General features: G+C 56.6%; 203 protein-coding genes, 1 tRNA gene, 1 other RNA gene, 5 pseudogenes and 3 riboswitches (1 of these 213 running past the window's edge). Of the genes and pseudogenes, 109 read left to right on the forward strand and 101 right to left on the reverse strand.

Translation table 11 applies throughout. The features are described from left to right. Positions 1–47: 47 nt before the first annotated feature. On the forward strand, positions 48–1,568 hold the full coding sequence (locus VVR27_RS05815) for an MDR family MFS transporter (RefSeq protein WP_368547522.1): 1,521 nt from the start codon (positions 48–50) through the stop codon (positions 1,566–1,568). A gap of 93 nt (positions 1,569–1,661) precedes the next feature. Here VVR27_RS05815 and metE read toward each other — a convergent pair whose 3' ends face one another. The 3 genes from metE to VVR27_RS05830 all read right to left on the reverse strand — a co-directional run bounded on the left by metE (position 1,662) and on the right by VVR27_RS05830 (position 5,480). Then, positions 1,662–3,992, reverse strand: a complete 2,331-nt coding sequence (metE, locus tag VVR27_RS05820) for a 5-methyltetrahydropteroyltriglutamate--homocysteine S-methyltransferase (protein ID WP_368547523.1) — start codon at positions 3,990–3,992, stop codon at positions 1,662–1,664. A 37-nt stretch (positions 3,993–4,029) separates the two neighbouring features. Next, a complete protein-coding gene (locus tag VVR27_RS05825; protein ID WP_368547524.1) occupies positions 4,030–4,941 on the reverse strand; it encodes a methylenetetrahydrofolate reductase in 912 nt (303 codons plus the stop codon). Positions 4,942–5,045: 104 nt separating this feature from the next. Continuing rightward, a riboswitch (SAM riboswitch) is annotated at positions 5,046–5,136 on the reverse strand. Positions 5,137–5,144: 8 nt separating this feature from the next. Next, entirely contained in the window at positions 5,145–5,480 is a 336-nt protein-coding gene (locus VVR27_RS05830; protein ID WP_368547525.1) for a hypothetical protein, read from the reverse strand. A gap of 88 nt (positions 5,481–5,568) precedes the next feature. Between VVR27_RS05830 and VVR27_RS05835 the strand changes: the two are divergent. The 3 genes and pseudogenes from VVR27_RS05835 to VVR27_RS05845 all read left to right on the forward strand — a co-directional run. Then, positions 5,569–5,796: pseudogene (locus VVR27_RS05835) on the forward strand (trypsin-like peptidase domain-containing protein); the annotation flags it as partial. Between the two features lie 39 nt (positions 5,797–5,835). Then, on the forward strand, positions 5,836–6,123 hold the full coding sequence (locus VVR27_RS05840; protein ID WP_368547526.1) for a trypsin-like serine protease: 288 nt from the start codon (positions 5,836–5,838) through the stop codon (positions 6,121–6,123). A 120-nt stretch (positions 6,124–6,243) separates the two neighbouring features. After that, positions 6,244–7,230 (forward strand): aldo/keto reductase, encoded by a 987-nt coding sequence (locus VVR27_RS05845; protein WP_368547528.1) that lies wholly within the window; start codon positions 6,244–6,246, stop codon positions 7,228–7,230. Positions 7,231–7,323: 93 nt separating this feature from the next. Here VVR27_RS05845 and VVR27_RS05850 read toward each other — a convergent pair whose 3' ends face one another. Both VVR27_RS05850 and VVR27_RS05855 read right to left on the reverse strand, forming a co-directional pair. Beyond that, a complete protein-coding gene (locus VVR27_RS05850; RefSeq protein WP_368547529.1) occupies positions 7,324–8,277 on the reverse strand; it encodes a DUF308 domain-containing protein in 954 nt (317 codons plus the stop codon). 263 nt (positions 8,278–8,540) lie between these two features. Continuing rightward, the gene (locus VVR27_RS05855) at positions 8,541–9,548 is read right to left on the reverse strand and encodes a sugar phosphate isomerase/epimerase family protein (protein WP_368547530.1); all 1,008 of its coding nucleotides are present in this window, start codon (positions 9,546–9,548) and stop codon (positions 8,541–8,543) included. Positions 9,549–9,825: 277 nt separating this feature from the next. Here VVR27_RS05855 and iolC point away from each other — a divergent pair, with 277 nt between their 5' ends. From iolC to VVR27_RS05885, 6 genes are all read left to right on the forward strand, one after another. Then, the gene (gene iolC / locus VVR27_RS05860; RefSeq protein ID WP_368547531.1) at positions 9,826–10,791 is read left to right on the forward strand and encodes a 5-dehydro-2-deoxygluconokinase; all 966 of its coding nucleotides are present in this window, start codon (positions 9,826–9,828) and stop codon (positions 10,789–10,791) included. Positions 10,792–10,818: 27 nt separating this feature from the next. Further along, positions 10,819–11,745 carry a deoxyribose-phosphate aldolase gene (locus tag VVR27_RS05865; protein ID WP_368547532.1) on the forward strand — a complete coding sequence of 309 codons (927 nt, stop codon included), beginning with the start codon at positions 10,819–10,821 and terminating at the stop codon, positions 11,743–11,745. 38 nt (positions 11,746–11,783) lie between these two features. After that, positions 11,784–13,697, forward strand: coding sequence for a 3D-(3,5/4)-trihydroxycyclohexane-1,2-dione acylhydrolase (decyclizing) (iolD, locus tag VVR27_RS05870; RefSeq protein ID WP_368547711.1), 1,914 nt, complete (start codon positions 11,784–11,786; stop codon positions 13,695–13,697). 100 nt (positions 13,698–13,797) lie between these two features. Further along, on the forward strand, positions 13,798–15,303 hold the full coding sequence (locus tag VVR27_RS05875) for a CoA-acylating methylmalonate-semialdehyde dehydrogenase (protein ID WP_368547533.1): 1,506 nt from the start codon (positions 13,798–13,800) through the stop codon (positions 15,301–15,303). 240 nt (positions 15,304–15,543) lie between these two features. Then, complete coding sequence (locus VVR27_RS05880) at positions 15,544–16,458, forward strand: sugar phosphate isomerase/epimerase family protein (protein WP_368547534.1); 915 nt, start codon at positions 15,544–15,546, stop codon at positions 16,456–16,458. A gap of 73 nt (positions 16,459–16,531) precedes the next feature. Further along, positions 16,532–17,506 carry a Gfo/Idh/MocA family protein gene (locus VVR27_RS05885; protein WP_368547535.1) on the forward strand — a complete coding sequence of 325 codons (975 nt, stop codon included), beginning with the start codon at positions 16,532–16,534 and terminating at the stop codon, positions 17,504–17,506. 373 nt (positions 17,507–17,879) lie between these two features. On the opposite strand, the gene VVR27_RS05890 is transcribed toward VVR27_RS05885, so the two are convergent. The 5 genes from VVR27_RS05890 to VVR27_RS05910 all read right to left on the reverse strand — a co-directional run bounded on the left by VVR27_RS05890 (position 17,880) and on the right by VVR27_RS05910 (position 22,931). Beyond that, entirely contained in the window at positions 17,880–19,325 is a 1,446-nt protein-coding gene (locus VVR27_RS05890) for a sugar porter family MFS transporter (RefSeq protein ID WP_368547536.1), read from the reverse strand. Between the two features lie 26 nt (positions 19,326–19,351). Continuing rightward, positions 19,352–20,233 (reverse strand): sugar phosphate isomerase/epimerase family protein, encoded by an 882-nt coding sequence (locus tag VVR27_RS05895; protein ID WP_368547537.1) that lies wholly within the window; start codon positions 20,231–20,233, stop codon positions 19,352–19,354. Positions 20,234–20,547: 314 nt separating this feature from the next. Continuing rightward, positions 20,548–20,838 (reverse strand): hypothetical protein, encoded by a 291-nt coding sequence (locus VVR27_RS05900; protein WP_368547538.1) that lies wholly within the window; start codon positions 20,836–20,838, stop codon positions 20,548–20,550. Continuing rightward, the gene (locus tag VVR27_RS05905; RefSeq protein ID WP_368547539.1) at positions 20,839–21,735 is read right to left on the reverse strand and encodes a Gfo/Idh/MocA family protein; all 897 of its coding nucleotides are present in this window, start codon (positions 21,733–21,735) and stop codon (positions 20,839–20,841) included. A gap of 167 nt (positions 21,736–21,902) precedes the next feature. Next, complete coding sequence (locus VVR27_RS05910; RefSeq protein ID WP_368547540.1) at positions 21,903–22,931, reverse strand: LacI family DNA-binding transcriptional regulator; 1,029 nt, start codon at positions 22,929–22,931, stop codon at positions 21,903–21,905. Positions 22,932–23,100: 169 nt separating this feature from the next. Between VVR27_RS05910 and VVR27_RS05915 the strand changes: the two genes are divergently transcribed. Further along, a complete protein-coding gene (locus tag VVR27_RS05915; protein WP_368547542.1) occupies positions 23,101–24,312 on the forward strand; it encodes a Gfo/Idh/MocA family protein in 1,212 nt (403 codons plus the stop codon). Positions 24,313–24,328: 16 nt separating this feature from the next. Here the strand turns inward: VVR27_RS05915 and VVR27_RS05920 are convergent, their stop codons facing one another. From VVR27_RS05920 to VVR27_RS05930, 3 genes are all read right to left on the reverse strand, one after another. Continuing rightward, positions 24,329–25,093: a sulfite exporter TauE/SafE family protein gene (locus tag VVR27_RS05920; RefSeq protein WP_368547543.1), complete on the reverse strand. Its 765-nt coding sequence runs from the start codon at positions 25,091–25,093 to the stop codon at positions 24,329–24,331. Positions 25,094–25,160: 67 nt separating this feature from the next. Then, positions 25,161–26,048 carry a 5-deoxy-glucuronate isomerase gene (gene iolB / locus VVR27_RS05925; protein ID WP_368547544.1) on the reverse strand — a complete coding sequence of 296 codons (888 nt, stop codon included), beginning with the start codon at positions 26,046–26,048 and terminating at the stop codon, positions 25,161–25,163. Positions 26,049–26,129: 81 nt separating this feature from the next. Further along, positions 26,130–26,867 (reverse strand): GntR family transcriptional regulator, encoded by a 738-nt coding sequence (locus tag VVR27_RS05930; RefSeq protein WP_368547545.1) that lies wholly within the window; start codon positions 26,865–26,867, stop codon positions 26,130–26,132. 189 nt (positions 26,868–27,056) lie between these two features. Here VVR27_RS05930 and VVR27_RS05935 point away from each other — a divergent pair, with 189 nt between their 5' ends. From VVR27_RS05935 to VVR27_RS05955, 5 genes are all read left to right on the forward strand, one after another. Then, positions 27,057–27,461 (forward strand): tautomerase family protein, encoded by a 405-nt coding sequence (locus VVR27_RS05935; protein WP_368547546.1) that lies wholly within the window; start codon positions 27,057–27,059, stop codon positions 27,459–27,461. A gap of 42 nt (positions 27,462–27,503) precedes the next feature. Then, positions 27,504–28,013, forward strand: coding sequence for a hypothetical protein (locus tag VVR27_RS05940; RefSeq protein ID WP_368547547.1), 510 nt, complete (start codon positions 27,504–27,506; stop codon positions 28,011–28,013). A gap of 175 nt (positions 28,014–28,188) precedes the next feature. Further along, positions 28,189–29,688: an efflux RND transporter periplasmic adaptor subunit gene (locus tag VVR27_RS05945; protein ID WP_368547548.1), complete on the forward strand. Its 1,500-nt coding sequence runs from the start codon at positions 28,189–28,191 to the stop codon at positions 29,686–29,688. A gap of 3 nt (positions 29,689–29,691) precedes the next feature. Further along, complete coding sequence (locus VVR27_RS05950; RefSeq protein WP_368547549.1) at positions 29,692–30,579, forward strand: ABC transporter ATP-binding protein; 888 nt, start codon at positions 29,692–29,694, stop codon at positions 30,577–30,579. Further along, positions 30,576–31,868, forward strand: a complete 1,293-nt coding sequence (locus VVR27_RS05955; RefSeq protein WP_368547550.1) for an ABC transporter permease — start codon at positions 30,576–30,578, stop codon at positions 31,866–31,868. Before VVR27_RS05950 ends, VVR27_RS05955 begins: the two co-directional genes overlap by 4 nt. Before the next feature lie 131 nt (positions 31,869–31,999). On the opposite strand, the gene VVR27_RS05960 is transcribed toward VVR27_RS05955, so the two are convergent. The 4 genes from VVR27_RS05960 to VVR27_RS05975 form a co-directional block, all read right to left on the reverse strand. After that, positions 32,000–33,640: a thiamine pyrophosphate-binding protein gene (locus VVR27_RS05960; RefSeq protein ID WP_368547551.1), complete on the reverse strand. Its 1,641-nt coding sequence runs from the start codon at positions 33,638–33,640 to the stop codon at positions 32,000–32,002. Between the two features lie 190 nt (positions 33,641–33,830). Continuing rightward, positions 33,831–35,294 (reverse strand): sodium:solute symporter, encoded by a 1,464-nt coding sequence (locus VVR27_RS05965; RefSeq protein WP_368547552.1) that lies wholly within the window; start codon positions 35,292–35,294, stop codon positions 33,831–33,833. Between the two features lie 166 nt (positions 35,295–35,460). Beyond that, a complete protein-coding gene (locus VVR27_RS05970) occupies positions 35,461–37,008 on the reverse strand; it encodes a PTS ascorbate transporter subunit IIC (protein ID WP_368547553.1) in 1,548 nt (515 codons plus the stop codon). 33 nt (positions 37,009–37,041) lie between these two features. After that, positions 37,042–37,887, reverse strand: a complete 846-nt coding sequence (locus VVR27_RS05975) for a PTS sugar transporter subunit IIA (protein WP_368547554.1) — start codon at positions 37,885–37,887, stop codon at positions 37,042–37,044. Positions 37,888–38,231: 344 nt separating this feature from the next. Between VVR27_RS05975 and speB the strand changes: the two genes are divergently transcribed. From speB to VVR27_RS06000, 5 genes are all read left to right on the forward strand, one after another. Further along, positions 38,232–39,296 (forward strand): agmatinase, encoded by a 1,065-nt coding sequence (gene speB / locus VVR27_RS05980; RefSeq protein WP_368547555.1) that lies wholly within the window; start codon positions 38,232–38,234, stop codon positions 39,294–39,296. Between the two features lie 3 nt (positions 39,297–39,299). Further along, on the forward strand, positions 39,300–40,568 hold the full coding sequence (locus VVR27_RS05985; RefSeq protein WP_368547556.1) for a PLP-dependent aminotransferase family protein: 1,269 nt from the start codon (positions 39,300–39,302) through the stop codon (positions 40,566–40,568). A 149-nt stretch (positions 40,569–40,717) separates the two neighbouring features. Beyond that, positions 40,718–41,500, forward strand: a complete 783-nt coding sequence (locus VVR27_RS05990; RefSeq protein ID WP_368547557.1) for a LamB/YcsF family protein — start codon at positions 40,718–40,720, stop codon at positions 41,498–41,500. 148 nt (positions 41,501–41,648) lie between these two features. Further along, positions 41,649–42,371, forward strand: a complete 723-nt coding sequence (locus VVR27_RS05995; protein WP_368547558.1) for a glycerophosphodiester phosphodiesterase family protein — start codon at positions 41,649–41,651, stop codon at positions 42,369–42,371. 180 nt (positions 42,372–42,551) lie between these two features. Next, entirely contained in the window at positions 42,552–44,045 is a 1,494-nt protein-coding gene (locus VVR27_RS06000) for a DUF1846 domain-containing protein (protein ID WP_368547712.1), read from the forward strand. 59 nt (positions 44,046–44,104) lie between these two features. On the opposite strand, the gene VVR27_RS06005 is transcribed toward VVR27_RS06000, so the two are convergent. Next, positions 44,105–44,488 (reverse strand): cupin domain-containing protein, encoded by a 384-nt coding sequence (locus VVR27_RS06005; protein WP_368547559.1) that lies wholly within the window; start codon positions 44,486–44,488, stop codon positions 44,105–44,107. A 234-nt stretch (positions 44,489–44,722) separates the two neighbouring features. Here VVR27_RS06005 and VVR27_RS06010 point away from each other — a divergent pair, with 234 nt between their 5' ends. Next, the gene (locus tag VVR27_RS06010; protein ID WP_368547560.1) at positions 44,723–45,919 is read left to right on the forward strand and encodes a cytochrome P450; all 1,197 of its coding nucleotides are present in this window, start codon (positions 44,723–44,725) and stop codon (positions 45,917–45,919) included. 73 nt (positions 45,920–45,992) lie between these two features. On the opposite strand, the gene VVR27_RS06015 is transcribed toward VVR27_RS06010, so the two are convergent. Beyond that, entirely contained in the window at positions 45,993–46,613 is a 621-nt protein-coding gene (locus VVR27_RS06015) for a lytic transglycosylase domain-containing protein (protein ID WP_368547561.1), read from the reverse strand. 137 nt (positions 46,614–46,750) lie between these two features. Beyond that, entirely contained in the window at positions 46,751–49,645 is a 2,895-nt protein-coding gene (locus tag VVR27_RS06020) for a multicopper oxidase domain-containing protein (protein ID WP_368547562.1), read from the reverse strand. Positions 49,646–49,724: 79 nt separating this feature from the next. On the opposite strand from VVR27_RS06020, the gene VVR27_RS06025 reads away from it, so the two are divergent. Genes VVR27_RS06025 through VVR27_RS06035 form a run of 3 tightly spaced genes read left to right on the forward strand, consistent with a single transcriptional unit; the run spans position 49,725 to position 52,020 of the window. Then, the gene (locus VVR27_RS06025; RefSeq protein ID WP_346872753.1) at positions 49,725–50,222 is read left to right on the forward strand and encodes a DUF456 domain-containing protein; all 498 of its coding nucleotides are present in this window, start codon (positions 49,725–49,727) and stop codon (positions 50,220–50,222) included. 57 nt (positions 50,223–50,279) lie between these two features. Beyond that, complete coding sequence (locus tag VVR27_RS06030; protein ID WP_368547563.1) at positions 50,280–50,732, forward strand: hypothetical protein; 453 nt, start codon at positions 50,280–50,282, stop codon at positions 50,730–50,732. Positions 50,733–50,736: 4 nt separating this feature from the next. Then, on the forward strand, positions 50,737–52,020 hold the full coding sequence (locus tag VVR27_RS06035; protein ID WP_368547564.1) for a glycosyltransferase 87 family protein: 1,284 nt from the start codon (positions 50,737–50,739) through the stop codon (positions 52,018–52,020). Positions 52,021–52,090: 70 nt separating this feature from the next. On the opposite strand, the gene VVR27_RS06040 is transcribed toward VVR27_RS06035, so the two are convergent. Further along, a complete protein-coding gene (locus VVR27_RS06040; RefSeq protein WP_368547565.1) occupies positions 52,091–53,377 on the reverse strand; it encodes a hypothetical protein in 1,287 nt (428 codons plus the stop codon). Positions 53,378–53,483: 106 nt separating this feature from the next. Here VVR27_RS06040 and VVR27_RS06045 point away from each other — a divergent pair, with 106 nt between their 5' ends. Continuing rightward, positions 53,484–54,635 (forward strand): lysostaphin resistance A-like protein, encoded by a 1,152-nt coding sequence (locus VVR27_RS06045; RefSeq protein ID WP_368547566.1) that lies wholly within the window; start codon positions 53,484–53,486, stop codon positions 54,633–54,635. Between the two features lie 21 nt (positions 54,636–54,656). Further along, positions 54,657–55,958, forward strand: a complete 1,302-nt coding sequence (locus VVR27_RS06050) for a M18 family aminopeptidase (protein WP_368547567.1) — start codon at positions 54,657–54,659, stop codon at positions 55,956–55,958. Between the two features lie 120 nt (positions 55,959–56,078). On the opposite strand, the gene nadE is transcribed toward VVR27_RS06050, so the two are convergent. Then, positions 56,079–56,900, reverse strand: a complete 822-nt coding sequence (gene nadE / locus VVR27_RS06055) for an ammonia-dependent NAD(+) synthetase (RefSeq protein WP_368547568.1) — start codon at positions 56,898–56,900, stop codon at positions 56,079–56,081. 125 nt (positions 56,901–57,025) lie between these two features. On the opposite strand from nadE, the gene VVR27_RS06060 reads away from it, so the two are divergent. After that, a complete protein-coding gene (locus VVR27_RS06060) occupies positions 57,026–57,466 on the forward strand; it encodes a DUF4870 domain-containing protein (RefSeq protein ID WP_368547569.1) in 441 nt (146 codons plus the stop codon). 198 nt (positions 57,467–57,664) lie between these two features. Here the strand turns inward: VVR27_RS06060 and VVR27_RS06065 are convergent, their stop codons facing one another. Together VVR27_RS06065 and VVR27_RS06070 are read right to left on the reverse strand one after the other, a co-directional pair. Next, a complete protein-coding gene (locus VVR27_RS06065) occupies positions 57,665–58,654 on the reverse strand; it encodes a glycosyltransferase family 2 protein (RefSeq protein WP_368547570.1) in 990 nt (329 codons plus the stop codon). Between the two features lie 166 nt (positions 58,655–58,820). Beyond that, on the reverse strand, positions 58,821–62,729 hold the full coding sequence (locus VVR27_RS06070; RefSeq protein WP_368547571.1) for a S8 family serine peptidase: 3,909 nt from the start codon (positions 62,727–62,729) through the stop codon (positions 58,821–58,823). A 303-nt stretch (positions 62,730–63,032) separates the two neighbouring features. Between VVR27_RS06070 and VVR27_RS06075 the strand changes: the two genes are divergently transcribed. From VVR27_RS06075 to VVR27_RS06085, 3 genes are all read left to right on the forward strand, one after another. Continuing rightward, positions 63,033–64,322, forward strand: a complete 1,290-nt coding sequence (locus VVR27_RS06075; protein ID WP_237203217.1) for an adenylosuccinate synthase — start codon at positions 63,033–63,035, stop codon at positions 64,320–64,322. Between the two features lie 147 nt (positions 64,323–64,469). Then, complete coding sequence (locus VVR27_RS06080) at positions 64,470–66,779, forward strand: glycosyltransferase (protein ID WP_368547572.1); 2,310 nt, start codon at positions 64,470–64,472, stop codon at positions 66,777–66,779. An 80-nt stretch (positions 66,780–66,859) separates the two neighbouring features. Continuing rightward, positions 66,860–67,873 (forward strand): magnesium and cobalt transport protein CorA, encoded by a 1,014-nt coding sequence (locus VVR27_RS06085; RefSeq protein ID WP_368547573.1) that lies wholly within the window; start codon positions 66,860–66,862, stop codon positions 67,871–67,873. Between the two features lie 57 nt (positions 67,874–67,930). Here the strand turns inward: VVR27_RS06085 and VVR27_RS06090 are convergent, their stop codons facing one another. Together VVR27_RS06090 and VVR27_RS06095 are read right to left on the reverse strand one after the other, a co-directional pair. Further along, a complete protein-coding gene (locus VVR27_RS06090; protein WP_346872790.1) occupies positions 67,931–68,251 on the reverse strand; it encodes an acyl-CoA dehydrogenase family protein in 321 nt (106 codons plus the stop codon). A gap of 24 nt (positions 68,252–68,275) precedes the next feature. Next, positions 68,276–68,845, reverse strand: a complete 570-nt coding sequence (locus tag VVR27_RS06095) for a TetR/AcrR family transcriptional regulator (protein ID WP_346872766.1) — start codon at positions 68,843–68,845, stop codon at positions 68,276–68,278. Between the two features lie 97 nt (positions 68,846–68,942). Here VVR27_RS06095 and VVR27_RS06100 point away from each other — a divergent pair, with 97 nt between their 5' ends. The 5 genes from VVR27_RS06100 to VVR27_RS06120 all read left to right on the forward strand — a co-directional run bounded on the left by VVR27_RS06100 (position 68,943) and on the right by VVR27_RS06120 (position 75,024). Continuing rightward, a complete protein-coding gene (locus tag VVR27_RS06100) occupies positions 68,943–70,478 on the forward strand; it encodes an MFS transporter (protein ID WP_368547713.1) in 1,536 nt (511 codons plus the stop codon). 141 nt (positions 70,479–70,619) lie between these two features. After that, a complete protein-coding gene (locus VVR27_RS06105) occupies positions 70,620–71,561 on the forward strand; it encodes a sugar ABC transporter permease (RefSeq protein WP_346872768.1) in 942 nt (313 codons plus the stop codon). 3 nt (positions 71,562–71,564) lie between these two features. Continuing rightward, positions 71,565–72,527, forward strand: a complete 963-nt coding sequence (locus VVR27_RS06110) for a carbohydrate ABC transporter permease (RefSeq protein ID WP_368547574.1) — start codon at positions 71,565–71,567, stop codon at positions 72,525–72,527. 70 nt (positions 72,528–72,597) lie between these two features. Then, the gene (locus tag VVR27_RS06115) at positions 72,598–73,899 is read left to right on the forward strand and encodes an ABC transporter substrate-binding protein (RefSeq protein WP_368547575.1); all 1,302 of its coding nucleotides are present in this window, start codon (positions 72,598–72,600) and stop codon (positions 73,897–73,899) included. A gap of 27 nt (positions 73,900–73,926) precedes the next feature. After that, a complete protein-coding gene (locus VVR27_RS06120; protein WP_368547576.1) occupies positions 73,927–75,024 on the forward strand; it encodes an ABC transporter ATP-binding protein in 1,098 nt (365 codons plus the stop codon). A 43-nt stretch (positions 75,025–75,067) separates the two neighbouring features. On the opposite strand, the gene treC is transcribed toward VVR27_RS06120, so the two are convergent. The 3 genes from treC to VVR27_RS06135 all read right to left on the reverse strand — a co-directional run bounded on the left by treC (position 75,068) and on the right by VVR27_RS06135 (position 79,161). After that, complete coding sequence (gene treC / locus VVR27_RS06125; RefSeq protein ID WP_368547578.1) at positions 75,068–76,723, reverse strand: alpha,alpha-phosphotrehalase; 1,656 nt, start codon at positions 76,721–76,723, stop codon at positions 75,068–75,070. A gap of 138 nt (positions 76,724–76,861) precedes the next feature. Next, positions 76,862–77,599 carry a trehalose operon repressor gene (gene treR / locus VVR27_RS06130; RefSeq protein WP_251380323.1) on the reverse strand — a complete coding sequence of 246 codons (738 nt, stop codon included), beginning with the start codon at positions 77,597–77,599 and terminating at the stop codon, positions 76,862–76,864. Positions 77,600–77,961: 362 nt separating this feature from the next. Continuing rightward, entirely contained in the window at positions 77,962–79,161 is a 1,200-nt protein-coding gene (locus VVR27_RS06135) for a cobalamin-independent methionine synthase II family protein (protein WP_345446445.1), read from the reverse strand. A 258-nt stretch (positions 79,162–79,419) separates the two neighbouring features. Here VVR27_RS06135 and VVR27_RS06140 point away from each other — a divergent pair, with 258 nt between their 5' ends. The 3 genes from VVR27_RS06140 to VVR27_RS06150 all read left to right on the forward strand — a co-directional run bounded on the left by VVR27_RS06140 (position 79,420) and on the right by VVR27_RS06150 (position 84,113). Further along, on the forward strand, positions 79,420–80,244 hold the full coding sequence (locus VVR27_RS06140; protein ID WP_368547579.1) for a MerR family transcriptional regulator: 825 nt from the start codon (positions 79,420–79,422) through the stop codon (positions 80,242–80,244). A 184-nt stretch (positions 80,245–80,428) separates the two neighbouring features. Next, a complete protein-coding gene (gene ilvD / locus VVR27_RS06145) occupies positions 80,429–82,273 on the forward strand; it encodes a dihydroxy-acid dehydratase (protein WP_368547580.1) in 1,845 nt (614 codons plus the stop codon). 271 nt (positions 82,274–82,544) lie between these two features. Next, on the forward strand, positions 82,545–84,113 hold the full coding sequence (locus VVR27_RS06150; RefSeq protein WP_251380320.1) for an amino acid permease: 1,569 nt from the start codon (positions 82,545–82,547) through the stop codon (positions 84,111–84,113). A gap of 76 nt (positions 84,114–84,189) precedes the next feature. On the opposite strand, the gene VVR27_RS06155 is transcribed toward VVR27_RS06150, so the two are convergent. After that, the gene (locus VVR27_RS06155) at positions 84,190–84,621 is read right to left on the reverse strand and encodes an Lrp/AsnC family transcriptional regulator (protein WP_251380319.1); all 432 of its coding nucleotides are present in this window, start codon (positions 84,619–84,621) and stop codon (positions 84,190–84,192) included. Positions 84,622–84,774: 153 nt separating this feature from the next. Here VVR27_RS06155 and VVR27_RS06160 point away from each other — a divergent pair, with 153 nt between their 5' ends. Together VVR27_RS06160 and VVR27_RS06165 are read left to right on the forward strand one after the other, a co-directional pair. Beyond that, positions 84,775–85,803 (forward strand): ornithine cyclodeaminase, encoded by a 1,029-nt coding sequence (locus VVR27_RS06160; protein WP_346923900.1) that lies wholly within the window; start codon positions 84,775–84,777, stop codon positions 85,801–85,803. 233 nt (positions 85,804–86,036) lie between these two features. Continuing rightward, positions 86,037–87,233, forward strand: coding sequence for an RNase H family protein (locus tag VVR27_RS06165; RefSeq protein ID WP_251380317.1), 1,197 nt, complete (start codon positions 86,037–86,039; stop codon positions 87,231–87,233). Between the two features lie 71 nt (positions 87,234–87,304). Here the strand turns inward: VVR27_RS06165 and VVR27_RS06170 are convergent, their stop codons facing one another. The 9 genes from VVR27_RS06170 to VVR27_RS06210 form a co-directional block, all read right to left on the reverse strand. Beyond that, complete coding sequence (locus VVR27_RS06170; RefSeq protein ID WP_368547581.1) at positions 87,305–88,180, reverse strand: prenyltransferase; 876 nt, start codon at positions 88,178–88,180, stop codon at positions 87,305–87,307. 2 nt (positions 88,181–88,182) lie between these two features. Further along, the gene (locus VVR27_RS06175; RefSeq protein ID WP_251380315.1) at positions 88,183–88,524 is read right to left on the reverse strand and encodes a lycopene cyclase domain-containing protein; all 342 of its coding nucleotides are present in this window, start codon (positions 88,522–88,524) and stop codon (positions 88,183–88,185) included. After that, positions 88,521–88,886, reverse strand: coding sequence for a lycopene cyclase domain-containing protein (locus VVR27_RS06180; RefSeq protein WP_368547582.1), 366 nt, complete (start codon positions 88,884–88,886; stop codon positions 88,521–88,523). The genes VVR27_RS06175 and VVR27_RS06180 overlap by 4 nt, the downstream gene beginning before the upstream one ends. Then, the gene (gene crtI, locus VVR27_RS06185) at positions 88,883–90,418 is read right to left on the reverse strand and encodes a phytoene desaturase family protein (protein ID WP_368547583.1); all 1,536 of its coding nucleotides are present in this window, start codon (positions 90,416–90,418) and stop codon (positions 88,883–88,885) included. The genes VVR27_RS06180 and crtI overlap by 4 nt, the downstream gene beginning before the upstream one ends. Continuing rightward, the gene (locus tag VVR27_RS06190; protein ID WP_368547584.1) at positions 90,415–90,768 is read right to left on the reverse strand and encodes a squalene/phytoene synthase family protein; all 354 of its coding nucleotides are present in this window, start codon (positions 90,766–90,768) and stop codon (positions 90,415–90,417) included. The genes crtI and VVR27_RS06190 overlap by 4 nt, the downstream gene beginning before the upstream one ends. A 16-nt stretch (positions 90,769–90,784) precedes the next feature. Then, complete coding sequence (locus VVR27_RS06195) at positions 90,785–91,294, reverse strand: squalene/phytoene synthase family protein (RefSeq protein WP_368547585.1); 510 nt, start codon at positions 91,292–91,294, stop codon at positions 90,785–90,787. Next, entirely contained in the window at positions 91,291–92,232 is a 942-nt protein-coding gene (locus VVR27_RS06200; RefSeq protein ID WP_368547586.1) for a polyprenyl synthetase family protein, read from the reverse strand. Before VVR27_RS06200 ends, VVR27_RS06195 begins: the two co-directional genes overlap by 4 nt. A 116-nt stretch (positions 92,233–92,348) precedes the next feature. Beyond that, on the reverse strand, positions 92,349–92,882 hold the full coding sequence (gene idi, locus VVR27_RS06205; protein WP_368547587.1) for an isopentenyl-diphosphate Delta-isomerase: 534 nt from the start codon (positions 92,880–92,882) through the stop codon (positions 92,349–92,351). Positions 92,883–93,047: 165 nt separating this feature from the next. Further along, entirely contained in the window at positions 93,048–93,674 is a 627-nt protein-coding gene (locus VVR27_RS06210) for a DedA family protein (protein WP_345446419.1), read from the reverse strand. A gap of 225 nt (positions 93,675–93,899) precedes the next feature. Between VVR27_RS06210 and VVR27_RS06215 the strand changes: the two genes are divergently transcribed. From VVR27_RS06215 to VVR27_RS06270, 12 genes are all read left to right on the forward strand, one after another. Beyond that, positions 93,900–95,918, forward strand: coding sequence for an McrB family protein (locus tag VVR27_RS06215; RefSeq protein WP_368547588.1), 2,019 nt, complete (start codon positions 93,900–93,902; stop codon positions 95,916–95,918). Continuing rightward, complete coding sequence (locus tag VVR27_RS06220) at positions 95,915–97,111, forward strand: McrC family protein (protein WP_368547589.1); 1,197 nt, start codon at positions 95,915–95,917, stop codon at positions 97,109–97,111. The genes VVR27_RS06215 and VVR27_RS06220 overlap by 4 nt, the downstream gene beginning before the upstream one ends. Positions 97,112–97,348: 237 nt before the next feature. Then, positions 97,349–97,984 carry a hypothetical protein gene (locus VVR27_RS06225; RefSeq protein ID WP_368547590.1) on the forward strand — a complete coding sequence of 212 codons (636 nt, stop codon included), beginning with the start codon at positions 97,349–97,351 and terminating at the stop codon, positions 97,982–97,984. Positions 97,985–98,097: 113 nt separating this feature from the next. Next, positions 98,098–99,570, forward strand: a complete 1,473-nt coding sequence (locus VVR27_RS06230) for an O-acetylhomoserine aminocarboxypropyltransferase/cysteine synthase family protein (protein WP_368547591.1) — start codon at positions 98,098–98,100, stop codon at positions 99,568–99,570. A gap of 3 nt (positions 99,571–99,573) precedes the next feature. Beyond that, the gene (locus VVR27_RS06235) at positions 99,574–100,074 is read left to right on the forward strand and encodes a CoA-binding protein (RefSeq protein WP_368547592.1); all 501 of its coding nucleotides are present in this window, start codon (positions 99,574–99,576) and stop codon (positions 100,072–100,074) included. Between the two features lie 134 nt (positions 100,075–100,208). Beyond that, the gene (locus VVR27_RS06240) at positions 100,209–101,312 is read left to right on the forward strand and encodes a pirin family protein (protein ID WP_368547593.1); all 1,104 of its coding nucleotides are present in this window, start codon (positions 100,209–100,211) and stop codon (positions 101,310–101,312) included. Positions 101,313–101,642: 330 nt separating this feature from the next. Continuing rightward, complete coding sequence (locus VVR27_RS06245; RefSeq protein ID WP_368547594.1) at positions 101,643–102,491, forward strand: NlpC/P60 family protein; 849 nt, start codon at positions 101,643–101,645, stop codon at positions 102,489–102,491. Positions 102,492–102,656: 165 nt separating this feature from the next. Continuing rightward, positions 102,657–104,309, forward strand: coding sequence for an RNA-binding domain-containing protein (locus tag VVR27_RS06250; RefSeq protein ID WP_368547595.1), 1,653 nt, complete (start codon positions 102,657–102,659; stop codon positions 104,307–104,309). A 158-nt stretch (positions 104,310–104,467) separates the two neighbouring features. Next, a complete protein-coding gene (locus VVR27_RS06255; protein ID WP_368547596.1) occupies positions 104,468–105,604 on the forward strand; it encodes a PLP-dependent aspartate aminotransferase family protein in 1,137 nt (378 codons plus the stop codon). Positions 105,605–105,649: 45 nt separating this feature from the next. Then, positions 105,650–106,465 (forward strand): transporter substrate-binding domain-containing protein, encoded by an 816-nt coding sequence (locus VVR27_RS06260; protein WP_251380300.1) that lies wholly within the window; start codon positions 105,650–105,652, stop codon positions 106,463–106,465. A 24-nt stretch (positions 106,466–106,489) separates the two neighbouring features. Continuing rightward, positions 106,490–107,167: an amino acid ABC transporter permease gene (locus tag VVR27_RS06265; protein WP_345446404.1), complete on the forward strand. Its 678-nt coding sequence runs from the start codon at positions 106,490–106,492 to the stop codon at positions 107,165–107,167. Then, complete coding sequence (locus tag VVR27_RS06270) at positions 107,160–107,909, forward strand: amino acid ABC transporter ATP-binding protein (protein WP_345446402.1); 750 nt, start codon at positions 107,160–107,162, stop codon at positions 107,907–107,909. The genes VVR27_RS06265 and VVR27_RS06270 overlap by 8 nt, the downstream gene beginning before the upstream one ends. Positions 107,910–108,012: 103 nt before the next feature. Here VVR27_RS06270 and VVR27_RS06275 read toward each other — a convergent pair whose 3' ends face one another. After that, positions 108,013–108,801: a trimeric intracellular cation channel family protein gene (locus VVR27_RS06275; protein ID WP_368547597.1), complete on the reverse strand. Its 789-nt coding sequence runs from the start codon at positions 108,799–108,801 to the stop codon at positions 108,013–108,015. 225 nt (positions 108,802–109,026) lie between these two features. Continuing rightward, positions 109,027–110,937, reverse strand: coding sequence for a penicillin-binding transpeptidase domain-containing protein (locus tag VVR27_RS06280; RefSeq protein ID WP_368547599.1), 1,911 nt, complete (start codon positions 110,935–110,937; stop codon positions 109,027–109,029). A gap of 322 nt (positions 110,938–111,259) precedes the next feature. Here VVR27_RS06280 and VVR27_RS06285 point away from each other — a divergent pair, with 322 nt between their 5' ends. Then, complete coding sequence (locus VVR27_RS06285) at positions 111,260–114,628, forward strand: DEAD/DEAH box helicase family protein (protein WP_368547600.1); 3,369 nt, start codon at positions 111,260–111,262, stop codon at positions 114,626–114,628. 6 nt (positions 114,629–114,634) lie between these two features. Here the strand turns inward: VVR27_RS06285 and VVR27_RS06290 are convergent, their stop codons facing one another. Both VVR27_RS06290 and VVR27_RS06295 read right to left on the reverse strand, forming a co-directional pair. After that, positions 114,635–114,967: a HepT-like ribonuclease domain-containing protein gene (locus VVR27_RS06290; protein WP_346923881.1), complete on the reverse strand. Its 333-nt coding sequence runs from the start codon at positions 114,965–114,967 to the stop codon at positions 114,635–114,637. Then, on the reverse strand, positions 114,964–115,281 hold the full coding sequence (locus tag VVR27_RS06295) for a nucleotidyltransferase family protein (RefSeq protein ID WP_368547601.1): 318 nt from the start codon (positions 115,279–115,281) through the stop codon (positions 114,964–114,966). Before VVR27_RS06295 ends, VVR27_RS06290 begins: the two co-directional genes overlap by 4 nt. Positions 115,282–115,345: 64 nt before the next feature. Between VVR27_RS06295 and VVR27_RS06300 the strand changes: the two genes are divergently transcribed. Together VVR27_RS06300 and VVR27_RS06305 are read left to right on the forward strand one after the other, a co-directional pair. Beyond that, positions 115,346–116,827: an N-6 DNA methylase gene (locus tag VVR27_RS06300; RefSeq protein WP_368547602.1), complete on the forward strand. Its 1,482-nt coding sequence runs from the start codon at positions 115,346–115,348 to the stop codon at positions 116,825–116,827. Then, complete coding sequence (locus tag VVR27_RS06305) at positions 116,824–117,867, forward strand: restriction endonuclease subunit S (protein WP_368547603.1); 1,044 nt, start codon at positions 116,824–116,826, stop codon at positions 117,865–117,867. The genes VVR27_RS06300 and VVR27_RS06305 overlap by 4 nt, the downstream gene beginning before the upstream one ends. Positions 117,868–118,329: 462 nt before the next feature. Here VVR27_RS06305 and VVR27_RS06310 read toward each other — a convergent pair whose 3' ends face one another. After that, positions 118,330–119,061 (reverse strand): transposase family protein, encoded by a 732-nt coding sequence (locus VVR27_RS06310; protein WP_368547604.1) that lies wholly within the window; start codon positions 119,059–119,061, stop codon positions 118,330–118,332. 26 nt (positions 119,062–119,087) lie between these two features. On the opposite strand from VVR27_RS06310, the gene VVR27_RS06315 reads away from it, so the two are divergent. Next, positions 119,088–120,452: an SIR2 family protein gene (locus VVR27_RS06315; RefSeq protein ID WP_368547605.1), complete on the forward strand. Its 1,365-nt coding sequence runs from the start codon at positions 119,088–119,090 to the stop codon at positions 120,450–120,452. A 158-nt stretch (positions 120,453–120,610) separates the two neighbouring features. Continuing rightward, positions 120,611–120,697 (forward strand): hypothetical protein, encoded by an 87-nt coding sequence (locus tag VVR27_RS06320; protein ID WP_409349938.1) that lies wholly within the window; start codon positions 120,611–120,613, stop codon positions 120,695–120,697. Between the two features lie 350 nt (positions 120,698–121,047). On the opposite strand, the gene VVR27_RS06325 is transcribed toward VVR27_RS06320, so the two are convergent. Beyond that, on the reverse strand, positions 121,048–121,605 hold the full coding sequence (locus VVR27_RS06325) for a helix-turn-helix domain-containing protein (RefSeq protein ID WP_368547606.1): 558 nt from the start codon (positions 121,603–121,605) through the stop codon (positions 121,048–121,050). 160 nt (positions 121,606–121,765) lie between these two features. On the opposite strand from VVR27_RS06325, the gene VVR27_RS06330 reads away from it, so the two are divergent. From VVR27_RS06330 to VVR27_RS06340, 3 genes are read left to right on the forward strand one after another with little or no spacing between them, the layout of a single operon-like run. Then, entirely contained in the window at positions 121,766–123,253 is a 1,488-nt protein-coding gene (locus tag VVR27_RS06330) for an NAD(P)H-binding protein (RefSeq protein WP_368547607.1), read from the forward strand. A 40-nt stretch (positions 123,254–123,293) separates the two neighbouring features. After that, positions 123,294–123,818 carry a TspO/MBR family protein gene (locus VVR27_RS06335; protein ID WP_368547608.1) on the forward strand — a complete coding sequence of 175 codons (525 nt, stop codon included), beginning with the start codon at positions 123,294–123,296 and terminating at the stop codon, positions 123,816–123,818. An 11-nt stretch (positions 123,819–123,829) separates the two neighbouring features. Further along, positions 123,830–124,411, forward strand: a complete 582-nt coding sequence (locus VVR27_RS06340; RefSeq protein WP_368547609.1) for a GNAT family N-acetyltransferase — start codon at positions 123,830–123,832, stop codon at positions 124,409–124,411. Positions 124,412–124,444: 33 nt separating this feature from the next. Here the strand turns inward: VVR27_RS06340 and VVR27_RS06345 are convergent, their stop codons facing one another. Then, positions 124,445–124,897 (reverse strand): gamma-glutamylcyclotransferase family protein, encoded by a 453-nt coding sequence (locus VVR27_RS06345; RefSeq protein ID WP_346872617.1) that lies wholly within the window; start codon positions 124,895–124,897, stop codon positions 124,445–124,447. Positions 124,898–125,282: 385 nt separating this feature from the next. Between VVR27_RS06345 and VVR27_RS06350 the strand changes: the two genes are divergently transcribed. Genes VVR27_RS06350 through VVR27_RS06380 form a run of 7 tightly spaced genes read left to right on the forward strand, consistent with a single transcriptional unit; the run spans position 125,283 to position 134,937 of the window. After that, on the forward strand, positions 125,283–126,023 hold the full coding sequence (locus tag VVR27_RS06350) for an ABC transporter ATP-binding protein (RefSeq protein ID WP_346872618.1): 741 nt from the start codon (positions 125,283–125,285) through the stop codon (positions 126,021–126,023). After that, a complete protein-coding gene (locus VVR27_RS06355) occupies positions 126,010–127,395 on the forward strand; it encodes an FtsX-like permease family protein (RefSeq protein ID WP_368547610.1) in 1,386 nt (461 codons plus the stop codon). Before VVR27_RS06350 ends, VVR27_RS06355 begins: the two co-directional genes overlap by 14 nt. 18 nt (positions 127,396–127,413) lie before the next feature. After that, complete coding sequence (locus VVR27_RS06360) at positions 127,414–129,321, forward strand: prolyl oligopeptidase family serine peptidase (protein WP_368547611.1); 1,908 nt, start codon at positions 127,414–127,416, stop codon at positions 129,319–129,321. Beyond that, positions 129,321–131,696: a protein kinase domain-containing protein gene (locus tag VVR27_RS06365; RefSeq protein WP_368547612.1), complete on the forward strand. Its 2,376-nt coding sequence runs from the start codon at positions 129,321–129,323 to the stop codon at positions 131,694–131,696. The genes VVR27_RS06360 and VVR27_RS06365 overlap by 1 nt, the downstream gene beginning before the upstream one ends. Positions 131,697–131,701: 5 nt before the next feature. Continuing rightward, positions 131,702–132,952: an MFS transporter gene (locus VVR27_RS06370; RefSeq protein WP_368547613.1), complete on the forward strand. Its 1,251-nt coding sequence runs from the start codon at positions 131,702–131,704 to the stop codon at positions 132,950–132,952. 46 nt (positions 132,953–132,998) lie between these two features. After that, the gene (locus VVR27_RS06375) at positions 132,999–133,673 is read left to right on the forward strand and encodes a response regulator (RefSeq protein WP_368547614.1); all 675 of its coding nucleotides are present in this window, start codon (positions 132,999–133,001) and stop codon (positions 133,671–133,673) included. Next, complete coding sequence (locus VVR27_RS06380; RefSeq protein ID WP_368547615.1) at positions 133,630–134,937, forward strand: sensor histidine kinase; 1,308 nt, start codon at positions 133,630–133,632, stop codon at positions 134,935–134,937. Before VVR27_RS06375 ends, VVR27_RS06380 begins: the two co-directional genes overlap by 44 nt. Before the next feature lie 774 nt (positions 134,938–135,711). Here the strand turns inward: VVR27_RS06380 and VVR27_RS06385 are convergent. The 4 genes from VVR27_RS06385 to VVR27_RS06400 all read right to left on the reverse strand — a co-directional run bounded on the left by VVR27_RS06385 (position 135,712) and on the right by VVR27_RS06400 (position 140,945). Beyond that, complete coding sequence (locus VVR27_RS06385) at positions 135,712–137,823, reverse strand: AMP-binding protein (protein WP_368547616.1); 2,112 nt, start codon at positions 137,821–137,823, stop codon at positions 135,712–135,714. A 335-nt stretch (positions 137,824–138,158) separates the two neighbouring features. After that, on the reverse strand, positions 138,159–139,016 hold the full coding sequence (locus tag VVR27_RS06390; protein WP_368547617.1) for an ABC transporter permease: 858 nt from the start codon (positions 139,014–139,016) through the stop codon (positions 138,159–138,161). Positions 139,017–139,018: 2 nt separating this feature from the next. Beyond that, positions 139,019–140,062, reverse strand: a complete 1,044-nt coding sequence (locus VVR27_RS06395) for an aliphatic sulfonate ABC transporter substrate-binding protein (RefSeq protein ID WP_368547618.1) — start codon at positions 140,060–140,062, stop codon at positions 139,019–139,021. Positions 140,063–140,147: 85 nt separating this feature from the next. Next, the gene (locus VVR27_RS06400) at positions 140,148–140,945 is read right to left on the reverse strand and encodes an ABC transporter ATP-binding protein (protein WP_368547619.1); all 798 of its coding nucleotides are present in this window, start codon (positions 140,943–140,945) and stop codon (positions 140,148–140,150) included. Positions 140,946–140,950: 5 nt separating this feature from the next. Then, positions 140,951–141,043: riboswitch (SAM riboswitch) on the reverse strand. Positions 141,044–141,220: 177 nt separating this feature from the next. Beyond that, positions 141,221–141,323, forward strand: a riboswitch (SAM riboswitch). Between the two features lie 92 nt (positions 141,324–141,415). On the opposite strand from VVR27_RS06400, the gene VVR27_RS06405 reads away from it, so the two are divergent. Together VVR27_RS06405 and VVR27_RS06410 are read left to right on the forward strand one after the other, a co-directional pair. Then, positions 141,416–142,828: an LLM class flavin-dependent oxidoreductase gene (locus VVR27_RS06405; protein ID WP_368547620.1), complete on the forward strand. Its 1,413-nt coding sequence runs from the start codon at positions 141,416–141,418 to the stop codon at positions 142,826–142,828. A 175-nt stretch (positions 142,829–143,003) separates the two neighbouring features. Next, a complete protein-coding gene (locus VVR27_RS06410) occupies positions 143,004–144,212 on the forward strand; it encodes a glucose-1-phosphate adenylyltransferase family protein (RefSeq protein WP_368547621.1) in 1,209 nt (402 codons plus the stop codon). Between the two features lie 30 nt (positions 144,213–144,242). On the opposite strand, the gene cls is transcribed toward VVR27_RS06410, so the two are convergent. Beyond that, complete coding sequence (cls, locus tag VVR27_RS06415; protein ID WP_368547622.1) at positions 144,243–145,739, reverse strand: cardiolipin synthase; 1,497 nt, start codon at positions 145,737–145,739, stop codon at positions 144,243–144,245. A 95-nt stretch (positions 145,740–145,834) separates the two neighbouring features. Between cls and VVR27_RS06420 the strand changes: the two genes are divergently transcribed. Continuing rightward, positions 145,835–146,488: a TetR/AcrR family transcriptional regulator gene (locus tag VVR27_RS06420; protein WP_368547623.1), complete on the forward strand. Its 654-nt coding sequence runs from the start codon at positions 145,835–145,837 to the stop codon at positions 146,486–146,488. A gap of 127 nt (positions 146,489–146,615) precedes the next feature. Beyond that, the gene (locus VVR27_RS06425) at positions 146,616–147,578 is read left to right on the forward strand and encodes an NAD(P)-dependent oxidoreductase (protein WP_368547624.1); all 963 of its coding nucleotides are present in this window, start codon (positions 146,616–146,618) and stop codon (positions 147,576–147,578) included. A gap of 208 nt (positions 147,579–147,786) precedes the next feature. Here VVR27_RS06425 and VVR27_RS06430 read toward each other — a convergent pair whose 3' ends face one another. Continuing rightward, entirely contained in the window at positions 147,787–149,538 is a 1,752-nt protein-coding gene (locus VVR27_RS06430; RefSeq protein ID WP_346872633.1) for an ABC transporter ATP-binding protein, read from the reverse strand. 82 nt (positions 149,539–149,620) lie between these two features. On the opposite strand from VVR27_RS06430, the gene VVR27_RS06435 reads away from it, so the two are divergent. Next, on the forward strand, positions 149,621–150,241 hold the full coding sequence (locus VVR27_RS06435) for a PH domain-containing protein (protein WP_368547625.1): 621 nt from the start codon (positions 149,621–149,623) through the stop codon (positions 150,239–150,241). 108 nt (positions 150,242–150,349) lie between these two features. On the opposite strand, the gene VVR27_RS06440 is transcribed toward VVR27_RS06435, so the two are convergent. The 3 genes from VVR27_RS06440 to VVR27_RS06450 all read right to left on the reverse strand — a co-directional run bounded on the left by VVR27_RS06440 (position 150,350) and on the right by VVR27_RS06450 (position 155,013). After that, a complete protein-coding gene (locus VVR27_RS06440; protein ID WP_368547626.1) occupies positions 150,350–151,558 on the reverse strand; it encodes an ABC transporter permease in 1,209 nt (402 codons plus the stop codon). Beyond that, entirely contained in the window at positions 151,558–153,090 is a 1,533-nt protein-coding gene (locus VVR27_RS06445) for an ABC transporter permease subunit (RefSeq protein WP_368547627.1), read from the reverse strand. The genes VVR27_RS06440 and VVR27_RS06445 overlap by 1 nt, the downstream gene beginning before the upstream one ends. A gap of 144 nt (positions 153,091–153,234) precedes the next feature. Continuing rightward, the gene (locus VVR27_RS06450; RefSeq protein WP_368547628.1) at positions 153,235–155,013 is read right to left on the reverse strand and encodes an ABC transporter family substrate-binding protein; all 1,779 of its coding nucleotides are present in this window, start codon (positions 155,011–155,013) and stop codon (positions 153,235–153,237) included. A 378-nt stretch (positions 155,014–155,391) separates the two neighbouring features. On the opposite strand from VVR27_RS06450, the gene VVR27_RS06455 reads away from it, so the two are divergent. Next, positions 155,392–155,865: a GNAT family N-acetyltransferase gene (locus tag VVR27_RS06455; protein WP_368547629.1), complete on the forward strand. Its 474-nt coding sequence runs from the start codon at positions 155,392–155,394 to the stop codon at positions 155,863–155,865. A gap of 94 nt (positions 155,866–155,959) precedes the next feature. Here VVR27_RS06455 and VVR27_RS06460 read toward each other — a convergent pair whose 3' ends face one another. The 5 genes from VVR27_RS06460 to purS all read right to left on the reverse strand — a co-directional run bounded on the left by VVR27_RS06460 (position 155,960) and on the right by purS (position 164,640). Beyond that, the gene (locus tag VVR27_RS06460; RefSeq protein WP_368547630.1) at positions 155,960–158,065 is read right to left on the reverse strand and encodes a glucose PTS transporter subunit IIA; all 2,106 of its coding nucleotides are present in this window, start codon (positions 158,063–158,065) and stop codon (positions 155,960–155,962) included. A gap of 380 nt (positions 158,066–158,445) precedes the next feature. Then, positions 158,446–160,965 (reverse strand): HAD-IC family P-type ATPase, encoded by a 2,520-nt coding sequence (locus VVR27_RS06465; protein WP_368547631.1) that lies wholly within the window; start codon positions 160,963–160,965, stop codon positions 158,446–158,448. Positions 160,966–161,237: 272 nt separating this feature from the next. Beyond that, positions 161,238–163,556, reverse strand: a complete 2,319-nt coding sequence (gene purL / locus VVR27_RS06470; RefSeq protein ID WP_368547632.1) for a phosphoribosylformylglycinamidine synthase subunit PurL — start codon at positions 163,554–163,556, stop codon at positions 161,238–161,240. A 29-nt stretch (positions 163,557–163,585) separates the two neighbouring features. Further along, entirely contained in the window at positions 163,586–164,383 is a 798-nt protein-coding gene (purQ, locus tag VVR27_RS06475) for a phosphoribosylformylglycinamidine synthase subunit PurQ (RefSeq protein WP_368547633.1), read from the reverse strand. A 5-nt stretch (positions 164,384–164,388) separates the two neighbouring features. After that, positions 164,389–164,640 carry a phosphoribosylformylglycinamidine synthase subunit PurS gene (gene purS, locus VVR27_RS06480; protein ID WP_237203285.1) on the reverse strand — a complete coding sequence of 84 codons (252 nt, stop codon included), beginning with the start codon at positions 164,638–164,640 and terminating at the stop codon, positions 164,389–164,391. Positions 164,641–164,763: 123 nt separating this feature from the next. On the opposite strand from purS, the gene VVR27_RS06485 reads away from it, so the two are divergent. After that, positions 164,764–164,931: a hypothetical protein gene (locus VVR27_RS06485; protein ID WP_346872643.1), complete on the forward strand. Its 168-nt coding sequence runs from the start codon at positions 164,764–164,766 to the stop codon at positions 164,929–164,931. Here the strand turns inward: VVR27_RS06485 and VVR27_RS06490 are convergent. The 3 genes from VVR27_RS06490 to VVR27_RS06500 form a co-directional block, all read right to left on the reverse strand. Continuing rightward, positions 164,928–165,140: a MerR family transcriptional regulator gene (locus VVR27_RS06490; RefSeq protein WP_346872644.1), complete on the reverse strand. Its 213-nt coding sequence runs from the start codon at positions 165,138–165,140 to the stop codon at positions 164,928–164,930. The genes VVR27_RS06485 and VVR27_RS06490 overlap by 4 nt on opposite strands. Before the next feature lie 46 nt (positions 165,141–165,186). After that, positions 165,187–166,131: a 3-methyladenine DNA glycosylase gene (locus tag VVR27_RS06495; RefSeq protein ID WP_368547634.1), complete on the reverse strand. Its 945-nt coding sequence runs from the start codon at positions 166,129–166,131 to the stop codon at positions 165,187–165,189. An 85-nt stretch (positions 166,132–166,216) separates the two neighbouring features. Next, complete coding sequence (locus tag VVR27_RS06500; RefSeq protein ID WP_368547635.1) at positions 166,217–167,515, reverse strand: aspartate kinase; 1,299 nt, start codon at positions 167,513–167,515, stop codon at positions 166,217–166,219. 332 nt (positions 167,516–167,847) lie between these two features. Between VVR27_RS06500 and VVR27_RS06505 the strand changes: the two genes are divergently transcribed. Further along, positions 167,848–168,345 carry a DUF2087 domain-containing protein gene (locus tag VVR27_RS06505; protein WP_346872647.1) on the forward strand — a complete coding sequence of 166 codons (498 nt, stop codon included), beginning with the start codon at positions 167,848–167,850 and terminating at the stop codon, positions 168,343–168,345. Positions 168,346–168,731: 386 nt separating this feature from the next. On the opposite strand, the gene recR is transcribed toward VVR27_RS06505, so the two are convergent. The 3 genes from recR to ffs all read right to left on the reverse strand — a co-directional run bounded on the left by recR (position 168,732) and on the right by ffs (position 173,129). Next, positions 168,732–169,886: a recombination mediator RecR gene (gene recR, locus VVR27_RS06510; RefSeq protein WP_368547636.1), complete on the reverse strand. Its 1,155-nt coding sequence runs from the start codon at positions 169,884–169,886 to the stop codon at positions 168,732–168,734. A 25-nt stretch (positions 169,887–169,911) separates the two neighbouring features. Continuing rightward, the gene (locus VVR27_RS06515; RefSeq protein ID WP_368547637.1) at positions 169,912–172,884 is read right to left on the reverse strand and encodes a DNA polymerase III subunit gamma and tau; all 2,973 of its coding nucleotides are present in this window, start codon (positions 172,882–172,884) and stop codon (positions 169,912–169,914) included. A 148-nt stretch (positions 172,885–173,032) separates the two neighbouring features. Beyond that, positions 173,033–173,129, reverse strand: an RNA gene (gene ffs / locus VVR27_RS06520) — signal recognition particle sRNA small type. Positions 173,130–173,301: 172 nt separating this feature from the next. Here ffs and VVR27_RS06525 point away from each other — a divergent pair. Continuing rightward, positions 173,302–173,386: transfer RNA gene (locus VVR27_RS06525), tRNA-Ser, on the forward strand. Positions 173,387–173,481: 95 nt separating this feature from the next. Here the strand turns inward: VVR27_RS06525 and pnuC are convergent. Both pnuC and VVR27_RS06535 read right to left on the reverse strand, forming a co-directional pair. Beyond that, positions 173,482–174,261: a nicotinamide riboside transporter PnuC gene (gene pnuC, locus VVR27_RS06530; RefSeq protein WP_368547638.1), complete on the reverse strand. Its 780-nt coding sequence runs from the start codon at positions 174,259–174,261 to the stop codon at positions 173,482–173,484. A 42-nt stretch (positions 174,262–174,303) separates the two neighbouring features. Beyond that, a complete protein-coding gene (locus tag VVR27_RS06535) occupies positions 174,304–175,419 on the reverse strand; it encodes an AAA family ATPase (protein WP_368547639.1) in 1,116 nt (371 codons plus the stop codon). A gap of 142 nt (positions 175,420–175,561) precedes the next feature. Between VVR27_RS06535 and VVR27_RS06540 the strand changes: the two genes are divergently transcribed. Next, positions 175,562–175,888 (forward strand): type II toxin-antitoxin system VapB family antitoxin, encoded by a 327-nt coding sequence (locus VVR27_RS06540; RefSeq protein WP_368547640.1) that lies wholly within the window; start codon positions 175,562–175,564, stop codon positions 175,886–175,888. 4 nt (positions 175,889–175,892) lie between these two features. Here the strand turns inward: VVR27_RS06540 and VVR27_RS06545 are convergent, their stop codons facing one another. Then, complete coding sequence (locus VVR27_RS06545; protein ID WP_368547641.1) at positions 175,893–176,561, reverse strand: TetR/AcrR family transcriptional regulator; 669 nt, start codon at positions 176,559–176,561, stop codon at positions 175,893–175,895. A gap of 245 nt (positions 176,562–176,806) precedes the next feature. Here VVR27_RS06545 and VVR27_RS06550 point away from each other — a divergent pair, with 245 nt between their 5' ends. From VVR27_RS06550 to VVR27_RS06565, 4 genes are all read left to right on the forward strand, one after another. Then, complete coding sequence (locus VVR27_RS06550) at positions 176,807–177,487, forward strand: queuosine precursor transporter (protein WP_368547642.1); 681 nt, start codon at positions 176,807–176,809, stop codon at positions 177,485–177,487. 172 nt (positions 177,488–177,659) lie between these two features. Continuing rightward, positions 177,660–179,111, forward strand: a complete 1,452-nt coding sequence (locus tag VVR27_RS06555; protein ID WP_368547643.1) for an amino acid permease — start codon at positions 177,660–177,662, stop codon at positions 179,109–179,111. A gap of 109 nt (positions 179,112–179,220) precedes the next feature. After that, positions 179,221–180,654 (forward strand): amino acid permease, encoded by a 1,434-nt coding sequence (locus tag VVR27_RS06560; protein WP_368547644.1) that lies wholly within the window; start codon positions 179,221–179,223, stop codon positions 180,652–180,654. A 117-nt stretch (positions 180,655–180,771) separates the two neighbouring features. Beyond that, complete coding sequence (locus VVR27_RS06565; RefSeq protein ID WP_368547645.1) at positions 180,772–181,233, forward strand: acyl-CoA thioesterase; 462 nt, start codon at positions 180,772–180,774, stop codon at positions 181,231–181,233. 179 nt (positions 181,234–181,412) lie between these two features. On the opposite strand, the gene VVR27_RS06570 is transcribed toward VVR27_RS06565, so the two are convergent. The 3 genes and pseudogenes from VVR27_RS06570 to VVR27_RS06580 form a co-directional block, all read right to left on the reverse strand. Continuing rightward, entirely contained in the window at positions 181,413–181,916 is a 504-nt protein-coding gene (locus VVR27_RS06570; RefSeq protein ID WP_368547646.1) for an SRPBCC domain-containing protein, read from the reverse strand. A 209-nt stretch (positions 181,917–182,125) separates the two neighbouring features. Then, a pseudogene (tgt, locus tag VVR27_RS06575) lies at positions 182,126–183,430 on the reverse strand (tRNA guanosine(34) transglycosylase Tgt); the annotation flags it as partial. Positions 183,431–183,622: 192 nt separating this feature from the next. Continuing rightward, on the reverse strand, positions 183,623–184,063 hold the full coding sequence (locus tag VVR27_RS06580; protein WP_368547647.1) for a MarR family winged helix-turn-helix transcriptional regulator: 441 nt from the start codon (positions 184,061–184,063) through the stop codon (positions 183,623–183,625). A 103-nt stretch (positions 184,064–184,166) separates the two neighbouring features. On the opposite strand from VVR27_RS06580, the gene VVR27_RS06585 reads away from it, so the two are divergent. Next, on the forward strand, positions 184,167–184,595 hold the full coding sequence (locus VVR27_RS06585; protein WP_251380256.1) for an organic hydroperoxide resistance protein: 429 nt from the start codon (positions 184,167–184,169) through the stop codon (positions 184,593–184,595). Between the two features lie 127 nt (positions 184,596–184,722). Here VVR27_RS06585 and VVR27_RS06590 read toward each other — a convergent pair whose 3' ends face one another. Then, positions 184,723–186,246, reverse strand: coding sequence for a SulP family inorganic anion transporter (locus tag VVR27_RS06590; protein WP_368547648.1), 1,524 nt, complete (start codon positions 186,244–186,246; stop codon positions 184,723–184,725). A 138-nt stretch (positions 186,247–186,384) separates the two neighbouring features. Here VVR27_RS06590 and VVR27_RS06595 point away from each other — a divergent pair, with 138 nt between their 5' ends. After that, positions 186,385–188,196 carry an ATP-binding protein gene (locus tag VVR27_RS06595; RefSeq protein ID WP_368547649.1) on the forward strand — a complete coding sequence of 604 codons (1,812 nt, stop codon included), beginning with the start codon at positions 186,385–186,387 and terminating at the stop codon, positions 188,194–188,196. Between the two features lie 13 nt (positions 188,197–188,209). Here the strand turns inward: VVR27_RS06595 and VVR27_RS06600 are convergent, their stop codons facing one another. Continuing rightward, a complete protein-coding gene (locus VVR27_RS06600; protein WP_368547650.1) occupies positions 188,210–189,463 on the reverse strand; it encodes a glycoside hydrolase family 76 protein in 1,254 nt (417 codons plus the stop codon). Between the two features lie 44 nt (positions 189,464–189,507). Between VVR27_RS06600 and VVR27_RS06605 the strand changes: the two genes are divergently transcribed. Then, positions 189,508–189,726, forward strand: coding sequence for a hypothetical protein (locus VVR27_RS06605; RefSeq protein WP_368547652.1), 219 nt, complete (start codon positions 189,508–189,510; stop codon positions 189,724–189,726). Here VVR27_RS06605 and VVR27_RS06610 read toward each other — a convergent pair. From VVR27_RS06610 to VVR27_RS06625, 4 genes are all read right to left on the reverse strand, one after another. After that, positions 189,712–190,863 (reverse strand): pseudouridine synthase, encoded by a 1,152-nt coding sequence (locus VVR27_RS06610; protein ID WP_368547653.1) that lies wholly within the window; start codon positions 190,861–190,863, stop codon positions 189,712–189,714. The two genes, VVR27_RS06605 and VVR27_RS06610, sit on opposite strands and share 15 nt — an antisense overlap. Positions 190,864–190,886: 23 nt before the next feature. Beyond that, the gene (locus VVR27_RS06615; protein WP_368547654.1) at positions 190,887–191,087 is read right to left on the reverse strand and encodes a hypothetical protein; all 201 of its coding nucleotides are present in this window, start codon (positions 191,085–191,087) and stop codon (positions 190,887–190,889) included. A gap of 113 nt (positions 191,088–191,200) precedes the next feature. Beyond that, on the reverse strand, positions 191,201–191,515 hold the full coding sequence (locus VVR27_RS06620; protein WP_345446575.1) for a hypothetical protein: 315 nt from the start codon (positions 191,513–191,515) through the stop codon (positions 191,201–191,203). Positions 191,516–192,061: 546 nt separating this feature from the next. Continuing rightward, positions 192,062–192,451, reverse strand: coding sequence for a heavy metal-responsive transcriptional regulator (locus VVR27_RS06625; RefSeq protein ID WP_251380247.1), 390 nt, complete (start codon positions 192,449–192,451; stop codon positions 192,062–192,064). Between the two features lie 94 nt (positions 192,452–192,545). On the opposite strand from VVR27_RS06625, the gene merA reads away from it, so the two are divergent. After that, on the forward strand, positions 192,546–193,940 hold the full coding sequence (merA, locus tag VVR27_RS06630) for a mercury(II) reductase (protein WP_368547655.1): 1,395 nt from the start codon (positions 192,546–192,548) through the stop codon (positions 193,938–193,940). A 391-nt stretch (positions 193,941–194,331) separates the two neighbouring features. Here the strand turns inward: merA and VVR27_RS06635 are convergent, their stop codons facing one another. Both VVR27_RS06635 and VVR27_RS06640 read right to left on the reverse strand, forming a co-directional pair. After that, positions 194,332–194,874, reverse strand: coding sequence for a Pycsar system effector family protein (locus tag VVR27_RS06635; RefSeq protein WP_368547656.1), 543 nt, complete (start codon positions 194,872–194,874; stop codon positions 194,332–194,334). Beyond that, complete coding sequence (locus VVR27_RS06640) at positions 194,865–195,575, reverse strand: adenylate/guanylate cyclase domain-containing protein (protein WP_368547657.1); 711 nt, start codon at positions 195,573–195,575, stop codon at positions 194,865–194,867. Before VVR27_RS06640 ends, VVR27_RS06635 begins: the two co-directional genes overlap by 10 nt. Positions 195,576–195,919: 344 nt before the next feature. Here VVR27_RS06640 and VVR27_RS06645 point away from each other — a divergent pair, with 344 nt between their 5' ends. Beyond that, positions 195,920–196,894, forward strand: coding sequence for an adenylate/guanylate cyclase domain-containing protein (locus VVR27_RS06645; protein WP_368547658.1), 975 nt, complete (start codon positions 195,920–195,922; stop codon positions 196,892–196,894). Between the two features lie 326 nt (positions 196,895–197,220). Here the strand turns inward: VVR27_RS06645 and VVR27_RS06650 are convergent, their stop codons facing one another. After that, on the reverse strand, positions 197,221–197,640 hold the full coding sequence (locus tag VVR27_RS06650) for a hypothetical protein (protein WP_368547659.1): 420 nt from the start codon (positions 197,638–197,640) through the stop codon (positions 197,221–197,223). Between the two features lie 311 nt (positions 197,641–197,951). Continuing rightward, complete coding sequence (locus VVR27_RS06655; RefSeq protein WP_368547660.1) at positions 197,952–198,377, reverse strand: nuclear transport factor 2 family protein; 426 nt, start codon at positions 198,375–198,377, stop codon at positions 197,952–197,954. 104 nt (positions 198,378–198,481) lie between these two features. On the opposite strand from VVR27_RS06655, the gene VVR27_RS06660 reads away from it, so the two are divergent. Further along, entirely contained in the window at positions 198,482–198,880 is a 399-nt protein-coding gene (locus VVR27_RS06660) for a winged helix-turn-helix transcriptional regulator (RefSeq protein ID WP_368547661.1), read from the forward strand. A 301-nt stretch (positions 198,881–199,181) separates the two neighbouring features. Here the strand turns inward: VVR27_RS06660 and VVR27_RS06665 are convergent, their stop codons facing one another. Both VVR27_RS06665 and VVR27_RS06670 read right to left on the reverse strand, forming a co-directional pair. After that, the gene (locus VVR27_RS06665) at positions 199,182–199,760 is read right to left on the reverse strand and encodes a recombinase family protein (RefSeq protein ID WP_368547662.1); all 579 of its coding nucleotides are present in this window, start codon (positions 199,758–199,760) and stop codon (positions 199,182–199,184) included. Positions 199,761–200,232: 472 nt separating this feature from the next. Beyond that, on the reverse strand, positions 200,233–200,643 hold the full coding sequence (locus VVR27_RS06670) for a VOC family protein (protein WP_368547663.1): 411 nt from the start codon (positions 200,641–200,643) through the stop codon (positions 200,233–200,235). Positions 200,644–200,672: 29 nt separating this feature from the next. On the opposite strand from VVR27_RS06670, the gene VVR27_RS06675 reads away from it, so the two are divergent. Beyond that, a complete protein-coding gene (locus VVR27_RS06675; RefSeq protein WP_047253626.1) occupies positions 200,673–201,275 on the forward strand; it encodes a TetR/AcrR family transcriptional regulator in 603 nt (200 codons plus the stop codon). 106 nt (positions 201,276–201,381) lie between these two features. On the opposite strand, the gene VVR27_RS06680 is transcribed toward VVR27_RS06675, so the two are convergent. The 3 genes from VVR27_RS06680 to VVR27_RS06690 all read right to left on the reverse strand — a co-directional run bounded on the left by VVR27_RS06680 (position 201,382) and on the right by VVR27_RS06690 (position 206,220). After that, positions 201,382–201,981, reverse strand: coding sequence for a class I SAM-dependent methyltransferase (locus VVR27_RS06680; RefSeq protein ID WP_368547664.1), 600 nt, complete (start codon positions 201,979–201,981; stop codon positions 201,382–201,384). An 803-nt stretch (positions 201,982–202,784) separates the two neighbouring features. Continuing rightward, on the reverse strand, positions 202,785–204,497 hold the full coding sequence (locus VVR27_RS06685) for a UvrD-helicase domain-containing protein (protein WP_368547665.1): 1,713 nt from the start codon (positions 204,495–204,497) through the stop codon (positions 202,785–202,787). After that, the gene (locus VVR27_RS06690) at positions 204,487–206,220 is read right to left on the reverse strand and encodes an ATP-dependent endonuclease (protein WP_368547666.1); all 1,734 of its coding nucleotides are present in this window, start codon (positions 206,218–206,220) and stop codon (positions 204,487–204,489) included. The genes VVR27_RS06685 and VVR27_RS06690 overlap by 11 nt, the downstream gene beginning before the upstream one ends. Positions 206,221–206,490: 270 nt before the next feature. On the opposite strand from VVR27_RS06690, the gene VVR27_RS06695 reads away from it, so the two are divergent. Beyond that, positions 206,491–207,069, forward strand: coding sequence for a recombinase family protein (locus VVR27_RS06695; protein ID WP_368547667.1), 579 nt, complete (start codon positions 206,491–206,493; stop codon positions 207,067–207,069). A 132-nt stretch (positions 207,070–207,201) separates the two neighbouring features. Then, positions 207,202–207,720, forward strand: a complete 519-nt coding sequence (locus tag VVR27_RS06700) for a hypothetical protein (protein ID WP_368547668.1) — start codon at positions 207,202–207,204, stop codon at positions 207,718–207,720. Positions 207,721–207,724: 4 nt separating this feature from the next. On the opposite strand, the gene VVR27_RS06705 is transcribed toward VVR27_RS06700, so the two are convergent. After that, positions 207,725–208,582, reverse strand: coding sequence for a GNAT family N-acetyltransferase (locus VVR27_RS06705; protein ID WP_368547669.1), 858 nt, complete (start codon positions 208,580–208,582; stop codon positions 207,725–207,727). 125 nt (positions 208,583–208,707) lie between these two features. Between VVR27_RS06705 and VVR27_RS06710 the strand changes: the two are divergent. From VVR27_RS06710 to VVR27_RS06735, 5 genes and pseudogenes are all read left to right on the forward strand, one after another. Then, a pseudogene (locus tag VVR27_RS06710) lies at positions 208,708–209,031 on the forward strand (transposase); the annotation flags it as partial. 346 nt (positions 209,032–209,377) lie between these two features. Further along, entirely contained in the window at positions 209,378–209,686 is a 309-nt protein-coding gene (locus VVR27_RS06720; protein ID WP_345446628.1) for an ArsR family transcriptional regulator, read from the forward strand. Beyond that, the gene (locus VVR27_RS06725) at positions 209,683–209,904 is read left to right on the forward strand and encodes a hypothetical protein (protein WP_345446631.1); all 222 of its coding nucleotides are present in this window, start codon (positions 209,683–209,685) and stop codon (positions 209,902–209,904) included. Before VVR27_RS06720 ends, VVR27_RS06725 begins: the two co-directional genes overlap by 4 nt. Before the next feature lie 125 nt (positions 209,905–210,029). Further along, positions 210,030–210,182 (forward strand): helix-turn-helix domain-containing protein, encoded by a 153-nt coding sequence (locus VVR27_RS06730; RefSeq protein WP_409349939.1) that lies wholly within the window; start codon positions 210,030–210,032, stop codon positions 210,180–210,182. A 38-nt stretch (positions 210,183–210,220) separates the two neighbouring features. Beyond that, positions 210,221–210,418, forward strand: coding sequence for a hypothetical protein (locus VVR27_RS06735; RefSeq protein WP_368547670.1), 198 nt, complete (start codon positions 210,221–210,223; stop codon positions 210,416–210,418). A gap of 224 nt (positions 210,419–210,642) precedes the next feature. On the opposite strand, the gene VVR27_RS06740 is transcribed toward VVR27_RS06735, so the two are convergent. Beyond that, positions 210,643–211,392: a formylglycine-generating enzyme family protein gene (locus tag VVR27_RS06740; RefSeq protein WP_368547671.1), complete on the reverse strand. Its 750-nt coding sequence runs from the start codon at positions 211,390–211,392 to the stop codon at positions 210,643–210,645. A gap of 261 nt (positions 211,393–211,653) precedes the next feature. Here VVR27_RS06740 and VVR27_RS06745 point away from each other — a divergent pair, with 261 nt between their 5' ends. Continuing rightward, complete coding sequence (locus VVR27_RS06745; RefSeq protein WP_368547672.1) at positions 211,654–212,082, forward strand: LexA family protein; 429 nt, start codon at positions 211,654–211,656, stop codon at positions 212,080–212,082. Beyond that, the gene (locus tag VVR27_RS06750) at positions 212,075–212,395 is read left to right on the forward strand and encodes a hypothetical protein (RefSeq protein WP_368547673.1); all 321 of its coding nucleotides are present in this window, start codon (positions 212,075–212,077) and stop codon (positions 212,393–212,395) included. Before VVR27_RS06745 ends, VVR27_RS06750 begins: the two co-directional genes overlap by 8 nt. 20 nt (positions 212,396–212,415) lie before the next feature. Here the strand turns inward: VVR27_RS06750 and VVR27_RS06755 are convergent, their stop codons facing one another. The 5 genes from VVR27_RS06755 to VVR27_RS06775 form a co-directional block, all read right to left on the reverse strand. Continuing rightward, complete coding sequence (locus tag VVR27_RS06755) at positions 212,416–213,018, reverse strand: recombinase family protein (RefSeq protein ID WP_368547674.1); 603 nt, start codon at positions 213,016–213,018, stop codon at positions 212,416–212,418. 150 nt (positions 213,019–213,168) lie between these two features. After that, the gene (locus tag VVR27_RS06760; protein WP_083411136.1) at positions 213,169–213,375 is read right to left on the reverse strand and encodes a GDCCVxC domain-containing (seleno)protein; all 207 of its coding nucleotides are present in this window, start codon (positions 213,373–213,375) and stop codon (positions 213,169–213,171) included. A gap of 63 nt (positions 213,376–213,438) precedes the next feature. Beyond that, positions 213,439–214,077: a vitamin K epoxide reductase family protein gene (locus VVR27_RS06765; RefSeq protein ID WP_251380229.1), complete on the reverse strand. Its 639-nt coding sequence runs from the start codon at positions 214,075–214,077 to the stop codon at positions 213,439–213,441. Between the two features lie 31 nt (positions 214,078–214,108). Further along, positions 214,109–214,804, reverse strand: coding sequence for a thioredoxin domain-containing protein (locus VVR27_RS06770; protein ID WP_251380228.1), 696 nt, complete (start codon positions 214,802–214,804; stop codon positions 214,109–214,111). A gap of 142 nt (positions 214,805–214,946) precedes the next feature. Further along, positions 214,947–215,279, reverse strand: coding sequence for a helix-turn-helix transcriptional regulator (locus VVR27_RS06775; RefSeq protein ID WP_251380227.1), 333 nt, complete (start codon positions 215,277–215,279; stop codon positions 214,947–214,949). 203 nt (positions 215,280–215,482) lie between these two features. Between VVR27_RS06775 and VVR27_RS06780 the strand changes: the two genes are divergently transcribed. The 7 genes and pseudogenes from VVR27_RS06780 to VVR27_RS06810 form a co-directional block, all read left to right on the forward strand. Continuing rightward, positions 215,483–215,866, forward strand: coding sequence for a helix-turn-helix transcriptional regulator (locus VVR27_RS06780; RefSeq protein ID WP_251380226.1), 384 nt, complete (start codon positions 215,483–215,485; stop codon positions 215,864–215,866). Continuing rightward, the gene (lspA, locus tag VVR27_RS06785; protein WP_368547675.1) at positions 215,863–216,393 is read left to right on the forward strand and encodes a signal peptidase II; all 531 of its coding nucleotides are present in this window, start codon (positions 215,863–215,865) and stop codon (positions 216,391–216,393) included. Before VVR27_RS06780 ends, lspA begins: the two co-directional genes overlap by 4 nt. 107 nt (positions 216,394–216,500) lie before the next feature. Continuing rightward, positions 216,501–217,106 (forward strand): cadmium resistance transporter, encoded by a 606-nt coding sequence (locus VVR27_RS06790; protein ID WP_346924423.1) that lies wholly within the window; start codon positions 216,501–216,503, stop codon positions 217,104–217,106. A gap of 212 nt (positions 217,107–217,318) precedes the next feature. After that, the gene (locus VVR27_RS06795) at positions 217,319–217,945 is read left to right on the forward strand and encodes a TlpA disulfide reductase family protein (RefSeq protein ID WP_368547676.1); all 627 of its coding nucleotides are present in this window, start codon (positions 217,319–217,321) and stop codon (positions 217,943–217,945) included. After that, positions 217,945–218,739 carry a cytochrome c biogenesis CcdA family protein gene (locus VVR27_RS06800; RefSeq protein WP_368547677.1) on the forward strand — a complete coding sequence of 265 codons (795 nt, stop codon included), beginning with the start codon at positions 217,945–217,947 and terminating at the stop codon, positions 218,737–218,739. Before VVR27_RS06795 ends, VVR27_RS06800 begins: the two co-directional genes overlap by 1 nt. 89 nt (positions 218,740–218,828) lie before the next feature. Further along, positions 218,829–218,906, forward strand: a complete 78-nt coding sequence (locus VVR27_RS06805) for a cytochrome c biogenesis protein ResB (protein WP_345447609.1) — start codon at positions 218,829–218,831, stop codon at positions 218,904–218,906. An 89-nt stretch (positions 218,907–218,995) separates the two neighbouring features. Further along, positions 218,996–219,885: pseudogene (locus VVR27_RS06810) on the forward strand (cytochrome c biogenesis protein ResB); the annotation flags it as partial. A gap of 23 nt (positions 219,886–219,908) precedes the next feature. Here VVR27_RS06810 and VVR27_RS06815 read toward each other — a convergent pair. After that, positions 219,909–220,688: pseudogene (locus tag VVR27_RS06815) on the reverse strand (DUF4158 domain-containing protein); the annotation flags it as partial. Between the two features lie 452 nt (positions 220,689–221,140). Between VVR27_RS06815 and VVR27_RS06820 the strand changes: the two are divergent. Continuing rightward, entirely contained in the window at positions 221,141–221,509 is a 369-nt protein-coding gene (locus VVR27_RS06820) for a helix-turn-helix transcriptional regulator (RefSeq protein WP_013350243.1), read from the forward strand. Further along, positions 221,506–223,446 carry a heavy metal translocating P-type ATPase gene (locus VVR27_RS06825; protein WP_368547678.1) on the forward strand — a complete coding sequence of 647 codons (1,941 nt, stop codon included), beginning with the start codon at positions 221,506–221,508 and terminating at the stop codon, positions 223,444–223,446. Before VVR27_RS06820 ends, VVR27_RS06825 begins: the two co-directional genes overlap by 4 nt. A 286-nt stretch (positions 223,447–223,732) precedes the next feature. On the opposite strand, the gene VVR27_RS06830 is transcribed toward VVR27_RS06825, so the two are convergent. The 6 genes from VVR27_RS06830 to VVR27_RS06855 form a co-directional block, all read right to left on the reverse strand. Continuing rightward, positions 223,733–223,957, reverse strand: a complete 225-nt coding sequence (locus VVR27_RS06830) for a trehalase-like domain-containing protein (protein WP_409349936.1) — start codon at positions 223,955–223,957, stop codon at positions 223,733–223,735. 168 nt (positions 223,958–224,125) lie between these two features. After that, complete coding sequence (locus tag VVR27_RS06835) at positions 224,126–224,809, reverse strand: DUF305 domain-containing protein (protein ID WP_368547714.1); 684 nt, start codon at positions 224,807–224,809, stop codon at positions 224,126–224,128. A 48-nt stretch (positions 224,810–224,857) separates the two neighbouring features. Then, complete coding sequence (locus VVR27_RS06840) at positions 224,858–227,092, reverse strand: copper-translocating P-type ATPase (protein ID WP_409349937.1); 2,235 nt, start codon at positions 227,090–227,092, stop codon at positions 224,858–224,860. 51 nt (positions 227,093–227,143) lie between these two features. Then, entirely contained in the window at positions 227,144–227,470 is a 327-nt protein-coding gene (locus VVR27_RS06845) for a cation transporter (RefSeq protein WP_345447618.1), read from the reverse strand. 114 nt (positions 227,471–227,584) lie between these two features. Beyond that, entirely contained in the window at positions 227,585–228,712 is a 1,128-nt protein-coding gene (locus VVR27_RS06850; RefSeq protein ID WP_368547679.1) for a sensor histidine kinase, read from the reverse strand. Further along, positions 228,709–229,431: a response regulator transcription factor gene (locus tag VVR27_RS06855; protein ID WP_345447603.1), complete on the reverse strand. Its 723-nt coding sequence runs from the start codon at positions 229,429–229,431 to the stop codon at positions 228,709–228,711. Before VVR27_RS06855 ends, VVR27_RS06850 begins: the two co-directional genes overlap by 4 nt. A gap of 403 nt (positions 229,432–229,834) precedes the next feature. Between VVR27_RS06855 and VVR27_RS06860 the strand changes: the two genes are divergently transcribed. Continuing rightward, complete coding sequence (locus tag VVR27_RS06860; protein WP_075728841.1) at positions 229,835–230,410, forward strand: CueP family metal-binding protein; 576 nt, start codon at positions 229,835–229,837, stop codon at positions 230,408–230,410. A gap of 71 nt (positions 230,411–230,481) precedes the next feature. Then, positions 230,482–230,686: the start of a multicopper oxidase family protein gene (locus VVR27_RS06865; RefSeq protein WP_368547680.1), read on the forward strand. 1,271 nt of this gene lie beyond the right edge of the window; only the first 205 of its 1,476 coding nucleotides appear in the window; its start codon is at positions 230,482–230,484; its stop codon lies beyond the right edge, outside the window.

A 230,686-nucleotide genomic window follows, 5' to 3' on the forward strand; every position in this document is an offset into this window, starting at 1 on the left:
CAAGACCCACTTATGCGCTCGCTCTAAAGGCTGTAACCTTTAGCCTTATGTCTTCTACGCATCCACCATCACCCACTCCTGAGACAGGCGCTCAAAAAGCGGTTAATTCCGCCCCGCCTACCGCATCGATGCCGGTAGCGCGCAAGCTGGAAAAAGCTGAGTTCCTGCTACTTGCCATTATGGTCATCGCTGGTTTCGTTCTCATTTTGAACGAAACCCTTCTCGGCGTTGCGCTACCTGAAATCATGCGAGACCTCAACATTACCGCTTCCACCGCCCAGTGGACTTCCACCGGTTTCATGCTGACTATGGCAGTAGTGACCCCGGCGTCGGGCTTCATTATTTCCCGCTTCTCTATTCGTACTGTCTTTATGGGTGCCATGCTGCTCTTTTCGCTGGGTACCCTGGTGGCAGCAACCGCGCCCGGTATCGGCATGCTGTTGACCGGTCGCGTGCTGCAGGCATCGGGTACCGGTGTAATGATGCCGCTACTCATGACCACCATGATGCGCATGGTAGCCCCCAGCAAAATTGGTCAGGCCATGGGCATTATCGGCATGGTAATCTCTGCTGCCCCTGCTATGGGCCCCACCGTTTCTGGTCTGGTTCTGGGTGTGGGAACCTGGCGCTGGCTTTTCTGGCTAGTGCTTCCCATCGGTATTGCCGCCCTGCTGGTGGGTATGAAGCTAGCCCCCGCGGATGCTCCCACCGGTAGTAACCAGAAGCTGGATGCGCTCTCCATGCTGCTTTCTACCCTGGGCTTCGGCGGCCTTGTGCTAGGTCTTTCTTCTATGGGCGGTAGCTCAGCCCACGGTGGTGCCCACCTGCCCGTTAACCCCTGGGTTGTTGTGATCGCAGCAGCTATCATTCTGGCAATTTTTGTCTGGCGTCAGCTCAAATTGCAAGATCGCGGCCCCTTCATGGATATGCGAATCTTCCGTTCCCGCCCCTTCACCCTGACTGTACTTATGACTTCCATCGGCATGGGCGTCATGCTGGGCACCTCCATCCTGATCCCGCTTTACACCGCCAACGTGCTGGGCGTTAGCGCCCTGCAGACCGGCCTCATGCTTTTGCCCGGCGGCGTACTCATGGCGGTGCTCAGCCCCTTGGTAGGACGCATGTCTGACCGCTTCGGTGCACGAGCTCTAGTTCTGCCCGGCGCCGTTCTCTTGGCTGGTTCTATCTGGCTGATGAGCACCTTCTCTCAGACCACCCCGCAGTGGTACATCATTGCCACTTATATGCTCATGACCTTCTCCCTGCCTTTCATCAACACCCCCATGATGGGCCTGGGGCTGGGTTCCTTATCCGGTGAGCTGACCGCCTTTGGTTCCTCCGCTATGACCACCTTCCAGCAGGTCTCTGGCGCCGCATCAACAGCGGTCTTTGTGGCGCTCATGGGTGTAGGAGCAGCAGCGCACGGTGGAACCGGAACTGACGCCTACATGGCCGGTGTGCACCTGGCCTTCCTGGTAGCAGCCTTTATGTCGCTGACTTCTATCGTGGTAGCCCTGCTTCTGCCCGCCGGAAAGCAGGCCGCAGGAAGCGCCCCTATAGTCCACTAAGGCCGCATCTGCGCTTCACGGATGCAAGGACGCCGCCACCCACCCTCCCGCCAGGTGGCAGGTAGGGCGGGGGCGGCGTCCTTTTGCTTACCCCTAGACCGCTACGGTGAGGCTGGCTCGTACAGCCTCGGTAGCGGCAACCAGAGACTCGATAGAAGCCTTGGTTTCCTTGTAGGCACGGGTCTTTAGGCCGCAGTCGGGGTTAACCCAGAGCTGACGGGCGGGGATATGCTCCAGGGCAGTAGCCAGCAGCTTCTCGATCTCATCGACCTGGGGCACACGCGGGGAGTGGATATCCCACACGCCGGGGCCAATGCCGCGGTCGAAACTCTCAGGCACATCGGCCAGCAGCTCCAGACGGGAGCGGGCTGCCTCAATCGAGGTGACATCGGCGTTCAGGGCATCGATTGCCCCAAAAATCTCGTTGAACTCCGAGTAGCACAGGTGGGTGTGGATCTGGGTGGAGTCGGCAACCTGCGAGGTCGCCAGTCGGAAGGCACCCACCGACCAGTCAAGGTAGGCTGCCTGGTCTTCGACACGCAGGGGGAGCAGCTCGCGCAGGGCGGGCTCATCCACCTGAATAATGCGGGTTCCTGCTGCCTCAAGGTCGGCAATCTCATCGGCCAGGGCCAACGCAACCTGCGTAGCGGTCGCCGCCAAAGGCTGGTCATCACGCACAAACGACCAGGCCAGAATCGTCACCGGGCCGGTGAGCATACCCTTGACCGGCTTATCGGTCTGCCGCTGCGCGAAGCTAATCCACGGCACCGTAAAAGCCTCACCGCGAGTACCCGCACCGCTACGCTTCACATCGCCCCACAGAATCGAGGGGCGGGTACAGCGCGAGCCGTAGGACTGCACCCAGCCGTGCTCGGTCGGCGCGAACCCGTCGAAGTTCTCCGCAAAATACTGCACCATGTCGTTACGCTCAGCTTCACCGTGTACCAGCACATCCAGCCCCAGGCGCTCCTGGAAGTCAATCACACAGCGAATCTCCTCCCGCAGGTGGGTATCGAGCTCTTCCCTGGTCAGCGCACCCTTGCGGTAGTCCGCACGCAGGGAGCGAATATGACCGGTCTGCGGGAAAGACCCGATGGTGGTGGTCGGCAGCAGGGGCAGATTCAGGTCCTCCTGGGCCTGCTGACGCACCCGAGCGGACGGACGCTCGTAGTTCTCGGGGGTAATGGAGAGGGTGCGCTCGCGGATGCAGGGGTCGTTGACTCCGCTGGACTGGGCGCGCGCTGCCAGCGCTGCCTTGGCCTGCTCAACCTCGGTGGCGATAGCCTCTGGTCCTTCGGCGAGCCCTCGAGCGAGCAGGGCAACTTCGCTGACTTTCTGGTGGGCAAAGGCCAGCCAGCTGGTGAGCTTCTGGTCGAGCCCGGTTTCCAGGTCAAGGTCGTAGGGCACGTGCTGCAGGGAGGTCGAGGTCGAGACGGACGCCGCTCCCACTGCCTGTAGGGTGTGGAGGGAGGCTGCCAGGTCGTTGCGCCAGATATTGCGGCCGTTCACTACACCTGCCACCAGCAGGGGAGCCGAATTGCCGCCGAAGAGGCGGGCGAGGGCGTCCTGATCGTAACCGGTAGATACCAGGTCAAGATGCAGGGCCTCTACGCCCGAGGTAGCCAGGGGTTCCAATAGACCGGTCAGGTTGCCGTAGGGGCTGGTGACCAGCAGGGAGGGGCGGTCAGAGAGCTGGGTGAACTCCCCGTAGGTCTTCTCAATGAGCTGCGCCAGCTCGGCTTCACTCACAGCCTGGTCAGCACCCAGGGCGGGCTCGTTGAACTGAATCCAGCGCACACCGCGGCCGGCCAGGTGGGCGAGCAGTTCTCGGTAGAGGGGCAACAGGTCTGCTAGACGGTCGAGGGGCGCGAAGTCGGCGGGGGAGCCGTCCTCAGCTTTTGCCAGGAGCAGGTAGGTGAGGGGGCCGGTGATGCTGGGGCGGGCGGACGTCCCCGCCGCCTCCGCGGCTGCCAGCAGGTCATCGAGGGCTTCAGTGTTAAGGGTAAAGCCGGTGGTCGGGCCGATTTCTGGCACCAGGTAGTGGTAGTTGGTGTCGAACCACTTGGTCAGCTCCAGCGGGGGCAGGTGCTCGGTGCCGCGAGCCAGGGCGAAGTAGCCGTCCAGGTCGATCAGGCCGCGGTCGTCGCGTACCGACTCGAAACGGGCGGGCAGGGCGGTGAAGAGGCGGGTGGTATCGAGTACCTGGTCGTAGAAGGAGAAGTCCGCGGGAATAGCGTAGTCGTCGGTCAGGCCGCGTTCGGTAAGGGTGCGGTAGGCGTCCTGCTGAATCTTCTGGGCGGTCTGCTTCAGTTCGTTCTGGTTGGACTTACCCGCCCAGTAGGCTTCAACAGCGCGCTTGAGTTCGCGGCGGGCGCCGATACGGGGGTAGCCGGTGATGGTTGCGGTGGGGAAAACAGTGGTCATGGTGGTGTCTTTCTATAAGGTCTTTGGGCCGATATTTTTAGGCGTAGGTCAGTTCGGCCAGGGGGTTTTCAAAGCGGGTGCTGTAGCGGGGCAGGTTGACCTGCTCGAGAACGTCCAGCACCGCTGCGTGTTCATTGAAGGTGTAGAAGTGGATGCCGGGGGCACCGGCGTCGAGGGATTCTTGGAGCAGGCGGACGCCGAACTCCACCCCGATACGGTGCCGTTGGGCATCCCCGCTCGCGGTTTCAAGGTCGTAGGCCAGCTGCTGGGGCACGGGCAGGCCCGCTAGTGAGCAGAGCGTGGTGAGCCTGCGCAGGCTGGTGACCGGCATGATGCCCGGAATCAGGGGTAGGGTTACCCCCGCGGTTCGGGCCCGCTGCACCAGGGATTCGTAGCGGGTCGCCTCAAAGAAAACCTGGGTGATAGCGAAGTCAGCCCCCGCCCGCTCCTTGGAGAGCAGAATTTCAATATCCTGCAGTTCCGAGCTGGACTCCGGGTGCCGAGAGGGGTAAGCAGCTACCCCCACCGCCACGCGTCCTGCTGCTAGGTGGGCAAAATCCTGGGTCTCAACTTGGCGAATGAGGTCAACCAGGGACCGGGCAAAGGGGATATCGGGGGCCTGCGTGCTGCCCGGTGGCAGGTCGCCGCGCAGGGCTAAAAATCCGCGGACGCCGATCGCCAGAATACAGCGAACAGCAGCTTCCAGCTCCTCGGCGGTGTGCCCCACACAGGTGAGGTGAGCCAGGGGAGTGAGCTGGGTTTCGTGGACCAGATGGTCTAGCAGGGCCAGGGTTTTCTGCTTACGAGCCCGGTCGCCGGAGTAGGTCACCGACACATAGTCGGGGTTGGTGGGCGCCAGCTGGTCGATGGTCGTCAGCAGATTCTCGCAACTGGCAGAACTTCGCGGTGGGAAGAGTTCGTAGGAGAGCGCCGGTGTATAGGTACTCATGGTTTCCTTACAGGTCGTTGGGTGGACCCGAAAGAATGCGGTAGCCGCTCCCATTGGTGGCGGGAGGGCGCCACACAGTGCGGTGGGTGGACCGCTGGTGATGCACTCTATCGGTCCTAGCAGGAGCACCTTTCCCGTCAGGGGTGGTTGCTGCGACGTCATCGAGCTAGGTCTCTCGGTCGCTCTGGATAGGTTTGATGGTTCTACACTAAAAGCGCAGGCAGGGCGCTGGCAAGAAACCGCCGCTCTGTGCAGCTTTTTGACTTTGTGTCGGGTGTGTTGAGACACATGACAGTAATATTTCGGGCTTTATTGCGATGGTATGTAAAGGTCGCACCGGTTTCTTTGAGTGAGAGTGGAGCTTTTTTCTTACTTTTCTTGAAAGGTTTTATAATCATGGTTTCGATTAGAAAGTTCTGCACCGTGCTCGCCGCGACATGTGCAATTTCCTTCAGCTCCGTAGCAGTGGCTACGGCTGAAACGCGTACAGATACGAATTCTGGTGCGACTCCGAATATTATTGGTGGTTCAGTAGCCACGAGCCCTTGGGCTGTCCAGCTTCGGTTCAATGTGACCGGCAGCAATGGAATCAGCGGTTGTACCGGTGAATAACTCAACGCACAATGGGTCCTGACAGCAAAACACTGCATCGATGGTGCCTCCAACATGCAGGTCTATCACTCCAATGACCAGCTCAACCCCGGTACAGCCGTCAGGGCCAGTAGAGTCTATGCGGCTCACAGTGGAGATATTGCCTTGGTTCAACTAGACCGACCAGTTTCTCTTCCAAGCTACCCTAGGTTGGATGTTAGCTACAGTCCACGCACTGGTGATACTGGAACTATCGTTGGTTAAGGGCTGGGGGCCTATGACCAACCTACGACTAGCCTACGTATGGCAACAGTGCAGGTAGAGGGTCCTTCAATTGATACCTATGGTGGTCCCGCAGCTCAACTGCGGGGTGTCTCTGGTGCAGCAAACCGAGGGGACTCGGGTGGACCTTTGGTGATTAATGGCCGAATTGTAGCTGTATGCTCCACCGGTGATCTTTCCCCAGGCGGTAATATCAACGCTCAATCTAACTATGCTTTGCTGAGTCAGGCTGCAAGCTGGATTCAACATACCGCAGGAGTAAACGCTCTGGGAGTTGCTGATACTGGGGAGTTTGCCACCATAAACTAGGCCCTACTTCATACCCTCTAATCTGTTGTTCTTAACTTTCTACGAGGTGGTACTCAGGGACTTTTTCCCTGAGTACCACCGGGTTTTGTAAGATTGAAGGCTTATACCTAGGGTAGAGGTATGAGCATTGAATATCGCCAAGTAGGCCGTAGCGGCCTGACCGTATCGACCGTTGGCCTGGGCTGTAACAACTTGGGTAGAAGCAAAACCGCCACCGAAACTCAGACCGGCACCAACGATGTGCTGGCAGCCGCCGTGGAGCAGGGCATCACTCTCTTTGATGTTGCCGATATTTACGGGGCTCGGCCTGGGGTATCTGAAACCATGTTCGGTCAGGCGCTCAAAGACACCGGCATTGACCGGGACAAAATCGTGATTGTTTCTAAATTTGGCATGGATATGGATGGCGCCAACGGTACTGACCACGGGGTGAGAGGTTCCCGACGTTACATCATGCGCGCTATCGAAGCGTCCTTGGGCCGCTTGGGCACTGACTATATTGACCTCTACTTCCACCACACCCCCGACCCCGTCACGCCCGTGGAAGAAACCCTGGGAGCACTTGCCACTCTGATTGAGCAGGGCAAAGTGCGCTATATTGGCAGCTCCAATCACTCCGGTTGGCAGATAGCCCAAGCGGAATATATCGGCAGGCAATTAGGCACTCGCTACATCGCCGCAGAGAACCATTACAACCTGCTGGACCGCCGCGCTGAACTAGAAGTACTGCCCGCTGCCCGCGAGTTTGGCCTGGGCGTCCTACCCTACTTCCCCCTGGCTAACGGTCTGCTGACCGGTAAATATAACCCCGGTAAGGAGGCTGTTGAAGGGCGACTGACCCGCATCAAGCCCGAATTGCTGGACTCGACAGACTGGGATCAGATGCGTGCCTTCTCGGAGTTTGCCGCCGAGCGCGGACTGACCGAGGTGCAGGTTGCTTTCTCTTGGCTGGCCCAGCAACGCCCGGTGTCATCGGTCATTGCTGGTGCTACCACCATTGACCAGGTGCGCACCAACGCTGCCGCCATAGCTACTCGCTTCAGCGAGGACGATTTGGCTCAACTGGACGCCATCTTCCCCGCGCCGCCCAAAATCGCACCCTTCTAAGCTTTGCCCGCTTGCCGGTATAACCCAAAAAGCCTGCCCCCAAATAATGGGGCAGGCTTTTGGCTGAGCTTCTATAAAGAGGCTAAAAGGAGTTTAGATGTCTTTGGTAGTGAAGAGAATCTCGTCGCGCTCAAAATCTGTACTGATTTCGAGAGTGATGTCATTAACATCTGCCACTGCGAAAGCCATATCGAAGGTTACCTTGTCACCGGGGAGGAGCTTTGTTGAAGGAGTACTACCCAAGTTCTGTGCGCTGTCAAAAATCTGGTTAGCCTCAAGTCCTGCTGAGTTGCCGCTAGCCAGGAACATGACAGGATCGTAGGTCTCCTGTGAACCATTTTCAATGGTCACGGCAAACACTACATAGTTCTTGAGTGCATCATTATCATTACCGGCAGCGGTATCGCCGGGGGTGTAATCGGTGCGGGGCTCTGAGACGGTTACTTTAACGCCATCATTGTATTCAGCGGTTTCCCCAAACTTGAGCACGCCGTCAAGTGAAGCCGCACTCTGCTCATTAGAATCAGCCGCTGAGGTCTCTTCGGCGGCTGCTGATGCGCTGGGGGTTGTTGCAGCAGATACGGAGGTCTGGGCGTCCTGTATCATCTGTTCAAACTCGGGGTCATTTGCAATGGTGTTTGCCGCGAAAACAAGAATTGCAATGATTGAGGCAATGGTGCCCACTACTGAAAGTGCGATAGCGATAATTGAGGTGATCTTTTCCTTCAACTTTTGGAAAAGGCCCACAATACCTGTTACGAAACCGGCAAAGAGTAGAAGCCAGCCGAAGAGGGCTGTCACGGGGAAGAGGCCCAGCACAAAACCAAGGGCAGAAAGTGCCAGGGCAACGATGCCAACAATATTCTTGGGCTTTTTACCGCCGGGTTGCTGGGGGTCACCTGCGGATGTGCCGTAGGTAGGAGCGCCGTAGGGCTGCTGGTAAGCCCCGCCGTTCTGCGAGGTGCCACTTTGGGAACCGTAAGAACCGTAGCTTTGGGCGTTGGGGGGATTATTTTCAGGGGTGGGAGTGTTACCATTCTCAGTCATACAGGATATATTACAGCTCACATTCAATAAGTCTGAACATTACCTGGGAATCGCGGCGCGCATCTGTGCGGCGGTTCACCGGTACGCTCCCATATAAGAAAAGGAGCGTTAGAATATCTCAGGTCTATGGATGGGCGACGGTTGGCTTAGGGGCAGCTCTGGGCGTTCCCGCGCAGCGTAGCGCTGTTGAGGCTCTCCGATGGGTAGAACCCCCCCCTTGCTCTTGTGAGCAGGGAGGGGTTGGATTGCATAATTCGACGGTACTAGGTGACCTTGATGCCAGCGATGTCGGCGGCCTCTAATAAAGTACGTGTAGCGTATTTCAGACCTTCGATGGGGCCCATAGAGGTGTCCTCATGTTCGATGTTGACCCACATGTTCTCATCTACCTCGTAAAGAGCCTTCATGAACTCTGCCCAGTAGGCTGCATCGTGTCCAACGCCCACTGCCACGAAGTCCCAGGCGGAATCCTGGGGCCACTCGTTGACCCATTCGTCGCCCCCAAGATTGACGCGGTTCTCTTCGGGGGAGAGGCGGCGGAAGCGCTCGTCCAGAACACCGTAAATCGCGGCGTTCTCGCGGTTGATGCGCACGTCCTTAGCTGCTGAGTGGAAGGTGAGATCGCCCAGCCAGCGCACTGCCGCGACGGGGTCCATCTGCTGCCAGAAGAGGTGGGAGGCATCTAGCTCAACGCCGATGTGTTTAGCGCCGATGCGCCCTACCAGACGCTTAGTGGTGGGTGGGTTGAAGACCAGGTTCTGTGGGTGGAGTTCGAGAGCTACCTTGACGCCGTTCTCCGCGGCGAGTTCTTCAATCTCGCTCCAGAACTTTACCGCGACGTCCCACTGGTAGTCCATGGAATCCAGGGTGCCAGAGTTCCATGCATTGACGTGCCAGGCGGGGTGCTTGGTTCCTGGCTCACTGCCGGGCAGGCCGCTCATGGTGACCACGCGGGTCTGGCCCAGAAGGGGTGCTAAGCGGATGGACTTGCGGAGGTCTTCTGCGTGCTTCTCTCCGATTTCGGGGTTGGGGTGCAGGGGGTTGCCGTTGCAGTTGAGGCCTGCAATTTCCACACCGGATGCTTCGAACTTGGCAAGGTAGTCCTTTGCGAGTTCGGAGTTTTCGAGTATTTCGTCTACGGGTACGTGTGCCGGGGGTAGGAAGCCTCCGGTGTTGAGTTCGTAACCTGAAAGACCGAGGGTAGAGACGATACCCAGGGCTTCTTCTAGGGGACGGTCGTGCAAGATTGCGCTGTAGACACCAAGTTTCATAGGTTTCTCCTTTGAAAAGCGGCGTTCGAACCAAGTAATTGGAACGGTTCAAAATGAACGCCGGGCGCACCCTGAGGTGCGTGATAGTTGGCTGTTGGGTGCCCGGAGGTCTTATCTGAGCCTTCTTATTATTTGACTCACCAATATTCTGTAAAGATAAAGGAATTTTGTCAATATGTCAGTACAAAGATTGACAGGACAAAGTAACATAGTGCACGCTAGTAGTAGACCTCCTCGGCAACAAGCCGAACCACGCAAAGCTAGTAAAGGACACCGAATGTACGAGCTGCTGACCATGGGCCGCATCAGTGTAGATGTTTATCCCGATGATATCGGCGTCGGTCTTGAAGACGTCACCACCTTTCGCAAGTACCTGGGTGGCTCCCCCTCAAACGTGGCTGTAGCTGCTGCAAAATATGGGCACAAGACCTCGGTGATTACCAGTGTGGGTAACGATCCCTTTGGTGTTTTTTTGCGCCGTGAACTGCACCGCTACGGCTCGGATGACGCCAACGTGCTGGTGGATGACAGTCTACAAACCTGCGTTACCTTCTGTGCCATCAAGCCCCCAGAAGACTTCCCCCTCTACTTCTACGGACGTTTCCCCACCGCTCCTGATCTGCAGATTACCAAGGAACAGGTCGATACCGAAGCCGTAAAGAAGGCTCGGATCTTCTGGACCACCCTCACCGGTCTGTGTCAGGACCCCGCTCGTGAAGCTCAGCTTCACGCCCATGCATCACGCCCCCGCGAAGAGCTTGCAGAAGGTCAGCACACCATCCTGGATTTGGACTACCGCCCCATGTTCTGGGAAAACCCGCAGGATGCTACTGCAGCGGCTAAGGAATCACTCAAGTACGCAACTATTGCTATTGGTAACCGTGAAGAGTGTGCCACTGCAGTAGGCGATGGTACCCCCGACGAGCAGGCAGATCGTCTGCTGGAAGCTGGCGTCAAGATTGCCGTGGTAAAAATGGGCGCTAACGGCCTTATGGCAAAGACCGCCACTGAGCGTATTGTTTCTGCTCCCGTACCCGTTGAAACTGCTAACGGTCTGGGTGCAGGTGACTCCTTCGGTGGCGCCTTCACTCACGGCATCATCTCCGGTTGGCCCCTGCAGCAAGTTCTCGACTTCGCTAACGCAGCAGGCGCTATCGTTGCCTCCCAGATTGCCTGCTCAGAAGCTATGCCTAGTGAATCGGAAGTTAAGGCACTGCTCGAAGAACGCGGCCGCGGTTTCTAGCCGCTCCAGGAACAAGAGGAACACGTTATGACCATTAACCTCAACGAAGAACGCGATCCCAGGCGGTATGAGCACCTGAACCGCACCCGGGTAGAAGACCCTCAGGCGGTTTTCCGCGCAGCGTCCAGCCGCAAGCGCCATCCCGGTGCCGTCTACGGCAATCAGAATTTTATTGTTGCAGCTGACCACCCTGCCCGCGGAGCCAATAAGGTGGGAGACAACGCGCTGGCAATGGCTAATCGCCGGGATCTGCTGGATCGCCTACAGGTTGCTTTAGCAAATCCGGCAGTGGATGGCGTGCTTGCTTCCCCCGACATTCTGGATGACTTGCTGCTACTCGGCGCCTTGGAGGGCAAGCTGGTATTTGGTTCGATGAACCGAGGTGGTCTCTCCGGGCTCATTAACGAGATAGATGACCGTTTCACCGGTCATACTGCTCAGGCACTGGAGAAGCTGGGAGCTGATGGCGGCAAGATGCTTACCCGCATCCACTACGGCGACCCCGCAACCGTGGCAACTTTAGAGGCAACTGCAAAGGCAGTTGATTCTTTGGCGGAGCGCGGCATGTACGCCATGGTTGAGCCCTTTATCTCGGAGACCGTGAACGGTGCTATCAAAAACGACCTGAGCCCGGACGCCGTAATCAAATCTGTAGGTATCGCCAGCGCTCTGGGTGCTAGCAGTGCTTATACCTGGATGAAGCTACCGGTTGTAGATGAGATGGAGCGCGTGATGGCGTCCACCACCCTACCTACGGTGCTTTTGGGTGGTGACCCCAGCGGCTCACCAGACGAGGTCTTTGGCACCTGGGAAGCAGCGCTTAAGCTGCCCGGCGTGCAGGGGCTGACCGTGGGTAGAACCCTGCTCTACCCCGAAGACGGCGATGTTGCCGGTGCTGTGGCAACCGCGGCTTCCCTGCTGAACACTTCAGCGTATACCCAACCTACTTTTTAGATCTGAAACCGAGAAAGAAGATCATGGCAACTCAAAAAATGTCAGTGGCTCAGGCGGTCGTAAAGTTTCTGGGCAACCAGTACACCGTCGACGAAGTCGGCGGGGAGACCTACCGTGAGCGCACTATCCCCGGCATGTTTGGCATCTTTGGCCACGGCAATGTTGCTGGTGTGGGCCAGGCTTTGCGCCAGTTCCAGGAGCTCGAACCCGAAGTTATGCCCTACTATCAGGGCCGCAATGAGCAGGCCCAGGTTCACCAGGCTGTGGGCTATGCCCGCCATACCCGCCGCCGTGCGACCTACGCAGTAACCACTTCTATTGGCCCCGGTTCTTCTAATATGGTGACCGGTGCGGCACTGGCAACCACGAATCGCCTACCAGCCCTGCTTTTGCCCTCGGATCAGTTTGCTACCCGTGCGGCTGACCCCGTGTTGCAGCAGCTGGAGCGCCCGGACGCCGGCGACATCACCGTCAACGACATCTTCCGCCCGGTTTCCCGTTACTTTGACCGTGTTTGGCGCCCCGAAATGGTCTTTGCGTCACTGATGAACGGTATGCGCGTGTTGACTGATCCCGTTGAAACCGGTGCGGTCACTATTGCTTTGCCTCAGGATGTCCAGGCTGAACTGATTGACGTTCCCGAAGAATTCTTAGCACCCCGCGAGTGGCGCATTCGCCGCCCCGAGGCTGAGGACGTAGAGATCCGCGCAGCTATTGAAGCTATCCGATCTGCAAAGAAACCTGTCATTATTGCAGGTGGCGGTGTTCACTATGCATTTGCAACCGATGAGCTTAAGAGGTTCGCTGAAGCTACTGGCATTCCCGTTGCCTACACCCAGGCAGGTGTTGGTGTCATGGATTGGGATCACCCACTGTGCCTTGGCGCTGTTGGTTCTACCGGTTCTACTGCCTCGAATACACTGGTTCGCGACGCCGACCTCATCATCGGTATCGGTACCCGCTACGAGGACTTTACCACTGCTTCCCGCACTGCCTTTCAAAACCCGGATGTGCGTTTTGTGAACATCAACGTGGCTTCCTTTGACGCTTATAAGCAGGGCACTTCCCTGACCGTTGTTGCTGATGCTCGTAAGGCACTGGTTAAGCTCAATGACGCCATGAGCGGCTTCAGGGTGAGCGACGAGCAGGCCACCCAGGTTGTTGAAGAGAAGGAGCGCTGGGATGCCATTGCAGATGCTGCTTTTGCCGAGCGCTACCGTCCGTTGATGAGCCAGAACGAGATTATTGGTGCAGTCAACGAGGCTATGGACGACCGCGACGTAGTCATTTGTGCTGCTGGCTCATTGCCTGGCGACCTGCACAAACTCTGGAGGGTCAAGGATCCCTTTGGCTACCACGTTGAATACGCCTACTCCTGCATGGGCTACGAAATCCCCGGCGGCCTGGGTGTTAAGCGAGCATCGCTTGCAACCGACGACGGCCGCGATGTAGTGGTCATGGTGGGCGATGGCTCCTACCTGATGATGCATACCGAGCTGGTTACCGCTGTTGCCGAAGGAATTAAGCTGATTACCGTTCTGATTCAGAACCACGGCTACGCTTCCATCGGTGCTCTATCTGAGTCCCTGGGCTCCCAGCGCTTTGGCACCAAGTACCGCATGCACGACGCTAAAAAGCACAGCTTTGACCACGGCGAGAAGCTGCCCATCGACCTTGCAACCAACGCTGAATCCCTGGGCGTTCGAGTTATCCGTGTAGCTCCGGGTGAGAACGTACGCGAAGACCTCATGGCAGCTGTTGCTGAAGCTAAGGCATCGCCCGAAGGATCAGGCCCCATCGTCATCCACGTCGAGTCCGACCCCATGCTGGATGCACCCTCATCAGAATCATGGTGGGATGTTCCCGTGACCGGCGCTTCAGAGATCGACTCAACCCAGCGAGCCTATGAAACCTACGCTGACTGGAAGACCAAGCAGCGTAACTACTTCTAACCTACCGATCCCGCGCTCCTCGGCGTCCTTATTGCCGGTGGAGTCCGGGTATCGGAAAACCACAAGTTTTACTCCCCAAGAGAATCACAAGGAGAACATCATGACTTACGAAGTCAAGCACCACATCAACGGCGAAGAGGTTGCCAGCGCTGGCACCGAACGCCAGAACATCCTGAACCCCGCTACCGGTGAAACCATCGGCACCCTGCACCTGGGTGGGGACCCCGAGTTGCAGGCAGCAGTAGCAGCTGCAAAGACCGCTTCTGCTAGCTGGAGTGAACTTTCCCTCGCACGCCGCACCGCCATCCTTTTCAAGTTCCGCGAACTGCTGGTTGCTAACACTGACGAACTTGCTGAACTGGTTGTACGCGAGCACGGTAAGGTGCTTTCCGACGCCAAGGGTGAAATCGCCCGCGGCCAGGAAATCGTAGAGTACGCCTGCGGTATCACCAGCCACATCTCCGGTACTTACACTCCCCAGGCAGCAACCGGCATTGATGCCTTCTCCCTGCGCCAGCCCCTGGGCGTGGTTGCAGGTATCACCCCCTTCAACTTCCCTGTAATGATCCAGCTCTGGATGGCTCCCATTGCCATCGCAGCCGGTAACGCTTTCATCTTGAAGCCCTCAGAGCGTGACCCCGGTGCTGCCAACTTCATGGCGAAGCTTTGGGAAGAAGCAGGTCTGCCCGCCGGTGTCTTCAATGTTCTGCACGGTGGCAAGGAAATGGTAGACGGTCTGCTCAACCACAAGGATGTAGACGGCATTTCCTTTGTTGGTTCAACCCCCATCGCTCAGTACGTCCACGCCACTGCGACCGCTAACGGCAAACGCGTTCAGGCATTGGGTGGCGCTAAGAACCACGCATTGATCTTGCCCGATGCCAACATGGACGTGGTTACCGATCACCTGACCGCCGCTGCGTTTGGTGCTGCCGGTCAGCGCTGCATGGCGATCTCAGTAGCAGTTGCTGTTGGCGACGCTGCTGACACCGTAGTAGAGCGTGTAGCTGCTAAGGCTCGCGAGGTAAAGGTAGCTAACGGTATGGAGGCAGGTGCCGACATGGGCCCGCTCATCACCGAAGCTTCCCGCGACCGCGTCAAGCGCATCATCACCGAAGCTGAGACCGATGGTGCAGCTATCGTTGTGGACGGCCGCGACCTGGTGGTTGCTGATCACGAAAACGGGTTCTTTGTTGGCCCCACCCTGATCGATCACGTCAAGCGAGAGATGAGCGCTTACGCCGAGGAAATCTTTGGCCCCGTGCTGGTTGTCGTTCGTGTGGATTCGTTGGAAGAGGGTATCGAGGTGATCAACTCCAACCCCTTTGGCAACGGTACCTGCATCTTTACCGATTCGGGCTATGCAGCCCGTAAGTTCACCCGCGATATCAAGGTCGGTATGGTCGGTGTGAACGTACCCCTTCCTGTGCCGCTGGCTAACCACTCCTTTGGTGGTTGGAACGACTCGCTCTTCGGCGAGCACCATATCTACGGCGAAGATGGCCTGCGGTTCTACACCCGTAACAAGGCTGTTACTCAGCGCTTTCCGGAGCGTAAGGATGCCTCAGGTGCTTCCTTCAATTTTGAGTCTCGTCATAAGGGCTAGAAGCGCCGATCATCCTCTTTGCTGAGGAAAATAGCTAGACTGCCACCTGCGTTTCTTTTTGCGCACGGTGGCAGTCTTGTCTTCACGGATTCTGGTATTTTTCTTCCATACTTTGCTCAACAGACAGTGACCGCAGGCACTAGTGTTTGATAGTATGTCAGTACATATTGTGGTTGGGAGTGAATCAGCCACTCGCCGAATACCGGCAAGATTTTCAACGATGAAAGCGTGGAAAAGAGCATGACCGAGAACAAGCTCATCATTGGCACCGCCCCCGACTCTTGGGGCGTTTGGTTCCCTGAAGACGACGCACAGACCCCCTGGCAGCGCTTCCTGGACGAGGTCGCTGAGGCTGGCTACAAGTGGATTGAACTTGGCCCTTACGGCTACCTACCCGCAGACCCCGAGACTCTCGCTAAAGAACTCAAAGAACGTGACCTTCAGGTATCAGCAGGTACCGTATTTACCGCATTCCACCGCGGCGTAGACCAGTGGGACATCGCCTGGGAACCTGCCCGCAAGGTCGCAGAACTTACTGCCGCTATGGGCGCTCAGCATATCGTCGTTATTCCTGCTTTGTGGCGTGATGATAAGACCGGCGAAGCTCTTGAGTCTCGTGTGCTGACTGATAAGCAGTGGGATGATCTGGCAGCTGGCCATAACCGCCTGGGTGAGACCTTGCAACGCGACTTCGGCCTGTTCCAGCAGTTCCATTCTCACGCTGATTCTCATGTTGAAACTATGGCTGATATTGAAAAGTTCCTAGCGGTTACTGACCCCAAACTTGTCACCCTGTGCCTGGATACCGGCCACGCAGAATACGGTGGCGCTTCATCAGTAGAACTCATCGAAAAGTACCCCGATCGCATTGGCTACTTGCATCTCAAGCAGGTTGATCCTGAGCTTTTGGCTAAGGTTCGCGCTGAAGATATGACCTTCAAGGACGCTACCGCTGCGGGTGTTATGTGCGAGCCTCCCCACGGTCTGCCTGACCTTTCCAAGGTCATTGAAGCTGCAGAGAAGCTAGGTCGCCCCCTCTATGGCATCGTGGAGCAGGATATGTACCCCGTCAATAGTTTCGACACTCCGTTGCCCGTCGCTAAGCGCACTAAGCAGTACCTGCTCGGTTGCGGCTCCCGCACCGTGATTTCCTAACACTCTAACCTTTTACGCGGATGCCGTCACCGCGGCGTCCGCGCTCTACCTACTCTCTAGAGGAGAACAACTCATGGCTAACGAACTTCGGATTGGTGTCGTTGGTGCAGGCCGCATGGGCTATGACCACATTAAGCGCATTCACTCAACCATTAAAAACGCTGCGGTATCTGCCGTCATCGACATTGATGAGGAGAAGGCACAGCAGGCGGTTCAGGGTATCGAGGGTGCCCAGGTCTTTACTAATTTTGAAACTGCACTTGAAGCAGATGCGTTTGATGCAGTGTTAATTGCTACCCCCGGTTTCCTACACCTTCCCGTGCTGTTGCCAGCTATCAAGAAGGGTCTGCCTATCCTGTGTGAGAAGCCGATGACTACCGATTCGGTGTCCTCCTGGGAAATTGTTCAGGCTGAGGTCGAGGCGGGTAAGCGACTGGTGCAAGTAGGTTTTATGCGCCGTTTTGACGCGGGCTACCAGCAGATTCGCTCTCTGGTTGAAAGCCGCGAGCACGGTGAGTTGCTCCAGCTGTCCTGCGAGCACATCAACCCCGACGTGCCTGCCTCCTACACCGGACGGAACCTCATTGACGACACCGTGGTGCACGAGTTTGATGTCATTCGCTTCCTAACCGGTGAGGAAATCAAAAATGTTCAGGTACGCGCAGGCAAAAAGAGCAAGTACGCTTCGGCAGATTTGAACGACCCTGCTCAGGTACTTATCGAAACTGAGGGTGGAATCCTGGTGACCGTTAACACCCACGTGGTTGCACAGTATGGTTATGCTGTGACCACTAAGGGTATCTTCGAAGAGCGGCACGTATCTGTAGGCGAAGATCAGGTTTGCGAAAGCTTTGAGCCCCGTTTCGTTGATGCTTACGACGCCGAGGTTCAGGCTTGGGTGGACGCTTCACTGGCGGGCACCCAGGTGGGCCCCTCAACTTGGGATGGCTATGCAGCTGCTGCTTGCTGTGAAGCTGGTATTGAAGCTGAGGCATCCGGCAAGATTGTGGAGGTTAGCCTCAACCAGAAGCCTGACCTGTACAAATAGGTTAAAAGCTGGGGTAAGAGCCGGCTTCAGCTTTCACCGGCACCCCACACCATAGGACGATCACCGTCTACCTAAAGGTAGACGGTGGTCTTTTTATGCGGAAAGGACTTTTTACGTTTAGTGTGTGGAGCAACCGCTAGCTTGATAGCTAGCAAGGAAATAGCGCTGAGGGTATCAATTATGAGAAGAAGTTAAGAGGGAGAACTGAAAAATAGAGGAAGGTGAGAAACTATTTCTGGGGAAACGATAATACCAAAAAATAACCCGTTTTCTGCGGGGACTCCTGGAGCGGAGTGTCCCGCAGAAAACGGGTAGTAGTGAGCGACAGAAACTATTGCTAGAGTGCCTATAGGCAAGCGGCTGGGGGTGAGCTCTACTTCTTGGGTTCTACGATGTAGATAGCACCGGTGGTAACGCCGACCTCAACCTCTTCAAGGCTCTTGCCGCGGGTCTCGGGCAGGAACTTGATCATAACCAGAACAGCAACTGCGTTGATAGCGGCAAAGCCGAAGAAGGTGTTGTTCAGACCAACTGCTTCAAGTGCGATGGGGAAGACATAAGCAACCATTGCGTTCACGGACCACAGGCAGAAGACGGCAAAGCCCATACCGAAAGCGCGAATCTGCTGAGGGAAAATCTCCGAAAGGAGAACCCAGGTAGCAACGTTCAGGAAGGTTTGCATAGAACCTACGAAGCCAACGATAAGAACCAACAGCACCCAGGGGCGAATTGCGGCGTCCTCAGGCAACCAGAAGGCTGAGGAACCAATGAGTAGGTGGAAGATGGTCACCAGGGAGTAGCCGGTGATGACGGTGGTGCGGCGGTTGATTTTTTCCATCATCCACAGTGCGATGAAAGCACCGATCACTGCGATGACGCCGGGGGCGATGTTAGCGATAAGTGCTGCATTCGCGGCAAAGCCGGCTTCTTCAAGCACGATTGAACCGTAGTACATGATCGAGTTGATGCCGGTGAGCTGCTGGAATACAGCGAGGGCGACGCCCACAAAGAGGATGCGGATAATCCACTTGTCCTTCAGCATGGAAGAGATGGAGGGGGAAACCATGGTTTCCTCTGAAGCCAGGGTGCGCTCGATGTCGCGAACTTCGGCTGCTGCGCGCTCTTCTGAGCGGATGGTAGCAAGAATAGCGAAGGCTTCTTCTTTCCGGCCCTTAGTGATCAACCAGCGGGGTGACTCGGGCATACGGAGCATACCGATGAAGAGGAAGACTGCGGGGATAGCACAGACTGCGAGCATGATACGCCAGATATGGTCATGATCGCCCCAGACGTTACCCAGGATCGCATTGACGACGAAGGCAGCAAGCTGGCCCACTACAATCATCATTTCGTTACGGCCTGAGAGCGAACCGCGGATTTCATAGGGTGCTAGTTCGGCAAGGAAGACAGGTACCACGGTGGAGGCACCGCCCACAGCAAGTCCGAGGAGTACGCGACCGATGATGAGGATGCCCAGCCCCGGTGCGATAGCGCAGGCAATTGAGCCAAAGAAGAAGAGCGCTGCGAGGAAGAGGATGGTGACCCGGCGTCCCATAGCGTCCGCCATCTTACCAATAGCGAGCGCGCCGACGGCCGCACCAATGAGCAGTGACGAAGTAACCACACCGATGTGGCTAGTTTCAAGACCTAGCTCAGCGGTCATGGGCTGAATAGCACCGTTAATGACACCAGTGTCATAACCGAAGAGCAGACCGCCCAGGGTCGCTACAGTTGCGACCTGCCCGAGGCGGCGTGAATGGGGACCTTTGGTCAGCGGCGGCAGATTTGCCTCAGCTGTGCTGGGTGCGTGAGAAGACATATTGGTGCCTCTTTCTGACGGGCGGCTTACTTGCCGCTGCGCGCGCGCTCAGTGAGTTCGCGAATGGTTTGTGATTGATATTTGGAAACTTCTATGGCGTTTTCGTTTTCTGCAAAAACGGAGGATGCCATGACAGTGTTGGGGTCATCGAGGAAACCGATTTCGTCTAGTCCGTGGAAGAACTCATCCCAATTGACGTCGCCGTCACCAATCTTGAGGTGCTGATGCACGCGCACGGAGTTGCCGGGAGGGTTGGTGATGTAGCGAAGACCGTGGGAGGCATGGTGGTTCATGGTATCAGAAACATGGACGATGCGGATACGGTCGCCTGCTTCTCGCATGATCTCTAAGGGTTCTTCCTGCATATGGAAAGTATGGGAAGCAACGTAGACCATGCCCAGGTTCTTGGAATTGACGCCGCGGATAACGCGCCAAGCTTCAAGACCGTTTTCTACAAAGTCATCGGGGTGCGGATCAAATGCAATGTGCAGACCTTCGCGCTCAATAATGGGTAGGAGCTCTTCCATGGTGCGGTAGAAGGCACGCTCTGACTCTTCAGCCATCTCAGGGCGGCCTGAGAACTCGGTACCAATCTGTTGCACTCCCAGGTCAACTGCAATCTGCAGAACCCGCTTACCGTAGCGCACCGCAGCTTCGCGGGCATCGGGGTCAGGGGAGGACCATCGTAGGACGGGCAGAAGGGAAGCAATTTCTACTTCAGCATCTTTTGCTGCCCGGGCAAGCTTCTGGATGAGGTCATCGTCTGCCTTGGGGTGGTTGTAGAAGGGAATGAAGTCCTTGTGGGGAGTCATCTGCAGGTAGTCGAAGCCCATATCTTTAGCGATCTTGGGGAACTCCAGCAGTGAGTGACTGTGGTGGAAGGGGGTGGGGTCCAGTGCAATTTTCATTGAGGCTCCTTGTGTCTGCAGTGACAGTTAATGGAGTGTGGGTCTAGGGATAGCCTGCGTAACATCTGTGTCACAAAACACTATACATATGTCCTAACATATTGACAATACTACTAGCGTGAGTCGTCAAATTATTTTTTATAGCGGTCAGCTAGCTGTTGTTCGAAGGGTTAAAGCCTTTAGGTCTAGGGGTTGGGATAAGAGGAAAATGCATCGTGCCCAGGGCGCGCAAAAGCGCCTGCGGTAACCATCGCAGGCGCCCCTGGCACGGATGACTGTAGGAGACGGGGTGCTCTTCTGGCAACCGTTCTCCTCTAGTTTAGGTGAATCTCTGCCCCGTTCTTATCTGCAGATTCTGCAATCGCCGCAATGACCTGCAGAGTATGAAAGCCATCGGCAAAGGTGGCGCAGGGCTCCAGATGCCCGTTGATGCCGGCAACCTGTTCAAGGAAGGCGCGAGCCTGGAATGCAAAATTCTGGCTGTAGTTATAACCCACGCCGGGGGCGTCCATTGCCAACGAGCTGGCGTAGTAAGGGGTGTGGTTATTGATGACGACGGTGCGAGGGCCAGCTGTATCAGCAGGTGCCGCAGCATCGTTGTACATTTACTCTGCCGGGCGCAGTACGTCCCACGCGGCTTGTGCTTGCGGTCCGTAAACATGATAGGTCTGCCCATTGGGGTTACCGTAGGCAACCCGGGAGATGGTGTAGGTGCCCACTGCCCCATTTTCAAACATGCAAGTGAAGGTCGCGGTGTCTTCGTTGCCTACTTCTTCAGTTTCCTCTGACAGCTTCACCCTCCCGTGGCCCACTACCGCGCCGGCGGGTAGGTGACGGGTGGTGATGGTATTGGAGAGGTAGGCGCCGCGTACCGAGACTACCTTGCCATTGAGCTGTTCTCCGGTGTCAATGGTGTGGGAACCCAGATCTCCCAGGGCGCCGGAGCCGGGGTCGCCGCGGTAGCGCCAGGTCATGGGAGCTTCTGCATCTGAACCATAGTCACACAGGTAGTTAGAAATGAAACCTGCCACCGGCCCAAAGTCCCCATTGTCGATTTTTGTTTTGATGGCGTTGAGTGCCGGGGTTCGGCGAACGGTGTAACCAACAGCGGTAATTAGCTGTTCACCGTATTGGTTTTCGAGTTCAACCATTGCCTCTGCATCCTCGATGGTACCGGCTAGGGGCTTTTCGCAGAGGACATGCTTACCTGCTTCCAGTAGGCCCTTAGCAATGGGGAGATGGAGGGCGTTGCCGACCACGATGGATACGGCGTCGATGTCTGGATCATTGGCAACTTCGGTCCAGTCTGCGTAGACCTTTTCGTAGCCGTAACGAGCCGCAACTTCTTGTGCAAGTGGAAGGTTTGGGTCGGCGATTGCAGCGAGGCGTACCTGAGGGAGATTGGAGTTGTGGATTGCGCTTGCCATGCGGTAGCCAAAGGCATGGCCTTGACCTGCCATTCCGGCGCCGATAACTGCTACTGAGATTTCCTTAGATGACACGGAAACTCCTGGTGATTTTGCCCGCTGGGTAAGCGGGGGAGTCGGATGCCCCATGGGGGCAATTTGTAAGAACAAACCCCATCTTTGCATATTTGAACCGGTTCAAAAAGTGATAATGCAGATAAAATCTAAAAAAAGATAGTGGAGGTCATATTTCTGTGGGTTAGTTAGATGCCGGCTCCCAATGTGGAAGTGCGTGCCATGAGTCGGGGTGCTACCTCGAGGAGTTCTACCCGAGTGGTCCCACGGGCGATGCCTTCCATAGCGGCAAGTGCCGCGAGTTCCCCGATTTTTGCCTTATCTGGGTCTACTGACGTGAGTGAAATTCGCGGAATCCCAGTCAGCTGAATGTTGTCAAAACCTGCTACTGCCAAATCCTCGGGAACTTGTACGCCAGCTTCTTCGGCTGCCCGAATGAGCCCCAACGCTGAAAGGTCATTAACCGCAATGACGGCACTAGGGCGGGGTTCTATCTCTAGGAGGGCTTTTCCTGCCTGGTAGCCTCCTGTTTCGGTATAGTCCCCAGTAAGAATGGTAGGCTTCAAGCCGCGCGATGCCAGCAGGTTCTCGTAGGCCTCCTGCCGTTCCTTTGTAACCTCACTGGAACTGCCCGCTGCAAAAGCGATAGATTGGTGGCCGAGGTTGGTGAGATGGTCAATTAGCAGTTCCATGCCCGCCATGTCGTCGGCTCGTACGCAGGTATGGTGGGAGCTTGTGGCGGCTGCTGCGCTGGCGTAGATAATGGGGATCCCTGCGGGTAACTCTTTTTCCTGATTGGCTGTGCCCACCACTATCAGAGCCTTGGGGCGTAGGCTCTGGAGCATATGTAGCACTTGGGAGTCTAAGGTGCCATAGGGGCGCCCAGGCTGGTCGCTGGATTCCTCGCTGCCGCTCATTATCAGCCCAAACTCACCGTATTGTGCCAGTGTTCGGCGCACAGCATTAGCAACCTCAATGAAGATAGGGTTATGTAAGTCGAGCACCAGAATCCCTACAAAAGGTGAGCTCTGGGATGTTAGTGTTTGTGCCACAAAACTGGGGGAGTAGTTCAGTTTGTCGGCCGCCGTACGAATACGTTTGAGGCGCTCATCGCTGACCTTACTGGGATCTTTAAAGGCTAGAGAGACCAGGGACTTTGATACACCGGCTTCTGTGGCGACGTTCATAATGGTGGCACGTTTGGGGGGAGTGGGCATGAATATATTTTCGCACAGGGCCCTCTTAGGGTCAGTGTTTCTACCTTAATGTTGAGAGTGCTCCAAAATATTGGTGGGGTGGGGTATAGTTCTGGGCAAAGATACGTTCTTTCTGTAGACCTGCGTGCTGTCTGTGTCATTTTTATCAGCACTTCTACAGGAGACCACTATGGAACAGAAGACTATTGGCGTAGGCCTTATTAGCGTTGGATGGATGGGTAAGGTGCACACCCGTGCCTATACTTCCCTGCCCATCGTTTACCCCGAACTTGGCATAAAGCCCCGGCTGATTATTGCCGCAGATACCTCCCCCGACCGCGCAGGCTACGCGCGCGATGTCCTAGGTTTTGAATCTTCCACTATGGATTATCAGGAAGTGCTAGCGCACCCCGATGTGGATGTAGTTTCCATTTGTGCGCCCAACTTTTTGCACGCAGAGATGGGTAAAGCAGCCGCTGCCGCAGGTAAAGCCTTCTGGATTGAGAAGCCAGTGGGTCGTTCTGCTGACGAGACCTTGAGCGTGGTAGAAGCCGCTGACGCAGCGGGCGTGGAAACCGCGGTGGGCTTTAACTACCGTAATACCCCTGCCATCGAGTATGCCCGGCAGCTGGTTGCCGACGGGGCGCTGGGGCGTATTACCAATGTGCGTGGTGCCTTTTTTGCTGACTACTCATCAGAGCCCAAGGGTGCGCTTTCCTGGAGATTCATCAGAGAATTAGCTGGAACAGGGGTTCTTGGGGACCTCATGGGGCACCTGGCAGATCTTGCCCACTATATTGTTGGGCCCATCTCTGAGGTGAGTGCGTTGACCTCCACGGTCTACACTGAGCGCCCCAAATTGTCGGTAGGGCAGGGCACCCATTTTGCCGTTATCGAAAACGGGGAGATGGCACCGGTTGAAAATGAGGACTACGCGGCTCTTCTGGTGCGTTTTGGGCAGGACGCCGCTGGTGCCGGTGCAGTGGGGACCCTTGAGGCTTCCCGCGTGGCGGTTGGCCCTCGCGCCCAGTACTCCATCGAAATCTACGGCACCGAGGGCTCGGTACGCTGGGACTTTGAGCGTATGAACGAGCTTGAGGTCGCGCTAGATCGCAGCGGTCCCACTGTGGGCTATACCCGGGTGATGGCTGGTGCTGGCTTTGGTGACTTTGCCAAGTTCCAGCCGGGTGCCGGAACATCCATGGGCTATGACGACCTGAAGGTCATTGAAGCGAAGAAATTCCTGATTGCCTACACCGGAGGTGAGAGCCTGAACGCCGATGTTCATGATGCTCTGCTGGCTAACCGCGTGGTGCAGGCAGCTGAGGATTCTTCCAACAGTGGCCGCTGGGAGCCTGTGCAAGCGGTGGAAGGCACTACCTCTGCGCGACAAGCCGGCTAACTTAATTGAGGTGATCTTAGCGCACTAGTAGCCAGAGCGCACCGAGTACGGTAATCCAGATGACCAGACGTTCAAAGAGCGTCTGGTCAATCTTTGAAATCAACCAGCGTCCCAGTAAACCCCCGGCAAGGACGGCGGGTAGAAGCCAAATATCCAGAGCAAGAGTCTGGGTACTCACCAATCCCATGCCCACTAAGAAGGGCAACTTGACGGCGTTCATCACCGCGAAGAACCAGGCAGCAGTGCCCAGCAATGCCGCCGCCTCAAAGCGTGCAGCAAGAAAATACATGCTCATCACCGGCCCACCTGAATTGGCAACCATGGTGGAGAAGCCGCCCAGGGAGCCGTAGAGCCAGCGGGCTTTTGACCTGTTCTGAGGGCTGGGTGCGCCGTCTTTACTCCTAGCCTGTGTAGCCCGATGGCGCTGCCAAAGGGTCAGGGCCATAAGGCTTAGCAACAGTCCGCCGATGGCGCGCTGAACCCAGGCATCATTTGCTATCAGTAAGAAACCGGCGCCTGCTAGTAGACCTAGCAGGACGGCGGGAACCAGTCTTGCCAGGGTAGGTAGGTGGGCATGGCGTCGGTAGGCAAGGAGTGCCATAATATCCCCAACCATCAGGAGTAAAAGCAAGGCACCGGTGGATTCTCTTGCTGGGATGAGAGCTGCAAAAATGGCTACAGAAACCATATTCACCCCGGGCAGGGCGGTCTTAGAAATACCTACCAGCAGGGCAGCAACTGCCAGTAGTATCCAGGCGGTTAAGCTCAGTTCGTAGATCATGAGAACCTCGCTGAGCTCAGCGCCCACCGTCTTGTAGGGTGGGCGCTAAGCCAGGTAAGCATTCTATCTATGCAGTGAAGGGTAGGCGTGGGTCAACGCCCTGGTTTTCCCAGGTGGAACGCACCCAACCGTGGTGGGGGTCATCTGAAATAAGCCAGTCTCGCACACGCCCGGGACCAGCCATGACGTTGAGGTAGTAAAGGTCGTAGCCGGGGGCGGCCATAGCGGGGCCGTGCCAGCCATAGGGAACCAGTACGACATCACCGGTGCGTACCTCTTCATTGACGTCAATGAGGCGCTCATCAGAGGCGTAGACCCGCTGATAGCCAATGGCATCTTTGGCTTCTTCTGGCGCTCCGGGGGTCTTACGGGTCTCAAAGTAGTAAATCTCTTCGAGGGCGGTTTCGCCCTCTTTTTCTTCATCATGCTTGTGTGGCGGGTAGGAAGACCAGTTGCCTGCCGGGGTGATGACTTCGCAGACGATGAAGCGGTCAGCTTCTAGGGTGGCGGGGGTGCCAAAATTGTGAACTTGGCGGGAGCAGTTACCCGCACCGCGCAGTTCAAGAGGGATTTCTGAGCGGGTTAGGTGACGTACCGGGTAGTCTGCCGTGGCAGGGGCGGTTGCTATTGCTACCCGCACCCCGGGGGCGCCCTCCAGAGTGACGGGGCGGTTAACGCCGGTGTAGAGCACATCGGCAGGGCCGTGAAAGACCGATTCGCGACCGACAAGCTCGTAGGTCTTGCCGTCTACAGTAGCGGTAATATCACCTGTCAGCGGCACAATAATGCGTTCTTCAGGGGCGGCTTCGAGAGTAATCTTCTGGTCATTGAAGGTTGCAGTTTTAATGCCGGTGTGAGACCAACCTGCTACCGCTAGACTTGAATCGTGGGTGCCTAGCGATAGGTCCCAGGGGCCCTCTGCTGCGCTACCTGCGGGGTAAAACCACTCTGACATATTTTCTCCTTTGAATAGCTGTGTCTACTGCGGGGTGAGTAGGGTGCCGGGGCGTGTATAGGCCGCGCTCGTGGGTTGTGTTTAGTTTGAGAGGGTCATTTCAAAGCTGTAAAGATCGGCGCGGTAGACGTGCCTACCGGTTTCCACGCGGGTGCCGATGTCATCGATAACGGTGCGTTGCATGGAAACCAAGGGGGCGCCCAGCTCAATATCGAGGGTTTTTGCGTGAAAGGCGTCGGCTATTTTTGCGCCAACCGTCTGATGCCCCAAGGAGAAGGTGACGCCTAGGGCGCGCAGGACGTCGTAGAGACCCTGCCGAGTGAGATCATCTGGTTCAATGGTGCCCAGTTTTACAGGAATCCAGTTTTCCATTATGGCCAGTGGCTGGTTGTTTTCGAGACGCAGACGTAAGAGGTGGTAGACCTGCTCGCCGCTAGTAAGTTGCAGCTCCTGAGCTATATGGGCGGGGGGATCGATGATTTCGAAGGTGAGAACCTTGGTGCCGGGGGTGACGCCGCTCTGCGACAAATCGCTATAGAGCGAGGTCAGGGAGAGCGGGCGGCGAATTTCGTTAGCAACAACCTGGGTGCCCACCCCGCGTTTGCGAACGAGTAGTCCTGCCCTCACCAGCTCGTCCATTGCTTTGCGCACGGTGGGGCGAGAGAGGTGGAGTTGAGCGGCGATCTCTAGCTCATTAGGGAGCATTGTGCCGGCTGTGAGGGTGCTGGTTGAGATTGCGTTCTTAATTTCGCTGACCAGCTGGTGGTAGAGCGGTACGGGAGAGGTTCTATCGATGGATAGAGAAGAAAGCGTAAACATCGGAAACCATATTCTGTGAGCAGGGATAGTTCGAATGTCACTATGTATGGACAATTTGAGTATATATGAAGGGTTCGGATTCCGCTGGAGATAGCCCCTATAGTGGTAAAAGTGAGACAAGGATTGAACTTTGTTAGGACAAAGTATAGTGTTGGTGATGTCCAGTTACTCCTGTCGAAGGAAGCCGCTATGCCCCTCGTCCGCATTGATCTCAATAACACTCACACTCCTGAAAGCGTCCGCAACATTGCCGATGCCATTCATAATGCAATCGTTGCTGTTTACGCTATTCCACCTCGTGATCGCTTTCAGATTATTAACCGTCATGAGCCCGGGAGCATTATTGCAGAGGATGCAGGTCTCGGCTTTGAACGCAGTGAAGGGGTAGTGATGATTCAGATCTTTACTCAGCAAGGCCGTACCCCGGAGGTTAAACAGGAACTGTACGCTCGAATCGCCAGTGAACTTGCCGAGGTAGGGGTAGAGGGTGAGGACGTCTTTATTGGCTATGTTGAGAACACCTTTAATGACTGGAGCTTTGGCTTCGGTAAGGCGCAGTATGCGTTGGGGGAGCTGGCAGTGCCAAAAGCCTAGTGGCGCATCACCAGATAGGTCTCCTGCGAGTAGTCTTGGAGCATGCCTACACCTGATCGCGGTATCGCTCCGCTTGCTCGCGCCCTTGCCACTGACTTTGAGTTTGCCTTTGAGTATGACGCTCCAGAAATGATAGATGGGGTGGTGGTTGAGACCGCTGAGCTTGATAAAACCTATGTTGAGCTGACCGGCAGAATCTTTACCATCATTGTGAATATTGCCCATGTTGATGATGAGCGTGCCTACAGTTTCACCCTCTATGAGTCTGAGGATGACCCGCAGGCCAGCGAGGACGACGCCGCAGACGAAACCGTGGTGTTGCAAGAAGCGGGTATCGCCACCTTGGAAAAGCTGGAGCAGAGGGTGCGCGATGTGCTGACTGACTCAGCTAACTACCTCACCGACCACGAAATCTACGACATCGCTGAAGTGGTGCGCGTAGTCGATGAAACCTACAGCCCCGAACAGCAGGCAAAGATTATCGCGCAGGCACAAGAGCAGTCCGGGGCATCGGCAGAGCAGGACGCCCGCGGTAGCTCTTTCTTCAAGTAAGCAGGGATGGCTCAGCCTAGAGGCTGAGAGCTGGAAGAGCATGAGTCGTCCCTAGGTATGATTTCTGGGAATCTAGCGGCGAGAAGCTGAAATAGTGGGGGAGAGGCACCCTATACTGAGGGATAAGACAGGGCTACTAGCCTCTCTCACCTCCCTATCATCGAAAGCGACCCCGATGCAGAACGACCCCAGCCTCGAACCAGCCGCTCCGGCACACCCTCGACCGGCGTCCCAGCGCTCCCGACCCGCGCACCGTAAGAAAATGTCTACCCTCACCAAAACTTTGGTGTGGGTGGGCTCTGGTCTCCTGGCACTCATACTCATCGGTGCCGTGTTGATGTCGTTGTTGAGTGGTAGGGAAGAGAGCGCCTCGGAGGTGCCCGCCACTGACTACCTCATTTTGACTAGCTCAGATGTGAGTAACCGTGTGAGGGTTGAGGGGCACGTCAGCCCCGGGACCGTAGAGTCAGTCACCACCCACCTCACCTCACCCATTAGTTCTGTCACCGTTGAACCCGGTGACCGTGTAGAACTGGGGCAGAACCTAGCGACGATTGACGCCTCAGCCCTGCAGGGTGAGCTGGATAGCCAGCGCACCACCCTGGACGGTCAGGTCACCTCAGCGCAGAGCGCCCTTACCGCCGCCCAGGGCGCCTATGACAACTACAGTGCCGGCATTAACAATGGCACTAACCCTGACATCCTTGCGGCTCAGGGAGCCCAGCGAACCGCCAATGAACAGCTCACCGTTGCCAACGATGACCTCTCCGCTAAGCGTGAGGCACTCGCTATATCAGGCAATGACCCGGCTCTTGCCACAGAAGTCCGCGCCGCAGAGAGTGCCCAGCGCATCGCAGCCGGAGCCAAGGCTGACGCTGACACCGGTATCACCACCGCTCGCAGTGCAGCCGATACTCAACTCGCTACTCTGGCTACCGAACTAGAAACCGCTCGTAGCGCCCTGACCACCGCCCAGACCACTCGTGACCAGGCCCTCGAGAAGCTGCAGGACGATATCAACTCGGCAACCATTAGCTCACCCATCAACGGTGTGGTGATGAACGTGGCTAAGCCCGGCGCTCCTGCAACCGGCCCGGTTGTGACTATCGGTGATGACTCCAAGCTCACCATCACCACCAAAGTACGTGAAGCAGATATCGCTTCCATCAAGGAAGGTAACAAGGTCACCTTTACCTCCGGCAGCACCGGCTCTAAGGAATACACCGGCACCGTTACCTCGGTGGCCTCCATCGCTGACTCCGTGCAGCAATCCGGTTCTGAGGAGGCGGCTTCTGCTGGAATGTCGGGCGCGGGTTCCAGTGACCCCACCTTCACCGTTGAAATCGAAGTAACCGGTGATCGTGAAGGCCTGCAGCTGGGCTCCAGCGTCAAAGCGCAGATTATCACCGCTGAAGAAGCCTCCACCCTCTCCCTCCCTCTGGACGCTGTCTACACCACCGACGCCGGCACTAAAGCGGTGGTCGTGGCAGTACCCACCGACTCCGGCGCCTACACCCTCGAAGAGCGCTCCGTTGAAACCGGCCTAGCCAACGACGTTGATGTCGCCGTGACCGGCGGGGACGTGGCTGAGGGTGACATGGTGCTTACCCCCGGTGAGAAGTACCGCTCGCAGCTGGGCCAGAACGTCACCCTCGGCTCGGGAAGGAGCTGGTAGCCCGTGACCGGCTACGAATACAACCCGCCCGGGCAACCCGGAGCCTGGCTACCCGGCCAGCCGGGAGCTGATCCCACCCTGGCGCTCCCCGGCGCGGCATCCAACCGGTTGCTGGATATGCGCGGCATCGTCAAAAGCTTCAACGTGGGCGCCGAAAGCCACATCACCATCCTCCCCGGCGTGAACTTTCACGTGAACCGCGGCGAATTCGTCTCGGTGGTAGGTGCCTCCGGCTCCGGCAAAACCACACTCATGAACATCATCGGACTGTTAGACCGAGCCAACCAGGGCAGCTATACCTTTGACGGCGAAGACATCATGCAGCTCGACGATGACGATCTAGCCTTCTACCGCAGCCAAAACATCGGCTTCATCTTTCAGAGCTTCAACCTCATCGGCAGAATCTCCGCCCTTAAGAACGTAGAGATGCCCATGATGTACGCCGGCATCAACGTCAAAGAACGCCGCGAACGTGCTGAGCACCTGCTAGAGCAGATGGGCATGGCTGACCGCATGATGCACAACCCCGTTCAGCTCTCGGGCGGACAGAAGCAGCGCGTGGCTATCGCCCGCGCGCTCGCCAACGACCCGCCCCTTTTGCTAGCCGATGAACCGACCGGCGCGCTGGACAGCCAGACCGGGCGCATGGTCATGGACCTCTTCCACCAGCTCAACCGCGAGCAGAACAAGACCATTGTCTTCATCACCCACAACTCCGAGCTAGCCGCCGAAACCACCCGCGTGGTGACCATGGTAGACGGCAGAATCGTGAGCGGTGAGGACGCCGCCACCCCCTACCTGGGGGCACCTGCCGCAGGGCCTGTGGCGGCCTCGCCCACCAGCGTCCTTGCGCCCCCGGCAGCTACCCCGCAAGGAGGGGAACAGGCATGAACATCCGCGAATCAATCTCGCTAGCCTTCAGCAGCTTGCGCACCAACAAGATGCGCTCCTTCCTCACCTTGCTCGGCATCATCGTGGGTATCTCCTCGGTAATTGCCATTCTTACTCTGGGCCATGCGCTCAAGATGCAGACCACCCAGTCCATCGTCAGTTCTGGCGCCAATGACCTCATGGTGCAGGTGACCGAGCGACCCAAGGAGGGAGAAGAGGACAAATCAACCAGTAATGATCCCTATGCCGCCATGTACGGTGGGGGTGGAGCTGCCCCTGATGAAGCCTCAAAACTTGATGTCGATGATATTCAGCGCATCAAGGACGCTATGGGGGATAAAATCTCCGGTGTGCCGGTGGGTAGTGCCTACGGTGGTATGGGCGTGACCCTCTATAACGGGGAACGGAACCAGTCAGCGAGTGTTTCCCCGGTGAACTTGGACTTCTTAGATCTTGAGAAAGTCAATATCACCTACGGTCGCAACATTACCCAGACCGATATTGATCACCGCCGCCCGGTAATCTTGATTTCCGAATCCCAGATGTTCTCCCTCTTCGATAGCCCAGAGGACGCTATCGGTGGGGAGGTCGAGCTGGATGCTCAGGGTTCTAGCTCCAGCGCCGTGGTGGTAGGTGTCTTTGCCCCCAACACCTCTGGCGGTCTCTTGCTCTCGTCCACCGACGATATTACCTACACGCCCTACACTAATAGCGGTGCTCTGGGTTATAAGGAGGAATCCTGGGCTAGCCTCGCGGTGCGTCCGGCTGAAGGTCAGGACCTCGTGCAGGTTAAGTCCCAGCTGCAGGCTGTGCTGACGGGTATGTACCGATCCAACGAAAACTTCCATGCAGAAATCCAGGACTTCCAGGCGTCCACGGACGCTTTTAACCAGGTTCTGGACGGTATCAGCGCGGCCATTTCGGCTATCGCTGGTATTTCCTTGCTGGTGGGTGGCATTGGCGTCATGAACATTATGCTGGTGACCGTCACCGAACGCACCCGAGAGATTGGTGTGCGCAAGGCGCTGGGCGCTACTCGCGGGGCTATTCGTCTGCAGTTCGTGATTGAGGCCATGATGGTGTGCCTGGTGGGCGGGGTGATTGGTGTGCTCTTAGGGGGTGCCCTGGGTATGTTTGGGTCCACCTTCTTCAGTGAAATGACCTTCCCGCCACTGAGCGCAGTCTTACTGGCTCTAGGTTTCTCACTGGGTATCGGCCTCTTCTTTGGTTACTACCCCGCCAATAAGGCGGCAAAACTAGATCCCATTGACGCCCTACGTCATGAGTGATCACTAGGGAACTCGCACCCTGAGGAGCCCCGTCTGTTTCCAGTCTAAAGTGGAGAGCAGACGGGGCGCTTTGTTCTATCAGGTCTCGGGGTAGGTGGAGCCAGTTATTATCGCCCACCCACTTTCCTTGCCTAGCGCAGACTCTCACCAATTTTGAGGTGAATCAGGCTGGGTCCCTTGGTCCCTAGAGCCTGGGTGACCGTCTTTGCCAAGGTGTCCATGGTGGCGGTGAAAGCAGTGGCACCGAAACCCTCCGCCAGTTTCACCCAGTCAGGCTGCACCAAGTTGACCGCAACATCCGCGATGCCCCGGTCGCGCTCATTCTGGCGAATTTCGCCGTAGCCGCCGTTATCCACACAAATAATGGGTAGGTCGAGCTGCTGCTCCACCGCCGTCATCATCTCCTGGATGGCGAACATGAGTGCGCCGTCGCCCAGTAGGCAGACCACCGGACGCTCAGGGGCGGCAATCTTGGCGCCCACCGCGGCGGGCAGACCGTACCCCAGGGTGGCGTAGGTTGCCATGTAGAGCAGAGAATTGGGCTTCGGAGCCCGGTAGAAGGTGGTGGTGCCCATATAGGTGACCTGGGAAGAGTCACCGGCGATGATGGTGTCTTCAGGCAGAACTTCCATAATCAGCTCGTTGAGTTGGGCTAGTTCAGGTGCAATGGCCCGTCCCTCATTATCTAGGGCGTCGAAGACTTCTTGCAGGTCTCGCTGTGTGCGCGAGGCGGGGGTGATTCCCTGCTCTGACAGTGCTTTCAAGAGTTGCGGCACGACAGCTTTTGAGTTGCCCGGCAACTCAATATCCGGGGTGATGTTGGTGAGCAGCTGGGAGCGTTCAATATCCACCCGGATGACTGGGCCTGCGGGGCGGATATCGCCTTCCCACAGCTCAGCTTCACCGATTTTTGAGCCGATAATCAGCATGGCATCGGCTTGCTGGCAGAAGGAGTGGGCGGCGGTGAGGCGCAGGTCTGCGCCCAGGGATAGGCGGTGCTTCTCTGGGATTGCGCCCTTACCGTTGATGGAGGTTAGTACGGGGGCTTCTAGCGTTTCTGCTAGGAGCAGCAGGTCATCGGCTGCAGCAAGGGAGCCGCCGCCGGCAATAATCACCGGGTTAGTGGACGCCGCTAGCATGCGGGCTGCCTCTTCAACGTCTTCGGCGGGTGCCGGTTGAGGTTTGCCCAGGGGGCGGGCAGCGAGGAGCGCCTCGTCCACCTCGGCTTCGGCTTCCAAGATATTAAGGGGCACCTCGATGTGGATGGGGCGGGGGCGGGCGTGCGCGAAGGAGCGGAAGGCATTGTGGATGATGTCCACCGCTTCTTCAGCTGAGTTCACGCGGCGGGAAAATTCAACAATGGAGTTGACCGCTCCGGTGGGGTTCTTGGTCTCGTGCAGGGCGCCGATATCTCGGAATTCGTGCCCGACCGGGCGGCCGGGGGAGAGGATAATCATGGGTCGAGATTCGGCGTAGGCGGTGGCTGCCCCCGAGAGGGAGTTGAGCAGGCCGGGCCCTGAGGTGGTGATGACCACGCCGGGCAGTCCGCGAGTCTGTGACCAGCCGTCGGCACCGTAAGAAGCGCCCTGCTCATGGCGGGTAGTGACGGGCTTGATGCCTAGCTCCTCTAAATGGCGGTAGAACTCAAGGTTGTGGGTGCCGGGAATGCCAAAGACGGTGTCGATGCCGTAATTTCGCAGGGTTGCCAGAATCGCGTAACCGGCGTTGCGGCGAGGCTCGGTGGTGCCTGCGCGCTGGGGAGAGTGTGCCAAGAGGGTGCCTTTCGTCAGCAGTTGTCCGCTTTAGCATACGTGCTGGGCGCATAAATATTGCATATTTCCACCCCTGAAATGTTATGCAGACCACAGTATGTTTATGGGGTTGGTGCGGCCGGGCGGAAATACCCGCTTTCTCTCATCTGCACCCTCCACCGTGAGTACTTTCGAAACAAAACGGGTACTTTCAGCTAAGCGCTCGCTGGCTGGGTCTTACTGAGTGCTGGTGGCGTTGCTGCAGGCGGGCGTCCCAGGCGTTCATGACCTCAGACGAGGTGGGCTTGGTGAGTAGCGAGACCGCAACGTAAACCACCAGCGAGGACGCTAGGCCGTAGTAAATAGGCTCGTTAGCGAGCACTCCAAAAATGGGCAAAGACGCTAGAGTCACCACTGAACCGACTAGCATGGATGCAGCTGCGCCCGCACCGGTGCCACGGCGCCAGAGCAGACCGCCCAGAATAGCAACCATCAGACCGCCGACCAGAATGTCGTAGGCGATGGTCAAAGAGGTGACGGTATCGGTCAGGAAAATTGCCAGGACGGTAGCAACTAGGCCGAGAATCAGCAGGTAAATCCGGTCAGTTGCTAGGGTGGCGTCCGAATCTCCGCCTTCTTCTTCAAGGGCGGGCTTGCCCGTCAAGAAGGGGATAACGTCCACGCGAGCCACGGTGGCTGAGGCGATCAATGCGCCGGAGGCGGTAGACATCATGGCGGCTACACCGGCTGCCAGTACTACGCCGCCTACACCGGTAGGCAGGTAGTTCTGAGCTACGGTGGCGAAGGCGTCATCCTGACTTTCTAGGCCCGGTACTAGCGCTGCGGCTGCCATGCCAATGACAGCTCCGGCTATGCCGTAGAGGCCGATGTAAACACCTGCACCGGTCCCGCCCCAGCGGGCGACTTCGGGGGAGCGTGCCGAGAAGACGCGCTGCCAAATGTCCTGCCCCACCAGAATGCCCAGGGTATAAATCACGAACATGGTGATGATGGAATTAGTGCCCATGGTGTCCAGTGAGAAGTATTCGGTGGAAAGGCGCTCGGTCAGTCCATCCCAGCCGCCGGCCTGTGATAGGGATAAAGGCAGCATGAGCAGGAAGATGCCCACGGTCATGATGGCGAACTGCATCATATCGGTCAGGGTAATGGACCACATGCCGCCCAGCAGGGAATAGCCAATAACGACCAGGGAGCCCAGCAGAATTGCCCAGGAGCGGTCTATATCAAACATGACACGGAAGATGGAGGCGTAGGCGGCGGTTGAGGTCACCGTGATCATGAGGGTGTAGCCCAGCATGACGATAGATGAGACCTGGGTGGCGCGTACTCCGTACCGCAGGGAGAGCATCTGCGAGACCGTGTAAATTTTGAGCTTAGAAATGATGGGCGCGAAGATCAGCGATAGGAGCACCACGCCGGCGGCGATAGCCACAACCAGCCACATGCCTGACAGACCGTAGGTGTAGCCCAGGCCTACACCGCCCACGGTGGACGCTCCGCCTAGGACGACGGCGCTCATGGTGCCCGTGTACAGCAGGGGGCCCAGGCGGCGTCCGGCGACACGGAAGTCCTCTGCATTTTTGGCGCGGCGTTTACCCATGTAGCCACAGAAGATAAGGGCTACTAGGTAGAGCAGAATGATGGCAAGATTCACTGAAACTCCAGGGTGATTGTGCGCGTGCGGGCAGTCACAGTGTAAGTCATGGAGGGTAGTTGAGGCGAAATGAGAGCCGACCTTTCGCCAGACTAAAGCCAAGGAGGCAAGACTGCTCAGGGGTATAAAAATGCCAGACCCGTGTGGGTCTGGCATTTTTTATAGATTAGATGGACGCCGGCGGGCGGGGTGCGCCTTGGGGTGGAGCGATTCGGGCGTATTTCCCGGATGTAACCCCTGCAGTGCCTTGATCCGCTGCAGAAGGAGCTACGGTGCCAGGGTTGCGGCGAAGGGGAGCGGGGTCCCAGTCGCTATCGACCAATTTCTTCTGCACCAAGATAGCCGCACCAAGAATGGCTGCGCCGATGAGTGCAGTAACGATGGCTCCTGCTACTGCGCCAGCGGATGCTCCTGCGCCGATAAGGATGCCCACCACGCCGAAGTCGGTATCACCGAAGGTGGTGTTGGCTTCACCAAAGGAGCCCAGCACCTTCATCAGGAAGGCGGGCAGGAAGGAGACCAGTAGGCCATTGACGAAGCCGCCGGCGATGGCACCGCGGCGGCCGCCTGTTGCGTTACCGAAGACACCTGCTGCGCCGCCGGTGAAGAAGTGGGGAACCAAACCGGGCAAAATAAGCGCGAAGCCGAAAGCCGGCCCTAGCCAGGCTCCCAGAATGAAGAGGCTGACCAGCCCGCCGGTGAAGGAAGCTAAGAAGCCAATGAGTACAGCGTTCTGGGCGTAGGGGAAGACGATGGGGCAGTCGAGCGCGGGTACTGCACCGGGCACCACCTTGTTAGCGATTCCCTGGAAAGCGGGGACCAGTTCGCCCAGGATAGTGCGCACACCAAAGAGGATGACGGCAACCGAGATGCCGAACTGCAGACCTGTGGTTACCGACTGCATGAGGTAGTTACCTAGTCCGGAGGCGCCATTGGAGAAAGCTGCGAATGCTTCTTCGCCTGCGCGCATGTAGAAGAGGCTGGCGACCACCAGGTACATGAGAACCATGGAAAGGGCAGTTGCCACCATAGAATCGCGCAAGAAGCGCAGTGACTCGGGCACCTTGATGTCTTCGGTGGAGGGGGAGGTGCCTTTGGGGTCTACAGCTCGGCCCACCAGGCTTGAGGCGATGTAGCCCACGGTGCCAAAGTGGCCCATGGCGACGGTTGAGCCGCCGGTGACCTTCTTCATCCAGGCCTGGGAGAAGGCAGGCATAGCCACCAGTAGGACGGCGAGGAAGAGTGAGCCCAGGGTTACGGTGACCCAGGGGCTGAGGTCAGTGGTGGCTAGAACCATAATGATCAGGGTGGCCATGAACAGCATGTGATGACCCGTAAGGAAGACATAGCGCAGGGGTGTAATGCGCGCTAGTAAGAGGGCTGCGAGGAAGCCTAGAATCATAATCCAGGAAACCTGGGCGCCGAAACTTTCTTGGGCTATGCCAACGATTGCTTCATTAGTAGGCACAACGCCCTGGGTACCCAGTGCCCCTTGGATCATAGCGCCGAGTGGCACGAGGGAGGCAACGACTAGGCCAGCGCCTGCGCCAATCAACAGAAAGCCGAGCGTCGCCTTAATGCCGCCGCCAATAACTTGGCCCACGGATTTACGCAGGCCGATTAACCCAACTACGGTGATGAGGCCAATGAGGAATGCTGGGACCGAGAGAACTTCGTTGACGATGAAAGCCGCGAAGTCGGTAATGAAGCCCATGAGAGTCTCCTAAAAAATAAGAATGGTGTGTGTTTAGACGGCGTAGCGGCGGCGGAGCACGCCGTCGAGTTCTTGCGTGGAGGTGAAGTCGTTTATAACTTCAACGGCGACACCCAAATCGCCTAAGGTCTCAGCGATAGCACGGGAGGTTAGCACGAAATCACTGCTACCGGCTTTGCCTTTGGCGCTGATAGTGTCGGTGGCTTCGACGTCGATAAAGGGGTCCCATCCCCAGGCGACGAGCACCTTTTCGAGGGTTGATTTGAGGAAGAGGCTGGAGCCCACACCGTTTCCGCAGACACAGAGAATATGTCCTTTAGAGGCAGGTGCACTCGCCAGTTCTTCTTTGGTGGGCGGCGCCTGCTGTTCAGTAGATGCCAGGGTGCTGCCCTGGTGTGAGGTGTGAGCTGATGCCGCTTCTGAAGGCAGTTTTTTGCCGCTGAGAATCTCGCGTATCTCTTGATCGCTGGTTGCAGTATCGAGGGCAACCCGCGAGGCAGCGTCCGAGAGAACCCCAGCGAGAGCTGCTAAAGCTTTTTGATGAGCGGTGGCATCGGTAGCAGCCAAGCTCATCACGATGGTGACGGGATCATTTTTGGCGCTGCCAAAATTCACCGGTGTAGCCAGGCGTGCAAAGGAGAGCGAGGTCTGCTGGACGGACGGATCGGGGCGGGCATGAGCCAGGGCGAATCCTGGGGTCAGCACGATGTAGGGGCCGTGCTCCTCAACGGATTGAATCATCAGATCCGTGTAGTGCGCTGTGACGGTTCCAGCTTTCTCAAGGAGAGCGCCAGAGGCACGGATGGCGGACTGCCAGGTGGTCGCGTCCACGTCGAGTGCTATGGCACTGTCGGGGATTAAGTTCGTCAGTGAACTCATGCGGGTTCCTTCTCTCAGGTGTCACCCCCAGCGTCTTTAGTCAGGGGCTGTTGTTAAATTTTGAGGATGTTTCTAGTCTAGTTACCTCGGTATTTCTGAAAGACGAGAAGGCGTCGGCCACTTTGCCTGATTGTGTAAAAATATTCAATAATTCGCACCCTTAAGTACAGGCGGTTTGGGGGGGATTTTCCTATTAATTTCAGGTGATGTGCATATATATATTGAACTCGGTATAAACAGTCATCTCCGGTGTATAAACAGCGCGCCTGCCGGGTTATAGTTGAGTGAAATCTCGTGGCAGGGCTCACATATGAGCGCTCTCTCTACTTCTTCTAAGGAGCACCATGGCAGAAGCATCCTTCTCAGCTAAACCCAACCGAGTCATCGCAACCGGTGCCGACGGCGTCGAGCGGGTTGGCCCCGTCAACGCCGCCGAGGTGCCCCGCTGGGCTGGCAACGGCACCTTCGCCCGCCTGCCCCGCCTGGACGAAGTAGAGAAGGCAGACATCGTCATCGCCGGTATCCCCTGGGACTCCGGCGTGTCCTACCGCCCGGGTGCCCGCTTCGGCGCCAACCATGTGCGTGAGTCCTCCCGCCTGCTGCGCCCCTTCAACCCCGCCGCCAATATCTCCCCCTTTGCAGAAGCCCAGGTGGCGGACGCCGGCGACATCATCGGCAACCCCTTCAACATCGAAGAAGCCCTCGAAATGATTGAAAAGGGCGTGCACGAACTCACCAAGGACGGCGCCAAGCTCGTCTCTATCGGCGGCGACCACACCATTGCTCTGGCTAACCTGCGCAACCTGCACAAGAAGCATGGAAAAATTGCCCTGCTGCACTTCGACGCCCACCTGGATACCTGGGACACCTACTTCGGTGCTGAGTACACTCACGGAACCCCCTTCCGCCGCGCCTTTGAAGAAGAACTGCTAGATACCGATGCCCTCTGCCATGTGGGCACCCGCGCCTCCCTCTACGGCACCGAGGACCTAGATGACGACGCCCGCTTCGGCTTCGGTATCGTCTCTTCAGCCGATGTTTACTACCTGGGCGTCACCAAGGTGGTTGAGCTATTGCGCGCTCGCATTGGCGAGCGCCCGCTCTATGTTTCCATCGATATTGACGTGCTTGACCCTGCCCACGCACCGGGCACCGGCACTCCTGAGCCCGGCGGTATGACTAGCCGTGAGCTTCTGGAAATTCTGCGCGGTCTGCGCGGGCTTAACCTGGTGGGCTCTGAGGTGGTTGAGGTGTCTCCTCCCTACGACCATGCTGAGCTGACCGGTCTTGCGGGTGCCCACGTTGTCTACGAGCTCATCTCCCTGCATGCCGCTGGTGTAAACGCTCAGCCCATCTCACCTGCTTACGGTGAAGCCACGGTTACCTACGGTGAGAAGGCAGAGGGCTAGAACATGTCAAAGATTGAGGAACTGCTGGCCAATGCCACCCCCGCCGAAGCGCGCATCATGAATCATTTTGCCGCCCGCGCTGAGGGCTTCCGTCCCTCGGCAGTGCGTGATGTTTTTGAGGTTGCTATGCGCCCCGGCATCATCTCCCTTGCCGGCGGTAACCCAGACCTTGATCTGCTACCCCTGGGTGAGCTGGGTGCCATGAGCGCCCGCATCATTGAAGACGAAGGTCTGGAGGTTCTGCAGTACGGTTCTGGCGCCGGCTTGGAGGAACTGGCACAGTTGGTCTGCGACTTTATGGGTTCTGAGGGTCTTAGCCCGCAGCTCGATGATATTCAGATGACTGCTGGCTCTCAGATGGGCCTAGACCTTGCCACAAAACTCTTCGTTAACCCCGGGGACGTCATCCTGGCAGAAGGCCCCACCTACACCGGCGCGTTGGGCGTCTTTGAGGGCTACCAAGCGGATGTACGCCAGGTCCCTTTGGACGCCGATGGGCTAGACCCCGCCGCAGTTGAGCAGGCGATTGCTGAGATTCGCGCTGAGGGTAAGAAGGTCAAGTTCCTCTACACCATCCCCAACTTTCAGAACCCCACCGGCATCACCCTCTCGGATCAGCGCCGCGCCGAGCTGGTGCGAGTCTGCCGGGAGGCCGACGTCCTGATTGTTGAGGATAACCCCTATGGTCAGCTGTCCTTTGATGGGTTCCGCCGCCGCTCGCTTTACTCTTACGACCCTGAGAATGTGCTCTATCTGGGATCCTTCTCTAAGGTCTTTTCGCCGGGGGTGCGCGTGGGCTGGATGGTTGCACCTCTGCGGGTGCGTAAGTTCTTGCAAATTGCCGGTGAAGCGGTAACGATCTGCCCTTCGGTGCTGTCCCAACGCCTGGTGCTGGGCTTTATGCGTGAAGGGCTTTGGGAGCCGCATACCCGCCGGACTGCTGCCCTCTACCAGCAGCGTTGTCAGGCGGTGCTGGACGCGTGTGAGAAGTACATGCCAGAAGGCACTACCTGGACGGTGCCCGCCGGTGGCTTCTTCACCTGGCTCACCCTGCCTGAGGGTGGCAAGTTTGCAGATGCCGCCGACGCCCTGGCGCCGGCCATCGAAGCTGGCGTAGTCTTCATTCCCGGCTCAGCTTTCTACGAGCCGGTGGAGGTAGACGGCGCACTGGTCAACCCCGGCGCCAACCAGTTGCGCATTGCCTTCTCAGCGGTTGAACCCGAGGTGCTCACCGAGGGTGTCAAGCGTCTAAGTCAGGTGCTGGCAGCTTGATACCTTCCCTTCGGCAAGAAGTTTCTCTTGCCGAAGGGTTATTCCTCTTCCCAATAATTGTTCAACAATGTGGCTAGATAGTGGCCTTCTTCCTGCGTGCGCCTGGCAGAATAGAAACCAGACCCAGATCCCGCTCAAGGAGGCACCCTATGACCCTGGCAGTAGACCTTAACTCAGACTCCGGCGAAGCCTTCGGCTCTTGGAGCATGGGCGATGACGAAACCATGATGGGCATCGTCTCATCAGCCAACATCGCCTGCGGCTACCACGCCGGTGATCCCAGCGTCATGCGTGCAACCTGCGCCGCTGCCGTCGCCCAGGGTGTAGCCATCGGCGCCCACGTTGCCTATCCGGATCTAGCGGGTTTTGGCCGCCGCTTCATGGATATGACCGCCACTGAACTTACTGACGCCGTCATCTACCAGATCGGTGCCCTGCAAGCAGTCGCCAGCATGACCGGCGGGCAGGTCACCTACTGCAAGCCCCACGGCGGGCTTTATAACGCCATCGTGCACCATGAGGATCAGGCGCAGGCAGTTGCCACGGCGCTCGCAGAGCTCAACCGGGCGTCCGGCACCAACCTGTCGGTGCTCTGCCTGCCTAACAGTGAAATTGAACGCCGCGCCAAGGACGCCGGGGTGGAGGTTTTCTATGAAGCGTTCGCTGATCGCGGTTACACCCCGCAGGGCACGCTGGTGTCCCGCCGTGAGGCAGGTGCCGTCATCCATGATCCAGCCCAGGTAGCGGAGCGGGTGCTGCGCATGGTGGTGGATCGCGAGGTTATCGCCGTGGATGGCAGCCGCGTGGCACTCGAAGCTGACAGTATTTGCGTGCACGGGGATACCCCCGGCGCTGTTGCCCTAGCGGGAGCAGTGCGTAGCAAACTTGAGGACACCGGGGTGCAGGTGCGCGCCTTCTCCAGAGGACTTTAAGCTCCCTCAGCTCTTGATAAAAAGTGGTACTTTCTGCCCGTGAGTGGGGGTTTATCACCACTTTTGGGCGGAAAGTACCACTGAAATTTGGTTGCTCTACAGATGCTGTTTCCTATGCTGAGCGCTCTATTTGCCCCAGAATAGAAGCATGATCTTTTTTGCGCACCGCGGGCTCTCCGCCACCCACCCAGAGAACACCCTAGCCGCTTTCAACGCGGCGGTGGATGCCGGCTTCACCTGGTGTGAAACCGACGTTGACCTGGCTACCTGCGGCACACCCGTCCTGCTACATGACACTGACCTGGATCGCACCACCAATCTCTCCGGTAGCCTCTACGAGCACACCGCAGAGCAACTTGCATCGGCGGACGCCGGTTCCTGGTTTGCCCCCGAATATGCCGGTGAACCGGTGCCCACTCTTGCTCAGCTCATCGACCTCATGAACCAGCGTGGGCTGAATGCCAACATTGAACTGAAATCCAATGAGCAGGGCAGGGAACGTTCCCTGCAGCTGGTAGACGCCGTCATCGAGCAGCTAGACCGTTTAGAATCGGGGCGCCAGGTGCTGGTCTCTTCTTTCAACCACCTGCTGCTGGCTGAACTCAAGCGCCGGGCACCTCGGTACCGAGTCGGCGCTCTCTTCACCCGCGAAATGCTGCAACCTGACTGGCTCTCGGTGCTAGAACTCATCAACGCCGACGCTGTGCACATCCAGTCCGAAGGCCTCACCCGAGCCACCGTCCAGCAGCTTCGGGCCGCTGGCTACGACGTCAACGTGTGGACGGTCAACAGCCGTGCCCGCGCCAACGAACTGCGAAACTGGGGCGTCACCGGTGTCTTTACAGACTCTGCAGAAGTTGCCCGAATCTGAGCCCGTAAAGTGTGATGGTTAAATCTAAGGGCATTTTTTGCACCGCGCAGAACCCGCCAAAATACTGTAGAAATGCTGCCAGGACACTACTTTTTGTAGTAGCCGAAAAGGGATGCAGTAAACCTAAAAAATACACCCGTGAAACGTGGCGGTAACCTGCTCGTTGTAGACTGGTATTCCATGGTAAATGCAATTGGTTTTGACCGTGAGAAATACATCGAGATGCAGTCTCGACACATCCAGGAGCGCCGCGAAGAAATCGGCGGCAAGCTCTATCTTGAAATGGGTGGCAAGCTTTTTGACGATATGCACGCATCCCGTGTACTGCCTGGCTTCACCCCCGACAACAAAATCGCTATGCTTGAGCAGATTCGCGATGAGGTTGAGATTCTAGTCTGCCTGAATGCCAAAGACCTTCAGCGCAACAAAATGCGTGCCGATCTGGGTATCACCTATGAAGACGATGTGCTGCGCCTCGTGGACGTTTTCCGTGACCGCGGTTTTTTGGTTGAGCACGTGGTCATCACCCAGATGGAAGACGAGAACAGCAAGGCAGCAGAGTTCAAGGACCGCCTGGAGCGTCTGGGGCTGAAAGTCTCCCGCCACCACGTCATTCCCGGTTACCCTGCTAACACCGACTTAATTGTGTCTGAGGACGGTCTGGGCCGCAACGAGTTCGCCGAAACCACCCGCAACCTGGTGGTTGTCACCGCTCCCGGCCCCGGCTCAGGCAAGCTAGCTACTGCGCTGTCGCAGGTTTACCATGAGAACAAACGCGGCGTGAAGGCCGGCTACGCCAAGTTCGAGACCTTCCCCATCTGGAACCTGCCCTTGGAACACCCCGTCAACCTGGCTTACGAAGCGGCCACCGTTGACCTCGATGATGCCAATGTCATCGACCACTTCCACCTGACTGCTTATGGTGAGTCCACCGTCAACTACAACCGCGACGTCGAGGCCTTCCCGCTGCTCAAGGTTCTGCTGGAAAAAATGACCGGCACCACCCCCTACCAATCACCCACTGACATGGGCGTAAACATGGCCGGTAACTGCATGACCGATGACGCCGCCTGCCGCTACGCCTCCGAGCAGGAGATCATCCGCCGCTACTTCAAGGCGCTGGTGGACGAGGCTCGCGACGGCTTGAACTCCACCCAGTCAGACCGCGCCGCCGTGGTGATGGCAAAGGCCAACCTGAAGGCCACCGACCGTCCCGTGGTTGAACCTGCGCGCGCCCGTGCTGAGTCAACCAACGCCCCCGCCGCCGCAATTGAGCTGGCCGATGGCACCATCGTGACCGGTAAGACCACCGACCTGCTGGGCTGCTCTGCCGTTGCCCTGCTGAACGCTCTCAAGCACCTGGCTGGCCTGGATGATGCTAAGCACCTGCTGTCTGATAAGTCCATTAAGCCTATTCAGGATCTCAAGACCCTGCATTTGGGTAGCGTGAACCCCCGCCTGCACACCGACGAGGTGCTGATTGCCCTCTCAACCTCGGCTGCCCACGATGAGGACGCCCGTCTAGCGCTTGAGCAGGTTAAGAACCTGCGCGGCGCGGACGTGCACACCACCACCATCCTGGGTTCAGTGGACGAGGGAGTCTTCCGTGCCCTGGGGATGCTGGTCACCTCTGACCCCAAGTTCCAGAAGAAGGCGCTCTACCAGAAGCGTTAGCCGCCAAGGAGCTTTCCTAAGCGCAAAGGCTGCCACCGGTTGGTTCCGGTGGCAGCCTTTTAGCTCTTGAAGGTGGAGTCGTCCACAGGTTCACCCCAGTTAACGAATTCACCCTTGTCATTGAAGGGGGTTACGGCGATGTGGGTCATGGGTCCATCGCTGGTGGCGCCGTGCCAGTGGTTGATGCCGGGTTCGAAGAAGAAGGCTTCGCCGGGAGCCAGTAGTTTGGGTTCTTCGCCTTCGAGCTGGTAGACGCAGGTGCCCGAGGTGACCACGATGAGCTGGCCAACATCGTGGGTGTGCCAGTTGGTGCGGGCTTCGGCTTCGAAGGTCACTGCGAGGGACTGGAGCTCCTTGCTGGGGGCCAGCGGGTGCATGTAGGCCTGGCCGGTAAAGGAGCCAGCGGGAGCGGGCTTGCCGAGGGGAAAGAGTGAATCGGTCATGGTTACCTCCTGGGGTGATGGGTTTCCCTTCTAACCCTAAACAGCCAGGGTTAGTTTGGGGAGATTTCAACACGACTTTTATGGCAGAGAAGCTTGATGGCTAGCCTTGGGGTGATGATTCCCATAGGGGTTTATCTAATGATTCACATTCTAACGTGCAGAAATGGGGTGAGTGGCGGTGTTAGGGTGAAAATATAAATAAGTATTAAATATGCCAATTAGGAGTGTTCCGTGATGACTAACCCTCAAGAAACAACCCCCAACGACTGGGATACCCGCTCACCCGACGTCCAAGCCGACCAGGTCGCCGCCTACGACGCCATGCGTAGTAAATGCCCCGTCGCTCACGATGACTACATGGGCTACTCCCTGCTCAAAAACGCAGACATCAAGTACGCACTGGAGCACCCAGAAATTTTTTCTAATAAGGTATCAACCCGCCACATTGCCGTCCCCAACGGTATGGATGCCCCCGAACACACCGCCTTCCGTGCTGTTAACGACAAGTACTTCACCCCTGACCGTATGCAGGTCTTTGAGCCTCAAATTCGCCAGGTTGTGAAGTCTCTGGTCAGTAAGTTGCCTCGCAATGAAGTATTCGACGCCATGGACGGCTTTGCCCAGCTCTACGCCGTGCGCATCCAGAATGTCTTCATGGGCTGGCCCGCCAGCTTAGAGCAGCCCCTGATCGAGTGGGTAGAGAAGAACCGCCGCGCTACCCTTGCCGGTGACCGCGAACAAATGGGCAAGATCGCCCTAGAATTTGATGGCTACATCCGTGCCCTGCTCGACGAACGCCGGGGCGCCGACGCTGCTGCCGATATCACCGCTGAACTGATACAGGACGTTATAGACCTGCCCCAAGACCTGGGCGGCCCCCGCACCATGACTGACGAAGAGCTGATCTCCCTGATTCGCAACTGGACGGTCGGTGAACTGTCCACCGTCTCTGCCTGCGCCGGCATCATCCTTGCCTTCTTAGCAGAGCACCCGCAGGAACAAGACCGCCTGCGCACCAGCCTAGCAGTAGGAAAGACCGCTGAAATTGCTGCCGCCGTTGAAGAGGTCATGCGCCTTCAAGACCCCCTAGTCACTAACCGCCGCGTCACCACCCAGCCGGTAGAAATCGGTGGCAGGAGCATCCCCGCCGGTGCCAAGGTTACCATCAACTGGGCATCTGCCAACCGGGATGAAGACGCCTTTGAGGACGCCACAACCTACAACCCCCATCGTTCCCAAGAGAACAACCTGGTCTACGGCCAGGGATTACACGTATGTCCAGGTGCCCCGCTGGCTCGTCTGGAACTGAGGGTGCTCATGGAAGAGCTGCTAGCTACAACTGATCTTATCGAGTTCGGTGGAGCTAACCCCACCCAGAATGCTGTTTACCCGGCAGCTGGTTACTCTAAAGTCCTGACGCGTATCAGCTAACTTTCCAGAGTCTGAGCAGGGTAGATAAAAGGGGTGTGAGAAGATTCTCGCGCCCCTTAGCTCAGGTAAAAATCTAGTCTATGACCAGTTTGGCTTTGCGGTATTCGGTAGAAGGTGAGCAGGTCACCGCGTACTTGGAGTTGGCAAGGTCATCAATCTTGACCACGTAGTTCTGGGTTTCAAAATAGGGGGGGATGCCCTCATGTTCTTCCACCGCACCTGGCCCAGCGTTGTAACCGGCCAGGGTCACGTCCTGCAGGCTGACCCCGTCCTTGGTGTAGGGTGCCAGTCGTTCTGAAAGGTAGGCGAGGTAGCGCCCCTGGGCGGCAATAGATGCTTCTGGGTTGTTAATGTCGCCCTCGCCCCAGATTTCCCAGGTGTCATCGGTGAACTGTGCCAGACCCTGAGCGCCAGCGTGGGAATGGGCCGAGTTACGCCACTGAGACTCCGTTTCAAGCTGTGCTGCCAGTACGCCCGGGCGCATGCCCGCTACCTGAGCTGCTGCCTCGATATCGTCGCGCAGTTCGGTGGGGGCAAAGGTCAGATCGGTCTGCCCACAGTAGTCCTCATAGGTAGCAGAAAGTCCGGCGACACCCGCAGTCATGAATACCGCGGACGCCACCACCTGCCAGTGCGCCAGAAGCCTGGCACCTGCTCGGAGCAGGAGGCTTCGCTGTTTAGGTTCAGAAGTCATTGATTTCTAGATTACTTCACCTGTGTACTAAACGCAGTTCCGGGGAACCGAACTTACGGTGTGGCGTCCCAAACCAGCATGTGTCATCCCTCATGAGCAGGGGGATTGGCCCATGCTTGGGGGTACCCACCCTGTCTTTAGTTCGTCACTTCAATGAGTCCCTTAGCCCCACGTTCTGCCTGGGCAAAGTCATGGTTGACGAAGACGTAGGTGCCCGGCTCCGCGAAGGTCATTTCCACAAAGCCCCCTTGGGCGGGGGAGAGGTCCAGTGCCTGGGAGGCCCCGCCGGTCTTGCCGAAGGCGTCCACACCCTTATCGAGGAGGTAGCCACCCTCCTTATAGACGGTGTCGAACTGGCTGCCGACCACGTGGAAGCTGGTCCCGCCGCTAGGCCCGGCGGCCAGCACCCAGATGCGCACGCGCTCACCGGTGGTGGCGGTCAGGGGGTTCTCTAGGTACTGGGTGGCGTGCCCGTTGAACAGGGTGAGGCTGGGGGTGCCCGCCGCGATACCCTCTGGGCTGATGGAGGTCAGGACGCCACCACCCGCCTGGGCGTCGGCGGTGCCTGTTTCGGTCAGGTAGACATCGTTCTGAACCAGCAGGAACTCCCGGTCAACTTCTGGCAGATCCGGTGGATCAATGATGACCGCACCGAACATACCGGCAGACATATGGACGCTCATGGGTGCTGTGGCGCAGTGGTAGAGCCAGATGCCGCTAGCCACCGCTTCAAAACGGTAGACCAGACTCTCACCCGGGGCGATGGTGCGCATGACCTCATCAGGCGAGACGGTGCCTGCGTGGAAGTCCACCGAGTGCCCCATGGAGCCGTTGTTAATTAATGTAATTTCAAAAATATCGCCGACTTTTCCGTGCAGAGTGGGGCCCATGTAGTCCTCACCGAAGGTCCAGGCGTCCAGCGCTACACCCGGGGCAATTTCGCGCTGTAGCTCGTTGACCTCAAGAGTCTGGCGATGCACGGTCTTGCCGTCTACTACCTCACCGGCCTCCACCGGCTCTAGGACGGGGGAGCGGACTTCAAAATTCTCTGAGGTTTCCCCCTGCAAATCAATATCTGTGCCCTGTAAGAGCGCACCGGTGCCAGCTGCACCGGCACTACCAGCAGCACTGCCGTCCTGCCCATCCTGGTGCCCGCTCTCCAGGGTGCCGGTGGTTGTGACGGTGAAGGTCATGCCCATGGCGCGGTGCCCCACCACCGAGCACCAGCCATCTAGGGCACTGGTGATGATGCCGGCGTCCACCGTCTTGGTGGCGCCGGGGTCGATGCGGCCGGTGGAGGTGCCGTTAGCAAACGTCAGATCGTGGGCGTTAGCGGTATCGGTGTTGGTGACCTCGATGATCAGGCGGTTGCCCAGGGGTACCTCCACGGAGTCGGGGGTAAAGCGCATATCGCTGGTTGCCTCCACCGAGATAGTGGTGGTCTGCCCGGTGCCGGTGGACGTGGCGCCGCGGCTAAAATTCAGCCCCACAGAGGCGGGGTCAGCGGCTACGCCGGCGGTAACTGCCACAATGACTGCCAAGGCGCCGATGAGGGCATGACGCAGGTGGGGTAGCGGGGCCGGGGTTATCGCTTCGGGATCGGGCTTGGGGGCTTCACCGCGTGCTCGTGCCTGGATCATTTCCTTGCGGACCGCCACCGATTTTTTGACCCCGCGGATCATCAGTGGCACAAAAGCAAAGAGGGTGAAGGCGCCGACCAGTGATACCAGGGTGCGCACCAGGGAGCCGGTCAAGCTGACCGGCAGTGCAAAGATCGCCAGGCAGAGATTAACCATGAGGACGCGACCGGCGGCAAAACGGTTGAATTCCCGGTTTGCCTGCCGTACAGCCTTGGGGCCGCCACCCATCCGGGCGGGCAGGAGGTAGCTCATGGCACCGAGGAGCACCTGCACCAGGAAGCCCACCACCAGAACGGGGGTCATACTGCGCAACGGCAGCGCATCAAAAGGCGAGGTAAAGACCAGATATGCAGTGAACAGAGTGCCCAGAAAGAACCAGGTGAACCCGGCCGCCACTGACATGGTGGCAAACTCTACCGGCTTCTTCTGACGGCAGGTTCTGATCAGTAGCACAGCGACCAGCAGCAGCCCTGCGGCGTAGAGAATCAGCCCGGCACCTGACAGCAGGTTGAGCCCGGCCAGAGCGCCGCCCACCGTCACTGCCAGGCCAACGCACATAACGCCCAGCGCTCGCAGGGAATCTGTGACCGCGCTGGGTAGCATCTTGGTGCGCAGCATGGTGGGCCAGAGCGTCATCAGGGTGCCCACCACCGTTAGCCCCACGAAACCCAAAATGTTGACGGTCTCGTGGGCCAGCAGGAGGCGGCCGTGCCAGCTAGCGTTCAGGCCGTCATGAGCAAGAATGGCGCCGAAGGTCGCCCCCAGGGGGAGCAACCAGCTGGCGGCAATGTAATACTTGACGGTCGAGTTAAAGCGGGCGGGCAGGGCCGCTTTGAGCTGATTAAGCAGAGCAAGACCGTGCCAGGCGACGACCGCGCCCACGCCCAAGGACCCCAAAATAGTGAGGGGATAAAGGTTAAAAACAATGCTGAGCATCAGCAGAATCATGCTGATGTTCAGGGTATAAATGCGCACCAGCTGTGCCGGGCGGGCAGAATCCGGCAAGCGGTGTTTGAGCAGGGCCTCGGTGAAATGCTGGCTCCATATGAAAATGGAGTTGGTAATCAAGCCCAGGGTTACCATGTGCACCATGAGCCAGATGGATTCCGGGATCCACCGGTGGGTCATGAGCACCACAAAGAGGGCAACAATCCAGTATGTGACCGGCTTGGACGCCCGCCGGTGCCAGGTTGCCCTGCCGCTGGCAATCCTGCCTGCCTGTTGGCTGCTGACGGGGGAGCCGGGCGCATCTAGCGGACGACTGCCCAGGGTTAGAGTTTCACGGAGGGCCTGGCCCCGGCCAGCGCTGGTGCCGCCTGAGCTGGCGTCACCTGCACCCGCACCCTCTGCATCCTGCTGCTTTGCCTGCCTGCCAGCATCCTGCCCGGTCATCACCACTCCAAAAATTAGTATTAGCTGTACCGATTATACGCGCGAGCCTCAGCCACCACGAACCGATAGAGTTAAGCCCATGATCATTTTCATCACCATCATCGCCGCCCTGCTGATTGCCCTGGGCTGCATTGGCATCATTTACCCCGTTCTGCCTGGATCCTTCGCTGTGCTGGGCGGCCTCATCCTCTGGGGCCTAACGGTACGCGGCCCCGAAGGCTGGTGGACGCTGGGCTTGGGCAGCGCGCTAGTTATTGCGGGCATGCTAGCCCAGGCAGCACTGACCGGCCGCACTATGAAGAAGCGAGCCATCCCCAACAAGTCCATCCTCTGGGGAGTCATCGGTGCGGTCATCGGTATGTTCGTCATTCCCGTGGTCGGTCTTTTCGTCGGCTTCGCCGTGGCACTTTTCATCAGCGAAACCACTCGCAGCAGCGGGGATTTCACCACCTCCCTGCGTAACACCGGCGCCGCCCTGCGCTCCATGGGGCTGGGCATGCTGGTCGAATTCGCCTGCGCGCTCACCGCTGGAAGCGTCTTTACTATCGCCGCCTTCACCTACTTCATCACCCTCTAACCGGTCGCATCGCGCCGCCGGTGCACAGTCGCAGCCCAGCCGGTAAAGTGGTGACTCATGAAATCATTGCCAGCTTCCCTTTTGCTGAGCGCCACCGCAATTATGCAGGCACTCGCAATCTTCCGTTACACCGAGAACACCATGAGCTTCACGGGGCAGGTTTTCTTTCCCGTGCTGTTCGCCTTGATGGCGGTTTACATCTCCTGGAAGAACCGGGAACGTAGCGGGCGTTTTGCTATGCTGCACATCATTATTGTGGCGCTTGCCGTGGTGGCACTAGCTGTAAGCTTTGCGGGTATGACCGCTAGCCTCTACTACTTTTACCCCTCGGCCTACGTCTACTACGTAGCGCTGGGGCTCTTAGTGCTAGAGCTGGGCTTGCGTATCGCTGCCTTACCTAAAAAAGATAAGCCGGTGCGTGAACCCCGCCGCAAGAAAACCCAGCGCAGCACCAACCTGGTAGCGGTTAAGAAAGACGCCGGCAACGGCTCAACGCCAGCAAGCGAGTAAACCTTTGGGCCTTTTCAAACTTGATGCCCCGGTGCGCGGTAGGCACTGGATTTTTCTGCTGCTAGCCGCTGCCTGTTTCATCTATATCACCCTCGACCATTTCTACACCTCCATGGTGGTCTCTGGTCAGGACTTTGAGGTCTACCGCAGCGGTGCTGGGGTCATGTTCGCTGGCATGTATGAGGGCAAGGGTCTCTACGACTACCACCTAGAGAATGGCCAGCCCATTACTCTGCCTTTCACCTATCCACCCTTTGCGGTGTTGATCTTTGCTCCCTTTGCCTTCCTGCCGCTGGCAGCAGGCACGGGATGTATGACCCTGCTAGCCCTACTCGCCGCGCTTTGGCTGGCAATTTTAGTGCTTAACTACGCTCATTCGCGCGGCTACAGCGTGCCCGGTGAGAGCTTTTTCGGGTCTTACACTCTGGTGGTTTTTCTGGCGACTCTCATGACGCTGGTAGCACCCTGGGATCGCGGCATCGAGCTGGGCCAAATCAACCCGCTCATCTTCCTGCTGGTCATGATTGACCTGCTACGCCCGGCAACCCGGGTGCCCCGCGGCGTCCTGATTGGTATCGCCGGCGGTATCAAGCTCACCCCGCTTGCCTTCGGTCTGATTCTGCTCATGCGCCGGGACTATAAGGGCGTTCTCACCCTGGGTGCCAGCTTTGCTGCAACCGTTGCCGCCGGCTTTATCTTCATGCGTGATGAAGCCTTTGATTTCTGGTTCTTCGCGATCTCAGACCCCTCACGCGTGGGCAACATTGGCTACGTCGATAACATCTCGGTTCAGGGCCTGCTCATGCACCTGGGGCTGGACGAAGGCCCACTACTTTCTGCCCTGCGTCTGGGTATCCTTGCCCTGCTCTTTGTGGGTACCGCCGCCGCCCTCCCGGTGCTTCACCGCCGCGGTATGGTTTTCTCAGAAATCTCACTGAACGCTTTTCTGATGATGGCGCTCTCGCCCATCTCTTGGTCCCACCACTTCATCTGGTTGCCGGTCTTTATTACAGCCCTGGTGCTGGACGCCTTCCCGGCCTTCTTCCGGTCAGCCCCAGCCGCGGTGCGCTGGCTGGCAGGCGCACTGGCGCTGGTAGGTGTTGCTGGGGTGAGCTATGGCCCCATGAACATTGCTACCAAGCTGGACCCCACCACCCACAACCTGGACGAGCTCAGCGCATCATCGCTGCTCATCTCGTCTCTGCCGATGGCGGCACTGACCCTGCTCACTCTCATCTGGCTGGCAGCAGTTTGGCTCTACCGTAAGCCCCGAGCGCAGGAAATCTAAACGCACCGAGAGATGCCCGGGTGGGGTTCCGTAACTGTAGGAAACCCGCCCGGGCATTTTTGTCTCTGAGCTAGTGGGCCTTAATCTCCCAGGAGCCGGAATAGGGTTCCACCGAAATATACTGCTGGCCGGTGGGGAAGGTGACGCTACCCTTGAAGGGGCTCAGGTTGGTGCGTAGTACCGTTATCTCATAGTCATCCACTAATCCGGTACTGGAATTAATCTCCAGGTCACCACCGTATTCATCAGTAGCGGTGAAGCCGATATCGGCGGTTATCTCTGCGCCCTCATCAATCCGGAAGGCAGTAGCGTTCTCGCCGGTGAGGGTTTGTTCGGACTTCAGCGCCGGTGCCTCATCGGGTGTGTGAAGGGTAACCGTCCAGTCGCCCTCAGCTTCAATCTCCAGCTGGGTGGTGCGGTCCTCAACATCATAGAGGTTTGAATCTAGCCAGTAAGACCCGCTGCCTTCCGGACTGTAAACCGAAGCATAAACAGAGTTGTTAGTTTCTCCGCCTGCGTCGAGAGAATGCATGCTAAAAGAGGCGTACTTGTCCTCACCGGTGAAGGTGTACTCTAACCAGACAACGCTGTCTTCCCCGCCCGGTTTCTCGATGGTAAACGTGCTGTCGCCGCTACCACTGTAGACCGGGGTATCAGCTGAGCCGGTATTGCCGGTATCACTGGAGTTACCGGTGCCGCCTGAGAACCAAGAACCATCTGAATCACTAGTGGTAGAAGTGTTGTAACTCAGCCCTCCGATGATAAAGATAAGACCGACAATGAGGGCTAGGAGCAGTAGTAAGATGCCACCAATCACGCCGATGATCAGCCCGGTTTTGCTCTTGGGCTGCTCACCTGCTGGCTGAGCATTGTAGGGCGCCGCGCCGCTGGAGGCCCCCGGCCCTGTTGGTCCACCGCCGTTAGGATAGGTGCCGGCTGAAGAACCGGGGTAAGCGCTGGTAAAACCGGGCTGGGTTGTGGCGCCAAGGGGGACTGTCGCCGCGTCATCAGATTTATCGCCCGCGGCACCACCTGCACGCAGGCTCCCCGTCGCTTCATCTCTGGCAGGTGAGGATTGCTGATCCTCCGGTAAGGTTTGGCGTATCGCTTCAGAAACGGCGGCATAGGGGTTGGTGCCTGTTGAATCTTTTTCAGTTTCGGATGCCAGGATCGCGGTGCTTTCTGCCTCATCTGCATGGCTCTGGTGGGCGCTAGCTAGGTCACTTTCTTCAACCCAGAAATCCCAGCCTTCAGGCGCCTCACCCCAGGCGGGATCAGGTTGCCAGCCTGGTTGCGGTATCCAATCTTTGGTGGGTGGTGCGGGCCAATTGGGCGGAGGATTGAAAATGAGAGCCACGGGTATGCCTTTCTGAATTCCTGTACCTCTACCGTACCGCCTTGCCCTTCACTCCTGGCCTGCTTAAAAGTCTGTGACACCCGGTTTTCTTGCGTAAGGTTGGAGTATGAGCGAAAACAGCAGAGAACACGCCCCCTGGGGTGCAGGCGGGCAGGACGCGCCTGCCCCACAGGCCACCCAGCCACCACTGAGCCCCTACACGCAGGCGCCGCTGCAACAATCTCCTAGTGCCTATCTTTCGGCCCCGTCCTTTGGTAACGACCAAGCCCCACCCCTACAGGTACCACCGCCGGGGTGGCGTCCGGGCTACCGTGCTGAAACCCACGAGCTGGACTACCACCGGTTAGCGCTAGCGGACCCCAAGAACCGCTGGTGGTCACCTCTGGTGGAGGCCGCCATCGGGGTTCCCATTTACTTTGTTCTGAGTCTTCTAATGAGCATTCCCTTGGTGCTGCAGGCTATTTCTTCTGCTGAGTCGCCGATGGATGCGGGGGAGATGACCTCCACGATGGAGACACTTCAGCGGTCAGCTCTAGAATCTCCCCTTAGCTTTACCCTCATGTTCGGTTCAATCGCCCTCATGTTCCCCGTCATGTGGCTGGCCCGCCTCATTATTGGCCCCAAACCCTGGGGTCTGGTGCACTCGGTGGCAGGGCGCATACGCTGGGACTGGCTACTCACCTGCTGCGGTATCGCTGCCTTGCTCTTTGTCGTGTTCCCTGTCGCCCTTGACCTTGCCACCGGGGGGAACCTGACCTTCGAACCCAAAACTCAGGGCAGCACCCTGGCGGTTCTGCTCTTGCTGGTGGTGCTCATCGTTCCCTTTCAGGCGTATGCGGAGGAGCTGGTCTTTCGCGGCTATCTGCTACAAACCGTAGGCCGCTGGCTCAAGCACCCCGCCTGGGCGATTGTCCTCCCCGCGCCGCTCTTTATGCTGGGCCACGCCTACGATCTTTGGGCGCAGCTCTCCATCCTAGTAATGGCACTCGCCGCTGGTTTTGTCACCTGGCGCACCGGCGGCTTAGAAGCAGCGATTGCCCTGCACGTCGTCAACAACCTGGTGGCTATGACCTTCGGTATTTACGGACTGGCTGACCCCTTCGTCCTGGAGGGCTCCACCTGGGTCAACCTGGTATCGGCAGTCATTACCCAAGGCCTCTTCGTACTGGTAGTGCTTTGGGCTGCTAAGAAGCGGAAACTGGCGCGTACCCGCACCGCTCAGGTCTGGGTTAAGGACGAGGTTACCGGCGCTCGCTAGCAGTTCGCTAGACTGTGTCCTATGACTCTTCAAGCCCTTGAACCTCAGACCAACATTGCCGACCTCACCGATTTTGTAGCGGCGTCACCTACCTCCTTTCATGCCACGGCGCAGAGCGCTCGCCGTCTGACGGCTGCCGGTTTTACCGAACTACAGGAGGGCCAGCTCTGGGGCGACGAAGCCGCCACTGGCAAGCATTTTGTGGTGCGCGACGGGGCGATTATTTCCTGGATAGGGTCACCCACCCATCAGAGCTACCGGGTGCTCGGTGCCCACACCGATTCACCGGGTTTCAAGGTCAAGCCTGCATCATCGGTGCGCACTTTGGCATGGAACCAGGTGGGCGTTGAGGTGTACGGCGGCCCTCTGCTGAACTCCTGGCTAGACCGCGAACTGCGCCTAGCAGGCCGCCTAACCGTGCTCGTCAACGGGCAACTTGAAACCCGCCTGGTGGCCACCGATGCCATCGCTCGTATCCCGCAGCTGGCCATCCACCTGGACCGCGAGGCCAACGCCGGGCTCAAGCTGGATAAGCAGGGCAACCTCTACCCGGTCTGGGGTTTCGGTGACTCCCGCGGGGATGTCCTTGCCTACCTGGCAGAACGAGCTGAGGGCGGGGCCCTAGACCCCGCCGCTATCGTGGGTTACGACCTGCTCTTTGCCGACGCTCAGACCCCGCGTACTTTTGGTGAAAATGGCGAGCTGTTTGCCTCTGGACGCCTAGATAATCTTTCTTCGGTCCATGCCGGCATCACCGCGCTGCAGCGGGTGGCAGAGGCTGGTACGGTGGGGGACCACACCCTCATGTTTGCCGCTTTCGACCATGAAGAGATTGGCTCTGAAACCCGATCGGGTGCCGCTGGCCCCTTCCTTGAGGACGTCCTGGTGCGGCTCTCAGAAGCCCGCGGTGAGAGCCCTGCGGTCTACCGCCGGTCGGTTGCTGAATCTGTCTGCCTATCAGCGGACGCCGGTCACCTGGCCCACCCCAACTACGTTGGACACCACGACACCACCGTCCGCCCCGTTCCCGGTGGCGGCCCCCTGCTCAAAATCAACGCCAACCAACGCTACGCCACCGACTCCGTAGGCGCGGGTATCTTTGCCCAGGCTTGTGCCAAAGCGGGGGTTCCCTATCAGCAGTTTGTCTCTAACAACAACGTGCCGTGCGGCTCCACCATTGGCCCCATCACCGCTACCCGTCTGGGGATGCGCACCGTGGACGTCGGTGTCGGTCTGCTCTCTATGCACTCGGCACGCGAGATGGTCAGCGTGGCAGACATGGCCCACCTGACCGGCGCCATCGAAGGCTTCTTTACCATCTAAGGGAGGCCTGTCATCGGTGGGTCTGGTCATGCCTACTGACGGGCGAACACTAAAACGCCGAGCGTGCACCTCTAAGGCGCACGCTCGGCGATAAGACGCACACTCGCGGAGGGGCGCTACCTACTTGTACCAGCTATCAAAGATGGTGACGGGTGTGGTGCGCTTGTGACGGGAACGCAGGAACTTACCCTCGATATTTTCGGCAGCCGCCGGGTCGATGTCTTTACCCTCAAGGTAGTCATCAATTTGGTCGTAGGTGACACCCAGCTCGTCCTCATCGGTTCTGCCGGGTTTACCGTCCAGCAGGTCGGCGGTGGGCACCTTCTCCCAGAGCCGCTTGTCAGCTCCCAGCACCTTGAGCAGCTCGCGGTTCTGACGCTTGTTGAGACCGTGCAGAGGTATGATGTCCGCTCCACCGTCGCCGAACTTGGTGAAGAAGCCGGTGACTGCCTCAGCTCCGTGGTCGGTGCCTACCACCAGCAGATTTTTCTCCCCGGCTAGGGCGTACTGGGCAATCATGCGGGCACGGGCCTTAACGTTGCCCTTATTGAAGTCAGCGATTTCGCGGCCGGTAGCAGTTTCAAAGGCGCTCTCGAAGCCGTTCACGGCGTCCATGATGTTGTAGGTGACGGTCTGCTGCGGCATGATAAAACGCAGGGCAGCCTGGGCGTCGTCCTCATCCGCCTGAACCTGGTAGGGCAGACGCACGGCGATAAATTCCGCTTCAATCTCTTCAAGTTCTAGCTCTTCTACAGCTAGCTGGCAAAGACGCCCTGCCAGAGTGGAGTCTAACCCGCCTGATATGCCCAGGACGAAGCCGCGGGTGCCAGTGGCTTTGAGATAGTCCACCAGGAATTGGACACGCTTGCGCACCTCTTCTGCCGGATTGATGGTGGGCTTCACGCCCAATTCTTCAATGATGTGAGCCTGTAGTTCGCGCATACCCCAATCTTACTCCGTGAACACTGGGAGCCTTACTATCATCCTTAGGAATGAAATTGGCGTTTTTCTCTTACCGCCGCCCGAACCCTTGGGTAGGCTGGCAGTAATAGAGAAAGGCACATATCATGACTGAATCATACGGACAGAACTCTAACGGGCAGCAGCCCGCGCAAGCTTTCGACGCGTACGGCAACCCTATCCCTTCCGATGCAAAAGCGATGGCAACCCTGGCCCACCTTTCGGGCCTGTTAGGGCTCGTCCTCACCGCTTCTTTTGCCAGTTTTATTGGCCCTTTAATTTTCTGGTTTATCTATAAGGACCGCCCCGGTTACGCTTTTGTACGCGTTGCCGCTGCCGGTGCTTTTAACTTCAGTTTTACCCTCTGGCTGGTCTATATCGCTACCATTTTAGTGACAGTTCTGACCTTTGGTTTTGCGGGAATCTTCACCTGGGTCATCTTCCTCGCCATTGGGGTGGCCTTGGTGGTGCTGCATATTCTTGCAGCGATCAAAGCTAACCAGGGTGAGGTTTACACCTACCCCATGACCATTAAGCTCCTGAGCTAAAAAGCAAACCTGCCCGGTCATCCGTGAGTTCTCAGCGTTCATGAAAAAGGCGTGAACAACGGTCGATATCTTCTGCCTCTGCAATACCTTTATAAGGGGTGGGAATGGCAGCTTCTGCCATCTTGCTGCTTTTTCGGTGGAGAAGAGTTCCTTGGTCATGCCGATATTCACCTGGTCTAGGGGCTCGCTTGTCTGGCTCTACGTGCCAGTGTCGCGCCGCGAGAAACCACCGGTCAATCGCCGTGCGATTTTTCTCGGGTTTCTGCGACTTATCTGCTGGTTGAGGTGGGCATTTTGCCGTTCAAGTTCTGTGATACGTTGCTCCAGCGACCCCAGCAAATGCTGGTTACGTTCGGCTACCTCTAGTACCCGGTGCACAGCGTCCTGAACCTCGTTGGCAAGGTGAGCCTGGTAGAGGTAGGGGCCTGGGCGGCCACCTGCTGCGAGATCCTCACGGATAGCTTCTGCCCGCACCTTGGAATCGTAGGTGGCGTGCAGATTTTGCCCGGCATAAACCGAGTTAGCGTTAGCGCCGGTGGCTTCTACACGCTTTGACCAGTGGGCTAGATTTTCCTGAATGAAAACCACTTCGTGGGCGGACGCCACCCGAATGTTGAACTCCCAGTCACCCACCACAGGCAGAGACTCATTATAGTAACCCAGGCTCTCGTGTAACTCCCGGCGGTAGAGGATGCTGATAGGCACCGCGCGGTTGATGCGGAAGAAATCCTGAATACTCATCCATTCGAGGTAACCCCAGAAAGGTACGGAGTCGATAAATTCAAAGCCATCATCGGTGATGCGTTCGAAGTATTCGTCGGTGCGAACCACACTCATGGCAGCACCGGTTTCGACCAGGGTGCGCACGCTGGTTTCAAGAAAGGTAGGTTCCCAGAGATCATCATCATCGTGCACCGCAATAAAAGTGCTGTTAGTTGCGTGGATGCCTGCGTTAGTTGCGGCTTCCATGCCGGTTGACTGAGGCCGGTGCAAGGTCTGGATTTTACTGCGGAACTCAGCGGGCTGTTCTGCTAGGAGGGCATCGACTGCCTCTGTCTCGCCGCCGTCGTTGACCAGCGCAATGGTGTAGTCAGTGAAGGTTTGCTCCGCGATATTAGAGAGAGCACGCGCCAGGAAAACTGGGCGGTCCTTGGTGCGGACGATGATGGCAACAGAGGGAGTATTCATGGGCCTCACGATAACTAAATTCGGGAAGGTGACGTCTTAGAACCATCGTAGCGTGTGTCAATCGAAAGCAGAATTGGAACGCTGGGGAGACAAGAAAAGTGCCCCCGATGTTGAAACCGGGGGCACCATTTCTACTTACATTCGAGCCTTATGTCAGCTATTTTTCTCACTGACTGAGCACGGTTGCATCGTAGCGGTAGAGGAAGGCTGCCATCGCACCACGCTCAATGGGGGTCTTCGGGCGGAAGGTGCCGTCATCCCAACCATTGGTGATGTTCTGTTCTGCCAACCAGCTGATTTCTTTGTAGAACTGGCGGTTGGTGGGAACATCGTTGAACGGTGATTCGTTGGGTGCGGTGTAAGCCGGTGATCCTGCCATGCGGTAGAAGAAGGCTGCCATCGCGTCACGGTTCACGGGTTCGCTGGGGCGGAAGGTGCCATCGGACCAGCCGGTGGTGATATTCTGCTCAGCCAACCAGCTGATTTCCTTGTAGAACGGGTGATCGGTGGGAACATCCTTGAATCGTGATTCGCTGGGTGCGGTGTAAGCCGGTGACCCTGCTAGGCGGTAGAAGAAGGCTGCCATCGCGCCGCGCTCTACTGACTCGTTGGGGCGGAAGGTGCCATCGGACCAGCCGGTGGTAATACCGCGTGTTGCAAGCCAGTTAATCTCGGTATAGAACGGATGATCAGTGGGGACGTCGGTGAAACGGGGGTCCATCACGGTGGGAGCTGACGGGCTGTTCTGCACGTCTACTACCTGTGCCTTATTGCCTACAACATTCTTGTGGATACCTGAGAGGTCGCCGGTTGAGTTGTGCATGTGCAAGAAGAGAGCACGGGTTGAGTCGGGTGATGTCCGGATCACGGTAATTTCGGTGTCCGGAGCATCGATGAAGAGCGAATCAGTTAGCTTTTGGTTAGAGAAGAAAGACAGTGCGGGATTGTAGGGGTTGTACTTGATCCAGTCGGTGCTTTCGATGACTTCACCGTTGGCGATGCCGTGTACCTTGTAGCTGAGGCTCTGAGCCTGAGCGGGAGTCAGGTTCAGTGCGTTCAGTGAGATAGGGAGAACAGCGGCGTTGGTGTCGAGGATGTTGGTGTCAACATCACCGAGAGCGCCGTTGAGGGGCTGACTGTCAACGGGGCTCCAGGAGCCGTTATCCATGCGACGCAGCAGGTTGACGACAGGGTAGTCAAGACCGGTGATGCGGGTGGTTACAGCAGCAAAGTCAGGTACACCGTCGTTGTTCACGTCGATGCTTGCTTCAAACGCTACAGAGGGGGTCATGGTTTCCCAGTTGCCCCAGGTCGACAGACCAATGTTCAACATAGCGCCGGCAGGGATGCCGTTCTGAACTCCACCGAATTCAAGAATGGTGGAGTTGGCACCAACGTACTGCAAGTCAACTGCCTGGAAAGAGGGCTGACCGAGCTTGCCGGTGGGGATTCGGGCGCTTTCAGCACCGAGCTGGAAGGCACCCAGGCCTGATACGTACCCGTTCTGGTTCAGAGCTGTACCTGAGAGCTTGACCTTTTCCTGAGCGGAGGTAGCGCCAAAGTGGATAGCCTCGGCCTTCATCTCTGAAACGGGCTTAGGAGCAGCCTGTACAGGAACGCGCAGGGTGGTCTCACCGTCAGAAAGAATCATGCGGGTTGACAGGGTAGCCAGGTACTGGCGAGCAATACCGCGGTGTTCCTTGAGCTGAGCAGGGTCCATGGTCTTCGCCAGTTCAGCGCCGTTAGTGGTTGCGGTAACGGTGAAAGTAGCCTTCGAGTTAGCTGCAACAGTAACGTTGGCCGGTGCGGACAGCTCTACGCCCTGTAGGGAGGAGCTGTCGTTGAAGTTAATGGCGAAGGTGCGATCCTGATCGCCACGGTTATCAACGGTGAAGTTGCGGGTCTGTGTGAGGACGTCACCGGTAGCAACCTCGGTTACACCGAAGCTCGATGAAACCTGCTCAGCGCGATCAGCGTTGTAGAGCAGAACATCTGAATTCACAGCCTGCAGGGCATCAACACGGCCTGCACCAACACGTTCTACCGAGTAGGTGTTGCCATTCAGATCCTTGGGATCGTGGTTAGCCGAGTTCATGATCGCTGCCTTGAGTGAGGCAGGCGAGTAGTTGGGGTGAGCCTCAAGCACGAGAGCTGCAATACCAGCGACGTGAGGAGCTGCCATGGAGGTACCGGTCATCACGGCAGGCTGTGTGCCGCCGCCAGCTGCAACTGACTTGATGGAGGTGCCGGGGGCAGCAACGTCGGGCTTAGTGAAACCTGCTGAACCGTGCTGGCCGCGAGCGGTCGAGGGGTTAGCGTTATCATGCTGTCCGGTTTCAAGGAGGGCAGCGCCGATCATCTTGGGGTCAAGCTTAATTTTCAGGGTGCCGTCTTCAGCAGCGGGACGAGCCTTTTCGGCGTCCTGAGCAGTCAAGCGAACACCGGGGATGCCTGCATTACCGGCAATACCCGAGTCTTCCTTTACAACCTGGGAGGCCAGGACGACGCCCTTAGCGCCAGCCTTCTCGATGTTGTTGAAGCGAACTGCTGAGCCGCAGGGGAAGTCACCGGTTTCATCTGACCAGTCGATGAAGACCCACTTGCCAGCGAAGTTAGTGTCTGCTGGGTAGGCGTCACAAGCGTAGGGGTTTTCAGCGGTGGTTGCTACGACCTCGCCGGTGAGCTGCTCTTCGGTGGCGGTGTTGTAGTTGAAGTTGACGCTGTAGTCGCCGACAACGGGGCCTGCGATATCAGCGGGTGCAAGGATTTCAGCACCATCTGCGTAGCCCTTGGAGCCAATGGTGTTAGCAACGGTCAGAGACGAGATGGTGTTACCGGGGGTGCCCAGTACAGAGTAGGTATCACCCTGACCGCCAAAGCCATTAGCGTTACCGGCTGCGGTAACGGTGAGAACACCGTTGCGGTAGAGCGAATCCATGATGATGTTGTCAGGGTCATCAATGGGGCCGAAGTCTGAGCCCAGTGAAAGGTTGACGATGTCAACGCGGTCTGAGTAGTCGCCGTCACCGTTGGGGTCGAGGGAGCGATCAAGGGCTTGACCGGTGAGGTTGGTTGAGCCTTCACAGCCGAAGACGCGCAGGCCCACTATCTGAGCTTCGGGTGCTGAACCGGGGCCAATCTGCATCTTCTGAACATCTTCTGAGGTCAGCTTGGAGTAGTCCCCGTCAAAGGTGCTTCCATCAGCGTTGGTGCCGTAGGCGGCTGCAGTGCCGGCTACGTGGCTACCGTGACCTGCCTCTGCGCAGTCCAGGGGGTTGCTATCGGGTGAAGGGACGTTCTTGGTGGGATCAGAGGCGTTGTAGTCATCACCTGCGAGGTCATAACCGCCAATAAACTTTTCGGGGTCATAAAGGCCGCTATCGGCTGAAGGCATTTCAGACATTGCCTGAGCCTCTTGGTATGCTTCATCGGTGCCGGGGCCACCAAATGCTGAGTGGGTGTAATCGACACCGGTGTCTACTACAGAGATGGTGACACCCTTACCGGTTTTGCCGGTGTTGACCCAGGTTGCTAGTGCTGCGGTATCAATGTCTGATGTGCCGTTGACTCGTTCCTTGGGAATAATACGTGAGATGCGCTCAACGTCGTTGCGTTCGGCAAGTTTGCGCAGGGACTCCGCATCGCCCTGAAGAGCGACGCCTCGTACCGAGTTATAGGTGGTATAAATGACGTCAGAACCTGATTCGCCGGCCACCTGAGCTGCCTGAGATTCAACGGCGCTTTGAATGCTGCGAACCTGTGAAGCGGTATCCACCGGGTCTGATATCCCGTCGAGGACGCTCCTAGGCTGTGTAGCTTCGTAGGCGCCCTGACCCTTGAACTGCACGAAAACAGCAACGGATCCCTCTGCGTCATCGAGGTTAGAGCTAACCTTCTGACCGTCAGAATTTGAGAGTAGGGCATCTTGCAGGGACGATACTGGTGCGAGATTTGCATCTGCATCGGTTGTTGCATGTGCGGTGGGTAGGACGGTGAGAGGGAGAGCGAGAGCCAGCCCTAGCGTCGTTACCGCGCATGAACGAAGAGCTCGCTGACGCGAGTTTGTTTCTTTCATGGGGATTCCTTTTGGATAGATCCAATACGTATGCGGGTGATGTGACTCACTCTATCTGAAAAGGTGGGCTGTGACACGTGTTTTCAGTGGTAACTTTCGCATCTACTGACTGCTCCACGTCAGGGCCAACTGTTGAGGAGGTGAAATATCGGGCAAAGATAGCACCCCGCCCCGGTAACGGGTATTCTTAGGAGCTGGTGTGTTCTGATTTTTCCGCGTAAACCTGCCTTGGATACTGGATTCTCGTTCCACACCACACCGCCGTGAAATCCGGCCGGTGAAGATCCTAGTACAGGAGAATATATGCCAGCGATCGTAATCGTCGGCGCCCAGTGGGGCGACGAAGGTAAGGGTAAAGCGACTGACCTTTTGGGTGGCCGCGTTGACTACGTGGTGAAGCCTAACGGCGGTAATAATGCAGGCCATACCGTAGTTGTGAACGGTCAGAAGTTCGAGCTTAAGCTCCTTCCGGCAGGCATTTTGTCACCCAACGCTGTACCCGTTATCGGTAACGGTGTGGTGATTAACCCCGAGGCTCTTTTTGAAGAAATTGACGGTCTTGAAGCACGCGGCGCTGATACCTCCAAACTAAAAATTTCAGCTAACGCACACCTGGTAGCTCCTTACCACCAGACCATGGATAAGGTCACCGAGCGCTTCTTGGGTAAGCGCGCCATCGGTACCACCGGCCGCGGTATCGGCCCCACCTACATGGACAAGATTGGCCGCCTGGGCATTCGTGTTCAGGACATTCTGGACGAGTCCATCCTGCGCCAGAAGGTCGAAGGTGCCCTGCGTCAGAAAAACGAACTGCTGGTCAAGGTCTACAACCGCCGCCACGTCGAGGTTGAAGAAACTGTGGATTACTTCATGAGCTTCGCTGACCGCCTGCGCCCCATGATTGTTGAATCCACTCAGCTGCTGAACAAGGCACTGGATGAGGGCAAGACCCTGCTGATGGAGGGCGGCCAAGCCACTTTCTTGGACGTTGACCACGGCACCTACCCCTTCGTCACCTCATCTAATCCCACCGCTGGTGGTGCATCCGTTGGCTCCGGTGTAGGACCCACCCGCATCACCCGAGTCATCGGTATTCAGAAGGCTTACACCACCCGCGTAGGCGCTGGTCCCTTCCCCACCGAACTCTTTGATGAGATGGGTGAATTCCTGCAGAAGACCGGCGGCGAGTTTGGTGTGAACACCGGCCGCCCCCGTCGTTGCGGCTGGTATGACGCAGTGCTAGCACGTCAGGCAGCGCGCGTGAACGGTTTTACCGACCTCTTTATCACCAAGCTGGACGTGCTCACCGGGCTTGAGAAGATCCCCGTGTGTGTGGCCTACGATGTGGACGGCGTCCGTCATGACGAGATGCCCATGACCCAGTCAGAGTTCCACCATGCTAAGCCTATCTACGAGTACTTCGACGGCTGGACCGAGGACATCACCGAGGCCAAGACCCTGGAGGACCTCCCCGAAAACGCACGGAAGTACGTGGAAAAGCTGGAGGAAATCTCAGACTGCCGCATCTCTGCAGTCGGTGTCGGCCCCGGCCGCGAGCAGACCATTGTGGTCCGCGACCTGATTGAAAGCTAGACAGCTTCGTCGAAGTCACTAAAAGACCGCCATGGTGGGCTCAGTAGCTGGTGGAAACAGTTACGCCGCGTCATTGGCGGTCTTATCTTCTGTCATTAATTCATTAATTGAAATCTGCAGCTCACGGTTCGGAATGAGGTATATCACGTGCCAAAGGTCCTAATTCTTGCGGATCTTGGGCAAGAAAATTACCACGTCGGTGATGAGGCCATGGGTATCGCTGCCCAAGTAGCTCTAGAAGAGCGAGGTTTTGAAACCTATATCGCTACTCGTTCTACCGATCACTCCCGCGCCTACATTCGCTCTGCCCAAGGTTATATCGAGACCCTGGTTTTTCCGGGTGAGCCTGCTCGCCGTGAAGAATATCTTGAAGAGGTGCGAGCCTGTCTGAGCGGTGCCCGAGTGGCGCGGGAGATTTCCGAGTTCATACATCATGTTTCTGCCATGGATGGCATTCTGATAGCTGGTGGCGGAAACATGAACTCTGTCTTCGGTTGGCTTCTGTATGAGCGGGCAGCCTATGCTTTGGTGGCAGAGCATTTTGGGATTCCTCTAGTGATTTCAGGGCAGTCTATTGGCCCTGTTCTGACCGACCGGGACGAACGTACCCTGGCGGAGCTTCTTAGCGTTGCACAGCTGGTCGGTATGCGCGAGCAGACCTCCTTCGACCGAGTGCGTGCGCTAGGAATAGATGTGAGACATTGCGTGGATGACGCGACTTTCTACTCGGTAGGTCAGCGGAACCTTCCCCACGCCCCGGATTTTACGCTCCCCAGCGACTATATCTGTGCCACCTTCACCAACTTGAGTGACTCTGAAGTGCAAACAATCGCTGTGCTGTTGGATGATATTTACCGAAGGTATGGGTTTACCACCGTGCTGGTGCAACATAAGGGTATGCCCGGGGAAGCCCTTGACGACATTATTGTTGCACGGCGCATCGCTGAGTGGATGACCTCACCCTGCCTGGTGCTTCCTATCCTGCACGCAGATTCTACGGTAGCGATACACCAAGGCGCCCACCTCAACTTTTCTAACCGTTACCACCCCGGTGTTTTCTCTCTGGCAGCTGGTGTTCCATATGTTGCGCTCATACCGGATGCATTCACCGATATACGGATAGCGGGCTTGATGGCCCACTACGGTGTTGAGGGTTTTGCTGTGTCGCAAGAGCTTATCGCTGAGGTTGCTGGTCAAGCTCTCACTGAAGCGATTGAACGTCGTGAAGATATTACCGCTCACCTACAATCTCGTTCGCGTGAGCTGGCCATTTTCTCCATTTCCTGGTGGGACGCTGTTGCCAGCGAGCTTCGGGGGCAACGTGCTTCCGTGGGTCTGATGGATCTCGGCCCTGCTCCCACCTTTGAGGTGGGGGATTGGTCGGAGCAGAACACTGCTCGCAGGGCCAAAGTAGCCCAGGTTTCACTGAGCGAGACGTTGGCACATGCTCACCATGATAGGGAACGGTCCTGGGCGGACTACCGCGCTGCCCACCCTACTGCAAGGGTGCCAGGTCAGCCTCTAGTCAGCGTTATTATTCCTGCCTACAATGCCGCCCACACCATTGGTGACCAGCTGGAATGCCTATCACGCCAAAAGTCAGCACCCAACTTTGAAGTGATTATCAGTGATAACGGCAGCACAGATGAGTTGGTAACGGCGGTTGAACCGTATCGGAATCGGCTCAACGTGCGCATCGTGGATTCTTCTCAGATTCAGGGGGTTTCCCACGCCCGGAACGTGGGGATTCAAGAATCACAGTGCGATTTTATTATGATTTGTGATGCTGATGATTTCGTATCCCAGGGGTGGGTGCGTGCGATGTACGATGCAATGTGCACCTATCCCGATGCCTACGTGCTAGGTCAATACCTCTATATCAGTGATGAAGGGGGGCTGAGGCTGCAGCACCCCGAGGTGCAGCGGCTATTCACTGAACCTAAATGGCAGGACGTCTTTATTCAGGACCCTGACCCTTCTGCCCCCATTGAAACTCACTTCTTCATCGGTGGGGGGTCTTTAGCGTTTCGCAGGGAGGCAGGGCTTCAGCTGAGAGGCTTCGATTCCTCCTACACCCGGGGCGGGGATGATTGGGATTTCTTTGCCCGCGCTCGCTTAGCAGGTATGCGACAGGTAGAAGCCTACGGGGCAGCAATTGCCTATAGAATTTCACACAGCCCGGCTCAACAGCTGAAACGTCAACGCTTCTACGGTCTCAATGATGTGCTGGTGACAAGCCGTTTCCCTGCGCAGGTGCAGACAGATACCTCGGTCATCAAGCAGATGCCCGTTCTGCTCAAAACTCCCTACCGTCTGGCTCGTTATCGCGACCTAGAGACAAGGGTGAAGATTTTCAGTGACCTGGGGTATGCCCTGGGCATCATTCAGGGCACCATCCTCTACAGAGCTTTACGTCGGATTCCTCGCCCGGTGCTCATGAAGGAAAATCAACCCTAGTCTTCCTTGCTCAGTGGGGGCTCCTGCTATGTAGGCCGCTGACCCTGCCGCGCACTGCGTCCTGCCCTAAGATAGAAACCATGCCTCTTCTCCTGAATGTCCTCAACCCTGACGCCGGCGCTGCTCGACCTAGCGATTCGGTACAACAGACCATCGATGCTTACCGGGCCGGTGAACAAGCCTTTATCGGGATCAGCAACCCCACAGATACTGACCTCGCCTGGCTCAATGACACCTTTGGCCTGCACCGTCTCGCGGTTGAACACTGTGAATTTGGTCACCAGCGCGCCAAAATGGAAAAATACGGTGATATCTACTTTATGGTGCTTAAGCCCACCGTCTATGTCGATGAACTCGAGGAAATCAGGTTCGGTGAGGCCCGCGTCTTTGTTGGTCCACGCTTCGTAATCTGGCTTAATAAAGACTCCTTGCGCTCAGAGGTTCACTCCCAAGAAGTCATGGAAGCCGCTTTCGCCCGTCTTGAAGACGAGCCCACCCCCATGAAATTCTTACACCAGCTCATGGATGGCCTAGTTGATGGTTATATACCCGTAGTCGAGGGCCTAGAAAATGACGGGGACAAGATTGAAGACTCCCTCTTTGGAGATAATTATGAAGCCTCAGAAATCTCCCAGCGCATCTACGGACTGCTCAATGAAGTCAGTGACTTCAAGCGCGCCGTCAAACCGGTGGCGCAGATGTTAGAGCTCATTATGGGCAGGCTCCGCACGCAAGCCAACGCGGGTGCCGAGCGGCAACAAGAAGAAACCCTGGAACTCCTGCGCCACTACCGCGATGTGCACGATCATGCGGTGCACGTGAGCGAGCGGGTGGATGACCTGTTCACTTCCCTAGAAAATGCTCTGCAGGTCAATGCCACGATTGTTGCTGAACGTCAGAATGATGACATGAAGAAAATTTCAGCGTGGGCAGCTATCTTCGTTGCCCCTACCATCGTCGGGTCAATCTACGGCATGAACTTTGACGATATGCCCGAGCTCCACTGGACTTTTGGCTACCCCTTTGCGTTAGGGGTGATGGTGGCGGTTTCCCTGGGACTCTGGTTGGTTTTCAAAAAGAAAGAGTGGCTCTAAAACCTGCCAATCCTCCCCGCGCAGTTTACCTGTGCGGAGAGGTCGCGCCTCTGCGTTTTACTGATAGGCGCTAGGAACAGGCAACTCACCGTTCAGCAGGTAGGTGCCCAGCTCCTTGCACTTATAGGCAACAGGGTCATGCAGGGTATGAGTGCGGACATCTCGCCAGTGTCGGTCTAACCCAAGTTCGGTCTTGGTGGCTCTTGCACCGGTCACATCAAAGACTCTCTGAGTGACCTCCAGGCTCACCTCGTGGGCAGTAATCTTGGCAGCCACAATATTCTCAGCAACCGCTGAGCGCTGCTCAAGAGTGATTCCCTTACCCTGGCTGATGAGCCAATCCAAGCTATCGGTCGCCTGCTGCACTAGAGCGCTCAGTGCCTGTAGGTTGCGTGAGCGGCTCTAGGCTGCGTTGTCTACCAGCTTGCTGATAGCCCCCAGTAGACCTTCGATATCTGCTGGGCTGGGAGAGGGGCTCTGCCCCTGTGCTGAGGTTACTTTCTCGCTGCTGTCCCCTGCCTGTGATAGCACCGCGTTGTAGTAGAGACCGTCCCCAATCAGCAAAATTGCCCGCGCAACGTGGGGGTCCTTCACCTCATCCTCAAGCAGGCTGAGCCAGCGGTCTTGCACCCGCTTCATGGCGGTGTTCACCGCTGGTTGAAACTCATTGCCCAGGCGCGTGACTGAAATGATGGTGCGGTCCCGAGGGGAGTCCTGCCAGACCGAGGTGCGCACATAATAGTTGGTGGCCCCAGCGGGGTCCTGGCTCATGAGAACTGCGTCGTCTTCAGCTAGGGTCTCAAGGCGCTGCAAAAGCCCGGATGCCAAAGCCCGCTTGTCCTTGAAGTGGTAGAGCAAACCCCCCTTAGAGACACCTGCAGCTTTGGCTATGGCCTCTAAAGTAGCGGCGCGTTCACCGTTCTCAACAAGCACTCTTTCGTAGGCATCCAATATCTTTTCGCGTGCACTCATGTATTCCAGGGTACACGCAAAACCCTTGATGTAGAACCGTCCAGACGGTACAGTATCTTGGGTAAGAATTACTAACCCCTAAAGTATTGAGGTGCCCATGCGCTCGGCAACCGGCCAAATCCCGGCCGTGAACCCCGTATCAACAACGCCCTACCCCAAACGCTGGTGGGCATTAGCTGTGCTGATGCTACCGGTGCTTTTGGTGTCTGTTGATAACACTGTGCTTTCCTTTGCCTTGCCGGTCATTTCTGCACAGCTTAATCCCACCGGCACCCAGCTGCTGTGGATTACCGATATCTACCCGCTCATTCTCGCGGGTCTACTGGTGCCAGCCGGTAGTCTGGGGGACCGCCTGGGCCGCCGCCGTCTGCTGCTGGTCGGTGGCACGGGTTTCACTGTCATCTCGGCAGCTGCTGCCTTCGCCCCCACCGCTGACTGGCTCATCGCAGCCCGTGCCGCCATGGGCTTCTTCGGCGCCATGCTGATGCCCGCCACCCTCTCCATCATCAGAAATATGTTTGAAGACGCTGTTGAGCGTCGCACCGCTATCGCTATTTGGGCTGCGGGTTTCTCAGGTGGCGCTGCCCTGGGCCCTATCGTTGGTGGAGTGCTTCTTGAACACTTCAGCTGGGGCTCAATTTTCTTGATGGCAGTACCGGTGCTCCTGCCTCTACTCATTGCCGGGCCCCTGGTGTTGCCTGAATCTAAAGACCCTAACCCCGGTGCTATTGACCCGCTCTCTATCGCCTTGGTCATGCTAACCATGGCACCGCTGGTTTACTCCATCAAGCACTTTGCGACCGCTGGGTTTGATTTGCAAACCGCGCTCACCCTAGTGGTAGCAGTGATCGCAGGTGTGCTTTTCACTCGCCGCCAGCTGGCACGCAACAACCCCATGTTGGACGTCCGCCTTTTCACCAACCCGCGTTTCTCGGGTGCGGTAGCCGCCAATCTACTGGCAGTCTTTGCTCTGGTTGGCTTCTTGTACTTTGTCTCCCAGCATATGCAGTTAGTCAGTGGCCATTCACCCCTGCAGGCAAGCTTCTTGCTGCTGCCCGGGCTTGCCATGACGGTGATTATGGGGCTGTTGGTGGTCAAGATGGTCAAGCGCTTTAAGCCCTCCCATGTGGTGGCTTTTGCGCTGATGCTCAGCTCTCTAGCCTTTGCGCTGGTAGCCTACTCAGCACGGGTGGAGTCTGATCTGGGTATTATTCTGGCTTTCGCTCTGCTGGGTGCAGGTATCGGTATGGCCGAGACCCTCTCCAATGACATCATTATGACCAGTGTCCCCGCACCCAAGGCGGGAGCGGCGTCCGCTATCTCTGAGACTGCTTACGAAACCGGTTCGGTGATGGGCACCGCCGTGCTGGGGTCCATTCTGAACGCGGTATATGCTGCTCGGGTGGTTGTTCCCGAAGGGGTGGATGCCGCTGCAGCTGATGTGGCCCGTGAAACCTTGGGTGGGGCCACTAGCGTTGCCCAGCATCTAGAACCTGCCCTGGCTGAGCAACTGTTAGATTCAGCCCGTCATGCCTTCGACTCTGGAGCGGTCTACACCTCCCTGATCGGTGCGGTGGTCATGGTGCTTGCAGCTCTTGTGGCTCTGCGAACTCTGCGCAGCGTCAAAATGTAGAGTGCTGCACCAGGATGGCTGGGCACACTGGCTACAGGAGTGAATGCTGACCGGTGAAATAACCTAAAAGTGCGCCACGATTTAGTTGCCGGAGTGATGCAATACACTACCTGTTCATTTTTTTAGGATAAATTCAGCTATGTGACCGCACCCACCATTCCTGGACTCGAAAATTCGACTCCCACCCACGAACCGCCCCAGCGCAAATACAAGCGCGGAACCAAGGCAACCCTGCTGGGTCTTGCCCTGGTCTTGCCCAACCTGATCCTGCTACTGGTCTTCACTTACCGACCCCTGATCGATAACATTCGTTTGTCGTTCTATAACTGGAACATCGCCTCCACGCGCCCGGCCACCTTCGTCGGTCTTGATAACTACATCGAATGGGCACAAAACCCCGTCAGCTGGCAGATTGTCCTGCAGACCGCCATCTTCACGGTGGCTGCTGTTGCTGGATCGATGGTTCTTGGTCTTGCTTTGGCGTTGCTGCTGGACCGGCCCCTCAAGGGGCGCAACGCGGTCCGCTCGCTGGTCTTTGCCCCCTACGTTATTTCGGGTGCGGCGGTTGGTGTTGCCTTCCAGTTTGTCTTTGACCCCGGCTACGGTCTGATTCAAGACCTTCTTGGCAGGGTCGGTCTTGACTCGCCCCAGTTCTACACCAACCCCAACTGGGCCCTGTTCATGATTACGACCACCTATATCTGGAAGAACCTGGGCTATACCTTCGTCATTTACCTCGCCGCCTTGCAGGGCCTGCGCAAAGATCTCGATGAAGCGGCAGAAATTGACCGCACCCCGCGCCTCCGCAAGTTTTTCAAGGTCACCTTGCCGCAGCTGCGTCCCACCACCTTCTTCCTCTCCATCACCGTGCTACTGAACTCCTTACAGGTCTTCGACATCATCAACGTGATGACCCGCGGTGGCCCCCTGGAAACCTCCACCACCACCCTGGTTTACCAGGTCTATCAGGAGACCTTCGTTAATTCCCGTGCAGGCTACGGTGCTGCCATTGCAACCGTCATGTTCTTGGCGGTTCTAGTTATCACCGTGGTTCAGGTTCGTATGCAGGAAAGGGATAAGTAAGCCATGAACACTCATCGTTCTGAGGACGCCTTCAAACAGGTCATCCCGCCTGTTGCCAAAAAAGAGACTGCCAGCCGCGGCTCCAAAGCTGCGGGTAAGACCAAAGCGCGCAAAGAAAAGCCACGGCAGCAGGTGGCTCTGGGCATTAGCCCACTGAGCAAAATCGGTGGCTACGCCGGTGCCATCATTGCCGCCCTGGTAATCGCCTTGCCCCTCTACTTCGTGGTCATCACTTCGTTGAAGAATCACGCCGATATCTACGCTGACCCTATCAAGTGGGTTCCCAGCGTTTGGGTTCCGCAGAACTTCTCCTACGTCTGGGACACCCTCAACTTCGACCAGTACCTGATGAACTCCATCATCATCACCTCGATTCTGGTGGTCATCAAGGTCTCTCTGGGGGTGCTCAGCGCTTACGCCTTTGCCTTTATAAAATTCCCCGGCGTCAATGCCCTCTTCTTCTTGGTGATTGGCACCCTGATGGTACCCAACGAAATCACCATTATCTCCAACTACGCCCTGGTCTCTCAGCTGGGCTGGCGTGACACCTTCACAGGTATTATCGTGCCCCTGGCCGGCGTTGCTTTCGGTACCTTCCTCATGCGCAACCACTTCCGCTCCCTACCGGCTGAGATTATGGAAGCGGCAACTATGGACGGCGCGGGCTTCTTCAAGACCCTTTTCAAGGTCGTCCTGCCCATGTCCTGGCCTACCCTGATGGCTTTTATCCTCATCACCTCGGTCAATGAATGGAACCAGTACCTCTGGCCCTTCCTCATCTCAGACACCGGGCGTGTGGCACCCCTGCAAATCGGCCTGACCCTGCTTCAAAACAATGAGGGTCTCACCAATTGGGGCCCCGTCATGGCGGGCACCATTCTGGCAACCCTGCCCATGATTCTCGTCTTCCTTCTCCTGCAGCGATCCATGATTAAGGGTCTCACTGCAGGTGCAGTCAAGGGCTAAACCGCCTGCCACCTGCATCTCTTAAGCCCCCACCCAACAACTCACCTCTTCTTACCTCACAGGAGAATACATGAACATCTCACGCCGTCACATGCTGAGCATCTCAGGCTTAGGTCTCTCTGCCGCCCTACTGAGCGCTTGCGCCGGAACTGGCACTTCCACCTCATCTTCAGATGGGCAGGAAGCTAGCGGCCCCCTACAATTCTGGTCAAACCACCCCGGTAGCTCCCGCGATGTTGAGCAGAAGCTGATCGACCAGTGGAACGCAGATAACCCCGATGACCAGGTGCAACTCATTGATGCTGGCGCCAACTATGAGGAGCTGGCACAGAAGTTCAACGCAGCTTTATCCGGTGGCCAGCTGCCCGATATCGTCGTTGCATCGGATGTCACCTGGTTCAACTTCGCCTTCACCGAGGCAACCACCCCGCTGGACGATATCTGGGAGTCAGAAGGTATCGACACCTCCACCTACGTTGACACCCTGCTAGGCGACTACATTTACGACGGCAAGCACTACGGCGTACCCTACTCACGCTCAACCTGCCTCATGTACCTGAACACTGACCTGCTAGCTAAAGCTGGTCTGCCCACCGACCGCGGCCCCGAAACCTGGCAGGAATTCGCCGAATGGGCGCCCAAACTTCTAGAAGCTAACGGCGGTAAGGCGGCTCTGTCGATCCCCGACGGGTCAAACTACCTGGACTGGTACTTCCAGGGCATGATGTGGACCTTCGGCGGTCACTACTCCAAGGAATGGGATCCCACCTTCACTGACGAGAAGACAGTAGAAGCAGCTAAGTTCTTACAGGACCAGGTTAAAGCTGGCCACATCGTCATTTCTAAGGACGCCGAAAACGAGTTCGGCATAGGTAACACCGCTGCGACCCTGGCATCCACCGGCTCTCTGGGCGGCATGACCGAAAGCGCCAGCGTCCCTTTCATCACCGCCTTTATGCCCGGCCCTGCGCCCGGCTGCCCCACCGGCGGTGCTGGTCTGTCGATCCCCGCCGGCATCTCAGATGAGCGCAAGGCTAAGGCAGCTAAGTTCATTGACTGGCTCACCAGCACCGAGAGCACCATTGAGTTCACTCAGGCTACCGGTTACATGCCCGTTCGTAAGGACGCCGCCGAGCATCCTGATGAGGCAGCTTTCTTGGATGAGAACCCCAACGCCCGAACCGCCATTGAACAGTTGAGCGAAAATACTGCGTCCCAGGATTACGCCCGTGTATTTGTCAATGGTGGTGGCAAGCGTATCGGTGGAGCACTGGACCGCATCGTTGCAGGTCAGGATGTTACTGAGGTTCTCTCTTCCCTGCAGGAGGAAACCCAGAAGGTCATCGACCGCGACATCAAGCCCCATCTCTAAACCACGCCCGTCAGTACAAGGAAAACCATGGTCGACGTCCAACTTCAGCACATCTCCCGCATCTACGACCCCTCACGCCCTGCCGCTGTGCACCGCGTGAATATTCACGTGCGGGACGGTGAGTTCCTCACCCTTGTTGGGCCTTCGGGCTCCGGCAAATCGACCTGCCTGCGCATGGTCGCCGGTTTGGAACCGGTCAACGAGGGCAGTGTGCTCATTGGCGGTAAGGACGTGACGGAGTTGCGTCCGCGCGACCGGGACGTCGCCATGGTTTTCCAGTCCTACGCCCTCTACCCCAATATGACGGCGCGCCAGAATATGGCTTTTGCGCTGGAGAACGCGGGTATGGCGAAGGACGAAATCAACCGGCGGGTAGAGAACGCTGCGGCCATGCTTGAACTGGAGCCTTTGCTGGACACCAAACCCGCCAATATGTCCGGTGGCCAGCGTCAGCGTGTTGCCATGGGGCGAGCTATTGTGCGCGAACCGCAGGTCTTTCTCATGGATGAACCCTTGTCCAACCTGGATGCCCGCCTGCGTGTCTCTACCCGCGCACAGATTGCCGAGATGCAACGCAAACTGGGCGTCACCACTATTTATGTGACCCACGATCAAACCGAAGCGATGACTATGGGCGACCGCGTGGCGGTTCTCAAAGATGGCATCTTGCAGCAGGTTGATGAACCCATGCACCTCTACCGCCACCCCGGCAACACCTTCGTGGCGGGCTTTATTGGCTCACCGTCGATGGCTCTGATTGAGCAGGTTCCAGTGATTCCCGGCTCGGTGACCACCGCTCAGATAGCGCCGGGTATTGAGGTGCCCATTCCCGAGGAATTCGTGGGCAAGATAGGGGACCAGGTCATCGTTGGTGTCCGCCCCGAACACTGGGATATTGAGGATGACGGTGTGCCGGTTAATGTAACCCACGTGGAACAGCTGGGCGCAGAGTCCTTCGCCTACGTGCGTCCTGCCGGTGAGCTTCCTGGCACCCTGCGCACCGGCTCGTTAGCAATTCGTCTCTTGGGTAAGCACGAGATCGAAGCGGGAATGCGCATTACTATCGCCCCGACCCGCTGTACCTTCTTCGATAGAGAGACCGAGATTAACTTCGAGTACCTCTAAGCTACATGCACCGGGGTGCGGCACACAGGACGCACCCCGCGCCTCATGCTGTCTTCTCGCTCGCCAGGATTGCCAGGGTCTGGTAGGGGGCCAGGGTGAGGGTTTCGCCTAGCTCGGTCTGCCCATAGTTGCTGAGCAGCACGCTACCAGTAGCGAAGTCCACGGGAATCTTAAGGCTAGTTTCGGTGCCGTAGAAATTATTGAGGACCAGCAGACGCTGACCCTCGTGTTCGCGAACAAAAGCATAGACGCTTTCATGCTCGCGGGCGAAGGGCTCATAGGTGCCCTCCGCGATCAGCGGCATATCGTGGCGAAGCTGAACCAGGCGGCGGTAGAAGGGCAGAATCTGCCCCTCGCGCTCCTCAGCCTCAACATTGATTTCATCGTGTGAAGTGGGGCGTAGCCAGGGCTTGCCCGAGGTGAAACCGGCATTAGCTCCGGACGTCCACTGCATGGGGGTACGCGAATTATCACGGGATTTCTTGGTGATAATTTTAAAGGCGTCAGCCGGGTGAATGCCCTCATTGCAGAGAATCTTGTAGGCGTTATGGCTCTCGATATCCACGTAGTCGTCCATGGACTCATAGACAGGGTCTGTCATACCAATCTCTTCACCCATATAGATGTAGGGAGTGCCTCGGGTCAGGTGAGTGGCCGCGGCCAGCATCTGAGCGGACTGCACCCGGTAGGTGCCGGCGTCACCAAAGCGGTTGAGGGCGCGCGGCTGGTCGTGGTTATTGAAGAAGGACGCCTGCCAACCCCCGCCTGCCTGGATGCCCACAGCCCAGTCGGTGAGTAGCTGCTTGAGTTCCATAAAGCGGAAGGGCGTATCGGACCATTTTTGGCCATCCACGTAGTCCACCTTGAGGTGGTGGAAGCTAAAGACCATATCTAGCTCGCGGTTGGCGGGGTTGGTGTAACGCACGCTGCTCTTGATGGTGGTGGAGGACATCTCACCTACGGTGATTGCACCCTCCAGACTGCCGAAGGTTTCCCGGTTGAGTTCCTGCACCCAGGGGTGCACTCGTTCGGTGTCGGTGTAGAGCAGCTTGTCGTTCTCACCTGGCGCCGCGTCATGCAAAATGGTGTCTTTACCAATGACGTTCAGGACGTCGAAGCGGAAGCCGCGCACGCCCTTATCCGCCCAGAAGTTGACGACCTTGAAGAGTTCCTGGCGGACGCGGGGGTTGTGCCAGTTGAGGTCTGCCTGGGTGGTGTCGTAGAGGTGAAGGTAGTAGAGGTCGGTTTCACCAAACTGGCTCCAGGACTTGCCACCAAACTTGGATTCCCAGTTAGTGGGGAGTGATCCGTCTTCCTGGAGGGGGCGGAGGTAGAAGAAGTCCTGGTACTCCTGCTCACCAGCCAGGGCGCGCTGGAACCATTCGTGTTCGATGGAAACGTGGTTGAGCACCATATCGAACATGACACCAACGCCCTCTGCTGTGAGGGCCGCAATGAGTTCTTCAACATCGGCCATGCTACCCATGGTGGGGTCAATATTGTAGTAGTCGGCAATGTCGTAGCCGTTGTCGTTTTGGGGCGAGATGAAGAAGGGGTTGAACCAGACCATATCTACACCGAGTGAGGTAATGTATGGAACCTTCTCGATGATGCCGCGCAAGTCGCCGGTGCCACTACCGGTAGAGTCATAGAAGGACTTGGGGTAGATCTGGTAGATGACGGCGTTGCGCATGCTCATAAAGTTCGACTGCTCTCGTGAATGCCTTTGGTGGCGCGATGGGTCCGTAGTGAAAAAGAAAAAGCGTGCCACTTGGGCAAGCTTTAATCTTACCTGTTAGACAGGTGCGGAGCTAGGCGATAAAAAGTTCCCGGCACTTTATTCGGATTCAGGAATGTTTTGACGGCGATGGGCAAAATCTAGATAGCGGAACTTGTCCGCTCTATGCCGTGAGATGGTGTACTGAAAAGCTGTGCCATCTTCTAATACGGTAATTGAGGTAGTAACAGCTACATATTCGCCAGCGTGCAAATTAAGGTATTTGGCATCGTTGGGGGTGGCCGGTTCCACTGTAATTTGCTTAGCAGATGAAGTGATGCTGAGGTTTAGCTCCTCTTCAAAATATTGGTAGAGGGAGTTCTCTGCTGCACGCTGGGGGATGATGGGAGCCACGCTTTTCGCAATGTAGTCATAATCGATGATTGCAGGGATCCCGTCCATATGACGTACGCGAATGATATGGGTCACGGGGATGGAGGTGACCTCTTCTTTGACTGCTAGGGGCTGAAAAGGCACGGGAGGGAGTATGCCTTCTTCAATGGAGATGAGTTCAGTATGAGCGGTTTTGCTGGCAGATTCAGCAAATTCCTTGTAACTGACGAGGGAGGATACTGGGATGGAGTAGCGTTTGTGGTCTACTACCAGTGAGCCTTTCCCCATAATGCGCTGAATGTAGCCACGGTCAGTCAAGATGGCTAGGGCCTTGCGCGCTGTTTCCCTAGACACAGCGTACTTTTCGGTCAACATTTTTTCACTGGGTAGAAGGTCGCCAACCTTGTATTTACCTTCATCGATATCACGAGCAAGGTCATGATAGATGCGTTCGAACTTTCCCATGGGGCTCCCCTAAGCGAATGATTTATGTGCAGAAAATGCAAGAGGTGAGAGATTGTTTCACAATTCCTGGTGCATTTTTAATATTTTAGGGGTTGGATGTTGGGTGGGCGCGAGACTCGCTGAATCAATGGAGTATCTGCGATAGTCATGGACCTGTAGTTTGTTTTTATCTGGTGCTGCGAACTACATTCGTTGGTCATGGAAAACTGCGGTCATATTTTAAAAAATCTTATATGCACCCCGGGTCTGCAGGAGGAGCGTGGCGTCAAGTAAGCCTTCTGGCAGGTGCTACTTAACTGGCAGGGTGGCTAGAGCCCAAGCCCTAGCCACCCTGCCAGTTCAGTGAGTAAGCGTCTGCGTCTTTAGAAGAGACGCTGGGACGCTAATGCGGCCCCCTGAGATAGGGATGCCAGTTTAGCTACAGCGATTTCTGGGTGAATGCGTCCGCCCAAGCCGCAGTCGGTAGAAGCAACCACATTTTCTTTGCCCACCACCGAGGCGAACTGCTCGATGCGCTGAGCTACCAGCTCGGGGTGTTCCACCACGTTGGTAGAGTGCGAAACAACGCCGGGCACAATGTACTTGCCCTCCGGCAGTTCTAGGTTTTCCCAGACCTTCCATTCGTGGGCGTGACGCACGTTGGCTGCCTCAAAGGTGTAGCCTTGCGCATCGATAGAGAGCATGGTCTTGGCGATGTGTTTGAATTCCAGGTCGGTGGTGTGGGGGCCGTGCCAGGAACCCCAGCAAAGGTGGAAGCGGGTGAGCTCGGTAGGAATGTCTTCTAAGGCGTAGTTGAGCGCGTCCACTGAGTCCTGAATAAAGGCGAGGTAATCACTGACGCTGGGTTCGGGGTTGATCTGATCCCAGCCCTCTGCGATGGAGGGATCATCAATCTGCAGGGTGAGCCCGGCGTCCGTAATTGCCTTGTACTCCTGCTTGAGGACGTCTGCCCAGGCGAAGAGGAAGTCGCGGTCGGTGGCGTAGTGCTTGTTGCCAACGCGGGCTGCAGATCCGGGGGAAAGAGCTGCGATAAAACCTGAGTGCGCCCCGCTACCCTTGAGCGCGCCGGTGAGGTTGCGGACATCGCTGGCGACGTCCTCCTGCCCGATGTAGCTGATAGCGCTAGTGGCGGCAGGAAAGGCATCCACGACTTTGAGATCAACGTCTACCACCTCGTCGTAGGCGCTGAGGAAAGCAGCTCGATCACGGCGGTCAGCAAAACTGGTGTAGCGCAGGTCCCCGGGGGTGGAGCGCACAACTTCAAACGCCGGGTTATCCTCCGTTAGCTCTAGCCCACCGGTGCGGGCAAAGCTATAGGTCCACCAGGCACCGTAATCCACGGTATTTGTCATGGCGTGGCCGTATTCGCCGTCGTTCACAATATCGATGCCCAGCTCTACCTGCTGTGCAACAATTGCGTGGACCTCTTCAGTAAGAATCTGCTGGAAGTCAGCTTCGGACAGGTCACCTGCCTGGCGGCGGGCGTTTGCCTCACGCAAGCGGTCGGTGCGCGGCAGGGAGCCGACGTGGGTGGTCAAAATACGGTCTGTGTTGATGGGCATTGCTGCTCCTTGGGTTGATCCTACGGCTGTAGCGGCGCTTAACAGTGTGGAAGTGCCGTATTTCTAGCTAACCTTTTGACCGCCGCCAACCCCAAGCCCTGAAGCTAAGTCCTTCAATATTTCTCTGTGTCAGGTTTGTGACAGGGGACTTACATAAAACATTCTTGTGGCGTGCGTCGTGAGGCGCCACCCTTAAGAGCAAGCCTCCTTAAACGTCTGTATTGACCCTGACATGATGTAAGGGCACATACTGGGGCTATGGCTGAAACCACGAACCTCATGACTATTGGCGAGTTCAGTTCCCTGACACGTCTATCTGTGCGTATGTTGCGGCACTACGACGCTCACGGTGTGCTCGTCCCTGTCCACGTTGATCCCTGGACCGGATACCGCCGCTACGCACCTCACCAGTTGCGGGATGCCGCTGATATTCGGAACCTTCGCGACGTCGGGTTTGGCGTTTCAGCTATTTCAGCTCTTCTCGTTGCCCGCGGTACTCAAACATGGTCAGCTGCGTTGGAACTCCAACGTCAGACCGTTCTTGAAGAGACGCGCGCAGCCCAGGCTCGGCTGGCTCTTATCAACCACCTTATTGAAGGAGAAATCAGCATGGACATCACCATTGAACGGCGCACTATCGACGCCATGACTATTGTCGCCCTACGTGGCGTTATCCCTACCTACTCAGATGAGCACCTGCTTTGGGAACGCATGATGCCGGAGCTAGACCGTCAAGGAATTAAAGCTGGTGCACCCTGCGGGGTGATCGAACACGATAGGGAGTACACCGAGCGTGATGTGGACCAGGAGATTTTTGTTCCTGTCGCGTTAGGAACACAGGTAGCTACTCCACTGATGATTCATGAGCTCCCTGCTCGCGACTGCCTAGTGGCTAGGTTAGTTGGCCCCTATGAAGGCATCACGCAAGCATATAATCTGCTAGCCGAAAGAATCGCCGAGGACGGGCTTGTGCCTATGGGTGGAGGTTCCCTTGAAGCAAAAAACTTCAGCTTCTATCTCACTACTCCGGATGAGGTTCCCGCCGATCAGCTCGTCACTGAGGTGTGTATCCCTCTGGCCTAACCAGGGTAATACCGGGGTGGGTGGCGGGCAACCGTGACCCGCCCCGGGTGCTGCTCATAGAAAAACCCACCACCGTCTAAACTCCACTATCTGAGAACACCTGGGGGCGCATATACCCTCACCGGCGTCCCGGCGTAGACTATATACCCAAAGACGACTACCACCAGTTATCAAGGGGAATACAATGCCTGAACTGCGCTCGCGAACATCAACTCACGGCAGGAACATGGCTGGTGCCCGCGCGCTTTGGCGCGCCACCGGTATGGGCGATGACGACTTCGGCAAGCCCATCATTGCTATTGCCAACTCCTACACCCAGTTCGTGCCTGGCCACGTCCACCTTAAAAACATGGGCGACCTGGTCGCTGGCGCCATTCAAGAAGCTGGCGGCGTCGCCAAAGAATTCAACACCATCGCGGTGGACGACGGCATCGCCATGGGCCATGACGGCATGCTCTACTCCCTACCCTCCCGCGACCTCATCGCGGACTCCGTGGAGTACATGGTCAACGCCCACCGCGCTGACGCCCTGGTTTGCATCTCTAACTGCGACAAAATCACACCCGGCATGTTGCTGGCCGCCATGCGCCTGAACATCCCCACCATCTTCGTCTCCGGTGGTCCCATGGAATCCGGTGAAGGTATTGAGGGCGTTGTTGAGCACCGCCTGGACCTTGTCGATGCCATGTCGATGGCAGTGGATGAGTCCGTCACCGATGAGCAGCTTGCCCAGATCGAAAAGAACGCCTGCCCCACCTGCGGTTCCTGTGCTGGTATGTTCACAGCTAACTCCATGAACTGCCTCAATGAAGCAATTGGTCTTGCCCTGCCCGGCAATGGCACCACCCTAGCAACCCAGATCGCCCGCAAGCAGCTGTTCCTGGACGCCGGCACCTCCATTGTTAATCTGGCAAAGCGCTACTACGAGCAGGACGACGAGAGCGTACTACCCCGCTCCATTGCTACCAAAGAGGCTTTTGAGAACGCTATGGCGCTGGACGTCGCTATGGGCGGCTCCACCAATACTGTGCTGCACATCCTGGCGATTGCTAACGAGGCTGAGGTTGACTTTATCCTTCAGGATATCGACGATATTTCCCGCCGAGTTCCCTGCCTTGCCAAGGTAGCCCCTAACTCCACCAAATACCACATTGAGCACGTGCACCGCGCCGGCGGCATCCCCGCCCTACTGGGTGAGCTCAACCGTGCCGGGATGCTAAAGCAGAACGTTCATTCTGTTCACGCCGACAATTTGGACACCTGGCTGGGGGAGTGGGACGTCCGCTCCGGCACTGCCTCTGAACGTGCCAAGGAACTCTTCCGCGCAGCCCCCGGTGGCGTGCGTACCACCCAGGCTTTCTCAACCGCTAACCAGTACGAATCCCTGGAAACTGACGCCGAGAACGGCTGCATTCGCAGTGTTGAGCACGCCTATACCAAGGACGGTGGGCTGGCGGTTCTGCGCGGCAACATCGCCCTCGATGGTGCGATCATCAAGAGCGCTGGCATTGATGAGGAGCTCTTCCATTTCAAGGGCCGTGCCTTCGTGGTTGAATCTCAGGACGAGGCCGTCTTTGAAATTCTCTCCAAGAACGTTAAAGAGGGCGATATCATCGTCATTCAGTACGAGGGCCCCCGCGGTGGCCCCGGCATGCAGGAAATGCTCTACCCCACCTCCTACCTCAAGGGTCTCGGGCTGGGTAAGACCTGTGCACTGATCACTGACGGCCGTTTCTCCGGTGGTACCTCGGGTATCTCCATTGGCCACGTCTCACCCGAGGCTGCTGCAGGTGGTGCTATCGCCCTGATTGAGACCGGTGACGAGATCGAAATCAACGTGCACGAGCGCCTGTTGCAGGTCAATGTGCCCGATGAAGTGCTAGAAGCCCGCCGTGCTGCCAAGGGCCCCCTGCCTTGGGTACCCACCAAGCCCCGTGAACGTCAGGTGTCTAAAGCTCTGCGTGCCTACGCCATGATGGCGTCCTCAGCCGATAAGGGCGGGGTACGTGTGCTCCCTGAAGGTTACTAAGAGTTTTTACCTCCTAACCCCATAACCTATAGGCCGCCCGCCGTAACGCTCATGTTGCGGCGGGCGTCTTTTATTTTTTGATGGTAGAAAGTGAACCTGCGGTGGGGTGTCGTGTGGGCGGGTACACCTTTACCCGCTCCAAGTCCTGCCAGAAATTATAAGAATGGCCGAGAAATTTAGTGAGACTACTTCCCAAAGTTCTGTCATGAATGTAATCTAGCTAACTATAAACCTGTGACTTGAAACCCTCACTAAGAGAAAAAGGGACGTCATGTCACACAAGACACCACAACAGATTGCGTCTGACGACGCCTTCGCGCACGAGGAAGCTGGTCTACACCAGGGTCTTGGCCGCCGTCAGCTTCAAATGATTGCCATGGGTAGCGCCATCGGCACCGGTCTTTTTTTGGGTGCGGGCTCGCGTCTCGAGTCTGCTGGCCCCTCCCTCTTCATTCTTTACGCTATTTGCGGTTTCTTTGGCTACCTCATTCTGCGTGCCTTGGGTGAGCTTATCGTCCACCGCCCATCATCCGGCTCTTTCGTGTCCTACTCCCGCGAGTTCTACGGTGAGAAAGCGGCCTATGTGTCGGGTTGGCTTTACTGGCTCAACTGGGCAATGACTCTGGTGGCAGATGCCACCGCCGTGGCGATATATATTCTCTGGTTCGGTCAGTACAGCGAGTTTATTGCGGGGCTGGATCAGTGGGTTATTGCCCTCTTCGTGGTTGCCTTTGTGCTCTTCTTCAATATGCTCTCGGTCAAGGTCTTTGGTGAGCTGGAATTCTGGTTCTCCCTCATCAAAATTAGTGCACTGGTCATCTTCATGATCGTGGGTATTTACATGGTTATCTTTGGCACCCCCACCGGCACCCCCACCGGCTTCTCGCTCATTGTGGATAACGGGGGGCTGTTGCCCAACGGCGTGCTACCTGCCCTCATTGTGGTGCAGGGTGTGGTCTTTGCCTATGCCGGTATCGAGTTGGTCGGTACTACCTCTGGCGAAACTCAGGATGCCCGCAGAATCATCCCTCAGGCCATCAACACCGTGATTCTGCGTATCGCTATTTTCTACGTTGGTTCTGTCCTCTTGCTCTGCCTGCTGCTGCCCTACACTGCTTACTCCGCAGGTGTCTCGCCCTTCGTTACCTTCTTTGGTTCTATTGGGGTGGACTACGCGGCTCCTATCATGCAGCTGGTCGTTATTACCGCAGCGCTTTCCTCCCTTAACGCTGGGCTTTACTCCACCGGCCGCATCATGTATTCCATGGCTCAGGCTGGTTCTGCCCCTGCATTTGCCGGCAAACTAACGAAGAGTGGTGTGCCTTTCGGGGGAATCGTGATAACCGCTTTTGTTGCAGTTGCTGGTGTCTTCCTCAACTTTGTAGTTCCCGAGAACGCTTTTGAAATTGTGCTCAACATGGGTGCCCTGGGTACCATGGCGGGCTGGGCAGCTATCACCCTATCCCACATGAAATTCATCAAATTGACTAAGCAAGGCAAGTATGTGCGCCCGGACTACCGTGCCCCCTTCTCACCGGTGAGTGACTGGCTTGTCCTTGTCTTCTTGGCTGCTGTACTTGTACTGATGGCTATTGATTACCCGGTAGGTACCTGGACGCTGGGTACCTTCCTGCTGATGGTCCCCATCCTGATTATTGGCTGGTTCCTGGTCCGTAAGCGAGTCAACGAAATCGCCCGGGTGCGCGAGGGCTACACCGGTGACTTCCCCGTGGTCGCCCACGTCCCTTCGGCTGATGCTTACCTGGAGCGTCAGCGCGGGGCCGTGAACATCCATGAAGATCTCCCTCAGGGGGACTCTGAACAGCGCGACGAACGCTAGCTGGTTACCGTCAAGAAGGGCGGGCACTCGTGAAAGAGTGCCCGCCCTTTTAGCGCGTAGGAAGCTTGGTCATCAGCTACCTGCTAATAGTGCGTAACAGCAGGCTAGATTCGGTGTTGACCACACCCTTGACTGAGCGGATATGGTGCAAGACTCGATCAAAATCCGGTAAATCACGGCAGGCAATTTCAAGGACTAAGTCCCAGTGACCGTTTGTGGTGTGCAGGGCTGTTACCTCGGGAATACCACGCACATCCGCAATGGCTTGGCTGGAGTTCTTGCGTTCAACAATCACCATAGAGATGGCACGTACACCCGGCTCCAGGGCATCTGAAGCGGTACGCACCGTGTAGCCTACGATGATTCCCTCTGTTTCCAGCTGCCCCATCTTCTTGGTCACCGTTGCGCGCGTGACACCCAGTTTCTCAGCGAGCTGCGAAACTGGTGCTCTGCCGTTGGAACGGAGCTCGGTGAGCAGTCGATGTTCTAGGTCGCTTAGTGATCTCATGTACATAATGCTAACTCTGTATATACAATCTGCTCTTCACCCTGCAAAAAATGTACATTTTTGAGGTACCGGTGGTAGGTAAAGCCGGGTATCGTTATCGCAGTCACAGGTTTATGTTTATTTCCGTTCAAACTCAAGGAGGAGTTTTCTAGAATGGTTCAGTTTGTTAACGTCACCAACATGGCTCGTTGGATTCAGCGCGAAAGCGTTGAAAAAATCATTGGTACCATGATTGACTACCTAGAACGCGACTTCAAGCGCTGGGAAAAGTTCGACAAAATTGCTCGCGTCGCCAGCCACACCCCCTTCGGTGTTATCGAGTTGATGCCCACTTCAGACGGTGAAGAGTATTCCTTCAAATACGTCAACGGGCACCCTTCAAACCCTGCTCGCGGCTTCCAGACTGTTACCGCGTACGGCATGCTGGCGGACGTTGATAATGGCTACCCCACCTTCATTTCAGAAATGACTCTGCTGACCGCCCTGCGCACCGCTGCCACCTCAGCTATGGTCGCTAAGAAACTGGCTCGCCCTGACTCGCGCACCATGGCCATGATTGGTACCGGCTCTCAGTCTGAGTTCCAGGCACTGGGCTTCCGCGCTGCTATGGGCATTGAAGACCTCGTCATCTTTGACACCGACCCCGAAGCGATGGATAAGTTCCGCCGTAACATGGAGCCCCTGGGCTTCCGCATCCGCCTTACATCCTCAGTGGACGAGGCAGTAGATGGCGCCGATATCATCACCACTTGCACCGCTGATAAAGCGCAGAACACCATCCTGGCCCGCCACCACGTCAAGCCTGGCGTGCACCTTAACGCTGTAGGCGGCGACTGCCCCGGCAAGACCGAGCTGGATGAGCAGATTGTGCGCGACTCTACCGTCTTCGTTGAATTCCCGCCCCAGACCCGTATCGAGGGCGAGATTCAGCAGGTTGAAGAGGACTTTCCCGTGGTGGAGTTCTGGAAGGTTCTAACTGGCGAGGAGCCTGGCCGCCGCTCAGCTGAAGAAATTACTCTCTTCGATTCGGTAGGCTTCGCTATTGCTGACTTTGCCGCCTTGCGATGTGTGCGCGACTTGACCGCCGGCACCGAACTGCAGGACTCCATTGAGCTTATTGCTGACCCTGAGGACCCCAAAGACCTCTTCTCCCTGGTTGGCTCTCTCAAACCCATCAGCTAATAGGGCCCGCTCAACGCTAAGGACGCCCGCCGCAACAGTGACGTTGCGGCGGGCGTCCTTATTTTTTCATGATAGAAAGCCAATCTGCTGTGCGCCCACCTACTGGGCACAACCTGACCTACCCCGTTGCTTTTACTCTGTTCCTCTAGTCTGTTGGCTAATCGTTGATGGGGTGGTATAGCTTTAAAGCGTAAGTAAAACAAAGATAGACACCCCCATTGGAGGTGAATAATGTGGAAATTACACCTGCACAAATCAAAAAGTGCGAGCTGACTTGGGAGCCCCCGGATTATACGAGCTCCTACCCGGCAGGGTTTACTGAGCAGGGCGTAGCCGTTATTGCGGTCATTATGGATCAGGTGCGCGCGGCAGGGGACTGCCATGTTGGGCTGACCACTCTTATTTATGTATCGCGTGAGAACGGTGACCGTGAGGTTATCGAGTGTGAGCCGATTGCTGAATCATTGACACACTCGTTGATGACTCCCTGCGATGAGGTGCATACCGATATGCTGGGTCGCGCTATTGTGGCGGCTATTCAGGCGGTTCCGGCTGAGTACAAGACCAATCTGATGACAGCGGCTGCAGATAAGCATTACCTTAAGCTGCTCTTCCGTAAGCTCCCCGTCTTCAAGAGTTTCTTGGAGTACCGTTCTTTGGATAAGGTGATGAACCCCTATGAGGTTCACTCGCTGGGGGAGATTCACGTGAAGCTTATTGGCACTCAGGCAGGTGAGCTGATGCCGCACCTCATGGACGAAGCCTCACGTCTAGCTCACAACGAGTTGGAGAAGCACACTGCCCCTCTGCCCGTCGAGAAGCTCGTGGAGTACAGTGTCTTTACCGACTGTTCTTTCAGAGCGACCAATAACAAGCGCTACCTTAAGGGTGGGCGTATGGGCATAGGCGGCGTGAGTGAAGACGGCTTCTTCTTTCACTCCCATTACGATGCCACCAATATTATGACCGGTGAGCTTTCTGCCATGCTGGCTGCCTTCAACATCTTTTACCACGGTGGTCGACAGCTGATTATTCACACTGACTCGCTGGGCGCCCTGACCTTTGTGTTGCGGCTAGCTCATAACCGCTGGTGTTATAACCAATGGGTTACTGAAGGCGTGCAGAATCAGCAGGTCATTGATGAGATGCAGAAACTCACTGAGGCAATCCGCGAGCGCCGAGTTCTGGTGAAGCACATTCCTGGGCATTCCGGTCACGGTTTGCAGGAGTCTTCTGATTCGGTCTCTAAGATGCACCGCCACTTCCCGGGGCAGATTGTTGATAAGACCAATGTAGGCGAGTTCAATAAGCGCTGTGAGTCTATAATTACCGCGCTGTCTGGCTGTGAGAAGGCACTGCGCCTGCCCTGCCCTGACTGGGTGCAGATTAAGGCCTCCAGTGTGCACACTAAGAACAGGCTTTGGAAGTAACTGAACCCAAGAAAAGTGAGGACGCCACGCCCGGACTGGGTGCGGCGTCCTGCCATGAGTTTTATGAGGGTTTAGTCTGCGATGAGGTGGATTGCAATGATGAAGAGGGTGAGCAGGAAACCTACGCTGTAGTTAATCCACAGAAAATGGCGCCAGCCTCGATTGGTTTTCATAGAGGTGTCGTCGGTGATGTGTATAAAGGGTGCTGCCATCGCAATGTAGGGAGTGACTAGAACAGCGAGAAGGCTGATGGGCCAGCCCACGAGGAGTAACAAAAGCCCACTGAGGGCCCAGAAGCTTATGGCCAGGCGTACCGTGGTACAGGCACCGAGCGCGGTGGCGATAGAGCTGAGCCCCGCTGTACGGTCTGGGAGGATATCTTGCACTGCCCCAAAAGCATGAGCTGCCATGCCCCAGGCTAAAAAACTCACCATGATGAATATAAGTGAGGCAGACCAGGGGGTGCCAGTCAAGAAGACGGCATATACGGCTGGGCCCACGAAGTGGATGCTAGAAGTCAAAGAGTCTAAAAATGCACGTTCTTTGGTGCGCAAGGGAGGCATGGAATAGCCCACCACATCGAGCATTAGTAAGGCTAAGAAAAGGCCGGCTACTAGCGGTGACACCCACCAAAGATAGAGGAGGAATGGTAGGGAACACAGACCGCAGGCCAGCAAGACTGCCCGGTGACTTTCAGGAGCAAGCAGAGCTCCCTCAACCCCTCCTTTGCGGGGGTTAGCGAGGTCTGAGGCGTAATCGAAGACGTCATTAACCCCGTACATGACCAGATTGTAGGGTACGAGGAAGAAGAAGGTGCCAACCACTAGCGTGAGATCAACGGAACCGGTCAAGAGGTAGTAGGTCAGAGCGAAAGGGTATGCAGTGTTGACCCAACTAATGGGGCGTGAGGCAACGAAGAGCCGCTGGAACAGAGATAATACTGTCACCGCTAGCTCGCTTTCTGTGGGGGTCTCTGGCGAGCGAATCTTTTATTGAGGACTTCGAACCACATAGGCAACACCAGAGCGGTGAAGATGGGGTAGCTAAAATCTTCCAGTGGTACGAGGCCTAGTGTGATATTGGAGAAGTTCTCTTCGGGATATCGACATAAATCAACAGCGATCATGATGTTATCGAAGATCAAGGTAAGGGTCAGCATCACCAACAAGGTGAGAGCCATAGCCGCCAACGGTAAACGCTGAGACTGACGGCGCAGAACCACGGCTCCGAGTAGGGTGAGGGCAACCGCTAGCCCGACGACGATTAATGCCAGCTGGCTATAGGGGCTCACACCTGCACCTCGCTGGCTGAATCGTTAGGAGCTAAGCCTTCTTGACCTCGTCGAGTTTCTACCCATCTGTTGAGCAACCCATAAATGACCAAGGTGCAGTAACTCAGAAAAGCCAGAAAAATAGGCTCTTCAAGGGGTATATGCGGGGTGAGCCAGATGCCCAGAAGATAAGGTGACTCACCCCGAACAAAAATAGCGTGCTCTATGGCATACAAGTCGACGATGATGAGGGCAGCCACCCCAAAACCTACCATCAGCACGGTACTAAGGGCCCTCCGGAAGAGCGCCACCTTAAACCGGGCATCCAGAATCATCATGCCAGCGATGGAGCCTAAAAGTGCTAAGAGATAGAGCCAATTCATAGGCTCTTCAACGCCTTCATGCTTTTATCACCCATCATTTCTTTGACCACTAGCTCAGCACTAATTAGACACATGGGTACCCCAATTCCGGGGATTGTAGATGAGCCGGCAAAGAGCAGGTTCTTTACCTTCTTGGACTTATTGCTAGCACGGAAGACCGCGCTCTGGGCGAGGATGTGAGAAGGCCCCAAAGCGGTGCCTTTCCATGCCCCCAGTTCATGCTGAAAATCTGCAGGTGACACGGTACGGCGTACCACTATACGCTCAGCTAAGTCAGGAATATCAGCCCACTCTGCTACCTGCTCAATGGCTCGGTCTACAAAGCGTTCAATCTGCTCGTCTCCGGTACCGTCTTCACCACCGTGGCCGAATTCTGGGCGTGCAGCCACGGGGATTAGTACAAATAAGTTTTCATAACCGTCAGGGGCAACTGACACATCAGAAGCGCTGGGCTTACCGATATAAATTGATGGGGTTTCAGGTAGCGTGTTGCCTTCAAGCTCAGCAAAGCCTTTTTCCCAGTCATCAGCAAAAAAGAGTGTGTGGTGTGCCAGCTCTGGAAGCTCCCCTTCAACGCCCAGCATCGCGAGCACCGCTCCAGGTCCACTGTCTGCCTTAGCCCACCAGCGCTCGCTATGATCGCGGTTTTCTTTTTCAAGAAGCTGATGTTCCACAAAATGTAGGTCACACGCTGCTACCACGGTATCCCCGTAGATACGATGGCTCTCACCTGAGCTGTCGATATATTCAACACCCCTTGCTACGCCCTCGTCCACCAGTATCTTTTGGGCATCAGCGCCGGTAATGATAGTTGCCCTGGACTGGCGGGCTAGAGTCTCGATGCTCTCTACCACGCGATTGAATCCACCCTGTGGGTAGAGAACCCCTGCATTTACATCCAGATGCGTCATCAGGTGGTACATAGCGGGGGTTTTTAGGGGCGAGCCACCTAAAAATACAGCCGGGTAGCCCAGTACACGGCGCATCCGTGGGTCTGCTGTATGCGCCTGAATCTTCTGATCCAGTGAGCGGCTGAGCAGTCCCACCAGTTGAGGGAGCCGGCGCAGGACGCTGGGATGAACTAAATCCTTAGCCGAACGGAAAGACCCGTAGAGAAAGCGCTTCAAAGCGATGTTGTAGGTATCGCGGGCTGATTCTACGTAAGCTGTGATTCCCTCCCTGTGCTCGGGGTCTAAGGCCACGAGCGACTCAAATGCTTCAGCGGTTCCTGCTAAATCAAAGGGCTCTTGCTGGCCTTCGAAGTAGGCGCGGTAGCCTGGGTCAAGGCGGCTGAGGTCCAACTGCTCAGAGGTGCTGCTACCCATCAACTCGTAAAAATGGTCAAAAACTTCGGGCATCAGATACCAGGAAGGGCCTGTGTCGAACCTGAAACCCTGTTTTTCCCAGGAACCCGCCCGTCCTCCCGTGGTTTCTTTCTTTTCAAGAAGAGTGACGGTGTGCCCCTGACGTCCTAACAGGGCGGCCGCCGCCAAACCAGAAATACCTGCACCAATAATGACAATTTGCTTCATAGCGTTGCTTTCGATAGTGGCATCAGTTCTTTGCCAATTAGCCGTAATTTTGTCGGGGTGGAAAGAGAGAAACGGCGACGTTCAATATCACGAACGGAAGCCGCTTGAAGCTGTTCAAGCAGGTGCTTGTAGAGAGCGGTGGCGCTACGGACAGCGTACCGGGCACGGCGTGGCAGAGCGTCGATACCGGAGCGTGCATGTGCTAAATCCTGCTCGATATCGGCGATGATCACCCCCAAGGAGTCTTCATTAAGTTTGCCCTCCACGTGAGGAAAATAGTTTCGCCCCAGGCGAGTTGAATCATCAGCGTAGTCCCGTAAGAAATTTATTTTCTGAAAGGCCGCACCCAATGCTTGAGCCGCCCCCTCAAGTTCCTGCCGCTGAAGAGGGGGGGCAGGGATTATCTTTAAGAAAAATGCAGAGACACATCAGGCCGATAACCTCAGCTGAACCGTAAATATAGCGGTGGTACTGTTCATCGGTGTCGAAGTTGACCTCATCAAGATCCACGCGCATGGATTCAAAAAAGGGCCGGGTCAGGTCAGCTGTGATGCCGCAGGCACGAGCCTCTCTGGCGAAGGCATGCACCACCAGATTGCTACTGAAACCGGTAGATAATGCAAACTCGACCTCACGTTCTAACACGTCCAAAGCCTGGCGCTGTTGGCCTACGGTGAGCCCGGCATCAGCAGCAGTACCATCAACAATTTCATCGGCAACTCTCACCAGGGCATAAATGCAGGCAATAGAAGTGCGCATTGCCGACGGGTAAATGAGACTCGCCAGCCTAAAGGAGCTAGAGTAGACCCCAATCACCGGGTAGCTACTACGCCGCGCGGCTAAGGAATAAAGCCCCAGACGGTCAGTGTGATTCATGAGAAACGACCCCCTAGAGTGGTGGTAAAGGCTAGAAGATGTTCTTGCAGAGCGGGGGGAAACTGTGCCTGTCGAATCTCCTGTGAACATGAGCTGATGTAGGTGTTAACTAATTCCTCGGTGCGCTGGCGCGAACCACTAGCTACCAAAAATGCTCTGAAACTATCTATTTGTTCCTCTGTGGCGTTAGGGTCAGCCCACAAATGCCGATATTCCTCCCATCCCTCATGCTGCCGGGCGTAGACAATAAGCATCGTTTCTTTGCCCTGCACAATATCGGTGCTGGCTGACTTTCCGGTTACTGAAGGGTTCCCGAAGGCGCCCAGGAGGTCATCGGTTATCTGAAAAATCTGCCCTAGGGTGTCGCCAATGCGAGAAAGCGTGTGAAGGTGGGCTGGTGGTGCATAAGCCAGAATAGCCCCCATCATGAGCGGGGCTTGAAAACTGTAGACGGACGTCTTCCGATGCATCATCGTCCGCAAATCCTCAAGCGTCGGGGTTCTAATACCCAGCCCATATGCCAAATCTAGCTGTTCCCCACTCGCTGCATGCTGCACGCTCTCCTCAAAAACAGATAGCAGGTGCTCTCTCACCTTGAAAGGGGCATCGATTAAGGCCATAAGCTTGTAGGCAAGGGAAATCAGCAGATCCCCTCCTAGCAGAGCGTTAGCCTCACCCCAGCGCTGAGCGATATTAGATGGGTGGTTTTCATGCAGGGCAGCATCCCGAAAAACTTGAATAGAGTTGGGGTGACCGCGGCGCTCAAGATCCTGATCAACAATGTCATCGTGCATCAGCAGAGCGATGTGCAATAGTTCTAGCGCAGCAGCGCTTTTTAGTGCGGCATCATGAGCGATTCCATCGTAAGCGTCAAATACGGTGAGAAGCAGGGTGGGGCGAACTCGTTTACCCGATGCGCTGAGCGTTGCAATACTCAACCATAATTGCTCATAGAGCGGACCCATAGAAACCGCTGATTGAGTATTTAACTCAACAAGCTGGGAAAGGTAGTTTTCAAAGGACTGCTGGGTTTTTACCGGTGGAGCTAGCACTGTTAGCCCTTTTCTGCAGTGGAGTTTGAATAGAGTCCCATCAGAGGCGCCTGTAAGGTGAGCCAGGGGCTAAAGGCCCAAGGGGTTGCGGTAAGACTAGTCCTAAGGTCAGATGGAGAAACCCAACGGTACTCTAGAACCTCAGCTGGGTGCGGGGTCAAACCACCATTCAAATGTGCGGTAAAGACCGGGCATACTTCGTTTTCAACCACACCGCTGGCATCTACGGCACGGTATCTGAAATCAGGTAATTCGATGCTTACCTTCTCTAGCGTGGCACCGAGCTCCCCCCGTGCGTGGCGTGTTAGTGCGTCTGTGATACTTTCGCCGGGCGTGGGGTGACCGCAGAAAGAATTGGTCCATACCCCGGGCCAGGTTTTCTTGCTCAAGGCCCGGCGGGTAATCAGAACTTCCCCGTTCCCGTTGAGCACATGACACGAGAATGCAAGATGTAGGGGCGTTTCAGCTGTTTGCACCATATTTTTGGGCGCGACGCCCACAGGCTGGCCCTGCTCGTCGACTAGCACGACGTCCATAAGTTCATATCCTCCCAGGAGCAATTATCAGAAGACTACTTGTTTTTGGCTGGTCTGAAGCGTTCAACACCCCCCTTTTATTATTTACCCAAGGTAAAGTGGTTTTTCCTCTTTAAAAGTAAGAACGCCGCACCCGGCCCGGGTGCGGCGTCCTTCTTTGTTACTTTAGGCGACGTCGTGCTTCTCTTGCATTGCGCGGCGGATAAGCCATACCAGGCAGGCAAGCAGGGCTAGGGCGATGACTGCGTAGACCACGGTGGAGTACTGGTCGATGACGTGTTCTACGGCGTGCCAGTTTTCACCCAGAATCCAACCCAACCAGATGAGCAGGGCGTTCCACACGGCTGAACCAGCTAGGGTGTAGAGACCGAAGGTGAGGGGGTGCATGCGGTCGATGCCGGCGGGAACTGAGATGAGGGAACGCACGCCGGGGATGAGGCGACCGAGCAGGATAGAGACCTTGCCGTAGCGGTCGAACCAAGCGAGGGCCTTATCGACGTCATCAACCTTGACCAGCCACATCCATGCCGCAATTTTGCGTAGACGCTCAGCGCCAATGGCGGCACCGACATAGTAGAGAAAGTAGGCGCCGGCAAGGGAACCGGCGGTTGCCCAGATGAAAGCGGCTACCACGTTCATGGACCCCTGTGAGGAGGTGAAACCTGCCAGCGGCAAAATAACTTCAGAGGGGATGGGCGGGAAGACGTTCTCAAGGAACACCGCTAGACCTACACCCGGTGAACCGATGGCCTCCATGACCGAGATGATCCAGTCAATAATATTTTGGAGCATGCATGCCCTCTTTCATGCTAGAGGCGGGCTTATCCCTCGCCAGAAAAACTGTATTCATTCTTGCTTACTTACGTGGGAAAAGTCAGAAGCGTGCTGGTGAGTCAGCTGGGGATTTTGGTCATAGAACCTAAGGGTGGATGCCGGGTTATGGGGGCTACCCTTTCAAAACATATATCAGCGATATATTGGGGGAATAAACCTACTATCAACCTAGATGAAGGCGCCATGGCTGAGCAGACTGAATCCTCTTACATTACTACCGGTTATCGTTCCCCGTTAGGACCATACCAGCTACGGGTTGAGGAGTCTGCGTGTGGAGCCCACTTAATCCTTGACCATATTTTTGGTGATAAGAAGTCATACCTGGACCCCACGTGTACCATTTGGGACTCAGAGACCGCTCATAAAGCCCAGGACATGGTGCTTCAGTCCTGCTGGCAAGGCGAGGGAAACCCATTCACTGAGATCCCTGCCTTCCTTAGAATAGCAGGAGTAGATAGCAAGGCTTTGGCGCTTTTTACCGCCGAATCTTACTTGCTCCGTAATATCCAAATGGATGCGGCAAAACCGGAAACCATAGAATTCCGCATCCGTATCCTTCTTGAGGGTGCCTACACTCCTGAGCAGGCGGAAGCTATGCTGACGGGTAAGGAAATAGCCAGGTTACTTTCTCTGACTCTTTATAAAGGAGGGCAACAGGCAAATTTTTACCCCTCTATGACTTTTATTTGGATGGCCCAGTTGTGCCAGGCTCTAGCAAATGCTCCCCGAGCTGACGAGCTAGCTGAAAATCCTTGGCTTCTGAAAGATTTTCTGAGTCCTGTAAGTGAAGCCGCTGCAGAAATATATGTCAGGCGAGGTCGTGAAACTGGTCAAGAACCCAGAAGGTCTCTGTCTTTAGATGCCCATGCTCGCCCTTTCCTCATTGCTATGTTCCCCAACGTTTTTGAACCCATCGGTGTTTCTAGCTCCAAGAAAAAAATCAATGACTACCTGTTGCAGAAATTACAACTAACTGACGAGGGAGATATCGATAAGAACCTACTCGAAGCGCGCTGCTACATAGAGACTTCTCAGGACCAAGATAATCCTGGTCTCCAGGAAATTCAGGATTTTCTGGGTACTGATACACACCACCAGAGAGGGGACTTCGTATTTGGCGAGGATCGTGTGGTTCTCTTTGACGGTCTAATGCCCTTATGGGGAACTCCTCGTTCATCTACCTCCAACCCAGTTAGTTCAGCCTCTGTTGAAACTCTTCCAGCTCAAGGACTCACCATGCTTCACAGACTCAATCAAAATCAGGTCGTGCAGAAGATTCATGCTCCTCGTGGTGGGAAAGAGGGAAAGAACTGGGTAGCTGATACCCTGGCTGTGTTAGAGAACCGCAAACAAATTATTTTCTACGGACCTCCCGGAACCGGCAAAACTTTTATTGCACAGGCACTTGTTGATTCCTATGAGCCCGAAGACCCAGCGGAAGAGCTTCCGGGTAGCCACTTTGAAATTGTGCAGTTCCACCCTTCTTATACCTATGAAGATTTCTTTGAAGGGTACCGCCCAAGTACTACCTCTCCGGAGGATAAAGACAGCTCCCAACAGTCGCTTAGCTTCACCCTTAAACCCGGCCCACTTAAACGTCTGGCTGACCGTGCGTGCCAGGAGCCAACACGGCCTTTCTTCCTCGTTATTGATGAAATCAACCGTGGCAACATCGCCAAAATTTTTGGTGAGCTCTATTTCCTTCTGGAATACCGCGACAGGGCGATTACTCTGCAATACTCTGATGCTGCTTTCTCCCTGCCTGAAAACCTCTTTATTATCGGCACCATGAACACGGTGGACCGGTCTATTGCCACCGTTGACTCCGCTATCCGCCGTCGTTTTGCTTTCGTTGAGCTTTCCCCGCGGAAGGAACCAACCCGCGGAGCTCTTGCTCGTTCCGGGAACAGCGTAGGTGCACAACTCCAAGAAGAACTTAACAGCCGTCTATCGAACCGGGGCGCAGACCTATCGGTGGGCCCCTCATACTTCTTTGGGCTCACCACTCAGGAAAGTCTGCAGCAGGTGTGGCATTATGACATTCTTCCCCTGCTCGTTGACTACTTCTACGGTGTCAAAACACCAGACCAAGTGGAAAGTGAATACGCGCTCAACACTTTCTTGACTTCGGGTAGCGGTGAGGAAGCTGAGCTGGAAGAAGGAGACGGAGCCAATGACGCCCAGGGAGACACTGGTGAATGATGCCGAGCTTCTCCTTAGCTGAAAATTCCCAAAACCTGCTGGTGCTTGATACCCCTAGTCATGCTGTTGCTCTGGAAAAGAGCGGGCTTTTTAAGGTGTTCTCCGTGGGAGCAGAGATTGCCGTGCGCCCAGCTCTCAACCGGGTGGGAATCGTTGTCGTTGGTGGAACTCGCTATGAAGTAACCCCAAAATTAGCGGTATCTCAGCTCTTCTTTCTGATGAGTTACAGCGCAAAGGATCCCTTCCTGCCCGAAAGCTATCGGTCTGATAAACGAGATTTATGGGACCTGATCGCCAGGGTTTTTCTTGCCCGTACCCATCAGGCTGTCGGGCGAGGGTTGCTTTACGATTACGTTACGGTCGAGGACGAATTGCCGCTTGTCAAGGGCTCTATCAGGGTAGAGGATCAAATGGCGCGCCGCCCTTGGACGCCAATCCCTCTAGAAGTTACCTATGATGACTACTCGCCAAATATCGTCGAAAACAAAATTCTCAAGACTGCGCTTTCTCGGGTGCTCATGATGCCGGGTCTTGACCCCAATGTGCGTCAACGACTTCTATCCCTAGAGCTAGTTTTTGCTGAGGTGGACAGTCTGCCACGTGGCAGTCATACCCCACCTTGGCAATTAAACCGTAGAAACACGGGATATCAGTCTGCGCTGAAACTGGCCACAATCATTCTTGAAAATATGTCACCGGGCGAGGGCCATGGGGTCCACTCCATGATCTCTTTTGTAGTGAATCTGCCGGGTATTTTTGAGGATTTTCTCGCATCTATTATGCAGGAAAGCTTCGTTGGACAGTTTCGCCGCTCATTGAGCGTAAGAACTCAGCGTAAACAGAAAATTGACCGAGAACAGAAGATTGAGATCCGCCCTGACATCCTTGTTGAAGAGGACGGCAATCAGATTGTTGTTGCTGATGCTAAGTACAAGGTAGGTGACCAGGATAAGAGCGCTGCAAATGATGATATCTATCAGATGGTAACCTACTGCAAACATTTAGGACTGAAGAGTGGACATCTGATTCTGGCTGGCTCAAGTCAAGGTAGTGCTACCAGCACAACCCACCATCTCAACGATATCGGCCTTAAGCTGCACACTCATTATCTCGACCTTAGCGCCTCACCTGAGAACGTTATTGCTCAGATAACCAACCTTGCTCATAAGCTCGTCTGCTCTGAAGAAGAATAACACTGGGGGGCTACCTGCCTGAGACCCCTCACAATTTACATGTTATTTGAGTGCAAACTTGCTTTTCTGAACCTGTGTGAAACCAGAAGAAATCCAAATTTCTCGCCTTACGTGCCCTTAGAAAGCCCACACCCTACGGGTTGTGTCCCCACTTTTGTATAAAACCACATTACACATAAGCCTCCGTATGCACTGGTCAGGCAAGCATTCCCACCCGACTTTTATTAGGGTGGAAATATGAACAGTGTATTTTCTCGAAGAACAGCTCTTAAAGGTGCCGCCTGGTCAGGTGCTGCCACCCTGGCTATCTCCGCGCCAGCTGCCCACGCGGTGTCCGACTATGCCTACTACAATGCCAGCAGCCAGAGTGGTCGCCTGTCCTTGAACAGCGATGGCAACCGGGTGCTTAACCTCTTTACTGATTTGCCGGTAGCCCCGGAACCAGCAGGCTTCTCAGTAGGCTACGAAAGCGGCCAGGCCGTGGACGCCACCGCCCAGCTAGCACGCCTGGACTACTACTTTGCGGTGCCCGCAGAGTACGCTTCTGCGCAAGAACCCCAGCTGCTGGATGATTGCACCGAGTCGTGGACTGAACCCCGGCTAGTGGAAGAAACGGTAACAACAGCTCAGGGAGTCACTCCTGATCTCACTGGCTACCGTCTCTATGTCACCAGCTTCACCGGCCCTTCCACCAACCCAGTGCTGTTGGATGCGGCAACTGCTACCTGGCCCGGGAGCGAAATCAGCCTCTGCATGGTTGGGAGGAGTGCAGAAGAAGTGACTCTTTACGCCGGTTACGTGACTTCCTTTACGACCGACAGCGGTTTCACCCGTGATAACGCCACCCTCGTCCAGCAACTCACGGTGACCTAGCAGGCGGTAGGCACGCGTCGTCATAATACGCAACGTGAGAAACACTTGTTTATCTGGTGAGGGCTAGACCACTATGAAGAGTGAATACCTGTCCCCTTTCCAAGGAGCACCACGTGGCCGAGCATACCTTTGGCTTCCGCACCCGCGCCCTGCATGCTGGCGGCACCCCCGACGCTGAGCACGGGGCACGCGCCGTGCCCATCTACCAGTCCACCTCCTTCGTTTTTAAGGACGCGGATGACGCCGCTAACCTTTTTGCCCTGCAAAAGTACGGCAATATTTACTCGCGTCTGGGTAACCCCACGGTGGCAGCCCTCGAAGAACGTCTCGCCTCGCTAGAGGGCGGTATCGGTGCTGTTGCTACTGCTTCGGGTATGGCTGCAGAGTTCATTACCTTCGCTGCCCTCTGCCAGGCGGGGGACCACATCGTGGCGTCCTCCAACCTTTACGGCGGCACCGTCACCCAGCTAGATGTCTCCTTGCGCCGCTTCGGTATCGAAACCACCTTTGTCGATGGCACTGACCCTGCCGACTACGCCGCCGCTATCCGCCCCGAGACCAAGGCGCTCTACACTGAAATCGTTGCTAACCCCTCGGGCCAGATTGCTGACCTGCCCGGCCTGGCAGCTGTCGCCCATGAGAACGACATCCCCCTGGTGGTCGATGCGACCCTCTCCACCCCTTACCTGATCCGTCCCATTGAGCATGGGGCTGACATTGTGATTCACTCGGTGACCAAGTTCCTGGGCGGGCACGGCACCACCCTGGGCGGTGTCGTGGTTGAATCTGGCCGCTTCAACTGGGGTAACGGCAAGTTCCCCACCATGACCGAGCCGGTGCCCTCCTACAACAACATTTCCTGGTGGGGCAACTTCGGCGAATACGGCTTCCTGACCAAGCTACGCAGCGAACAGCTGCGCGACTTCGGCCCCTCTCTACCCGCCCAGTCAGCTTTCAACCTTCTGCAGGGCGTTGAGACCCTGGCGCAACGCATGGACGCCCACCTGGCAAATGCGCGCGCCGTAGTCGAGTGGCTGGATGCCGACCCCCGCATCTCCTACGTCAACTATGCTGGCCTGCCCACCCACCCCCACTACGAGCGCGGTCAGCAACTCCTGCCGCTGGGCGTAGGCTCGGTCTTCTCCTTTGGCGTTGCCGCTACCGAGAAAGCTGGTGGCCGAGACGTTGGTGCCGAGTTCATCGGTGCCCTGCAGTTGGCCTCCCACCTGGCTAACATCGGGGATGCCCGCACGCTGGTGCTGCACCCGGCGTCCACCACCCACCAGCAACTTACCCCCGAGCAGCTGGCCGCCGGTGGCGTCAACGAAGATTTGATTCGCATTTCGGTGGGTCTCGAAGACCCCGAAGACATCATCTGGGACCTAGACCAGGCACTCACCCATGCATCCGGGCGCAACTACGCCGGTGAAACCGTGGGCGTTGCTAGCGCTGATCAGCTGGTCGAACGCCGTGCAGCCGCTGAGGCAGAAGCCCTAGCGCAGAAAGAGGCACTAGAGGCAGATGCTGCAGCCCACGCCGCCGAGCGCGCCGCTCGCGAGATTTCCCGCCCCAAGAAGGAGGCATAAGCCATGACTGAACGTACCTGGGAAGGCCCCAGCGCCCCTGAACGTCTCGCGATTCTGCACGATACGAAGAGCATTGCCATTGTGGGTATGAGCGATAAAATTTCGCGTTCGTCCTACTTCGTAGCAACCTATCTGCAGTCCTCTAGCCCCTACACTCTCTATTTCGTGAACCCCATTCTTGCTGCCAAAGGTAAGGAAGTTCTGGGGCAGAAGGTGTACGCCTCCCTGGCTGATCTGCCGGAAGCCCCTGATATGGTGGAGATTTTCCGCCGCAACGAGGATCTGCCGGGCGTAGTGCAGGAGTCTATCGACGCAGGCGCTAAGACCGTGTGGATGCAGCTGGGCTCCTGGAATGAGGAGGCCGCGCGACTGGGGGAGAGTGCCGGGCTGAACGTAGTGATGGACCGCTGCGTCAAAATTGAGTACGCCCGCTTCCATGGCGGTTTGCACCTCGCAGGCTTCGTGACCGGCGTGATTTCCTCCAAACGGCAGGTACTGGCCTAGGCACACTTGCCCCTGATTGCACTCGTGATTTCCTTGTCCTTAACCGTTGGGTGCCGGTCCCAGTAACAGGCTGAGACCGGCAGTGGTTGTTGCTGAAGGTTTCACCAATTCTCGGCGCGGGTTAGGCTAAAACCATGAAACTTCTTGAGCCCCGCCTCGTTCCGTTGGGCGGCTTGCGCGCCATGACCGTACGCCGTCTTCTTCCTTCCAAAGAACGCCGCATGATTGGTGCCTGGTGTTTCGTGGACCATTACGGCCCCGATGACGTGGCGGCTACTGGCGGTATGCGCGTGGCACCCCACCCCCACACCGGCCTGCAAACCGCCAGCTGGATCTTCACCGGAACCGTTGAGCACAGGGACTCCCTGGGCACTGTAGCGGACGTGCGCCCCGGCGAACTCAACCTCATGACAGCTGGCTACGGCATTAACCACAGTGAATATTCCACCGCTGACACCCAGGTGCTCCACGGGGTGCAGCTCTGGATTGCCCTACCTGAGGCCCACCTTAATACTGAACCCGCTTTTGAGAACTTTGCGCCTCCGCCCCTCACCTTTGCCGCCCGTCAGGGTGCGCACGGTGCAGACAGTCTCCCGCTGCAGGCCCGCGTTTTTCTGGGCGAGCTCTCCCTCACCATGGGTAGCGCTACCCTGCAGGGAACTTCCCCGGTGGAAACCTTTTCGCCCCTACTGGGAGCTGAAATTATGGTGGGCGCGCCGGGATCAGACCCCGAAGCTGCCAAGAACCCACCTGCGGATGCTCCGCACCAACACTTCACCCTGACCCTGGATCCCACTTTCGAACGTGGCATCTTGGTGGACACCGGAGCCGCTATCGTGCAGGGTCGCCGTATTGAGGCAGACCAGATGCTCTACCTTGAGCCCGGCTCAGATACCCTAGCCATCGAAACGGTGGGGGAGACCCGCCTCATCGTTCTAGGTGGCCAGCCCTTTGGCGAGCACATCACCATGTGGTGGAACCTCATCGGGCGAAACCACCAGGATATTGTGGACGCCCGCGCCGCCTGGCAAGCGCAAGTAGAGCTGTTTGAGCCCGGTGCTGAAGAGGGAGTCGTGACGGATGGTGCCCTGGCAGAAGGGGCCACACCTGAAACCGCGGCGGGGGTCTACCCACGCTTTGGCGGCGTCGTGCTACTACCGGCAGAGTATGGGGAGAGTATGCCCGTGATCTCTGCCCCTCAGCTACCCCCGGTCACTCTTAAGTCACGCGGAGATTAAGCTCTCTGCCCCTCAACGGTGCAAAGAATGCGCCGCGCCAACATTCCATACTTTGAAGCTATTTGTTGACATGCTAATCCCCCGGGGTGATGAATTGCACGCTGATGAGTAAAAAACAGCTAATTTACAGGGTTTTTGGTATCCCGTGTGTCAGAGGGAGGCATCTTGAGCAGAGTTTTATAACGATTTGGTATACATCGTTACCAAATCGTTATATGCTGTTCAGAGTCCAATGAGCTTCTGGGAACTTGCCACGAAGCAACTAGAGCCAAAGGCAGCCCAGTACAACAGGCGGGTCGCTGAAATTCTAACGAAGGAAAAGGTATTAACGTGCGTCGTTCACTCTCAGTAGGTGCGGTAGGTGTAGTTCTAGCAGGCGGTGCTTTTGCAGCCGCTAACGCAACCAATGAAGCTCCGCAGACCACCGCAGATAACGGTGCAGTAGTTTCTGCCCCCTTGCTCAAGTCATTCGCCCTGGCCGGCGAGGGCAAGATTGCTCTTTGGGGCGTGCCCGCTTACGTTGTGGCCCCCGAGAAGCCCGTTGAATCAACCCCCGTTGTTGAAGAAGCTGTCGCTGAAGAGGCTCCCGTTGAGGAAGCTCCTGTAGTTGAGGTAGTAGTTGAAGAGGCTCCTGTTGATGAAGCACCTGTTGCAGAAGCTCCCGCAGAAGTTGCCGTTCAGGCTGAAACCGTAGAGGTTATCGAGGCTGCTCCTGTTGTTGAAGAAGCATCCGCTCCTGTTGTTGAATCTGCACCTGCTCCTGTTGTTGAAGCTGCACCTGCTCCTACTGTTGAAACTGAAGCTGCACCAGCTGCTGCTCTACCAGCAGCTAGCAACTCAGCTAAGCGCGATGCTGTAGTTGCAGCTGCCCTCGGTTACGCACAGATAAACGCTCAGACCGACTGCACCATGCTGGCCACCAATTCACTGCGCGCCGCTGGCATCAACTTCCACGGCTGGCCCATGGATTACATGCGACTGGGTACCGTTACTTCTAACCCCCAGCCTGGCGACCTTGTACTCTACGCCTCCAACGGCTTCGGTCAGCAGCACATCGCTGTTTACATCGGCAACGGACAGGCAGTACACGGCGGCTGGAACGGCATGGGAACCACTATCTTCTCAGTCAACCTGCCCACCGGCTCAGCACCTATCTATGTTTCACCTGCTGGCCTGTAAGGTCTAAGGCTCTCTAGCTTTTCTCAAGCGCCACCTCTTTCTCTAAGAGGTGGCGCTTTTGTATGCCCGGGTATCACCAGGGGTGGCGGTAGGCTGCCGGGGGCTGGACTAAGAACTTTAGGTGCGTGTATGTAACTTGTATCACAAAAGATGTAGGGTGAATCTATGCACGAGTTTTTGCGCGGTGATCCAGTGCGCGATGAGGTCAATCGTGTGCTGGGAGCTTTAGAAGATAACATTTGGTCTCATACCTATGAATCACGATACCTAGATTTCAAAGAAGAAGCCGGCCGACGTAACGGGCGCGGCGAAATACTTCCCTCAAGCCCACATAATGAGGAGGCCGCCTTTGCGCTGGCGGGGGAGGCCTCCTGCATGGCTAACACTGAACACGGCGGTGCCCTGATCGTGGGGGTGGCAGATGGAGGCGACATTATTGGCACAGAAATGGACGCCGCCTGGTTGCGGGGGCGTATTTACGCGCTCACTGAACACCAACTGACCGTGAGCATCCAGGAGGTGCACATTAGGGGCCGTAGGTTGCTCGTCATTCTGGCGCCCCAGGCGATTGAGCCGGTGCCCTGGAAAGATATTATTCACTGGCGGGTTAAGGATCAGTGTGTGGCGGTGACCGAAGAAGCGTGGAGGGAGCGCCAAGGGCGGAGTCTCAGCTTTGACTGGTCAGCTCAGGATTCAAAGATCCCCATCTACCACGTGCGCCCGGCCGCCTTGAAAGCCGCCCGCAGTTTCTTAGATGCGACGGGTTTGCCCAACCACCTCGATCTGTCGAGAGCTGATGATGAGGATTTGTTGCGCCGCTTGGGTGTGGTGACGGCACAAAATACTTTTACTAACGCTGGCTACCTGCTGTTGATTGGGCGAGGCCAGCCAGATATTACCTATCGCTTCTTCGCTAAGAACCATAAATATTCCGTTTTGCCGCCGGTCTACCAGGAAGGAAAGGCGCCTCCGCGGGCGTCCCTGTTGGAGGAACTTGCCACGGTATTTGCCCACATTGAACGAGCCACCCGTATTTGCGTCCTGGAGACTGAACTGGAGTATGCTGCTGAAACTGGCGATGGCCAGTATCAGAGCCTGCAGGATGTTGATTTGGCAACCTATGAGAAGCCGGGGAGGCTGCTCACCCAGGTGCCCCCGCGGGCTATTAAAGAGGCCCTGATGAACGGCGTGGCGCATCGAGACTGGGCTGCATCTGCCCCGGTGGATGTATGGCATTCGGCTAGTTCAGTGATGGTTGGTTCAGTCGGTGGGTTCTTCGGCGGGGTTACGGCTGAGAACCTGGGGCAGCACCCGCCTCGATCCCGGAACAACGCCCTGGTACAGGTGCTAGTAGAGCTCCACCTGATGGATTACCAGGGTGGAGGCATTACTACGCTGCGCAGAGAAATGCTGAAGCGCGGTATGCCAGCCCCTCTGATTGAGGAAGTAGCTGATGGGGATGCGGTGCGGGTGCAACTAACTGCTGAGGGACAGGATGTGGTGTGGGCGTGCTTTATTAGAGCGTTAGCTCCCCGACGTTTACGGCGGGATCTTGACCTTCTGATCCTTCTGCGCCATATCGTTACCCATGGTTATGTAACTCTTTGCGTAGCCCAAGATTTAACGGCTAAGCCTGAACGCCAGTGCCTTAATGCCCTTGCCAGTCTTGAAAAATCACATCTGGAGGGGGAGCCAGTGGTTTTTGCTAACCCTTGCAGATTGGGCACAGGGGATACCTTATGGGAACTCACCGATACGGCGGTGAAGAAGCTGAACTCTCTGCGAGACCGGTACGCTTTCAGTCACCAGAAACCCTAGCGGGCAGCAACTTTCCTTGTACTGGTTCGTGGTCTTAGTTACATGCCCGCAGGATGCCCTAGAAGCGGGTCATAAACTTGTAACAATAATTGTCCTAGCTGGCGGCGCCTGGTATAGGCTCAGACAGTACATTCCCATATACGAAAGGCAACTGATCCATGGCAGGTTTTACCACTCGTGCTATTCACGCCCTCCACGGTATCGAAGAAAACGCGGTTGTTCCCCCGATCTATACCTCAACCACCTTTGGTCAGCCCACTGACGGCACCGAAGGGCCTTTCGAATACCAGCGCGGAGGTAACCCTACCCGTTCTAACGCTGAAATCACCCTGGCAGCTCTTGAGGGCGCTGAGCATGCTTACGTCTACGCTACCGGCATGGGCGCTACCGCCGCTGCCATGGGAATTCTGAAGTCAGGCCAGACCATCATGCTGGGCATGCCCGTCTACGGCGGTAACTACCGCATGGCGACCATCGAAATGCCCAAGCGCGGGGTCAGCTACGAGTTCGTGCACGACTTTACCGCTCTTACCGATGCTGACTTTGTGGGTAAAGACGTGGGCATGATTTTCCTGGAAACCCCCACTAACCCCACCCTGCGCGTGGTTGATATCAGGGCAGTAGCCGAGATTGCCCACCGCAACGGTGCCCTGCTGGTCGTGGATAACACCTTTATGACCCCCTACCTGCAGCGCCCCCTCGAGCTGGGGGCTGACATCGTGGTCCAGTCTGCCACCAAGTACCTGGGCGGTCACGCTGACCTGCTGGCAGGTGTCGCCACCACGAACGATGCTGCCCTGGCAGACGAGCTCTTCAAAGCCCAGCTGATTACCGGCAACGTACTCTCACCCATCGACTCCTACCGCCTGATTCAGTCGGTCAAAACCCTGGCGATCCGCATGGACCGCCAGCAGCAGAACACCGCCCGCGTGCTGGAGGCAGTCACTGCCCACCCTGCCGTCCAGAAGGTCTACTTCCCCGGTTCCCACAGTGAAGCTGAAGCCCAGTTGCAGGCCGCGCAGTTAAGCGGCAACGGCGCGCTCTTCTCCTTCACCATGGCGGAGGGCAAGGATATCAAGGCCTTCTTGGACGCCCTGCAGGTCTTTACCTTCGCTGTGTCGCTAGGTGGCATTGAGTCCCTGGTCTGCCTGCCCTCCACCATGACCCAGGGCGCTTTCAGCGACGAAGATCTTGAAGCTTCAGGCATGACCAAGCGCCTGGTGCGTGTGGCCGTAGGTATCGAAGAAGCAGAGGATCTCATCGCCGATATCACTGCAGCTCTCGATGCCGCCTAAACTATCAGTAATACCCCCTTTTTCCCTGCCCAGAAAGGCAAGACCATGAATGTAAACCGTCGTACCATGTTCTCACTCACCGGGGCTGGTGCCCTTGCCCTAGCGCTGGCTGCCTGCGGTGGCTCATCAGAGAATTCTTCAACCGCTGCTGCCGATAAGCTCCAGGCCATCAAGGACGCCGGCAAAATCCGCGTGGGCTTTGAAGGTACCTTCGCCCCCTGGAACTACCACAACGAAACCGGTGAGCTAGTAGGCATGGAGAAGGAGATCGCTGACCTGATCGCCGCTGACCTCGGTGTTGAAGCTGAATACATCGAAACTCAGTGGGACTCCCTCATTGCCGGTGTGGATGCTGACCGCTATGACATCGTCATCAACAACGTCTCACCCACCGCGGAGCGCCAGGAAAAGTACGATTTCTCGGTGCCCTACGTGGCATCCGAAGGCAAGGTTGCTGTGCTGGATAGCTCAGAGCTGCAGTCCGTCAGCGACCTGAACGGCGCCACCGCAGCTAGCTCCGAGACTTCCAACTTCCGTACCCTGCTGGAAGAAGCTGGCGCTCAGATGACGATCGTGACCGGCTTTGATGAGGCCATCGAACAGGTGCTCACCGGCCGTGTGGATGCCTGCGGTAATGATGCCGTTACCTTCTCCTACTACCAGGAACAGCACCCCGATGCTCCCATCCGCCTGCTGGACGGCATTCTGGGTGAACCCTCAGAGGCTGCGATTTTGATGCCCAAGGGTGCCACCAGCCTGCAGGACGCCATCAACGAGTCCCTGAAGAAACACATGGAGAACGGCGACTTCAAGGCAATTTTCGAGAAGTACGTCGGGATTGACCTGACCCCCGCGTCCTAAGGCGCACTCCTACACTAGGACACCATGGATCGTTATATAGAGCTCTGGGTGGAGTCCCTGCCGCAGCTGCTGCTGGCCGCTGCGCAGGTCACCATCCCTCTCACCATCATCGCCTTTGTGCTTTCGCTGGTGATTGGTCTGTTCTCCACCGCAGCCCGCAACCTGGGCAGGTTCAACCCGCTCAACTGGCTAGCCACCACGTATGTGTGGTTCTTTCGCGGCACCCCGCTGCTGGTTCAACTCTTCTTGGTGTTCTACGGTCTGCCCCGCGTGGGCATCACCCTGGATACCTGGAGCGCTGCCATCATTGCGCTGAGCCTCAACACCGGTGCTTACGTGGCGGAGACGTTCCGCTCTGCCTATGCCTCGATTCCTCGGGGCCAGTTTGAGGCAGCTCGCACCCTGAACTTCACCCGGGCTCAGACCCTGCGCCACGTGGTGATTCCGCAGGCAACCCGCATCGCCCTGCCCCCGCTGGGTAATGACCTGATTGACCTGGTGAAGGGAACCTCCCTGGTCTCTGTGATTTCTATGGTGGATCTCTTCCAGTCCGGTAAGCAGGTGGCGGCCCGCACCTTCGAGCCCCTGGCCATGTACCTTGAGGTCGCAGCTATCTACCTGGTTATTTTCACCCTGCTGTCCATCGGCCAGCAGTACCTGGAAAAGCGCACCAGTCGCTATGTAAGGACTGCCAATGCTTAGCGTTAAAAACCTGTCAAAGAGCTTTGACGGCAACACCATTTTGCGTGAGATTTCTCTGGACGTTGCCGCTGGGGAAACCACGGTAATTCTGGGGCCCTCTGGCTCGGGTAAATCTACCCTGTTGCGCTGTCTCAACCTCTTGGAAACCCCTGAATTAGGTCAGCTTTCCATCGAGGGCGATACCGTCGATTTTGGCACTGACCTCACCGACGAGCAGGTGCGCACCATCCGCCAGCACTCTGCCATGGTCTTTCAGAACTTCAACCTCTTCCCGCACCTGACCGCCCAGCAGAATGTTGCCCTGGCCCCGGTGCTCAACGGTAAAAAGAGCAAAGCTGAGGCTAAGAAGCTGGCGGGCCAGTTACTGGCTAAGGTGGGTTTGGAGCACAAGGCTGATGCCTACCCCGATAACCTTTCCGGTGGTCAGCAGCAGCGCGTAGCTATCGCCCGTGCTCTGGCGGTAGCCCCCGACTACCTGCTCTTCGATGAACCCACCAGCGCCCTGGACCCCGAGCTTGAAGCCGAGGTGATTCAGGTGCTGATGGGCCTCGCGGCTGAAAAGCGCTCCCTGGTAGTGGTTACTCACAACATGGCCTTCGCGCGCCGCGTGGCTGACCGCATCATCTTCCTGGACGGCGGCACTGTTGCCTACAACGGCGCCCCGGCTGGGTTCTTCGCCTCGGACCACGCCCGTATTCAGCGCTTCCTGCAGATTTTCGAGATGACAGACTACAAGATTTAGCCGCTCACCCGGCGTCCCCATAAAAATACCCGCTGTGTCTTACCGGTGCCCGCTGTGGTGGGCCCCTTTCAGACACGGCGGGTACTTTCGTTATTGAGTGTCTTTAGAGCCCCTTGCGCTGGCGGTCCTGCTCAATGAGCTCAGCGTCAATGGCCTGCATCTGCGCGGTGATGGGCTCACCCGGCTGCCATGCTTGTGCCGCTACTGGAACCCTAGTACCTTTACGCCGTTTACCCAGCAGGCGCGGACGAGGCACGCGCAAGCGAATCTGGGCCGGTGCAGGTAGCTGCCAGCGGCGCCATCTAGCCAGCAGGCCCATGACCAGGCAGCTGACGATAGAAAGCCACATGCCGAGTACGGGCTCATCGAAATAGGTGACGCTGACGGCGACCTCGGCTGCACCCACAAAGGCTACGGTGGCGTAGAGGGGGCTACCGCCCAGAATGGCGGGGATGCGGTTCACCATGACATCGCGGATGACGCCGCCGCCTACCGCTGTAACAACTCCCAGGGCAATGGAAGGTAACCAGTGCAGGCCCAGGCTGAGTGCTTTGATGGTGCCGGTAGCCGTCCAGCAGCCCATTCCTAGAAAATCAGCGACTAGCAGGGTGCGGTCAGCCCAGTGGGCACCAAGGTCGATGGTGTAAGCGAGGGCTGCTGAGCTAAGAGCGGCGATCCAGTAGTAGCTGTCGGTCAGGGCAACCGGGAAGCCGGTGTCGAGCATGAGATCGCGGATGACGCCGCCACCCATAGCGGTAATAACCGAGAAGATAATGAACCCAATAATATCGAACCGGTGGGCCCTCGCAACAGCACCGCCCAGTAGACCGTTGGTGACAATAGCGGCTACGTCAATGAGGCGAAACCACAGGAGGGGATCAAGCTCGAGCATGGGCGTCTTTCAAACAGCCACCGGGCAGAACGCCGGGGCAGAGATAGTGGGGCGTGAGGTTCTGATAGTACAACCCCAACCCTTACCAGCGAAATTCCCGCAGTTGTAACCGTTGCGGGGCAGCGTCAGCGATAGCCAAGGTACCCGTCTTGTGCCGTTAGCACCCGCTTCGGGGGGTATACCTGCCCGACAAAGTGGGTGTTTTAGACTTAGGATGCCGGTGCTCTAGTCCTGTAAGAAAGCCTTGACGATGGGCTGCCCGGTCACTGATCCAAAGTCGCCGTCCTCAACTACTAGCGCTACCGCCATGTCCTCGTGCACGGCGATGACCCATGAGTGGGTTTTGGGTGGGGTTTCCTTGCCGTACTCGGCGGTGCCAGTCTTGCCCAGAGCGGTATCAGGAGTGAGCTGACGCAAATCGCCCAGGGAGCCCTCGGTGACAACAGCCCGCATCATGGTTTTCAGCTGCTTCGACTCAGCGGCTGTGACGGTAACTCCCGCTGCCGGCTGGGCGTCCGCTAGGTCCTGGCCTTTGACGAGCACCGGTGTAACTATCTGCCCTTGAGCTGCGGAGGCCGCCAGCACCGCCATAGAAAGAGGTGATACCGACACTTCGCCCTGACCAATCAGGGAGGCAGCGTGCAGGGCCTGGGTATCTGCATCGGGCACGTTACCCATGAAAGTATCGACACCCAAATCCAAGGTCATCCCCACACCCAGCCCGTGGGCTGCTTCTTGAAGGTTAGCCTGCGAAACGGTATCGCGCTCATTGATAAAGGCGGTATTCGCTGACTGCGCCAGAGCAGTGGTGAGGGTCTGTGAGCCCGTGGCAGAGGTTGGGTAGCCCGGTGCGTTTTTGAAGGTCACCCCGTCCACATTCACCGAGTCTGTAATCTCAACCTGCGACTCGGGAGTCTTACCCTGGCGTAGCAGAGCTAGAGCTGAGGCTACCTTGAAGATGGACCCCGGGGCGTACTGGGCGAGCAAGGCAGTGGAAAAACCTTCAGAGGCTTCAGCATTGGCGGCTGCCAGTAGCTCACCGGTGGACAGTCTCAGAGCTACCAGGGCGCTGGGTGATTCCTGGTCTTTGAGGAGGTCCACCGCTTTTTCTTGTAATTTCACATCCAGAGTGGTGGCTAGGTCGGTGCCGTGGGTGGGTTCAATACTGACGAGGTTTTTCAGGGCCGCCTCACTTGTCTGAGCACCGGTTTCATCAATCTCAACCAGGCTTACGGTGTAACCCACCGACCCGGCTAGTAAGTCGTTAAAGCGTCCCTGTAAGCCGCCGCGTCCAATGGTTTCACCGCCCAAGAGCTTGCCTTCTGATGCCTCGATGTCCTCTGCGGTTGCTTCACCCACACGTCCTAAAATATCGGGGGCAAAGTTGCTGCTGGGTGCCAAGGGGAGTTCACCGATTGCGCCGTGGTAGCCCTCAATGGTGTCTAGTGCCTGCTGGTCTAGGGCGTCAAAGGCGGGCTGGCGCAGGGTAATAGCCTGGATAAATTGCTGCTCGCCACCTGCCTGAACTGCCGACCAGTAGGTATCGGGGTCAATTTCAACTAATCGTGCAAGAGCGCGGGCTGATGCCTCCTGCGCGGCGGGGTCGCTGATCTTAGATTTATCAATGCCCAGGGTGACCACCGGTCGCAGGGTCACCACTTTCTCGCCCCCAGCTCCGGTAATATCACCGCGGGTAGCGGAACTGATGTCAAGGCGTAGTGCCTGAGCCTCTGCCAGATCTGGGTGGATGCTGGCGGGTGTCCAGCGGTAAGCCCATTCCCCGTCTTCTTCAAGCAGAGCGGCCTCGGTGGTGTAGTCAAAAGTCTGGGTTGAGCCGGGAATTTTCCAGGACCATTTCAGTGTCGCTTTCTGGCCCCCGTCCGCTTTCGCTAGTGACTCCACGGAGACGGTTGGGGTAGCGGTCTTCATGTAACCCACTGCCCGGTTGAAATCATCCGCGCCGGTGGGGACGTCCTGGCTGAGCTTGATGCCGCTCATATCTTTCTTGGAAAGTCCCTGAGCTAGTTGCTCGGCGAACTCTTGCGCCCCCGAACCAGATGAACAGGCGGCGAGAGCGGGAACGAGCAGGGCGGATGCTGAGGCGGCGATAAAGACGCGGCGGGAGAGGGTAGCCATGAGAACAGTGTAATTCAGTGACCTACCTTACCGACCGCATCTGTCTAGCTTTTACTCCCGGGTTTCGTAAAGAGGAAGGCCAGCACGCCGCGGATCTGGGTCCGTAACACAATGAGGCGGTGCCCAGCTCTATATCATCGCGCACGTGAATCTCGTTCTCTCGCGCCAGCTCCATGAGCACCTTATAGTCAGTGCCCATGGTGATGGGTTGCGCCACGACCTCAGAGAACATCCAGTGCGCTGGACTGGCTGGCACAGCGCAGTGTCTCCTTCGCCCCGGCGAACTAGGGGTGGGCGGTATGCTGCCGTGTAAAATTGTGACGTGAGTAATTTTGAGTTTCTGAAGCGTTCCGTATCCGAACTGTACGAGGACGCCTACCGCGCTGAGGCTTACCTAGGTAATGACTCACCGACTGCTTGCTTCTATGCGCGGCGTGCTATTGAAACTCTGGTGCATTACATCTACCGGGTGCGTAACCTGCCCATGCCTTACCAGGCGACGCTGGCTGCCATGGTTGCCGCTGACGGTTTTTCGCTCTTGCTCGACCAAGATAAGCGGCTGAAATTCAAGACTATTCGCCTACTGGGTAATGACGCCGCCCATAAGGTGCGCATCATCAATGAGAGGGACGCCCGACGCTCCGTTGAGGATCTCTACCACCTGATGGTGTGGGCGGTCTATAACCATAGTCGGCATTCGCAAGAGGCACCCCTGCGTCAGCCTTTTGACCTTGCACTCACACCTAAGGCCCGGCAGGCTGCCCTGTCGCAGGAACGCATGGCGCAGATGGAGGCTGAACGCCAGTCAGAGTTAGATGCGCTCGCCCAGGATTACCAGCAACAGCTGGCTGAGAAGGACGCCAAGATTCTGGAGCTCCTACGCGCTCTGGAAGAGTCGCAGGCGGCCAAGACCCTGCCGGATACTCATGATTACAATGAGGCAGCTACTCGGGATCACTTCATTGACCTTCTGTTGCAGGAGGCTGGCTGGCCACTGGAAAGCACCGCTGACCGTGAATTCGAGGTTACCGGTATGCCTACACCCAGTGGGCGGGGTTTTGTTGACTATGTGCTCTGGGGCCCGGACGGCACGCCCCTGGGTCTGGTAGAAGCTAAGCGTTCCCGTGAGTCAGCTGACATTGGCAGGGACCAGGCCAAGCTCTACGCTGATGCTCTACAAGCACGCTTTGGGCAGCGTCCGGTTATTTTCTATACCAACGGGTACCAGCACTATATCTGGGACGATGCGGCGGGTTACCCACCGCGCGAGATCCGCGGGTTCTTGACGGCTGACGAGTTGCAACTGATGATTGCTCGCCGTCGTGACCGTCAGCAGCTGGCAGGGCAGCAGGTCGATACTGGTATTGCTGGCCGCCCCTACCAGCTCCGGGCGATTGCCCATGTGGCAGAAGCTTTTGACGCTAAACAACGCAAGGCCCTGCTGGTGATGGCTACGGGCTCTGGCAAGACTCGCACCACGATTGCCATGGTTGATATGTTCTCGCGTGCTGGCTGGGTCAAGCGTGTGCTGTTCTTGGCTGACCGCACTGCACTGGTAAACCAGGCGGTTAACGCTTTCAAGAAGCACCTGCCGCAGCTGGCAACCGTCAATCTGGTGACCGAGAAGGACGCCACCGGGCGGGTGTATGCGTCCACTTACCCCACCATGCTCAACATCATTAACCGCACCCTGGACGATTCCGGGCTGACTCTGCGCGAGTTTGGGCCGGGCTATTTTGACCTGATTGTGGTGGACGAGGCGCACCGCTCGGTCTATGCCAAGTACAAGGAAATCTTTGAGTATTTTGACGCCCTGCTCCTGGGCTTGACCGCCACCCCCAAGGATGAGGTGGACTTCAACACCTACAGCCTCTTTGACCTTGAAGCAGGCGTGCCCACCGATGCTTATACCCTCGAAGAAGCTGTCGCTGATAAGTACCTGGTACCTGCCCGCGGCGTGAGTGTGGGCACCCAGTTTATGCGCGAAGGTATCCGCTACGATCAGCTCACCGCCGAGCAACAGCAGGAGTGGGACGCTGCGGACTGGGGCGATGAAACCCCGGACGAAGTAACGGCTGAAGCGCTGAATCGCTTTCTCTTTAACGCTGATACGGTTGATAAAGTGCTGACCACACTGATGCAGCACGGCTACAGGGTGGACGACGGTGAGCGGCTGGGCAAGACCATCATCTTTGCTAAGAACCAGGCGCACGCTGATTTTATCTATGCGCGGTTTAATGTTCTTTTCCCCGGTTATGGCGGCACCTACGCCACGGTGATTACCAACAAGACCTATGACGCCCAGGGCGCCATTGACCAGTTCTCTGAGCCAGCTTCACCCCTGCGTATTGCTATTAGCGTGGATATGCTGGACACCGGCGTCGATGTGCCCGAGGTGCTCAACCTGGTCTTCTTCAAGCTGGTGCGCTCTAAGACCAAGTTCTGGCAGATGCTGGGCCGCGGCACCCGCCTCTGCCCGGATGTCTTTGGCCCTGGCGACGATAAGAAGGACTTTCTGGTCTTTGATTTCTGCCAGAATCTCGAATACTTCTCGCAAAATCTGCCCGGTGCTGAGGGGCAGATTTCTAAGCCGCTGACCCAGCGTATTTTTGAGGCTCGCGCGGCGGTTGCCGGTGCTCTTGTTTCTGCCCCCGGTGGCCCGCAAGCTTTTGGCGATTATGCCGCTGACCTTACCGGCCAGCTATCTAACTTTGTGCGCAGCATGAACCTGGATAACGTGCTGGTGCGCCCCCACCGCGCGGCGGTCGAAAAGTTCAACCAGCCTTCTGCCTGGCAGCAACTGAGCCCTGGCGAGCTGGACGAAGCCCTCAGCCTGGGTGCGGTGGCATCCACCGTGAAAGTCGAGGGGCAGCTACAGGCTAAGCAGTTTGACCTGCTCATGCTAAGCGCCCAGCTGGCGGTGCTACAAGCAGACACAGCGGGTCTAGCTAAGGCACGCAATGTAGCCCAGCGACTAGCCGAGAACCTGCTGACCAAAACCACGGTGCCTGCCGTGCGGGACCAAGCCGCCCTGCTAGAGCAGCTGACCTCCGACGACTGGTGGGAGGGCGTCACCCCCGCCCTGCTCGAGTTTGCCCGCAAACAGCTGCGCGGCATCGCCCATCTGCTCGATAAGGCACAGCGCAAGGTGGTCTACACCAACTTCCAAGACACCGTGATTGAACACCGCGAAGTGGATGTTATCAACACCCAGGTGGGCATGGACTCCAAGCGGTTTGAACAGAAAATGCAGGACTACCTGCGCCAGCACCTGGACTCAATGGCTATGCAGAAAGTCTTCCGCAACAAGCAGCTCACCCGGGCGGACTTTGCCGCCCTGGAACAGCTGATTGAGAGCTCCGGTATTGGCACCCGAGTGAACATGGACGCCGCATCCAGCAAGTATGGCGGGATGGGCGTGTTTGTGCGCTCGCTGGTTGGCTTGGAACGCGCCGCAGTGCAGGAGGAGTTCGCGGTTTTCTTGGATGAGTCACGTTTTTCTGCCCAGCAGATACGGTTTGTGCAGCGCATTATTGAGGAGCTGTCCGTCAACGGCATGGTGGACCCGGGCAGGCTCTACGAGGACCCCTACACTTCGCTGGGTGACCCCTTTGATATGTTCGGGGACGACGGCGCCGAGAACCTGGTGTCAATCTTGCAGCGCTTTAGGGAGCGGGCTGAGGCGGCCTAATCGTGCCTAAAAGCTACCTTTGGCAAGCTCAACGGTTTCTTTGAGCGGTGCAAGGTACTTATCTAAGATTTCGTAAATGACTTCATGATCGATTGCGAAGTACTCATGAACAAGGAAGTTCCTTAGACCTATAATCGCTATCCAATCGATCTGCGGATGCTGATTCGTCAAGGAGTCTGGCAGGTGGTTTACCGCTTCGCCGATAGTAGCCAGGTTGCGTTCAATGGCGTCCATCGCCATTGGCGATAGCTTGGCATCAGTAAGGTACTGGGTGTAATCGAAGCAGGCGTTAATCGCCGCGAGAATGTCTTCAAGACGGTCAGAAGCATTACGACTCATATCGCCACGAGTTCTTTCTTTGCTTCTGCTGAAACTTTTTCTCGTAGGACGGCGGGGGTCACCACATCGACCCGCACACCGAGCAGACGCCGCAGGGATTCCGAGATGCCGGCGAGCTTCATAATAGTGCCACCCTTGGTGTCGGCTATATCTACCATGATGTCGATATCGCTGTGTTCGTGAGCGTCACCGCGTGCAACTGAACCGAACAGTCTGGGGTTCGTCGCCCCATACTGACGGAACACATCGTCGATAGAACTTCTGTTCTGGGCGATGAGCTGCAGTAGTCTCAGTGAATCTTCGCTTGCTCTCATAACTTCAGTTTACGCAAGGTGCGGGCACCCGGCTAGGGTGCTTCAATCCCCATATAATGAGCCTATGGCTATAGCAATCTCAGGCGAGACTAAATCGCGTATTGACCGCATCTGGAACGACTTCTGGTCCGGCGGTATCTCTAACCCCCTGGAAGTCATTGAGCAAATGACCTACCTGCTGTTCCTCCGCAGGTTGGACGATACGCAGATTCGTGCAGAGAGAAAAGCACGGCTGACCAAGAAGCCGGTGGAGAACCCCGTCTTTGGCGAAGGCCAGCAGCTGTTGCGCTGGAGCGAGTTCAAGAACAAGGACCCGCAGGTCATGTTCGACCTGATGAACACCGCCATTTTCCCCTTCTTGCGTAACCTGGGCGCGCAGGTGGGCGGCGAAGCGTCCACCTATTCAGAGCACATGAAGGACGCTAACTTCCGTATTCCTTCACCTGCTCTGCTGGCGAAGGTGGTGGATCAGATGGACGCCCTGCCCATGGATGCCCTGGATACTACCGGCGACCTCTACGAGTACATGCTCTCTAAGCTGGCAACGTCTGGCCAGAATGGCCAGTTCCGCACCCCGCGCCACATTATTAATTTGATGGTTGAAATGATGGCTCCGGACGTTCAGGACGTCATTGTTGACCCTGCCTGCGGTACAGCAGGTTTCTTGGTGTCGGCGTCTGAGTATATGCGTAACCATCGTGACCCGTTTACCAAGCCGGGGGACCGTGAGCACTTCCATTCGGGTATGTTCCACGGCTATGACTTCGATTCGACTATGCTGCGCATTGGATCGATGAACATGATGTTGCACGGGGTGAACGACCCGGATATCCGCTACCGCGATTCGCTAAGTGAGGACGCCTCTGAGGAAGCTGAGAAGTATTCGCTGGTTCTGGCTAACCCGCCCTTTGCTGGGTCGCTGGATTATGAGTCCACTAGCCAGGACCTCTTGCGCACTGTGAAGACCAAGAAGACTGAGCTGCTTTTCTTGGCGCTCTTTCTGAAGCTGCTAAAGCCCGGTGGACGCGCGGCGGTGATTGTTCCGGACGGCGTGCTGTTTGGCTCCTCGAAGGCTCACAAGGATATCCGCAAGGCGCTGGTGGAGGAGCAGAAGCTGGACGCAGTGGTGAAGCTGCCCTCGGGTGTCTTTAAGCCCTATGCGGGTGTTTCGACGGCGATTCTCTTCTTCACCAAGACTAATTCGGGTGGCACCGATGAGGTTTGGTTCTATGACGTTGCCGCCGATGGTTTCAGTTTGGATGATAAGCGCAACCCGGTAGAGGCTAATGACTTGCCTGACGTGCTGGAACGCTGGGGCAAGCGGGACGGCGTGGAACGGGAGCGTGCCCGCACCGAGAAGTCCTTTACGGTGCCGAAGAGTGAGATTGTGGAGCAGTGCTATGACCTGTCGCTGAACCGCTATAAGGAGATTGAGTTCGAGGAGGTTGCCTACCGCTCACCCCAGGAAATCATTGATGAGCTGGAGCAGACCCAGCGCGAAATCGGCGAGCACATCGACCAGCTGAAGAAGGTGATGGGGCTGTGAGTGAGATTGAACGGGTACCTTTTGCCCAGGCTTTTAGGGATAAAACTGGCGGTAATCAGAAGGTCCCCAAGAATGCGTATGAGCTAGAAGGCGATATACCAGTAATCGATCAAAGCCAAAATTTTATTGCTGGGTATACAACTCCTGAGAATCAAATGACGAGTGTTGAGTTACCTGTCATTATTTTTGGAGACCATACAAAGGCCGTTAAGTATATCGACTTTCCGTTTGCTCTTGGTGCTGACGGAGTTAAAGTGCTGAAAGTGCAAGATAGATTCTTACCAAAGTATCTATATTGGATTCTAAAAGATACTCAGATTCCGGATGCTGGATATTCTAGGCATTTTAAATTTCTTAAAGAAAAAAATTTTGCGAAACCAAGTATTGAAGAACAACAGAAAATTGTTGAGCAACGAGACTTGCAGGAGCTCATTCAGCAGAAACGTGAGCGCCAGCGCGAGCTCTTAGCGGAGTTGGAGAAGTCAGTCTTCCGCGAGATGTTTGGTGACTTTAACGAGAACCTTGTGAAACTTGGTGATGTCGCTGAGGTGGTATCTGGAATTACCAAGGGGAGAAAAGCTAAGGAACCTACTAGGATGGTTCCGTACTTGGCGGTTTCAAACGTGCAAGCTGGGGCTTTGAAGCTCGAGGTAGTGAAAGAAATCGACGCAACAGAAGCTGAAATTGAACGTTATCGTTTGAAGAATGGCGATTTGGTGCTGACTGAGGGCGGCGACCACGACAAGCTTGGCCGTGGCACTATCTGGCGTGAGGAGCTACCTGAGGCTATTCATCAGAACCATATTTTTCGGGTGAGATTAAATGAAGATTCTGGTCTACTTCCCGAATACGTAGAGGCTTACTTAGCGGATAACCGTGCTCGTGCATATTTTTTGAAGAGTGCCAAGCAAACAACAGGTATCGCCTCTATAAATAAAACTCAACTTTCAAATCTATTGGTTCCAGTTGCCGCTGAGCAAAGAAATTTCATAGATATTTTATATAGAGTGAATAAATTTACATTAATTCGCAAGGTTTAGAATATAAAATCTCCACAGAACAAATGAGGTAGTTGTATGAAACAAGTAAAAGAGCTGAGAAAAATTCTATCGGAGAATGATGCTTTACCGTTTCTTTTTGTCGGGTCAGGGATTAGCAGAAGATACTTGGGTCTTCCAGATTGGGAAGGTTTACTTCGTAGTGTAGCGAACTTAATTAGCGATGATGATTTCTTTTTCCATAAGATTAAAAGAAAATCGCAAGTGGAGTCTGGTGACGAAGGAAATTATAATCGACTAATGACAACTCTGTGTGATAATCTTTCCGCAGAATTAGACGCTGTGTGGTTTACGGATGATAAATTCAGTGACTCAAGAAAAATTTGCAGAGACCTAGATTTTGATAATGGACTAAGTCCAATAAAATTTGAAATATCTAATCTTATTTCTAAACAAAGAAAAATAAAGGATGGATATAAGGAGGAAATTGAAAAACTAAGAGGCTTATTCAAAAGTCCTCCCAGCCGCATAAAACACCAACCCCCGCACCACCGCAAACACCCGCCCATACACGCTCAGCGGCCGCCGGAAACCTGTATGCAAAACACGCCAGGTCTTGACCTGGGCAATCACCCGCTCCACCACCGATCGGCGTGAATTAATGAACCTGTTCACCACCTTCACATCTGCAGGCATCCTGCGGGCCTTACTACGCCGTCCCGGGGTGGCCAACCCCAACCCGATGTAACCCTTATCAGCCAAAGTGCTCTCATCAAGATATCTTTCCAAGCCATGATGCTTGAAGGCATAGACATCATGCCTAGCGCCAGGGATTGGGTCAGTGATGGCCAGTAGTTTCCCGCCCAGGGTGCAAATCACTTGATGGTTGAAACCGGCTCGTTTATGCTTACCAGAAAAGTTTATTTTCCCTAATGAACGCCAGTTCCAGGTGGGAATCAGGGTGCCGTCGATAACCAGTGAACCAGGGATCTTCAGGCTGTTTTCTAAGGACTGTTCCAGCGGCCTGAAGACTTTCTCAAGTGCTTTTTCAACGGTGTTGAGGGTCCGTGAGATGGTGGGCTGGGAGGTGCTGAAGATTTCTGCGAGGAGTTCTTCGGTGAGGTTGTGTCGATGATAAAGCAAGGTCACTTTCAGCGCCTGGGCTAGGGTGAGCGCTGGCGGCCTTCCGCCTGGTTTTGCCCAGGTGATATGAGAGGTGAGGGCTGTCAGGAGCACGGTGAATTGCTGAGGTGTGAGCCCTGTTGTACGCTGGTGGAGCAACGGTTCTTCCGGTATGGCTTGAGGTTATTTCTGGCGATTTAACGCTCAAGATTGTCCTTCGGTGGGGCCGTTGTCTAGTTGGTGGGGTGTGGGGTGTGTTCCCACTTTTGAATAAGCCTCTAAAGCTTTTAAATGAAAATTCAATCGCAGGGATAATTACAACAAACTATGATTGTCTCCTTGAAGACGTATTTGAGTTTGAAACATATTCATCTCAGGATGAATTATTGTTTAGTCAGAGTTATAATATAGCTGAAATTTATAAGATACATGGATGCGTTAAGACCCCATCATCGATTTTAATAAATTCTAGTGACTATGAACTAATAAGACTAAAAAATAAATATATAGCTGCAAAGCTTTTGACAATATTTGTTGAACATCCAGTCATTTTCATGGGGTACTCGCTCCAGGATGAGGATATTCAAGGGGTGCTGGAGGAAATTGGAAATTGCTTAAACACCGAACAGCTGGCTAAACTTTCTAGTCGCCTGATCTTTATTAAATGGGCTGAAGGTCAAAATAAAGTTCAAGTGAAAAAAGTTTTAATAAAGCTAAACTCCAATAGAACTATTGAGGCAACTGAAATTTCAGCTGATACTTTTGTTAAAATCTTCGAGACGATTCATAGCAATAGAACTCAGCTCCCAGTTGCGGCCATAAGAAAACTAAAGAAATTTATGTATTCTTTATCTATATCACAAGAGGCCAGTGAGAAAATTTATGTCCAAGATGTTGATAAAATCCTTAATGATGAAGATTTTCAAGTAGCCGTTGGATTTGGGAAGTTTCCAGATGTCAATTCTATGTCGGATCGTGGATACGTTTCAATAACGGCTGCAGAAATATATTTCGAGATGATTTTAAACGATAGGAATTGGGACAATTCAAGAATTGCTGAAAAAACAATTCCCGGTGTTGCTAGGGGGGTGGGTTACAGTCTTCCTTTCTATAAATATATTCAAGATATAAGTCCTCTATTGTTGCCACCTGAAATTCAGAAAATGTTGCTAAGTAATCTTAATTATGATTCGTACATACCTAAATCTAGGAAGGGGTATGTGATAGGGGAGGGGAGTGTAAAAGAAATTATTTCTAGATATCCAAACAATGTTAAAAAACAAATCTCAGAAATTCCTTTTCTTAGAGATAAGCTTGATAAAGATGATTTGCATGCATTTATCGAAAAAATTCTATTGGAGGATAAGACTTTTTATCTTGATCATAAAATGGGGGCTCGGAGTTCAATTAATAAAATTATCAGAATATGGGACTTTTTGGAATATGGTGAATCCTATTGTCTAAAATATTCAGATGAAATTAAAAAGATTAATATTGATCTGTAAAGTAAAACATTTTGTTTGATGACTATTCTTGGTTGGCGGTGTAAATCAAAGTCTTGAAGATGTGCAACTGTGCTTATCAAAGATATTCAGCATAGCGGCAACAAGGGGGAGGCAAACCGCTATCCCTCCAAGAATGTTACTGTTGGTCCCGCCGTATCATTGATGAACACCGCCTGGCCTGCACCATCAAGGGTGACGCGATTTTAAATGTCCAGTGCCGCCACCAGTACTGGGAACGAGTGTAGTCGTCGGTGAATAAAGATGTTAAAAGAAATCCAGCCCACTCTCAACTGAAAGACCAGTCAAGGCGGGCTGAATGATTAGGCTCATCTTACCAAAGGTGTAGGTGCGTTGTTAATACTTCTTCTGTAACGCTAATCGGTTCCCTAAGAGTTATGTCAGCAGAGTTGAGGGTCAAGGTGCAACTTCAGGCTTGGAAATCCAAAACAATACCGAAAACGGTGTAGTTTTGACTCCACTCGGCAGGTATTAGAGGAGAGTGGTGGGTGGATAAATGTTTTGAGCCGGTACGTGGAAGCTCAGGTGCAGAAGCGCTCATTTTGTAATTGTTTATCACCTTTGCCAGGGGCACACCTTATCTCGGACTCGCAGCAAGGCCGTCCAGGTCCTCTAGCTCGTCAGTTGTGAACTCGGCAGTGAAGGTGTCACGTGGGACTGCGAGAGCCTCAGTCACCTCACGTTGCGCCTTCAGGCGGCGGTCTTGAAATTCCTTCAAGTCCGACATCTTAATTCGCTGGTGTGTGCCCACTTTATGGCTCTTAAGTTCACCGCTGCGCAGAAAGCGGAGCAGGAATGGCCGGCTCATACCAATGAGTTCCGCAGCTCGGTTGGGGGACAGTTCCGAATCTTCCTTGTAGAACTCAACGGCTTCCCCGCTGGCCTGTGCAGATAAAACGGTGTTTACAAGAAGCAAAAGTGAAGAATGGGCAGAAACCTTTGCTACTAAATCTTCTAGGGCTTGAATGTCCTGAGATGAAATCTTTTCGCTTTCAAGCCGATTAATTGTGTGGATATTCATGTCTACCTCCATCTGTAACAACTGTAACAGATGCTTTGGGTGATTGTGTCCCCTTGGGTGGTGATGTGTAATAACAATGTCCTTAGGTGTATTGCCTTGCTGGGGTGAAATCATGTTTGGAGCGCTAGAAGTGTCCCCTCCCTTGCAGTGAGTTTGTCTGTAGCGATCTCGCTCTTCCGCCTTCAGCATGCCACCAGCGTGTTGGTCAGCAAACTGAGCATTGGTGGGGTAGAACTAACCTAGAAGGTTACCCCCCCGTGCTAAGGAGTACCCCGTGAAGATCCTGCTGACCGGCGCCACCGGCTACATTGGCCAGAACCTCATGAAGCGGCTCAAAGACCGCCACCACATCGTCGCCATTTCCCGCAGCACTGAGGGCAAAGAAGATGAACCTAACGTCACCTGGAAAAGCGCCGATCTCTTCGACCCCCAACAGGTCGGCGATATCATGGAAGGGGTGGACCTCGCTATCTACCTGGTGCACTCCATGCAACCACAAGCCAAACTGACCCAGGCGTCCTTCGAAGACATGGATGCCCTGCTGGCAGACAACTTTGCCCGTGCCGCCGCCAAACATAAGGTGGGGCGCATCGTCTATCTCAGCGGCATCATCCCGCAGGACGGAAAGAAGCTCTCCCGCCACCTGCGCAGTCGCCTGGAATGCGAGAAAATTCTGGGCTCCTACCATGTGCCCGTGACTACTCTGCGTGCCGGTCTGATTGTGGGCCCGGAAGGCTCCTCCTTCCCCATTCTGCAGTCTCTGGTCGAACGCTTGCCAGGTCTCGTGGTGCCCAAGTGGGCTTATAACCGCACCGACCCCGTGGCGCTCCAAGACGTCATGGACGCCTTCGAAAAGATCATTGAATCGGATGAATTCGGCCAGCAAGCCATCGACATCGGCGGCCCCCAGGAGATGAACTACAAGGACCTCTTCGCCCAGACCGCTGAGGTCATGGGCAAGAAACTGCCCATGGTAGACCTGCCCATCATCCCCGTTTGGCTCTCCAAAGCCTGGGTCACCCTGATTTCTAACAAGCCCAAAGAGATGGTTAACCCCCTGCTCGAAAGCCTGGTGCACAGCATGGTGGTTACCGATGAGCACTATGTCGAGGGCATCTCCAACGCCCCCACCAGCTTCAACGACAGCGTGAAGGCCGCGCTCAAGGATCAGAAGCCGCAGAAATTCACCCTCTCCCACTTGCCCCTGCCCTTCATCGGAGGCAGGTCAAGTTCTGACCGTAACGATGTGAAGTCTATTCAGCGCGTCACCGTGCCGCAGGGGTGGACAGCGCAGCGCACCGCGGACTACTACCTCACCTGGCTAGAGCGCAGCAGTTTTGGTCTAATCAACACCGATATCACGGATCATGATGCCCAGGTCAGGCTTCCTTTTACCAGTAAGCCCCTGCTGGTGCTGAAGAAGCCCGCCGCGGCGGCCTATGAGGATTTTGCCACCTACCTGATTGCCGGTGGACGCCTGGCGCTGGCCCGTGATGACAGCCGAGCACGCCTGTCCTTCCGCCAGGTGCTGGACACCAACCAGGTTATTATCGCCATCCACGAGTTTGAACCAGCCCTGCCTTGGCGCGTCTACAGCCTAACTCAGGCCCGCCTGCACCTGCTGGTTATGACTGCTTTTGGCTACGAAGTCAAAGCGCTGGCAGCGGTAGAGCGCTGGCGTCAAGACGGCATCATCCCCGAGGCTTTCAGCAACTGTCTAGAACGTCTCATGGGCGCACCCGCCCCGCAGGGCACCAACTAAACCTTCAACCCTTCACCTCTATTTCTGATAAGGAGACCCGATGAAATTCCTTCCAGCACTCGCCCTCAGCAGCGCGGCAGTTACCGTCACGGCCGCCGTCGGTTCCCTGGTGACCACACCGGATGACCTCTGGTACAAGGCACTCAAGAAGCCCTCTTTCCAGCCACCCGCCCTTGCTTTCCCTATCGCCTGGACAGTGCTTTATGCCAGTATTGCCGCTGCATCTACTCAGGTGCTGACCGCTGAAACCCCGGCGCCTAACACCGTGCAGCCTGCCGGTGCCTGGCAGCGTGAGCAGGACGAGCTGGAGCGCAAGGTACGCAACTACAAGGTAGCTTTGGGCGCCAACCTGGTGCTGAATGCTGGCTGGTCAGCAATCTTCTGGCAGGGGCGTAATTACAAGCTAGCCACCGCTGAAGCTGCGCTGCTGGCCGCGTCCTCCATTGACCTGGCGCGCCGTGCCTACCAGATTAAGCCTGCCGCCGGGGCGTTGCTGCTGCCCTACGCGGGGTGGACCAGCTTCGCCACCGTGCTCTCAGGTACCATCGCCAAGCTCAACCCCTAGTCTGGAAAATTATGGGAACAAGCAATACCGATGGCCAAGAGATCAATGAAACTGCTTACCTCATGCAGTCGCCACAGAATGCGCGTCGCCTCATGGGTTCTATAAGCCGGCTCGAAGAGGGCGGAACGGCGAGAGCTGCCTCAAATACGACTGAGACAAAGGTGAAATTGACGCCCCTGCAGATTACTGTGGGCCAGGTACCCAGCCAGGAAGAACTGGTAGATCTCTACACCGCAGTCGGTTGGACTGCTTACACAGATAACCCAGCCAACCTGGTGCCTATGTGCGCCGGTAGTCTTTATCTTGCCTGCGCCCGCGATGCCTCAGGGCAACTTGCCGGGCTGGTGCGAGCCGTCGGCGATGGGGTCAGCATCAGCTACATTCAAGACCTGCTGGTTCACCCTGATTTTCAGCGCCAGGGCGTCGGTGGGCAACTGCTGGGCGCCGCGCTAGAAGCCGTGGGGAACGTCCGGCAGGTCTACCTGACCACAGACGCCCACCCCATCAACCAGCACGTTATCGACCTTTACCTGGCTAAGGGCTTCAAGCCTATCGGTGACTACAACTGCGTTACCCTGGCACGTTTGCACTAGCGCAGATCTGCCGAGGACCCGTGGGAGATGTGTTTAGCGTGCCAGCCAATCGTTACCCGGCACTAAGGGGTAGCGCTGACGCAGGGTTGGTTGAGCGGACGCCGGTGGCACGTAAACCCAGGCAAGGTGCTTTGCCCCATCTTCGGTGGTGACGGTCAGCTGCACCCGGTTATAAAGGTTGCCATCGTGAATAGGACGCCGCGGGTCGGTGCCCTCTAACGCGTCAAGGCGGGCTGCGGTGCTGGCCCAGTCGGCAGAATCTACAAAAACCAGGGTGCCCTGAACTAGCGGGGTGCCGGCGTCCTGCCCGGTCACGTCCTGAACGGTAGGCATTGCAAGGATGTAGGGGTAGCTACCGTTGGTGACCATCTCAAAACCCGCTAAGACAGCGGGCAGATGGGTGCGCCGTGCCGGCCCAAAAACGTGCTCATTACTGCCGCCGGGGCGCAGTGTGCCGTAGACAAAAACCGGAAGGTGCTCGATCATAGCCCCATTCTAAGGTAGTGCTTAGATAAAAATTCCTTGTTGATAACCCGGGGGTATGCGCCGTCATTTGAAGAACCTATCCAAACGGATAGGTTCTTTTAGCAAAACAGCCCTAGTGCCCTGTTCTAGTCGATTCATAGACTGAAAACACCTGCTGACATCCAGTGATGCAGCGGCTTAGTTACAATCAACCACCGGGAGATTACCGTGAACCATCAGATTCTTGACCTTCAACACCTTGTTCCTGAAGAGACCGTCAATAGCACTGAAGCCCCTATCAGCCTTTTAAGCTGGTTCTTTTGCGCTAAACCCTGGCCGTCTCTATAAGCAGTAGAACTCAATATAGACCTTCTTAGCTAAACCTCTATCAACGAACGTTGGACCCATGAATTTCTCTCCTTTAGCCCTTTGCCAAGACCTCTGGGTCACCTTTGAACATCCGAAAACAGGTACAAAGACACACTCCCTGCGTGGGCTTAACGTAGCTATTGCTGAAGGAGAGATGCTGTCGGTTGTTGGTCCTTCTGGAAGCGGGAAATCAACCTTGCTTCACACACTAGCGGGGTTCCAACAACCGACCAGGGGGTCCGTTAACCTTCTCGGTCAAGAAATTAGCCGACTCAAACCTTCAAAAATAGCTCGGGTCCACCGGCAGGGAGTGGGGTTTATTTTTCAGAGCTATAACCTCATTGAATCCCTCACTGCACTTGAAAATGTGTTGCTGACGTCAAGGTTCGCTCATGTTGCTTTAGATAAGGACCGGGCTCTGCGAACTCTAGAGCACCTCAATATGGGCCACCGGGCTCATCAAAGGGTTGCTGACCTATCCGGCGGTGAGCAGCAGCGGGTGGCAGTAGCCCGAGTACTTTACAACCGCCCTAAAATTCTCTTTGCTGATGAACCTACCGGTGCCTTGGATTCCGAATCTTCAGCAACAGTGATCCAAACCCTCAAAGAGCTAGCACACCACGGCAGCTCCGTCTTTTTAGTGACGCATGACCTTGAAGAAGCATCCCAAGCCGATAGCTGCCTGCTCCTTCGTGATGGAGCTCTTCAAAAGCATCTGGTAGCACCCGAGGAAGATCAACTCTGGAGCATCATGAAGCAGGGGTATGCCCATGTTTAGAATCGCAGTTAGCCACATCTGGCAGTACAGAACGCTCTGGGCATCCGTGCTTCTCACCGTCACCTCGGTGGCTCTCTTTATTAGCCTCTGCATCAATTTTATGGTTGCTATTCTGCAGGCAGATGCCTGGGTCTTTGAACAGCCAGACATTCAACCTGGCGGTAGAGAATCCTATCTTGAGATAGGTGCTAACCTTTTGATCTATTCGGGCATCCCATCGCTCATCGTTCTAGGCTTTGTGGCCATCAACGTTGCCTATCAACTCAAACGCTCTCAGGCTCTATGGGTTCTAGCTGGGGCTCTGCCGCGCCAGGTTGTCTCTATCTTTGCCTTTCAGATGATGGCGATCTCGCTGCTTGGCAGCATCGCCGGTATTGGGCTTTCACTCGTAATACAGCCCAGCATTAATCGTCTTCTCTTTAGCTGGAATCAGGCCCCGGACGCTGTGCTGCCCTTGTCATACAGCCCCCTAGGGTTTGCTATAACTCTCATTATTGTTGCCGGAATTAGCTATATCAGCGGTTTTTTCCCGGTGTTGAAGATACAAAAAATTTCGGCTCTTGATATTCGCAAAGAAGGTGTAGCCGGCAGTTCTTCCTCACTGTGGCGTAAGGCCGTAGTTCCGGGAGCTTTCTTTCTCTTCGTCATTCTTCCGCTTCTATCAACACTCTTGGCGATTCCTTTTCTCCCTGAGCCTATTTATGCTGTTTTGGCAACCCTACCGTTGGGTCAGGCAGTTGTACTTTTCACCGCCCTGCTGGCACCCTTGCTTCTTCCCGGCATGATGAAAATATGGACGAATATTCCTCTACTCAAGGACTGGGTGCCCTGGCATTTAGCTCGCCACATTGCAACTACAAGGGCAGAAACATCAAGTTCTACCGTCGCTCCTCTGATGGTGGGGGTAGGAGTCTTTCTCTCTTTCACCCTGGTTGGAAAAACTGGTTCGCATCTAGCTGCGCCAGGAGACGTCAACCTCTTTGACGGAACCCTCATGCTTACCCCGTTGGCCTTCACAGCGACAGTGGGAACCGTCGCTGTTATTTTTATGTCAACCAGACAACGTGGGCTGGATATTGTAAGCCTCAGACGATCTTCGGCGTCATACCGGGATGTTTTTCTAACCTTGCTCTGCGAAGGCATAATCTACATGATTTCAGCCCTTCTTCTGCTGATTATTCCTCTGACTCTGCAGCTTCTACTGCTAGTTTTTGCTCTGGCAACCCACGAAACTGCTCTTACCCATCTCGATGCCAACCTCTGGGTGCCCCTCATAATTTATCTTGTAGGGGGCCTAGGCGTTATCTCCACAATCGTGCTCTCCGGGCAAAAGTTCTGGCACGTCCCCATCCAGAGCATCGCGGCTGAATAGAAATATCAAGGGAATAAAATGGAAACACAAATTCAAGAAGGGGCGAGCCAAAAAAACCTTCTTAGCCAGATACGAGAACGTCCAGATTACCAAAGAATCCGTACGGCGCTGAACCATCCATTGCATAACCTTTCGGAAGCGGCATCTACGGCGATAATAGCCGGGGAACGCTTTCGCTTTGGTCTTGAAAAAAATCCTCTTGATATAGAAAAGTACGATAGATATCAGAAAAGTTGGGTTCCATGGATTTCTTTAGAAAACCAGGGAATTGAGCGGGAGATTTGGTCTATTCGGTCTATTTTTCCGTCACCATCAACTTCCCGAGCCCTGATTAACCTTGCTTATAAACGGGGGGACCATACTAAAACTCTAGAAATTGATTTTATGCATGGGGAGGTAGTAGATAACGATCGTGGGGGTTTCTTCGCGCCGCTGGGTTCTGGAGGTCTAACCTGGATTACTGATAACTCTGTTGTTGCCTTTGTTGCTTTGTCTGTCGAAGAGAAAACTATGAGCGGACACCCTCGTCAAGCGAGACTTTGGAGACGCTCTCAGCTGCTTAACCAGGCTACTTTAATTTCTGAGGTGCAGTATGAAGATCTAACAATAACTCTTCAGCATAATTCTGAGCAAGGAATCATAACTCACCATCACTCTCAGCATGAAAAATCTCGTTATTTAGTGAATTTATATACTGGGCTAACTCAGGCACTTGAGTTGCCTTCGCGGAGTCAAGTTTTTATTGCTGATCATAAAATTATTGTGGTCAAATATGAAGATACCGGTGCGGTGGTGGATTTAGTTAACCTTGAGCAAAATGACGAGGGATTCATCTTAAGTAAACCTGTTACCCTCTACAGTTTGGGGGAGGAAGAAGTCTTACGTCAGGTTGCTCTATGGGAAGAACATGTAGTACTGGTGCTCATCAGGAACGGTGAGGAGCGCCTTTTCCTTTTGGGAACAAGGACAGGAATGTTACAGGAGCCCTTTCCTGGTGTACACGGAAGTATCAAAGTGATTTCTTCGCCTGAAAGTGAGACATCTATACTCAGGATTCTATGGAGTAACCTTGTGAATCCACCGCGGGTTGAGAGTATATATCACGATGGAAATGAATTCATTTGTGAACCGTCTGAACCTCCAGTCGATAGAATGACTTCGCATACTGCCGTGAGCCGTGATGGCGCACTGGTGAGGTACTTTCTAGCTCGGCCAGAAGAAGTCCATCCCTATAAGCCCACTTTGCTCTTGGTATATGGTGGTTTTGGAATCCCCTTCATACCTAATTATTTACCCGAAGTTGCGTCTGGTTGGATGGAGCACGGTGGCCAGGTTGTTGTTGGACAAATTCGTGGTGGTGGAGAAAAAGGATATGCATGGCACCGGGAGGGGATGCAGGAGGGAAAGCTGTTAGCTGTTGAGGACGCAGCTGCTATTGCCCATGACTTAGTATCGAGGGGAGTCTGCACCCCGGGCTCTTTGGTATGTCAGGGAACCTCGAATGGGGGACTGTTGATCTCCTTAATGGTGGAGAAATATCGTGATATTTGTGCCGCTGCTGCTGTCCATAATGCTTTATTTGATCTTTCAGCCTATGACTCGTGGGACGAGGCTCGAACATGGCGAGAAGAATACGGTGTTTTCGATTCATCCTCTCGGGAAAAAGTTCTTTCTTACAGCCCGCTCCACAATATTCCCTCAGAACCTATGCCACCCCTTCTGATTTCTACCGAAGCAAATGATGACAGGGTGGATCCTTCGGGTGCAAAACGGATGGTCGAGGCTCTTGTTAAGAAACAACAAAACGTAATTTATAGGGTAGGAAACGGGAGTCATCACGGGGCAGCAAACCTTGAAGAGGCACTGGATCTTATGGCCCTCACCTTTAGTTTCTTTACTGAACAGATAGAAAGGAACCAAGGGTAATGTCCCATATTTTGCCGGTAGCCTCGTTGGCTGACCAAAAGTTCTCAGTTTCCATTCCTGACGGATGGGAATCTGCCCGCGACGAGGAGTGGTGCTGCTATTTACCTGCGCACGGCATAGAAGAACGCCAGGGGTGGAAAATTCACATTAGTGCGACTATTGAGCAAGCACACGAAACTCTTGAGCAGGTAGCTCAAATCGCTATTGAACATGGCTTGCCCTTTAAGCATTTATCGACCGCAGAGCGTTTTTTCTGGCGTAATAGCAAACTATGTGCACGTGAACATGCTGGAAAATTTATTGCCCTGTATCCGCCCCTAGACAAGCTAGATTATGTACTAGAAGACCTTGAGAAGTCTCTGAAGAGTTCTGAAGGGCCTTATATACTTTCTGATCGGCGATGGAGCAAAGCGCCTGTATATCTACGATTTGGAGTATTTCAACCGCATGTATTAGACGGTAGAGTCACTACTTCTTTTGTTGACCCTGCAGGCAATGAGGTTCCTGACCTTCGCTCTGTTCGGTTTAACGTGCCTAAGTGGGCACCTGCTACTGCCAAGATTTCAAAATGGCTCCAACAGAGTGACTCACGGGAACAAGAGTTACCGTTTGTTGTGAGTAAAGCTATTCAGTTTTCAAATGCTGGTGGTGTGTATCAAGGGAACTATAAGGGTTCTTCCGTGCTCATCAAAGAAGGGCGAAAGCATGCTGGATTAGATCCAATGCTCCAAGACGCCGCTGCTCGGTTAGCAGTAGAGCATCGGGCTCTTTCGGCTTTGGACTCTGTACGAGGGATACCGTCACCTTACGCTCAGTATTGTGTATGGGAGCACGTCTTCCTGTTGCAGGAAAAAGCACCTGGTGTGTCGCTTCATCAGTGGGTACAGAGTCAAAAAATATTTGACCGTATGTGGGCTAATCAGAACTTCGAACGATACATCGAGAGCAGTTTTAACATTCTCCGATCTTTATATTCGACGATTAAAGCTATGCATGAACGAGGTTGGAGCCATATGGACGTACACCCTGCAAATGTTTTGGTTGATAAAGAAACATGGACCGTTACTCTTATTGATTTTGAGAATGCAGTTGAAGGGAAGAACGAGAGTAAAGTTCAACAGCTTATGGCAGCACCTGGGTTTGGTCTTGAAGGTGAGCACAATCCACAGGTATTCGACTTTCATGGACTGCGGCAGATTGGAATCTTTCTACTATTTCCTTCTGTGGCAGAGAGTCTCCTGAACCCTAATCATGCCGACACGATTATTCAACGGCTACGAATGCGTGAGAGTTATCTTGGGCTATCAAGCCGTTCAGGAATTTTGGGGACTTATATTGATTTTCTGGAAGAGCTGGGGCAAGAGACTCGACACCTTTGTCTATCTTCTGATGTCACCGGTTCGCAAGAGATTTATACCTATGAAACGGTCATATCTTTACTTGAGCAAAATGATTTTCCTGTGCATGATCGGGCACCTTGTCCAACAGAGGGTATTTTTTCTGCACAGAATGATGAGATAAGGGATGAAGGTCAAGCACTTAAGCGTATTGAAGCAGTTTCTGCCGCGATTCAGACTCGTAGCTTCAATCAGCGCTGGAGGGTCTATGACGGTATGGCAGGCACCCTTCTCGCACTTTTGCAGACGCATTGCCATAGCAGAACAATTCGACAAAGGGTTGATCAAACTATTGAGGATTTTGCCGCACTATACCTGGAAACCCCCGAACAGTTTGCACCTTTAGGAATGACTCGCTCTACTTTATCTAACAGCGTTGAGCACCAGGATTCTGGGCTTTTCTACGGGCACCTTGGGTATGCTTGGCTTTTTTCACGATGCCTTAATGAGCCTTTGGTAGCACAAGCATGCACCAAGGCTCTAGAAAATGAACTTACTTCCTACCGTTTAGATTCTGAAGGGCTGACTCTGCAGCTGTCGCAGGGTAAGCGGCTTTTGCCCTACTTATCGACGGGATCTGCCGGGTTTGGTATCGTGTTGCCGCACATTCCTCGAGAAATTTGGCCAGAAGGATTAGATAAGGCTCTCCCACTGTTGTATCGTGCTTGCGACTCCACGGGGTCAGCTTTCGCAGGGCTAATGAACGGATATGCTGGTCTTCAATTAGGTCGAGCAGGTCTGGCTCACCTGCTTGATGACGATAAGCCGTACCAGCGTAGTATCGATAATATTATCGACTCACTTATCTTCTACGGTATTCATACCAGCCAATCACGATTAGCTTTAGCGGGCGAAGCCTCGACGTCTCCATCACTATCGATTGCTGAAGGCGCGGGGGGGTTACTTATCGCTCTCAAAACTTTGCAGCAGCAAGGAACTGATTTTTTTTGGATACTTAATACCTTCTCAAATAGGTGAAAACCATGACATATAAGACGCTTATTACAGAGAATGTTGAGAACCATTCTTCAAATTTACTCAAAAATACTGGGTATAAACGGTGGTTTATTGCCGATACAGCAACGGAAATAGCTACAGGTATAAATAGTCTAGTTTTTCCTTTGCTTGCTCTACACTTTATGCAATCAAGTGCATCTGCCGGGTTTCTGGTTTCTGTTTCTTCCATAGGAAGTCTTATAGGTTTACTGCCTGGAGGCTATATTGCGGATACATATAACCGGCGTAAAGTTAATCTGATTTTTTCAACGATTGCAATAACAGGCTATCTATCTATCATTTTTGCTATACGCGAGCAAATATCATCGGGCGCTCTCCTTGCTTTCCTTTTTGCAATCATCAGTTTTTCAACTGCAGTGTTAGCTCCGGTTTTTACCTCAAGCTTGAAACAATTAGTGCCGAGTGCAAAGTTTGCTCAGGCGATGGGTGCTAACGAGGCACGATCCGCGCTTCTTGCTCTTGCCGTGCCTCCGGTAGCGGGCCTACTGGCGGGAATATCTGGAGTCTTCCCGTGTGTAGTGGCATTAGTCTGTTTAGTATCTTCGATAGCGGTCTTCCCCTCACTTCCACTAAGGACCACTGAAAAGTTGCAGAATAAAGACGGTGTTCTCGTTGGTTTTTCTTTGATATGGAAAAACCCTGCTTTGAGAACTCTTATGTTTGCTGGGATGCTGATTAACGCTGCTGTATCAACGGTGATGTTGGTTCTTATCTTTTCCCTGAAGCAAGAGAATGTCACTGTTTTCAATATTGGGCTTGTTCAAACAGCTATAGCAGTTGGTGCTTTGAGTGGAGCGATTCTTTCTGGTTTTGTGGTGCCTCGAATTAAAAATGGAGTACTGATAATTGGAAGCTTGTGCTGGATTTCAGTATTTCTTTGTGTGGTCGCGCTGAGCACTAATATACTTTTCATAACCATATTCGCTGCAATATCAGTTGTTCCTGGGCCTATGCTAAATGCTACTTTGATGGGATATACTCTCTCAATTACGCCAGCACACCAGCAAGGACGTTTAGATGCGGCTATGTCTCTCATCGCGTCATTGGCTGCGCCTGTAGCTCCGCTGATTTCTGGAATCGGTACAGAGGTACTTCCCGGGAAGCTTGCCATCCTATTTGCGGTAGCTTTTATTGTGGTTGCGGTGTTACTCTGCCTTTTAAGCCCGGAAATCAGGACGCTCCAAAAAGGTCGGGACTGGGCCCAAGAAGAGGGCTAACTATATCCTTGCCACCAGCCAGGTCTTGACGAAAGCTAAATAATCAATGGAAAAAGATACATTGGGCCATCCAACGCAAGTTTCGGTTGTCATCGTTGACGATGAACTTTTCGTTCGCAGAGCGCTGCGAGCCTATCTTGGCATGTCCTCTCAGATAACCGTCGTTGGTGAAGCTAAATCTGGGCAAGAAGCTCTAGAGCTGCTCAAAACAATTAGCACAGATATTGTCCTGATGGATCTGCAGATGCCTGATATGGATGGCATTGCGTGTACTGAGAAGCTGGTTGCTTTGTACCCTGAGGTTAAAGTCCTTGTGATAACTGGTCATATTACAGACTCTTACCTAACCTCAGCCCTAATGGCAGGGGCTAGCGGGTACCTTGTTAAAGATGCTGAGCCTGGAGTGATTAATAATGCTGTGTTGGAAGTTTCGCAGGGCGGCAACCCTCTTGATCCCCAAGTTGCTAGTTTGCTCGTGGAGAGAATTCGCAGTTCTAAACCTGAGAGTGATAATCAGTCTATACCGCAAGTTGATTTGACTGAAAGGGAAAGGGTAGTGCTTAACCAGCTTTGTTTAGGGAAAAATACTAAAGAAATTTCCTTGGTACTTTTTGTGTCAGAAGCAACGGTAAAGCACCATCTGGCAAATCTTATGCGTAAATTTCAGGTGCGTGACCGTGTCCAACTTGCTATTTGTGCCCTTAAAGGCAAATATGTGTGATTCACGCGATCATCAGAGGTCGAAGATTGCACCCGCTACAAGTGCTCTATCGGGTGTTCCTACAGTAAGCCAGTTGTTTATATCAGGGGGAAAATTTCCCAAGCCAGCCCAATGGCTGATAGTTGGTTTGGCAGTTTTTTCTGCCTTCGATGACTTAAGGGGAATGGGTTTATCTCTGCCAGATGAAATAACAGGTAATGCGCTTAGCGTAATTTCTGTTTTTGGCTACTTCTTTGTGATGCTGGCTTATGCTTTAATGTCGAGCAGGGTCTCCTTCGTCGCGCATATTCTATATCTGATATTTCTTTACCAAGCAAACTCCGGGGAATCAAATATTGGATCGTTATCGCTCATATATGTTCTTTTGGGTCTTGCGATATTCAGTTCCCCTATACGGTATGCAATAATTTCATTTTCTGTAAGTACGGTTTGGTGCATGTGGTGGGGCTTTGCTTATGGCAGCACATTGTCACAACCTGTGTTAATTGTCTCTTTGGTCTATGTTGGCATGACAACTAGTATCGCGCTTGTCTTGAGGTACATTTCGGTATCTGCCCATCATTCCCATTTGATAATTTCTGCTACCGAAGAAACATCACGTCTTGAACTTCGCTTTTCAGAGGAGCGAGAAAAGAATTTAAAGGAACAATCATATTTTATTCGGGAGGAGCTTTCTCGCGAGTTGCATGATGTTATTGGTCATCAGATTACCAGTATCGCGATGCAAGCAAACCTGGCACTTCTGGAGGGTTATAAAGAGAAAACTCAGAGACAAGCACTGGTCAGTATCGCTGCCATTGCGCGTCAGGCGTTGGCTGATATGCGCACCTTAGTCAGTGTTATGAAAGAGAGTGGAGACCTTGGGGAGGGGGTTGGGGCAACTGACTTAAAATCTTTTTTCAATAAAACCTTACTGTATCTTTCGGATCTTGACTTTAAGGTTGAAGGTCATATTCCGGATGAAGAAAATCTTTCTTTGCCGCTAAGTATTGAGAAGACAGCAGTGGCTATTCTGCGTGAGGGAGCAACAAATATCGTCAAACATGCGCCTGCGGGAAGTCGCTGTCTGGTCTCGATAGATATTGATAGTGGTGTGCTGAATATTCAGATGCGTAGTGTGCTTGGCGATAATCTAATTGATTTCCCCGTTTCGGGTTTTGGTCTCGATGCTTTGAAACAACGGGTTGAGGCGGTTCAAGGGCGGTTTTATGCTGGACCTACAGGGTCTTGGTGGGTCCTGAAGGTAGAAATCAAAATACTGTAGTTATATCGTCAATAGAAATTAATGCTTGGGTAGATTTTCTGCCCAAGCTTTTTTGGTGAATGTATCAAGTTGAGTTAAATTTACTTTTTCTAACTATCTATATGGCTAATTTTCCTTAGATATAAGAAGGGGGGAGATTTATCCAAATAGCCCTTACTTTCATAATGGAGTCAAGATAGATTATTAAGTGTCAGCAGGAAGGGCGCTGGAGCAAGTAAAGTAGTCCGGTTCTCGATGCTTACAAATTTCTAAGAGGGGCTTCCTTGAAGAGAAAATTTTGACCTAACCTTGAAAGGGTTTAATCATGCAGAACATTCTTGACCTTCAGATTACTGAATCAGCCGAAGAAATTAATCAGACTGAGCAGCCTTGGAGTCTCATTAGTCTCTTCATCTGTAAGTAAAGAAAGTAAAGAGTATACAATGAGCAACAAAATTCTAAGCCTTCAAGTATTGGCGGCGGATGAGAGCGTTAACTCTTCTGAGGCCCCTTCGAGTCTGCTGAGCTGGTTTTGGTGTTCTGAGAATCTTCCGTTCCCATTGTAGGAAAACGGTTATAAATTTTTTTTACAACCTTGAAAGGGTTTAATCATGCAGAACATTCTTGACCTTCAGATTGCTGAATCAGCCGAAGAACTCAATCAGACTGAGCAGCCTTGGAGCCTCATTAGCCTCTTCATCTGTAAGTAGAGCGAACAGCATTGTGGGTGTAGCGATTATAATCGCTACACCCACTACGTTTTTGTTTTCCTATTGGTTAGTAGCTAATGCGGTTCTAACGCTCTGCCAGCACCTGCGCGATGGCATCCAGAGCTTCTTCGTTCTGCAGGGAGGACACATCGCCCAACTCTCGGCCCTGGTAGAGCTCACCCAGCAGGCGGCGGGTAATCTTGCCCGAGCGGGTCTTGGGGATATCAGCTACCGCCACCACGTCCTTAGGTTTGGCAATGGGGCCAATAGCGTGGCGGACGTGCTCCAGCAGTGCCGCTTTCAGATCCTGTGCGCTCAGTGCCCGCCCAGCCTCAGACAGGGTCACGTAGGCGACCGCCTGGTGGCCGGTCAGCTCGTCCTCCACCGGGCAGACACCCGCCTCCACCACGGCCTCGTGGGTGACCAGGGCAGACTCAATCTCAATGGTAGAGAGGCGGTGGCCAGAAATATTAATAACATCGTCAATGCGGCCCAGGATGTAGGTATCGCCCAGCTCATCGGTCTTAGCGCCGTCGCCAGCCAAAAACCAGCCGCGCTCGCCAAAGTGCCGCCAGTAGGAATCCAGGTAGCGCTGGGGGTTGCCCCAGACCGTACGAGCCATGGACGGCCCAATCTTATCGACCACAATGAAGCCCTGCTGACCAGGCGCTACGTCCTGCCCCGCCTCGTCCACCACGCGGGTTGAAATGCCGGGCACACTGCGGGTGGCACAGCCGGGCTTGGGTTCTAGGGAGGTGCCAGGAACCTGCCCGGACGCCGCGAACCGGCCTGCCGGGGCGAACTGGGGGTCATGCGGGCGCGGGGAGCAGACCGTCGAGCCGGTCTCTGACTGCCACCAGGTATCGATGAAGGAGACGGTGCCGCCGCCCACGTGGGTGCGCAACCATCGCCAGGCTTCGGGGTTAATAGATTCCCCTACCGACCCCAGCAGGCGCACCGATGAGAGGTCGTACTTGCCCGCGGGCAATCCATCCGGGAAGGCACCCATCAGCGAGCGAATCAGGGTGGGGGCAGTGTAGTAGTTGGTCACCCCGTAGCGCTCGATGATTTCAAAATGGCGCTCAAAGGTGGGGGTGTTGGGGGTGCCCTCGTAAATGACCTGGCTGACGCCGGCCAGCAGCGGCCCGTAGATTTCGTAGGTGTGGGCGGTGACCCAGGCAAGGTCGGCAGTACACCAGTGCACGGTGTCGCGGACGCGGGCGGGGTCGTTGGTGGCTGCCAGTTCATCGACGCGCAGGGTGCCGTCCTCCCCCGTGGTTTCGGGTAGCAGGTCAAAGAGAAGGGCATGGGTGTAGGCGGTCTGGGTCAGGTAGCCGCCGGTAGTGTGCACCAGGCCTTTGGGCTTGCCCGTGGTGCCGGAGGTGTAGATGATGAAGAGCGGGGTCTCAGCGTCAAAGAACTCGGGGGAGTGGGTCTCAGGCAGACCCTCGATGAGCTCGTGGTACCAGACGTCGCGGCCCGGCGTCCAGGGCACAGCGGCCCGCGCTTGGCCTGTGCCAGCCGTGCGGTCCACCACGATAATGTGCTCAATCTGGTTCTCACCGGAGCACGCCTCATCAGCGTTCACCTTGACCGGTACGACGGAACCGCGGCGGTTCTGCCCGTCAGTGGTAATGAGTACTTTGGCGCCGGTATCCTCAACTCGGAAGCGCAGCGCCTCGGCTGAGAAGCCGCCGAAGACCAGGGAGTGAATAGCGCCGATGCGGGCGCAGGCCAGGGTGAAGATCACCGTTTCAGGGATAACTGGCAGGTAGATGACGACGCGGTCGCCCTTGGTGACGCCCAGTTTTTCTAGGCCGTGGGCGGCGCGGGCGACGCGACGCTGTAACTCGGCGTAGGTAATGGCCTGGCGGTCGCCGGGTTCCCCCTCAAAGAAGAGCGCCACTTTATCCCCGCGGCCGGCCTCAACATGGCGGTCTACGCAGTTGTAGGAAGCATTGAGCGTCCCACCCTCAAACCAGCGAATCTGCGGCACCGTGAACTGCTCTACACCCTCAGGATTGGTGCCCAGGCTCTGGGGTTTTATGAAGGTGTGAGCCTTCTGCCAGGTGGTTTCCCAATCCAGGCGCTGCGCCTGTGCCTCCCAGAAAGCGACGCGGGCGGCGTCGGATTCGTGCGCTGGGTTAGGTGTGGGGTTCGCGGGATCGGTGTAGGTGAAGGTGGCAGGTGCGCCCAAGGGATTCTCCCATCGGTAGCTGGCAGTAGCACCGGCGCCTCATTTAAACCTGCCCCCCTTGTTTCAAGCTCAAGTGCTTTGACGGTGGGGGCTGGTATGGCGTGGTTGCTGCGATCGTTAGCGAGCCAGGTCTCTGAGATCGCTCTGGATGGTTTGCGTGCCCTTCCAGCTTAAAGCCCGCCCGGGTGACGGCTCTAACCGTGACGCCCCTTAACGTTTGTGACGCTCCGTGACAGCCCGCCGTCCGCTGGCCCACTCCACCCGATAGCCCAAAGCTTCACCGGCGCGACGTAAGAACATGCCGGTGAAGTTTAGGCTTAGCCTGGAAGCCGGGGCTAGTTGGAGGGGAAGCGGACCTTGACCCAGCGTTCAAAAGCACCTAGAGCCAGGTCGGTCAGCTTACCCAAAATCGCGAGCAGGACGATGGCCAGCAGCAGACGGTCGGTGCGGCCGTTGTTCTGGGAGTCAGTGAGTAAGAACCCCAGCCCCATGGACGCACCTAGCAGCTCAGCTGCCACCAGGAAGAGCCAGGCCTGAGCGAGGGCCAGACGCAACCCAGAGACCACCGCGGGCAAAACCGCCGGTAGCTGAACCGTAGTGAAGAGACCCAGCCCGCGGATGCCGAAGGTGCGGGCAGCTTCAACCAGTTTGGGGTCCACATGGGCAAGCGCGGCTGAGACGGTGGTATAGACCGGGAAAAACGCACCGATAGCGATAAGAGTGACCTTTGAGTTCTCACCGATGCCAATCCATAGCAGCAACAGGGGAACCCAGGCCAGAGAGGGAACAGCGCGTAGCGCCCCAATGGTGGGGGCCGCGAGCAGGTTAGCCCAGCGGGAGAGGCCCACCCAAGCACCCAATGCCAGGCCCAAGAGGGCACCGATGGTGAAACCAAGGAGGACACGCTGGGTTGAGATCGCAATGTGTATCCCCAGCTGGCCGCGTCCAAGAAGGTCAAGGGCTGCTGCAACCACCCTAGATGGTGCGGGCAACTGGACGGCGCTGAACACCCCGGTCAAGCTCAGGTACTGCCAGAGCGCCAGCAGAGTGAGAGGAAGCAGAGCGCCTAACCAGGGCAGCCAGCGGTTGCCCCGGGTGCTCAGTTGCACGGGCCGTGAGGACGCCCCCGCCCGGCTACGTGCTACTCGCTTAGTTTCGGAGGGGCGGGTATCAGTGGCTGGAAGCAAGGACATGGCTATTCACTCACCAGCGCCGAGATACGTGCAGGGTCAGCCTTGGTGGCAAACGAATCGTGGATGAGACTGCCCAAAGCGGAGTCCACATCAGCCTGGGTGGCGACGTCCCCGGACTCAACCAGGTAAGGGCCAACCCTTGTCAGCACGGTACGCTGGGCCTCCCCGGGCACGTTATCAATGTCTAGATTGGTTCGTTCCCAGACGGTGCGTGCGGTTTCTAGCGTGACACCCGATTCATCCGCCAGAATCTGAATCGCCTCATCTTCGTTAGCTAAAGCCCACTCGCGGGCGTACTCGTAGGTATCAACAATGGTCTGAGCGGACTCGGGGTCAGAAGCGATGAAGTCCTCGGTAGCGTTCAAAAAGCCGTAGGTATTGAAGTCAACGTTGCGGTAGAAGAGGATGTTGCCGTCTTCAATTTCGGTGCCTGCCATGATGGGGTCTAGCCCGCTCCAGGCATCCACCGAGCCCTTAGTGAGAGCGGTACGGCCGTCAGCGTGCTGGAGCTGCTCGATTGTGACATCCTGCGGTGAGACATTGTTTTCTTCAAGCGCTTGGAGCAGGAAGAAGTAGGGGTCGGTACCCTTGGTGACTGCAACTGACTTACCGGCCAAGTCTGCAACCGAGGTAATACCGGAGTCGGGGGTGGTGACCAGAGCAGCCCATTCAGGCTGGGAGTAGAGGTCAATCACCTGAATGGGGGAGCCGTTCGACCGGGCAAGGAGCGCCGCTGACCCGGCGGTTGAGCCGACGTCAAGAACCCCAGACCGCAGAGCCTCATTAGCCTTATTCGATCCCGCTGACTGCACCCATTCCACGGTCTTACCCTCATCCTGGAGAGCAGTCTCTAGCCACCCTTTTTCCTTGATGATGAGGGAGAGCGGGTTATAGGTGGCGTAGTCGACAGTGATTGTGGTGTCCGCGGCTGAGGCTGGAGCTGAGGCTTCAGGAGCTGCGTTTTCACCTGCCAGGCAGCCGGTCAGTAGCAGGGCGCCAGCGGCCAGGAGGGCGGAGGATTGGGCGAAACGAGAAAAGATTGACACGGGGTTTCCTTGAAATGTCGTAGTGTGTGGGTGCAAGAAGCAAAGGCCAGGGGGGCAGATACCCTGTAAAGGAGAGGGCTGGTACTTAGTGCTCTTCGACGCCGAGCTCAGCCAGCAATTCTTTGCGCAACAAAGCGAGGTCTAAATCCCCGCGATCACGGGGCCGGTGCCCGGGCACCTCAACCGTTCGGGTAATCGTGGCAGGCGAGTGCGGATCAGGTGTGCCTAACACAATTACGCGATCTGATAGGTAGAGAGCTTCTTCCACATCGTGGGTGACCAATAGGATGGTTGCGGGATCCTGAGCATGAATATCCAGCAGCAGATCCTGCATTTTGATACGCGTCAGGGCATCCAGCGCACCAAAAGGCTCATCGAGCAGCAGGACGCCGGGGTTACGCGCTAGTGCTCTCGCCAGGGATGCGCGCTGCGCCATGCCTCCTGAAATCTCGCGGGGGCGATGCGCCGCATAATCCCCCAACCCCACCAGCCGCAAGAGGGCATCAACATGCTGCCGAGCGTCGTCCTTAGGGGTGCCCTTGGGTAGGCCCAGAGCCACATTCTTAGCAATAGACCGCCAGGGTAAAAGCCTGGGCTCCTGAAACCCAATGGCTACCCGTGAATCTAGGCCACGAACGGCAGCGCCGTCGATGGTGACCTCACCCGCGCTGGCTGCTTCCAAACCAGCCGCTACACGCAGCAGCGTTGATTTACCGCAGCCTGAGGAACCAATAATCGAAATAATCTCACCCGGATAGGCGGTGAACGAAACACCTTCGAGGACCGTGTGGACTGCCCCGCGCTCGCCGGCGAAGCTCTTAGCGATGCCCGAGAAGTTGATGTCACAGGCGGTGAGGGTGTGCTTTAGCGTGAGTGTGCTCATTGCTTTCTCCATCGTTTCTTGGCGTTAGCACCGGTCCCTATGGTGGGTGGTTGCTGCGACGTCGTGGAGCCAAGTCTCTCGGTCGCTCTGGATGGTTATCGGTGGCTTTAGCCTATGGGCGCGGTGCCTGAAAATCTAGCCTGTGACGCCTCTTAACGTTTGTGACGCTCCGTGACGGCCCGCCGTCCGTAACAGAACTCAACCCGGTTCACAGTGTGAAACAGAGTCCCTAAACTTTGCCTCAGCGCCCCCTCACCTCGTTAGACTAAAACCGTGATCATGAGACCCAACGCTAAGCTCTGGCTCGTTGGGCGGCAACCCTCTCCCGTAGCGGGGTGCTCCAGATGAGGATCCGGCAGATAACTGCAAGTACGGCGCAACTAGGCGCCACCTTCACAAGAGGTTAGGCGTCATTTTTGTATCGCTAGCCAGGCACGGGGTGTGAGGGCTGACCCGAAAGGCACCGGTTCATGACCGAGAAGAAGCGTATCGTTGTCAACGCGTTCGATATGACCACCACCAGCCACCAGAGCTTCGGCACCTGGCGTCACCCCCGCAACCGTGCGGATGAATACAACACCATCGAATACTGGACTGATCTGGCAAAGGTCTGCGAAAAGGGCCTCTTCGACGCTATCTTCATCGCCGACGTGGTGGGCGTCTACGATGTCTACAAGAACTCGGTGGCCGATGCCCTGCGCGACGGCGCGCAGGTTCCGGTGGGCGACCCCTTCCTGCACATTTCAGCCATGGCAGCGGTTACCAAAAACATTGGCTTCGGCGTCACCGCAGCTGCCACGTACAACCAGCCTTATACCCTGGCACGGTCCTACTCCACCCTTGACCACTTGACCCGCGGCCGCGTGGGCTTCAACGTGGTGACCAGCTACCTGGCGTCAGCTGCTGAAAACCAGGGCCTGCCAGCTCAGATCCCACACGATACCCGCTACGAGATCGCAGATGAGTTCTTGGATGTTTGCTACAAACTTTGGGAGGGTTCCTGGGAGGACGGCGCGGTGCTGCGTGACCGTGAAAATGGTATCTTCGCTGACCCCACCAAGGTGCACCCCATCGAGCATAAGGGGAAGCATTTCACCGTGCCCGGTATCGCCCTGTCTGAGCCCTCACCCCAGCGCACTCCGGTTATTTTCCAGGCGGGCGCATCATCCCGCGGCCAGCAGTTTGCTGGAAAGCACGCCGAGGCTATTTTCATCACCGCCCTGCGCCCCCACTTGACCAAGGTGCTGACCGGCCGCATCCGCGACGCTGTTGAAGCAGCGGGCCGTAACCGTGATGATGCCAAGATTCTTGCCATGCTCTCGGTTGTGGTTGATGAGACTGACGAGAAGGCGCAGGAAAAGTTCGAGGAGTACAAGAAGTACGCCAACTTAGAAGCTTCTCAGGCAATTATCGGCGGCTGGAGCGGTGTGGATCTCTCCCAGTTCGATGAGGACGAGGCGCTCAAGTACGTTGAGACCGAGTCGATTCAGTCCTTCCTGACCCCCTTCACCCTACAATCCAAGGATCGTGACTGGACGCGTCACGATATCGCTGAGCACTGCGCTACCGGCGGCATGGGCGAGGTCATCGTGGGCTCACCCCAGACCGTTGCCGATGAGCTAGAACGCTGGATTGACGAGGGTGGCCTGGACGGAATCAACCTTGCCTACCATGTTTCCCCGGGTTCCTTCGAAGACTTCGTGGAGTTCGTGGTGCCCGAACTGCAGAAGCGCGGCCGCTACCGCACCGCCTACGAAGGTTCCACCCTGCGGGAGAACCTCTTCGGTGAGGGCATCACCAAGGTGGCAGATACCCACCCGGCTGCAGCCTACCGCGGCGCCTACGTTGGTCAGCGCAGCGCCGCGGACGGCAACGTCCGCTAGGACAAGCTGACCGAAACGCCCCCGTGCGTCACCGGGAATCATCAGGAAACCTTCAAAAGTGTGGATGTGGAGTAAGACCGTACTTTTGAAGGTTTCTTTTGCTGTGCTCAGAGGCCTAAAGTGTGCGAGTATGGCTAGTACAAAGATGTGTACTTACTATTGAGAGTGGGTTGCCGTGTCAGATCCCTTTCCGCATACTCAGCAGCCGCCGACGGTCGCCCTGGTACTTGCCGGTGGCCGGGGGAGCAGGCTCTCGCCGCTGACCGATCACAGGTCTAAACCGGCTATCCCTTTCGCAGGTATCTACCGCATGATTGATGTTGCCCTGTCTAATCTGGCGCACTCTGGGCTGCGTCACGTCTGGGTGGTGGAGCAGTACCAGCCCTTCACCCTCAACCAGCATCTTGCCGGCGGACGCCCCTGGGACCTGGACGGCACCCGCGATGGTTTGCGTATTCTTCCGCCGGTTCAGGGTCATGCTGTGGATGGTTTTGCCAGCGGTAACGGGCACGCTCTCTACCAGCAGGTGCCTCTGCTGGAATCGGTGGGTGCACGGAACGTGATAGTGATGAGCGCAGACCACCTCTATCAGCTGGACCTGCGCCCGGTCCTTGAGCAGCACGATGAGCTTGGCTCTGACCTCACTATTGTGACGACCGAGATTGATGAGGACGCCTCCCGTTACGGGGTGGTGCGCACTGATGGTCAAAAGGTAGTTGCTTACGACTACAAACCCAAGGCTCCAGCGTCACAGAAGATTGTCACTGAGATCTTCGTTTTCTCGGTGACCGCCCTTCGAAACTCTCTGGATGCCTTGTTAGAGGGTGTCGACCGAGCTGATACCGACGCCGTGGGTGAGACTCTAGGGGATTACGGTGAGACTCTCATCCCCCACCTGGTTCAGCACGGTGCCGTGCACGAGTTTTTGATGGAGGGGTACTGGAAAGATGTGGGCACCGTTGACGCCTACTACCGTGCCCACATGGATTTATTAGAGGGTAAGGGGCTCCAGCTGGACGCCCCGGGGTGGGCTATTATTCCCCACCCAGACCCTTACGCGCCGGCCTATATCGCCCCCACTGCGCAGGTTCAGGGGTCTTTGGTGGCACACGGGGCTAGGGTTCACGGCCGTGTGGAACACAGCGTCATTGGCCCCGGAGTAACCGTAGAGGCAGGTGCGGTGGTTGAGCGCAGCATCATCATGGGCGATGCTCTGATTCCGGCGGGGTCACACCTGCGGGCTGTCATTGTGGATGTTGGCGCGAAGGTGCCAGCTGAGCAGATGGGGCAGATTAAACCCGGGCCGGGCAACATTACCGTACTGGCATACGAAGGTAGCGGTCAGGGGCGCCGCTTTGATGGTGAGGCAGTCGCCCCTGCCTAAGCAACTACCTTTATTGGGTCAGCAGCGCTGCTAGAGCAGGGCACTCCACAGCCGGCATACGTTCTCGGTAACCTTCTGATAAACGGGGCGGTTGATCCACTCGTCGTAGCGAAGCTCTTTGCATTCAGAGATATAGTCACTGGCAATACGCTCAAGTTCAGAGACCATGCCCCTGTCCACGATGAAGGTGGAAACCTCAAAGTTGAGGGCGAAGGAGCGGGGATCCATGTTGGAGGAACCGATGAAGGTTATTTCATCGTCCACAATCATGAACTTGGAATGGAGGACGGTGGGGCCGGGGTACTGCTGAATCTTGATCCCGGCGCGCAGTAGCTGCTCATAATAGGAGCGCTGACCCATGATGGGCAAGAATTGGTCGCCCTTTTCACACACGATGAGAGTGACTTCGATGCCGGACATCGCCATGTTGGTCAGTGCCTGCAAGAGGGTTTCTTCTGGTACGAAGTAGGGCGAGCAGACAGTGACCCGCTCTTCAGCGTTGTAGATCAGGTGGTTGATCAGACGTAGGTTATTTTCGGTTTCAAACCCGGGGCCTGAGGGCACAATTTGCGCTAAGGGACGCTGGTTGATGTTCACCTTGGCGTCGTTGATGATGCTGACGTCAATTTCTGAGAGCAGAAGTTCCTTGGTTTCTGCGTACCAGTCCGAGACGAACACAGCGTTGAGCTGGTGAACTACAGGACCGGTGCAGACATACGAGAGGTCCTTCCAGTTCAAGCCTTTTCGGAGGTTGCGTTTGAGGTTATAGGAACTGTGGATAGCGTTCTGTGACCCCGTGAAGGCGATTTCGCCGTCAATCACCACAATTTTGCGGTGGTTACGCAGGTCGGGGCGCTGCCACTGGCCCTTCCAGGGTTTGAGGGGCAACATGAGACGCCAGGGCACTCCGGCAGCGGTGAGTTTGCGCTGTAGCTCCCTCCACCGAGGGTATTTGCGGGCGCCAATATGGTCAATGAGCACCCGGACGCTCACTCCGCGCTCGTGGGCGCGCACCAGGGCGTCCCAGAGGGGCTCGGTGGCGGTGTCTAGGGCGGTGATATAGAACTCAAAGTGGACATAGGTGGTTGCTTTGTCAATCTGTTCAGCGAGCTCTGCCAGGGCATCGTTGTTGCTTTCTCGCAGATCAAACTTGTTGCCGCCAATGAGAGGAAGAGCTCCCAGCCTGTAGTTAAGGTTGGCTGCTACACGCGCGGGTTCAGAAATTTCCACCTCGCCCAAAACTGCGTCCTCACCGCCGATGACATCTTTGATGATTTGGTTCATGGCCCGCTGACGGCTGCGCCGGTGCTTGGGCACCAGGTTAGAGCCGAAGACCAGGAAGGCGATGAGACCTAAGAAGGGAATGAAGAAGATGGCCATCAGCCAACCCAGAGCCACCACCGGTTTGCGGTTATAGGGCAGCCAAAATATTACGGTCAGGCGGATCAGAACATCGATAACGACCAAAGTTACCGATAGCCAGTCCGGAATATTAGGGATGTCGATGGTGGGCAAGAATAAGTTCACCGTTCTGAGTCTACCGTTAGGTGTGACAAGATGCGCTCGTACTTGCCTGAGTCTTTGCCCCCCCGGTGATGGAAGTAAGCGGCTAGACTGGGAGAGTGAGCAAACCTGAGAAGTCTGTGCGCCAAGCGCGCCGTGAACGCACCCATACTGCAATCCACACCGCAGCCTTGGCGCTGGTAGCTGAGAAGGGTTTGAAAGAAACCACCACTGATGAAATAGCGGCCGAAGCTCAGGTGAGCCCTCGCACCCTCTTCAATTATTTTGCGGTGAAAGAGGACGCCGTGATGGGTTTACGTGCCCCAGAACTCACCGAGCAGATTCTTGAGAAGGACGCCGCGCGTCAGCACCTGGATTTTTTCGAGCGTCTCACCCACCTTCTGCTCGATATTATCGTGGCTTCAGTAGATGGCCCTACGTATACGCAGGTGCAGGATCTTATCTCGCGTTACCCGGAGCTACGCTACCGCATGCGACTGCATAATCTCGAGTGCGAAAAGACCTTACAGGCATTTTTGCTCACCGTTGACTGGCCAGCCTTTAGGGTAGCTGGCCGCCGCGGGCCCTTCCCCTTTAATACGGCCAACACCGCCTCTGCCGCTGGTGAGGAGAAAGCCAGCGCGGCCGTTCACCTTGCAACCGCCCTTTTACGGCACCTAGACTTTGTGCGCGGTGTGCCGGAGGAGGCTGAGCGCCAGCAGCTGGTGAGTGAGGCTGTGCAGACCTTCCGTTACCTCTTGCGCGAAGATTAAACCGCGGGCGCTGTGCCCACCTATTTTCGAAGACCAATCAGCGTCATTTCTTGTGCTCCAGCTCGCACCCTTGGGTAGAGTGGTACTGTACCCGCAGTGCCAACGGCTGCGCTTTTGAGGAGATTTCGTGAAAATTCTTGTTCCTACCTCTGTCACCCTGGATGAGTCCCGCCTGGGTCTTGAGGCGGAAGACACCGTGGTGTCCTATGACCCTACCGTGAACATTGACGCTGAACACTATGACGCTGATGTGCTGATTTCTTGGGCTAACACTAATGAACAGCTAAAGGACGCCGCCGCTCACCTTGAACAGGTGGAGCTGGTTCAGTCGCTTCTAGCTGGCCCGGATCAGGCACGCGCAGCGGGCTTCCGTCAGGAGGCTGTTATTACCTCGGGGATCGGTCTTCACTCCAAGACCGTGGCGGAGCATGCTCTGGCGCTGACCCTGAACTTTGTTCGCTTCTTGCCGACCCTGGCAGAGCACCAAGACCGCAGCAACTGGGCTGGGGAACTGGGCGGGGCGCAGGAGCTTCACCCCGCTGACCAGGTCACCACCCTGCTGGATGCCAAGGTCACCATCTGGGGCTTTGGCTCTATTGGCACTACTACGGCCCGCCTTTTCCAGACGTTCGGCGCTCAGGTGACCGGTGTGGCGACCACCGCCGGTGAGCGTGAAGGCTTCCCCGTAATTGCTACCGAGGATATCGATAGCGTTCTGCCCGAGACCGACATCCTCGTGATGATTCTGCCCAATTCTGAAGCTACGCAGAACGCTTTGAATGCCGCGCGTCTGGCTAAGTTGCCTACCCGCGCTTACATCATCAACGTGGGCCGCGGCCCTACCGTTAATGAAGCTGACCTGGTCGCTGCTCTCAATGAGGGCAGTATTGCTGGGGCTGGTATCGATGTAGCGGTGACTGAACCCCTGCCTGCTGATAACCCGCTCTGGGCTGCTAAGAACATTGTGATTACGCCGCACTCTGCTGGCGGCCGCCCTGTAGACCCTGAGAGCCTTATTGCGCAAAACCTGCAGGCCTTGCGTGACACCCGCGCCGGCAAGGATGCCGACTGGCGCAACAAAATGAACTAGCTTCTCCTGCTTAATAAGAAGTGACCGGATCTTTACAATGTGTAAAGATCCGGTCACTTCTTTTTAAACGCTGAGGTAGGGTCCACCTACATCCCTCAGCACAAGAAATAAATTCCGCGTAGCTGGTCGGGGCTGGCGTGAATCGCCTTGTGAGCGAAGCGAACCGGGCGAGAGGGTCAGCTACGCGGAATTTACTTTTTGTGCGCCTTTAGCTGACGACGGCGCCGGTTTCTTCGAGCAACTTGGCGCGGAGCTCGCGGCGCTGGGCCTGAGCGTCGGGATCAGGGAGGGGCACAGCGGCCAGCAGGCGCTGGGTGTAGACCTCGCGGGGGTGACGCAGAATCTGCTCGCGAGGGCCTTGCTCTACGATTTCACCGCGGCGCATCACGGCGATGCGATCGGCCAGGGCGTCGATGACGGCGAGGTCGTGGGTGACGAAGAGGCAGGCGAAGCCCATTTCGGCTTGGAGTTCTTGGAAGAGTTCAAGGACGCGCGCCTGCACGGAGACGTCCAGCGCAGAGGTGGGTTCGTCGGCAATCAGCAGCTTGGGTTTGAGCGATAGGGCGCGGGCGATGCCTACGCGCTGTTTCTGACCGCCGGAGAGCTCGTGGGGGTAGCGGTTGCGGTAGGAGCGGGGGAGCTCCACGCGGTCCAGGAGTTCTTCGATGCGCTTTTGCAGCTCGGCACCCTTGGCGACGCCGGCGAGCATCATGGGTTCGCCGATGGATTCGCCGATGGGCAGGCGGGGGTTGAGGGAGGATGAGGGGTCCTGGAAGACCATACCGACGTCCTTGCGTACCTGGGCGAGGTTCTTGCGGGAGGGCTTGGTCATGTTCACGCCGCAGACGGACAGTTCACCTTCGGCGACGTCCAGGAAGCCTACGGTGGCGCGGCCGATGGTGGATTTACCGGAGCCTGATTCACCCACCAGGCCTAGTACTTCACCGGCACGGATTTCAAGGGTGGCGCCGGTGACGGCGCGGAAGGGCCCTACACGGCCCTGCTTGGGGTATTCCAGGGCAACGTCCTTGAGGGAGAGGATGACCTCGCCGCTGCGGGCTGGCGCTACCTTTTTGAGTATTTCGGTGGCGGGGCGGTTTTGTTCTGCAGCGTCATTGATGGCGGCGTTGACGTCGATTTCTTCGCCGCCCAGGTGCAGCACGGCGCTGAGCAGCGCCTGGGTGTATTCGTGCTGGGGGTTGTTAAAGACCTCGTGAATTTCGCCGGTTTCAACAATTTCGCCGCGGCGCATGACAGCTACACGGTCGGCGAGGTCGGCAACGACGCCCATATCGTGGGTAATCAGAATGATGGCTGAGTTCAGCTTCTTCTGCAGGTTGCGCATGAGCTGCAGAATCTCAGCCTGAACGGTCACGTCGAGAGCGGTGGTGGGTTCATCCGCAATCAGCAATTTGGGGTTGGTTGAGAGGGACTGGGCGATCATGGCGCGCTGACGCTGGCCGCCAGACATCTGGTGGGGGTAGGAGTTGAAGGCCTTGATGGGATCCGGCATTTCAACCATTTCCAGCATCTTGATAGCTTCTTCTTTCGCCTGGGCGGGAGCAATGTCTTTGTGCAGGCGTAGGGTTTCAACGATCTGGTCGCCGACGGTCATGACCGGGTTCATGGCGGTCATGGGCTCCTGGAAGATCACGGCGACTTCTTCACCGCGTACCGAGAGCAGGTCGGTGTTAGAGAGACCCACCAGCTCGCGGCCGTTGAGCTGGACAGAGCCGGTGACGCGGGCGTTCTTGGGCAGCAGTCCGATGGTGCCCATGGATGAGACTGATTTGCCGGAGCCTGATTCACCGACGATGGCGAGAACTTCGCCGGCGTGGACCTCGTAGTCAAGACCGATGGCTGCGGGCACCCACTGGCGGTCGACGCCGAAGTCAACGCTGAGGTCGCGAACCTTCAGCACGGGCTGTGAGCCGGTCGCTTGTACGTTTGGAGTGTTCACTGGTTTTCCCAACTCTTGTTCGTGGTGTGAGGAGGTTTGTCGTTTTATGCTGTGATAGCTATATCTGGAAGAATACGAGACTATGAAGTCTCAGTATTTGCAGAACCCACCGGTTGTTTTCCGGGCTAAGAGCGGCCCCTGGTACACCGGCTTTGCCGTGCTAGTGGCGGTGAGCGTGCTGGTTGCGTTGGCCTTCAGCAGTGGTTTATCCGCGGTGGTGACGCGGGGTTGGTCGCTGATTTTTTTGGCCTACGCTATCTGGTACACCCTGGGGCGGTCGCATCTGGTGGTGGGGGAGGAAGACATCACAGTAGTGAATCCTTTTTGGACCCACACCGTGAATTATGCGGCGCTGATTGATGTATCAACCCGGTATAACCTGACCCTGGTGACTGCTCAGAAGCGTTACCAGGCCTTTGGTATTCCTGCCGGTGGCATGGTAGCTTCCCGCCGGGCTCGCCCGGCTGACCTTGAGCGCTTGCCTTCCATTACCTACGGTGAGGGTGGCGCGGTGCGAACCTCTGATTTACCGAACTCCCTGGCGGGGTCGGTGGCTCTGATGATTCGCGGCTACTGGCAGGAGCAGGTGGAAGCCAATGCTCTTGCAGGTGTTCCGGCCGTCTGCCGTTCTAAGGCTGACCTTGCGGGTAGCGTTCTCTTTGCTGTGCTGCTGGTGCTCGCTGTCATCGGGTTGATGATCTAGCACCAGGGCACGGGTTCTGCTTCTCTATGTAGTTATCACGTGAAGTTCTTATCAGCGGTGGCGGGTGGTCCGGGGGGCGGCCCGCCACCGCTTTGATGTAGCCCTGGGTTAGCCCTGGGGCGGACGCTTGTCGTCGTGAGGGTTCTGCGGGTCAAGGTCCTGGTTGATGGAGTCCGAGGTGCGTGAGCTTTCGGGGCGATCAACTTCAGCGGCAACAGAGGTGTCCACCCTGACCAGGCCAGCAGTTGCCGGTGCGGCAAAACCGTCGATACCCACACCGTTTTCGGCGGAGTGAGCGGTGCGTTCGGTAGCCTTCTTGGGGTTGAACTTCTTCTGACGTGGGTCAAAGGCATCGCGCAGGCCATCGCCCACGAAGTTGATGGCCAGTGACAGGGTCAGGATGAAGAGGCCGGGGAACCAGAAGAGCCAGGGGCGGGTAGCGAAGGCTGCCTGGTTGGCTGAGATGATGGAGCCCAGTGACCAGTCCGGTGCCTTGATGCCGAAGCCCAGGTAAGACAGGGCAGTTTCGGTGAGGATAGCGGTGCTCATCATCAGCGATACGTTCACGGTTACTACGCCGATGGCGTTGGGCAGGATGTGCTTGAAGATGATGCGCATATCTGATGCACCGGCCAGACGGGCAGCGTCCACAAACTCACGCTCGCGCAGGGTCAGGAACTCAGCGCGGACCAAACGAGCGAGTGAAGACCAGAAGAGCAGACCAACCACGATACCGAACATGATGGTGTTCCAGATACCGTTGAAGTAGCTACCTGCGAGCTTACCCAGCACGGCGGTGAGCAGGATGAGCGGGATGATGATAACCATGTCGGTAAAGCGCATGATGACCGCTTCAACCCAGCCGCGGTAGTAGCCAGCTAGGCCGCCGAAGAGCACACCCAGCATGGCAGCGATGCTGGTAATCAGCAGAACTACCAGCACGGTGTTCTGAGTGCCGCGCATGGTCATGGCGAAGAGGTCACGACCGGTGGCGTCCTGCCCGAACCAGTGGGTGGCATTGGGTGCGCCGCCGTTGAGCACGGGCTGCATTTCGGTGTGGTTGTAGCCCCACCAGCCGGGGATGGGGCCCACGCCAATAGAGGTCAGCGCTAGCAGCAGAATCGCGATAATGACGAAAACCGAGGCTACAGCACCGGTGTTCTGGAAGAAGCGCTTGCGCACAATCTGTCCCTGGGTTTTACCCACGGACTCTTGGGCACGGATATCAACGTTAGTTTCGATCGAGCGCAGGGCGGTAGTTTCGGTGGTGGGTTCCTTATCGGCTGATACGGAGCCGTTGGTGTTTTTGGTGCTCATTATGCTTTCACCCTCACGCGCGGATCGAGTGCTGAGTAGAGAAGGTCAGCAACCAGGTTGAAGACGAGCGCCATGATACCGGTGACCAAGAAGACGCCCATGACGGGGTTGGGGTCGGTGTGCGCCAGCGAATCAAGGAAGAGGGTACCCATGCCCTTGAAGGCGAAGATACGCTCGGTGATGGCTGCGCCGCCGATGATACTTCCGATATCCATGGCGATGATGGTTGCCAGGGGAATCAGAGCGTTGCGGAAGGCGTGCTTCATCACCACGGTGCGCTCGGAGACACCCTTAGCGCGAGCGGTACGGATGTAGTCCTGGTTCATGATTTCCAGCATGGACGCACGCGAGTAGCGTGAGTAGGCTGCCAAGGAGATCAGGGTGAGGGCTACGGTGGGCAGCAGGATGTGGGTGAGCGTGTCGGTGCTTAGAATCCAGAAGTCGCCCTGCAGGTTGGGGGTTGAAGCGTTAGCGGTGGGGATGGGGCGTCCCTTAATGCGGCTGTTGCCCACGTAGTCGGGCCAGGCCTGCATGAAGCGGTCGACAATAATCAGCAGAGCCATGGCGAGGCCGGAGAGCATACCCACGCGGGCGCCCTGGCCCTTATCGTAGCCGCCCCAGAGAAGACCAACTACCCAGCCCACCAGCATCATGGCCACTGCGATGATGACGACCATGAGGAAGGTTGCTTGGTTGAGGAGGCTCTGAATGGGGAAGTAGATCGCAAGACCAACGACGACCATGGTGAGACCAGCACCCAGGGCTCGGCGGTTGCGCATACCCGAGACTAAAACGGTGAAGAGCAGGGCAGCAATGACGCCAAGCGGCAGCAGGAAGGGAATACCCAGGAAGGGGTTGCTCAGCCATTCAGTGGCTGAAACGAAGATAATGAGCCCGGCGGTGAGCACGAAGCCCAACACACCCATGAGGTAGCGGGTCTTCTGCTTCCCGAAGGAGGCTGAGTACCAGAAGAGACCTGCTAGCGCAGCGATAATCAGCGTGGTCGGTATCGTAACCGTTGGGTTTCTCAAGAAGTTGTTAAAGCCAATAGCCAGGAACTCCTTGAGCAGCACTGCAATCCAGAAGGAGGGCAGAGAGAAGAAGAGGAAGCTGAGGAAGGTGATGGTGTAATCAAGGCCTGAGTACTGGCGCAGTGCTGAGACGATGCCCAGGCTGATACCAATCAGGATTGCAAGGATGGTGGAGGCAACAACCAAGGTAAGGGTCTGCAGAATTGCGTTAGAGAGCAACTGAGTGACCGGTGTACCGGCAATGTTGGAGCCGAAGTCACACTTACCCGCGAAGCACCCCAGGATGCCGCCCATCCATTTGAAATAGCGCAGGGGGGCTGGGGTGTCCAAATCGAGGAGCGCGATGCGCTGAGCAATAAGAGCGTCTTTATTGGGTGACTGGCTGGTGCGCAGCTCTTCGAGGGGATCGCCCGCGATAGCTACGAGGTTATAAATGAGGAAGGATGCACCGAAAAGAATAAAGACCGCGGTGATCAAACGCCTCACTGAATACATGAACATGATGAATCCTGAAAGGGTTAGGGGAAATTCGCTAAAGAAGGGGCCCTGTAGAACAGCCAGAAGGCGCGGACGCTACTGAGCGTCCGCGCCAAGTGACCCATGCAATCCACATGGATAGATGTGGCGTGAGGAGGGCGGCAGGGATTATTCTGCCAAGTCCCATTCTTCAATGTTCCAGGTCAGGGGCTGCTGGCCGGGCTTGGGCTTCACGCCGGTCAGGTCGCTGTTGTAGGAAGTAACCGCGATGGACTGGAAGAGGGGCAGGCCGTAGGCGTCCTTGAAGATCTCGCCATCGGCTTCCTTCTTCAGATCCTCAATCTTGGTCTCATCAACTGTCTTCATAATCTCGTCAGCGTTAGCGTTGACGACATCGTTGGAGTAGCTGGTGAAGTTGGATGATGAACCTGCCTTGAAAATCTGGCCTAGAGCTGAGTTACCTACACCGCTGGAAACCCAGCCGAAGATGGAAGCGTCGTAGCCACCATCCTTACCGGTGGGCAGCAAGGATGACCACTGCTCGGAGCCTGCGTCTACCACGTCGAAGCCAGCCTTAGAAGCTGATTCCTGAATCATGGCGAAGGAGTTGACGCGGTTGGGGTTGGCAGTGTTGTAGAGGATGCGCACGGTGGGGGTCTTGCCGTCCAGCAGTTCCTTAGCCTTCTCGATGTTGGCATCAATATCATCGCTCGGGTACATATCCGAGTTGTTCTTGGAGACGGCATCATCGTAGTTCTCGGTATCTGAGACTACGTAGAGCTGGGAGTTGAGTACTTCAGCCTCGGGGTCCATGGGCTTGATGAGGCTGTCTACAATCTGCTGACGGGGAACGGTCAGCAGGAAGGCTTCACGGACGTCCTTGTCTTCAAAGACGCCGCCGGAGACCATGTTGAGATCCAGGTGATCGTAGGACTGGTCAGGCTGAACGGTGGTGGTGGTGTTCTCCAGCTCCTGCAGCTGTGAGACGGTGTCTACTGATGGCTGGGGAGCTACAGCGTCAACTTCGCCGTTCTTCAGAGCCTGGACCTGGGCGGAAGCGTCACCGTTGACGCGCAGTACAACTTCACCGATGGCGGGCTTGGTGTCACCCTGGTAATTCTCGTTAGCGGTCAGAGTGATGGACTGGTTCTCGACCACATCGGTAACCAGGTAGGGGCCGTTGCCCACGGTAAGTGCTTCATTCTCTGGCATGGTGGTGGTCTTGAAGCCGGTGTTCCATGCATCTGCAATCTTCTGCAGGTTTTCGTTCTCTTCACCGGGGGTAGCATTCTCGAGGGTTTCCACCAGGGTGTCCTCGTCCAGTCCAGCTAGTTCAGCTACAACGTGGGCAGGAGTGCCGTAGCTGTTGCCAGCCACATCGTAGGCAATTTCCCAGTCAGCAAAAGCCTGGGGGTAATTAAAGGTGATGCTGCGACCGTCCTCGCCAACCTCGGGCTTGCCGGCCTCAGACAGGCCCGCGGTTTCGCCAGCCCAGTCAAAGTAGGTAACGCCGTCTTCACCTTCACCGTTGAAGTAGCCGGACTGGACAGCCCAGGCAAGCAGGAGGTCACCCTTATCGATGTCGTTACCGTCGGACCACTTCTGGTCATCGTTGACCTTGTACGCGACCTTCATGCCTTCGCCCTCTTCGGTCATGTCGTATGAACCGAACCAGTCGTTGTGGCGAATATCGAACTCATCGGTGACGGTGTAGAAGCCCCGGCTAGTCATAGCTGTAATGATGCCACCGGTGTCAGAGTTGCCCCCGGCAGTCGCGGGGTTCAGCGTGGAGAAGACGTTGGTGATAGCGATGGAAGCTGACTTTGATGAGTCGGCTGAAGAATCGCCGGAAGCTGATGAACCTGAATCGGTGCTAGCGCAGGCTGAGAGAGCCAGGGCTGCGACTGCTGAGAGGCTCAGAGCTGAAGTGATGCGGGTCTTACGCATGAGGTGTCTCCTTGGGTAAAGGGAATAAGGATGGTGGCTAGGGATACCCGCCCAACGGCATCCACCACGGACGACGGGCCACCTTTTGACCTACCGGGGTAGTGGTAAAGGTGTGGTGGGTAACACTTTTAGTTTCCTAAATCTTAGACCATAGTTTCCTGTGGAAAGTACAAAAATCGAAAATTCTCTTGAAAAACTTGATGTGTGTTTGTAAGGGATAGGATTTTTTGAGTAAACCCGCACGTCACACCAGTTTTGCTACTGACCAGTATTTAAAAAAACTTAACAATAGCCTGTTAGTATCAATATCTGGTATAGCTCCCAAACCTTCACTTGGTGTAGCTGACAGCCCGGTGGCCTGCATATAGGCTGGTTTGCATGTTTGTTCTCAAGACTTTTAAAGAGCTCACCCTCGAAGAGCTCAACGAGATATATCTGCTGCGAGGCTTGGTCTTTGTGGTGGGGCAAAAGATTACCGAGGAAAACGAGATTGACCGGGCTGACCGGCAAGCTTTGCACTTCTTTCACGCTAACGAGGCAGGTGAGGTGCTCGCCTATCTTCGCCTCTTTGACCTGGGTGTTTTTTCTGATGATTCCCACCCTCTTGATCCTGGTGCCTGGTCGATGGGGCGAGTTGCGGTTCACCCCGATGCCCGCGGCACGGGCTTGGGTAGTGAGCTTTTGGGTGCCGCCATCGACTGGGTACGCACCACCACAGAGGCTCAACGCATCTCTATCAGCGCTCAGGCCTATCTCAAGGACCGTTACTACGGAGCCGCAGGGTTCAAGCAGGTGGGGGAGAACTACCTGGAGGCCGGGATCGACCACGTGCATATGGTACTAAAGCTCTAGGCGTAGGTAGATAAGCTGTAACTCCATCAAAAGAAGGGGGCCGCACCATCATGGTGCGGCCCCCTTCTTTTGAGGTTATACCTAAAGGGTCGGGTTACTTAGTGGTGATTTTTAGCAGAGTATCACCCAGAGCAACCGGGCCAACCTCACCGGTGACGTCCTCAAACTTCACGGTGTTAGTGACCAGCACGGGGGTAACCAGCGGGTAGCCGGCTTCGGTGATAATAGCCGGATCAAAGGTAAGTAGCACATCGCCTGCGGCAACCTGCTGGCCCTTCTCAACCTTCACATCGAAGCCCTTGCCAGCCAGGTTCACGGTGTCAATACCCACGTGAATCAGCAACTCAACGCCGCTATCCAGCTTGAGGCCAACAGCGTGACCCGATGACATGGTTGCGGTGACCTTACCTGCAGCAGGAGCCACCACGGTGTTACCGGTAGGTTCAATAGCCGCACCCTTGCCCAGCTTTGCTGCGGCGAAGATGGGATCGGGAACCTCAGACAGCGGAATAGCGCGTCCTTCAAGGGGAGCACCCAGAACTATTTCAGTTTCTGAATCGCTAGCCCAGGGAGCTGCGGCAGCTGAGGTTGCGGCCCCGACAGTAGCAGCAGCGGCAGGCGCAGCAACAGAAGTGGCAGGAGTAGCTGCGGGAGCTACCGCAGACTCGGTGGTGTCAGCGGTTGAAACGGCTGCAGCACGGGCCGCATCAGACTCAGCGCGCTGAGTCTTTGACTCGTAACCGAAGACCAGCACACCAGCCAGAGCGCCGAAGAAGGCGATAGCAAGACCGATAGCGTAAAGCGCTGAGGGCTGCATAGCGGGGATGGAGAGCAATGAGGTGAAAGCGAAAGCGTAGGACTTAACACCCAGTGCTGAGATGGTCGCACCACCGATGATAGCGGGGACCAGAATCAGGGGGAAGACGCGCTTGTAACGCAGAACCACACCGTAGAGGGAGGGCTCAGAGATACCGCCCAGCAGACCGGATGCGGCAGCGCCAGTAGCGGTCTGGCGCAGTTCCTTGTTGTTCTTAGCGCGGATAGCAACACCGGTGACTAGGCCAAAGACTGCAAAGTTGTAAGCGCCCATAGGAGACTGGATGAAGTCGGTGCCCATAGTCTGCAGGTTGTTAATCATGACGGCGTTCAGCGGCCAGTGCAGACCCAGGGGAACCATGAAGAGGTACAGACCGGCGATCAGACCACCGACGAGCCAGGGGGCCACTTCGTTGACGTTACCAATGACGTCCGAAATACCTAGTGCGAAGCGGATGCCGATGGGGCCAACCACGAAAGCAGTCAGGGGAACCAGGATCATCACAGAAATCATGGGGACAAAGACCATGTGCAGCATGGTGGGGATGACCTTCTTGAGGAAGCGCTCAAGGGGAGCCAGCAGGGCAGCAGCGAAGAGCGGCGGGAAGATCTGACCGGTGTAGTTGAAGACGTAGAGCGGGATCTCTAGACCGAAGAAGGGAACCTGAACAACACCGTCAACGGCGATGTCCTGGAAGCCCTGGAAGGTGCCGGTCATCAGAGCAGCGGGGATAGCCGCACCAACCCACATGTTAGCGCCCAGACGCTTAGCAGCGGTTGCACCAATCATGATAGGCATGAACTGTAGGACCGAGAGGGAAGCTGCCAGCAGAATGAACCAGAAGGGGAAAGCGGCACGCCACTCGTTAAGCATGGCAGCTGCAGCTTCGGGGTCTGACAGGCGGGGGCCGTTTACGATGTCAATGTTGACAACCTGGCCGGTGAGGTCGGTGTACTGACCGAAGAAACCAAACTGCTGCAAGAAGACAATCAGGGTAAGGATCATCGAGGTACCCAGCAGCGCCCAGAGGAGGGGGCGGAAGGAATCAGACAGGACATCAAAGACGCGGGTGAGGATGCCGGGCTTGTTGCCCTCATGCTCAGTGTTAGCGTCCACAGTGCCGCCGCCTACATTACTCATGCCGGGGAGCTTGAGCATCTCGTTGTAGACACCCTCAACCTTATCGCCCAGAACAACCTGTGTCTGGCCGGACTGCTCAATGATAGAGAGGACGCCGGGGATCTTCTCAATTTTGGTCTTATCGATAGCCGCATTGGACTGAGGGGTGACACGCAGGCGTGTGGCGCAGTGCGTGAAGTGAGAGATGTTCTCGGGGCCGCCCAGGCCCTCGAGGATGCTCTCGCCAATCTGTGAGTTATTCACGGATTTTTCCTTCGTGTGAGGTGCGGGTTGCTACTGGCTACTGCTTTCAACGGCAAAGGTGAGGTGGCTTTTTAACACCAAAAAGACCTGAGCTGTTTACTTTCTCCCGCCCCACAAGGAAGTAGAGCTGTGCTCTTCATCTTGAACTTCGGTGGAGATACACCGATGGTCTAAAGAGTTGTAAACAACCCAGGTCTTGCCTGCTTAACCAGTAACAATCCTGATGATTGAAATGAAGTTTTTCTGAGGTGTGAGCCCCATTCGCATAAAACGATACTCCGCTTATGGGCGGTGTGCAAGCCTATTTTTCGGGTGGAAAGAACGCCCCACGTGGCAGAGTGGGCGGTGACTAGACCTGCTTGTATCCTGATTCGATGTGACTAGTGTATCTGAGCTTTATCTGCGGCTTCCACTGCTTCTGGGTGCTTGGCACGTAGCCATGCCCTGTGTAAACGCAGGTTAACTTCCAGCAAGAAGCACCCCAGAACGGCAGAAGCTAGTGTTGCCAGTAAATATGTCCCCTGAGGCATGGAGAATTGGTGGTACCAGAGCGAAGGGGGTAGCAAGAGAACTAGAATCAGGCCTGCATACATGCCACCCACAATAGCTAGTCCCACCAGCTTGAAGGGACGCAGGACGGTGCTGATGTTGTAGATGCCCATCAGCGCCAGTGCACTGAAGGTCGCTGTCTGTAGGTGCATCGTGCTCTCGCCCTGGGTTCTGCCATAGCCATTGACGAAGACCAACACGCAGGTAATCACCAGCGCTGCGGGGAGCGCGAAGTGTAGAGCGCGTTGCAAGAAGCCGCTGACGTAGTGGCGTGTGTTGGGCAGCATGGTCAAGAGGAAGGCAGGACCGCCCACAATGAGCAAGTCAGCGGTGGAGTACTGGCGCGGGAGGAAGGGGAAGTTCCAGCACAGTAGACCCAGGGTAATGCCCAAAAGGATGGCAAAGGTGGTCTTGGTGAGGAAGAGATTGGTGACCCGCTCGATGTTGGCGATAATTTTGCGACCCTCGGCAAGCACTCCCGGCAGACGGTCGAACCTGCCATCCAATAGAATCAAACGCGAAACTGCCTTGGTGGCAGGGGCAGCGTTGCCCATAGCTATGCCTAAATCGGCATATTTCAAAGCTAGAGCATCATTAATGCCGTCACCCGTCATGGCAACAGTGCGCCCTTGAGATTTCAAAGCCAGCACCATATTTTTCTTCTGCTCGGGTGAGACTCTGCCAAAGACGCTGTTGTTTATGGCTGCTTGTGCTAACTTTTCACCGGTTTCAGGCAGTGCAGAGGCATCAACGGCGCCGGAGGTGACATCCATACCTGCCAGACGAGCAGCAGCGGCCACGGTCCGGGGGTTGTCGCCGGAGAAAACCTTCAGATCAATGCCCTGCTCCCTAAAGTAGGCGAGGGTAGCGGGAGCCTCTGCGCGTACCTGCTCACGGAAGGTCACAAAAAGCTGGGGTGTTAGCTGAGACGGGAGCACCGGGCTTACCTTGCCCTCCTCGCGGGCGAGCGCGGGTGCATGTGCAAGCACCATAGTACGCAAGCCACTGGTGGCTAGGTGTTCAGCTGTTTGCCTAGCCGGGTGCTCGACCGGGAGCAGAGCTTCTGGCGCTCCCAGCACCCAAGCGCCGGTACCGGTGAACTCCACAGCAGAAAAGCGAAGGGCAGAGGAAAAGGGTAGGGTGCCGGTTGCTGCCAGTGCAGGTACTTCACCGAAAGCGGGGTGCAGGGCGGCAGCGGTGGGGTTCGCATTCTCGTCAGCGCCAAACCAGGCTAGAGCACCCTGCCAACCCGTCACCGTGCCGGGAACGCTGATGCTCTGCCCTTCTGCTGTGAGCCGGGTGCCGACATCCTCACCCGGTGAAAGGTCAAGTGGTAGAACGCTGTTGAAGGCAACACCGCCCTCGGTCAGCGTACCGGTCTTGTCAAAGCAGACGGTATCTACGCGGGCCAGCATCTCAACGGCGGGCTGCTCCTGAATCAGTACCTCGGTGCGGGCCAGCTTGACTGAGGCCACCGCAAAGGAAATCGTGGTCATCAGAGCTAGACCCTGGGGAATCATGGCAGCCACCGATGATACAGAGGTGATCAGGGCATCACGCCAGGCGCCAGAATCAAGGGCCAGCTGCCAGCCGCCAGCGGCCTGCATCTGGCCGTTGAGCACAATCGCGATAATGGGAACCAGCGCCCAGGTAATCCAGGTGACCACCCGCTCCATACCCGTGCGAAGCTCCGAATGAATGGTGGTGAACTGGCGGGCTTCGGCTGTAATCTTAGCGGCACGGGAGGCCGCCCCCACTGCCGTTAGTCGCACCCTACCCGAGCCGCCAATCACAGAGGAGGCCGACAGGACGCCGTCCCCCGGCTGCTTACCCACGGGGTCGTTTTCACCGGTCAGCAGGGATTCATCGAGATCCAGCCCGTCGCTGGTGAGTACCACAGCATCGGCAGGGACCTGATCCCCGCGCTTGAGCAGAACTACGTCATCGAGAACCAGCTCATCGAGGCCAACCGGTACCAGCTTGCCATCGCGTAGGGCGGTAGCCGGGTCGCGGCGTAGCAGGGCAATGCGGTCGAGCTGGCGCTTAGCAGAGAACTCCTGGGTAAAACCGATAACCACGTTGGCAATAGCAGCTAAGAGAAAGAGCGTATCAAGCCAGGACCCCACCAGAATCACGGCCAGACCACAGAGACCCAGCACCAGGTTAAACATGGTGAAAAGGTGGCTGCGAATGATGGTGGCAGTGGAGCGGGAGGTCGCATTATTCTGCGTGTTGACCAGCCCAGCGATCTGACGCTCAGCCACCTGCTGATTGTTCAGCCCACCGACTTCAAGGACGCTGTCTGGAGGGACACTCACATTCACGCGGTGGGTAGACGCGGTGTGAGACATAGGAGCTCCTTGGGCAGAGGGACGAGGCAACAAGTGCCATACCCTACTAGCCTAGCGGGATAGAAACGTAGGGCACCTCAGCCGAGAGTATGAATTCCGCCCTGCTCACCCCTCGTCCGGGGATAGAGACCGGCCCATGAAACTATCGGCCGCTCCATCGTATGACGTTCCTGCCAGCATTTTGATGGGCCAGAAGCTGGTGAGATGAGGGAAGGACGCCTGCCCTAGCTTTCAAAGCGGGGGCGGGCGTCCTTATGCCGTGTAGCTAGCGGCTAGCTGGGGGCAACCTCGCCGAAGTGGCGGGCTAGGGTGCCCTCGTGGGCTTCACGCAGCTCGTCCAGGTTGATGTCAGCCTCGCCCTGGATTGCCAGAGCGTTGGACTCAGCGTCCACTACGCCAATGCGGGCGAAAGGGTAGTCGCGGGCGGTGCACATGTCTTTGAAGCGAACTTCCTCGGAACGGGGTACGGATACAACTACGCGACCCAGGGACTCTGAGAAGAGCAGAGTGAAGAGGTCGATACCGTCACGCTCGGCAACCTCACCCAGACCCACGCGGGCACCCACGCCAAAGCGCAGGCACGCCTCAGATAGGGCAGCCGCTAGGCCACCTGCTGAAACGTCGTGAGCGGCATCAATCATGCCGTCACGGCTCATGTTCACCAGCATGTCGCCCAGCAGCTTCTCAGCAGCCAGATCAACCTTGGGGGGCAGACCGCCCAGGTGACCCTTGTAGCGGGCCCACTCAGAACCATCCAGCTCATCAGCGGTGGTGCCCAGCAGGTAGATAGCCTGACCGTCGTGCTCCGGAGCCCACCCTGAGGGGGTGCGGCGCGTGACGTCATCCATGACACCCATCATGGCAACTACGGGGGTGGGGTTAATGGCCTGATTGCCGGTCTGGTTATAGAGCGAAACGTTACCGCCGGTCACGGGCACACCTAGCTCCATACAACCATCGGCAATACCGCGAACAGCCTCAGCGAACTGCCACATGACATCTGGATCCTCGGGGGAACCAAAGTTCAGGCAGTCAGAGACAGCTACGGGACGGGCACCTACTGTAGCGACGTTGCGGTAGGCCTCAGCCAGGGACGCACGTGCACCCTCGTAAGGGTCCAGCTTGGTGAAGCGGGGGTTGGCATCGGTAGCCAGGGCAACACCCAAGCCGGTCTCTTCATCCACACGAATCACGCCAGAATCATCGGGCATAGACAGGGCGGTGTTGCCCTGGACGTAGCGGTCGTACTGGTTGGTGATCCAGGACTTGGAGCACATGTTGGGGGCGGCCATGAAGACCTTGATGGCCTCGCCCAGTTCAGCGCCGATGGGGCGGGCATCGTCCGCATCGGAGCCGGTGAACTTATCGGCCTGCAGCCCGTCCTGCCACTCGGGGCGGGCGTAGGGGCGTTCGTAGGTGGGGCCGTCGTGGGCGACAGTCTTGGGGTCAACGTCCACGATAATCTCGCCCTGCCACTCGATGGTCAGGCGACCGGAACCGGTAACCTCACCCAGAATGGAGTATTCAACATCCCACTTCTTCATGATGTCTTCGAAGCGGCTTAGGTTCTCGGGAGTTACGACGGCCATCATGCGCTCCTGGGACTCAGACATGAGAATCTCGCCCGGGGTCAGGGTGGGATCACGCAACAGAACCTTGGTGAGATCAACGTGCATACCGCCGTCACCGTTAGAGGCCAGCTCGGAAGTTGCGCAGGATATACCCGCGGCACCGAGGTCCTGAATGCCCTCAACGATGGAGTTCTTGAAAAGCTCTAGGCAGCACTCAATCAGCACCTTCTCAGCGAAGGGGTCGCCCACCTGAACGGCGGGGCGCTTGGAGGGCTTGGTGTCGTCGAAGGACTCTGATGCCAGAACTGAAGCACCGCCAATACCGTCGCCACCGGTGCGGGCGCCGAAGAGAATGACCTTGTTGCCGGTGCCCGAAGCGTTAGCGGTGCGGATGTCCTCGTGGCGCATAATGCCAACAGCCAGGGCGTTGACTAGGGGATTGGCCTGGTAACACTCGTCGAACTCAACTTCGCCGCCGATGTTGGGCAGGCCCAGGGAGTTGCCGTAGCCGCCCACACCGGAAACAACGCCGGGCAGGACGCGGGCGGTGTCGGGGTGGTCAATGGCACCGAAACGCAGGGGATCCATGACGGCCACGGGGCGTGCACCCATGGAGATGATGTCACGCACGATACCGCCCACGCCGGTTGCTGCACCCTGGTAGGGCTCAACGTAGGAAGGGTGGTTGTGGGACTCAATCTTGAAGGTAACGGCCCAGCCGTTACCGATGTTAGTCACGCCGGCGTTCTCGCCGATGCCCACCATCAGGTCCTTCTTCATCTCGTCGGTGACCTTGGCGCCGAACTGCTTGAGGTGCACCTTGGAGGACTTGTAGGAGCAGTGCTCCGACCACATGACCGAGTACATGGCCAGCTCAGCGGCGGTGGGGCGTCGCCCTAGAATCTTCTTGACGTCCTCAAACTCGTTCTCCTTGAGGCCCAGCTCAGCCCAGGGCAGCTCGGTATTGGGAGTAGCAGCGGCGTGCTCAACGGTGTCGAGGTTAAACTTCTTTTCGCTCATTAGTACATAAATCCTTTAGAAACCAGCGCTTAGGCGCCCACGAGCTTGTTGAGAACAGAGGTGAAGACGCCAAGACCGTCTGCGCCACCGCGCAGGTCAACGGTGCCAAAACCTGAGGACGAGGGGCCAAAGCCAGGCTCCACAGCGTGCTCGGGGTGAGGCATCAGGCCAACCACATTGCCGCGCTCATTGGAGATTCCGGCAATATCGTTGCGCGACCCGTTGGGGTTCACATCAACATAGCGGAAGACTACGCGGTTCTCAGCTTCAAGTGCTTTAAGAGTCTTAGCATCAGCGACGTACTGGCCGTCCTGGTTCTTCAGGGGCACGACGATATCCTGCCCAGCCTCAAAATCACTAGTCCAGAAGGTCTGGTTGTTCTCAATGCGCAGGGTCTGATCACGGCAGATGAACTTGCGGTGATCATTCTTAATCATTGAACCGGGCAGCAGGTGGGTTTCGGTCAGAATCTGGAAACCGTTGCAGATGCCCAGCACGGGCAGGGGGTTTTCGCTTGCCTGAGCGGCCTCTACCACCTTGCTCATGACCGCTGCCTTGGCGGCAATAGCGCCGGCACGCAGGTAATCACCATACGAAAAACCGCCGGGGACAATAACGGCATCTACATCGTGGAGGTTTGCCTCATCGTGCCACAGCGGTACGGGTGTGCCACCGGCTAAGCGGACGGCGCGGCTTGCGTCGCGGTCATCCAGAGTGCCGGGGAAAGTGATAACACCGACGCGCACACCTGCTAGAGCGTCATCGGGGGTGTCTTGTGAGAAGTCCCCCACCAGGGGCACTTCGTGAGCTGCAAGTGACTCTGCCATAGGTCTTAGTCCTCCAGAGCTTCGACGTTCACAACGTCTTCAATCACGGGGTTAGAGAGCAGCTCTTCAGCGGCCTGACGTGCCTGAGCTAGAAGCTCCTCGGTCACTGCGCCCTCAACGGTGAGCTCAAAACGCTTGCCCTGACGGACGTCGGTAAAATTCGACAATCCGATGCGGGGAAGCTCGTTCGCAATAGCCTTACCCTGGGGGTCTAGGATTTCGGGCTTGAGCATAACATCAACAACAATACGGGCCATGAATGGGCACTCCTTGGGTGCTGGAATCTATATAGAGCCAGGTCTCATTTTACACAGTAAAGATGGTGCCTAGTCCTCTAGGGGTGCGAGTCGAGCCGTCCGTAGGAAGGTGCTACTCAGTATGTGAACGGAATTGCTTTTGCTTTCTGGTTCACCCCAACGGTTGATGAAAAGACCGGCCCATATTTAGGCGTCAGTACCGTCGTGAAAGTGGGCGCTATCTTCACCACGATGGATATGACAACTACTGGCCAAATCTCAGCAAAAGGCCCTGCTCAACATGAGGGCTAATAAAGCTTCTTGAAACCCTGCAAGGAATCACGCGATTCAGTGGTGCGGTTCGTCAACACAGCAGCAAAACGCTCTACCTCCTCAGGAGTGAACCAAAGACCGGGCTTACCCTCCACAGGGGTGAGCCCGCCTTCTTCTACCCAGCTCAGCACCGAGTACTCGTTAACACCCAGCTGCTGGGCTACCTGCATAATATTTAGTTCGGTCATGGGTTTCTCCTTTTACTAGGATGACGGCGGCCAGGGCGCCCGGGGACTAGACCGCTGGCCGGTCTGCAGAGGCTGGCAGTGCGGCGTTCAGCTGAGCAAGAAGCTGCTGACGCAGCTGCACCGATCTTGCAGCAAAGGCACGCTGGGTGCGGGTATAAGCCAGCTTACCCTCGGCGGTTTCAATCTTGACCGGCTCATAGCCCCAGCTCTGAAGATCATAGGGTGCTGCTTTCATATCCAGCTCCCGTATCTCCCAGGCCAGGTCAAAGCAGTCCATCAAAAGCTCTGAACTAATGAGCGGCAAGAGCTTGTAGGCCCACTTATAGACATCCATGTTGGCGTGCAGGCAGGCAGGTTGCTCCATGTCACGCTGGGTTTCACGGGTAGGTTGCAGCTCATTGAGTGGGCGCGCCTGCGGCATGAAGAAACGGAAAGCATCAAAGTGGGTGCAGCGAATATTGTGGCTTTCAACCACCGCATCGGTGCCGTCGGCTCCTAGGCGCAAGTCAAGGTAGTCGTGGCGGATGTTGTTCTCAACCGACTTGTAGGCCATGGCCCATTCGTGCAGACCAAAGCAGCCAAAGAAGCCGGGCTGGGCGGCTGTTTTGCCCAGGATGATGCGGGTGAAGTCAACAGCCGAGGCGCGTTGAGCGGCGAATGCATCAAGATCAACGGTCATTGCGGTGCCCTCGCTGGCTAGGCGAGCTGCCTCGCCCGCATCTAACCCGCCGGCGAGCAATTCAGCCTCGGTGGCAGGGCGGTAAAACTTCCAGTCAGCGCGGCTGGCGGCGTCCAGCAAGATGACGTCGGCGCCCGGGTGCCAGCGCATGAACTGACCGGGCTTGAGGGTGTAGTAAGTGAAGAGAAAGTCTTCTACCGGGTGCTTCTCGCCCCGCTCCCGCCGCTGAGCAAAGGGCAAGGCATAGCGCCCGGAACGCTCCTGGTGCGCTCGCTCTAAAACCTGCCACTGCTGCGCTGGGAGAATCTGCATGGGCACCATTCTACCGAGGTACAAAAAACCCGTGTAGCTAGCAGAAGCGCCAGCCACACGGGCTACTGGTGCAGGTCTCTAAACCCTAGCGGCCGGTGCCGCCGTAAACGGTGGCTTCCTGCTCAGCGTCCAGACCGAAAGCGGTGTGCACAGCGCGTACAGCTTCATCAAGGTTATCGATATCAGTGATGACCGAGATGCGGATTTCGGAGGTTGAAATCATCTCGATGTTCACCCCGGCTTCACGTAGGGCATCAAAGAAAGCGAAGGAAACACCGGGGTTAGCCTTCATGCCTGCGCCCACCAGGGAGAGCTTGCCAATGGAATCGTTGTACTTGATCTCTTCAAAACCAAGCTCAGCCTTGTGGTTGGTTAGCACCTCAACGGCTTTGCCGCCCTGCGCCTGGTCACAGGTGAAGGAAATATCAGTGACATCAGAGCGATCGGTGGAAACGTTCTGCACGATCATGTCCAGGTTGACGTTGGACTCGTTGAGCAGCCCAAAGACCTTAGCCGCCGAACCGGGCACATCGGGAACACCAACAACGGTGACCTTAGCCTGGCTACGGTCATGGGTGACACCAGAAATCAGTGGCTGTTCCAAGGGGATCTCCTTTAGGTTTTCAAACTCAAATTCTTCGGGGTTATCGGGGATGACGATGGTGCCCTCATTCTGAGAGAAAGAGGAGCGCACGTGCAGTTTCAAGTTGAAACGGCGGGCGTATTCCACGGAGCGCAGGTGCAAAATCTTAGCGCCGTTAGCTGCTAGCTCAAGCATCTCTTCACTGGTGACAGTGTCCAGTTTACGGGCTGATGGGACCACACGGGGGTCTGCTGAGTAGACGCCGTCCACGTCGGTGTAGATTTCGCAGACATCAGCGTCCATAGCGGCAGCTAGTGCGACGGCAGTGGTGTCGGATCCGCCGCGGCCCAGGGTGGTAATGTCCCCGGTCTGCCGGTTCATCCCCTGGAAGCCAGCAACAATAGCGATGTTGCCTTGAGAAATCGAGGTTTGGATGCGGTTGGGGTTGACCTCGACCAGACGTGCAGAGCCGTGCACCCCGTCAGTAATCATGCCAGCCTGTGAGCCGGTGAAGGACTGTGCTTTAGCGCCCAGAGAATTCACTGCCATTGCCAGCACCGACATGGAGATGCGCTCACCGGCGGTCAGCAGCATATCGAGTTCACGAGAGGGGCCGGGCGCCCTGCCGGTGACTTCCTCTGCCACATCTAGAAGGTCATCGGTGGTGTCGCCCATCGCCGACACAACCACAACGACGTCATTGCCAGCCTTCTGGGTGTCCACGATGCGGCGGGCTACGCGTTTAATGCCGTCTGCATTCGCGACAGAAGACCCACCAAACTTTTGGACAATCAGGCTCATTGAACTTCTCCAATACCGTTGTGATACTTACCGGCTGATTTTCCGGTTTAGTCAATGGTACGCGTGGTGGCCGTTTATGAACTATTTTTGCTCACATAACGGTAATGCTACGCACGTGACGGCAGAAGCCGCCGGGGTTAGCAGGACGGTGGGTGCTTGCCTGAGCGAGGAGCATGGGCTACCTTGTACAACAGGCGGGCCCCACCGTCTCGCGCCCGGTTTGGAGCCCTAGCCTCCCGCCGAACGGTGCCAAGGGATGAGTGATCTCTGGGGTTGATACTGGTTTTCCGACTGGAGAAGCAGGCTAGGGGTGCAGAAAAGTCGATGTACCAATGACTCAGAATAAGAACTTCAAAACCCTGGTGCGCGCCCGCATGGTAGAAACCGGGCTGAACTACACCGCCACCCGGGCGCTCGTCCTCACCGAGAAAGCGGAACAGGCACAGGCCGCAGAAACCGAACACCGCACCGTAGTGGGCCGGTTTTTCAAGGACGGCGCGCTCACCAGCTTCCCCGCTAAACGCAAGGCGAGGGCGCACGTGTTGCTTTACTTGGTCAACTATTTTGACCCCGGGGTGAAGTACAGCGAGAAGCAGATTAATAAAACGTTGAAGGCTTTCTGGCCCGATTTTGCTTACCTGCGCCGCGAACTGGTGGACTACGGCTACCTGAAGCGCAATGACCTGACCGGGGTGTACTGGCTGACCGAGATAGCCCCGGAGCGCTGGGAAACCGTGCTGCACGCCGAGGCCCCGGAATGGGAAAGCATCTGGCTACCCGCCTACCTGAACGGGGACGCACCGCGTTTTACGCTCAACCAACGGGGGTAAGCCCCGTGAGTCTTAGACAACGAATATTGACTAACCGTGCACAGGGCTCAGCGGAAGGAGACACTACGGCTCTACGGGTTCTGCTGTTAGGGATTTTTGTCTCAGCAGCCGGGGCATCCTGCTGGTGATCACTACCGTCACCAGTACCTCCCTGGATGACGTCTCTGGCATCTTTGCCCTGACACGCGACCTGGGTCTTTCACCCACGCAGTATGGTTTCGCATCCGACTCCTAGGCCGTGGGGATTGTGGCAGGTAGCTGGCTGGGCAGTCGTATTACTGAAAAACCCCTGGTCTACGGCGGTAGCGCCCTAGTGCTTTGTGCGCTGGCAAATGTCCTAGGACGCGTTGTTCTTGCCCGTGGGGGCTGTGAATAGCCGTAGGTGGTTAGGTCCAGGGGTTGACGTAGGTTTTGCCGGGAATCGGTGGAATGGTAGGTGCTACCGTACGCAGGGGCGTTTTCTTGAGCTCATCGAGCTTCTGCTTGTAAGCCTCGCGACGTTCCTGCGCTTGCCCTGCTTCACCGCTGGTATCAGCCTCCCCGGTTTCTGGGGTACCCAGCCCTTCTTCGGCTTCAAAGGCTGCGGCCGCTGCCCGCTCGGCGCGTTCTTCGGGGGAGAGCTCGCCGGGCACCGGCTGCACAGATGTCTCTTCTGCCGGCAGATCCTGGGTTGCTTCTTCTCGGGCTTCTAGCCCGGCTTCTTCCAGCTCTGTTTCTAGCAGGGGTTCATTGAGGTCAGACTGCTCACCGCGCGGTGGCTTGTGCTGATCCGTATCTTGCTGATTCTCCGGGGCACTAGAGTCTGCGCCTAAATCGTCAAACATTGAACCGGCCCAGCGGGCACGTGGCTTGCTTTCAACCTCCTCGGCTACCTTCTGCTGAGCTTCCTTTTCGACTGCCTCTTCAAAATTCTGGGCAGCGTTATCGGGGAGGGAGCGGTTACCTTCGCTGATCACGCGCCGCCCCTCTAGGGCACGTCCCAGGGTAATTTCATCGGCATACTCAAGATCACCGCCCACTGGCAGACCGGAGGCCAGGCGGGAAACCCTAATGCCAATGGGCACCAGAAGACGTGATAGGTAGGTGGCGGTTGCCTCGCCCTCAAGGTTAGGGTCCATGGCAAGAATCAGCTCGTTGATGCGTTCATCGGAAAGCCGTGCCACGAGTTCACGAATGCGCAACTGTTCAGGGCCGATACCCGCCAGGGGGTTAATGGAGCCACCGAGTACGTGGTAGCGGCCGGTAAAGGAGCGGGTGCGCTCAATGGCAACAACGTCTTTAGACTCTTCGACCACGCACAGGGCTGTGACATCACGGCTCTCGTCCCTGCAGATTGTGCAGAGTTTAGTCTCAGAGACGTTGCCGCAAATCTCGCAGAAGCTCACGGTCTTCTTGACCCGTGTGATGGCGTCGGTGAGTTTCTGCATCTCTTCTGCTTCAGCGTTGAGGATGTAGAAGGCAATGCGCTGGGCAGATTTAGGGCCTACACCGGGCAGCCTGCCCAGCTCGTCAATGAGGTTTTGAACGGCACTTTCGTACACAAAAAATCCTTAGGGTAGGGGCAGCTTAGGAGGGCTGGTGCAGGGGTTGCTCACCGATGACCTTGCCGCCCAAAATTTTCTCCACCGCTCGTTGCCCAATGAGGGTGCTCGACTCAAGCGCTACGTCCTCGTCGCTGGGGGCGAAATCTTCGTCAGCCCGGGGTTTCTGCGGCTCTTCTGGCTGTTGCTGAACTGCCCGCTGGCCTGCAGCGATGTGCGCTGCGTGGCGTTCGCGGAAGGAGAGCTTGCCGCTCTTCTTCTCGGTTTTCTCGGGCTTTTCTTGCCAGGACGCCGAGTGAGGGGCAGCAGCGAGGGTGTTCGAGGTCTGCTGCTGGGTGTCTCCTGCACGATGTGCCAGGGGATCTGGCCCGGGGGCAGACCTGTCAGACAAATCGGAGTTAGGCTGAGCGGGTCCCGCTTCAACCTGGTGGGAGTGCTCTGCCGGGCTGGAGGGTTCGATGGTAGGTGCGGCATTTTCGGGGGAAACATAGCCTACCCCCGCGACATACTCGGGTTCAGGCTCTGGGGCATCATCAAAATAACCGCCCTCGTAGCCTGCGTACTCATGCGCCAGGGGAGCGCCCTGCGTAGAGGCTCCCGGTGTCTGTTCCGCAGGTTCGGGGCTGTCTGACTGGTTGATATCAGCATTATTGGCTTCCTTATGCCCGGCTTCGGCCAGACCCTCGGAGACAGGTACCGGTTCGGTAGATACAGCGTGCTCGCTGCCCTCTACGGTCTGCTGATCTAACCCTTCATGCGCTGAAACTGTTGGTTCAGTGCCCCGGTTTTCGTGAGCCTGATCCTCTGCCTTAGCCTGGTCGGCATCAGGGGTTGACCCATCAGAGTCCTCTTCATCGGCGTCCTCGATGACATCGGGCGCCAAGGACATGCTCCGTCGCTCCGCGGACCCCCCTGAAGAGGGGTGGTGGGCCTTAGCCAATTCCACCGGGTCAGCATCACCTTTGATGACGCGCAGGTGCGGGGTAGTAGGCGGGTTAGGGTCCTCGCGGGGAACCTCGGTGCCACCCTGCGCTGATGGCGCGGGCTGCTCACCCTGCCCGCCGTCTTGAGCAGGTGCCAAACCAGCGGGGATAGGTACAACGTTCCAGGAGGTAACAGGCTTGTTCCAGTCGTCCTGGCTCCAGGCAGGGGGCGCTTCACTGCGGGGCTGACCGTGGGAAGCCCACGCCTGTTCACCGCCGCGCGGCCCCTCAGCAATAGGCACAGCCTGTTGCGGGGTGCTCGGCGCAGGAGTATTGCCATCACCGGCTGGTTGTGGGCCGCGTGCTGGGGTGTCTGTGCCCCCACCGGGCTTCTTGACCTCGCCACGAATCTGAACCTGCAAATCGAGTACGGTATGCAGGGCCTTTTGTAGCTGCGGCAGATAATCCTTGACCTGGCGAAGCACTGCAATTTCGGCACGAATAAAGAGCGCACCCTGTTCAAACCGCACTGGCTGACACTTCTCAAAGCCAGCACGCGCAAAGGCAGAGGGGATTTTAGCTAGCACGTCGTTCCAGGAGTTAGCCACCAAATCTACGGTGTTCTCACCGCTTGCCCCGGAGGTTACCTGCCGGGAAGCTGGCCGCTGGGGAGCTGCCTGGTACCTCCCGCCGGGCTTGCCTGCCGTCTGCCCGCCGTTGGCGAGCGGTGCGGCAGCGAGTGGAGCACTCGCGAGCGGAGCAGGTGCCTGGGGTGCCTGCTGAAGAGGGGCAGGTTCTTGGCTGCGTTGCGCAGCTGCTGCCGGCACGGCGGCTTCTTGCGTCGCCCGGGGCTCCTGCTGAGCTGTCTGTTGCTTGGATGCCTGCCCTTGGGGCGGTACAGTATACGTTCCGCTGGCTAGCTTACGTTCTAACTGGTCCAGGCGAGCAGCGAGGGAAGCCGCTGAAGAATCAGTGGCAGCTACCAGGATGCGGGCGCAGAGAAGCTCCAGATGTAACTGGGGATTAACCGCCCCGCTCATTTCGTTGAGTGCATCATTGGTAACGTCTGCTGCACGGGTTAGTTCGGCTGAGCCTAGCTTCTCAGCTTGCGCGCGCATGCGTTCTAGCTGATCCTCTGCCATGCCACGCAGAATGGAGGCGGCTGACCCCGGCACAGCTTTGACAATAATGAGATCGCGGAAGCGTTCTAGCAGGTCCTCGACAAAGCGGCGGGGATCTTGGCCGGTCTGAACGACGCGGTCTACAGCGGTGAAAACCGTGCCGGCGTTGCCGGAGGTGAAGGCGTCAATGACGTCATCGAGTAGCTCACCGTGGGTGAACCCCAGCAGGGCAACAGCCAGGTCATAGGAGATACCCTGCCCTTCTGTAGCACCAGCCATGAGCTGATCCAGGATAGAGAGTGAATCACGCACAGAACCGCCACCGGCACGCACTACCAGGGGTAGAACGCCATCAGCTACCTGCACGCCCTCTTGAGCGCAGAGCTGCTGAAGGAAGGCGCCCAGGGTTTCGGGTGGCACGAGACGGAAGGGATAGTGGTGGGTACGGGAACGAATCGTGCCCAGAACCTTGTTGGGTTCGGTAGTCGCAAAAATAAACTTGATGTGTTCCGGAGGTTCTTCCACAATCTTGAGCAGGGCGTTGAAGCCCTCGCGGGTGACCATGTGCGCCTCGTCAATAATAAAAATCTTGTAGCGGTCACGCACCGGGGCAAAGGTGGCGCGTTCACGCAAGTCGCGGGCGTGGTCCACACCGCCGTGGGAGGCGGCGTCCATTTCTATAACGTCGAGAGAGCCGCCGCCGTCTCGCGAAAGTTCCTTGCAGGATTCGCACTGCCCGCAGGGGGTGGGGGTGGGGCCTTCTGCGCAGTTGAGGCAGCGGGCCAGGATGCGAGCGGAGGTGGTTTTACCGCAGCCGCGCGGGCCCGAGAAGAGGTAAGCGTGGTTGACGCGGTTCTTCTCTAGGGCGGTTGAGAGCGGTTCGGTGACGTGCTCCTGCCCGATGACGTCGGCAAAGGACTCAGGGCGGTAACGGCGGTACAGCGCAGTGCTCACAACAAAACCTTCCTAGGGATGCGTAAAAAGCTCACGCCGCAGGGGTCATGCGGGGATCCGCATCCGGCGCGGGCATGCTCTTAACAGTGTAGTGCTGGTGACTGACATTATAAGAACCGGGGTAACCCGCCCCAGTAGGTTTTGGGCAAAATAAGACCCCCTACGCACCCGTCAGAGCCCAGATACCCTTGCTGCCTTCCGGCCCTGGGGGAGTTTTCCAAGATAACGCCACGTAAGGGGCACCCATTACTGTACCGTAAGCCCCTAGAAAACACAAAAGGAAATTCACCTCGTTGCCCCTACCGCTGAGCGTGTATGTGAGTAGGCACCTGGGTTAGATTTGCGGTGACGCCCAACCTTGGGTAGACTTCTATCTGTTGTCTTTCGTGAAGCTGTTTTCAGCTAAGCAACACGCCTGGAGGATTCGCCTAGCGGCCTATGGCGCACGCCTGGAACGCGTGTTGGGTTCACGCCCTCGGGGGTTCAAATCCCCCATCCTCCGCTGACCGGCTCGGACGCCCACTTGTCTCGAGCCGGTCTTTTTTTACCCAAAAAACCAGGGGCTGAAGTCTACTTCAGCCCCTCGGTAGTTTAACTCTAGGATTGGGGTAGCGGGCGCGAGAGCTTGCTCCAGTTGTACCAGCCGTAGAGGCTGTTGGCGATGAAGCCGGCGTACATGGCCATGATGGCTAGGTTGCCCCCACCATCCACCGTAGACCAGAGGTAAATCTGCACCGCGTTGAGCACTAGCCAGCCCACCCACTGCTCACGGAAGCGAAAGACCATGAGAATCTGCGCCATCACCGCGATGACCGTGGTGAACCCATCTACGTACGGCTGATTTGATCCCCACTGGGTCAAAAGGTAACCGTATCCCCATGTCAAAAGCCCAAGGATGACCACTGCAAGGCCTATCTGGGGCAGAGTTAGGCGCCGGGTCATGACGTCGCGTGGCTCGCCCTCAATAGTGGATGTGGCTGCACGCTGTGCCTGAGATTTTTCAACCCGCATATTTTTGCGCCACAGGTAGAGGCCCCAGAACTGGGTGATGACATAGAAGGCCGCGATGGTGATTTCACCGATGAAATAGGCCTGAAAAGCCAGAATCAGGTAGGGAACATTCTGGATAACCCCAAAGAAATAGTTTGAAATTCTGCCCTTGCCCACCAGAATCACGCAGATCATGCCTGCAACAGCAGTGACGGCGCTCAGCCAGCCCTCAAAAACTGTGGCGCTCACCAGAATTTGTAGACCAATCAGTGTAGCGAAGAAGACTTTCTCAAAGGGGGTATAGCCCATAAAAAGGTCGGTGCACACAGCCCGGATGGTGCGGGCTAGAGGGTTCTGCGGGTGCGCAGGGGCGGTGGCAAGGGGCATGAATAGCTCCACGGTGTGAAGGGATATGGGTCAAAGGTGGGGTTAAGTCAGAAGGGCGGCGATGGCGGCCTTGGCCTGTTCGTAGCGTTCGGCGTAATCCGCGCCGTCCAGCATCACAAGCCGGTCGGTTAGCCCTGCTGAGCGGACTTCCTGCAACATGCGCTGGGAAATATCGTTGAGGTAATGATCTGAGGTGTTGGTCTCGGATCGGAAACCGTCACGAGTGTAGTTGGCGGAGCCTACCGGGGGTATGAAGAGAATGAGATCCCATCGGGCTTTAGCAATGAGAGAATCTGCCATGGGCAGTAAGGACTGATAATCAGCTGCCGAGAGCGCGCTAGCGGGGTCCTCTGCACTCATCTGGGCGTAGGCTTTGGTCACCATGGTATCGGTATCCATCAGCGCCAGCCCCCGGTTGGCGGGGTGGTCGATGGTTTCTCGGTTGAGATTAAACTGACCGGTCAACACGTTCTGGTAATCCAGCTGATCATAATCTTCGTCGCGAATATTGGCTTCTACCTGGTAGCTGCGCGCGTATTCATAAGAATAAGGGGCGTTATAGAGCTTGCCCAGATCTTCAAGCAGTGTGGTTTTACCGCCGGACGCCGCGCCCATCACCAGCACGTTCTTGGTGAAGAAACGGCGGAAGGGAGGCGCGAGAAGATCCCAGTGAGCGAGAGGGTTAGCGCGGACGGTAGTGGTGCAGAGGTACACGGCGCTTTCGCCATCGGTCACCAGGCGCTCATCGGGGCTAAGAGGTAAGGAGCCTGCGTGACCGCTGGCTCCGGTGTACCAGATGCGCTCCGCGCCGGCGGCGACATGGGTATCCCAAAGAACCTGCACCTGAGCGAGCCGATCCCGTGCTGACAGATCCGTTTCATCGAGGGACGCCACAATCACCAGGGGGTCATTTTTGAAGTGCTCCGAAACGTAGCGGTAACGCTTGGTATGCTTCATGCCCGCTAGCTCACCGGCGTCCTGAGAACTACCGGTAACGATCACCAAGGTGCCACCTAGGTTTTGCTTTTTGGCACGCAAAATACGATCAATGTGTCCGCGGTGCATGGGCGCGAAAGAGCCCATAACGATTCCCACTGAAGCCCCGCTGAGCTGTGTCTTATAGAGCATGGTGTCCTTGTAGGGTGGCGCTGAGCGCACTAGAGTTTCTTGACCTGATTAAACACTTGAGGCACCACAAAATCAACGAATACCTCAAGACTTTAAAACGCGCCCTTGCCACCGGATCGAGCCAGGGGGTTCGAAGTTAGTAGAGGTCAGTGTTGAGCCCTAGAATAGAGCCATGATTTTCAAAGGCGTGGGCGATCACCGCCCCTACCCCGACCACGGGCTCACCCAGCGCAGTTGGGGTTCCATAGCTCCCTCACAGGTGCGCCTAGACCGTCTGGTGACCACTCAGAAGCACCTCAACCTTGAGACTCTGCTAGCTGAAGATTCCACCTTTTACGGTGACCTCTTCCCGCACGTCGTGCAGTATCGCGGTGAACTTTACCTCGAGGACGGGGTGCACCGGGCGCTACGCACCGCCCTGCAACGCCGGGCTGTCATGTATGCCCGTGTGCTCAACCTAGATGCCCTAGCCTCCGGCCTCCTCGGGGCAGAGCAGTAAAACTCTAGGACGCTTCTGCCAGATAAAGGTGAGGAGTCTCAGATAGCGGAACTGGCCGCCCTTCTGCATCAAACCGGGCCCCTAGACCCATCTGGATAAAGCGGATGGTGCTCTCAATGTGCCGCTCACGAGCCTCGTGATTTTCGGCGTCGTCGGTGCGGTCGGCACTCGATGATAATGAACCGTGAACCAGCTGCGCTAGCTCTCGAATATCATTCTGGGGCAGGTAACCCTGCTCGATGGCTGCCGAAAGAATGTCGGCCAGGACCATCTGTAACTCGCGCACGTGGTCACCCAGTTTGGCGAAAGCTTCAGGGGAGAGAACCGAACGCATGGCGGGACCGGGGGGCATGTGCCGGCGGGAGAGGTCTTCAATCTGCAGACGCACATAGATTGCCAGGCGGTCAATGGGGTTCTCTACACCTTCTAGGGCTGAGCGTAAGTCGGTGAGGAAGCGGCCCGTTTCATCGAGGGCGTAGGCAATCAGCAACTCGCCCATATCAGCGAAATAGTTGTAGACCGCAGTACGGCCAATGCCGGCGGTCTTGGCAACGTGGGTCATAGTGAGACCCGGTAGCCCGCGTTCATAAAGTAGACGACCGAAGGAGTCGAGGATGGCGCGCTTGGTGTTCTCGCGCTGGGCGGCATTAGAGGCTGCTGAGATTCTAGGCATAATGACACTCTACTAAGGTTTGTCAGCAAAATCTATTCTTAGGTGACAAAGCCGACTGATATGTCAGTAAATATGATTTTTGGATACCTTCTGCTAGGATTATTTCGCCCAGGTGGCAGATGGGCACGCAAGAATAAGCGCAGCAGTTCCCTTGAGTAAAGGGTGACTTCTGCTTTCTTTGGCGTGCTTGACTCAGTGTTTCGGTGCGCCCTTGCGTCATCGCGTCCCCGAACTCTTTGAAAACTATGACATCTTCACACTCACCTGCCGGCGCCCAGTTCGCCCGCCCAGCCCGCACCTACTTTGATCTGTTGCTAGCGGCCTCCTGTGTGCTGCTGATCCTCTCCAATATTGGTGCCACCAAAGCCGTGGCATTTGGGCCTATTCTGACCGATGGTGGCTTCTTCCTCTTCCCTCTGGCCTATGTCTTGGGCGATATCATCAGTGAGGTCTACGGCTTCCGCCTGGCCCGCCGGGCGATCGTTGCTAGCTTCGTGGCTGCTGCTCTTGCTGCCCTGAGTTTCTGGGTGCTCATTAGCTTGCCCGGTGCTGACTTCTACGAAAACCAGGATGCCCTAGCGGCCGTGCTGGGCCCCGTGCCCCTGATTGTGGGTGGCTCCTTGTTGGGCTACCTGACCGGTCAGCTGCTGAACTCCTGGGTGATGGTAAAACTCAAAGAAAAAACCGGCGGCAAGCATCTCTGGGGCCGTCTCATGGGTTCAACCCTGGTGGGCGAGCTGGCAGATACCATCATTTTCTGCTCCATTGCCGCCCCTATTCTCGGAATTACAACTTTCTCCCAATTCCTCAACTATGTGCTGGTGGGCTACGTCTATAAGTGCGCCGTTGAGTTTATCCTGCTACCCATCACTTACCCGGTCATTGCCTGGTTCAAGCGCCGCGAACCTAGCTACGGAGCTGCCTAACAATATCGCTAGTCATTCGGTTCTCATCACCCAAGAGCTTGCACTAACAACCAAGAGGGTGAGCTGTATCTCACTGCATAATGGTCTTTCAGCAAGGCACGTTTTTGCAGGGGAAACCTGTGTAAACTTGCGGTTCATTACATACATACTCTTTTGAAGGTGAGGCTCGTTCATGGCACAACCCACGACCGGAACTCAGCAGGGCGGCGAGCTCGCCCGCTCACTGTCCAATGGGCAGATGACCATGATTGCCCTGGGACTTGCTGTTGGCACCGGCCTCTTCTTGGGCTCAGGCGCAGCCATCGGCATCGCTGGCCCGGCAGTCATCGTCTCCTACGCTATCGGCTCTCTCATTGCGGCCATTATCGGCGCCTGTGCCGGTGAAATGGCCGTGCGCTACCCTGTGCGCGGTGGCTTTGGTACCATCGCCGGTAAGTTCCTGGGCCCCTTCTCTGGCTACCTCACCCGCTGGGCCTACTGGATGACCACCGTGACCCTAGCAGGCGCAGAGGTCGTAGCCGTGGGTAAGTACATGGCCTACTGGTACCCCCAGGCACCCCTCTGGATCTGGGTTCTCATCGCTGGCGGCGCCATCTTCGTGCTCAACCTCACCAGTGTAAAATCCTTCGGCACCGTAGAGTTCCTCCTCTCCTCCATCAAGGTCAGCGCCGTCATCCTCTTCATCATCTTCGGCCTAGCCCTGGTCTTCTTCGGCCTGCCCGGCCAGGACGCCACCGGTGTAGCTAACCTGACCGCCGACGGTGGCTTCGTGCCCAACGGCCCCGCCTCCATCTGGCTGGCGCTCGCCGTGGTCATGTTCTCCTTTGGCGGTATCGAGCTGATCTCCATCTCAGCAGCAGAAGCTAAGGACCCCGTCCGCTCGGTCCGCTCCTCAGCCAAAGCGATGATGTGGCGCCTTGCCACCTTCTACGTGCTCTCCCTCTTTGTTGTTGTTGCCATCATTCCCTGGCGCAACGCCTCCCAGCTCACCGGCGAAATTGAAGGCTCCCCCTTCGTCATGGTCTTTACCGAACTAGGTATTCCCTACATCGGTGGCATCACCAACTTCGTGGTACTCACAGCGGCCCTCTCCGGCGCTAATGCTGCCCTCTACGCAGCAACCCGCCTGCTGCACTCCCTGGGTCACGAACGCATGGCACCTAAGGTGCTCTCCCGCACCAGTGGCAGCGGTATCCCCGCCATTGCACTAACCGTCTCCTCGGTGGGTGCTGTGGTCGCTATGGTCATGGCGATCTCGGGCGTAGGTAACATCTTCAGCTACATGATGGCACTGGTGACCGTGTGCGTACTCGTGGTGTGGAGCATGATTCTGCTGTCCTACATCGCCTTCAAGCGCAAGGAAGGCAACGCCTCCCCCTTCCGCGTCTTTGGCGGCAGCGCAACCGCTCTGGTGGCACTGGCCGGCGTGCTGGCAACCTTCATCGCCATGTTCTTCGTCAGTAGTACCATGCTCACCTCCGTCAGTGTGGGTCTGGGCTTCTTTGCCCTAATTACTGTGCTCTACTTCGCCGGAGTCAACAAGGGCGTGCAAACCAGCGAGGACGCCTTCGACGAGGTACGAGCCGTTACTTCACAGATCCCCGCCGCAAGCAAGAAGAGCTAAACTTAGACACAGTTCTTATCACTAAGGACGCCGCCGCCCGCCCCTGCCCACCGGCAGAGAGCCGGGTGGCGGCGTTCTCTTGCACCACACCTACACGCAAAGGCATACCGTGGCACAGTCTCACACACACCAGCCCGGCCTCAAGCGCTCGCTGACACACGGCCAAATGACCATGATTGTTCTGGGCTCAGCGCTGGGCACCGGCCTCTTTTTGGGCTCGAGCGGCGCTATCGCGCTAGCTGGCCCCGCCGTTATTCTTTCCTACGCGATTGGTTCGCTGGTTGCTGCCATCATTGCGGCGTCAACCGGTGAAATGGCGGTCCGCTACCCCGTACGCGGCGGATTCGGCTCTATTGCCGGCCGCTACCTGGGTGCTTACGCTGGCTACCTGACCCGCTGGGCCTACTGGACCGTTACCGCCATTATTACCGGTATTGAGCTGGTCGCGGTGGGTGCCTACCTGCAGTACTGGTGGCCTGGCCTTCCGCTCTGGGTGGGCATCGCTGTTTTTGGTGTGGCAATCATTTTGCTGAATATCCGCAGTGTCAAGTACTTTGGCACTATGGAGTTCTTCCTGTCCTCCATTAAAGTCATTGCCCTGCTGCTTTTCGTGCTTGTGGGCCTGGCTCTGGTCTTTGTCGGCTTCCCCGGGCATGAGGCCTCCGGCACGGCTCATCTCACCAATGATGGCGGCTTCATGCCTATGGGTATTGAGGGCGTCTGGCTCTCTCTAGCCGTTGTGATGTTCTCCTTCGGCGGCATTGAGATGTTGTCTATTTCTGCAGCGGAGGCTAAAGACCCGGTGCGTTCGGTGCGAGCCTCCACTAAGGCCAACATGTGGCGTCTAGCCACCATCTATGTGGTCTCACTCTTCATTGTGGTCTCCATTATTCCCTGGCAGCGGGCGGCTCAGCTGGATGGCTCCGTTGAGGCCTCCCCCTTCGTTTTGGTCTTTTCTGAAATTGGTGTGCCGGCCATTGCCGGTATTACCAACTTCATCATTCTGGTGGCAGCTCTATCAGCGGCTAACGCCAACCTCTACGCGGGTACCCGTCTCATGCACTCCCTTGCTGCTGAGAAAATGGCTCCTGTCACTCTGGGGAAAGTAAGCGGTGGTGGCATCCCCGTGCGTGCCATGTGGGCGTCCTGTTCAGGTGTGGTGCTGGCGATGTTACTGGCGATCTTTAACCCCGGTGGAGCTTTCGGCATGATGATGACCTTGACCATGGTCTGTGCACTCACGGTATGGGTGTTGATTCTGCTTGCCTACATTGCCTACAAGGGTGCTGAGGGTAATTCTTCCGCCTTCCGTATGTGGGGTGGACGCCTGACCGCCGGCATCGGCGTGCTCTTGCTACTGGCTATTTGGGCTGCTCTCTTTGCCCGTAGCGGTAATGCGCTGCCTGCGTCCATAGGTATCGGTTACTTCTTGATTCTCACCATGATCTACTTTGGGGTGGTTAAGCGGTCGCATACCGGGCATGAGGAGGCTTTTGCTGAAGCGGACGCCGCTGTGGCCTCTCACGCAGGGGGCAGACGGTAGTACCAACTACTTGTAGTTGAGAATGGTTATTATATAGACCGTAGTTATTAATGAATCACTAGGTCTTCAGGATGCGTTCACTGTCTGTGTTGGCAAGCCCCGCACTATCCTTAAAGCATGACCATCCCAGCTCAGTCCAACGTCCTGACCGTCCACATTCCCCTGCGCTGGGGCGATATGGACGCCTATGGGCACATCAACAACGTTACCCTGCTTCAGATTCTAGAAGAGGCACGTATCGCGGTCTTTGGCGCTCCGCCGTCCTCTGGCAAAGGGTCAGCACTTGCGCTTATCCCGCTCTTTAGCGAGCTAGAAGAGGGAATTCAGGCGCTGGTTGCTGAAAACCACATCAAATATCGCGCACAGCTAGAGTACCGTGGCGAACCCGTGCGCATCGACGTGCGTCTTACCGCCGTCACTCCCGCCACTTTGACCGTGACTTACGAAGTCTTTGACCCGGTGACCGGCACCCACTGCGTGAGCGGCTCAACCGTTCTGGCTTTTTATCATTCAACTCACCAGCGGCTGACCCGCCTGACCAGGCACCAGCGGGAGCTACTGGCAGGCTATGTCGGCTAAAGCGCTGGTGTGCCCTCACTTCTTTATAAGCTCACACTCTCAATGGGGCAGATGCTGGTACCTTAGATCAGTAGGTCAGCTAGCTCCGCATCGTGTGAAAAGGTGCAGGTAGGGATGGACTGACTGGTGTTGCGAGCACTGTAGGCGGTCCCCCTGAATATGGGCGATGCCGTGGGTGGCTAGGCCTTCTTCAAGAGAGCCGACAGTGACTCAAATGAACCCACCCAGCTTTCGCGGGAGTGCTCCTGGGCAGCTTCGGGCAGGGGCCCCTGGGTTAGGGTCACGATGGTTCCTTCGCCCACGCCGTCCTCGGTCACGGCGGTGCCGGACTCTATTGAGATGCGCAGACCTACCAGGGTATCGCTGGGCTTACCCTGAGGTGTAGGTAGGGCCTCGCGGTATTCGATGAGGCTTGGTTCTTTCATTTCAATGAAACGCATGTACATGGGTGCCTGGTATTTGGGGTTAACCGTGTGGCGCATAACGAACTGCTGGCGGCCGCCGGTCACCGGTTCCAGGGTCAGAGTGCTGGGAATGACCTTCCACTCCTTGGGGCCAAACCACTGCACGAAGAGTGTGGGGTCAAGGAAGGCGCCGTAAATTTCTTCGGGGGTTGCCGAGAATTCATGCCGGTAGGTCAGCACCTCTGCTGGGTCTAGGTCTTCGAGTTCAAACTGATTCATGCTGATGCCTCATTTTCTGACTGGTCGGTTACTTCTGAAATCTTGAGTGAGTCTGCGTCGGCTTGAAATTTAGCTTCAGCTGCGCGCCTCGCCTCTGCCTCAGCTTTAGCCTTGGCGTTGGCTTCCCAGCGTGCCTGGGCCGCTGCCGCACGCTCGGCTTCTTTGGCGGCCTTGCGCGCCTGGGCTTCTTCCTGCGCTTTGAGCTGTGCTTCCTTCTTGGCGTAGTAGCGGCGCAAGAATTCGTCGCGGTACTCAAAGTAGGTGCCGTCTTCGATAGCCTCGCGGGCGTCGTCCACCATCTTCACAATGAAGCGTTCGTTGTGGATGGATGCCAGGGTGGCGCTAAGGCGCTCGTCCGCCTTGAAGAGGTGGTGGATGTAGGCCTTGGTGTAGTGAGTGCAGGTGTAGCAGTCACAACCTTCGAAGATGGGGGTGAAGTCCGTCTTGTAGCGGGCGTTCGTCAGATTGAAGCGCCCGTCGGGGGTGTAGACCGCGGCGTTACGCGCCACGCGGGTGGGGGAGACGCAGTCGAAGGTGTCCACACCGTTTTCGATACCGACAAAGATATCATCGGGCTCAGAGATGCCCAGCAGGTGGCGGGGCTTGTTCTCGGGCAGTTCCTCGGCGCACCAGCGGACGATTGTGCCTAAGTTTTCCTTTTCTAGGGCACCGCCCAGACCGAAACCATCGAAGGGCATATCACCTAAATCCTGGCAGGCCTTGCGGCGCAGGTCCTCGTACTGGGCGCCCTGAATGACGCCGAACAGTGCCTGGTAGGGCTTGTGGGAGCGCTGCTCGGTAAGACGCTGGTGCTCAGCGATGCAGCGTAGTGCCCAGAGGCGGGTGCGTTCCAGGGCTTCTTCCTGGTAGGCGCGGGAGTTATAGAGGGTGGTCAGCTCGTCGAAGGCGAACATGACGTCCGCACCGATCTTATGCTGTACCTGCATGGAAACTTCGGGGGTAAAGCGGTGTATATCGCCGTTGATATGGGACTTGAAGAAGACCCCGTCATCGTCCACGTGCGCCATGCGCTCCTTGCCGGTGGCAACGTCGTCGTCACCCAGGGGGCGGCCGTCAGCGCCAGTAGCGTTGGCGACGGTGCCCATGTCAATGACCTTCTTGAAGCCCGAACCCAGGCTCATCACCTGAAAACCTCCGGAGTCGGTGAAGGTAGGGCCATCCCAGTTCATGAACTTGCCCAGGCCGCCGGCGGCGTCCAGCACATCGGGGCCGGGCTGCAAGTAGAGGTGGTAGGCGTTAGAGAGCAGGGCCTGGGAACCCAAGTCTTTCATAGCCTCGGGTAGAACTGCCTTGACTGTTGCCTTGGTGCCAACCGGTGTGAAAGCGGGGGTTTTGATGTCTCCGTGCGGAGTATGGATGACGCCGGTGCGCCCGCGGAACTCGCCGCCGTTGGCAGCGACGCGCTCGGCGCTGGGCTTGGCGGTTTCGCTCAGACGCTTGCCGAGAGTGAAGTAAAAGCTGGGGTCAGAAAATTCGGTATGAGACACGGGCACTATTCTACCCGGTGCGGTTTGGGCGTACTCTGAGCCTATGAAGAGAGCCCTTGCATACTTGCGCCTCGCCCCTGCCCACCCGCTGCGGCATACAGTGCTAGCAGTGCTTTTGCTGGGTGTGCTCTGTTGTCTCTGGTGGTGCCGATGCAGGACGCCGCCGGTGTGCCCTCGGAGTGCCCACTTTCGCCGCGCTTAGCGCTTGGAGAGGTGCTGAGAGAGCGCATCCAGTTCGCCCTTTACCGTGTGAAGGTCTAGCCCTTCACTGTTGCAGAGAGCGTAAATCTGACCTGGTACCTTCTCCGCCTGACTCCGTAAGGCTGTTCCGGCATCCGTCAAGAGAAGGATGGCACGGCGCTCGTCCGCGACGTCCCGCTCTTTGCTGACCAGACCCATGGCCACCAGGCGCTTCACCAGCGGTGTGAGGGTTCCCGAGTCCAACTCTAGGCGGGCGGCTAACTCCTTCATGGTGACAGGCCCCTGAGTCTCCCAAAGCACCAGCATCGCCAGGTACTGGGGGTAGGTCAGCCCTAATTCTTTAAGGAGGTCTTGGTAAGTGCGGGTCATGAGACGTTGCGCCCGGTAGAGGGAAAAGCAGAGTTGGTTATCAAGCGCCAAAGTGTCGGTGGAAGTCATACCCTTAACATAGATTGCGCGTAATTATTTAGCAAGACAGATTGATTGTGTACAACTAGATTGTGTACAATCAAATAACTATTTTCTTTTGAAGGAGAACCCCATGGAAAATCTAGAAATTCTCTACACCACCGAAGCCCTCGCCACGGGCGAAGGGCGCAACGGGCACGTGCGCACCGCCGATGGTAGCTTCGAAGCCAACCTGGCTGTCCCCCAAGAAATGGGCGGCTCCGGTAAGGGCAACAACCCCGAGCAGCTCTTTGCAGCCGGTTACGCAGCCTGCTTCCACTCAGCGCTCCAGATGGTAGCCCGTGCCCAGAAAAAGAACATCGAAGGCTCAGCCGTTGGTGCTAAGGTCTCTATCGGCAAGCAGGGCGAAGGCTTCGGCCTGGCCGTAGTGCTTGAGGTCGTCATTCCTGAGATGGAGCACGCAGAAGCTCAGGCGCTCGCGGACGCCGCGCACCAGGTCTGCCCCTACTCCAATGCAACCCGAGGCAACATTCCTGTGGACGTTATCGTCACCGACGACTAAAATTTCTTCCTCCCTGCCCCAGCAGGGAAAGTAATCACCGTATCGCAAGAAAACCCCAGGCTCACTTTCGCACGTGAGATCCTGGGGTTTTCCCGTTGGTGGTTTTTACCTTGCTAGCCCGGTACTGTTAGCCCAGCCGGCCGGTCAGCCGGCCATGTAAATCTTCACTGGTGGTGTTCAGCCCAACGACTGTAACGGTCTTGCCCAGTTTCTGGTACTTAGCGGTGATGGCGTCCAGCGCTGAAACGGTAGAGGCATCCCAGATGTTTGCACTGCTGAGGTCAATAACTACCTGGTTAGGGTCCTCAGCGTATTCAAAGAGGGTGTAGAGATCGTTGGACGAGGCAAAGAAGAGCTGGCCGTCCACCCGGTAAACCGCGCGGGCGGCGTTCTGCCCGCTGTCGCTGCTAGCCTCGAGACTGCGCTCAACGGTCACAAAGCGTGCAACCCGGCGGGCAAAGAAGGCCATCGCTACCAAAATACCGGCCCCCACACCGTAGGCAAGGTTATCGGTCAGTACCGTCACCAGCACGGTGGATACCATGACCAGGGTCTCTGCCTTCGGCAGGACGCGCAGGGTTGCGGGGCGGATGGAATGCCAGTCAAAGGTAGTTGCTGCGACCACGATCATCAGCGCCACGAGAGCAGCCATGGGAATCAGAGCAACAATATCGCCTAGGGTCACAGATAGTACCAGGATGAAGACGCCGCCAAAGAATACCGATAGGCGAGTGCGGGCCCGGGCACCATTGATGTTGATCATGGTCTGGCCGATCATGGCGCAGCCACCCATGCCACCAAAGAGGCCGGTCACCAGGTTGGCTACCCCCTGACCCCAGGATTCACGGGTTTTATCTGAGTGGGTGTCGGTGATGTCGTCTACCAGCTTGGCGGTCATGAGCGACTCGACCAGCCCCACCATGGCAAGCCCCAGCGCAAAGGGTGCGATAATCTGCAGGGTTTCTCCGGTGAAGGGAACATCAGGAATAAAGAAAGCAGGCAAGGAATCAGGGAGAGCCCCGTGGTCACCTACGGTGGGCACTTTGACCCCAGCGAAAACTGTGAAAGCGGTGAGTAGCACAATGGCAACCAGAGGCGCGGGGACGGCGGTGGTCAGCTTCGGCAGGTAAATCACGATGAGTAGACCCACGGCTACCAGGGGATAGACTGCCCAGGGCACTCCTATGAGCTGAGGCAGCTGGGAAGAGAAAATCAGGATGGCCAGGGCGTTCACAAAACCCACCATGACCTGCCGGGGAATAAAGCGCATCAGCTGAGCAACACCAAGAACCGCGAGGAGAACTTGCATCAACCCACCCAGGAGCACCGCTGCAACGAGGTAGTCCACTCCGTAGCTGGCGGTCAGCGGCGCCAGCACGAGGGCAGTGGAGCCTGCTGCACCAGAGACCATTGCGGGGCGTCCGCCGGTGATAGCAATAACGATCGCCATAGTTACCGAGGTAAAAAGCCCCATACGCGGGTCAACTCCCGCCACCACCGCAAAAGCCAGCGCTTCAGGAATCAGCGCCAGCGCCACCACTACGCCGGCCAACAGCTCCACCAGCAGCAAGCGGGGGTTACGCAGGGTGCGCCAAACAGACTGGCGTTCTTCAGGGGTAAGTGTGGAGGCAGTGCGTGGTGAAGGTGTCATCTGATTTCTTGGGATATTCAGGGAAGATATGGGACTGCTTAGTTTACCTGGGTACAGGTCAGAGAACCCGTCAGTCATTTTAATGAAACCTGTATCATCTTAATAACTGTTGTCATGATGAAGATATTAGGATGATTGATGAAAGAATCTACAGAACAGCTTCTTTCGATGGTCCGCTCTCGCGGACACGAAAGTGCTCAGCTTGAACTGAAAGAAGCAGTGGGTGGCGTACCGAAGTCATTGTCTGAGACTTTGTCTGCCTTTTCCAACGATACAGGTGGAACCATCCTGTTAGGCGTCAGTGATCCTTCGAAGGGCGCTTTTCCTGTTCCTGATTTTAACCCTGAACGAACGATGCAACAGGCAGAAGATTTTATACGGCATAGCATTACCCCTCCGGTATCCGCTGAAGTAAGCATCGACTTGTTGGCAACCGGTGAGAAGGTGGTGCGTATTGATGTGGAGGAAGGTCACCCTTCTGATAAGCCCTTTTATGTCTCATCGAAAGGTCGCTATGCCGGTTCCTACACACGGCCGGGTGAAGGAGACCGAAAACTCAGCCATTATGAAATTGATCGGTTGTTAGAAAATAAGAGTCAGCCTGTGCACGACCGCAGCGCTGTTGAAAGTGCAACTTTAGAAGATTTAGATACGAGTCTAACTAGCAGATTTATCGAGAACCTTAGAGAACGTGAACCGCGTGCCTTTGAAGGGCTGAGTGATGAAGAAGCGTTAAAGCGCGCTAACGTACTTGTAAAGTCTCCCTCAGGTTTTGTTCCAAGTCTTGCTGGTCTGCTAGCACTTGGCGATTACCCGCAAAGCTTCTTTCCCCAGTTAGATGTAACTGTTGTTGTATTACCTACTCCTGTTAAAGGGGAAGCAGCTGAAGATGGTGCCAGGTTCCTCGATAACCAACAGTGTTCCGGTCCACTTCCATACATTATCAATGATGCGATTCGTATTTTACGTAGAAGTATGCGGAGTAGATCAGTGATTGTATCGGACGGGGTGGGACGGGAAAACCGATATGAGTACCCGTTAGAGGTTATTAGAGAGCTATTGGCTAACGCATTACTACATAGGGATTACTCTGAACAAGCACGTGGTACTCAGGTCCAAGTAGAGCTTTATCCTGACCGTTTTGTTGTTCGAAGCCCTGGTGGGATTTATGGAAACGTGGACCCGGCTGAGTTTGGTGAAAACGGTGTTTCTTCCTCACGTAACGCTGTACTAGCCCGCATCCTTTCGAATGTCTCTATGCCTGAGACAGGGTACATGGTGGCTGAAAATCGAGGTTCTGGAATTCCCAGCGTCTTTGTGTCCTTGCGTAAAGCTGGAATGCAGATGCCCTCGTTTAGAGTTAATCTGAATGAGGTTGAAGTGACTGTGCCACATTCAGCTTTGATGACAGAAGAGATTAAACTCTGGTTGGGTCAATTTGATGGATATTCTTTATCGCAAAGCCAGGGTCAAGTCTTAGCTTTACTACGTTCAGGGCGGAGAGCCAGCAACCAAAATCTACAAGCTTGGGGTTTGCATTCGGCTGATGCAACGAAAGAGCTGTCGGACCTTGTAAACAAGGGACTGATTGTCAAACATAATGATCGTCGCTGGAGTACCTATTCTCTTGCAGATCAATTCATAGGTGAGCAGCCTCTTAAATCAGCGCCGAAGGTAAACCGCGAAACTGAGTTTAGGGGTAGTGCTCGACGTCAAAGAGTTGTTGAACGCCGTACAGAAATTTTTAGCCTAATTTTGAATAGCCAGGGAGGCCTTACAAGGGCAGAAATTCAGGAAGGCCTTTCTGGAATAGGCATTCACGCCTCTGCTCCAACAGTTACTAATGACATCAATGCGCTGATTGAAAACGGCACCATTGCAGCAACTGCTGCTGCTCAGAGCAAGAAAAGGCGTTACGAACCTGGTCAAAAGATCGCTCTAGCAGACTGATCTAGAGCGTGGACTAGAGGACGCGAGCGGCGGCTTCCAGCGTGATCCAGACCTGGAGCTGGGTAGAGAGGTCCACCGGCTGGCCGGGCTTGATGACCTCTGAAATGTGCTGGGTGATACTGGGCGAGAAGAGGGCTACAGCCTGCCCGCGAATTTCGTTGGGGTCGATGCCCAGTTCGTTCATGGGAAGATCGGGGTCATACTCCCGGCGCCCTGCCCAGAAGAGCTCGGCGGTGGCAAGAACCAGTGCCCGCGCCTTATCTCTGGTGGCAGCCGGGATGCTGGGGTGGGCGGCAACCTGCGCCAGGTAGCGCACCAGAATCCCGGTGAAGAGCCCGCCGTCCCCGTTACCGTGAGTGGTGAGGACGCGCAGGGTGTCGCCGGTGGCGGTGGTGAAGTCTTTGCTGAAATGAGCGTCGATGCCCTCCACCAGTTGCTCAATGTGCTCTATCGGGTCAACCGTCAGGCCATCGGTGGCGCCGGCGTCTAGCAGGGTGAGATAGCCACCCAGCACCGGGCCCTGGTTGTAGGTGTAGTGGGCACGTTCAAGGCGGGTTTCGGGGGCGCGGACGCTACCGCCGGTAATGCGCAGGCCATCTAAGTACACCCCGCTCTGTTCATCAAAGAGGGTGGCATGCAACCAGTTGAGCAGGCTAATGGCGGTTTCGTGCCGGTGGGCGCGGGCAAAAGCAAGGGCGATGGGGGCGGTTGCCGGGGTGTTCTTGAAGTCCCGTGCCTTTGACCAGAAGGCGCCGCCGCCCAGGTCATCTGTGCAGGCATCATCCAGTTCCCGGTAGAGACGGCTAGCGGCGTCCTGCACAAAGGCATCCCCGCTACCTTCAACAGCCAGCGCCAGGCGGTTGAGGCGCTCTAGAGCCAGAACTAGCCATGCCATGTCATCGTAAAAGTGGTTGGGGTAGGTGCCGTAATTACGCACCTGAATACCGCGCAGCACCGCTCGCCCGCGGCGCAGATGTGCAGCGGCGGCATCGGTATCACCGCTGGTGAGGGCACGGAAGCCGGCATCTACCAGGACATCCATAAGATGTGCCTGCCACCAGTAATGCCATTCGGCGGCGCGCTTGCGGCGGGCGCGGGTTTCGGGGTGCTGAACCCGCCCAAAAAGGGTGCCGGGGATGCTTAGTGCCCGGCCACCAAAAAGTCGCAGAACAGAGTGCTCGGCGAGCGCCGCGCGTGCTGAAAGCTCTTCTACTGAAAAATCTGTGGTGGCGTCCATGGCGTCCTTTGGGTTGGGTGCTGGGGTCAAGTTTACCGTGACCCTAGCGGTGGGTCTTGCGAGAGTAACTGTAGATGTCATCAGCCGCTGGAACCGGTGGAGGAGCGGTTGAAGTGATGACATGCCTACTGGAACCTCAGCTCAATACCGCTCGCTCTACCGTTGGGGTGTATTTGTCCTCCGCAGCTCTGCCGATGCGGGGCAACTCGATTGCCGGCATCTTCTGGTCCTGGCTGGTGCTGGAGCTTCTGAAGCCTAGAACGGTCTGCCGGATGTTGCTAGTGGGGCGCTAATGTCAGGCGGCGCTTACTGCTAATAGTGAGCGCCTCACCGGTGATGGGGTGGGTAAAGCTCAGCGATCGGGCAAGTAGCTGTAAAGGAAGCTCCGGATCGGTTTCTGTAGAGGGCAGGACTTCGGGGTAGATGACATCCCCAATGATGGGGGCGCCAGCCGCCGCTAGGTGCACCCGCAATTGATGGGTTTTACCGGTATGAGGCTCAAGGCGATAGTGGGCGAGCTGAGATGGCACCCGCTGCTCGGTGGTGCTCAAAATTTCAGGGGCATGTTCTTTCTTCACGCCAGCGGAGTTCTGGCTTACATTGCAGGACGGCTGCCAGGCTTCGGCGTCCTGCCGCGGGTAGGTTGCCAGGCAGGTAATTTTTGATTCAGCGTTCAAGCCGGTGAAGGGGAGGTTGGCGCTATGCCGTTTGCGTTTCTCCGCCCTGGTCTCTGGAGCCAGCGGCGGGACGTCCCCCGGCAAGAAATCCACGCCGGTTTGTGCCACCTGCAACTGACCGTGGGCATTATCAATGCGGGAGCGCACCGTCATGCTGTCTCCCACTCCTAGCTCGGGGATAGGAGCGGCGACAGCCTCGTAGGTCTTACTCAGAGCACGACGCTCAAACATGGTCTGGAAAGGCGCACGAGCCTCCGGCGTCTTAGCAAAGAGCACCACACCCGCCGTGGCCCGGTCCAACCGGTGAATAGGGATTAGTAGGGGGTTATTTTCTCTCACTCGTAGCTTGACCAGCGCTGTATGCGCCACAAAAGACCCGTTAGGGGTGGTGGGTAAAAAGTGGGGCTTATCAATCGCCATCACCCACTCGTCCTCGTAAAGCACCGGCATATCAAAAGGGACCGGGCGCTCTTGCCCCAGCTGCCGGTAGTACCAAATCTTCTGTCCCACCAAGGGAGCATCTGGGGCAACCGGGCCGCCCTCAGCATCCTTGACCTCATCACGTTCGAAGCGCTCTTCAAAGAGCGGGCGGGCATGCGGGTAGAAACGCGCAGCGAGGTAATCCAGCACCGTTGCTGCCCCGAAGGTGTCGTCCGCCGGGTTGGCGGCGTCCGGCAACACAAAGCTCACGGCGTCAACGCCGTTCCGCTGGGGGAGGGGCTGGGGTTTGAGGTGGCGGTTAACTCTGCGCATAGTTACCCATTCTCTCAGTTTATTTACCCTTCGTGCTTCATGAGTTCCTGCACCATGAGGCAGCTTTTCTCGAAAGAGGGCATGGGGAGGAACTCGTAGATGGAATGGAAGTTGTGGGCGCCGGTGAAGAAGTTGGGGGTGAAGATGCCCTGGGCTGAGAGCCATGAGCCGTCGGTGCCGCCTCGCATGGCCAGCGGGAGGGGCTCTACACCTAGGTTTTTCATGGTAGCCAACAGACGGTCGGTTGCCTGTTGGTTATCCGGGGTTTTTGCGTCTTCGATATTGCTGTAGACATCGGTGATGTCCAGTGTGATGGTGGCACGCGGGTTGGTATCAGCTAGCTTCTCCGCGATGCTACGCAGTAGGTCTTTCTTCGCCTCGTAGCCGGTACGGTCGTGGTCGCGGCATTGAAGGTTGCCTCCACTATTTCACCCAGCTCGCAGGAGTCTAGGGTGTAGGCGTAGTCCACGGGGAAGCGGGCCATATCCATGGTGCGTACACCTAGCAGACCGATTTCTTCATCGGGTACGAACGAAATGTAGAGGTCGCCGTGGGCTGCCCCTGTCCCGGTACGGTCAGATTCCAAGAGGCGCACGGAGGCTTCCATCACCGAGGCGACGCCAGCCTTATCAATAGTGTGGCTCTTAGGCAAAAGGTGACTAATGAGGTGCGGGTTGCCATAGAGATTCCTTGAGGTGAGTATGTGCATTAAAACGGTCGTTTTTGATACAGGTTCAGCTTAACACCCGCCTCCACTCCTGGACAGGGCATAGCCTGTATCAAAAGTCTGTATCAAAACCTAGTTGTGTCAAAACTACCTAAAAACCGTTTTTGATACAACCCAGAATTGTAACTATCGACTTCGTTTGGCGGCATTTCGCAGTTTCGTTTGGCGGTTTTCGGTGGTGGTCCTGGTTCACCTCAGAAGTGGCAGGGTGGAGGTGAGTTTTCTGAGTCGAGTCATCCGGACATGCGTGCGCATCGCCCGGCTTGATATGTTCAGGCCGCTTCTTTTGCCCGACAGCGTCGTTGCTTCATGACGGGCCGCTTGATAGTCCGCTGGTACAGGGCAGCTATTCATACAAAAGTGTGATTGTTCCTTCCGCTTAGCGGCTGTCCACCTTGTCCTCCTGCTACGCCGCTACCCCGATGTTGACCGCTGCGCATATCGGTGGACACCGACCCTGGATTCTGGTGGTCACAGGTTGCTGCAGATGGCATCGGCGTGACACGTTGATGGGTCTGCGAGGCGGCTTGCGTCGTGGAGTTGGGTGACTGTCTGGCGCAGCTGCATGAGGACAGCGATCTGGTGATCGAGCTGGGTGAGGCGGTCGGTCAAGAGGGCGCTGACGTGGGCGCAAGGTGTCTGTCCGTTATCGCGAATTCGGAGAATTTCACCGATGTGGGCGAGTGATAGTCCTGCGTGTTGGCCTCGGCGGATGAAATCGAGTCGAGAGAGTATGTTTTCAGGGTAGTCGCGGTAGCCGTTTGGGGTGCGGTTCGGGGGTGGGAGTAGACCTATGGATTCGTAATAGCGCAAAGTTTTTGTGGTGGTGCCGGCAGCCTCCGCCAATTCGCCTATTCGCATGGCACTCAAAACTCCTTCGGGATCGCCAGACTTGACCTTCTAGTGTACTGGAAGGTTCATACTGGGTGGATAATCCAGAGAAAGAGGCTACCTGATGGAAAGAAATCTCGAATTTGATCTCGTGGTGGTGGGCTCCGGAGGAGCAGGCATGGCAGCCGCCATCGAAGCCCGGCGGGCTGGCAGTACCGTATTGGTGGTTGAGCGCGGCACCATTGGCGGTACTTGCGTGAACATCGGATGTGTTCCGTCCAAAACGCTGCTGGCGGCTGCTAGCACCCGGCAAGCCGCCCTGACGAATCCTTTCCCTGGGGCCCCCACTGCTGCCATGGGCGTGGATCTGGGATCGTTAGTCGAACAGAAGGACCAGCTGATTACCCAGCTGCGAGAAACCAAATACGCTGATGTCGCAGAGGCGCATGGATTCGAGGTCTGCTCCGGGGAAGCGTCCTTTTGGGATCCCGACACCCTTGTGATTGATGGGAAACCGGTCACGACTAGTTCGATCGTGCTGGCCACTGGTGCGGTGCCAGCACGACCGAAAGATGTGACCGGGTTGGGCGAGGTGAAGTATTTGACCTCGACCACGGCTATGGAACTGACCGAGCTGCCCGAGTCCATGATCATTATCGGCGGCGGCTATGTTGGCATCGAACAAGCCCAACTCTTCGCCGGCCTCGGAGTACAGGTGACCATTGTCGGGCGGATAGCCCCCACCGCCGAGCCGGAAATGACCGCCATCCTCCGCCACACCCTGATCCAAGAGGGGATCAGGGTGGTTCAAGAGCACGCGACTAGCGTTGCCCAAGAGCATGAACACATCCAGGTGCGCACTCTGTCGGGCCGGAGCCTGCAGGCTGAGCGCCTGCTGGTGGCTACTGGCCGCCGCCCTTCCACGGACTACCTCAACCTGGCAGCCGCAGGCATCGCCACCGATTGTGATGGCTTCATCCGCGTCGATGAACACCAGCGCACCACCAATCAGAAGGTCTTTGCTGCCGGTGACGTCACCGCGGCACCACAATACGTCTACGTCGCCGCGGCTACCGGCAAGGCCGCCGCGACCAATGCCGTGCGGATCGATCCGCGAGCTACGGTCGCAGAAGTCGATTACACCGGACTACCAGCGGTCATCTTCTCGCGCCCACAACTTGCCACTGCCGGGTTCACCGAAGCCGCAGCACGGGCAGCTGGGCACCGATGTGAATCCCGGGTGCTGAGCTTCAAAGATCTCCCACGTGCCCTAGTCAACCACGACACCCGCGGGGCGATTAAGATGATCGCCGAAACGGGAACCGACAGAATCCTGGGCATCAGCATCATCGGAGACCACGCCGCAGAACTGCTGCTCCCGGCAACCTACGCGATCACCGCCGGGATGACCACCCGACACATCGCCGACACCTGGGCGCCCTACCTGACCTTTTCCGAAGCCCTACGCCTAGTCGCGGGCACTTTCCACAATGAAATGCCCACCTCCTGCTGTGCCTGATCAGTCCCGGTCAAGACTCGCGCCGTAAACGTTGAACGCGCCGCATGTGTCATAGTCGTTCGTTTTTGCTACACCCTTTTCGAGCGTCCTCGTGCGGTCATGGCGCAATGAACATCACACTTCACGATCGTGGGCTGTGTTGCAAAAGTCAGCCCCAGAATGTTGAAGGTGCGACTCACAGAGCAGCCTTGGGCAGCAGGTGTAGCGTCTTGCAACGGTTAGGTTGCAAGACTCTTGCAAGATTATGTAGGCGCTAGGACTAATGCAGCCCTTACCGGTCCCCATTGCATCCCACCTTCTAGGAAACTTGTATGATGCCGAGGGTGGTGGGGAAATTCTGCAACGTTCTCGCGTGAAGATAAAGCTGAAGATAACTGATAGAGACGTGGTGCTAGATGAAGCTGATTATGAGTCCGCATAAGCAGAGTAAAAATCCGCCACCCGCTCCACACCACATGGAAATTTGAACCCAGCGGTGTTTTTGCCATGCAATATCTCCCATGACAACAATTTGTTGCGTCAATACCGGGAGGATATCCTTCGTCCTAAGTGCTTCAGCGAGTTCTGAAGCATGCCAATGCCGGACATGCCCGAAATAGACGTAGTTATTTTTTGAAGCCTTGAATGCGCTCTCGGATTTTAGTCGGGGAATTACTACGGCAATCGCGAAAAGCGCGCCGGCTAGGAGTGCAAGTAACCCAAACCAGTAAAGCACGTCGACGATGCCACTGGGGCGGTCCGAGAATAGACGCTGATCGCTAGACAGAATGACGGTGGTAGCAATGGCAGCAGATTCAATAGCGAAGGAGAATGAAGCTTTTGCGTCTACTTTCCCCGTCCAATCAGCCTGTGCCTGGTGTATCTTCCAAGCCTGCTCGATGGCATTCTTATTATCAGCAGATGGCAAGCGCTTTAAATTGAAGATCATGGCCATCGCATCCAAGAAGAGTTATAGGTACGTACTGAGTGAGGCCCCACCACTGAATCAGTTCGCTTGACCCACATTAATTCTTCTCCATACTTCAAATTACGTTCAGATAGGTAGTCGTACACGCGGCTAGTTATTGTAATCGAACCTGGATTGTCTCGGATTCCACTGAGTTTAGCGGCAATGTTGGGTGCGTCGCCGATTGATACGAGGTCACTGTTATTTCTGGCCCCACCGCGGACTATGAAAGTTTCACTGTCATCGATGCCTACACGGTGAGATACCTTCCATTTTTCCTGAGAATCCCATAACTTCGTGTCTAACTTTGAGTTTAGAGTCTCTTTAACTACCCAAGATATGTTGAAAGCCGCATCTACGGCATCATCTCTTCGCTGGTCGCCGACAAAGATTCCCATGACCCTATCACCGTCGAAGCTCCGGATATGCCCGCCCTTAGCACGTATACAGTCCACTGCGATGCGAAGGTAGGCTCGAATTATTCTCGCAGCCATCTCCGGTTCAAAGCGCTTCATTAGCAAAGTAGAATCGGCCATATCCGCGTATAAGTAAGTGGCAACAAGCTTCTTTGCGCCGTTGTATTGTTTGACATCCTCAGTCTTAGGTACCACCCGTGCTTCCTGGGTATCCCAGTCTGCATACAGTATTTGAACAATCTTGGATTCAAATTCTTCTATCGCTGTAGACACTGATACTCTTTATCCTCCTCTGATGGTTGAATTCTATCTTTCATTATTCTAACCTCCGCATGGCGACGAACGGCCTACTTGTGGAGCGCTATAGAGGACGAGCATGGTCCATGACCCCTCCTAATGTGTGACTCAAATACCGTAGCCTGCTCTCTCTCGGGCCGGGTATCCATGAATCTAGAATCGTTGAGAATTCGAGATTCTGAAAAGGCTGAAGTCATCGCTACGCAGGTCTGATATGGGGGCCGGCTTACGGAATGTATTCCCTTTTTATCGCAGTGCTGGGCATCATCGACGAAACGTCGGTCCTGACACGTAGGATTGAAATCGACGAAAGGACAATCGTGGTTGAACTCAATGAACTACTAAAAAAACTTCAAGAACGTACTAGTGCAAAGTTTGAAAAGATGCCCTCGGTTGTACTCAAAGATGGCGCCTTTAATGTTACTAAATTACCGGTTGACAAGCCGGAATGGCACCGAATCACGGACCTGGTAGCTGTAATGTTCGACTTAAAATCTTCCACCAATCTTGAAAAAGGGCGAAAGCCTGCTAGTACCGCAAGCATCTACGATGCGGGTGTGGGTGGCGTCGTCCACATCTTCAACTACTTTGATGCTGACTTCGTCGATATTCAGGGTGACGGGGGATTTGGACTGTTTTGGGGAGAACGGAGATACGAGCGCGCTCTCTGCGCCGCCATTTCAATTCACACCTTTAGCGACGACTTCGAAAGCCAGCTTGAAGCTAAATGGTCAAAGGCGCCGTCAACGGGATTTAAGGTCGGCATCGCAAGCGGACCGGTTTTAGCGAAACGGGTAGGTCTTTCTAAGCATCTGGACATGCAGGAGCCAGTTTGGGCAGGTCGGCCAGTCAACTATGCGGCCAAGGCTGCTCAACAGACTGAACCCGGGAAGACACTTGTTACTGGCAGCGTGTGGGATGCAGTGTCGAATAACGACTACATTGCTTTCTCCTGTGGCTGTGCGGAAGGGGTTGAAGGTGGTGTCCCCTCGTTGTTGTGGGAAGAACGAATTTTAGTCAATATCCCCGATGCGGAAAAATACGGTCAAGTTCTGAAAAGTGGGTGGTGCGTCAACCACGGAGAGGAGTATTGCAACGCAATACTAAATGGAGACACCTACCGTGCGGAAATCGACGAAACTTCGCGGAGCCAACTCACATTACTTGCGTCCGGTTCGGAGGGAGTTAAAATGAAGGCGCGCAAGGAAAGACGCGCCGAGCGCATGATTCTCGAGTCAGAAGTCCTCGCTATGCGAGGAAATCGACGATCTACCTTTAACAAGCTAGATCGATGAAACGGCATGGCAAAGACTGCGAAGCCCCGGCACCGATCTTGAATTAGCTTGCAGAATCCCGAGAAGAACTGGCACGCGCCGAGGTTAAGACATCGATGTTGCTCGCCGCTGTCGGTGTCACCATTGGAGCGCTCATAGCCGCGGTTGTAGGCGGAGCGTGACATCCAAGCCGCCTCGACCATAATGTCGAGTGGCTTTGGTGGCTTGGAATGTTAGGGGACGCCCGTATGAATTTCGATTCATCCCGCATGTGTATTGCAACTCAAGGGTTGGGCGACGTCCTTGAAGGAAGAATCACCCAACCCTAAATAGGAGCACTGTCTTTGCTAGTCCCTCACTGGATTTGCCTCAAACACGACTCGATTTCTTGTTCGGTTCTTGGAGAGCAGACTGTAACTCAGGAGCAACACACCCAACCAGAGCGGACCAATAAAAACAGCAACCCGATAATCAGGCGAAAGAGCCATCAAACTAAGCAACAGCGCGAGAAACATCAACACCGCCACGGTCGTTACATTCCCACCAGGCACCGTAAAGTTCGGGCCAGTAATCTTCGGGTAAACCGGTTGCTGTAATAAGCCCGTGGCCAAAACAACCTTGCGAGCCCTCACTCGTGGACGATCTTCCACCGTGACGTCCCAGAACTGCTCTTCCTCGTCCCATCGCAAAGCAGTAACACGAGAGTTGAATTGAATAGCTGTGGACAGACCAAGACGGGTGGTGAAGTGCTCCAAATACTCGCGCACTTCACCACCTGTCGGGAAGCGTTCCTTCCAATTCCAGGTGTCGATGACATCCTGAGAGAGAGTGAGGCAGTAGTAACGGGATTCGCAGTCCGTTCGAACTCCGGGATACCGATTACTGCTCCACGTCCCGCCGAGCGCAGTGCCGGCCTCTAATAGCAGCGCATCAAATGTTCTTTGCTAGAAGTGATTGGAGCATGGCAAGACCACTAAAGCCGGCCCCAATGATGAGAACTTCACGCGGCATGCCCGCGGAAGTTTCGGTTGATTGCGTCGTGGTCATCTTGTGTCCTCTCTCAGGTAGTCAACTCGGTTTATCCGTTATTCACGGAATCGGCGGAGCCCCAGAAGGCGTCTTCTGCTGGGCCGTCAGAGGAGAACAGGTGCACAGCTACGATCTTTCCGCGTTGCACGGTGATGAGATCGCTGCCGGCTTGATCGAGCTTGACGTCGCCGCGGTCACCGGTGAATTGGACTGGGGCAACCACAAGATCACCATTGACCATCAGCGGGCCGGTCGGAGCAATAGCAAAGGTGCCTTGGCTGACCGTCATCATTCCGCCAATCAATGCATGCACAGCGTCCGGACCAACGTGGGTACCCGAGAAACGGTTTTCCCCCGGCTGGAACCACTTAACATCAGGGTCAAGGTAACCGAGAGCATCCTGAACACGGCCCTCAGCCAGTGCACCAAAATACTGCGAAACGACCTCAATAGGGTTCATAGTCGACATAGTCATGGATCTTTCCTCCGTGAAATAGGTTTTACTGTCTCTCTTATGGTTACAATTAGTTACCTGTTACCTCAACGTAACTATTTCAGGAATTTAGAAAAAGGATGTAAATGACCACGGCGCACTGGAATGTGATGATGGCAAAATGCCCATCGCGGACATCGCTAGCGAGAATCGCGAACAAATGGACGGCGATGATCGTTATTGGACTGTCCGAAGGGCCCTTGCGATTCAAAGAGATTAAGGCAACTGTTGAAGGCATCAGCGGCAAAGTACTAACGGACACGCTCCGGGCGCTCGAACGTGACGGCATGGTCACCAGAACGTTCTACCCCGAAATGCCGCCTAGAGTGGAATACCAACTCACCGAACTGGGCCGAACCCTATCGGAGCCCCTCAACGCTCTACGCACATGGTCTGAAACGCACTTCGATGCCGTCCAAGAAGCGCGCGACGCATATGACCGCGCATCAAAACCATCCGAGGATGATCTCATCACGAGCATCTAGAAAACACCCGGATACAAATGGCAGAGTCGAAAATAACCACCAATTGACTCGTGGCAACCGGAAAGTAGAAATGGCTGATAACTAGCGACTCTCACACCAAGCACCAGGACCAGAAGAAGACGGAACTACCATCAGCCTCGCCGGGCCCAGAAAGCGACCTAGCAAGTAGATCCCCATATTCTTCAATCAAAGAAACCATTTCAACCATAGAAATGACTCTACTTTGAGTTCTGCATTTTCAGATGACGAGACAATCCGAGCGGACTCATCGCGCCACTGTTTAGAGAGGAACTGACCTATCTTATAGCTCGTGGACCCTCTTTAGCTCACGATAGATTGTTGTCCGCGAGACGTTGAAGAGTTCTGCGAGCTCACTCTGTGTATGCTCACCCTGCGGGGCTATCGAGAGCAGATGCTTTCGCTGCGCTGGGGATAGCTTCGGTTGTTTGCCTTTAAGTTTTCCTTTGGCCTTAGCGATCGCCATACCTTCTTTAGTCCGAGCTCGGATGAGATCCGCCTCGAATTCGGCCACCATCCCAAGGACGTTAAAAAGGAGCCGGCCGACAGGATCCTTTGGATCGTAAATACTTCCGCCAAGACTCAACGCAACGCCTTTACGATTCAGTTCGTCGGCGATGTCCCTGGCGTCGGGGAGTGAGCGGGCGAGACGATCAAGTTTCGTGACTACGAGAGTGTTGCCGGCGCGCACAGCAGCCAGTGCTTTTCCCAGTCCTGGACGTTCGCGATTAGTGCCTGTTAGCCCGTGATCGACGTACAGGTTTTCCGGCAGGACACCCAGTGCGGTCAGTGCAGCTTGTTGGGTCGCGAGATCTTGTTCGCTGGTTGAAACGCGAGCGTATCCGATAAGAAGTCCTGTCATGCACTCATTGTTGCAGTTATGGTGCCTTCATCGCGCATATTATCGTGCGAGTCTTACGTGCATATTTAATGACTGTAAACCTCTGAACCGAAATTCCGGATTCGGATGCACGGTGAGGGATCGGCTAACGGACGTCTTGACGAGCAATTCCCTGGTTGACATTGCCAACTGCCTGCGGCTGATGCCGGGGCACACGCTCGAGGACAAGGACGTGTGTCAGAGTCCGAAGTCCTCAGTATTTCTGTCCATAGTCAACAGCACTGCCGCCCGCAAGAGGAACCTCCTACGGGACATTCGCAGAGGTTCCCTGCATTGTGACCTGAAAGAATCTCCTGCATCGCGTGGAGGCGCGACGCCGACGAGCAGCTCGGACTTGGCTCCAATCGGCTAGCCGTCAATGCCCGCGGATGTGGCCCTGCCAACGCAATGATCTCCACAACATCGTTCACAAATGCCGTACGCGAGGGGGCGGTTAGGACGGTTGCGTGAACTGCGCTTCGAACTCTACGCTCGGCGCGATTGGGGTGATGACATCAACCAGTATGCCGTTGGGGTCTGCGGTAATGAAATGTCTCTGGCCAAAGTCCTCATCGCGTAGTGGCGTGATTATCGGTAGGCCTGCGGCAATGAATTTGGCGTATGTGGCGTCGACGTCATCAACTTCAAAGTTGAGCAGTAGGCCGGAAGCAGTCCCTCGGTGCGACTCGGGCACGGTCTCGTGCTGGCCATCCAAGACGGCCAAGGCATGTTCCTCACGTTGCAGGTGGATATACCAGTCGCTTGAAAACAGCTGTTCAAAGCCGAAATGTTGCTGGTAGAAGGCAGCGGTGCCAGCCACATTTTCGGTCATGATTACGGGATAGGAGCTCGAAATGATTTGCATGTAAGAAAACTAACATACAGACTGTATGTATGCAAAAAGTTCAAGTCCAGACAAACGCTCAGCGCAGCGCTCAGACCAGACGGGCGCTGCTTGTCGCAGCACGGTCGCTTTTCATTGAGAAAGGGTTCACCTCCACATCCACGCCAGAGCTGGTTGAGCGAGCGGGGCTGACCCGTGGCGCGCTATACCACCACTTCAGGGATAAGAGCGAAGTCCTGCAAGCAGTGCTCGAGGAGGAGGCCCGCCAGGTCGCAGAGGAGATAGAAAATGCTGCGCCGGCCAACGCCAGCCCTGTCGATGACTTACGAGAGGGCAGCGTCGCCTACCTCAAGGCAATGGCAGTTCCGGGGCGTACTCGCCTCCTACTTATCGAAGGCCCGGCGGCTCTCGGTACGGTCACGATGGAAACAATAGACGAGGGCCATGCCGCCGCATCACTACGGGAAGGCCTCGAAGACGCAATGCCCGGACACGACGTCTCTGCCCTAACGAACCTGCTGTCGGCATCATTTGATCGGGCAGCACTGGATATTGATGGCGGTGGCGACAAAGATACGATCCAGGCAGCGATGCTTTTCCTCATTGACCGGGTTGTGACTCCCAATGGGTCTCGGCACGAAGGGTCTCAGTGAATAGACATTCTGGAATGCCCTGCTAAAGGCTGTGTGCCAATTATCGACGGCGAATTCACCGTCCGAAGTCCTCAGCGCAGGGCTTGAGCGCCCGCAAGGTGAACGTCTACCGGACAATCGCGCAAATTGCTGCGTGGGGCCGGTTGCCGGGATCTTGGCGCTTTTCGACTTCGATCACTTCGAACCCGGCGTCATGCAGCAGGCCACTCATCTGATCAACGGACCAGCAGTAAGCCGTGGTAACCGCGTGGTCAAGCGGTTCTGCGGATTCACCCTCGAAAAAGCCGACGAGCAGGCGCCCTTGTGGCGAGAGAACTCGCGCGAGCTCGATGAGAACTGGCGGTAGTTCTGCCGGGGGCAGATGAATCAGTGAATACCAAGCGAGCACTCCATTCAGGCTTCCATCGGCTGCGTCGAGGCCGCGGAGCGTGGAGACCTGGAACGATACATCGGGAAAGCGAAGTCGGGCACTCTCAATGAATTCGGGCACGAGGTCAATGCCTGAGATGTCGGCACCCCGTCTGTGAAGAAAATCCGTCCAATGTCCCGGGCCGCATCCGGCATCGATGATACGGCCACTAATCTGTTCAGCCCATCGTTCTATGTGGCTCCGATCAAGCTCATGCATGTCATCGACTGCCCCAAGAATAGCCGTGTACTCGGCTGCCCGCGCGGCGTAGGCCTGTTGAACCTGAGAATCAGTCATGCAATAAGTCTAGGGACTTGCAACCACGACCTATCGCGCGGTTTCCCGCTTCGTCGGCCTGAAAGCGGCGTTCCCCATGGAGACTGTCGAGCTGTCCCGTAAGACGGTCGCCATACGGGACACTCGATCCGTTGGCTTGTTACGTTTTCGAAACTCCGAGTTTTCAAAGATTTCAGATTCCCATATACCCCGCCCGAGAAAATGCCCGGTGAAGGGGCCTTATACGGATGCCAAAAACGGTCGTTTAGGACACACTAAACCGTCGGCTTGACCGAAAATATTCGACAGTTGAAAAATCAACAGATTTTCAGGCTCATCTCGTCGCAAAACTCAGTGCCACAAACTATGCATCCAAACATCCTTACCCGCACGAGTATTAATACATTTAGGTTCATGGGACACCTCCTCGGGTACGCCAGAGTCTCTGTCGACGACCAGGACGCACATGCTGCAGAGGGTTTGTTGGTACTGGACGGCCGGCTACCTGGTGTGTAATCTCGCAACATCGTGGACACTGAATCTCATCACATCGTTGACAACCGGTCTCATGACTTTGTGTGTCGCCAGCAAGAACAGAAGTACCTTTAAACGCAGTTCTGCACTTGGATCAAGGCTTGCTGGTAAACCTCGCACGCAAGATAGCATCGATGCCATCGCCCGCAATATAACGAGCAATACAAAGAGGGATCACACCTGGTCCACAGCTAGTTTCGGTTGATTCTGACCTTGGGTATGTGTTTTACCGTGCCCGCGAACCAGACTTGCCTAAAATCGACGCTCAGTCGATAAAATCGTATGTCAGCTCATAGTGCGGGGGCGAAATAACCAAATCCAGCCGCCCTGAACTGATAAAGCACTGACGGCGGATCGGTGTCAGGAATACCTATTGCCAAAAGTTTGCGTGCACGTGTCATAGCCACATAGGTCACTCGCCGCCATTCGTCGGTATCGAGGTCCGCAGTTGATGGTTTGGCCAAACGGTTAGCAAGAATACCGGCCGGCCCATGGTAGCCAAATTCTCGTTGTCGTTCAGACTGCGGCTGTAAGATCAATGCCACGGCGTCGATCGACTCTCCCTTCACTCCGTGAATTGTCGACACTCTTGTTACGCCAACCTGACCAAAGCTTTCCGCTGATCCTAGATTAAGTGCAGAAGCATCTATTTCAACTCCGAGCTTCGAAGAAGGATTTTGCGTCAATTCACTAACTAAAATATCAGTAAGATGAATAGCATCACTAGCCCAAAGTCGCAGATCCCCAGTCGGTACAGGGAGCATAGAAAGAAGTTTAACTACTTTATTTCTGATTTCCAACGGATCCATCATTTGAGTTGCTGACTCACGCCCAAAAGCAAGTCTAGAAAATAGTCTTTCTATTGACTTGTACCCATCTATAGTAATTCCATCTTTAGATAATTTAGCATCTACAAGAATCTTGATATCTTTTGGCAAAATGTCTAAACGTTGTCCACGTATGACAGCAGCAAGATGGTTTGATGGTGCCAGTATCGTCGAGTTTTTCGGCTCGATCCCATATAGCTCAGTCATCTCCATAAAGATGGAGCTGATCATATCCTCTTTACCAGGTGAGTACAAAAAAATCTGCGGTGCGACACCAAAATCTTTAAAAGGACCCACAGCTGTGTCTGCCGGCGTTTCACCGCGCAGGCGTCCCGAAGCATTGCAGATTTCCTGCGACGAACGGTAATTCTCAGTGAGAGTCTCTTCTCTCAGGTCCCATTCCGAAGCCATTGAGGCACAAAGATCTCGCCTTGCACCATTAAAGCCATAAATTGACTGATCGTAGTCACCCACGAGAACCATTGATTTTAAACCTGCAAGCATAATCAGATCCAAACAATCCAACTGCATCTCTGTAGTGTCCTGCGCTTCATCTACTACAATTTCATCAAACCTCTCCGCCAATGCTTGAGCGACACCAGGAATTTCCCGTAGAACACGAGCAGACCAATAGACCGCGTCATTCGCACTAACAACACCAAATTTTGCGGCTTCTAGTTTCGCTGAAAGTACGATTTCAGCAATGTTTGACTCGACGGTATTTTTAGGATTATTTGGTCGGATTTTTCCATCGTTCGTAAATGTATAGTCTTCAGTTTTACAGTTACTAGGATCCCGACGTTCAACTTCTCTAGGATCTATACGTACCGCGGAATCGCTGCCCGTAAGTTTATGCGCAAACGGTGTCAAGACATACTTTTGTAGAAATGAATGGATCGTTCCAATATAGCTGTCTCCAGAGAGCTTTAACCCATGAGACGCCTGTATTTTTTTTGCTATTTCATCAGCACCTACATTAGTGAATGAAATCAGTGCGACTTTAGCACCTTGGCCTCTAAGCCAAGCCACTCGGCCGGCTAAAGCAGTGGTTTTACCCGAACCAGGGCATGCTTGCAGGAATACATTTTTCGTCCCTAGCAGTGCTTTGGCTTGCATGGGTGATAAACCGTAATCGATGCTTCGGGTTGTGGGCGATACCCAATAGTCAGTTGCCACTAGTCACCCATTCCAGAGTTTTTTGGAGGTATTGAGGAACCGAAAAGTCGGCCTGAGAATTCATAGCTAAAACTGCTGCTAATTCTTGAGCAAATACTCCTTTATACGCAGTTACTCGACGTAAAAATTCATCCGCAAAAGCATCTGCGGATGTGAAGGTCTGGTCCTTGATTTGCTCTTGAAGCTTAGAGCCGACTTGCGGCCTAATATTATTCAACGCTTCGATCAATATTTGTGGTTTGGCGAAATTTACGTATGCCAGATCCCATTCGAAAGTTTTCGTCGCTAGGTTTACTTGATGTTGCGGTGACTCAAAATTTGTGAGATATTCTGCAGTTGCAGATCGTGATATTTGATTCCCTTCTTCGTCCTCGCTAGGGTCCGAGTCTGAAACAATCGCACATTTACTAGGCAACCCCTTTATACCGAACAATTTAGCGAATGGCCCAAAGGCAAGACCATCGACACTAATTACTTGAATTCCTTTTTCACTCAGAGACATACCAAGACGGTTTGCTAACTGTGGCATGACGAGTTGTTCCGCGATCCCCTCAACGAGAATGACCCCTTCAGCGAAAAGTATTGCTGATTTTGTAACATCTAAAAATCGACCAAGGTGCGCCAACTCTTTTTCGGTCACATCAATATTTGCAAGGTGTCGCGCTTCGGTCGGTTCGCCGTCGCGTAACTTGGACAGAACAGTCACCCTTCCAAGATCTGCGGTAGATGCAAACTGTGGAGAATGGGTAGTAACAATTACCTGAGTATTTTCAGAAGTCAAACTTTCCAAGTATTCAAGCAATCGCGATTGAAGTTGCGGATGGAGATGTGCTTCAGGCTCTTCAATTAGCAAAACAGTTAATGGCACCGTTTTATCCGACTGGATTGCTGCCAAAATAACCGCTATATAGAGTAGGTTGTTGTATCCTAGCCCGTTGTCCGCTAGCTGGATCGGATTGCTTCCCCCGAGCATCGCTTGAAGATTTCCAACTATGCGATCGAATCGAGCTTCGGAAAAACCCATTTGAGTTTTTTGTGCAAACGGGCCTTCACCAGTAATACCTGTCAAGCGATCTTGCACAGCTGTAGCAGAACGTTTGACGGCATCTACTTTAGCGAGAGCCTCGTTAGCGTCCTGAATGATCTTTACTAATTCTTCACGATCTGAATGATTCTCAGGGGCAAAACTAGCTAGAAGGCTAGACAGGCGGTTAGCAAACCCAGGTCGTAAATCTGCTTCTGCATCCCGTAGGGCAGGTAGAAATATAAACCGAACAGATTCTCTCGCGATAGCTTCTAGATCGTTTTGTCCAAATTCTCCACCAAAGTACCGCGTGCGCGGTCGTCCGCTGCTTGCGATCTCGGATCTTAATGTTATTCTTCCCGATCCTGGACAAGATGTATCGGTCAATGTCGAGATAAGTCGACCGCTATCGACTGGCTTGATTCCAACAATGTCCGTTGTGATCTCGAGACGACTTCTCTTATCTTCTTTTTTTGAAGCATGACTAAAGTCGTCAATTCCCACCCTACGGTCTCCCTGGCGTTCGTTGAACGGTAAGAGAGAACAACGTAAAGCGTCAATTACAGATGTTTTTCCCGCGTTGTTTGCCCCTGCTATGAGCGTTAGGCCTTTGGTAAGCGGGACGGTAGTTTCCAATCCGCGAAACCCTGAAATTGTGATGCGTTCTATATGCAATGTTCGTCTCTCCTTAACTCCCATAAAAGCAAATACATAGATATTTACTAAGATGGACCAGGGTATTGGTTATAAAAGAGATTCTACAACCTTGCACGCCTTCTCATATAGGAGTCACCTGTTTGATCATTCGTCTTCCAACCTATAGGTTGCAAGACGTCTCAATGAGCCCCAATCCCTCGGCAAAAAATCCGCAGAAACTCAACGCCCCCAAATTCTCGCAACTATGTGTCGCAACCAATGATGTAAAATCGGGTCTACACCCTTAGTTGCGAGATACTTTTTGAAGGACCGATGACCAAACTGATCGGATACGCCCGCGTCTCCACCAAAGCCCAAGACACCGACCGGCAAATCCAAGACCTCCTCGCTGCCGGCGTTCGGCGCGATGACCTCTACACCGACCATGGTCTCTCCGGCGCACTGGCCAAACGACCCGGCTTGGATAGAGCACTGACCGCGCTGCATCCGGGTGACACGCTCGTGATCACCACTTTGGACCGGCTCGGGCGCTCCACCCAGAAAATGCTCGAACTGGCCGAGGAACTACGCGAACGAAATATCGGATTGCGGGTGTTGAATCTCGGCGGCGGAGACGTGGATACCAAAACGCCCATGGGTGCCATGGTCTTCACCGTCATGGCAGCCCTGGCCCAAATGGAGCTAGAGATCAAACGCGAACGCATCAATGACACCGTGACCAAACGCCGTACCACCGGTGGCGATCTCGGTGGCCGACGCCCCACCTTCACCGAATCCCAGATCCGCACCGCATCCAAGCTCATTCAGGCCGGTGAGCCAGCGACCCAAGTTGCCAAGGATATGGGAATGTCCCGAGCAACTCTGTACCGACGAATCAAAGAGCTTTCATAACCAACCGGTGATCGACAAGGGTTATAGCGTTTCTTGCCCTTGCATACTGTTCTAGAGTCCAGGTCACTCGTCGGAGCAATAGACTACGCTGAGCAGCATCGGACACAACCTTTCCACGACTGGAGCTGGATCTTGGCCAGAACAAGAAAGACTACCGCCGAAGTTGCAGACCTTATACGCAACGGCAAAAGAATACCCACTACTGTAGAGGTCGAGAACCACGCTATCCGGTTCTACCCTCGTCACTGGTTGAACCGGTGGGACGAAAATATGCCGGTCATTCCTTCCGTTTTTCAAAGCGGAGAAAAGGACAGTAAAGGGCGACTTACCCTTAGCCGCGGCGACCTATTCACTCTGGGTACCATGGTGGAAACTGCACAAAATGCGGTCAACTTCTACGTCGCGGTCTGTTCATGGGACGCCGGTGCCAAAGCTCGGGATATCTACCGTCGAATTCCAACATTGAGCGAAACGGACGTTGGAGAAAAATTCCTCGGCGGAATCATGCTCGCCCAAGACTCGAACCTCGAATCGGAAGTTGCCTACCGATTTTTCTGGAGACGTGAGCAGTACAGACTCAAGGGTCTCGGCCCAGCCTTCTTCACCAAGCTTTTGTACTTTGCAGCCGGTTTTGACACATTATCAGATTAGCCCTTTAGGGCTCGAGGTCGATTCGTGCCTCCGTGCATCTGTATCCTGCTCGCTCGAACGCCGCGGCCATGGGTGTGTTCACTGCGTCGGTGGTTGCGGTGATCCGTGGTGCTCCGGCTGAGGCGTGGAAGGCGGTGATGAACCCCAAGAGGTCATCGACGTATCCGTGTCCGCGGTGCTCGGGCAGGACCGCGAGGTAGCCGACGTTGCGATTCGTGGGTGTTGCCGAAGGGATCGCGATGCCAATGATGGTGTTCTGTTGGTCGTACGCGACGCGCCACCAGTCGCGGTCGCCGGGACAGGAACGGTAGTAGTCCACCTCCTCCCGAGCCAAGCTCAGTGCGTTGGTGCTGGTCAGCTGGCGTCGCGTCATGACGTCGAGCGAACCGTGGGCGACGAGGGCGATGAGGTTGATAAACGTGTCGTCGTCTGCCTGCTCGAACCGCAGTTGCGGGCTGGGTTCTTGTATCGGGCTGCCTTGGTCCCATTGGAACTGGCGTCGTTCGTTGTGCTGACTCAGGCCAGCAGTGGCGGCTGCCGCGATCTTCGCATGGACGTCATTCGCTACGGCGGTGTTATCGCGCCACGTGATGGGGACACGCATGGTATGCGGCAGCGGGGTAGGGGTACCGTGAACTTCCACGGCGGCGTGGCCCTGTTCCAGCAACGCGCTGAGGATTGCTTCGGACATGTCGTGGCCGGGGACGGCATCCCATACGTCCAGTGCGATCGGCTTGTGCTCATCTCGTCCCCACCACAGGGCCCGGCCCACAATGCTACCGTCATCGTCGAGAGCAACCTGCGACCAGCGAGGTTGCAGGCGACCGGAGGCGATCTCAGTCTGTATCTGGTCGGGTGTCATACCAGTCCCGGGTGTGGTGGGCATGTGAGCGGCCTGCTGAAGAAGCTCTGCGGTGGGTGTTTCGATCCTCATTCCACACATTGTTGCATAATTCTGAAGGAGTATTCAGATGTTGGTTGCCCCGCACAAGCAATTCCCTCCGCCAGATTCTGCGCCGTCGCGGGATCAAGGCAGTGATCCCCGAACCTCGCGACCAGCAGCAACACCGCCGCGACCAGCAGCAACACCGCCGCGACCAGCAGCAACACCGCCGCGACCGTGGTTCACGCGGCGGCCGACCTGTCGGCCTCGACACGGAGGCCTACCGCGGCCGCAACGTCATCGAGCGTGGCTACAGCGACGTGAAGCAATGGCGCGGCCTGGCCACTCGCTACGACAAACTCGGCCTGGCCTACCGAGCCGGAGCCGTCCTCCGCGCGATCAGCCAGTGGCTCAACCACCTCGTTTGACGAGGTTTCGGGATATCGCTCCCAGACCTACGCACTCGTCCGTTCCGGGGAGCTGCGCTCGATCCAAGTCGGCGGCCGTGGGCAGTTGCGCGCCGAGCACCCCGAGCTCGAGGCGTCCATCCAGCGCTGCGGCGAGGAGACTGCGCAGCTCGTCGCGCGCAAGGAGGAGGCGACCCCATGAGGTCGACCCCTCCCGTACTCGCCGGCGGTGCAGGCCGGCCCGCAGTCCGACCGGCCACCCCGGGTGAGCAGCCAGCGTCTCCGCCAGACCCGGTAGAACTTGCGCACCGCTGACTGTAAGCATATACTTACACATGACATCGTTCGATTACGATTCGGAGGGATAATGGACGCAGCACGGCTCGCTCAGATACTCAGTGCTCTCGGAAGTGAGCCTCGGTTGCGAATTATCGCCTCCCTAGAGACGGAGTCGACCCATGTCAGTGAGCTGGCCCGCCGACTCGGGATGTCTCGGCCACTGCTCTACCAGCACCTCAACCGCTTGGAAGCTGCTCGACTCATCGAGAGTAGCCTGGAACAGCTCGGAGAGAGCCGAGTGAGGAAGCACTACTGGGTCGCTCCGTTTCAGCTTGAAATAACTCCAGACCACATTGTGCACCTAATTAATCAAGAAAAGGAAAGGGAATCTTCGTGACACTTACCGCTACCCTATTTGTTATCATCCTCGCCGTCGCACTACCACTCGCGATCTTCGTTGCTCTTACTGTCTGGGTGGTACGCACCGTCACCAGCGCACGACGCGAAACGGCAACGGCGATCGATGGTTCGAACCAACTCATCGTGGAGCACCTACGCAACATCACCGAGCGGTTGGATCGGATTGAGGCCCAACTCAGCGAGGTCCCCGAGTAATCAGGCCCTCCAGAGAGCCGGTGACCGCCACGCCCCTCTTCATGACGCTGGAGGGCGTGCAGACCATCATGTCCATTGGCCGCTCCCAGCCCTACGCACTCGTCCGCTCCGGTGACCTGTGAGCGATCCAGGCCGGCGGCCGCGGACTTTGGTGCGTCGAGTGCCCCGGGCTCGAGGCAGCCAAGCTCATTCAGGCCGGTGAGCCAGCAACACAAGTCGCCAAAGACATAGGCATGTCTCGTGCGACGCTCTATCGACGGATCAAAAAACTTCCCTAATTAACATTACTCAGTAAGGGTTACAGCTCTCCCTGCCCTTGCTGACCGTTCTACAGCGTGGGCAACTCGTCGGAGCAATAGACTACGCTGAGCAGAAAGGTCGCTCAGGCGTTGACGGCGACGTGCCTATCGAAGCTCTCTGCCGTAGTGTCGAGGATGCCGGATTCGACGTCGTGGGCGTGGCAGAGCACGAGTGCTTAGATCCCGTCCCCGCTCACGCACGATTCGTTCGATGAGGGCGGCCGGCGCTGAATCGTCGGACATATCGCAGGGATAATCGCCCGTATCGAGGTCACTAGTGACGACTTCCCAGCCGTCTGCCAAGAGTCGCGGAACGATCCCAGCTGCAATACTGTTGAGTCGCGCGGCTCCGGTCACAAGGGCGAGAGGCATTTTTCTACACTAGCGCCGCTCATTCGCAGGTATCTGCAGCCGCTCAAATTGGACGTTTGTGATGTGTTTATTTCAATGGTGTCCAGCCCACGGGCAACGGACCGTCGAGCTTCGCGCGTTGACGGTCGGCATGCTCCGACCAACCCTGTCCGCCGTCGGCGATCTTACTCAGAGACACCGCTCCGCGAGCAACACGAAATCCAACATCGTCCACGATGGCATCGGGTGCATTCCCTCGACGGACACCCACCCGGCAACTCCATCGAGGGTCTGCCCAACCGCCACCTTTCAGGACTCTGTAGTCGCCGTACCGCGCAGGGTCGAGACGGTCCCAGCACCACTCCCAGACATTGCCGAGCGTGTCGAAGAGTCCGTATGCATTAGCGTCTTTGCCTGCAGAAGGCTGCGGGCCGGTCGTACCGTCCTCTTCTGTCCAAGCGATCTGGTCGAGGGGACCGTGTCGGGGCCCTGTAGAACCGCCCAAACTACCGTGAACCCATTCGGCTTCGGTAGGCAGTCGATACCCTTCGGCCCGTGGATTCCACTGAACAGTGTCACCGCCGATGAGGTAGGCGGGCTGCAACCCCTCGTGTTCGGATGCACTATTGCACCAGGTGACGGCCTCTCGCCACGTCACGCCAGCCGCGGGTAAAGAGCAATCGCCGGGAGTGGTTTCCGTGATCCGTCCCGCCGTAAGGTCGGTCGTGCTAACAGTGACTGTGCTCAACCAGAATGAAATGAGGGCGACGTGCCTCTCGGTGCCGCGTCGAGCGTCTGTGAGACGAACCAGCCCAGGAGGGATACGAGAGAACTGCATGCAATGAGTGTATGCCAAGCCTTCATGCGATTCGACGCTTTCCTAGGACGGCGGTCAGCTATGTCATTAAGCGTTCGGAAAACCGCGACATTTACCGCCGCCAGTTACACCCGCCTTTAGGCAGGGATTAGCTTGTATCAAAAGTCTGTATCAAAACCTGGCTGTAATCAAAACTGCCTAAAATCGTTTTTGATACAACCATGGTCACCATATAGTACACATATTCTATGTCCGATAGAACACATGTACTATCATGTGACTATGCACGCTCACCTCATCGCCAAACTCGATAGCACCGCTTCACTGGTGCTCCAAGCCCCAGAAACCCGCTTGCCCGCAGGCTTCCCCTCCCCAGCCCAAGACTACTCAGCCGTCGATATAGATTTGAACGACATCCTCTTCCACGACCGCGCGGCCACCTATATCTTCCGCGTCACTGGCTCATCCATGATTGACGCCGGAATAGCCGATGGAGATGAAATCATCGTGGACCGCTCGATCACTCCGAAAGAAGGTTCGGTGGTGGTTGCTGCCATTGATGGCGAATTCACCATCAAGCGCTTCAGCATCGACCGCAACGGCCAAGGCTGGCTGTTACCCGAAAATAATGCTTACCCACCTATTCCTATCCCTAAAGAATCTGAATTTACTATCTTTGGGGTAGTGACCCGCTGCCTACACCGTGTCTAACCTGATATTCCACGTCGATATCAATAGCTGCTACGTTGCCTGTGAGCGGATTCTTGACCCTTCCCTAGAGGGTAAGCCTGTAGTGGTGCTTTCTAATAATGACGGTTGCGTTATTGCTTTATCCTCTGAGGCTAAAGCCCTGGGCTATAGGATGGGCGACCCCTGGTTCAAGGTTGAGCTACGCGCGTCCGCACAAGGGGTTATTGCCCGTTCATCTAACTATGAGCTCTATGGGGACATTTCAAACCGGGTCATGAGTGTGCTGCAAGAACAAGCAGCCGACTTTGAACAGTATTCCATGGGGTCTTGGTAGTAATGGGGACGGATTGAGCGCTAAGCTTCCAGGGTCGCTCTGGCGGTGGGGCGCCGTCCGATGCTTGCCTTGTTGAGGTGCCCGTAGATGGTGGAGCGCGGGACCTGGAGGAGGTCGGCGATGCGCTGGACCGTATGGGTCCCCGCGTCGTAGAGCTGCTGGGCGTGGTGGGCCTGGTCGGGGGTGAGTTTCGGGCGTCTTCCTCCTGTTCGCCCGCGGGCGCGGGCGGCGGCGAGTCCGTCGCGGGTGTTGGCGACGATGAGTTCTCGTTGCAGTTCGGCCAGGACTGAGAGCATTCCGAACATCGCACGTCCTTCCGCAGTCGTGGTGTCGATGCCCTGCTCAAGGACACGTAATCCCACACCACGCTCGCGGAGGGCCGCACCGAGGGTCACCAGGTGGAGCGCCGAGCGTCCGAGCCTGTCCAGGCGGGTGATGACCAGCTGGTCGCCTGCGCGGTTGGCCGAGGCGAGGGCCTTGTCGAGCTCGGGCCTGCTGGCCTTGGCACCGCTGGCATGGTCGAGGTAGATGTTTGCCGGGTCGACACCGGCGCGGGCCAGGGCATCCGTTTGGTGGTCAGGGTTTTGGTCGGCGGTGGAGACCCGCGCGTATCCGATCAACATGTGTCGATAATACCGGTGCTGCATGGTTTGACGACGTTGATTTCCGGCACAGGTTTCCGACATTGTTTCCGCGGCGTGTCGCCGACAGGTTCGGGATGTCGTCAAATGACCGTTTCTCGACATGCTACGTCCAGTCGCGGTGTATCCCGCTTAGAGCAGACCCCGCTCCTGCTGTTTGGGTGGGCAGGGAACCGTTCCATAGGAGCAGAAAACGCAGCAGTCCCCCACCGCTGGGCGTAGACGCTCCCCGCAGCCGGGGCATACCCAGAAGAACTGGCATGCGTCGGTCGGCATCTGAACGGAAGTGGCTACGCCGCACGACGGGCACGACACCACGGAGTTTAATTCGACGGACATCTCTAGGCTCTCCATGGGTTGGCAGAAAATGCGGTTGACGGCCCCGATTGTCTGGGTGACCGGTCAGCCGATGAAAGCGGGCAGGAATCGCAGAAAGACCGACCCTGCGACCAAGACGTAGGCGATGGCCACGAGGGTGCCTGCCCACTCGGCGGCGAACCTGGTCACGGCCCGGGGCGCGGGAATGACGCCGTGGACGAGGTTGCGGACCGTGAGCAGGATAAACAAGGGGATCATCGCCGCCCACACCACCATGCAGTACAGACACAGGATGTAGATCTCGAACAGGGCCTGGCTCCAGAGCCAGATAACTAACACCATCCCCAGGCTCACTCCGGCTTGCAGCCCGGCCCAGTACCAGCGCCCCGGGGCAGCCCCGGAGAGCACCATCATGGCGGTGGCCAGGATGAGGGCGAAGGCGACGATGCCGATCAACGGGTTGGGGAAGCCGAAGAGTTCCGACTGCCAGGTTCCCATGACCCGCCCGCAGGACACCCACGGGTTCACATCGCAACTGGTCACGTGGCCCGGGTCCTCATACAAGGCCAGACGTTCCAGGACGAGGATGGCCGAGGCGACCCAGCCCACCGCCCCGGTGACCAGCAGCACGAAGCCGAAGGTGCGGGGGCGGGCGAAGCGGGGCACCCGGATCGCCGGGTCCCGGGGGCCGGCTACGGGATCAGCGGTGACAGGTGTGCTCATGGAGTCTTCTTCCGGATCTGGCGACGGCGGATTAGTTGGCGGCCGTCGCTTCGACGGCGGCCCTGAACTGTTCCAGGGTCTGCACATTGAGCATCTTCCCATCGAGGAAGAACGTCGGGGTCCCGGTGACGCCCAGGGCCTTGCCGTCGTTGACGTCGAGCTTCACGCGTTCCTCGGTGGCAGGATCGGCGACGGCGGCGTCGTAGGCGGCCATGTCCAGTCCCAGGTCTTCGGCATAGGTGCGGAACAGGGCACTCTTGTTGTCGGCTGATTCGCCCCACTGGGCCTGGGTGTCAAACATCTTCTTGTACATCGGCTCGTAGGCATCCTGCTGCGCCGCGGACTCCACGGCCACGGCGGCGTTCATGGAGTTCAGGTGCCCTGGCAGCGGGAAGTACCGCTGGACGAAGGTGACGTTCTCCGAGTACTCGGCGCGCAGCTCCTCGACGAACGGGTAGGCCGCACCGCAGGCCTCGCACTCGAAGTCCAGGAACTCCACCAGGACCGCCTTCTCGCTTGGTGCTTGGGAAAGCACCCGGCTGTTCTCCCGCACGACCTGCTGTTCGGTGGTGGCGGCGTCGGCTGCTTGGGGGGAAGCGGCCTTGGAGTTTCCCTGGGCGACGGCGTAGCCGATGATCGCAGCGACAACGGCAGCGGCCAGCAGGATCCAGACGACGATCTTGGGTTTCTTCGGGGATCGGGTGCTGGGAGGGATGGGATTGCTCACGTGGTGTTCCGTTCTGTAGTCGGCGTGCACTAGGGCAGGCCGGACGGGTGGGGAGTGTGGGGTGGAATGGCCGTAGCCGGGCGCGGCTGTTCGGTGCACCGTGGCAAGGAGGAATGCGGTTCCCTGATGATCGGCTGTCCCGTCACCGGCAGGTGCATCCTTCGGGGGTGCAGCAATCCGGGTCCACGGTGAGGACGAGTTCCAGCATATCACCCAAGGCCGATCCGAGCCGTGGGTCGGCCAACCGGTACCAGGTGTTGCGGCCCTCCGGCTGGGCCGCAACCAGTCCGCATCCGCGCAGGCAGGTGAGTTGGTTCGACATCGACTGCCGGGAGACGCCCAGCTCCGTGGCCAGGTCCGAGGGCCTCGCGGGGGCGTCACGCAGGGCCAACAGGATCCGGGTCCGGGTCCCGTCCGACAGGGCGTGGCCCAATTGCGTCAAGGCCGAGGTATGCGTGGGGGTTGCGCTTTTCATCAAACACCACGGTACATGATCCAATGTAGAGTGATCCATTTCCGAGGTCGGGTGAAAGCCACCTCACTCGGCATCCAGCATTCGGCCCGACTACGCCTTCTCGATCCCCGACGCTCCCGTCAGTCGAGGTCAGGAGCGTGCCCTGGAAGCCTCCACTGCGTTCATCAAACTCGATATATCGTAATTTACGATATGATCGATGTATGACGATTGAATATAGCGGTGAAGACGGCTGCAAGGGGCTTGACCCGGCAGCCGCCCTGTTCCATTCCCTGGGCGATCCAGCCCGCCTCGCCATCGTCAAGCGGATGGCGCATGGTGAGGTCAGGGTCAGCCAACTGACCCATGAGCTGGGGTTGGCCCAATCGACCGTGTCCACGCACATGGCCTGCCTGCGGGACTGTGGACTCGTCGAGGGCCGCGCAGAGGGCCGCAGTGTCTACTACTCGCTGACGCGTCCCGAGCTCATGGACATGCTGGCCCAGGCCGAAATCCTCTTGGCCGCGACCGGCAACGCGGTGAGCCTGTGCCCGACCTATGGCACCGCCGCCAGGGAAAACGACACCATCCAGGAGAGTGCCCGATGAGCGACGCCTGCGGCATGAGCGCGGCAGCCGAGCGGACCACAGGAGGGCGGTCTGGCCACTTCCGGTCCCGGTCCCGGACCGTGATGCTGGGCGGGGCGGCGTTGCTCGCCGCCACCGACCTTGTCTCGAAGTGGGTGGCGGAGAGAAACCTGACCGTGGGCGAGTCCCTGGGCCTGGGGCCGCTGGACATCAGGCTGTTTTACAACACCGGGGTGGCCTTCAGCCTCGGCGCATCCCTCCCGCCCTGGACAGTCGCGGCCGCGACCGGGCTGATTATCGCGGCCCTGTCCTGGTTCCTGCTGGCCTCCGAACCGGCCATGACCGGGCTCTCCCGCACGGGCGCGGCCCTGTTGCTCGGCGGCGCACTGGGGAACTTCATTGACCGGCTGGACGGGCGCGGGGTCGTGGACTTCCTGCACAGCGGATGGTTCCCCACCTTCAACCTCGCAGACGTCCTTGTCACCGCGGGTGCCGCCTTGATGGTCCTCGGGGCGTTCAGGCGCCAACCGGAAGAAAATCCCGAATAGTCCGTCCGACTCGCCCTGCCGCAATCCGGCGCGCAGCGCGGACAAAATACCGGTAGCGCCACCGGAGCCAGGCGGCGCCACCGATCCCCCCACCCTGAAAGGAAACCATGTATCTCATCCCCTCCATCCTGCAGGCCATCGGCCTGTTCATGGCCACCAACATCGACGACATCATCGTGCTCTCATTGTTCTTCGCCCGCGGTGCCGGACAGCGCGGGACAACGGCCCGGATCCTGGCGGGCCAGTATCTCGGCTTTGGCGGAATCCTCGCCACGGCCGTCCTCGTGGCGCTGGGCGCTGGGGTATTCCTCCCTCCCCAGGCGATCCCCTACTTCGGCCTCATCCCCCTGTTCCTCGGCCTGTGGGCGGCCTGGCGAGCCTGGCGGGCAGCCGACGACGACGACGACGATGATGCCAAAGTCGCTGGCAAGAACGTGGGGGTATTAACTGTCGCGGCTGTCACCTTCGCCAACGGCGGGGACAACATCGGGGTCTATGTTCCGGTTTTCCTCAGCGTGGGACCGACCGCCGTGGTGGCATACTGCATCGCCTTCCTCGCACTGGTTGCAGTTCTCGTGGTGCTGGCCAAGTTCATTGCCACGCGCCGGCCGATTGCCGAGGTCCTGGAACGCTGGGAACACATCTTGTTCCCTCTCGTCCTCATCGGCCTCGGGGTGTTCATCCTCGTCGAGGGAGGGGCCTTTGGACTCTAACAAGTCCACCTCCGGCAAGGACAGGGCCGGCACTCTTTCGTCACCGCAATCCCCGAACCCCGAAACCGAACTGGAACAGGTTGCCACATAACCCCAGCAATCCACGGTGGGGACGGTGCCGGTAATACCGGAACCCGCCTCGCAGTCCGCAATGTATATACCCAGCGTGGACCTCTGGGCCAACGCTGCGAACATCCCAGGAGCTAGAAATCATGACCGACCCCCTTCCGTCCCCCTTGAAGCATGCGGGACGCCGCGCTTTCCTGCGTGCAGCCGTGCTTGGCGCCGCTGTCCTGCCACTGGCGGCATGTGTGGGAGATGAGGACTCCCTGGCCAAGCAGGCGCGGGAGGGAAACAACAAGAACTACATAGCCGGCGATGGTTCGGTGGAGGAATACGGTCCCGGCTCACGCACGGCCCCGGTCGAGATCAGCGCGGTGGCCTATGACGGAACAGCCATTGATTCGGCCACCTGGGTGGGCCAGGCAACGGTGCTGAACTTCTGGTACGCGGCATGTACACCGTGCCGCATTGAGGCCCCGCTCCTGGTGGAACTCAGCAGCGAATATGAGGGCAAGGTCGAGTTCATTGGCATCAATGTGCGCGACGAGAAGGAGGCCGCCGAGGCGTTCGAGCGCACCTTCGGCATCACCTACCCCTCGGTGCAGGACACCCAGGGCGCGATCCAGCTGGCCATGACCCAGTACGTTCCGTTGCAAGCGGTGCCCACCACCCTGGTGCTGGATAGGCAGGGCAGGGTCGCGGCACGCATTCTGGGTGCTGCAGAAAAAAGTACGCTCAAGGCCCTGATCGATACCGCCCTCACCGAGGCCCTGTGATGCTTTCATCGCTCGTTGCTTCCCTCGCAATTCCTGCACAGGGGGGCAACCAGTTTGCAGAGATTGTGCAGGACGGTTCGCTGATCCTCGCGGTCCCCGTGGCCATCCTTGCGGGACTGGTCTCCTTCCTGTCCCCGTGCGTGCTGCCCCTGGTGCCTGGCTACCTGGGTTACGTCACCGGCCTGTCCGGCGCCGACCTCGCCGAACAGAAGCGTGGTCGCATGGTCGCGGGCATTGTCCTGTTCATCCTCGGTTTCACGGCCGTCTTTGTCCTGGCGGGCGTGGTCTTTTCACAGATTGCCGTCTGGATGAGATTCGAAGGTTCTTGGGTAACCCAGCTGCTTGGTCTGGTGGTGATCCTCATGGGCGTGGTGTTCATGGGCGGTTTTTCCTTCATGCAACGCGATGCGAAAATCCATCGCAAACCACCCGCAGGGCTTTGGGGGGCACCGGTGCTCGGGGTGACCTTCGGCCTGGGCTGGGCTCCCTGCATCGGGCCAACGCTGGCGGCAGTCCTCGCGGTGAGTTCCGGAATCGACCCGAACCCCGCCAAGGGTGCGCTGCTGACGTTCTTCTACTGCATGGGCTTGGGCCTGCCATTTGTATTCATCGCACTTGGTCTGCGCCGCGGCATGGGTGCCATGAAATTCTTCCGCCGCCACCAACTGGCGATTATGCGCTTCGGCGGCGGCATGTTGATACTGCTGGGACTCCTGATGGCCACCGGCCTGTGGGGTTCGTGGGTCACGCAATTGCAGGACTGGTTCACCAATGAGGTCAGGTTGCCCATCTAATGGCGAAAAAAGTTTCTAAAAAAGACATTGCGGTCCCGGCCCTCGGGTTCCTTGGGATGCTCCGCTGGGCCTGGACCCAGCTCACCAGCATGCGCACCGCACTCTTCCTGCTGCTGCTCCTGGCGGTGGCGGCGGTGCCCGGCTCGCTCTTCCCCAGCGCTCGGTGAACCCGGAGCAGGTGACCACCTATCTGGCCAACAAGCCGGTACTTAGCCAGTGACTTGACCGCTTCCAGCTCTTTGATGTCTATTCCTCGGTGTGGTTCTCGGCGATCTACCTGCTGCTGTTCATCTCCCTGATCGGGTGCATCCTGCCCCGGGTCAAGAAGCACGCCCAGGCGCTGCGAACCCCGCCGCCACGGACGCCTTCGCGGCTGGACCGCCTGCCGCAGAATGGAGCCATCCGGATCCAGCCGGCCTCCGAGTCCGGTCTCAGCGACGCGCAAATCGCCAGGGAAGCCGCGGCGCTCTTGAAGAAACGCGGATACCGCTCCGAAGCCCGCACCGAGGGGGCTAACCCGTCGGTCGGCGCGGAACGGGGATACACCCGGGAAATCGGCAACCTCCTGTTCCACACGTCTCTGGTGGGACTCCTGGCCTCGGTGGGTATCGGTGGGGCGTTTGGCTACAACGGGCAGCACCTGTTAGTCGAGGGGACACGTTCGTCAACTCCCTGGTGTCCTACGACGCTTTCACCCCCGGCACCTGGTTCCAGGAAGACTCCTTGGACCCCTACTCGGTGAAGCTCGAGAAGTTCAACGTCACCTTCGACCGCGAATCGACCACGCACTTCGGCCAGCCCCTCGATTTCACCGCCGAGGTCGAAACCCGCCGCAGCCCCGACGCCGAACCCGAAAAGGAAACGATCCGAGTCAACCACCCGCTGCGCATCGATGGCGCGGACATGTACCTGGTCGGCAACGGCTACGCACCGGTGGTCACCGTACGTGACGGCGACGGTGACGTTGCCTTCAGCGGCCCGGTGGTCTCCGTGCCGCAGGATGGCATGTACACCTCCCTGATGGTCATCAAGGCCCCCGATGCGAAGCCGGACCAGCTGGGGTTCCAGGGATTTCTGCTGCCCACCGCGATGACGGACGAGACAGGGTTCGCGATTTCCGGGGACCCGAACGCCATTAACCCGCAGCTCCAGCTGAATTCCTACTATGGGGACCTGGGGCTGGATGCCGGCATTCCTGAAGTCTCCACCGCGCCAATCCCCAGGGCCCTGACTTGCTCGACCCGCGCCAGGGCCTTGTTCAAGGCAGGCCCGGACAACCTCACAGGCCCTGCGCGTAATGCTTCTAACCTGGACCCACGGGCACCCTCATCAACGGCCAGCAATCCAAGCAAACGTCCCGGCAACTGAGGATCCGCGGCCATTGCTGCCCCAGCCAGTCGCTCGTACAGCTCCGACACTGCACGTTCACGGGCAGCCTGAACCGACTTCAATAGTCTCGTCACTCCAGGAAGGAGTATCTGTTTCCGACGCAACCAGGCCACCGCATGGGCGAACAACGCCTTCGGCCCCTCACCGTGCGTCCAGGCGCGCGAGTAAACGAACTCGCTCAGATCCTCGACCGCAGCTCCCGTGAAGTCCCCATAGCCATAGAGCCGGCGGATCTCCCGCGCATGAGCGTTCGGAGTCGCAACCCGCTCGGGGTACCGCTTGATCACCGACGGATCATTGATTCGGAGCTGTGCCGCCAAATATTCCACCACGGACCACGGAACATCCAGCGGATCCGACAGGAACGCCCCCAGGAACCGCACTGTCCCAACCTGAAGCGCAAAACCGAGCCGATTATGCTCACCGCGACGCTCAGCAATCCCTTCCAGGTCAGCCGCGTCGAGATAGAAGAACTGCTCCAGCTCCGCCGGAGATGGTTCGCCTACGAACCGCCCGAACACCACCGTTTGTTCCTCGGTCAAATATTGATCAGTCGGCATATCACCACGCTACCTCGCGCCCGAGCAGGGCTTAGCGCTCAATCCGTCCCCATTACTACCAAGACCCCAACATGATGCTGATTTCCGTCGAGCTTCGATTGTCATCAAAGATTCGGCAGGGCAACTGTTAGCAATTCAACTTTCCGGACAGAGCGATGACCGGCTGGAACTTCGGCTCGCTGAATCAATGTCCAAAGAGAGCATGGAACAACTATTCCGCGAAGTCGGAGGAACTTACTAACATTCCCGGAGGAGTCATCCCGCAACGAACGGTCCAAAAAGGTCCACCATAGGGTTTTGGGCTATAAACTAACGAAACAGAGTTATGAGAAACCAGCACCAGTAAAATCGCGCCATTCGAGCATCCAGCTCGAATGGCGCGATTATTCATCCCCAAAACCATCGATTTTGGGCGGTGCCACTAGTACATCAAGTGCTGTATAGTACATCGTATGATGAACATTGAATCGCGAATCGATGCGATGAACCGGCTTGGCCGCGCCATGGCCGACCCCACCCGGTCGCGCATCCTCCTATCCTTGCTGCACGAACCCGGATACCCAGCGGAACTTGCCCAGGCCCTGGGACTGAGCCGCGCCAACGTTTCCAACCATCTGACCTGCCTGCGCGGGTGCGGAATTGTCGTGGCAAAAATGGAAGGCCGCAAAACCCGGTACGAAATCACCGATCCTCACCTCACCACCGCCCTGAGCGCCCTGGTTGACGTGACGTTGGCCGTCGATGATCAAGTACCTTGCCTGGACTCTTCCTGCCCTGACTGCGCCACCAGCGCCGATCGAGAACACGAGGAGCAAGCATGAGTTCCGCCTGCGGTTGCGATTCACCGGAACCCACCGAAGAATTCGAAGAGGAACTGCCCTGGTGGCGGGATTGGCATGTACTCGTCCCCATAGCCTCAGGCGTTTTCTTCCTCGCTGGGCTCGTCCTTGAATGGAGCACCCACGGCGAAAGCGCCGCCATCGTGGCCTTGGTGCTGTTTTGGATCGGCCTGCTGCTGGGCGCTTTTACCTTTGTGCCCGGCGCCCTGAGAAACCTGTTCACGAAACGGAAACTCGGCATTGGGCTGCTGATGACCATCAGCGCCACCGGTGCGGTCATCCTCGGCTATGTCGAGGAAGCCGCAGCCCTGGCATTCCTGTATTCCATTGCCGAAGCCCTGGAAGACAAAGCCATGGACAGGGCACGCTCGGGCCTGCGCTCTTTGTTGAAGCTCGTCCCGGAAACGGCCACCGTCATCCGTGACGGCGCACCGGTCGTGGTCAGTGCAGCAGAAATCAAGATTGGCGATGCCCTGCGTGTGAAGCCTGGTGAACGCTTGGCAACCGATGGCGTGGTCAACCAAGGATCAAGCAGCTTAGACACCTCCGCTATCACGGGGGAATCAATTCCCGTGGAAGTAACCGTGGGTGACCAGGTTGCTGCTGGTTCCATCAATTCATCCGGCGCGCTAGTAGTCACTGCAACGGCGAACGGCACGGACAACTCCCTGACCACGTTGGTGAGCCTAGTCGAGCAAGCCCAGTCGGAACGTGGCGAACGGGCACGGCTCGCTGACCGCATTGCCCGCCCGCTGGTTCCCGGTGTCATCGTCCTGGCAGTACTGGTCGCTGTGCTTGGAGCAATCTTCGGCGATCCCGAAACATGGATCACACGCGCACTGATCGTGCTGGTCGCAGCCTCGCCTTGCGCGATGGCCATCGCCGTTCCTGTCACCGTTGTTTCCGCCATCGGAGCTGCCAGCAAGTTCGGTGTCATCATCAAAAGCGGAGCAGCCTTCGAACGGCTTGGTTCCCTGCGCCGCATCGCGGTAGATAAAACTGGAACACTCACACGCAACCAGCCAGTGGTCACGCAAGTCCAGACCGTTGATGATGCGACCCGCGAAGAGGTGCTCGCCGTTGCCGCCGCCCTGGAACAGCACAGCACCCACCCTCTAGCTACGGCCATCACCTCAGCAGTACCCGCGATCCCGGAGGCAACGGCGGTTAACGAAGAGCCAGGACACGGTATTACCGGCGTCCTGGATGGTGTTCAGGTCGGGGTCGGCAGTCCTCGATGGATTGCCCCAGGATCGCTTGCTTCCGCTGTTGAATCCATGGAAGCCTCCGGGCAAACCTGCGTCATGGTCACTCGTGCAGAGCAGGTCATTGGCGTGATCGGCGTGCGCGATGAGCTACGCCCTGAAGCGGCCGAGGCAATTCGAGACCTGCATAACCAGGGAATCGACGTGGTGATGCTCACCGGCGATAACTCCCGTACTGCCCACGCGCTGGCTTCAATCGCCGGCATTGACACCGTTCATGCCGAACTGCGACCTGAAGACAAGGCCCGTGAAATCGCTTCGTCGGTGCAGCAGGTTCCTACAGGGATGATCGGTGACGGGATCAACGATGCCCCTGCCTTGGCTAGCGCTACCGTGGGGATTGCGATGGGCGCTACAGGTGCCGATGCCGCCATAGAATCAGCCGACGTAGCCTTCACCGGCCACGATTTGAGACTGATCCCGCAAGCTTTGTCCCATGCCCGACGGGGCCGGGCGATCATGAATCAGAACATCGTCCTGTCAATGGCAATCATCGTTGTCCTGCTGCCCTTGGCTATTACCGGAGTGCTGGGATTGGCCGCGGTAGTGCTGGTTCACGAGGTCGCAGAAGTCATCGTGATTGCCAACGGCCTTCGTGCTGCCCGCGTCCACCGCAAGCAGCTCACACAGCAGCCTGGCAACGTCCTGCATTAGCGCTGGTTTCGTTGCTGTTGAAGGCGGGGCACTATTTCCACCAGGAAATTAGCACCCCGCCTTCAACCATTGAGAACCAAAGTGAATCGTGCTGTGCGATGCGCCATTTTTAACGGTGATAAACCGCCAATTGAAACTAATAGTCATACGCCGGGGATTCCCGGTTTTTGGTTGCTTGGTCAAGAACGGTCGTTTTTGACACATTGAGCGACGGTGCTCAAAAGTAGGCTCATGGAGCTGACTTTATGTGTCAAAAGTCTGTTTCAATACTAGATTGTCTCACAACCTATAAGACGCGGGCGGATGAGGCTATGAGGAAAAGCCCGGCGGGACAACCCCCGAGCACATCTACTAGCCAGTGACCATCACGATGGTCGCCGAGAAGAGCGGAAAAGGCCGCCTGGGAGTCAAAGCGCGGCAGACACAACCAATCAATGCTGCCCTGCCGGCAGACCAGGGCGGCCGTGTGAGTATCGGACAATAATGCGTAGTCCTCCAAGGGTCTGGACACAGGAGCTTTTCCCTATCCTCAGTGGTGCGACCAGAGGGAGAAGAAACATCCACCCCGGTGCACCCGCTGCGGTGACAACGACCCATCGCCCGCAGCAGGTGGCAATCGTCACGGTTATCCCTCTTTTTCAGATTCCTGTCCTCGGGATCAGAAAAAGACGGGCACCTGTCATAGGTCAGTGAGCATCTGCTCCATCTCGGCGATCTCGGCCTCCTGGTCGTTGATAACTTGTTCGGCCAGGGTGATCGCATGGGGATTCTGGCCGTCAGCAACCTCGTCACGGGCCATGTCGACCGCACCTTCGTGGTGGACGGTCATCTGCTCCAGGTAGAGGCGGGCAGCCTCGGTGCCCTGGGCTTCCTCAAGGGCTGTCATGTCCTCCTGGCTCATCATCCCGCTCATGCCACCCATCTCGCCGTGATCCATGCCACCCATCTCATCCATGGTCCCCATGCCCCCAGAGTCGGTGACCGGCTGCTGGTCCCAGGCCTCGAGCATGGCGTTCATCCGGTCAATCTCCGGTCCCTGGGCGTCAATAACCCCCTGGGCAAACTCCACGACCTGGGCGGGGATACCCTCCTTGGCCAGGAGCGTCTCACTCATCTCCACGGCCTGCTGGTGATGGGGGATCATCATCTGGGCAAACATGATGTCCGCGTCGTTGTGATCGGCGGAGATCTCCCCGTCCGCCTCAGTCGTCGCCGTGGTGGTCTCGGTCGTCTCAGGGGTAGTCGTCGCAGTGCTGGTGGCAGAGGTGGGGGCAGAGGTGGTGGCGTCGGTGGCCTCACCGCAGGCGGCCAGCGTCAGGGTGGAGGCCACGGCGAGAGTGGAAAGAATAAGGGTGCGCTTCATGGTGGAGCCTTTCAGGGTCATATGGGGGCAGTGGAGAGAAGTGGTGGATCAGTGGACGGCAGTGGATGCCGGAGTAGGCGTGGTGTGTTCCTCCTTCGGACTGGTGGGAGCCAGGTGGGTCGGGTCCAGATCAATCCGGCGCAGCAGCTGAGCGTTAAGCGCCACCACAATCGTCGACAGCGACATCAACACCGCAGCAGCAGCCGGGGGAAGCAGAATGCCGATAGGGGTGAGCACACCGGCGGCCAGGGGCACGGCCACGATGTTGTAACCGGACGCCCAGATGAGGTTCTGGATCATCTTGCGGTAGCTGGCCTGCGAGAGCTCAATCATCGACAACACCGCCCGGGGATCGTCACTGGCCAGGACCACTCCGGCGGATTCCATCGCCACATCCGTGCCGGCCCCGATGGCGATGCCGACCTCGGCGCGGGCCAGGGCCGGGGCGTCGTTGACACCGTCGCCGACCATGGCCACGCTCAGGCCACGCTCCTGTAACTGGGTGACTTTGGTGTCCTTGTCCTGGGGCAGGACCTCGGCGAAGACCTCATCGATCCCCAGGTCCTGGCCAACCGCCTGGGCCACCTGCTGCGCGTCACCGGTAATCATCGCGACCTTCACCCCGCGGTCCTGCAGGGCTTTCACTGCGGCGCGGGATTCGGGGCGGATCTTGTCCTCGACGGCCACCACACCGATGATCTGACCGTCGCGGACAATATGGAGCACACCGGCCCCACGCCCGGTCCAGGCGCTGGTGGTCTCGGTGAGCTCGGCCGGGGTGGTGAGGTTGAACTCGCGCAGCATGTTCGGCCCGCCCACGAGGATCTCAGCGCCATCGACAGTGGCCCGGACCCCCCGGCCGGAGGCGGCGCTGAAACCAGTTGCACGGATTTGCCGACGGGAGGCCTCGGGATGGGCGGCCGCGGCCGCCACGATGGCGCGGGCCACGGGGTGCTCGCTGTCGGCCTCCGCGGCGGCGGCCAGGGCCAGCAGCTCGCCCTCGGTGACGCCGACAGCTGCCGCGACACCGGTGACCGCGTGCTCACCCTCGGTCAGGGTGCCGGTTTTGTCGAAGAGCACCACGTCGATGGTGCGCATCCGCTCGAGCGCCATCCGGTCCTTGATAAGCACCCCGGATTTCGCGGCCCGCTCGGTGGAGATCGCAATGACCAGCGGAATCGCCAGGCCCAGGGCGTGCGGACAGGCGATGACCAGCACCGTGACCGTGCGCATCACGGCATCGTCCGGGCTGCCGATGATGGTCCACACCACCGCGGTGATCAGAGCGGAGATCAACGCGAACCAGAACAACAACGCCGCCGCCCGATCCGCCAGGGCCTGGGCCCGGGAGGAGGACTCCTGGGCGTCGGCAACCATGCGTTGGATCCCGGCCAGGGCGGTGTCCCCGCCGGTAGCCTCCACCCGGATGCGGACGGTGTTGTCGGTGGCCACGGTACCGGCGACCACCTTGTCACCGGTGTCGCGGAAGACGGGACGAGATTCGCCGGTGATCATCGCCTCATCGAATTCGGCGGCTCCGTCGAGGATGGTTCCGTCGGCCGGCACCCGGGCACCGGCCCTCACCAGCACGACGTCGTCGACGACCAGCTCGGAGATGGACACGGTGCGGGTGGTCCCGTCGATGACTTTCTCGGCCTCATCCGGCAGCAGGGCAGCCAGCGCGTCAAGCGCGGAGGACGCGGCCCCGAGAGCGCGCATCTCCAGCCAGTGGCCCAGCAGCATGATGGTCACCAGCAGGGCCAGCTCCCACCAGAAGTCCAGGTCAAAACCGCCCAGCCCTAGAGTGGTGACCCAGGAGGCGACAAACGCCACGGTGATGGCCATGGCAATCAGGAGCATCATCCCGGGTTGGCGGGATTTCAGTTCCGTCCATCCGCCCTTGAGGAAAGGCGTTCCGCCGTAGACGAAGATAATCGTGCCCAGTACCGGGGGGATCCAGGTGGATCCGGGGAATGCCGGGAGGTGGTAGCCGAGCAGGTGGGCGACCATGGGGCTGAAAATAACGACGGGAATGGACAGAATCAGCGACCACCAGAAGCGGTCCCGAAACATTGCGGTGCTGTGCCCGGCGTGTTCGCCGTGACCATGAACCTGGTGGTCTTCGTCCAGGACGGAGTGCGGGTGATCGTGGGGCATCGCCTGGCCGTGGGTGTCGGCATCTGCGTGGTGTTCGTGGCTGGCATGGTCCGGGTGGTGGGTGTGGTCTGTTTCCGGAGCGGGGTGATCACCATGGTGATCACCGGAATGGTGGGGAGTGCTCATTACGTTCCTTCCGCTCAACCCGGTCGGGGTCGAGATGATGGGTAAAACTGATCAGGATAAGACGGTGTAGCCGGCCTCCTCGATGGCCCGGCGAACCATCTCCGGAGGTACGACACCGGTGACCGTGACGGTGGAAACACCACCAGCAGCGAGATCAACCTGGACGTCGTCGACCTGGGGGAGGGCCTGAAGGGCCTGGGTCACGCTTTTCGCGCAGTGCCCGCAGGTCAGGCCGGTGACCTGGTAGCTAGGGGAGGACCCTCCTGTTGACGAGTCGCTGGCGGCAGGGATGGAGGCAGTGTCGGCATGCGAGGCAGGTCCGCAACAGCTGCAGCTGTGGGAGGCCATCGGCAAGAGGCGGGGCGGGGAGGTGATCATGGGAAAGCTCCTACGGGTCGGTGGGATGCGGCGATGCTACTCTCTAGCATATACCCCAAGGGGGTATATTTTCAAGGGGTGAAGGGCACGGCCCTCACTCGGGGCAGGGTGCGGTCACCGAGCAGCCTCCTCACTGTCGGGAGGGGACAGCGGGAGGCGGAGGGCAAACACCGCTCCGCGACCGGGTCCGGGGGAGGTGGCGGTGAGAGTGCCGCCGTGGGCCTCGATCAATGCCTTGGAGATGGTCAGACCGATACCGGACCCGCCGTTGTCCCGGCTGCGGGCGGCATCCCCCCGGTAGAAGCGTTCGAAGATGTGTCCGAGCTGGCCAGGTGGGATGCCCTCGCCGTCATCGGCAACGTGGATGAGCGCGGTGGAAGCCCCCTGTCGGTGGATGCTGATCCGGACCTGCCCGCCGGCCGGGGTGTGCCGTAGCGCGTTCGACAGGAGATTGCTCATCACCTGGCCGAAGCGTTGCCGGTCCACGAGCACCCGAGCGGTGTCCGTAATGGTCTCGACCTGTAAATCGACGCCTTTGTCAGCATAAGCTTCCCCCGCGGCAGCAGCGGCGGTATGGAGCAGATCCCCGAGCCCTTCCTCCGCCAGGTCCAAATCGATCCGGTGTTCCTGGGCTCGGGAGACATCGTCGATGTCTTCCATCAACCGGGTCAGGCGGGCGAGTTGGTCAGCCATGATCGTGTGGGTGGCATTATTCCAGTCCACAACCCCGTCCTGGAGACCATCGAGGTAGACCGTGAGCACCGATAAGGGGGTGCCCATTTCGTGGGCCAGATCAGAGAGCATCTGGCGGCGGACCTGTTCGGTGTGTTCCAGCCGGTCGGCCATGGTGTTGAAGGCATGCGCCAGGGTGGTGACCTCGGGGCCTGCTTCTCCGGCGGGCACGCGGATACGGTAGTTGCCGGCCGTCAGGCTGGTAGCGGCGCGGGTGAGATTCTGCAGGGGGGTGCGCAGGCGACGCGATAACCACAGGCTGGCCAGCAGGGCGCTGATCAAGGCGGTGGGCAGGGCGACGGCCAGGGTGATCAGGTTGGCGTCCCGGTAGGCCTGCTCGGCGTGGAACAGCTCCAGCGAGGGGTCCTCCTGGCCGGTCATCAACATATGATCATGGAACAGGGTCGGGCCCACCATCGTGGCCACGGCCGCGGCCACCAGCAGGCTCATCACCACGACCAACAACTGGGCGGCCAGGAAGCGGAAGGTCAGGCCGGGTCCGTGATTCATGGCTGCCCCACCCGGTAGCCCACGCCACGCACGGTGTCGATAAACCCCCGGCCCCGGGTGTCGGTGCCGAGCTTGCGACGCAAGTTGCCGATGTGGACATCGACGATGCGTTCATCACCGACCCAGGTGGTGTCCCAGACCTCGGTGACCAGGTCGTGGCGAGTCAGCACCTGGCCGGGGCGCAGGACCAGGGCAACCAGCAGCTCGAACTCCGTGCGGGTGAGCTCCACGGTCGTCTCCCCCACCCGCACCTGATGGGCGACGCGGTCAAGGATGAGGTCACCAACGATCAAGGGGGTGGTCACCTGCGGTGAGGTGGTGCTGGTGCGCGGGCGGCGCAGCACCGCATGCACCCGGGTCACCAGTTCCCGGATGCTAAAAGGTTTGGTGATGTAGTCATCCGCCCCCAGGGTCAAACCGCTGATCTTGTCGTCCTCGCTGCCACGCGCGGTGAGCATGAGGATGTAGCAGTCCGAGAAGGTGCGGATCCGTCGGCACACCTCCAGGCCGTCGAGTTCGGGTAGCCCCAGATCCAGCACCACAACATCGGGGGAAAAGCGACGGGCCTCGTCTAAGGCCTGGGTGCCGGTGTGCGCCTGGCGGGTATCGAAGCCGGCCCGGATGAGGTAGGAGGCCACCATCTGAGCCAGGGGTTGTTCATCATCGACGACCAGCACCCGCCCCGGGGGCGTGGCGGTGGTCGGTGTGCGGTCATCCATACACCCCAGTATCGCTCCGGCCAGGGGGAATACCAACCTCGCTCAGTGCCCGGCGGGGAAATCTTCATCAAATCTTCAAACATCACCCTTCGACCGCCGTCACCCCTGTGCCCCACCCCGGGCCGGCGGCATCGCCTCCCCTGGTCGGTTCAGCAGGCGCCACCAGGGATTTCGCTGCCTGCACCGCATACCCGGGGCGGGTAGAAGGACATCGCCCACGGCTGTGGGGTGGTGTCCCGGTGGTGACCCAGCCCACCGAATTCACCCCCTTTTCGCCCTGTTATGGTGCTGTGAGCAAGGTTTTTGATTTCTAGCCCGTCAGGCACCCGTGCTAGAAAAAGGTATGGCATCGACCTTGAGGCGGTGTCTTCTCACGGTCTTACCATGATTCAAGGAGATTGACGTGAAACGAGCAGCGATCGCAGCCGCCGCCCTTGCCCTCGCCCTAACGGGGTGTTCGGCCGCCGACCCGGAACCCACCGCCGACGGGACGGTGTCCCAGGATACATTCCTGACTACCCATGGCCTGGCCGCCATGGACGCGGTGGAGATCATTGATCACCTCGACCGGCAGAAGGTCACTGAGCGCCCCACGGATCTGATCGCCTCAGTGCGTGCCGATGAACTGCTACTCTCGAGCGATGACCAGGAAGTCGTGGTCGATCTTCCCGACAATCAGACGTATGTCTCGATCGCACCCTATCTCACCTCCACCCACGACTGCTTCTACCACAGCCTCACGACCTGCCTGGGGGAACTCGATAATGAGGATATCCAGGTCACGATCACCGATGAGGCAACCGGTGAGGTGCTGGTGGACGAGGCGACAACCACCTTCGACAATGGGTTTATTGGCTTCTGGCTTCCCGATGATGCCACCGGCCTGATTGAGGTCAGCTACCAGGGGCGTACCGGCACCACAGAGTTTTCCACCACCGACGACGGTGCCACCTGTGTCACAGACCTGCGCCTGACGTGATGGCTCAGCAGGGTCCACACCTGCGCCTGTATCCCGTGTCACTGAAATTTTGCACCAAGAAAGGTTAAATCATGACGAACGCGTCTTCCCGACGACAGTTGCTGCTCGGCGGGCTCGCCCTCGCCGGCACCGGGGCCCTGACCGCCTGCACCAGCAACCCTGGACCCGCTTCCTCGGCACCAGGTCCCTCCCTTCGCCCCACCCCCACTGCGCTCGGTGAGCCGACGGTGCGCCGGACACTGACCGCCCGGCCCCTCTCCCTGGATATCGGCGGCA

Origin of the sequence: Rothia sp. LK2492, from assembly GCF_040946345.1 — a bacterium.
GTDB classification, from domain to species: domain Bacteria; phylum Actinomycetota; class Actinomycetes; order Actinomycetales; family Micrococcaceae; genus Rothia; species Rothia endophytica.

What these genes read in the sequence shown, in the direction of transcription:
- VVR27_RS05815 (WP_368547522.1), top strand. Translation starts at nt 48, where the DNA reads ATGTCTTCTACGCATCCACCATCACCCACTCCTGAGACAGGCGCTCAA.
- metE (WP_368547523.1), bottom strand. Translation starts at nt 3,992, where the DNA reads ATGACCACTGTTTTCCCCACCGCAACCATCACCGGCTACCCCCGTATC.
- VVR27_RS05825 (WP_368547524.1), bottom strand. Translation starts at nt 4,941, where the DNA reads ATGAGTACCTATACACCGGCGCTCTCCTACGAACTCTTCCCACCGCGA.
- VVR27_RS05840 (WP_368547526.1), top strand. Translation starts at nt 5,836, where the DNA reads ATGGCAACAGTGCAGGTAGAGGGTCCTTCAATTGATACCTATGGTGGT.
- VVR27_RS05845 (WP_368547528.1), top strand. Translation starts at nt 6,244, where the DNA reads ATGAGCATTGAATATCGCCAAGTAGGCCGTAGCGGCCTGACCGTATCG.
- VVR27_RS05850 (WP_368547529.1), bottom strand. Translation starts at nt 8,277, where the DNA reads ATGACTGAGAATGGTAACACTCCCACCCCTGAAAATAATCCCCCCAAC.
- VVR27_RS05855 (WP_368547530.1), bottom strand. Translation starts at nt 9,548, where the DNA reads ATGAAACTTGGTGTCTACAGCGCAATCTTGCACGACCGTCCCCTAGAA.
- iolC (WP_368547531.1), top strand. Translation starts at nt 9,826, where the DNA reads ATGTACGAGCTGCTGACCATGGGCCGCATCAGTGTAGATGTTTATCCC.
- VVR27_RS05865 (WP_368547532.1), top strand. Translation starts at nt 10,819, where the DNA reads ATGACCATTAACCTCAACGAAGAACGCGATCCCAGGCGGTATGAGCAC.
- iolD (WP_368547711.1), top strand. Translation starts at nt 11,784, where the DNA reads ATGTCAGTGGCTCAGGCGGTCGTAAAGTTTCTGGGCAACCAGTACACC.
- VVR27_RS05875 (WP_368547533.1), top strand. Translation starts at nt 13,798, where the DNA reads ATGACTTACGAAGTCAAGCACCACATCAACGGCGAAGAGGTTGCCAGC.
- VVR27_RS05880 (WP_368547534.1), top strand. Translation starts at nt 15,544, where the DNA reads ATGACCGAGAACAAGCTCATCATTGGCACCGCCCCCGACTCTTGGGGC.
- VVR27_RS05885 (WP_368547535.1), top strand. Translation starts at nt 16,532, where the DNA reads ATGGCTAACGAACTTCGGATTGGTGTCGTTGGTGCAGGCCGCATGGGC.
- VVR27_RS05890 (WP_368547536.1), bottom strand. Translation starts at nt 19,325, where the DNA reads ATGTCTTCTCACGCACCCAGCACAGCTGAGGCAAATCTGCCGCCGCTG.
- VVR27_RS05895 (WP_368547537.1), bottom strand. Translation starts at nt 20,233, where the DNA reads ATGAAAATTGCACTGGACCCCACCCCCTTCCACCACAGTCACTCACTG.
- VVR27_RS05900 (WP_368547538.1), bottom strand. Translation starts at nt 20,838, where the DNA reads ATGTACAACGATGCTGCGGCACCTGCTGATACAGCTGGCCCTCGCACC.
- VVR27_RS05910 (WP_368547540.1), bottom strand. Translation starts at nt 22,931, where the DNA reads ATGCCCACTCCCCCCAAACGTGCCACCATTATGAACGTCGCCACAGAA.
- VVR27_RS05915 (WP_368547542.1), top strand. Translation starts at nt 23,101, where the DNA reads ATGGAACAGAAGACTATTGGCGTAGGCCTTATTAGCGTTGGATGGATG.
- VVR27_RS05920 (WP_368547543.1), bottom strand. Translation starts at nt 25,093, where the DNA reads ATGATCTACGAACTGAGCTTAACCGCCTGGATACTACTGGCAGTTGCT.
- iolB (WP_368547544.1), bottom strand. Translation starts at nt 26,048, where the DNA reads ATGTCAGAGTGGTTTTACCCCGCAGGTAGCGCAGCAGAGGGCCCCTGG.
- VVR27_RS05930 (WP_368547545.1), bottom strand. Translation starts at nt 26,867, where the DNA reads ATGTTTACGCTTTCTTCTCTATCCATCGATAGAACCTCTCCCGTACCG.
- VVR27_RS05935 (WP_368547546.1), top strand. Translation starts at nt 27,057, where the DNA reads ATGCCCCTCGTCCGCATTGATCTCAATAACACTCACACTCCTGAAAGC.
- VVR27_RS05940 (WP_368547547.1), top strand. Translation starts at nt 27,504, where the DNA reads ATGCCTACACCTGATCGCGGTATCGCTCCGCTTGCTCGCGCCCTTGCC.
- VVR27_RS05945 (WP_368547548.1), top strand. Translation starts at nt 28,189, where the DNA reads ATGCAGAACGACCCCAGCCTCGAACCAGCCGCTCCGGCACACCCTCGA.
- VVR27_RS05955 (WP_368547550.1), top strand. Translation starts at nt 30,576, where the DNA reads ATGAACATCCGCGAATCAATCTCGCTAGCCTTCAGCAGCTTGCGCACC.
- VVR27_RS05970 (WP_368547553.1), bottom strand. Translation starts at nt 37,008, where the DNA reads ATGGGCTTCATTACCGACTTCGCGGCTTTCATCGTCAACGAAGTTCTC.
- VVR27_RS05975 (WP_368547554.1), bottom strand. Translation starts at nt 37,887, where the DNA reads ATGAGTTCACTGACGAACTTAATCCCCGACAGTGCCATAGCACTCGAC.
- speB (WP_368547555.1), top strand. Translation starts at nt 38,232, where the DNA reads ATGGCAGAAGCATCCTTCTCAGCTAAACCCAACCGAGTCATCGCAACC.
- VVR27_RS05985 (WP_368547556.1), top strand. Translation starts at nt 39,300, where the DNA reads ATGTCAAAGATTGAGGAACTGCTGGCCAATGCCACCCCCGCCGAAGCG.
- VVR27_RS05990 (WP_368547557.1), top strand. Translation starts at nt 40,718, where the DNA reads ATGACCCTGGCAGTAGACCTTAACTCAGACTCCGGCGAAGCCTTCGGC.
- VVR27_RS05995 (WP_368547558.1), top strand. Translation starts at nt 41,649, where the DNA reads ATGATCTTTTTTGCGCACCGCGGGCTCTCCGCCACCCACCCAGAGAAC.
- VVR27_RS06000 (WP_368547712.1), top strand. Translation starts at nt 42,552, where the DNA reads ATGGTAAATGCAATTGGTTTTGACCGTGAGAAATACATCGAGATGCAG.
- VVR27_RS06005 (WP_368547559.1), bottom strand. Translation starts at nt 44,488, where the DNA reads ATGACCGATTCACTCTTTCCCCTCGGCAAGCCCGCTCCCGCTGGCTCC.
- VVR27_RS06010 (WP_368547560.1), top strand. Translation starts at nt 44,723, where the DNA reads ATGACTAACCCTCAAGAAACAACCCCCAACGACTGGGATACCCGCTCA.
- VVR27_RS06015 (WP_368547561.1), bottom strand. Translation starts at nt 46,613, where the DNA reads ATGACTTCTGAACCTAAACAGCGAAGCCTCCTGCTCCGAGCAGGTGCC.
- VVR27_RS06020 (WP_368547562.1), bottom strand. Translation starts at nt 49,645, where the DNA reads ATGACCGGGCAGGATGCTGGCAGGCAGGCAAAGCAGCAGGATGCAGAG.
- VVR27_RS06025 (WP_346872753.1), top strand. Translation starts at nt 49,725, where the DNA reads ATGATCATTTTCATCACCATCATCGCCGCCCTGCTGATTGCCCTGGGC.
- VVR27_RS06030 (WP_368547563.1), top strand. Translation starts at nt 50,280, where the DNA reads ATGAAATCATTGCCAGCTTCCCTTTTGCTGAGCGCCACCGCAATTATG.
- VVR27_RS06045 (WP_368547566.1), top strand. Translation starts at nt 53,484, where the DNA reads ATGAGCGAAAACAGCAGAGAACACGCCCCCTGGGGTGCAGGCGGGCAG.
- VVR27_RS06050 (WP_368547567.1), top strand. Translation starts at nt 54,657, where the DNA reads ATGACTCTTCAAGCCCTTGAACCTCAGACCAACATTGCCGACCTCACC.
- nadE (WP_368547568.1), bottom strand. Translation starts at nt 56,900, where the DNA reads ATGCGCGAACTACAGGCTCACATCATTGAAGAATTGGGCGTGAAGCCC.
- VVR27_RS06060 (WP_368547569.1), top strand. Translation starts at nt 57,026, where the DNA reads ATGACTGAATCATACGGACAGAACTCTAACGGGCAGCAGCCCGCGCAA.
- VVR27_RS06065 (WP_368547570.1), bottom strand. Translation starts at nt 58,654, where the DNA reads ATGAATACTCCCTCTGTTGCCATCATCGTCCGCACCAAGGACCGCCCA.
- VVR27_RS06070 (WP_368547571.1), bottom strand. Translation starts at nt 62,729, where the DNA reads ATGAAAGAAACAAACTCGCGTCAGCGAGCTCTTCGTTCATGCGCGGTA.
- VVR27_RS06075 (WP_237203217.1), top strand. Translation starts at nt 63,033, where the DNA reads ATGCCAGCGATCGTAATCGTCGGCGCCCAGTGGGGCGACGAAGGTAAG.
- VVR27_RS06085 (WP_368547573.1), top strand. Translation starts at nt 66,860, where the DNA reads ATGCCTCTTCTCCTGAATGTCCTCAACCCTGACGCCGGCGCTGCTCGA.
- VVR27_RS06095 (WP_346872766.1), bottom strand. Translation starts at nt 68,845, where the DNA reads ATGAGTGCACGCGAAAAGATATTGGATGCCTACGAAAGAGTGCTTGTT.
- VVR27_RS06100 (WP_368547713.1), top strand. Translation starts at nt 68,943, where the DNA reads ATGCGCTCGGCAACCGGCCAAATCCCGGCCGTGAACCCCGTATCAACA.
- VVR27_RS06110 (WP_368547574.1), top strand. Translation starts at nt 71,565, where the DNA reads ATGAACACTCATCGTTCTGAGGACGCCTTCAAACAGGTCATCCCGCCT.
- VVR27_RS06115 (WP_368547575.1), top strand. Translation starts at nt 72,598, where the DNA reads ATGAACATCTCACGCCGTCACATGCTGAGCATCTCAGGCTTAGGTCTC.
- VVR27_RS06120 (WP_368547576.1), top strand. Translation starts at nt 73,927, where the DNA reads ATGGTCGACGTCCAACTTCAGCACATCTCCCGCATCTACGACCCCTCA.
- treC (WP_368547578.1), bottom strand. Translation starts at nt 76,723, where the DNA reads ATGAGCATGCGCAACGCCGTCATCTACCAGATCTACCCCAAGTCCTTC.
- treR (WP_251380323.1), bottom strand. Translation starts at nt 77,599, where the DNA reads ATGGGAAAGTTCGAACGCATCTATCATGACCTTGCTCGTGATATCGAT.
- VVR27_RS06135 (WP_345446445.1), bottom strand. Translation starts at nt 79,161, where the DNA reads ATGCCCATCAACACAGACCGTATTTTGACCACCCACGTCGGCTCCCTG.
- VVR27_RS06140 (WP_368547579.1), top strand. Translation starts at nt 79,420, where the DNA reads ATGGCTGAAACCACGAACCTCATGACTATTGGCGAGTTCAGTTCCCTG.
- ilvD (WP_368547580.1), top strand. Translation starts at nt 80,429, where the DNA reads ATGCCTGAACTGCGCTCGCGAACATCAACTCACGGCAGGAACATGGCT.
- VVR27_RS06150 (WP_251380320.1), top strand. Translation starts at nt 82,545, where the DNA reads ATGTCACACAAGACACCACAACAGATTGCGTCTGACGACGCCTTCGCG.
- VVR27_RS06155 (WP_251380319.1), bottom strand. Translation starts at nt 84,621, where the DNA reads ATGAGATCACTAAGCGACCTAGAACATCGACTGCTCACCGAGCTCCGT.
- VVR27_RS06160 (WP_346923900.1), top strand. Translation starts at nt 84,775, where the DNA reads ATGGTTCAGTTTGTTAACGTCACCAACATGGCTCGTTGGATTCAGCGC.
- VVR27_RS06180 (WP_368547582.1), bottom strand. Translation starts at nt 88,886, where the DNA reads ATGAATTGGCTCTATCTCTTAGCACTTTTAGGCTCCATCGCTGGCATG.
- crtI (WP_368547583.1), bottom strand. Translation starts at nt 90,418, where the DNA reads ATGAAGCAAATTGTCATTATTGGTGCAGGTATTTCTGGTTTGGCGGCG.
- VVR27_RS06195 (WP_368547585.1), bottom strand. Translation starts at nt 91,294, where the DNA reads ATGAATCACACTGACCGTCTGGGGCTTTATTCCTTAGCCGCGCGGCGT.
- idi (WP_368547587.1), bottom strand. Translation starts at nt 92,882, where the DNA reads ATGGACGTCGTGCTAGTCGACGAGCAGGGCCAGCCTGTGGGCGTCGCG.
- VVR27_RS06210 (WP_345446419.1), bottom strand. Translation starts at nt 93,674, where the DNA reads ATGCTCCAAAATATTATTGACTGGATCATCTCGGTCATGGAGGCCATC.
- VVR27_RS06215 (WP_368547588.1), top strand. Translation starts at nt 93,900, where the DNA reads ATGGCTGAGCAGACTGAATCCTCTTACATTACTACCGGTTATCGTTCC.
- VVR27_RS06220 (WP_368547589.1), top strand. Translation starts at nt 95,915, where the DNA reads ATGATGCCGAGCTTCTCCTTAGCTGAAAATTCCCAAAACCTGCTGGTG.
- VVR27_RS06225 (WP_368547590.1), top strand. Translation starts at nt 97,349, where the DNA reads ATGAACAGTGTATTTTCTCGAAGAACAGCTCTTAAAGGTGCCGCCTGG.
- VVR27_RS06235 (WP_368547592.1), top strand. Translation starts at nt 99,574, where the DNA reads ATGACTGAACGTACCTGGGAAGGCCCCAGCGCCCCTGAACGTCTCGCG.
- VVR27_RS06240 (WP_368547593.1), top strand. Translation starts at nt 100,209, where the DNA reads ATGAAACTTCTTGAGCCCCGCCTCGTTCCGTTGGGCGGCTTGCGCGCC.
- VVR27_RS06250 (WP_368547595.1), top strand. Translation starts at nt 102,657, where the DNA reads ATGCACGAGTTTTTGCGCGGTGATCCAGTGCGCGATGAGGTCAATCGT.
- VVR27_RS06255 (WP_368547596.1), top strand. Translation starts at nt 104,468, where the DNA reads ATGGCAGGTTTTACCACTCGTGCTATTCACGCCCTCCACGGTATCGAA.
- VVR27_RS06260 (WP_251380300.1), top strand. Translation starts at nt 105,650, where the DNA reads ATGAATGTAAACCGTCGTACCATGTTCTCACTCACCGGGGCTGGTGCC.
- VVR27_RS06265 (WP_345446404.1), top strand. Translation starts at nt 106,490, where the DNA reads ATGGATCGTTATATAGAGCTCTGGGTGGAGTCCCTGCCGCAGCTGCTG.
- VVR27_RS06270 (WP_345446402.1), top strand. Translation starts at nt 107,160, where the DNA reads ATGCTTAGCGTTAAAAACCTGTCAAAGAGCTTTGACGGCAACACCATT.
- VVR27_RS06275 (WP_368547597.1), bottom strand. Translation starts at nt 108,801, where the DNA reads ATGCTCGAGCTTGATCCCCTCCTGTGGTTTCGCCTCATTGACGTAGCC.
- VVR27_RS06280 (WP_368547599.1), bottom strand. Translation starts at nt 110,937, where the DNA reads ATGGCTACCCTCTCCCGCCGCGTCTTTATCGCCGCCTCAGCATCCGCC.
- VVR27_RS06290 (WP_346923881.1), bottom strand. Translation starts at nt 114,967, where the DNA reads ATGAGTCGTAATGCTTCTGACCGTCTTGAAGACATTCTCGCGGCGATT.
- VVR27_RS06295 (WP_368547601.1), bottom strand. Translation starts at nt 115,281, where the DNA reads ATGAGAGCAAGCGAAGATTCACTGAGACTACTGCAGCTCATCGCCCAG.
- VVR27_RS06300 (WP_368547602.1), top strand. Translation starts at nt 115,346, where the DNA reads ATGGCTATAGCAATCTCAGGCGAGACTAAATCGCGTATTGACCGCATC.
- VVR27_RS06325 (WP_368547606.1), bottom strand. Translation starts at nt 121,605, where the DNA reads ATGATTTCACCCCAGCAAGGCAATACACCTAAGGACATTGTTATTACA.
- VVR27_RS06335 (WP_368547608.1), top strand. Translation starts at nt 123,294, where the DNA reads ATGAAATTCCTTCCAGCACTCGCCCTCAGCAGCGCGGCAGTTACCGTC.
- VVR27_RS06340 (WP_368547609.1), top strand. Translation starts at nt 123,830, where the DNA reads ATGGGAACAAGCAATACCGATGGCCAAGAGATCAATGAAACTGCTTAC.
- VVR27_RS06345 (WP_346872617.1), bottom strand. Translation starts at nt 124,897, where the DNA reads ATGATCGAGCACCTTCCGGTTTTTGTCTACGGCACACTGCGCCCCGGC.
- VVR27_RS06350 (WP_346872618.1), top strand. Translation starts at nt 125,283, where the DNA reads ATGAATTTCTCTCCTTTAGCCCTTTGCCAAGACCTCTGGGTCACCTTT.
- VVR27_RS06355 (WP_368547610.1), top strand. Translation starts at nt 126,010, where the DNA reads ATGCCCATGTTTAGAATCGCAGTTAGCCACATCTGGCAGTACAGAACG.
- VVR27_RS06360 (WP_368547611.1), top strand. Translation starts at nt 127,414, where the DNA reads ATGGAAACACAAATTCAAGAAGGGGCGAGCCAAAAAAACCTTCTTAGC.
- VVR27_RS06365 (WP_368547612.1), top strand. Translation starts at nt 129,321, where the DNA reads ATGTCCCATATTTTGCCGGTAGCCTCGTTGGCTGACCAAAAGTTCTCA.
- VVR27_RS06370 (WP_368547613.1), top strand. Translation starts at nt 131,702, where the DNA reads ATGACATATAAGACGCTTATTACAGAGAATGTTGAGAACCATTCTTCA.
- VVR27_RS06375 (WP_368547614.1), top strand. Translation starts at nt 132,999, where the DNA reads ATGGAAAAAGATACATTGGGCCATCCAACGCAAGTTTCGGTTGTCATC.
- VVR27_RS06390 (WP_368547617.1), bottom strand. Translation starts at nt 139,016, where the DNA reads ATGTCCTTGCTTCCAGCCACTGATACCCGCCCCTCCGAAACTAAGCGA.
- VVR27_RS06400 (WP_368547619.1), bottom strand. Translation starts at nt 140,945, where the DNA reads ATGAGCACACTCACGCTAAAGCACACCCTCACCGCCTGTGACATCAAC.
- VVR27_RS06405 (WP_368547620.1), top strand. Translation starts at nt 141,416, where the DNA reads ATGACCGAGAAGAAGCGTATCGTTGTCAACGCGTTCGATATGACCACC.
- VVR27_RS06435 (WP_368547625.1), top strand. Translation starts at nt 149,621, where the DNA reads ATGAAGTCTCAGTATTTGCAGAACCCACCGGTTGTTTTCCGGGCTAAG.
- VVR27_RS06440 (WP_368547626.1), bottom strand. Translation starts at nt 151,558, where the DNA reads ATGAGCACCAAAAACACCAACGGCTCCGTATCAGCCGATAAGGAACCC.
- VVR27_RS06445 (WP_368547627.1), bottom strand. Translation starts at nt 153,090, where the DNA reads ATGTTCATGTATTCAGTGAGGCGTTTGATCACCGCGGTCTTTATTCTT.
- VVR27_RS06450 (WP_368547628.1), bottom strand. Translation starts at nt 155,013, where the DNA reads ATGCGTAAGACCCGCATCACTTCAGCTCTGAGCCTCTCAGCAGTCGCA.
- VVR27_RS06455 (WP_368547629.1), top strand. Translation starts at nt 155,392, where the DNA reads ATGTTTGTTCTCAAGACTTTTAAAGAGCTCACCCTCGAAGAGCTCAAC.
- VVR27_RS06465 (WP_368547631.1), bottom strand. Translation starts at nt 160,965, where the DNA reads ATGTCTCACACCGCGTCTACCCACCGCGTGAATGTGAGTGTCCCTCCA.
- purL (WP_368547632.1), bottom strand. Translation starts at nt 163,556, where the DNA reads ATGAGCGAAAAGAAGTTTAACCTCGACACCGTTGAGCACGCCGCTGCT.
- purQ (WP_368547633.1), bottom strand. Translation starts at nt 164,383, where the DNA reads ATGGCAGAGTCACTTGCAGCTCACGAAGTGCCCCTGGTGGGGGACTTC.
- purS (WP_237203285.1), bottom strand. Translation starts at nt 164,640, where the DNA reads ATGGCCCGTATTGTTGTTGATGTTATGCTCAAGCCCGAAATCCTAGAC.
- VVR27_RS06490 (WP_346872644.1), bottom strand. Translation starts at nt 165,140, where the DNA reads ATGACCGAACTAAATATTATGCAGGTAGCCCAGCAGCTGGGTGTTAAC.
- VVR27_RS06495 (WP_368547634.1), bottom strand. Translation starts at nt 166,131, where the DNA reads ATGCAGATTCTCCCAGCGCAGCAGTGGCAGGTTTTAGAGCGAGCGCAC.
- VVR27_RS06500 (WP_368547635.1), bottom strand. Translation starts at nt 167,515, where the DNA reads ATGAGCCTGATTGTCCAAAAGTTTGGTGGGTCTTCTGTCGCGAATGCA.
- VVR27_RS06505 (WP_346872647.1), top strand. Translation starts at nt 167,848, where the DNA reads ATGACTCAGAATAAGAACTTCAAAACCCTGGTGCGCGCCCGCATGGTA.
- pnuC (WP_368547638.1), bottom strand. Translation starts at nt 174,261, where the DNA reads ATGCCCCTTGCCACCGCCCCTGCGCACCCGCAGAACCCTCTAGCCCGC.
- VVR27_RS06540 (WP_368547640.1), top strand. Translation starts at nt 175,562, where the DNA reads ATGATTTTCAAAGGCGTGGGCGATCACCGCCCCTACCCCGACCACGGG.
- VVR27_RS06545 (WP_368547641.1), bottom strand. Translation starts at nt 176,561, where the DNA reads ATGCCTAGAATCTCAGCAGCCTCTAATGCCGCCCAGCGCGAGAACACC.
- VVR27_RS06550 (WP_368547642.1), top strand. Translation starts at nt 176,807, where the DNA reads ATGACATCTTCACACTCACCTGCCGGCGCCCAGTTCGCCCGCCCAGCC.
- VVR27_RS06555 (WP_368547643.1), top strand. Translation starts at nt 177,660, where the DNA reads ATGGCACAACCCACGACCGGAACTCAGCAGGGCGGCGAGCTCGCCCGC.
- VVR27_RS06565 (WP_368547645.1), top strand. Translation starts at nt 180,772, where the DNA reads ATGACCATCCCAGCTCAGTCCAACGTCCTGACCGTCCACATTCCCCTG.
- VVR27_RS06570 (WP_368547646.1), bottom strand. Translation starts at nt 181,916, where the DNA reads ATGAATCAGTTTGAACTCGAAGACCTAGACCCAGCAGAGGTGCTGACC.
- VVR27_RS06580 (WP_368547647.1), bottom strand. Translation starts at nt 184,063, where the DNA reads ATGACTTCCACCGACACTTTGGCGCTTGATAACCAACTCTGCTTTTCC.
- VVR27_RS06585 (WP_251380256.1), top strand. Translation starts at nt 184,167, where the DNA reads ATGGAAAATCTAGAAATTCTCTACACCACCGAAGCCCTCGCCACGGGC.
- VVR27_RS06590 (WP_368547648.1), bottom strand. Translation starts at nt 186,246, where the DNA reads ATGACACCTTCACCACGCACTGCCTCCACACTTACCCCTGAAGAACGC.
- VVR27_RS06595 (WP_368547649.1), top strand. Translation starts at nt 186,385, where the DNA reads ATGAAAGAATCTACAGAACAGCTTCTTTCGATGGTCCGCTCTCGCGGA.
- VVR27_RS06605 (WP_368547652.1), top strand. Translation starts at nt 189,508, where the DNA reads ATGTCATCAGCCGCTGGAACCGGTGGAGGAGCGGTTGAAGTGATGACA.
- VVR27_RS06610 (WP_368547653.1), bottom strand. Translation starts at nt 190,863, where the DNA reads ATGCGCAGAGTTAACCGCCACCTCAAACCCCAGCCCCTCCCCCAGCGG.
- VVR27_RS06615 (WP_368547654.1), bottom strand. Translation starts at nt 191,087, where the DNA reads ATGAAAAACCTAGGTGTAGAGCCCCTCCCGCTGGCCATGCGAGGCGGC.
- VVR27_RS06625 (WP_251380247.1), bottom strand. Translation starts at nt 192,451, where the DNA reads ATGCGAATAGGCGAATTGGCGGAGGCTGCCGGCACCACCACAAAAACT.
- merA (WP_368547655.1), top strand. Translation starts at nt 192,546, where the DNA reads ATGGAAAGAAATCTCGAATTTGATCTCGTGGTGGTGGGCTCCGGAGGA.
- VVR27_RS06635 (WP_368547656.1), bottom strand. Translation starts at nt 194,874, where the DNA reads ATGGCCATGATCTTCAATTTAAAGCGCTTGCCATCTGCTGATAATAAG.
- VVR27_RS06655 (WP_368547660.1), bottom strand. Translation starts at nt 198,377, where the DNA reads ATGACTATGTCGACTATGAACCCTATTGAGGTCGTTTCGCAGTATTTT.
- VVR27_RS06660 (WP_368547661.1), top strand. Translation starts at nt 198,482, where the DNA reads ATGACCACGGCGCACTGGAATGTGATGATGGCAAAATGCCCATCGCGG.
- VVR27_RS06665 (WP_368547662.1), bottom strand. Translation starts at nt 199,760, where the DNA reads ATGACAGGACTTCTTATCGGATACGCTCGCGTTTCAACCAGCGAACAA.
- VVR27_RS06670 (WP_368547663.1), bottom strand. Translation starts at nt 200,643, where the DNA reads ATGCAAATCATTTCGAGCTCCTATCCCGTAATCATGACCGAAAATGTG.
- VVR27_RS06675 (WP_047253626.1), top strand. Translation starts at nt 200,673, where the DNA reads ATGCAAAAAGTTCAAGTCCAGACAAACGCTCAGCGCAGCGCTCAGACC.
- VVR27_RS06680 (WP_368547664.1), bottom strand. Translation starts at nt 201,981, where the DNA reads ATGACTGATTCTCAGGTTCAACAGGCCTACGCCGCGCGGGCAGCCGAG.
- VVR27_RS06690 (WP_368547666.1), bottom strand. Translation starts at nt 206,220, where the DNA reads ATGGGAGTTAAGGAGAGACGAACATTGCATATAGAACGCATCACAATT.
- VVR27_RS06695 (WP_368547667.1), top strand. Translation starts at nt 206,491, where the DNA reads ATGACCAAACTGATCGGATACGCCCGCGTCTCCACCAAAGCCCAAGAC.
- VVR27_RS06705 (WP_368547669.1), bottom strand. Translation starts at nt 208,582, where the DNA reads ATGACACCCGACCAGATACAGACTGAGATCGCCTCCGGTCGCCTGCAA.
- VVR27_RS06720 (WP_345446628.1), top strand. Translation starts at nt 209,378, where the DNA reads ATGGACGCAGCACGGCTCGCTCAGATACTCAGTGCTCTCGGAAGTGAG.
- VVR27_RS06740 (WP_368547671.1), bottom strand. Translation starts at nt 211,392, where the DNA reads ATGCAGTTCTCTCGTATCCCTCCTGGGCTGGTTCGTCTCACAGACGCT.
- VVR27_RS06745 (WP_368547672.1), top strand. Translation starts at nt 211,654, where the DNA reads ATGCACGCTCACCTCATCGCCAAACTCGATAGCACCGCTTCACTGGTG.
- VVR27_RS06755 (WP_368547674.1), bottom strand. Translation starts at nt 213,018, where the DNA reads ATGTTGATCGGATACGCGCGGGTCTCCACCGCCGACCAAAACCCTGAC.
- VVR27_RS06760 (WP_083411136.1), bottom strand. Translation starts at nt 213,375, where the DNA reads ATGTCCGTCGAATTAAACTCCGTGGTGTCGTGCCCGTCGTGCGGCGTA.
- VVR27_RS06765 (WP_251380229.1), bottom strand. Translation starts at nt 214,077, where the DNA reads ATGAGCACACCTGTCACCGCTGATCCCGTAGCCGGCCCCCGGGACCCG.
- VVR27_RS06775 (WP_251380227.1), bottom strand. Translation starts at nt 215,279, where the DNA reads ATGAAAAGCGCAACCCCCACGCATACCTCGGCCTTGACGCAATTGGGC.
- VVR27_RS06780 (WP_251380226.1), top strand. Translation starts at nt 215,483, where the DNA reads ATGACGATTGAATATAGCGGTGAAGACGGCTGCAAGGGGCTTGACCCG.
- lspA (WP_368547675.1), top strand. Translation starts at nt 215,863, where the DNA reads ATGAGCGACGCCTGCGGCATGAGCGCGGCAGCCGAGCGGACCACAGGA.
- VVR27_RS06790 (WP_346924423.1), top strand. Translation starts at nt 216,501, where the DNA reads ATGTATCTCATCCCCTCCATCCTGCAGGCCATCGGCCTGTTCATGGCC.
- VVR27_RS06795 (WP_368547676.1), top strand. Translation starts at nt 217,319, where the DNA reads ATGACCGACCCCCTTCCGTCCCCCTTGAAGCATGCGGGACGCCGCGCT.
- VVR27_RS06800 (WP_368547677.1), top strand. Translation starts at nt 217,945, where the DNA reads ATGCTTTCATCGCTCGTTGCTTCCCTCGCAATTCCTGCACAGGGGGGC.
- VVR27_RS06805 (WP_345447609.1), top strand. Translation starts at nt 218,829, where the DNA reads ATGCGCACCGCACTCTTCCTGCTGCTGCTCCTGGCGGTGGCGGCGGTG.
- VVR27_RS06820 (WP_013350243.1), top strand. Translation starts at nt 221,141, where the DNA reads ATGATGAACATTGAATCGCGAATCGATGCGATGAACCGGCTTGGCCGC.
- VVR27_RS06825 (WP_368547678.1), top strand. Translation starts at nt 221,506, where the DNA reads ATGAGTTCCGCCTGCGGTTGCGATTCACCGGAACCCACCGAAGAATTC.
- VVR27_RS06835 (WP_368547714.1), bottom strand. Translation starts at nt 224,809, where the DNA reads ATGAAGCGCACCCTTATTCTTTCCACTCTCGCCGTGGCCTCCACCCTG.
- VVR27_RS06840 (WP_409349937.1), bottom strand. Translation starts at nt 227,092, where the DNA reads ATGAGCACTCCCCACCATTCCGGTGATCACCATGGTGATCACCCCGCT.
- VVR27_RS06845 (WP_345447618.1), bottom strand. Translation starts at nt 227,470, where the DNA reads ATGATCACCTCCCCGCCCCGCCTCTTGCCGATGGCCTCCCACAGCTGC.
- VVR27_RS06850 (WP_368547679.1), bottom strand. Translation starts at nt 228,712, where the DNA reads ATGAATCACGGACCCGGCCTGACCTTCCGCTTCCTGGCCGCCCAGTTG.
- VVR27_RS06855 (WP_345447603.1), bottom strand. Translation starts at nt 229,431, where the DNA reads ATGGATGACCGCACACCGACCACCGCCACGCCCCCGGGGCGGGTGCTG.